This is a genomic window from Maritimibacter sp. UBA3975 (genome assembly GCF_002384975.1).
Taxonomy (GTDB): domain Bacteria; phylum Pseudomonadota; class Alphaproteobacteria; order Rhodobacterales; family Rhodobacteraceae; genus Maritimibacter.
The window spans coordinates 122,001-349,233 of record NZ_DGCP01000002.1 but is presented as its reverse complement, the minus strand read 5'-3'; the positions used below and the strand labels follow the sequence as shown (position 1 = coordinate 349,233).

The following is a 227,233-nucleotide window of genomic DNA, read 5'->3' as shown; positions in this document are numbered from 1 at the left end:
CCGGCTTGCCCAAGCGTTTCTGGTCGCACTGAAGAAAGCTTAGCCTTCAGTTCCCCCGTCAGTCCGTCAAGGTCACCATATTCAAAATCACCGGGTATCGCGTGGCCTTCATCCCGTCGCATCGCCTCGACTTCACGCTTCTGCCGCTCAATATAGCGATCGTACAGCGCGTCTTTCGAAACTTGAGCACGGACCTCGTAATCCACTTGCTCCAGCGAAGGCTCAAGCTTGAGCACTGCGTCAAAATTCACGTCAGGCAACGATAACAGGTCAAACCCGCTCCGGCGTGTGCCGTCCTCCCGCACACGCCCCCCCACCGAGTTCACTTGCTGAGGGGTATATGTCTTCGACTTCAACGTAGATTTTGCGGCATTCAGGCGATCCATCTTGTTCTGAAACGCGAATCTACGCTCATCTGAGATCGCATCAAGACCGATTGCCAATGGCGTAAGGCGTTGGTCCGCGTTGTCCGCGCGCAAGGCAAGTCGGAATTCAGCTCTAGAGGTAAACATACGATAAGGTTCGGTCACCCCTCGCGTCACCAGATCGTCAATCATGACGCCGATATAGGATTCCGAGCGTGAAAACACGCAAGGCGCGCCCTCCAAGGCGGCCAAGCCTGCATTGAATCCGGCGACGATTCCCTGCGCGGCCGCTTCCTCATACCCGGTCGTCCCGTTGATTTGGCCAGCGAGAAAGAGGCCGGGCACGTCACGGAGCTCAAGCGTGGTACGCAGTGCTCGCGGATCAACGTAATCGTATTCTATCGCGTAACCGGGCTGAGTGATTTCGGCCGCTTCCAGGCCGGCAATCGAACGAACATAAGCCTCTTGAACGTCGACGGGCAAAGAGGTGGAGATGCCGTTGGGATAGACGGTATCAACATCAAGGCCTTCGGGTTCCAGAAAGATCTGATGTGACGTCTTCTCGGCAAAACGCACAACCTTATCTTCAATCGACGGGCAATACCTTGGACCAACACCATCGATCATACCTCCATACATCGCAGAACGATCCAAGTTGGCGCGAATGATGTCGTGGGTCGCCTCATTCGTATGCGTTATTCCGCAAGAGACTTGCCGCACTTCGGGCTTACGGCTAAGGAAGGAGAACATTTCCGGTTGGTCGTCGCCGGGCTGTGTGCCGAGGATATCCCAGCTTATGGTCCTGCCATTCAGACGCGGTGGCGTGCCGGTCTTGAGGCGACCTAGCGGTAGGCCGAAACTGTCAATCTGCTCGGCCAGGCGCACGGACGGACGATCGCCCATCCGTCCCCCGACCCGCTTTTTATCTCCGATATGGATGACGCCACGTAGAAATGTACCAGTGGTCAACACAACCGATGACGCGACAAGCCGAGCTCCATCCTCCAATACGACTCCGGTTACCCGGTCACCGTCCAAAAGAAGTTCCGTAACTTCTCCCTCAACTAGATGAAGTCCGCGCTGTTCTTTCACCAATCGAGCGATCGCCGCACGGTACAACGTGCGGTCAGCTTGAGCCCTGGGGCCCTGGACTGCAGGTCCCTTCGACCGGTTCAGTAACCGGAATTGAATGCCTGCGTAATCCGCCGCACGCCCCATAAGGCCATCCAGCGCATCAATTTCACGCACAAGGTGCCCTTTTCCCAAGCCACCAATTGCAGGATTGCATGACATCACCCCAAGGTCGCTCTTCCGTAGGGTGATAAGGGCGGTCCGAGCCCCTAGGCGAGCGCTAGCTGCTGCGGCGTCCACCCCTGCATGTCCACCACCCACAACAATGACGTCAAAATCAGAATGTTTCACGTGAAACACTCCCTCTGTGAATTCTCATTTACCGAGGCAGAAACTGGAGAATATTTCGTCCAGTACCATCTCAACATCCACCCGTCCTACGAGCGAGTCGAGCGACCTTATCGCCGACCAAAGCTCTTCTGCCGCAAGTTCGGAGCGTCCCATCCCGGCATCTATCTCGATTCGCGCAGTTTCCAAAGTCCGCAAAGCGGACTCGATCGCAATACGGTGGCGCTGCCGGATCGCCGTTCCCGCTCCTGCCGCACGGTTCTCCAAGATGTCCGAGATCTGGGAAACAAGGCCGTCGATTCCAAGCCCGGTCTTCCCCGATACGCCACCCCCTGTAAGATCGCCCTTTCCCCTCACGACAATATCATCACCGACGGGTTCAAAATCCAGAGGCTCTTCGGACAGAAGAAAGACCCGGAGATCAGCTTCCGCCGCCCGAACCCTCGCGCGTTCGATCCCCAAACGCTCAACCAAATCTTCCGAACTCCGGATACCTGCTGTATCCAAGATCGTGACAGGAAGTCCGCCCACATCCATCCGAACCTCGATCACGTCCCGCGTCGTCCCCGCAATATCGGACGTGATCGCCGCTTCCCGTCCCGCGAGGGCATTAAGGAGGGTGGATTTGCCTGCATTCGGCGCACCCACAATGGCCACCTCGAAGCCATCACGAATACGCTCTGAAATGATGGCACCCTTGGACTCCGCCACCAGGCCCTGAGACGTCCGGTCAATCAGCTGAAGGACCTCCGGGGCTACGTTTTCCGGAACCTCCTCATCCGCAAAATCAATCGTGGCTTCAAGGAGCGCCGCGGCGCGTATCAAATCGCTGCGCCAAACTTCGGCTTTTTCTCCAAGAGCACCAGACAGCACACGCAGAGCTTGCCGTCTCTGCGCCTCAGTTTCACTGTCGATGAGATCCGCAAGCCCCTCGACCTGAGCCAGGTCGAGTCGTTCGTTCTCCAGAGCGCGCCGCGTGAACTCTCCCGCTTCGGCAAGCCGCAATGCGGGTATCCGCTCAAGCTCACTTAAGACTGCGCTGACCACAGCGGTCGAACCGTGAAGGTGGAACTCGACAACGTCTTCACCGGTGAAGCTGTGACCCGCCTCAAAGGTCAGAACAAGCGCTTCATCCAAGTCACCGTTGGTACCGCGCAACACACGCACGCCCGAGCGTCGGGGCTCCGGCAATTGACCAGCTAGCGAGCGCCCGGCAGAGAATGCATCCGGACCGGAAACCCGGATCACGGCTACGCCAGCCTTCCCCCGCGCAGAAGCGAGTGCAAAGATCGTATCCATGTGTAACCTGTTGTTTTAAAACAGGGATCAGGCGTTCATCGAGTCGAAGAAGTCGTCGTTGCTCTTCGTCTGCTTGAGCTTCGAGATCAGGAACTCTATCGCATCCGTGGTCCCCATCGGGTTCAGAATACGACGCAGCACATAGGTCTTCTGCAAGTCCTTTGCATCCACCAAGAGCTCTTCTTTCCGCGTACCGGACTTGAGGATATCCATGGCCGGGAAGATCCGCTTATCCGAGACCTTCCGATCCAGAACCAGTTCCGAGTTACCGGTGCCTTTGAATTCCTCAAAGATCACCTCGTCCATCCGGCTGCCCGTATCGATCAGGGCCGTCGCGATGATCGTCAGAGACCCGCCCTCTTCGATGTTCCGCGCGGCACCGAAGAACCGTTTGGGACGCTGGAGCGCGTTCGCATCCACACCACCAGTCAAGACCTTCCCGGAAGACGGGACGGTCGTGTTAAATGCCCGCCCGAGACGCGTGATGGAGTCGAGCAAAATGACAACGTCACGCTTATGCTCCACAAGGCGCTTCGCCTTCTCGATAACCATTTCCGACACCGCAACGTGGCGCGAGGCCGGCTCATCGAAGGTCGAGGCAACGACCTCCCCCTTCACGGAGCGTTTCATGTCCGTGACTTCTTCGGGCCGCTCATCGATCAGAAGAACGATCAGATAAACCTCGGGGTGATTGACCGAAATCGAATGCGCGATGTTCTGCATGAGCACGGTTTTGCCGGTCCGCGGAGGCGCCACGATCAGTGATCGCTGGCCTTTGCCGATTGGTGCGACCAGGTCGATAATGCGGGCCGAGCGATCCTTGATCGTCGGATCCTCGATCTCCATCTTCAGCCGCTCATCCGGGTGCAGCGGCGTCAGGTTGTCGAACGCCACCTTGTGCCGCGCGGTCTCGGGATCTGTGAAGTTGATCTTCTCGACCAACGTGATCGCAAAATAATTCTCGTTCTCACCGGGCGCGGAAATGACGCCTTCAACGGTGTCCCCCGTCCGGAGCGAGTGCTTCCGGATCATGTCGGGCGACATATAGATGTCATCGGGACCCGGCAGATAGTTTGCCTCTGGCGAGCGCAGAAAACCGAAGCCATCCTGAAGCACCTCGAGCACGCCGTCGCCAGCGATCTCCCACCCGTCTTCGGCCCGCGCTTGCAGGATCTGGAACATCATCTCCCCTTTGCGCATGGTCGAGGCGTTCTCAATCTCCAGTTCCTCAGCCAGAGAAAGAAGATCCTTGGGGCTCTGCGCCTTCAGGTCGGACAGGTTCAATCGTTGTGTCATTGGGAGTCACCAATCTGACGGCGCAGGGCGCGGTCGGGTCTCGGGAATGGAAAAACGAAAAGCCGGACGGCCCTCGCGTGAGCCGGATATAGGCAACGAGCCATGCCAAGTCAATCTTGCCCTTCTTTGCAGGTCCCTTGGCTGCCGTCATCTCTGACCATCCTTAAATAAAGAAAGATAGATTAAGAGTTGATGAAGGATGTAGGGCCTGTGGGTAATGGGGATTACCCGCTTATCCGCAAACTCGCCCGCAATCACGCTCTGGATTGGATAAGTTCGTTCAGACCATGGAAATAGAATTATTTTCTATTTATTTTCAAGAAGTTAATGAAAATTTGCCATGTGCATAATCTCGGGGATTGTCTGTTCTTACGGCATTTCATGCCCAAGCCGTACAAAACTGATTTCGGGTGTGGAGCGGTGTCCGAACAGAATGTCGGAAACCCGCCGATACCAGTGAAAGCCAGAATTGCACACACTGGCTCACAATCGCATAAGGAAGAACAAACAGAGATTTTCCACAGGGTTCCCAACATGGCCACGCCGCTGATCCTCGCCTCCGGCTCCGAAACTCGGGCCCAGTTGCTTGCCAATGCCCGCATCGATTTCGAAGTTCTTCCGGCTCGCGTCGACGAATCGGCTTTGCGCGCTGGTCTGGATGCGGAGAAAGCCTCGCCGCGTGATGTGTCGGATGTCTTGGCAGAGTACAAAGCGCGCAAGGTCGGTGGGAAACGACCGGAAGCGCTTGTCCTTGGATGTGATCAGATCGCTGCGCTGAAGGGTGAAATAATGACCAAGCCCGAAACGCCGGAAGCAGCCTGTAACCAGCTCGCGAAGTTATCCGGTCAGACGCACCATCTGATGTCGGCCGCGGTCATCTATCACGAAAATGAGCCGATCTGGCGCCATGTGGGAGTGGTCCGGATGACAATGCGCGACCTGTCCACGTCCTATATCGACTCCTATGTGGACCGAAACTGGGAGAGCGTCCGACATTCGGTTGGCGCCTACAAACTCGAGGAGGAAGGGGTCCGGCTTTTCACACAAATTAATGGCTCGTATTTCAATGTTCTCGGCTTGCCGCTGACCGAGCTGATATCCTATCTCATCATCAGGGGAGATCTGGAGTCATGACAGATGCGCCAATGCCGATCGCGGCCGTGATGCTCGCCCCTGGCGAGGTGAGTCGACTGCCCGCGTTGTTCGACCATTGGCTCTGGGCGACGCAGCTTCCGGGGCGGTATCTACCCCTGACAGTAGAAGAGCAGAACATCGGAGAAATAATTTCCGCACTGCCGAAGGCCGGCTTTGTCGGTCTGCATGTGTCGCAGAGCTTCCAGAAGATCGTGCTGGACCATGCTGACATCATCACGGACCGGGCCGCTCTCATGTCAGGGGCGAATACGCTGATTTTCCGTCGAGATGGCAAGATACACGCAGACAACACTGACGGGTACGGATTCATCGAAAACATCCGGCAGACCATGCCGCACTGGAATCCGCGTGTTGCTCCCGCAGCCATTTATGGGGCGGGTCGCACGGCACGCGTGGTCATATCAGCGTTGATTGAAGTGGGTGTGACGGAGATCCGTCTGACCTCGCGCACGCGGCCCAAGGCTGAGCAGCTGCGAAGCGAGTTCGGCACACGGATCGAAGTGGTGGACTGGCTCAAGGCTGGCAATATGGCCGAGGGTGCAGCGACCGTGGTCAACGCAACCCCTTTGGGGAGCGCCGGTCATTCGGAGTTTCGCGTTCCACTGGACGGTTTAACGCCCGGAGCCGTGGCTTGTGACCTCACTGTCGATCCGCCACAGACCCGATTTCTCCAACAGGCTGCTGCCTACGGGTGCCATGTCGCGGATGGCGTGGGGATGCTCATCTGTCAGGCGACGCCGAGCTTCGAGCGCTGGTTTGGTCACCGACCACCGAACGACGAGGCGGCACGGATTGCGGCGGCGTCATGACCTACGTCATCGGCCTCACCGGCTCCATAGGAATGGGGAAAAGCACGACCGCGAAGATGTTCGCAGAGGCAGGCGTGCCGGTCTGGGATGCCGATGCCTCTGTTCATCGGCTTTATGCCCCCGGCGGCGCAGCGGTCGAACCGATAAGAGCGGTCCGGCCTGAAGCCATCGTCGATGGCGCCGTCAGCCGCGATGTTCTGAAGGACTGGATAGCAAAGGATCCGGAGGCGTTGGGCAAGATCGAGGCCATCGTTCACCCGCTTGTCGGTCAGGATCGACAGAAATTCCTTAGTGACGCGGATGCCGAGATTGTTCTGTTTGACATACCGCTCCTGTTCGAAACCGGCGGAAACATGGCAATGGACGCGGTCATCGTAGTGTCGGTGCCAGACGACGTGCAGCGCGAAAGAGTCCTCGCCCGTGGCACAATGTCTGAAGCCGCGTTTGAGGCCATCAAGGCAAAACAGATGCCAGACGCTGAAAAACGCGCGCGGGCGGATTTTGTGATCGAAACCCTTACCCTTGAAGGCGCGCGCGCGCAGGTTCACTCTGTCCTCGAGCGGATACGAAAGGACATCGGCAATGCGTGAAGTGGTGCTTGATACTGAAACGACCGGGTTTGACCCAAAAACCGGTGACCGTATGGTCGAGATCGGGGCAGTCGAACTGTTCAACCACATGCCAACGGGCCGCACCTACCACCAATACATCAACCCGGAACGCGACGTGCCCGAAGGCGCGTTTCAGGTTCACGGGTTATCGCAGGAATTCCTGCGGGATTACCCGGTCTTCAAGGATGTGGCGGATGCGTTTCTCGACTTCATCGGCGATGCAAAACTCGTGATTCACAATGCGTCGTTCGATGTGCCGTTTCTGAATGCCGAACTCGGTTGGTGCAACCGGCCGCGCATTCCGATGGAACAGGCTGTCGACACACTCCTGATCGCACGCAAGAAATACCCGGGCGCTGGCAACTCACTCGACGCATTGTGCCGGAGGTTTGGGATCGACAATTCCCACCGGACACTGCACGGCGCCCTTCTCGACTCCGAGATCTTGGCGGAGGTGTATCTGGAGTTAATCGGCGGCAGGCAACCGGGCCTCGTTCTTGGCGCGCTCGAATCTTCGACCAACGACGCGGATCCGCAAGAAACCTGGCGCCCGCGTCCGCGACCCGAACCGCTGCCGTCCCGGCTTACTCCGGAAGAACAGGCCGCGCATGCGGCCTTTGTCGAAGCACTTGGGGACAAGGCCCTCTGGTCCAACTCAGTTTAGCGCCCTCGGCGCAAGTAGACGTAATAGGCCCCAAGCCCGCCGTGCTTGTGATGGGCTTCGGTAAGCTGAAGAACATGCGTGCGCAGCGGAGGTGACTGGAGCCAATGCGGCACCTGATGTCGCAACACACCGTGCCGCTCCGGGATTGGACCCGGATGATCACGCACCTTCCCTTTGCCAGTGATCACAAGCACCAGTCTCCGCCCTTGCGACGCCGACTCCAGAATGAAACGAAGAAGTGCTGGATGTGCCTGCGCCATCGTCATCCCGTGCAGGTCGATGCGGGCTTCGGGCTTCATCTTGCCGCGTTTCAACTGCTGGAATCGCTTCCTGTCCATCTCGACAGGCCGTCCAGACACACTGTCGCGGATGGGGGCTGCCACGTCGTGTGGCGGGAGCGATGTCTTGGCTTTGTCACCCACGCGAAATTCGTCGAATTTCAACGGTTTCGGCGCGGGTTTCGGCTCCGGCACCAAAGCGTCTTTTGCACCTTGCGCCGGTTTGTCACGCCGCATCGGCTGCGTGCGCCGGGCAACCTCGTCCCACAGCGCTCGTTCTTCGGCGCTCAGATGCCTTGGCCGCCGCGCCACGTCAGTCTTCCGGAACCAGCGAATAGGCCCGCTGGATCGGGAGCAACACGACTAGCCGTCCGGGGTCCTTGATCCGACCGGCCTCCTTACCCGCGTCATCGCCGGTGCCCCAGAAAATATCGGCTCTTTGTGCGCCCTTTATCCGTGACCCCGTATCCTGCGCCACCATGAGACGCGAAAACGGTTCCGCACCGCCCTTGTCGATCCACACTGGCGCGCCGAGAGGCGTATATTCCGGATCAACGGCAATCGTGCGCCCGGCCGAGATCGACCGTGCCATCGCGCCGATCGGTCCGGATGTCGGCGGCAGATGTTCGAGTTCGGTGAAAAAGACGTAGGACGTGTTGTGGCTCAGAAGGTCGCGACCCTCCACAGGGTTGCGTGCCACCCAGTTTTTGATGACTTCGGCAGACACTTGATGGATTGAATAGATCCCCCGTCGCACAAGCTCATCCCCGAGAGAGCGGAAGCTATGACCATTGTGTCCTCCGAACCCGAGACGGATCGACGAGCCGTCTGAAAGGCGGATGCGCCCTGACCCCTGAATTTGGAGAAACTGAAGCTCGACCGGATCTTCGACCCAGGCGATCTCAAGCCCCCTTCCGGAAAGGACGCCCTCTTCCTCGATCTCGCGGCGGGTATAGTTTGCGGTGCCTGCCGCGATCTCTGGTGGCCGCGCATAGACGGGGATGTCGAAACGACCGGAACGGCGTTCCGAGCCGCGAATCTCAGGCTCGTAATAGGCAGTGAAAAGACCGGGCTGCCCGTCCTCGATCATCACTGGGCGAAAGAACAGCTCGAAAAAGTCGCGCGGCAAACCCGTGAAATCGAACCCCACAGCGCAGATTGGATCCCATTGGGGGTCATCGAGCAATTCGCAAGTATGCAAAAACGCGTTGAACGCGGCACCATGATCGTCCTGTTCCCAGCCAGGAAGGTCAGAGAAGGACAGAAGGGAAACTTCGGCCTCGTCGAGCGCCGCCCGCACCGGCCCGGCGAGAGCGACCAGCCCTGCGAGCGCGAGGCCGACCAGGCGCCCCATGTCAGCCGCCCGTTGCGACGAGCTGCCAGTTCGGGTCGGATGATCCCATGATCCGCGAGAAGGTCCAGACATCCTTCTGCCGCTTCACTTCCTTCGGGTTGCCTTCGATGATCTCGCCCGCCTTGTCGCGCACGACCGACGTCAGTTCGCCAACAAAGCGAATGGTGATGTCGCCCTCTTTCGATTGCTCGTCGAATTCGGCCTCGACCAGCTTCAGCTCGCGCAGCCCCACGAAATTGGCCTCGATCTTGTAGCCATCCTTTTCGCGCTGTTCCACGACGGCGGCGAAGCTGTCGTAAACCTCATCGGACAGAAACGGCTTGATCTTGGCGAGGTCGCCCGCCTCGAAGGCCATGAGGATCATTTCATACGCGCCACGCGCACCGCCAAGAAAATCGCTGACGCCGAACGACGGCTCAGCCTTTTTCATCTTGGTCAGGGCTTCGACGCTGTCCGGCTCCTCAATGTGGTCGGTGATGTCGGTGTCGGGCCCGCCTTCGATCACTTCGAAGCGGTTGCGGTTATCGACCTTTTCGGTCTCGCTGCGCGACACCACGGGTTTCTCGAACCCTTCCCGCGTGCCGAGCACATCGCGCAGTCGGAGGATCAGGAAAATCGCGATGGCGGCGAGAACGATCAGCTGGATGATCGGTGAAGACATTCGAACCTCATTTCAGGGCGCGGTTTGATTTTCCGCGTTCGGAACATATGTAGGCGCTGGGCAGGGGCAAGTCTACCAGCCCCCAGTCAACATATGAGGAAGCCATGTGGCTCTTGCTTGCATTCATCGCGGTCCCGTTGATCGAGATCGGCCTTTTCATTCAGGTCGGCGGGCTGATCGGCCTTTGGCCGACGCTGCTTATCGTGCTCGTGACAGCGATCATCGGCTCCTACATGGTCCGCGCTCAGGGTGCGATGGCGCTGGGTCAGGTACGCGCCAGCTTCAACGAATTGTCAGACCCCTCTGAGCCGCTGGCACACGGGGCCATGATCCTGTTTTCAGGCGCGTTGTTGCTGACACCAGGTTTCTTCACCGATGCGGTCGGCTTCCTGCTGCTCGTTCCCGGATTTCGACGGTGGGCGTTCCGTGAGATCGCGCGGAGGGTGAATGTGCAAAAGAGCTTCACGGTGCATACCAGTGGGACCACGCAGACGTATCGCCGCAATGATGTGATTGATGGTGAATACGAAGAGGTTTCGCCACCCAAACAACCGACTCACGAACCCGACCGGGGCCCGTCAGGCTGGACCAAACACTGACAGCTTGTGCTCTGCGAGGTAGATGCGCAGCCAGGGCGTGAAGCGTTCCGGGTACTCAGACGCCTCTTTCTCAAGATGTTCGAGCGAGACCCACCGGACACCATCCACCTCGTCGGGGTTCAGGTGCAGGACCGGGCGGTCCGTGCATTGCACAAGGAACAAGTCGACCACTTCGTGTTCCGTAAGGCCCTGTCCGACATCCGCGCGATACTCGATCTGGTCTTTCCACTCCGGATCTACCCCGGTGATACCGAGTTCCTCTTCCAGCCGCCGAACTGCGCAGGCCTTGGGGTCCTCATCCCAATGCGGGTGAGTGCAACAGGTGTTCGCCCAAAGCCCAGGTGTGTGGTATTTTCCAGCCGCCCTTTGCTGGATCAGGATCTCGTCGTCGTGGACGAGAAACACGGATACGGCTCGGTGCCGCAGCCCTTGAACATGAGCCGCGAGTTTCTCGACAGGTTGCAGGGTGCCGTCAACCCAGCCTGGGATCATGATCTTCATGCTTCCTGATACCTTTGGGCACCCGTCGTGGAAAGGGTTGGCGTTGAGGCCCCCGCCGCTTCTTGCTAGAAAGCTCCGACTTAGAAATTCATGGAGAGACATAATGGCGGAAGAAGCCAACAGCGGCGCACCGCAACAACCGGTTCAGCCAACGATGCGAATTCTCGGCCAGTACATTCGCGACATGTCGTTCGAGAACATCCTCGTGCAAAAGGGCGCAACCGGCGAGGTTCAACCCGAGCTGAAGGTCGAGGTCGCACTGGACGCCAAGAAGCGGCAGGCAGATAACCAGTACGAAGTGCTGTCCAAGTTCAAGGTGGTCTCCACCAACAAAGGCACCGGCACCGAGCTTTTCATTTTGGAGCTGGACTACGCTGGCTTGTTCCATGTGGAAAACGTGCCGGAGGATCAGCTTCATCCGTTCCTCTTGATCGAGTGCCCGCGCCAGCTCTTCCCCTTCGTGCGCCGGATCGTATCGGACGTGACCCGTGACGGGGGCTTCCCGCCCGTGAACCTCGACAACGTCGATTTCGTCGCGCTGTACCGGCAAGAGATTTCCCGCCGCCAGCAGGCGCAAGGAGAAGGCGCCAAGACGAACTGAACTTGAAGTCTTTCAAGACAGGAAAGCCGCCCTCACCCGGGGCGGCTTTTTTGGTTCAGAGTTAGCTCTGCGCGTCGAACTTGGCGCGCATCTCGCGCAGAACCGGAAGCACGGCGCGCACGTTGTCCGGGCCGATGGAGCGCACGACATCGGAAATGATCGGCGTGATCGCAGCCAGCGCGGCGTCACGGGCTTTGCGTCCGGCGGGTGAAATCGTGACCTGTTTGCGTCGCGCGTCGTCCCAATCCGGATGGATATGGATGTGTCCGGCCCATTCGAGCTTGGCGAGGGTATTGGTCATCGCGCCGCGCGTGACGTGGAAAGACTTCGCAAGCTGAGCCGGGCTTCGCGCCTCTCCCACCCGAGACAGATGGTTAAGAACCGAAAAATGGCTCAGCTCCATACCTTTCGGCATCGCCTTGGACAGCGCAGTTCTGGCCAATTGGTCGGCCATGAACATCTCGCTGAACAGCGCGACTGAAAGGCTGTCCGTCTGGCTGTCGCTCATGTCGGGCTTTCGAAAGACCGGTCGTTGAAAACCGAAGGAATGCGTTGGCGCGACTTTTCCACAAGCGACAGGTCAAGATCAACCAAGGTGACGCAGGGTTCCTCGCCGGCATCGACAAGAACCTCGCCCCACGGCGCGACGGCGAGAGAGTGACCATAGGTGGCCCGCCTGTCTGTGTTCTGGCCGGTCTGCGCCGGGGCCAAGACAAAACAGCCGGTTTCGATCGCGCGTGCACGCAGCAACGTTTCCCAATGCGCGGGGCCGGTTCCGGGCGAGAAGGCGGAGGGAACCGTAAGCACTTCCGCACCTTCCTTCGCCAGGGCATGGTACAGATTCGGAAACCGCAGGTCGTAGCAGATGGTCATGCCGAGTGTCGTATGGTCGGTGTGCCCGAGCACCGCACGGGTGCCGGGCCGGTAGCCCGCGCTTTCGCGGTAACTCTCGGTTTCGGACACATCAACGTCGAACATGTGAATCTTGTCGTAGCGCGCGGTGACCTCGCCGGATGGCGCAATGAGGAACGATCGGTTGGCGAATCGACCGTCAGGATCGTCGGTCTTCAGCGCCAGCGACCCGATCAGGATCCAAACCTCATGTGTTTGCGCAGCCTTCCGCAGGCCATTCAGCGTGACGTCGTCTTCTTCGCGCGTCAGGACTTCACTCTGTCGTTTGCGCGAGGTCGAGACACAGTTGGTAACCTCAGGCGTCAGGACGAGTTCCGCCCCGCCGTCGACTGCTTCGGCCACGCGCGCGAGGGTCAGTGGCAAGTTCTTTTGCGGGTCGTCGCCCGCACAAATCTGAACCAGCCCTGCTCGCATCAGTTTGCCAGGAGCGGGTCGAGTTTACCGCCACGTTCCAGCGCGTTCAGTTCATCGAATCCCCCGACGTGTGTCTTGCCGACCCAGATCTGGGGAACGGTGTGTCGCCCGGCGCGGGTCATCATTTCCTGCTTTAGCTCGGGATCGCTGCTGACGTCGATTTCTTCGAACGTGACGCCCTTGGTTTTCAGGAGCCGTTTCGCGGCATGGCAGAAACCGCAAAATGGCGTGGTGTAGATTGTGACTGGTTGCATCGATTGTCCTTCATTGGGTTGAACCCTTTGAAAGCAATTTAGGTATCACGGGCAACTCGCGCCAGTGTTGCAACGCAGACGTCACTAGCACCTGCCAAAAAAGCGGCGTCGCATGTAGCAGCGAGCGTGGCACCCGATGTCATGACATCATCGACGATCAGCACGTTCCGTCGATCCAGCGCGCATCCATGTTTTGGATGTGGCTCAATGTTCCCCTGCACGTTAGCGAACCTTTGATCGTGTGTCTTGCCGCCCTGCGTTTCACCGCCTTTCAACCGGACAAGCGCGTTCGGAAACACGGAAAGCCCGGTTTCCCGGCCCAGCGCGCGCGAGATTTCTGCGGCCTGATTGTAGCGCCGCCGGAAAAGCCTGGTCCAATGGGACGGAACCGGAACGATAACCATGCCGGTGGATAGCAGAGGTCGCGCCGCCTGAGCGATCCAGCGCGCGGCTGGAATCGCGATGTCCGGCCTGTCCGAATGCTTCAGTGCAAGCACGAGCCGACGTCCTTTTCCTGAATAAGCAAAAGCAGTGCGGCCGCGCGACCACGGGCGCGCGATTGTCATGCAGTCGTCGCACAGGTCCAGTGCGCCATCACCTTCGCCGGGTAAGCCGACACCGCATTTGTCGCAAACGTGTCCGGTCACGAACCGGGTGTCCCGCCAACAAGGTCCGCACAGCCCGCCGTCCCCCTCGACGATCTCGCCGCAAGACGCACATTGCGCGGGGTAGATCGCGCGGAGCAGCGATTGCATTCCGTGGCCCTCCATCTATGGTGCCGCGCCATGTCCAGACTGACCGATCCCCGACGCCTGACCCTGACCCGCGCCCGCGCGACTGCGGACGGAATGTTCCTGCAAGAGGACGCGGCTTTCGAGGTTCAGGATCGGCTGGAAGAGGTTAACAGAACCTTTACGGCAGCAGCCGTTGTGACCGGTTTTCCCGACGTGTGGCGCAAGGCCTTTCCAAATGCCCGGATCGTCGCGGATGATGAGACGCTTGCGCTCGAGCCGGGCACCCATGACCTGGTCATTCACGGATTGTCGCTTCACTGGGCGAACGACCCGGTCGGGCAACTTATCCAATGTCATCGGGCTCTCAAACCCGACGGGTTTTTCCTTGGTGTCATGTACGGGGGCGACACGCTGACCGAACTTCGCGCTTCGCTGACGGGCGCTGAGGTCGCGCAGAGCGGGGGACTTTCTCCGCGGCTGCTTCCGATGGGCGAGCTGCGCGATCTTGGTGCCCTGCTCCAACGGGCCGGTTTCGCTCTCCCAGTGGCGGATAGCTCGCAGCGCGACGTCTCCTACACCGACGCTCTCGCGCTCATGCGCGATTTGCGTGCGATGGGCGAAGGCAACGCGATGGAGACCCGTGCGGGCTTCACTTCCCGCGAGGTGTTTGCCGAGACCGCAGCAAGATACGCTCGAAATGCAGACCGGGACGGCCGAATCCACGCGACGTTCGAGTTTGTGTTCCTTGCCGGATGGGCGCCGCACGAAAGCCAGCAGAAACCACTGCGTCCCGGATCGGCCCAGGCCCGACTTGCCGATGCGCTGGGCACAGATGAAACCAGTACGGGCGAAAAGCCGTAACAGGCAGGACAGAACGGGACGGAATACATGAACGCGCACATGCCTACGGACCATCCCAAGGTCCCGATGCCGAAGGTCGGCATTCTCTTTGCCAATCTGGGCACGCCGGACAACTATGACTACTGGTCGATGCGGCGGTATCTGAACGAGTTTCTCTCGGACAAACGCGTGATCGATTATCCGAACTGGAAATGGCAGCCGATCCTGCAGGGGCCCATCCTCACGATCCGCCCGTTCCGTTCGGGCGCGAACTACAAAATGATCTGGAATCATGATGCCGGGGAAAGCCCGCTCATGACGATCACGAAACAACAGGTGACCAAGCTCGACGGGACGCTGACGGAGCGATTCGGGGATCGTGTCATGGTCGATTTCTGTATGCGCTACGGTAATCCCTCGACGAAATCCAAGGTCGCCGCGATGGTTGCGGCAGGGTGCACCAAGATCCTGTTTTTCCCGCTCTACCCCCAGTATTCGGCAACAACGAGCGGCACGGCGAATGACCAGTTCTTCCGCGCGCTGATGGAGGAAAGCCGGATGCCGTCCGTGCGCACGGCGCCGGAATACTTCGACCGCGACGACTATATTGAGGCGCTCGCGGCATCCATTCTGCGTGTCTATCCCGCCGAAAAAGACGCACCCGAGCGGATCATCTGTTCATATCACGGGATGCCCGAGCGCTACCTGATGGAGGGTGATCCGTACCACTGCCAGTGTCAGAAGACGACGCGTCTGCTCGCAGAACGGCTCGGCTGGGCGCGCGAACGGATCGCCACGACTTTCCAGTCGGTATTCGGCCCTGAGGAATGGCTGAAACCTTACACTGTGGACGAAGTGGCGCGGCTGGTGAAAGAAGATGGCGTCAAATCACTCGCCGTTCTGGCGCCCGCCTTCTCGGCTGACTGCATCGAGACGCTGGAGGAAATCAACGGAGAGATCCGCGAAAGTTTCGAACACGCCGGCGGTGAGACATTCACTTACATTCCTTGCCTGAATGACGACGACGAGCATGTCGCGGCGCTCACCAACGTAGTCGTCGAAAATCTGCGTGGTTGGCTGGAGTAGGGTCTATACTTGCCAGCCATAGCTTGCGCATGTCTCTAGAATCCGGGATTCCGCGATCCCTTCCTCATCAGCCTTGATGGAGTTCAGCGCGACGAACCAATAAAGGTATTCTGCGTAATCCGGCTCTCGGACATCCAGTTGCCGCCACGCCTCATCCACGCCGAGTTCTGAAACGCGGGGCATTTGATGGTGGAAGTCGCATTCGGCGAACAGGACGGCGGGCTTTCCGAAGAAGAGACCGGACAGTGCGGCAGAACTATTCTCTGTGATCACAAAATCACAAATGCGAAGTGCATCCTCCATTCCGCCGACCTCGACCGCAATCCGACTGTCGCTTGATTGAAGCCCATCGAGAGTCGCCATTTCCTCGTCCGAATAGACTTCGCCCGGATGCAGGCCCAAGAGGATGTGTCGATCGCCCGCACGCGCCTGCACTTCGCGGATCATGTCGATGGGAGACATCGACTGGAACGACCGGTGTTCAAGGAGCTTTCCCTGGAGGGGTACATAGACGACGCCCGTTTTCTGCGCATGAGACGGCCCGCTCTTGAACAACCATTTGCGCCAATTCCCGTACCATTCCATCGCGACATCAGAGTCTATTTCACCCGGATCGAAGGGTTTTCTTGCCACGTTGAATTCCCATCGTTTCGCGGTCGCTTCGATCCGCCAGAATGGAAAAAAGTAGCTCTTGCGAATGGTGAGTGATTTCGGATGGAACGGATCGTCCATGTGAAACAGCGAATAGCCCTGCCTCGCGCCGGATTTCAGGCGCTCGGCGAGCGAATTTCGGCGAAGCTCGACACGGAAGCCGACCTCCTCGAATGCCTTTGTTACCCTAGCGACGAAACCGAATTCGCCACGCTTGGCCATGTCGAACATGACGTCATCGAGATAGATACGCAGGACACGAGCTTCGGTCATTCTGGCACGCTAGCCTTCCCCGTGGTCGGGTCAAGCCGGGTGGTTGTCGCGGGCAAACCGGGGGTCCATATAGCTCTGGACATGAACGGAGGCGAGATATGAGCGAGTTCCCCGGTTGGCATGGCACGACGATTTGCGCGGTGCGAAAAGGCGGCAACGTGGTGATTGCGGGCGATGGGCAAGTGAGCCTTGGCGATACGGTCATCAAGGGCACGGCGCGCAAGGTGCGGCGGCTTTCACCGGGCGGCTACGACATCATCGCGGGATTCGCGGGTTCCACGGCCGATGCTTTCACCCTGCTGGAACGCCTCGAAACCAAGCTCGAGGCCACGCCCGGTCAACTCGCGCGCGGCTGTGTCGAGTTGGCAAAGGACTGGCGCACGGACAAGTATCTTCAGAAGCTTGAGGCGATGCTGATCGTGTCAGACGGCAAGGACCTGTTTGTCATTACCGGTGCAGGCGATGTCCTGGAGCCGGAGCATGACGTGACCGCCATCGGATCCGGCGGGAACTATGCGCTCGCTGCGGCCCGCGCCATGATGGACACCGACAAGTCTGCCGAGGAAGTCGCGCGGACCGCCATGGCGATCGCTTCTGACATCTGTGTCTACACCAACGGCAATCTGACCGTTGAAACCCTGTCCAAGTAAGAGACCTTTATGACCGATCTGACCCCCCGCGAAATTGTTTCGGAACTCGACCGGTTCATCATCGGCCAGAAGGACGCCAAGCGCGCTGTCTCCGTCGCATTGCGCAACCGGTGGCGCCGCAAGCAGTTGTCCGACGATCTGCGCGATGAAGTGTATCCGAAGAATATCCTGATGATCGGGCCCACCGGCGTCGGCAAGACGGAAATCTCGCGCCGCCTTGCCAAGCTCGCTCGTGCGCCGTTCATCAAGGTTGAGGCCACGAAATTCACCGAAGTCGGCTATGTCGGTCGGGATGTCGAGCAGATCGTGCGGGATCTTGTCGATTCGGCGATTATCCAGACCCGTGAATATATGCGCGAGGACGTCAAGACGGCGGCCGAGCACAAGGCGGAGGAACGGGTGATCGAAGCGCTCGCCGGTGAGGGCGCGCGGGAGCAGACCCGCGAAATGTTTCGCAAGAAGCTTCGCTCCGGTGAGCTGGACGACACGGTGATCGAACTTGACGTGCAGGATACCGGCGGCGGAATGCCGATGTTCGACATGCCCGGCCAGCCCGGCGGTGGCGGCGGCACGGGCATGATCAACCTTGGCGACATGTTCGGCAAAGCATTCGGCGGACGCACGGTACGCAAGAAGATGACCGTCGCGGACAGCCATAACGTGCTGGTGGGAGAAGAGGCCGACAAACTGCTCGACGACGAAACGGTCAACAAGCAGGCGCTTGAAACGGTCGAGCAGAACGGGATCGTCTTTATCGACGAAATCGACAAGGTGTGCGCCCGCGCCGATGTGCGCGGCGGGGACGTGAGCCGTGAGGGCGTGCAGCGCGACCTGCTTCCGCTGATCGAAGGCACGACGGTGTCGACGAAGTATGGGCCCGTGAAGACCGACCACATCCTGTTTATCGCCTCGGGCGCCTTCCACATCGCCAAGCCATCGGACCTTCTGCCAGAGCTTCAGGGGCGCCTGCCGATTCGGGTCGAACTGCGCGCGCTGACTGAAGAGGACTTCGTTCGCATTCTGACCGAGACCGACAACGCGCTCACCCGGCAGTATACCGCGCTCATGGGGACCGAAGACGTGACCGTCACGTTTACGGAAGACGGCATTGCCGCGCTGGCCCGGATTGCGGCCGAGGTTAACACCACGGTCGAGAACATCGGAGCGCGGCGCCTCTATACGGTCATGGAACGGGTCTTTGAGGAGCTTAGTTACACGGCACCAGACCGGACGGGCGAGGAAATCACCGTCGATGCAGCGTTCGTGGAGGCCAATCTCGGCGAATTGATGCAGAGTGCGGACATGGGCCGCTATATGCTCTAGGCGTAGGGTCGGGCGAGGTCTACGGTCGACCCAATTTCAGGGGACACCGTGAACTTCAGCCTACGCCATTTCCTACCCGTGCTCATGCTGACGCTTGCCGCCTGCACGGTGCCCACCCTGACGCCGCAAACGATTGGCCCTGCGATCGGGCCTGAAGAGGAAGTGTTCGTCGCGACGACCCGGGCGCGCAACGACGTTGGCGATTTCTCGTCGATGCGTGGTGACCAAACGAGCTACCTCACCGTGCCCGTGCGCTTCCCGACGAACTACAGCCCTGGCGACCGCGCGAAGATCGAGAAAGCGCCGGACCCGGCCGAAGATTTCTCGGTCGGCGCACCTGTAACGATGGATCGAAGCGGATTTCGACAATCGCTCACCTCGGCAGTCGCGGCAGAACCGCGCGGGTCTCGCGACGTGACGATCTATGTCCACGGGTATTACAATGTCTTCTACAGCGGTGTTTTTCGCTCGGCCCAGCTGAAGCGCGACTTCGACTTGCCCGGTGAGGTGGTACACTTCGCGTGGCCGAGCCGAGGCTCCAATACCGCCTATGCGTATGATCGCGAAAGCGTCCTCTATTCCCGCGATTCTCTGGAGGCCCTGATCCGCGACTCGGTGCGTGTAGGGGCTGACCGCGTCACCATCGTTGCGCATTCGCTCGGTGCCATGCTCGTGATGGAAACACTGCGGCAAATCGAGATTTCGCAGCCGGGCTGGGTCCATGACAATATCGACGGACTCGCCTTTGTCGCGCCGGACATTGATGTCGAGGTATTCAAGTCGCAGGCTGCGCGTTTCGAAAGACTCCCCGAGGACTTCGTGATTTTTGTTTCGAACCAGGATCGTGTCTTGATGCTGGCGTCGCGGCTGCAAGGCGTGAAGCGCCGGCTCGGCAATACCAGCGACGTGGAGGTGACGACCGAAGGGAACCTGACCATCGTGGACGTGACCTCGATGACGCAGGACGCGCGGTCGGGGCATTTCGTTCCCGCCACCTCGCCCGCGGCGATCCAGATCCTGCGCAACAGTTCGGCGTTCCGCGCGCTCTTCCCACGCGAAGGCCTGGGTCAACCCATTGGCGGAAACGTCCGGCTGTTCCAGCTTTCGGGAAACTAGGCGGGCTTCACGCTCGCCGTGACGTAGTTCACCGACAGGTCGCGTGACGAGATCGACCAGCTCCAAAGCACCGGGTTGAAGACGAACCCCTGTTTGTCGACCATCCGGAACCCTGCATCGGTCGCCAGCTTTTCCAGCTCATCCGGCGTGATGAATTTTGACCATTCATGCGTGCCTTTCGGCAGCCAGCGCATCACATGTTCCGCGCCGACGATGGCGACCATGAAGCTCTTGGGATTGCGGTTGATCGTCGAGGCAACCATCAGTCCACCAGGCTTGAGGAGTTGCTGACAGGCGGTGAGGTAGGACAGTGGATCAGCGACGTGTTCGACCACTTCCATGTTAAGCACCGCATCGAACTGTTCACCCGCCTCGGCCAATGCTTCGGCGGTCGTGAAACGATAGTCGATGTCGAGTCCGGATTGCTCCGCATGGACCTGCGCCACCGGGATGTTGCGTTCGGCGGCGTCCGCTCCAACCACGCCTGCCCCCAACCGCGCCATCGGCTCGGACAAGAGCCCGCCACCGCAGCCGATGTCGAGGATGCGCAAACCCTTGAACGGTTCAGGCTCTGATAAGTCCCGGCCGAACTCAGCAGCGATTTGTGACGTGATGTAATCGAGGCGAACCGGATTCATCATGTGAAGCGGCTTGAATTTTCCCGTCGGGTCCCACCATTCTGCGGCCATCGCCTCGAATTTGGCGACTTCGCCGGGGTCGACTGTCGTTTGTGCGATTGTCATGCTAGCCTCGTCTGTCATGGCGTCTCGGTCGCCGTTTCTATATAGGTTCCACATGGAGCAGGCCGCAGGAAAAAACACCGCAGGGGGAAAATTGTACCCCCCGATCGAGCCATTCGACCGCCGAATGCTCGATGTTGGTGACGGCCATACGATCTATGTCGAACAATGCGGTGCGCGGGACGGGATTCCCATCGTGGTGTTCCACGGCGGACCGGGAGGCGGCTGTTCGCCGGCGATGCGTCGGTTCTTCGATCCCAAGAAATACCGCATTCTCCTGTTCGATCAGCGCGGCTGCGGGCGCTCCCGCCCTCATGCGAGTGTCGCGGAAAACACGACATGGCATCTGATCCGCGACATTGAACTCATCCGGGATACGTTCGGCATCGACCGCTGGATCGTCTTCGGCGGAAGCTGGGGGGCGACGCTGGCGCTGGTTTATGCACAGACCCACCCGGATCGGGTGGCATGGCTTGCTCTGCGTGGCGTTTTTCTTGCCACCCAACGGGAGTTCGACTGGTTCTATGGCGGCGGCGCAGGTCAATTCTGGCCCGACTTGTGGAGCCGCTTCACCGATCCTATCCCGGAGGACGAGCACGGTGACCTGATCGCTGCCTATCATGCCAGGCTGTTCTCAGGCGACCGGGGCGAAGAGTTGCGCTATGCCCGCGTCTGGGCATCGTGGGAGAATGCGCTTGCGAGCATTGAGAACGACGGGGCCATGATCGACAGCCCCGCGGACTACGCGCTCGCCTTCGCGCGCCTCGAGAACCACTATTTCCAGAACCGTGCGTTCCTGTCCGAAGATCAGCAGATCCTGAAGAACATGACCCGGATCGCCCACATTCCGGGAACAATCGTGCAGGGTCGTCATGACATGATCTGCCCGCCACAGGCCGCCTGGTCGTTGCACAAGGCCTGGCCGACGAGCGAGTTCCGTATGATACCGCGCGCGGGCCACGCGGTGAGCGAACCGGGCATTGCGGCAGAGCTGGTGCGAACCACGGACAAGCTTGCGCGCCAGAGGGATACGTTGGGACTATGACAAATCAGGCGCGTGTTTGGGATCGTTTCGCTAAGAAATACGTCGCCTCGCCCATCGATGATGTCGCTGCCTACGAACACAAGCTTGAGCTGACGCGCAAGTATCTCCGCCCGGATATGAAGGTGCTGGAGTTTGGTTGTGGTTCCGGCAACACCGCCCGCCTCCACGCCCCTCATGTCGCCAGCTACACTGCGATGGACATCTCCGCCAAGATGATTGCGCACGGACGCGCGGTAGGGCCGGTTCCGGAAAACATGAGCTTCAAGGTGGCCGATTTCGCCACCGCCAAGGTTACGCCCGAGGCATATGACATGATCCTCGCTCTGTCTGTGCTTCACGTCCTGCCTGATCCTGGCGCGGTCGTGCGCAAGGTCGCGGGTGCGCTAAAGCCTGGCGGGTTCTTCGTCAGTTCAACGGTGCCCGTCGGTGAATTCGGCCTTCTGAGCCTCATCGCTCCGGTCGGCGGTGCGCTGGGCGTCATTCCCAAGGTGTCACGGATCACGACGGACGATATCCGCACGATGATGACCGATGCGGGCCTAACCATCGTCGAAGACTGGCGAGCGAAACCCAAGTCCGCGCTGTTCCTGATCGCGCAGAAATCGGTCTGACGCATTTTCCTTGCAGACTCGGCGCCACTTCCCTATATCCCCGTCAACAGCGGTGTGCTGGGGTCCAAACCCGGCGCTCCACCGGATCACGCAACGGGCCGCTGGCCCGTTTTTTTGTGTCCGCAAGACCGCCCGAAAGGATTCCATGACTGACCTCGTTGTCAAGACAGCCATCGACCGTCGGCTCGCAGAAATCGTGCGCCCGGTGATCGAGGATCTGGGGTTTGAGCTTGTGCGCCTGCGTCTCATGGGCGGCAACACCAACACGCTCCAGATTATGTCGGACAAGCCCGAGGGTGGCATCGAAGTCGATGACCTCGCCGAGATCACGACGGCGGTCAGCGCGACGCTTGATGTCGAGGATCCGATCGACGGAGAATACACGCTCGAGGTTTCCTCGCCCGGCATCGACCGGCCGCTTACGCGGTTCAAGGATTTCGACGCCTGGGACGGTTACCTCGCCAAGATAGAGACGAGCGAACTTATCGACGGGCGCAAGCGGTTCAAGGGAACGCTTCAAGGCACCGAGAACGGTGAGGTCCTGATCGAGATCGAGGAGAATGGCGAGCCGGTGATGATCGGCCTGACCTTCGATCTGCTCGCCGAAGCCAAGCTCGTCCTCACGGACGAATTGATTGCCGAGATGCTCAAAGCGCGCAAGGACGCGGGGCTGATCGACGAAACCCAGTACGATGAAGTCATCACGGACGAAGGGTCCGAGGAGGAATAAGACATGGCGATTACCTCTGCCAACCAGCTCGAACTGCTCCAGACTGCCGAGGCGGTCGCGCGCGAGAAGATGATCGACCCGGGCCTCGTGATCGAGGCGATGGAAGAAAGCCTCGCTCGTGCGGCGAAGTCCCGTTATGGCGCCGAAATGGACATTCGCGTGTCCATCGACCGCAAGACCGGCCGCGCCACCTTCACCCGTGTCCGCACCGTGGTCCCGGAAGAGGAGCTTGAGAACTACCAGGCCGAGCTTACTGTGGATCAGGCCAAGCCCTATTTCGAACCGGCCAAGTCGGGCCGGGAGGAATTCTGGTACCGCGACGGCCAGCTCGTCGATCTGACCGAGGTCAAGACGCCGGAAGTCGGTGACGAATTCCGCGAAACCGTGCCGCCCGTGGACATGGGCCGGATCGCCGCCCAGAGCGCCAAGCAGGTGATCCTGCAAAAGGTGCGCGAGGCCGAACGGGATCGCCAATACGAAGAATTCAAGGATCGCGCGGGCACCATCATCAACGGCGTCGTCAAGCGCGAGGAATACGGCAACGTCATCGTCGATGTCGGCGCTGGCGAAGCGATCCTGCGCCGCAACGAAAAGATCGGCCGCGAAAGCTATCGCCCGAACGACCGTATCCGCTGCTTCGTGAAAGATGTGCGCCGCGAGACGCGTGGGCCGCAGATCTTCCTCAGCCGTACCGCGCCGGAATTCATGGCCGAACTGTTCAAGATGGAAGTGCCGGAAATCTACGACGGTATCATCGAGATCAAGGCCGTCGCCCGTGATCCCGGTTCGCGCGCAAAGATCGGCGTCGTGTCCTATGACAACTCCATCGATCCTGTCGGTGCCTGTGTCGGTATGCGCGGTTCGCGTGTGCAGGCCGTCGTGAATGAGCTTCAGGGCGAAAAGATCGACATCATTCCGTGGAACGAGGATATGCCGACGTTCCTCGTGAACGCGCTCCAGCCTGCCGAAGTCTCCAAGGTCGTGCTCGACGAGGATGCCGAACGCATCGAGGTCGTCGTGCCTGACGATCAGCTTTCGCTTGCCATCGGGCGTCGCGGTCAGAACGTGCGGCTTGCAAGCCAGCTCACGGGTCTGGACATCGACATCCTGACTGAAGAAGAGGAAAGCCAGCGTCGGCAGGCCGAATTCGCCGAGCGTACCAAGCTGTTTATGGACACGCTCGATCTGGACGAATTCTTCGCCCAGCTTCTCGTTTCGGAAGGGTTCACCAACCTCGAAGAAGTGGCTTATGTCGAGCTTGACGAACTTCTCGTCATCGACGGCGTGGATGAAGCGACGGCGCAGGAGCTTCAGGCGCGCGCCCGTGATTACCTCGACGCCCTGAACCGCAAAGCGCTCGAAAACGCCAAGGAAATGGGTGTGCAGGAGAGCCTAACCTCGTTCGAGGGTCTGACGCCCCAGATGATCGAGGCGCTGGCTAAAGACGGTGTCCTGACGCTCGAAGATTTCGCGACTTGCGCGGACTGGGAACTGGCCGGTGGCTGGACCACTGTCGACGGCGAGCGCTCCAAGGACGACGGCGTTCTCGAGCCCTTCGACGTGGGCCTCGAGGAAGCGCAGAACATGGTGATGACCGCCCGTATCCAGCTTGGCTGGGTCGATCCTGCCGATCTCGTCTCCGATGAGGACGAAGACGAGACCGGCGAAGAAGCCACCGAGGAGGCCGGAGCCTGATCGCAGGCTCCGGGGAGCGGCGCGTGACGCGCGGAGGCCGGGACAAGGATCGGACGGGCGAGCCCGAGCGGCGATGCATCGCCACGCGTGAGGTCAAGCCAACCTCGACGATGGTGCGCTTCGTCGTCAGCCCGGAGGGCGAGATTGTGCCCGATCTGCTGGGTAAATTGCCCGGCCGTGGCCTCTGGTTGACGCCCAGTCCCAAAGGGTTCGGCCTCGCCGCGAAGAAAGGCGCCTTCGCCCGGGCTGCCAAGGCACAGGTCACTGTGCCGGAGGACCTTGCGAAGCGGGTTGAGGCGGGTCTTGCAGATCGCGTGATCCATCTTATCTCATTAGCGCGCAAGGCAGGCGCGTCCGTTGCCGGGTTCGAAAAGGTAAAGGACTGGCTCGCCAAGGATCAGGCAGAGGTTCTTTTGCAGGCCTCGGATGGGTCCGAACGCGGGAAAACAAAACTGCGCGCACCCCGCGGTAAAGGCAGCCTGATAACGTGTTTGACAGCCGATGAATTGGGTTTGGCTTTCGGACGTGAACATGTGATACATGCCGCACTCGCGGGTGGCGGACTCACGAAACGTGTAGTAGACGAAGCCGCGAAGCTATCTAGCATGCGCGATGATAACGACGGTGGGACCGCCCGCCGGAAAGGTACGAAGACCAGATGAGCGATACGGACGGCAAAAAGCCCCTTGGCCTGCGAGGCGGACCCCGATCGGGTTCCGTGAAGCAGTCCTTCAGCCACGGACGCACGAAAAACGTGGTGGTGGAGACCAAGCGTAAGCGTGTCGTCGTGCCCAAGCCCGGATCGGGCGGCGGGAGCGGCGGTGGTGCCGGATCCCCGGCCACGGATCCGTCCAAGCGGCCCGCCGGCATTTCCGACGCCGAGCTGGAGCGCCGGATGAAAGCGCTTGCCGCGGCCAAGGCCAACGAGGCTGATGAGGCGCAGAAGCGCGAAGAAGAAGAGAAGGCCCGCGAAGCGGAGCGTGAGCGCCGTCGGCGCGAAGCGGAGGAAAAGGAGCGCGAAGAGAAAGAGCGCGCCGAAGCTGCCGCGAAGAAGGCCGAAGAGGACGAACGCCGTCGTCAGGAAAAGGAGGCCGCCAAGACCAAGCCGGCGGAAGCCGCACCTTCCGATCCCGCCGCTGCTCAGGCAGCCGAGGCGCGCGGCACCAAGACTGGTGCGCGCAAGACCGACCGTGACCGTCCCAGCGCGCCTGCCGAAGACCGCAACCGCGGCAAAGGCAAGGGCGGCGACGGTCGCCGTTCGGGCAAACTGACAGTGAATCAGGCGCTGACCGGTGGCGAAGGCGGGCGGCAACGTTCGATGGCCGCCATGAAGCGCAAGCAGGAGCGCATGCGCCAAAAGGCGATGGGCAATGCCGAACCGCGCGAAAAGGTTGTGCGTGACGTGCGTGTACCCGATGCCATCGTGGTGCAGGAACTGGCCAACCGGATGGCGGAACGTGCCGCTGATGTGGTCAAGAGCCTCATGCAAATGGGCATGATGGTTACGCAGAACCAGTCGATCGATCAGGACACCGCGGAGCTCATCATCGAGGAATTCGGCCACCGCATTGTGCGCGTGTCGGATGCCGACGTGGAAGACGTGATCGCGACGACTGACGACAAGCCGGAAGACCTCGTCTCCCGGCCGCCAGTCATCACGATCATGGGCCACGTCGATCACGGGAAGACCTCGCTGCTCGACGCGATCCGCAATGCCAAGGTGACTGCGGGCGAAGCCGGCGGGATCACGCAGCATATCGGCGCCTATCAGGTGACCACCGACAGCGGCGCGACACTGAGCTTCCTCGACACGCCCGGCCACGCCGCGTTCACGTCGATGCGTGCCCGTGGTGCGCAGGTGACGGACATCGTCGTTCTGGTCGTGGCCGCAGATGACGCGGTCATGCCGCAGACGGTTGAAGCCATCAATCACGCCAAGGCCGCACAGGTTCCGATGATCATCGCGATCAACAAGTGCGACAAGCCGGACGCGAACCCCGACAAGGTGCGCACCGACCTGCTTCAGCACGAGGTGATTGTCGAAGGCCTGTCGGGCGAAGTGCAGGACGTGGAAGTCTCGGCGCAAACCGGTCAGGGTCTGGACGAACTGCTGGAAGCCATCGCGCTCCAGTCGGAAATCCTCGAACTCAAAGCCAACCCGGAGCGAGCCGCCCAGGGCGCAGTGATCGAAGCACAACTCGATGTGGGCCGGGGCCCGGTTGCCACCGTGCTGATCCAGAACGGCACCCTGCGCCAAGGCGACATCTTCGTCGTCGGCGAACAGTGGGGCAAGGTCCGCGCGATGGAAAACGACCGCGGCGAACGCGTCAAGGAAGCCGGTCCGTCGGTGCCCGTCGAGGTGCTCGGCCTGAACGGCACGCCGGAAGCGGGTGACGTCCTGAACGTGGTCGAGACAGAAGCGCAGGCGCGCGAAATTGCGGAATACCGCGAACAGGCCGCCAAGGACAAACGCGCCGCTGCCGGTGCCGCCACGACGCTCGAGCAGATGATGCAGAAGGCGAAGGACGACAAGGACGTCGCCGAACTGCCCATTCTCGTGAAAGCAGACGTGCAGGGCTCGGCCGAGGCCATCGTTCAGGCGATGGAAAAGATCGGCAACGACGAGGTCCGCGTGCGCGTTCTGCACTATGGAGTGGGCGCGATCACCGAGACGGATATCGGCCTCGCCGAAGCGTCCGGCGCACCGGTCATCGGCTTCAACGTCCGTGCCAACGCGCCGGCCCGCAACAGCGCCAACCAGAAGGGCGTGGAAATCCGCTACTACAGCGTGATCTACGACCTTGTTGACGACGTGAAGGCGGCCGCTTCCGGCCTGCTCTCCGCCGAGGTTCGCGAGAACTTCATCGGGTACGCCGAGATCAAGGAGGTCTTCAAGGTCTCCAACGTCGGTAAGGTCGCAGGTTGTCTCGTCACCGAGGGCGTTGCGCGCCGGTCCGCCGGTGTGCGCTTGCTGCGCGACAACGTGGTGATCCACGAAGGCACGCTCAAGACGCTCAAGCGCTTCAAGGACGAGGTGGCCGAGGTCATTTCGGGTCAGGAATGCGGTATGGCCTTTGAGAACTACGAAGACATTCGCCCGCAGGACGTCATCGAGATCTTCGAACGCGAAGAGGTTGAGCGGTCGCTCGAGTGACACCGACAGAATATCGAACAAAGGGCGGCTCTTGGGCCGCCCTTATTCGTTAGACTCAGAGCATATCCCGCATCATCGCGATCAGAGGAATGTCGGCTGGCGGCATCGGGTAGTCGCGCAACTCGTTCACTCGCACCCATTTGAGGGTCTGACCCTCTTTCGGTTGCGGCGTCCCCTCCCATTTCCGGCAGACGAACACCGGCATCAGAAGGTGAAAGTCGTCATAGCTGTGCGAGGCGAAGGTGAGCGGCGCGAGACAGCTATCCCAGGTTTCGATTCCAAGTTCTTCAAATAGTTCGCGGATGAGCGCCGCTTCTGGCGTCTCACCCGCCTCCACCTTGCCTCCTGGAAACTCCCACAGGCCTGCCATGGATTTCCCTTCGGGCCTCTGGGCCAGCAAAATACGCCCGTCTCGGTCGACGAGCGCCACAGCACTTACCAGCACAGTCTTCACGATCGGTAATCCGCGTTAATCTGGATGTAGGCGTGTGTAAGGTCACAGGTCCAGACAGTCGCCTTGCCGCGCCCCAGCGCGAGGTCGACGCCAATCACGATTTCGTCTCCCAGCATGTAGTTCGCACCCAGATCCTCAAGGTAATCGGGCGACACCCAGCCTTTTTCAGCCACAAGGATCTCGCCGAACTTGATGGTGAGCTTGTCACGGTCCGCTTCGGCACCGGATTTCCCAATTGCCGCGACGATACGGCCCCAGTTCGGGTCTTCCCCGGCGATGGCCGTCTTGACCAGCGGGGAGTTCGCAATGGACATGCCGTGGATGCGTGCCTGTTTGTCGGATTTCGCTCCGGTCACTCGGATTTCAACGAATTTTGTGGCGCCTTCGCCATCCCGAACAACCTGATGCGCCAAGTCCGTCATCACGGTTCGAAGCCCGTCCCGGAAAGCGTTATTGCCTTTCGTAACCTTGGCTCCGCTGGCCCCGGTCGCGGCGAGGATTAGTGTATCAGAAGTCGACGTATCGCTGTCCACGGTGATGGAGTTGAAGGTCTCGTCGATCAGGCCCGAGAGGTAGCCCTGCAAAACGCTCTGTTCCACCTTCGCGTCAGTGAAGATGTAGACGAGCATGGTGGCCATGTCCGGCGCGATCATGCCGGACCCTTTGGCGATCCCGGCAATCTTTACGGACTTTCCGTCCACTTCGAACTCTGCCAGCGCGCCCTTTGGAAAGGTGTCGGTCGTCATGATGGCGCGGGCAGCCATTTCAATCCCGGACGGGTCGAGCGCATCGGTCAGGTCACCGATCTTCGCGGTGATCCGGTCAAAGGGCAACCGCTCCCCAATAACGCCGGTTGAGGCGGTATAGACCCTGTTTTGCGCGACTCCGGTGATCTCCGCCACAGTGCGCGAGATGTTCGAAACGGCATCCTCGCCAGAAGCCCCGGTGAAGGCATTGGAATTGCCGGAATTGACGATTATCGCTGCCCCGCTCTTGGGGTCGGAGCCGAGCTTGGCCTCGCAGTCGAGCACGTTTGCCGAGCGCGTAGCCGATCGGGTAAAGACCCCGGCAATAGCCGTGCCGGGGTCGCATAGCGCAAGCATGACGTCGTAGCGCCCAGCGTAGCGCACCCCCGCCTGAACGGCGGAGAAGCGCACGCCATCGATCACGGGCAAGGCCGGAAACCCTTCGGGTGGCGCGAGAGGCGCCACCGCATGCCTGTGGTTCTTCGCCGCAGCCAGAGCCGACTTCAGCGATTTCACCTCTTTCTTGAGCTTCCGGATCTTCTTTTTCTTGCCCATGACCGTCCCCGTTCAGATCGTCACTCGTCGAGAAGCGACATATCGGAGAGCACGGCCGGGTCGAGTGTCGAAACATCTGTCTGTTCGATCTCGGCCTCTTCCATCAGCGCTGCAAGCGCCTCTTCGACAGCCGATGTCTGAAGCTGCGACACAAGCTCGTCACGCACGTCGTCAAGGGCCGGCGCGCCTTTTTCACGGGTGTCATTCAGCTTGATTACATGCCAGCCGAACTGCGTCTCGATCGGCCCGGCAACCTCACCGGACTCCATGTCCTGCACGGCAAGCTCGAAGGGCTCGACCATCATTCCGGCGGAAAACCAACCAAGCTCACCTCCATTCGGGCCAGAGGGGCCGGTAGAGAATTCTTTGGCGAGCGCAGCGAAATCGGCATCCTCGGCCTGAGCCTGCGTCAGGATGTCGGCAGCTTCTTCCTCGGTTTCCACAAGAATGTGCGAGGCATTCCATTCGAGGGTCGGCTCGGCGTCAGAATATTGCGCGTCATAGGCAGCCTGAATGGCCTCCTCATCCACCGCTTCCGTAATCACGTCGTCGATCTTCTCGGCAGCAACCAACGTACGGCGTTCATTGGCCAGTCGGATTTCCACGCTCTGCCCAACTTCGTCGATGGCCTGGCTCAGAACGGTCTGCTGAACCAGCTGATCGATCAGGCCGGGCAGCAGAACTTCGTTCGGAAGCTGTTGATATTGTTGCGGAAGTTGTTCCTTGGCCGCGACCACATGGCCGAGGGTGATCTCCTCGCCGTTGACGGTTGCGAGTACGGTCGAGCCTGTCGCCTCCATGGCAGGCGGGGTGTCGCCGGTATCGGCCTCCGTTTCAGGGGCCGTATCCTGGGCCCAGCCCGGCAGCGCGAGCGAAACGGACAGCAGCGTCGCCGCAAAAAGCGACGCGCGATTGGGCGAATGGGTCATGAAACCTCCTCATGGTCGTGCCGGAAGCCCCGGCATCGTTGACTATCCCGGCCCCCAGCCTTACATCGCAAGGGTCCTAAAGGGGGGCCGACTTCTCGCCCTTGATATGGGGCCTCGCGGGCACGGGCAAGCATCCCGCGCGATCAAGAGAATGTCAGAGCTCATCGAGCGGAGAGCACATGCTGGGTTTCGGAACCATCGCCAAAAAGGTTTTTGGCACGCCCAATGACCGCAAGATCAAGGCAACCCGACCGATCATCGAAAAGATCAACGCACTTGAACCGGAGTTTGAAAAGCTTTCGGATCAGGAGCTGATCGATAAGACGGCCGAGTTCAAAGCGCGGGTCGAGAAGGGCGAAAAGCTCGAGGATATCCTGCCTGAAGCCTTTGCGAATTGCCGTGAGGGCGCACGCCGCGCGCTTGGCCTGCGGGCCTTCGACGTACAGCTTATGGGCGGCATATTCCTCCATGAGGGCAACATTGCCGAGATGAAGACCGGCGAGGGCAAGACGCTCGTCGCCACCTTTCCGGCCTATCTCAATGCGCTGACCGGCAAGGGCGTACATATCGTCACGGTGAACGACTATCTCGCCAAACGCGACGCGGACTGGATGGGCAAAGTCTATGGTGCGCTCGGGATGACCACAGGGGTGGTCTATCCGCAGCAACCGGACGCCGAGAAAAAGGGCGCCTACGCCGCCGATATCACCTATGCCACGAACAACGAGCTGGGCTTCGATTACCTGCGCGACAACATGAAGTCGAAAATCGAGGACATGAACCAGCGCCCGCATCACTTCGCCATCGTGGATGAGGTCGATTCGATCCTTATTGACGAGGCGCGCACGCCGCTCATCATTTCGGGCCCGTCCGACGACAAGTCCGACCTCTACGTCTCCATCGACAAGATCATTCCGGAACTGACCGAAGAACACTACGTCCTCGATGAAAAAGCGCGGTCCGTCACCTTCACGGACGATGGGAACGATTTCCTGGAAACACGACTGCACCAAATCGGCGTGCTCCCCGAGGAACAGACGCTCTATGACCCCGAATCGACGACGATCGTCCACCATGTGAACCAGGGCCTGCGCGCCCATAAGATGTTCACAAAGGATAAGGATTACATCGTCCGCGGCGACGAGGTTGTCCTGATCGATGAATTCACGGGCCGCATGATGGCCGGCCGTCGGCTTTCCGAGGGCCTTCATCAGGCCATTGAGGCCAAGGAAGGCGTCCAGATCCAGCCCGAGAACGTCACGATGGCCTCGGTGACCTTCCAGAACTACTTCCGCCTTTACGAAAAGCTCGCCGGCATGACCGGTACCGCCCTCACGGAGGCCGAGGAGTTCGCGGACATCTACGGTCTAGGTGTCGTCGAAGTGCCAACGAACAAACCCATCGCGCGTGAGGATGAGCATGATGCCGTCTATCGCACCACGGGTGAGAAATACGCGGCCATCGTCGAGGAAATCAAGAAAGCCCATGAGAAGGGCCAGCCGGTCCTTGTCGGCACGACCTCAATCGACAAGTCGGAAATGCTGAGCCAGCTGCTTACCAAGGAGGGGCTGAAGCACAATGTGCTGAACGCCCGACAGCATGAGCAGGAAGCGCAGATCATTGGGGACGCCGGCCGACTTGGCGCCGTGACGATCGCGACGAACATGGCCGGGCGCGGCACGGACATCCAGCTCGGCGGCAACGTCGAGATGAAAGTGCTTCAGGCCCTTGCCGCTGATCCCGAAGCTGAACCGGAAGCGCTGCGCGCGAAGATGGAGGCCGAGGTCGCGGACGAAAAGGCAAAGGTCCTGGAGGCAGGCGGGCTGTATGTCCTCGCCACCGAACGGCACGAATCCCGCCGGATAGACAACCAGCTGCGCGGTCGGTCCGGCCGTCAGGGCGATCCGGGACGGTCCTCTTTCTTCCTGTCGCTGGAAGATGACCTGATGCGGATTTTCGGGTCTGAACGACTCGATAAGGTTCTTTCCGGCCTCGGCATGAAAGAGGGTGAGGCTATCGTCCACCCGTGGGTCAACAAGTCGCTGGAACGGGCGCAGGCGAAAGTCGAAGGACGCAATTTCGACATCCGCAAACAGCTCCTCAAGTTCGACGACGTGATGAACGACCAGCGGAAGGTCATCTTCGGCCAGCGGCGGGAAATCATGGAAGCCGAAGATCTTTCGGACGTGGTGCAGGATATGCGCCATCAGGTGATCGACGACCTTGTCACCCAATACATGCCGCCGAAATCCTATGCGGATCAGTGGAACACCGAGGGGCTCTACGCCGCTATTCTCGAAGACCTGAACCTCGATGTGCCGGTCATGGACTGGGCCGCCGAGGAAGGCGCAGATGACGACACGGTGCGGGAACGGCTCTATGCGGCCTCCGACGGTCAGATGTCTGAGAAGGCCGAGGCGTTCGGCGAAGAGACGATGCGCAATATTGAAAAGCAGGTGCTGCTTCAGACCATCGACGGTAAGTGGCGCGAGCATCTTTTGACTCTCGAACACCTGCGCTCGGTTGTTGGTTTCCGCGGCTACGCTCAGCGTGATCCCCTGAACGAGTACAAGACCGAGAGCTTCCAGCTCTTCGAAGGCATGCTGGACAGCCTGCGCGCCGAGGTTAGCCAGAAACTTGGACAAATCCGCCCGATGACCGAAGATGAGCAGAAGGCAATGATGGAACAGCTTCAGGCCCAACAGGCCGCGCTCGCCGCTCAAACCGACCAGGCAGAAGCCTCTGGCCCATCGGAACCCGGGTCGGCGCGTGAGGGGTTCGACGAGAACGACCCCTCGACCTGGGGTAATCCCGGACGCAACGAATCCTGCCCCTGTGGCTCCGGCAAGAAGTTCAAACACTGTCACGGCAAGGTCTGAACGGCCCGATTCAGGCGAAGATTTGACAAAAGGGGCCTTTGGGCCCTTTTTTCGTTGATGATTCAGAATTGAAAGGAAATCGAAACGATCCGTTTCCGGTCATTTTTTATTCATTCTATCGTCCTATTGCCTTGCGAATGTGTCCCCTGAACGTGGGAAAGGACATCTCGCCATGCTGGATAAGATCCAGAACATCTCGACACGGCTCGACAAGAAACGGGTCTATACCGCCATCGGAGCGCTCGTTGTGGCGCTGGCCACCGGCCATGTCATGCAGCGGACCGTAAGCCAGCCGAACGTCGTGTTTGATATGCCGTCGCAACAGGCTGCTGTGACGCAGGCGGCCGTGTCTCCTCCCACCGCGCCCGTTGAAGTGGCGGAAGCAGCGCCTGAACCGCTTCCGGTGCCCCAGAACGTGCCGGAGATCGAGGATGTGACCAAAGCGGACATCGCGCCGGCGACCGATCCCATCGCTTCCATTCCAGAACCTGTGGCGCCCGAACCCCCGGCGCCGAACATGGTGGCCGAGGTTGCGGAGCCGGCGGTTGCCGACCCCATCTTGGACCAAGCTCCGCAAGCCGATGTTGCCCCTCTTCCGGTGAAAACCGCGGATGACGAGGCCAGCTTCGCGGACTTGCTGCCTGACGAACCTCGGGTTGCGGAGCCCGAAGACTTTCGTGTCGCCGAGGTGACGCGCGCAGCGGCGGACGACGGCCTTCCGATGCCGGATCTTGGCGAGCCGATCTTTGACGTGTCGCCGGCTGACGTGACGCCGACTCCGATGGCCCCCCAGACGACGGACGCCTGTGACCCGGCGTTGGATGCAAGCGCCATGGTGGGTGCCATGATCTATATCGACCTCAAAGCGTCCTGCGACGCTGGCGCAGAAGTCGAATTCAACCACGCGGGACTTCGCTTCACGGAAACGCTGGACGAGGCGGGCAAGCTTTCCGTCATGCTCCCCGCAATGCAGTCCGATGCAAAGGTCGAGGTTGTTATTGAAGGCCACGCCACGCCTATTGCCGCGAACGTCACGATCACGGATATGGCCGATTTCGACCGTGTCGCGCTCGTCTGGCAAGGCGGCACCGGTCTCCAGCTACATGCGATGGAGAACGGCGCAACCTATGGCGAGGCGGGACACATCTGGGCCGAGGAACCGGGGTTCCCGACCCGAGCTTCGGATGGCGACGGCGGTTTTATCACCGTACTGGGTTCGACGATGGGCGGCTACGCGGCTGATGTTTATACCTATCCGGTGTCGATGCCGGCGGCACCGGCAGTGTCCATTGAAGCCCAAGTGCTCGAGACGACCTGCGGCGGACCGATCCTTGGCGAATACCTGCGCTCGGTTTCCGATGGCGCTCCGAAAGTGACTCAGGTCGGTATGATCGTTCCGGCCTGCGATGCGGTCGGCGAATATCTGGTGTTGAAAAACCTGCCCCAAGACCTGACAATCGCCCGGAACTGACAGCGAGCCCTTCGGCTCGTAGGAAGTGGGTGCAGGGTTTGGGTGCGGGGCAGACACCATGAAAAAGCTTTGTGCGGCGATTTGCGCCGCACTTCTCCTTTCCTCTGTACCCGTGCCCATGATGGCAGACGACGTGACGCTCACGTCACGCGATGGTTCCGTCGAAATCTCGGGCGTTTTGCTTGGCTACGACGGCCAGTTCTATCGCGTCGATACGGAATACGGCGTACTGACGGTTGACGGCTCAGGGGTAAGCTGCGCGGGGCCGGCATGCCCCAACCTCATCTCTTACACTGCGGACATCACCATTTCCGGTGAAGCCGAAATCGGTGCGACGCTGATGGCGGCACTGATCGAAGCCTTCGGCATGTCGGAAAACTACGCAGTGACACGAGAGGAAAGCGCGGGCGTCGGGCCGGTCTATGCCTTCTATGACAATGACAACCCGGTGCCCGCCGCGCGTTTCACCATCCGACAGACAACCTCGGCCGAAGGCTTCGCAGATCTTCTGGGAGAAGAGGCCGACATGGTCCTGTCCCTGCGCGAACCGACACGTGCTGAACGGCTCATGGCGCGGGATGCAGGGCTTGGAGATCTCGACGCGGTGCGGCAATCGAGGGTGATCGCGCTCGACGCCCTCGTTCCCATCGTGAATGCAGATAATCCGGTGCGACGGCTGGGGATCGAGACGCTTGCTCGTCTTTATGCCGGAGAGATCGAGCGCTGGGCTGAACTCGGCGGCGAGGAAGCCCCGATCACGCTTTATTTGCGCGACCCCGACGCTGGATTTGGAATGGCCTTCGCGCGGGACGTCGTCTTGGCACAAGAACGCGAAATTTCGGACCGGGTTCTGACCAAGGCCTCCAACATTGGAGTTACGGGCGCCGTGGAAGAGGACCCATTCGGGATCGGCATCGCCAGTTTCTCTCGACCCGGCCTGAACGAAATCCTCACCTTGACGGGTGACTGCGCTTTTGAGATCGCACCAAGTCAGCAGGCGATCAAGGCAGGGGATTACCCGCTGTCCGCACCGATCTATCTTTACCGCCCCGCAATCCGCCTGCCGCAGATTGGACGGGACTTCATGCGATACCTTCGGTCGCCGGGCGCCGGGTGGGTGATCCAGCGTATTGGTCTGGTCGATCAGGAGATTGACGAAATCCCGTTCTCGGTTCAGGGCACGCGCCTCGCCAACGCAATTGCGCAGGCGGGCCAAGAGGTCGGTCTGACTGAGTTGCAGCGTATGGTTGCGGCCATGGACGGGATGCGGCGGCTCTCGCTCACCTACCGGTTCAAAGGGGGCTCGACGGCACTTGATGCGCCCTCACGTTCGAACGTGGCTCTTCTGGCCGATGCGCTCGAGGGCGGGAGCTTCGACGGGCGTCGGCTGAAATTCGTCGGGTTCTCAGACGGGCAGGGTGCCGCCGCCCTTAACAACCGCTTGGCGGCGAGACGGGCGGAAGCTGTACGACGCGCGGTGATCGAGGCGGCGGAAACGTTCGACCCGGACCGTGTCGCCATCGAAACCGAGGCTTTTGGCGAAGCTCTGCCCATGGCTTGTGACGACTCGGACTGGGGTCGTCGCATCAACCGACGCGTCGAAGTCTGGGTTGAATAGAGCCTGTTTCACCTCAGATAGCCGTCAGACCGGAAGCTGACCTCCCGGGATTTACCAATCACGATATGGTCGTGCAGCGAAATCTCGAGTGCTTCGGCGGCGGAGCGCACCCGTTCAGTCATCTGTATGTCATCCTGAGAGGGTGTTGGATCGCCCGAAGGGTGATTGTGCACCAAAATCAACGCTGAGGCTCCAAGTTCCAATGCCCGCTTGACGACTTCGCGCGGATAGACCGGAACGTGGCCGATTGTCCCTTCAGCCACCGCCTCGTCCGCGATGAGCGTATTTTTGCGGTCGAGGTAGAGGATTCGGAACTGCTCGGTTTCCCGGTGGCTCATGGTTGTGTGGCAATAGTCGAGAAGCTGCTGCCAGGACGACACAACTTGCCGTCCCATGACGCGCGCACGCGATAGTCGATGGGCGGCGGCTTCCACGATCTTCAGTTCTTGGATCACGGCATCGCCCACGCCATGCAATTCCTTCAACCGAGCGGGGCTTGCCGAAAGTACACCATTGAAATCCCCGAAGCGGTCGAGGAGACGCCGCGCGAGCGGCTTTACGTCCTGCCGCGGGATGGCGCGGAACAAGACCAACTCCAGCATTTCGTAATCCGGAAGCGCGCGTGAGCCACCGGACATGAACCGCTCCCGCAGACGCGCCCGGTGATCCTTGATGTAGGACGGAAGCCGCGCCTTTGTGCCCGCAACAGGCTCCGGCTGCGCTTCGTCCGGCTCAAACAGTGGGAGGGCCATTTCGGCCATATGCGACACAGGCTGGGACATGGGCCCAGCCTGCGATGAGTCGGTGAATCAACGGTTAACAGAAGCCGTTGTCAGCCCTTCATCCCGTCCCAGAAGCTCTTGACCTTGGTAAAGAAGCTGTGGCTTTCCGGATTGTTCTCTTCCGACAGCTTCTCAAACTCCTTCAAGAGTTCCTTTTGCTTGCCGGTCAGGTTCACCGGGGTTTCGACGGCGAGCTCGATATACATGTCGCCATGGCCGCCACCACGCAAGGCAGGCATCCCCTTGCTCCTCAGGCGCATCTGGCGTCCGGACTGCGACCCAGCGGGTATTTTTACCCGCGACCGACCCCCATCGATGGTCGGGACTTCGATATCGCCGCCCATCGCCGCCGAGGTCATCGAGACCGGGACGCGGCAATGAAGGTGAACACCGTCACGCTCGAACAGCGGGTGCTCGGTCACTTGAATGAAGATATAAAGGTCGCCCGAAGGACCGCCCCGCATTCCTGCCTCGCCTTCGCCGGCAAGCCGAATGCGCGTACCCGTCTCGACACCTGCCGGGATGTTGACCGAAAGCGCGCGTTCTTTTTCGACACGGCCTTGGCCATGGCAGGTCTTGCACGGGTTCTTGATCATCTGGCCCATGCCCTGACAGGTCGGGCAGGTCCGTTCGACGGTGAAAAAGCCTTGCTGAGCGCGCACCTTGCCCATGCCCGAGCATGTCGGGCAGGCGGTCGGTTCGGCCCCGGATTCCGCGCCGGTGCCGTCGCAGGTGTCACACATCACCGACGTCGGGACGTTTATCGTTTTCTGAAGGCCCTCATACGCCTCTTCCAGCGTTACGCGCATGTTGTAGCGCAGGTCAGAGCCACGCGTGGCCCGGGTGCGCCCGCCGCCGCCGCGACCTCCCATGAAGTCGCCGAACAGGTCGTCGAACACATCCGAAAATGCGCTGGCAAAGTCGCCTTGCTGACCGTAACCGGGGCCACCCGGTCTCGGGCCACCGCCCATCCCGCCTTCGAACGCAGCGTGCCCGAACCGGTCGTAAGCTGCCTTCTTTTCGGGGTCTTTCAGGACGTCGTATGCCTCGTTCGCTTCCTTGAACTGGCTTTCGGCATCGGGTTTGTCGGCGTTCCGGTCCGGGTGGAGTTCCTTGGCCTTCGTGCGGTAGGCCTTTTTGATCTCATCCGCCGATGCGCCTTTCGCGATTCCGAGAACCTCGTAATAATCACGTTTCGACATGGATCGTATTCCCCTGATCAGGAACGCGAAGGCCGGTCCGTCCGTTGCAGACGGACCGGCCCAATCGCGTCGTGGGTCTTACGACCGCTTGTCGTCGTCGAGGTCTTCGAAGTCGGCGTCAACGATATCATCGTCCACGCTCGACGGACCGTCCTCGGATTCGGCTTCGCCCGATTCCTCGGACTGCTGCGACTTGTAGATCGCTTCGCCGAGTTTCATCGACGCCTCGGTGACGTTCTGGATGCCCGACTTGATCTTGTCGGGATTGTCGCCTTCCAGTTCGTCCTTGAGCGCCGCGATGGCGAGCTCGATCGCCTCGACCGTGGTCGGATCGACCTTGTCGGCATGCTCTTCAAGCGCCTTCTCGGTCGAATGGATCAGGCTTTCCGCCTGGTTCTTGGCCTCGACGAGCTCGCGACGACCCTTGTCGGCCTCCGCGTTCTCTTCGGCGTCCTGAACCATCTGGTTGATCTCGTCGTCGGACAGACCGCCAGACGCCTGAATCGTGATCTTCTGCTCCTTGTTGGTGCCCTTGTCTTTGGCCCCAACTGACACGATGCCGTTGGCGTCGATGTCGAAGGTCACTTCGATCTGCGGCATGCCGCGCGGTGCCGGCGGGATGTCTTCCAGGTTGAACTGGCCGAGCATCTTGTTGTCCGACGCCATTTCGCGCTCACCTTGGAATACGCGGATCGTCACGGCGTTCTGGTTGTCTTCCGCAGTCGAGAAGATCTGCGACTTCTTGGTCGGGATCGTCGTGTTGCGGTCGATCAAACGGGTGAAGACACCGCCGAGCGTTTCGATGCCGAGCGACAGCGGGGTTACGTCGAGCAGCACGACGTCTTTCACGTCACCTTGCAGAACCCCGGCCTGAATGGCGGCGCCCATGGCGACCACTTCGTCCGGGTTGACGCCCTTGTGGGGTTCTTTCCCGAAGAACTTGGTCACCTCTTCGATGACTTTCGGCATCCGGGTCTGACCACCGACAAGAATGACCTCGTCGATCTCATCCTTGGAGACGCCCGCGTCCTTGAGAGCGGCCTGACACGGCTTGAGCGAGTTCTTCACCAGATCGCCCACGAGGCTTTCAAGCTTCGCGCGGGTCAGCTTCATCACCATGTGAAGCGGCTGACCGTCGGACCCCATCGAGATGAACGGCTGGTTGATCTCGGTCTGGCTCGACGACGAAAGCTCGATCTTGGCCTTCTCGGCCGCTTCTTTGAGGCGCTGAAGCGCCATCTTGTCTTTCGTCAGGTCGACGTTGTTCTCTTTCTTGAACTCGTCGGCGAGGTAATGAACGATCCGCATGTCGAAGTCTTCACCACCGAGAAACGTATCCCCGTTGGTCGATTTCACCTCGAACAGGCCGTCGTCGATCTCAAGGATCGTGACGTCGAACGTGCCGCCGCCAAGGTCGTAGACGGCGATCGTCTTGGACTCTTTCTTGTCGAGGCCATAGGCCAGTGCGGCCGCGGTCGGTTCGTTGATAATCCGCAGAACTTCCAAGCCGGCGATCTTGCCGGCGTCCTTGGTGGCCTGACGCTGTGCGTCGTTGAAGTAGGCCGGGACCGTGATGACGGCCTGATCGACCTTTTCACCAAGGTAGCTTTCAGCGGTTTCCTTCATTTTCTGCAGGATGAAGGCCGAAATCTGCGAGGGAGAGTATTTCTCGCCCGCGGCTTCGACCCACGCGTCGCCGTTGCCACCGTCGACGATAGCGTAGGGGACGAGTTTCCGGTCCTTTTCGACGGCAGCGTCGCCCACGCGACGGCCGATGAGACGTTTCACTGCGAAAACGGTGTTGTCGGGGTTCGTGACTGCCTGCCGTTTGGCCGGCTGGCCCACGAGTCGTTCGTCATCCTTGAAGGCGACGATGGAGGGCGTCGTGCGCGCACCTTCCGAGTTTTCGATGACCCGCGCTTGCGAGCCGTCCATGATGGCGACACAGGAGTTGGTGGTCCCCAGGTCGATACCAATAACTTTGCCCATGCTCTTTTCCTCTCTTTGGCGATGTGTTGGGCTCAGGCCCAAACGGCACCTTCGCCCGATCCCATAGGGTCGACCGAAGAGAGTGAACCTCTCTCCGGCGTCTGGGCGTATATAAGGAGGGGAAATCGGGCCTGCAAGGCAGCGAAAACCGTGATTGGCCCGAAAAAATGGACTCGTTTTCAAGGTTTTGGAAATGGATGCGAAAGGAAACCGGGCGATGCCCGATCTTACCGTTGGTGGCGCTGGGGTGTTTCGCAACTATCTGGCGTCCGACGCGCAGGCTTCGGTCGTCGATGACCTGCGAGATGTGGTGGCCGCAGCGCCCCTGTTTTCGCCCGAAACGCGCTGGGGCAAGGCGATGTCCGTGCGCATGACGTCGGCCGGAAAGTACGGCTGGTTCTCCGACCGGCGCGGGTATCGTTACGAGCCGCGCCATCCTTCAGGCGTCGACTGGCCGCCGGTCCCAGAATCGATCTTGGCGATCTGGCATGGTGTGACGGGGCTGGAGCGGGGACCCGACTGCTGCCTCGTGAATTTCTACGGAGAAGGTGCGAGAATGGGCTTGCACCAGGACAAGGACGAGGCAGATTTCAACTGGCCCGTGGTGTCGGTGAGTCTTGGCGACGATGGCTTGTTCCGGATTGGCGGGGCCGAGCGCAAAGGCAGTACGCAGTCGTTGTGGCTGTCGTCGGGGGACGTTCTGGTGCTCGGCGGTGAGGCGCGGCTCGCCTATCACGGGGTGGACCGCATTCGCTTCGGAACCTCCCAGCTCCTTAATGAAGGCGGTCGGATCAACCTGACAATGCGGGTTGTGGATTAGTTCTGGAGCGAACAGCAGCCGGAGAACATGAAATGCCCGCCGTTGCCGGAGCGCAGAAAGTCGATCCGCCAACCGTACTGCCGGTCCGACATTCCGTCCGAACACGCCTCGCGCGATACGAAACCGGTGATGTCGCCCGCCACGATGGCGCCGCGCGGGCTCCAGGGCACCGTGCCTTCGTATTCGATCTCCTGCACAAGCGGATCCGCGTCCATGCCGGGATCGGTGAAGGTCACCTGCCCCTGGCCGATCTCCAGTGACCAGAAGGGTTCGGTCCCGCCGCAGAAAAGGGGCACGGGCAGTTTCGAAACCGGGTTTTGTCCCGGTTGCCGGCTCATGTAGGCCATCGACACCCAGCCGGCGCCTTCGCCGATATTGATGCGACCCCATTTGCGATCACCGTCGAACGCCAGAACCTCGATCCCGTCGCGCTCCGGCCCGAGTTCGTCCAACACCGGAGCGTTCACGGTCGGCCCCGCACGCACGTTCAGCGTATCGTTAGACGCGACGCCAGAGACATCATAGAGCGCGGGCAGGTCAAAAGACTCCTGCGCGGCAAGCAAGCTTGGCGCGACGAACGCAAGGAGGAGTGCCAGCATTCTCATCGACGCGCGTTCCAGGAAAGCGAGGCATGCTTGCGCGTGTAGCTCTCACCCATGAACCCGATGACGAGCAGGACCGTCGAGACAATCAGAGGATAGAGCCAGCTTGAGTAATGCGGATTGTAGTTGATGAACATGAAGCCTCGTGCCTGGTCGATGATGTGGAACAACGGGTTCCAGGAAAACAGCGCAAGCAGGTGGAACGGGAGCGTGTTGGCGACAAACATCTTGCCGGACGCAATCATGTTTGCGCGCGCGAAGATCGTTGAACCGACCGTGGCGAACTGCGGAAACCATGGCTTCAGCGCGTAGAAGACCATGCCGATCCCGATGCCCGAAAACCAGGCCAGCAGGAGCATCATGAAGACGCCCGCCATGTTCTGAATTTCGACCGGATTAAAGGCGATGTGATAGATATAGACCACGACGACGACCGACAGGATCTGGATATACAGCGCACCGAACGAGTTTGCAGCGATGGATATGAATGTCGACATCGGTGCATGCTGCATCATGGGTGAGGCCGGGCCATCGGCACCGACCACAGCGCCCATCGTTTTCGTCTGCGTCATGTAGAGGAAGATCCCCGACATGATATAGAGCAGAAAGTCACCGCGCAGCATGGCGCCGCGCAGACCGAGAACCGAGTACATGACGTAAAAGACGGCGACGAGCATCATCGTCTGGAGCATGTTGATGAACAGGCCCATGAGCGCGTTGGAATGCGTCTTGCGGACGTTGTGGACGGTCGCATGGTAGATGCGTTCGAGGAGCCCGCTGATTGCGGCCAGACGGCTTGGCTGTGTCTCTACTCTGAACATCGGTCGGTCCTGTGCCTGCCCGGGTTTTTCGCAGGGAAATCTTGCTGTTCCCTTGATGCCGCAGCATAAGGGGACGCGTGATTTTTTTCAACGATGCCGGTGGACCCGGTGAAAGGAGCCGTCTTGGATCATGAAAAGCTCATGGGCGTGATGCGCCGGCTTGCCATCGAGGCGGGCGAGAAGATCATGGAAATCTACGACGCCGATGATTTCGAGGTGCGGTCCAAGTCTGACGACAGCCCCGTGACCGCCGCGGACGAAGCTGCCGATGCGCTCATCTCCGCCGGTCTGAAAAAGGCGTTCCCGGATGTGCTGGTTGTGACAGAAGAACAGGCCGACAGTCACTCCGAACAGGCCGCCGAGTTTCTGATCGTCGACCCGCTCGACGGGACCAAGGAGTTCGTGAACCGCCGCGGCGATTTCACCGTTAACATCGCCTATGTCGTGGACGGGACGCCCATTCGCGGCGTCGTCTATGCGCCTGCCCGCGGCCGCATGTTCTATACGATGGAGGACGGCTCTTCGGTTGAGGAGCAGGGCGACCTGCATCCCGACATGCCCGGCCACTGCGCCCCCGTGCGCGTATCTCACCCGAACAACGCAGCACTTATGGTTGTGGCGTCCAAATCGCACCGGGATCAGGCTACGGACGACTACATCAACAAATATGGCGTCAAGGATATGAAGAGTGCCGGCTCCAGCCTCAAGTTCTGCCTTGTCGCCACGGGGGAGGCCGATCTTTATCCTCGCCTCGGGCGGACGATGGAATGGGATACTGCCGCTGGCCACGCCGTCCTCAAGGGGGCCGGGGGCGAAGTGGTCCGTTTCGATACCCACGAACCTCTGACCTATGGCAAGGCGGGCTATGAGAACCCGTTCTTCATCGCCTATGCGCCCGGGGTCGAGCTTCAGTCTGCCTGATCCGGTGCGTTCCGTCGGCCCCGCAGATCATGGGAGCCGATGGTTAATGTCTGAACTGGACACGAAGCTCGTGCAGGCGGCCCATGAATAGTGTGCTTCCGGTGTCGGTCGTCGTGGTGAGCCGGGGACGTCCGGCGCTCCTCGCTAGGTGCCTAACCGGGCTCGCACAACTGTTTCATCCCAACTACGAGGTCGTCGTCGTGGCCGATCCGGCGGGATGTGACGCGGTTCGCCGTATTGGGTGGCACGAACGGATCAAATTGATCTCGTTCGATGAAGCCAACATCTCAAAGGCCCGCAACCTCGGGATTGCGGCGTCAGGCGGTGAAATCATTGCCTTCATCGATGATGACGCTGTGCCGGAACCGACCTGGCTCGCGCACCTGACCGCCCCGTTTTCAGACCCTAACGTCGCGCAGACGGGCGGACTTGTTCTTGGACGCAATGGCATCACGCTCCAATGGCCGGTTCGCGCGGTTAACGACCTTGGTCAAACGCGCACACTCAAAATGCCGGGAGAAAGCCCCTTCGTGCCATCATTGAAACCAGCGGAGGCCATCAAGACCGAAGGCACGAATATGGCGGTGCGGCAATCTGTGATCACAGCCATGGGCGGCTTTGATCCTGCCTTCGCCTTCTACCTTGATGAAACTGACGTGAACCGCCGGTTGATGGGCCACGCGACGGTCATTGTGCCGCTTGCTCAAGTCCATCATGGCTTCGCCCGGTCGGAGAGACGGCAGGCCAACCGGGGTCCGTCTGACCTGACGCAGATCGGAGTCTCGTCCGCAGCCTTTCTGCGCAAGCATGCGCCGCGAGAGCAATACAACTTGGGCAAGGATAGGGTCGTTTCCGAACAACGGAAACGGCTGATTGGGCACATGGTCCTCGGAACGATATCGCCCGACGATATCCGGCCCCTGATGGACTCCCTGGCGCAAGGGTTCACTATGGGAGAGGCGCTCGACCTAGCTCAGCCTCATGCGATCTCCGCGTCCGAGCCGTTCAAACCGTTCCCGACAAACGCGCAAGGCGAAACGACGTGGCATTCTGGCCGTCCGTGGAGTCGCCGGGCGCTGGCACAGAAAGCGCGTGGCGATGTGGCGGCTGGCCAAGTGACCACTGTACTTCGCCTTTCGCCCTCCACTCTTTCGCACCGCGTCGCGTTCAATCCGGATGGGTACTGGGAACAATGGGGCGGCTTGTTTGGCCGCTCGGATCGCGGACAGCCCCGGTTCCGCTGGACGGGCTTCAACCGCCGGGTGCGCGAAGAGCAGGAGCGTGTAGGAAAGGTGCGTAATCATTGGGCAGACCGCCCAATATCCGGGTGACGTTGAGGCACGACAGACTTATGGTTGTCGTGCGGCGGACCCATCATTTCCGCTGGCGCGTTCAATTGGTAGGCACAGACCGCAAGAAAGAATTCAGAGGGTGAACTCGAGATGACGAACAAGGTAACGAAGGCGATTTTTCCTGTGGCTGGTCTGGGAACCCGATTTCTCCCTGCGACCAAGTCGATCCCCAAGGAAATCATGACGCTGGTCGACCGTCCGCTCATTCAGTACGCCATTGACGAGGCCCGCGCAGCCGGGATCGAGGAATTCATCTTTGTAACCTCGCGCGGCAAAGGCTCGCTCGAAGACTACTTCGACCGCGCCCCGACGCTCGAGGAGGACCTCAAAGCCAAGAACAAGGACAAGCTGCTCGACGTCTTGAACGGAACCAACATGGAATCTGGTGCCATTGCCTATATCCGTCAGCATCAGGCGCTAGGCCTCGGCCATGCCATCTGGTGCGCGCGCCGTTTGATCGGGGATGAGCCTTTCGCGGTGATCCTGACGGACGACCTCATCGCTTCTGAAACGCCGTGCCTGCAACAGATGGTCGAGGCCTATGAGCAGACCGGCGGCTCGATGGTCGCCGCGATGGAAGTGCCTGCGGACAAGGTGTCCGCCTATGGCGTTCTCGACGTTGAGAGCGAGGATGGGCGTATCCTCAAGGTCAAGGGCATGGTGGAGAAGCCTGCTGCGGGGACCGAACCTTCCAACCTCGCCGTGATCGGCCGCTACATCCTAACGCCGGATGTCCTCCGAAACCTCGAGAACTTCAAGAAGGGTGCGGGCGGGGAAATTCAGCTGACCGACGCGATCGCGGACGAAATCGCGCAGGGGCGCGACGTTTACGGCTTCTGTTTCGAGGGTGAGCGCTTCGATTGTGGCTCCAAGGCGGGCTACCTTCAGGCCACCGTATCTTTCGGGCTGGAACGCGAAGAATTGCGTGATGAGCTCATGGCCCATTTGGAGCAGATCGTGGCCATGAAGCGGGCGGCCGAGTAACGAGGGCCGCTTGGCACACCCTGCGCCGGGCAAGGCCCGCCTTCTCGACCTGTCCCGACTCGTGTCACGGGTCGGACGCGGCGCGTGGACGGGCATCGACCGGGTCGAGGCGGCATACCTTCAGAGGCTTCTGAAAGAGGACGTTCCGCTCTTTGCGCTCGTGGGCTCGTCATTCGGCTTCACATTATTTGATCGTCGCGGGACCGAGGCGCTTGCAGATCGGCTCCTTGGTCGCGCGGAATGGGGCGAGGCAGACCTCGTCTCACGCCTGTTCCTCAAGGCGCATCCCCTCAAGCGGCAGGCTGAGGCCGACCTGAGGCGAATGTGTCTCGGGCGATCCGGGCGACGAGGTCTCCCTGCGCTTCTGAAAGCGCATCTTCCCGACGGCCCGACTTGGGTGAACGTGGGCCATTCCAACCTCCGGGCGAGCGTCTTCGATGCAGTTCATGCGCTGCGCGGACGAGCCGTGGTCATGGTGCACGACACGATCCCGCTGGATCATCCTGAATGGCAGCGCGAGGGAACGGTGGAGGGCTTCCGCTCGCGCATGTCGCAGGTGGCGCGCAAAGCGGACCTGGTGGTTCATACGGCCGAAGCCACGCGCCGCATGACGGAAGCACAATTCGCGCAGCTTGAACGCGTGCCCGATGCGATTGTCGCTCATCTTGGCATCACGGTTCGAAAGCCGGAGCCGGACTCTCTTTCGCAAGGATTGCGCTTGAACAGACCCTATTTCGTCGTATTGGGCACGATCGAGCCGCGCAAGAATCACGCGCTTCTGCTCGACGTATGGGCCGAACTCGCTACGCAGATCGCCAGCGATGAAATGCCCCGGCTTCTTATCGTCGGTGCGCGCGGCTGGAACAACGAGGAAGTCTTCGCGCGCCTCGATGCGCGGCCCGCCCATGTTCAAGAACTCGGCACGCTGAACGATGGTGCGCTGGCCGCGCTGCTCACCGGCGCACGCGCGCTTCTCATGCCAAGCCTTGTCGAGGGGTTCGGGCTGCCGCCGGGCGAAGCGCTTGCGCTAGGGTGCCCGGTTATCGCGAGCGACCTCCCTGTTTATCGTGAAGTATTTGGAAACAATCTCGTTTACCTCGATCCCCGCGATATGTATTCTTGGGTATCGAAGACAAGACATTTCGCGCGCAACGAATACGAGGCACAGGCAGGGACGATACCGCTTCCCGACTGGGACAGTCACTTCAACCGTGTCTTAAAGTGCCTATGATAAAGGCGGATTAGCCAGCGCGACGTGGAAGGGGCGACATTGGGCATCGTGCGGACATATCGGTTACGTCTGCTGCGAAAGCGGTGGCGTATCCGTGCTTTCCGAAAGCGCCGCGACCTTCGCCAGATCGTCAATCGTACCGAAGCGATCAAGTCGCGCGACATCCTTGTGTTCTGCACGGCGCGTAATGAACGGGTCCGGCTGCCATATTTCCTGAAGTACTACCGAGACATGGGCGTGAACCATTTCTTTTTCGTGGACAACGAAAGCGACGATGGCAGCCGCGAGTTTCTCGAGGACCAGCCCGACGTGTCGCTCTGGTCCGCGAAGGGAAGTTACAGACGAGCGCGGTTCGGCATGGACTGGCTCAACTGGTTGATGCGCAAACATGCACACGGGCACTGGTGCGTCACGGTCGACCCGGACGAGTTCCTCGTTTACCCGTTCTGCGACACGCGGGGCCTTCGGGCACTCACCGATTGGCTTGATGCATCGTCGATCAAGAGTTTCGGCTCAATGCTGCTCGACATGTATCCGAAGGGGCCGATCGGCAGCCGTCCCTATAGCGAGGGTCAGGACCCTTTCGAGATCGCGAACTGGTTCGACTCCGGCAACTACATGATCGAGAGGAACAAGAAGTTCGGGAATCTTTGGATTCAAGGCGGACCGCGCGCGCGTATGTTTTTCCCTGACAACCCAACCCGCGCGCCCGCGCTGAACAAGATACCGCTGGTCAAATGGCACCGCAGCTACACCTATGTGTCCTCTACCCATAACCTGCTTCCGCGTGGCCTGAACCTCGTCTACGACGAATGGGGGGGTGAAAAGGCTTCGGGCGCCCTGCTTCACGCAAAGTTCCTGCACACATTTCGCGAAAAGGCGGCGGAAGAGCTGGAGCGTCGGCAACATTATGCGGCCAGCCACGAATACCGCGCCTATGCCGAAAAGCTGGAGGACGATCCCGACCTCTGGTGCAAGTGGTCCGAGAAGTACATCAACTGGCGGCAGCTTGAGATCCTCGGGATCATGTCCAAGGGTAACTGGGCGTGAGCGTCGGGTTCGCTATCCTTGTGCACACCGCGCTCGACCGCGCCGCGCAGGTCGCGCGGCACTGGGCGAAGCAGGACTGCCCGGTGGTCATTCACGTCGACAAGAAGGTCGGGCGCCGCAAGTACCTTGAATTCACGGCGGGCCTGTCGGACCTCAAGAACGTCCGCTTCTGTAAACGCCACAGCTGCGAATGGGGAACCTGGAGCCTCGTTGCGGCGAGCCAGTCTGCGGCAGAAATGCTCCTCACCGAGTTTCCGGATGTGCGCCACGTCTACCTCGCTTCGGGCTCCTGCTTGCCGCTCCGCCCTGTTGCGGAACTGAAGGAATACCTGGCCGAACGCCCGATGACGAACTTCATAGAGAGCGTCACGACTGAGGACGTGCCCTGGACAGTTGGCGGTCTCGATATCGAACGGTTCATCTTCCGCTTTCCCTTCTCCTGGAAAAAACAGCGCCGCGCCTTCGACAGCTACGTCAATTTCCAGCGTAGGATCAGGTTCAAACGCCGGGTACCCGACGGCGTTGTGCCCCATCTCGGCAGTCAATGGTGGTGCCTGACGCGTCAGACCCTGACCGCGATCCTCGAAGACCCGAAACGGGCGGAGTACGACCGCTATTTCTCCAGGGTCTGGATTCCTGATGAGAGCTATTTTCAGACCCTCGTCCGGCTGTATTCCACGAATATCGAAAGCCGGTCGCTTACACTGTCCAAGTTTGATTTCCAGGGCAAACCGCACATTTTCTACGACGACCATATGCAGCTCCTGCGCCGCTCCGACTGCTTTGTGGCGCGCAAGATCTGGCCTCACGCTGAAAAGCTCTATGCCGGGTTCCTGTCGGAGGATGGTGAGATCTTCACGGGGGCTGAACCCAATCCAGGCAAGATCGACCGCATCTTCTCAAAGGCCGTCGAGCGGCGGACCAAAGGTCGGGCGGGGCTCTACATGCAGAGCCGGTTCCCGAACGAGGATTGGGAGAACGGGCTGACATCCTCCCGTTTTTCGGTGTTCGAAGGTTTCACCGAGCTTTTCGAGGATTTCGAAGATTGGCTCACCCGTGTCACCGGAACGCGTGTCCATGGGCATATCTTCGGACCGGAAAGAGTCGAATTCGCGGGCAGGCACAAGGTTTTTGCGGGGGCTCTGACCGACAGCGCGGAGTTGCGCGACTACAATCCCCGTGCCTTTCTTACGAGCCTGATCTGGAATACGCGCGGGGAGCAGCAGTGCTTCATGTACGGGCCTGCTGACAATCAGGACATTTCCTGGGATGTCGCCAAGGACCCGAATGCGCAGGTTAGCGTCATCTCGGGCGCCTGGGCGGTCCCGCTGTTCTATTCCAACGCAAACTTCTCGGACATCCGTAGGGAAGCCGCGCGGCTTCAACGGATCGAGGCCGAGCACCTTGAAGTCTTGCGATCCATCTGGACGAAAGCCCGCGTGCGCATCTGGACCCTTGCCGATTTCATCGAAAACCCGATGGAGCCGTTGCAGACCGTGATCGACGAGATCGGCTCGCGGCAGGCAAATCGCCTGACCGAAGCGCCGCGGATGAAATCGCTTGAGGGCTTCGGCCAGTTCCTCCAAAACCTGAAGAATCAGGGGATGCAACCGCACCTCATGGGAGACTTCCCGACCGGCACCGCACTCGGCCAAGCCCGCCAGAAACCGCGCAAACCCTACCTCGTCAAATAGGACCCGCATGGACCGCCCATTCGACTATTTTGTCATCCTTGCGGAGATGCGCACGGGGTCGAACTTCCTCGAGTCGAACCTTAACCAGTTTCCCGGCATCACTTGCTACGGGGAGGCCTTCAATCCGTACCTCATTGTCGACCCGGACCGGACCGAGCTTTTCGGGATCACCATGGCGCAGCGTGATGCGGACCCGATTGCCCTGATCGAGGCCATGAAAGCCAATACCGAAGGCGTTCCGGGTTTTCGCTTGTTCCACGACCATGATCCCCGGGTGTATGAACATGTGATGGGAGACCGGCGCTGCGCCAAGATCATACTCAACCGCAATCTCGTCGATGCGTGGGTCAGCCAGCGCATCGCCTGGTCCACGAAGCAGTGGCAATTGGGCGATCATGCGGATGCGAAGAAGTGGAAGGTGAAGTTCGACCCCAAGGACTTCAAACACTTCTACTTCACGGTGAAGGAGCGCCAGCGCAACATTGCCCGTCGCCTTCAGGTCGAGGGGCAGGCGGGGTACTATATCGACTACGATGACATTCAGGATCTGAGAGTCGTGAACGGGCTCGCGAAATTTTTGGGTGAAACCGAAGAGTTGAAGCGCTTCTCGGCCAAGTTCAAGAAACAGAACCCTGAACCGCTTGCAGACAAAGTGCGCAATTTCGAACTGGTCGAGCAGACCGTCAACGAAATCGACCGCTATGACCTTGGAAGCCTTCCGAACTTCGAGCCCCCACGCGGGCCTTCGGTGCCGACCTACGTCACGGCCCACAAGGCGCCACTGTGTTTCATGCCGATCCCGGGCGCGTTGGATCAGGAAATCCGCGATTGGCTGGGTGCCGTTGACGATGTGCATCGCGATGTACTCGATACGGGGTTCAGCCAGAAAGAGTTGCGGCAGTGGAAGAACCATAACAAGGGGCACCGGACCTTCACCGTCCTGCGTCACCCGGTCGAGCGCGCGCATAGCGTGTTCTGCCGCTATGTGCTGAATCACACGCCGTGGACCAAATGGGAGCTGCGGCATGGTCTGATCGAACGCTACGAACTCGATATCCCGTGGGATACGCCGATCGGCGAGGGTTATGACCGCGTCCGCCATCGCAAGGCATTCCTGCGTTTCCTGCACTTCATTCAGGGTTCGCTTGGCGGGTCCAGCGTCCACGGGGTGGAGCCGATCTGGGCCACGCAGGACAACCTCCTGCGCGGGTTTTCAGACTTCGTGGCACCTGATCACGTCTTGCGGGAGCAACAGATCAACGAAGGGTTGGCCGTCATCGCCCTGGAAGTGGGAATCGACCCGCCGCCACTTGGCGATGCCATTGCCGACGAGCCGTTTTCGCTCGCCTCTATCTACGACGATGAGGTCGAGAAGGCCGTGCGCGACGCATACGGGCGCGACTACATGGCCTTCGGGTTCAGGAAATGGGGACGCGAGAGCGCCTGATCATGCGGCGCGGGTCGTCTGCGCTTCGGTCAGGATCGTGTGCAGCGTCTCGGGGTCGCTGTTGGCCCGCAGTTTGGCCGTCACCGCAGAATCGCGCATTGTACGCGACACCAAAGCCAAAGCCTTCAGGTGATCGACGCCGCCCCCGTCCGGCGCGAACAGCGCAAAGACGAGGTCTACAGGTTGCCGGTCGACCGAATCGAAATCGACGCTTTTCTCGATACGAAAGAAAGCCCCGACAACACGGTCGAGGCCCTCGATGCGGGCATGGGGGAGCGCGATACCGTGGCCGACTCCGGTCGGCCCCAGCGTCTCGCGCTCTTGCAACGCAGTGAAAGCAGCGCCGCTGTCGATGCCATAGGTCGAAGACACGACCTCGCCCAAGTCCTGGAACAGGCGCTTCTTTGAAGAAACGCTCGCCACCACCTTAACGGCGGCGGGCCGGAGGATATCCGAAAGTGCCATAGATCCCACTCGTTGACCGGGGCCGTGTTCGCCCGTTCAGGCGACGTTGCCGGGGTCGATCCAACCGATGTTTCCATCCTCACGGCGATAAACCACGTTCACGCCATTCGACTTTTCATTGCGGAAGACGAGCACGGGCGCGTGGGCCAGTTCCATCTGCATCACCGCTTCGCCCACGGACAGCGCGGGAATCCGCGTTTCCATTTCGGCGATGATGATCGGTTCCATGCCTTCCGGCTCGGGCGAGTCGCCCATCTCTTCCGCGGCGAGGATATACGAGGCACCGCCAAAAACTTCAACAGGGTCCGGGCGGGCGGTGTGATGGTCTTTCAGGCGACGCTTGTAGCGGCGCAACTGTTTCTCCATCTTTTCCGCGCACTGGTCGAAAGCGGCATGGATATCGTGGGTATGCGCGGAAGCCTGCGCGGTCAGACCGGTCGACAGGTGAACGATCGCTTCACAGACGAATTCGCTGCCATTCTTCGAGAAGATCACATGCGCGTCGGTCGGACGTTCGGCATACTTTTCGACGACGGTGCCAAGACCTTCCTTGACGTACACCTGAAGCGCTTCTCCGATGTCGATTTGCTTGCCGCTGATCTGATACTGCATAGGGTCTCCTCTCGTGTAGTTTGTCGTTCTTGCACTGGCTCTAGTGACGTCGCCAGACAAAAACGGACGGGATATCAGGGAGTTGTGCGAAGCGCGCCGCCCGGTTTCCCTGGGCGCAAGACGTGTGGCGAAACGGAGTCCCGCAACACGAAGCGGAATGCGCGGCTTCATGCATCATGGGTATTGAGCGCCCGAATTGTCGTCATGTCAATGGACATACGCGGGAGCGTTCTCAGCATTCAGTGAGCGAAAATGTCGATCTCGGGCCAGCCTGCGAGGTCGAGCTGCGCGCGGGTCGGGAGGAAATCGAAACAGGCCTGCGCAAGGCCGGTTCGCCCCTCCCGCGCGAGCCGCGCGTCGAGCTTTTCGCGCAGCCGGTGAAGGTAAAGGACGTCCGACGCGGCATAGTCGAGCTGCGCCTCGGTCAGTTCCGCGGCACCCCAGTCGGTTTGTTGCTGTTGTTTCGAGATGTCGATGCGAAGGATCTCCTCGAGCAGATTCTTGAGCCCGTGGCGATCCGTATAGGTCCGGACGAGCTTCGAGGCGATCTTGGTGCAATAAACAGGTGCGGTCAGCGCACCAAAGGCATTGTAAAGCGCCGCGATATCGAAGCGTCCGAAGTGAAACAGCTTCAACACATTGGGGTTGGTCAGCATAGCGGAGAGATTTGGGGCCTCGGTCTGTCCGATCTGGACCTGGACAAGATGGGCATGGCCGTCGCCGCCCGACATCTGAACGACACAAAGCCGGTCACGATGTGGATTGAGGCCCATCGTCTCGCAATCGATTGCCACCACCGGGCCGAGGTCGAGACCATCAGGCAGATCGCGCTTGTAGAAATGGTTCGCCATGGGGACCTCCGTTTTCGCCCTGATAGAGCGCGTCCGGATGAGGATCAACAGCCACGACGGTTCTGCCGAAGATCAGAGTGAAACGTGCGCAAAATTGCCGTTCTTACGCCGAAAGCCGGGCGGAGGCCCCACCTACCGCCCGATTTTGCTTTAACGACCCGCCTAGAGTGCAATTCGGAACCGAGCGAAACCGTCCGGTCCATCACCGGCGGGCTCAATATCCACCCCCGCGACGTTCGACGCGTAATCCGCAGCCTTCGGGCCCGTGTCGAAGAGCACCGTGGTTCCATCCATTGGCGCGAAGGTCCAGTTCGCATCGGCGCTTGGGTTGATGGTCCCCTGTTCGACGATATAGCGCACGATCACGTCGCGGTTGGTGTCCGGCCCTTCGAAGATGATCGTGTCGCCCTTTGCACCCGGGAAATCGCCGCCCCCGCCCGCACGGTAGTTGTTGGTCGCAACGACGAATTCCATCTCGTCGTTCACCGGCGCACCGTCGAACATCAGGTTCACGATCCGGCTTGCACCCGAATTGATCTCGTTCCCGATCCGGTCGAACCGCGACGGTTGGCTCAAGTCGATCTGGTAGGTTACGCCGTCGATCACGTCGAAGTTGTAGGACGGGAAATCGGCGTTCAGAAGAACCTGATCCGCCTCACCCGGTGTGATCTGGTTGAACATGCCTGCCGAGCGTTCAAGCCAGCCCTTAAGTTGCGCCCCGGTGATCTTCACCGCGCGCACCGTGTTGGGGTAGAGGTAGAGGTCCGCCACGTTCTTGATCGCCACCGGACCTTCCGGGACGTCCGTGTAGTAATCCGGGCCGCCCCGTCCCCCGGCCTTGAAAGGTGCTGCGGCCGAAAGGATCGGAAGGCCTTCGTATTCTGTCCCGGCCATCATCTGTTCAATGTACCAAAGCTGGGCGTTGGAGACGATCTGAACGCTCGGATCATCCGCCACCAGCGCGAAGTAGCTGTGCAGCGGTGCCGAAGTCTCGCCCACAGCGCGGCGGACATATTCGAGCGTTGCCTGGTGCTCCTGCTCGACGCTGGCGAGCACTGCGGGCACGTCTTCGACCAGAGCGGTCACGCTGCGGTCTTCGTTGCGCTGCGAGATCGGGCGGGCTTCGGTCTCGGCCATGACGACGCGCCATTCGTTGCCGTCGCGTTCGAGCATGAGGTCGATCACGCCAAGGTGGGAGCCCCAGAAGCCGCCCATGACTGTGGGCTTGCCGTGGATCGTGCCGGCCTCGGCGTCCAGACCTGCGTAGTCCGCATAGGTCGGCGACGGGAAGACGAGGTGGCTGTGCCCGGTCATGAGGGCGTCGATCCCCTCGACCTCCGCCAGAGGAACCGAGGCATTCTCCATCCCTTCGGAGTGCTGCGCCGAGCCGATGCCAGAGTGGGACAGGGCGATCACGATGTCTGCCCCTTCCTCCCGAATCTGTGGCACCCAGGCTTTGGCAGTCTCGACGATATCGCGCGTGGTGACGTTGCCTTCGAGGTGGCGACGGTCCCAAGTCATGATCTGTGGTGGTACGAAACCGATGAGACCGATTCGGATCGGCGCGGTCGTTCCGTCGCCCAGCGTCACCTCGCGGTCGAGAATGACATAGGGCGGGACGAGTGTCTTGTCGTCACGCGGTCCCGCGCCCTGCTCGCTCACCACATTGGCCGAAACGATGGGGAAATCGGCGCCGGCGAGCGACTTCGTAAGGAAGTCGAGGCCATAGTTGAACTCGTGGTTGCCGAGTGTCGAGGCATCGAAGCCCACCGTGTTCATCGCGGCGATAACCGGATGCATGTCCCCGTCTTTCATGCCCCTTTCATAGGCGATGTAGTCACCCATCGGGTTGCCCTGAAGGAAGTCACCGTTGTCTACGAGCATCGAGTTCGTGGCTTCGGCCCGGATTTCCTCGATGATGGCAGCAGTCCGCGACAGGCCGACCGTGTCGATGGGCCGGTCGGCGTAGTAGTCGTAGGGATAGACGTGAACGTGAAGGTCCGTCGTCTCCATGATCCTGAGGTGGGCCTGCGCCCCTTGCGCGCGCACCGAGAACGGGTGAAGCGCGACAAGCGCGGCCCCGGCGGTGCCCGTCATGAAGCTGCGGCGGGAAAGGGTAAAGTCCTGTGACATGGCGTCCTCCTACTGTCTCGAGAGAACGCTAGGCGCGGTTTGTCACAGTCCAAAGACATGATTTCAATGATCGGCGGTTTTTGGCTCCGTGACCAATCCGTCGGACGCCACTTACCTAGGCGCAAATCGCGCCCTGTCGCGGTCGGACCAGATCGACGCCGCAGCCGCCATAGCTTCGTCGCGGGAATCGGCCCTCCCCATGGTCCGAAGGGCCAAGGCGAGCGTCGATTGGATCGCAGCGAGCGCATACGGGTCTTCATCCTCACCGGCCCAGACCGCGCGCAGGCGCTCGATGTCCATGACCTCATCTGCCGGGGCGTGCCCCTCGTCCAGCGTCGCGGGCCAGGTGTCTACTTCGGGCTCTGCCGAACCGTGTGTCGTCCAGACCGGACAAGGCTTGTTGGCGCGCATTTCGATCTCACCGCCATCGCCGCGAAACACCGCCATGTTCGGAATGCCAAGAATCCGTGCGGCGCCGGAATGGATGTCGAGGAACCCCCGGTGAAAGATACCCTGCATCACCGTCGGTGCATCGAAAGGATTAAGAAGCCGGGTGAAGCTGTTGACCGGCGAACGCAAGCCGAGCACGGGTTTCAGTTCGATCAGGTCCCGCAGGACGGGTGAGAGGACTTCGAGCGGCATGTAGGTCATGCCATGTTTTTCCACCTGCGTTGCTGCATCGACAAAGCTATTGGCGACTGGCAGATCGAACCGGGCGAAGACGTCGCGGGTATAGACTCGCCCCGGCGTATGACCCTCGGCCCCGTGCAGTACCACGCGCATTCCGGACTGAACCAAAGCGAGCAGTGACAGGATGAACCAAGGAAGCTGGACCCGTTTCCCCGCGTAGCAGGACCAGTCGAGGTCGACCTGCGGCAGATCCGCGGGCCGATCGAACGTCGCGCGGGTCCCTTCAACAAAGCCCGCGATTTCCTCGGGAGTCTCTTCCTTGAGACGCAGGAGCATAAGGTAGGCCCCGATCTGCTCAGGCAGCGCCTCGCCCCGAAGGATCATCGCCATCGAGTCCCGCGCTTCTTCAAAGGTGAAGGGTCGTTGCTTGGTCTTGCCGCGCGCGAGGATCGCGACGTAGGGCGCGAATGGATGAGGATTTTCGGCAGTGAAGGGGCGTTGGATATTCATGCACCGATCATACGCTCCGACGCAGCGGGCGTGTAGGGTCAACAAACATTGCGTTTCACGCATTTGACAAGGAGGCCCTAAAGCGGGACATGCAGAAAAACGCATCAGGGACCGGGCACATGGATTACCTTCCCATCTTTCTCGAAGTCGCGGGCAAGCGGGTCGTCGTGGATGGCGGAACCACCGTTGCCGCTCGCCGTGTGGAGCGGGCTTTGAACGCGGGCGCGCTCGTCGACCTGTTCGATCCTGAGCCAGCCGAGGAAGTGCGACGTTTCATCGGGCACGAACGGCTGAACCATCACGCGCGGGTTCCCGTCGAGGCGGATTTCGAGGGCTGCCTCGTTGCCTATGGCGCCTCCGAAGAGCCGGACCGTGACAGGCTCTTGCATCGCGCTGCCAAAGCCGCGGGGGCGCTCGTCAACGTGGCGGACGAAAAGGCTTACTGCGATTTCATCACGCCATCGGTCGTGGAGCGTGAGCCTATCACCATTGCGATATCCACCGGGGGGGCGGCCCCGGTCATCGCCCGAATCCTGAGGGCGCGAATGGAGGCGATGCTGCCGGCGGCCTATGGCCGTCTGGCCCTGTTCCTCGCAAATTTCCGGGGTCGGATATACGAGGCTGTGCCGAACGGGCGCAATCGCCGCCGGTTCTGGGAAAACCTGATCGAGGGGCCGGTTGGCGATGCGTTCCTGGCGGGCGAAGAGGGGTTAGCAGAAGCGCGGTTGAAGGAGGACTTGTCGCGTGGCTCCGCCGACTTGAAACACGGCGAAGTCTGGCTCGTGGGCGCGGGGCCCGGCGACCCTGACCTTCTGACGTTCAAGGCACTCCGCATGATGCAGCACGCAGATGTCGTGCTTTACGACAGGCTCGTTGGCGATGGGATTGTCGAGCTCGTTCGGCGCGATGCCGAACGGATCTATGTCGGCAAAAAGGCCAACGAACATACTCTAACGCAGCGCGAGATCACCGACCTGATGATAGAACGCGCCCAGCGGGGAGAGCGGGTTTTGCGTCTCAAAGGCGGCGATCCATTCATTTTCGGGCGCGGTGGCGAGGAACTGGAGGATGTCGCGGCTCATGGTATTCCCGTGGAGGTCGTGCCGGGAATCACGGCGGCCGCTGGTTGCGGCGCGGCAGCGGGTATCCCTCTGACCCACCGCGATCACGCGCAGAGCTGCGTCTTTATTACGGCGCATGGTGCGGGCGGTGTGCTTGACCACGACTGGACGCGTTATGCCCGCAAAGGGCAGACAGTCGTCGTCTACATGGGCCTGAATGCATTGGGAGAACTTGCCAAACGCGCTCTCGAACAGGGCGTGGAGGCGGACATGCCCGTCGCGGTGATCGACAATGGAACCAGGCTTGAACAGCGTGTCATCATCGCGCGGCTCGATGAAATCGAGGGACAGGTGGCAAAGGCCGACCTGCCTGGCCCGGCGCTCATCGTTATGGGGCATGTCGTGACGCTCTATGGATCACTGGGTGTAAAGGGATCGCAAAGCGAAGGGTATGCAATGGAACTTCGCGCGGGCGCTACGCTCTGAATAGTCTCTAAAGCCGAGCCAGAAGCGCTTCGTGCCGTGCGACGAAGGCATGGCGCACCTCGACCGGTGGCCGCAAGTCGATGGTCAGGTCGGATATCAGCCCTTCGTCGGGGTGGCCGAAGAACCGGTCAGCCTCGGCCATCCGGAACCCGGCGATCTGCGTGGCTTCCAGCCAGGCCGACACGCGATCGGCCCGTTTGATCGCCTTCTTGACGGTAGCCGGCACACTTGCCGGGAGGCCGAAGCGGATATGGATGGCAGACATGAGTCGGTCGTCCAGCTCTCCGTAACCCGGCCCGACCGCGGCCTTTACCGGCGAGATCATGTCACCGATGACGTATTCAGGGGCATCGTGGAGTAACGCGGCGAGGCGCCACTTCTGCGGGGCGGACGGGTTCATCCGTCCGAAAAGTTCCTCCACCAGAAGCGAATGCTCGGCCACGGAATAGGGAAAGTCTCCGTACGTTTGTCCATTCCAGCGCGCGACGAAGGCGAGGCCGTGGGCGATGTCCTCAATTTCGATATCTACAGGTGTCGGGTCGAGCAGGTCGAGCCGCCGACCCGAAAGCATCCGTTGCCAGGCGCGTGCCATCAGACCTCCCTCCCTGTCGGCAGGAATACGCGGTTCCCGTGGACGCTGGCGACACGGTCGAATCCAACTTCCGGGAATGTGTCTTTCAGCCAATCGACTTGAAAAAAATCTTCAAGGATTACGATTGGCCGGCAGCGGGCGAGGAGCTGTTGCGCCCCCAGAAGTGCTGCGCATTCGTGACCTTCGACGTCGAGTTGAACGATGGAAACGTCCCGGTCTCCAGGCACGACGGTGTCCAGCGTGACCGCATCGACTCGTGTCACCCCTTCACCCGGTGCCTCGACAACGCTTGAATGTCCGCCCAACGGTTCGCCATTCTCATGCGTGCGAAAAAAGATGTGCCCGGGGCGATCCGACAAGGCCGCATTGGTCAAAGTGATATTGCCAAGATCGTTGAGCGCGATGGTCCGTTCGGCATGGGCAAAACTGTCCGGGTTCGGCTCGAACGCCCACAGATGTGCGTTTGGTGCCAGCGCGTCGGATAAGGCAGGCAGGAAGTCCCCGAAAAAGGTTCCCGCATGCACAATGTCCCCTGAACCCGCCTGCGCGCGCATGAAGGCGATGGTGTTCGGTTCATAGACCTTGCCAGCCTTGATGAGCCGCACGGCAGGACGTGCATCGAGTCCACCGGGGACCGAGTATCGACCATATTCGTTTTCGCAGATAGTTTCCGGCATGCCTCGACCTTTTGGCCGATGTGTCCCGAACCTCGCAGCGCTGTCAATCCGCTGACGTTGCGCCCCCCCACCAACGGTGCTAGCAACCCGCAAAAGCACCCCGGACGGAGACCTCCCGTGACAAAAGACTATATCGTTAAGGATATTTCACTCGCCGAGTATGGCCGCAAGGAACTCGACATCGCCGAGACGGAGATGCCGGGCCTCATGGCTCTACGGGAAGAGTACGGGGATGCCCAGCCGCTCAAGGGTGCACGCATCGCCGGTTCGCTCCACATGACGATCCAGACCGCTGTTCTGATCGAGACGCTGGTGGCACTCGGCGCGCAGGTGCGCTGGGCCTCCTGCAACATCTTTTCGACGCAGGACCACGCTGCGGCCTCCATCGCTGCGGGCGGGACGCCGGTTTTTGCCGTGAAAGGCGAAACGCTGGAGGAATACTGGGACTACGCCGACCGTATCTTCCAGTTCGAGGAAGGTGGCGCGAACATGATCCTCGACGACGGCGGCGACGCCACGCTCTACATCCTCATGGGCGCGCGGGTGGAAGAGGGCGAAACCGATCTCATCGAAACGCCCACTTCGGAAGAAGAGGAATTCCTCTTCGCGCAAATCAAGAAGCGTCTGAAGGAAAGCCCCGGCTGGTTCGTCAAACAGCGCGAACTGCTCAAAGGCGTATCGGAAGAAACGACGACCGGTGTTCACCGTCTCTACAAGATGATGGAAACCGGCCACCTGCCGTTCCCCGCCATCAACGTGAACGACAGCGTTACCAAGTCGAAGTTCGACAACAAATACGGCTGCAAGGAATCGTTGGTCGACGGCATCCGCCGCGCCACTGACACGATGATGGCCGGCAAGGTCGCCGTGGTCTGTGGCTACGGTGACGTTGGCAAAGGCTCCGCCGCCTCGCTGAGCGGCGCTGGAGCGCGTGTGAAAATCACCGAGATCGACCCGATCTGCGCACTTCAGGCCGCAATGGATGGGTTCGAGGTCGTCCGCCTCGAAGATGTCGTCGACAGTGCGGACATCTTCATCACCACGACCGGCAACAAGGACATCATCCGCATCGAGCACATGCGCGCGATGAAGGACATGGCCATCGTCGGCAACATCGGCCACTTCGACAACGAGATCCAGGTGGCGAGCCTCAAGAACCACAAGTGGACTAACATAAAGGAACAGGTGGACATGATCGAGATGCCTTCGGGCGCACGGATCATTCTCCTTTCCGAAGGCCGTCTGCTGAACCTCGGCAATGCCACTGGCCACCCGTCCTTCGTGATGTCGGCCTCCTTCACCAATCAGGTCCTGGCCCAGATCGAACTCTGGACTCGTGGTGAGAACTACAAGAACGAGGTCTACATCCTGCCCAAGCACCTCGACGAAAAGGTCGCGCGGCTGCACCTTGACCGGATCGGGGTGAAGTTGACCGAACTCCAGAAGGATCAGGCTGATTACATCGGCGTTTCGGTCGATGGTCCCTACAAACCTGAGCATTACCGGTACTGACACCATCAGTTCATGTGATTCTTGAGGCGCCGTCACCCAATCGGGGTGGCGGCGCTTCACTTTTTGGGGCCCTGCGACGCTCTAGTATTGACAGAGTCGGGGTGTCTGACCCGATCATTGGTCTTTGACGGGAGAGTCCAATGCGCCGCCTGCTCACCTCCATCGCCCTAACTGTAGCACTCTCACAACCGCTTCTTGCCCAGCCGACCGACGATGACGTTGCACGCGGGATTGCGGAGCAGTTTGTCGCCACGAACCCGGGGATTCCGGTCGAGCAGGTCGTGAACGCGATGCGTCGGACATGGCAAAGCCTCGAATTCGTGGCTTATCACGAAATCGCCCACCTGCTGATCCACGAGTTCGACCTGCCAGTGTTGGGGTGGGAGGAGGACGCCGCAGACACCCTGGCGGTCGCTCTCCTTGTCGGTAACGAGGACGGCGACACCTACGCCACGCTGACAGCCGCCATTCAGGAATGGTCGATGGCGACGAACGACCCATCGACCCTGACGAATGAGCAATTCTACGACGAACACAGTCTGAACCTTCAACGGGCCTACCACGCGACATGCCTCCTCATCGGTAGAAATGCCGAGCGATATGCGCCGATCGCAGAGATGATGGACATGCCTATGGAGCGGCGCGAGAAATGCGAGTGGATTTCGAAACGCGCGCTGGACAGCTGGCGTACGGTGCTAGAACCGCACCTGCTTGCCGCCGACATGGCTCGGGATGGCGGTGACATCACGATTGAATATGCCGCGCCTGATCCAGGTCTCAACGAAATGATGGCGTTGATGCTCCGGGACATGAGGTTCCTTGAAAAGATCGCCCCGCTGGTAACGGAAAACTTCAATCTTCCGCGGGAGATTCAGTTTGCAGCCGGGGATTGCGGCTTCCCCGGTGCTTTTTTTCAAGCGGACCCGGGCCTTGTCGCAATCTGCTATGAGATGGCCTCCGCGCGGTTCGACGCGTTTCTGCGGCACGGACTGGCGCAGAACACTGGGATGACAGATCCGGAGCGTGCGCCGGAGGTCACTGATACCGAAGCGGACCCGAGTGTCGCCCGGTTCGGGACCGGTACGAGCGCGTCGGGCTCATGGTCGATTAGCGTCGAGTCCGATGGGACGTGGTCGGGAACCGACACCACCGGCGCCCCGATCCGTTCACCTACCACGCTAACGACGAAAGGACTCGACGACGTGAGGTCCTGTCCAGGTCGGGGGACCTGGCCGAATTGTATTGCAGACTGACGCACTCTAACTCGTCCATCAGAACCTAGATTTTGGGTTCGGCCGGTTCCCGCCGGGATCCTCGGCGGGCGGTATTCGGCCCATCTGTAAAGACTCCATCGGCCAATGGCCGCCATGCCGCAATGCGGCGGCGCGACTGTGGGGAACCACCCCACCCGCCTTCCTATTGAGTCCGCAATCAGCGAGCGAAAAGGAGGCACGCTATGAAACTCAAGACCCTCATGATGGGTGCTGGTATCGCGGCCATGGTGGCCGGTGGCGCCCTTGCCCAAGACAATTCGATGGAAGAGCCGGCGGATGACACGATGATGTCTGAGCCGCAAACCGGCATGGAAGACGGCATGACCGGCGATATGTCCGACACCACCGGCATGGATGGCGAGGTGGCTCAGGCTCCGACGTTCACGTCCTTGGACGAAATGACCGTCGGCGATGTGGTGGGCTTCGTGGCCTACGATCCCGAGGGCGACCGGATCGCCGAAATCGACTATGTCGTCGAAGAATCGGACGGCGCGAAAGCCGTCATCGGGATCGGCGGGTTCCTCGGCCTGGGCGAATATACGGTCGCCCTGCCGCTGACGGACTTCGAACTGCGCGAAGACGGAATGTCATTCGTCCTGTCCACCGACAAGGAAACCCTGAAAGAGCAGCCGGAATTCGACGAATCCGGCGTCGAGGGACTTCCCGACGAGACTCCGATTGCCGATTTGCTGCTGGAAGACGAAGCCGCCGGCGAAGACCCGGCCGCTGCCGAAACGGACACAGAAAACAGCTCCGGCGCTGACAGCGCGACAGAGACCGACACGGAAGCGGATGCGGATACCGGAATGGCAGAGGAACCCGAAGCAAATGTCGAAGCGGGCACCGACTCCGAAGGCGAAGCCGCCTTGGGCGCCGATACCGCGACCGATGCCGATGCCGAAAGCGACGGGTCGGCAGACGACATGGAAGCCGATACGGAAATGGAAGCCGAGACCGAAACGACTCAGTAAGACTGCGGTTTTGACGAGAGAAAAAAGGGCGCGCTTCCGGGCGCGCCCTTGCATATGAACCACACGCCGGTGCCGGGATATGAGGGTGTCGGCACTTCGACTGCACAAAGCTTTCTGCGCAAAAGCGCGCGCGTCGAAACCGACTGGCTCAATGGTGAGGTCGTCCGGCTCGGGTGCTTGAATGGCGTGCCTGTTCCGGTGAACAGCTATTTTTCCGCCTTGGCCGTGCGTATGGCATGTGAAGGGACGGCTCCAGGCAGTTTATCGCTGGAAGAAATCGAGGCAGGTTTGGCGGCATTCGAGCAGGCATAGGGCAACGCATTTCGTTCATTCCCCGCTGTCTGTTTGCGACCGAAGTGTCCATCGTGCCTGACCTCGGCCTAACGCCACCGGTGTGCTCGCATCGGATACGACGAAAAAGGCCCGGCGCAGAGCCGGGCCTGATCCGAAATTCGAGTAAGACTCAGGTCGGAATGCGGAGCAACTGTCCCGGATAAATCTTGTCCGGATGCTTCAGCATCGGCTTGTTGGCTTCGAAAATTTCGTTGTAGCGTGCGCCGTCGCCGAGCGTTTTCTGGGAAATCGCCCAAAGCGTGTCGCCTTTCTCAACAGTGTGAAAAAGCGTCTCGGTCTCGACATCTGCCTCGACCTCGGAAATGCCTTCGACGTTGCCGACGGCAAGGATCACCTTTTCCTTTTCTTCGGTCGTCATCGACCCGCCACTCACCTTGACCTTGTCGCCTTCGACCTTGATCTCGAGCCCCTCGGTCGACACCCCAAGGTCCTCGACTTCCTTCTTGAGTGCGTCTTCGTTCTTCGCGTCCTCGCCGCCGAAGAGCGATTTTCCCGCCCCCTTCACGAAATTCCAAAGTCCCATTGTACCCTCCGATTGGTTGTGTGACGGCCCATGTTGCGCCATCCCGCGCGAATTGGGTAGGGCCAATGAGCAAGGGATAATTTTCTTTGGATTCGGCACATTTGCGCCTAATCTCCGGTCCGAGGGGCGCGCGCCCTACGGACAGAACTGGGAGCCTACCATGGGAAAACGTGACGAGAAGATCGCCAAGTATGCGGACGATCTGAAAAACAAGTGCGGGATGACCCCCGACATGGACCTGCTGACGAAGGTGACGATTGGTTGCGGTCCCTCCATCTACAACCCGGATGCAGAAACCGTCGCGGCAGGTCAGGAGCATGAGCTGGAAACGGTAAAGAACAACTTCCTCGTCAAGAAGCTCGGTCTGACAGATGGCCCGCAACTGATGGACGCGATCAACGCCGTGATCGAGACCTATGGCAGATCCGAGCGCAACAAATATCGCGCCGTGGTCTACTACATGCTGGTGAAGCATTTCGGCAAAGAGTCTGTCTACAGCTGAAAGAGACTTTGGCGACATGAGAGCGGGCGGCCATCAGGCCGCCCTTTTTGGTTAAGACCGCTTTACCGGAATGCTTTTAATTTCAGACACTTGCGCGTTGCGCGACTCGCTGCTTTGACCTAGCTTCAGGTCATCGGCCAGGATGGTCGGACCTTAATTCAAAGACACATGCGGTGCTGAGGGAGCATGTGGGGTGGATGGAGGGTCCGACGAGGGGTCGGGCCCTCCATTTTTTTTCAGAAAGCCGTCAGGACCGCGCCGATAATCGCGCAGCCGAAAACGGAATACCCGCTGTCGATCACTGTTAGCAGGAAGGGCCGGCCCGAATAGGCGTTGTTGATCAGCGTCCAGGGCGCGATGAAGAACAGCCCGACCCCAAGCCCGGCAACCAGGCCTTCGGCAATGGTCCCGATCCCGGCCATGGCGAAGACGTGCCGCATGAAGCCGGCGACCACGACCATCGCGACAGCGGAAAGAATGAATGGAAGCGCGCCGCCTGCCGGTCGTCCGGTCTGTTCGTCGACCTTGACCCCTGAGACACGCATCCAGGGCTTCGAAAGCGCCATGTACCAGACCGCGCCGAAAATCCAGGCAGCGGCGGCAGCGGCGATTACGTTGATGATTTCCACGAGTGACCCTCACTGACTGTTTTTTGTGCAAAAACTATGCAGCGAGTTTTCCCAAGCCCCTAGCCTTTTTCGCCAGACAGCTCGAGAACGATCTGCCATTCGTCTTCCGCCACGGGCTGAACCGAAAGTCGGGAGTTGTTAACGAGGACCATGTCCGCGAGTCGCGGTTCTTCCTTGATCATGTCGAGCGTGACGGGTTTTTTCAAAGGCTCCACGGCTTTGATGTCCACGCACTCCCAGCGGTCGTCGTCGGTCGTGCTGTCGGGGTGGATCTCGGCGCAAACCTCGACGATCCCGACGATGCGCTTCTCGTTCACCGAATGATAGAAAAACCCTCGGTCGCCGATCTTCATCTCGCGCATGTTGTTACGGGCCTGGTAGTTGCGCACACCGTCCCATTCCTCACCGGTCTCCCCTTTGGCGACCTGGTCGTCCCACCCCCAGGTATTCGGCTCGGTCTTGAACAGCCAGTAGCGCATCAGCCTACAACCTTTTTCCATTCCTCGACGCGGACATCCGAGAAGAGCTCGGCCTTGGCGTAAGGATCGCCTTTCGCCCAGTCCATCGCCGCGGCGCGCGTCGTCACCGACAGGATTACCAGCGACCCGCACATATCGCCGTTATCGTCGAGGAACGGACCAGCCATCAGGACGACGCCGGTTTCCTCGATATATGCAAGGTGCGCGTCACGGTTGGATTTACGGACCTCCAGCGATCCGGGTTTGTCTGTGCAGATGACGGCGAACATTCATTCCTCCTTGAGCGGGCGAGCGAGGAGGAGTTCGCTCGCCTCGTTGATGGTGATATGGCCGGACATGACCGCGACCACCATATTGGTGATCGGCATGTCGATTCCGGCCTTTTCTGCCGCATTAGAGACGGCTTTGGCGGTCGCTTTGCCCTCGATCGTGACGCCCTCGGCCAGAACCTCGCCTCGACCCAATGCAAGGCCATAGGCGAAGTTGCGGGATTTCTCCGATGTGCAGGTCAGGGTCAGATCGCCGAAACCAGATAAGCCCTGAAGCGTATCGGACTCAGCTCCACGGGCAATTGCGAAGCGGTTCATCTCCGCGAAGCCCCGTGTCATGAGAGCGGCCCGAGCGGACTCTCCAAGCCCTGCGCCAATGGCAAGGCCACAGGCAATTGCGATGACGTTCTTCATGGCACCACCGGTTTCGACGCCTGGCAGGTCAGTGGATCGGTATAGACGAAGGTTTCCACCCGTCAGGGCATTTTGCAGCGCAATAGGGTCTTTTGCTGCGACGGTCAGGGCGGTCGGGAGCCCGGCTGCCACATCAACGGCAAAGCTGGGGCCGGACAGAAGCGCCGGGTGAGCATCGGGGCACGACTTGCGAATGATCTCACCTGGACCGTCCCCCGTTTCGAGATCGATTCCCTTACAGGTGGCCACGAGCGTCGTACCACTGAAGCGCTCGCAATGCTCGGCCAGAAAGCCACGCAGGGTTTGCATTGGTACGGCAAGCAAAACGATGTCGGCACCAAACGCCTCCATGTTTTCCGTGATCACAAGGCGATCGGGAAGCGCGTGCCCGGGCAACCGACGCACGTTTTCACGGCTCTTGGCCATGTCCCCCGCGTCCCGCGCCCATAGCGTCACGTCCTTGCCCGCGCGAGACAGGGCGATGGCGAGGGACGTCCCGAAGGCTCCGGCACCAAGTACGGAAATGTTCATGCCTTCGCCCCCTTCTTACCCGAGCCCAGCATAGGGGCGGCCCCCTCGTCGAGCGGCCAGCGAGGCCGGGCGGCGAGCGTCATGTCGTCTCGCGCCCCGGATCTGAACCGCTCGATCCCGGCCCATGCGATCATGGCCGCGTTGTCGGTGCACAGGGCCAGCGGCGGCGCGAGAAACTTCACTCCAGAGACATCAGATACAGTCTCTAACGCGGCCCGAATAGCCGAATTCGCGGCAACGCCGCCGGCAACCGCAAAGAGCGGCGTGTCAGGGGCAAGCGTGAGGTATTCTGCAATGGCCCTGCGCGATTTCTCGGCAAGCACATCCGTAACGGCGCACTGAAAGGCCGCGCAAAGGTCCGAGCGATCCTGAACTCTGAGTCCACCTTTTTCTGCGACGATCCGGTCTCGCTCCCGCAGGAGGGCAGTCTTGAGCCCGGAAAAGCTCATATCACAACCCGGTCGGTCCAGTAGGGGACGGGGGAGGCGGAATTGCGTGGCGTCGCCAGCCACGGCCGCACGCTCCACGGCAGGTCCACCGGGCTGTGGCAGTCCAAGGAGGCGTGCAGTCTTGTCGAAAGCCTCGCCGGGGGCGTCGTCAATAGTCCCGCCAAGGCGCGTGAATGTGCCTGGACCTGCCGCGATCAGAAATTGGCAATGGCCACCCGACACGAGTAGCATGAGATAGGGATAATTCACCCCATCCGTCAGCCTTGGTGTCAGCGCGTGACCGGCCAGGTGATTGACACCGATAAGGGGAACTCCCAAGGCTGCCGACAGCCCTTTTGCTGTCATCACGCCCGCAAGAACCCCACCGATAAGGCCCGGACCGGCAGTAACCGCAATGGCGTCGATTTCGGCAAGGCTCAGTCCGGACTCGGCCAGTGCTTCCTCGACACATGAATCGAGCTTTTCCGTATGCGCTCGCGCAGCGATTTCCGGGACTACGCCGCCGAAGTCGACGTGTAGCGCGGTCTGCCCGGCGACGACGGATGACAGGATCTCGGGCCCGACACCGGGAACATCCCGCACGATCGCCGCTGCGGTGTCGTCGCAGCTGCTTTCGAGCCCAAGTATCGTGACGGTGTGGGACATGGTGCGCCGGTTGCTCCAAAGGTCACGCCGGGATACCAAGGCGCACCGTCCCCGTCCATCCCGCGAGACCCTATGAAGCCAAGACCAACGGTGATCCTGACCCGGCCAGAGGCTGCTTCGACGCGCGTAGCAGCCGAGCTTTCAGGCATTCCGACCCTGATTTCACCGGTCACGCAGATCGCAGGAACCGGCGCCGAGGTCGATCTGTCCCGCTATCGTGGCGTCATACTGACCTCAGCCAATGCAGTGACCTACCTCCCGAGCCTCCAGGGTATTCCCGTTTACAGCGTTGGGGCGCGTACCGCCGAGGAATCCGGCGGCGTGGTGCAGCTTGTTGCCCGGGACGCGGGCGACCTCGTCAACCGCATCACTGCTACAGGTCCGCTGGTCCATGCGCATGGACAAGAGACACGGGGAAACATTGCTTCACGACTGACTTCTGCTGGGATAGAGACACATTCTGTCGTGGTGTATGTGCAGTTAGATGAGGAATTGAGCCAAGAGGCGAAGGCTGCTTTGGGGGGAGACGAACCAACCATCCTCCCACTCTGGTCTGCCCGATCGGCGCAAAGGCTGTTCTCTCAAAACGTCACCTTGGGACCCAATGTGCATCTGATCGCGTTGAGTCCGGCCGTAGCGGACGTTTGCCGCACGGCGGTTGGACATGCGGTTGAGGTGTGCGACGACCCGGATGGTCAGGAAATGATCGCGCGGATTGTCGCGGCGGCAGGTGGGTGACCCGCCTTGAGGCTCCAGTGACCCACCGCTAAGGTCAGGGCAAGTTCCGCGCCTTTCGGGTCGCGGATGCAGATTCGAAGAGGTGAGCGCGTGGCGAAGTCCCCGAAATCCCGCAAGGAAACGGCGAAAGACCCGGCGACCGACAATTCCAAGACGGATGAAGTCGAAGACGCGGTCATCGTCGGTGACGGCGAAGTAACTCAGACGCCGGGAGAGGATGACGCCAAGGCTGAACCGTCGTCCGAACCCGAGACGGAAGCAGCGGCCGAGGACGATACCGACGCGGTCGCCGAGTCGAATGGCGAATCCGAGGATGCGACGCCTGAGTCGGAAGCCCCTTGGGGTAGTAGCGAAGCCAAGTCGCCCGTCGAAGACAAACCGCAGCCAGAAGATAACGATGCCCCCGCCACGGCTATGCCCGTTGTTGCGGAGCCGAAGTCGAGCAGTGGCGGCGGCACCGCGCTTGGCGGCATGGTTCTGGGCGGCCTGATCGCAGGCTTCATTGGGTTCGGCATCGCTCAGTTCATGTCTGGTGGCTGGCCGTTCGAGACGACCGAAGCCGATCCAATGAGAGAAACGGTCGCCGCACAGAGTGACGAGATCGCCGCCTTGCGAGAGCGGGTCGATGCGCAGGCACAGGAGATCGAGAGTCTGGGGGCCGACTCTTCAGTGGAAGAGCTCGGAGATGCGCTCAGGGCAAATATTCTAGCCACGCAATCGCGTATCGATGAGCTCACTGCCACCGTCAACGGATTCGAGGAACGTCTGACCACGCTTGAGAAGATGCCGAGTGGCGACAGCTCCGAAGCGGCGGAAACCGCGGCGGCGGCCTATGAGCGTGAGCTCGCGGACATGCGCGCCATGCTCGACCGCGAACTTGAGAACCTCAGGGCGCAGCAGGAGGATGCCGAAGCGCTTCAAGCGAACGCTGCGCAATCGGCTCAGGCGGCATCGGCTCGCGCCGCCCTGTCCCGGATCATGGCGGCGCTCGATTCCGGTCAGCCCTTCGACGACGCTCTGTTCGACCTGACGACTGCCACCGGCGCGGAAGCACCCGATGGTCTCGCGAATGTGGCGAACGATGGCGTGCCAACTCTCGGCGCACTTCAGGAAAGCTTCCCCGAAATGGCGCGGGCCGCGCTGGATGACAGCCTGCGTGCGATGGTCGAGGCGGGTGAAATCGGGCGTGGCGAGGCATTCTTGCGCACGCAGCTCGGCACCCGCTCGCTGGAACCGCAGGAAGGGGACGACCCGGATGCGATCCTGTCGCGCGCTGAATTCGAACTTCAGAACGGCCGTATCGCGCAGGCTCTGAGTGAGCTGGAAGCAATGCCTGAGGCCGCGCAGCCCGCGATGGACGACTGGATCGCACGGGCCCGTACGCGGCTTGTGGCCCTCGAAGCCGGTTCGTCGCTTGCCGACACACTGAACCAATAAGGAAGACGTAATGCTCTGGTCCCTTTTCAAGATCGTTCTGTTCGTCGTCCTGATCGGCGCAGCTACGATCGGCGCGGCCTACCTTCTGGAAACCGATGGCGGCATGCGTATCGACGTTGGCGGAATGGAATTCAACCTCGGCGCTTTGCAGGCAGTGATCGCGCTGATCGTTCTGGTCCTTGTGCTTTGGCTGATACTCAAGCTCGCGGGGCTGATCGTCGCCACGATCCGCTTCCTGAACGGAGATGAGACGGCGATTTCCCGTCATTTCGACCGGAACCGCGAGCGTAAGGGGTATCAGGCGCTGGCCGAAGGGATGATGGCGCTCGCCTCGGGCGAGGACCGGACCGCGATCACCAAGGCAGCGCGGGCCGAGCGGTATCTGCGGCGCCCCGAACTCACCAACCTCATCACGGCGCAGGCGGCCGAGATGGCTGGAGACCGCAAGAAGGCGACGCAGGTCTACAAGCGGCTGCTCGCGGATGAGCGGACCCGTTTCGTGGGTGTTCGCGGTCTGATGAAGCAAAAGCTCGAAGAGGGCGATACCGAGACGGCGATGAAACTGGCGGAAAAGGCCTTCGCGCTGAAGCCCCAGCACGCGGAAACGGGCGATGTCCTCCTCGCGCTGCAAGCCACTCAAAACGACTGGACCGGCGCGCGCGATACGCTTGGCAAGAAGGTCAAGCACGGGGCACTTCCAAAGGATGTCGGCAAGCGTCGCGATGCCGTGCTCGCCTTGCAGGAAGCCAAGGGCGTCTTCGAAGAGGGCAACTCGATCCGTGCACGAGAGGCCGCGATCGAAGCCAACAGGCTCTCGCCCGATCTTGTGCCCGCCGCGATCCTCGCTGCGCGGTCCTACATGGAGCAGGAAAACCCCCGTTACGCTGCCCGCGTTTTGAGCAAGGCCTACAAGGTCACGCCGCACCCGGACATTGCCGCAGCCTTTGCCGAGATCAAGCCGGACGAAAGCGCCGATGAGCGTCTCAAGCGGTTCAAGACGCTGACCAAGGAGCATCCCGACAGCCCGGAAACTCGGATGCTCCTCGCCGAACTTCAGATCTCCGCCGGGAACTACCAGAAGGCGCGGGATGCGCTGGGCGACCTACCGACGACCAAACCGACGCAGCGCGTGCTCACCCTTATGGCTGCTATCGAGCGGGGGCTTGAGGCACCTGACAGCGAGATACGGGGATGGCTGGCTAAGGCGGTCGTCGCGCCCCGCGGACCTCAGTGGGTCTGCGACAAGTGTCATCACATCCACGGCGACTGGACTCCGATCTGCGCCAATTGCGGGGCCTTCGATACTCTGAGCTGGACTGAGCCGACTGAGGGCGACGTGCGGATGCCGGGCGGTGCCCGTATGGACACGCTCCTCGTCGGCGCGCCGGATATCGCGCCGGACCCGGAGATGGTTGTGGACGCGCCCGAAGCGGATGCGGAACCCCTCCAGGAAACCCAGGAGGCGGCCGAGGATGTGGTCGATGTGACACCGGCTGAGGACGCGGAACCCGAGACCAAAAATTAGGGCTACACACCGTGAAATTGTGGTGATAATCACCGCGCACCGAAGCGGTGTGCCGCTGTAGCTCAGCTGGTAGAGCACGTCATTCGTAATGATGGGGTCGGGGGTTCGAGTCCCTTCAGCGGCACCACTTCGGGTAACTAAATATTTGTTTTTAAAGGGGAAACGGGTTTTAACCCCACTTCAATCCCCCTTTTCGTCCCCCTACGCGACTGCACTAAGGTTGCAATGATGGGTCCAGTTTAAGCAGCGCGAAAGCAAAATGCGCCGCGAATCCTTCCTCCGCTTCATCGGTCAGTTCCCACACCTGCCTAGACAACCGTTCATAGGTATTGCGATGCATCCCTTTCGGTCGTCCACGGGGCAAACCCTCAAGGCCCAAGTCCCAGCCCAGCCGGGTTCTGATTTTGTCAGCCTTCCGCGCGGCCCTGTCGTAGCTCTTTTCTCGCTGAGAAGGGTAGGCGAGCTGGTGGCAATGCCTGCACGCAAAAATGCGACCGCCGTAGAGTTTGGCGACCCTTCGACCGCATCCGTACGCAGGACATAGGAACCACTGGCGTTCGCCGCCGTAGTTGCAGGCCGTGGACGTCAGCCAAACGGGATACTCTATGTCCTCCCAATCGCTACCGTTCTCTTTGCATCGGTAAATGAGTCTGACGCTGTTTCGCTCAACAGCCACTTGGATTGAGCCGGTCTTTTCGCCGTCCACAGTCCATTGCCAGCCGAACCGATTGCAGGGATTGAGAAGCCCGTCACGCGCCCAGCGCCGAACGTCCAACGCGCGGTAGTCTGTCACGGTGTTCTTCGTGTTCCAGTGCCAGTGCCGCCCGCTTCCTAGACCGCCCATAGCTCGCCTCCGATTTTGTCGAAATCATTAGGCAAATCATAGCAAACGGGCGGGTCAACGTCAGGGTGTTGCTTCCGCTTTGGCGCGTTCCTGATTAAGTTGAAACAGCCGAGAGAGGATTTCGTCGTCAGTCAGATTTCCGCTACGCCAGTCTTCGCCCCAGCCGTAAGCATCCGCGACAGCTTCGTCCAGCTTCGTATGGGCGTGGTCCAGCCATGCGGGGCGCGCGTTGTAGAGGTTGGTCAGGGTGCGCTTTTTGAGTTCCTTCGCGGCTTTGTCGTCTTTAGGTATCAGCCGGTCAGGGTAGCCTTCGACCACCTCGGGAACCCGGTCCACAAGGTCAGGCGGGTTCAGCCAGTTTTCGCGAAGGCGGTTCAATTCTGCAGCGGCTTCGGCGATTTTCTGGGCGTTGGCTTCGTCTCTATAGTCGGCGGCGGGGATATCCGGGGCAAGGCCATCCGGGAAGGGAAAGGTCTCGAAAGTGCTCGACGGTGTATACCGGGGCCGGTCTTCGAGCGAGGTACCCATACGTAGCGCCCACAGTTCGTGGAAATGTGAATGTAGGACGCCGAATGTAGCGTCGTCATCACGGGCGATTGCGACAGTTGCCGAGTCGGGCAACACCGACGTTTCGCGCCAAACAAACAAACGGTGCTTTGCGACCCGAGGCGTTACAATGTACCTTTCCAGTTTTTGCAGGGCGTTCGACATTGCCGGTCGCGGGTCACCGTGCAGCCACCACTTTGTTCGGTGCCATTGACGCCGCAGATTTACCCGCGTTGGACGGACATTCGTTAGAACATGTTCGAACGGCACTTCGAAGAGAGATGCTTCCTGTTCGGACATTTTCGAACCGAAATGCACGATCCACGTGTCGGAATCCCGGCGTACGATGCTCGCACCATTCGTCCATGGCATGACGACTTCCGAATTCCGCTTTCCATTCGGGTTCGAAGGCAAGGCCAGCCATTGCCTTGCAATCGTTCCGGGAATATCGAAAGGACCGTTTTTCTGGGTCCCGATGAAACTAATGCCTTTATTCTTCTTAAGAGCGTACGCTTTGGACAAGGAAACACCAGCTCGCAGCGTCGAGTGGATTTCACCGACCGAATGCCCATCTAGCAGCCGCTCATCTTCCGGCGGATTGCCGAAGAGAATAAGCGCGACCCTCACGGAAGCGCCATCGACGACCCAAGGCTCGTCGCGCCATGCCGACCATATTTCGGAAGACGTCTTGACCAGTTCTAAGGTTGGAAGGTTGTTGCCACCCGAAATAGAATTAGTCGCGACAAGGCCCGCTCGTTCCAAACCGCCGGTGTTCAATTTGGTCAACGCTTGCACAAACCAGTAGCAAACCAAATCAGAACGGCCCGGAATGTCGTCTTGAAAGGCTGAGCGAAGTTCAGACACGTAGCTTTCGCCAAGCGCGGCAATCATTCGGCGGTCGCCAAGAAAAGGTGGATTCCCGACCACCACGTCAACATCCGGCCAGTCTGCCTTGGTCCCGTCCGGGGCAAGGACGGCATCCCGGTTTTCGATAGTGCCCAACGGGCGCAGGATCGGGTTTCGGGCTGCATCGAAACCGTTGCGTCGCATCCACTGAATTTCCCCAACCCAGACCGACACCCTCGCCAGTTCGGCGGCATAGGGATTCAGTTCGATGCCCTTTACGCATTCCGGCCCAATTGACGGAAAACCCCGTGAAAGTCCGAGCGCCTCGGCTTCGAGATTGACGCGGTGTTCAATGTCTTTGAGCGCCAAAAGAGAGAGATACAGGAAGTTACCGGACCCACATGCAGGGTCCAGCACGCGAAAGCCCTTCAGGCGCTCTAGGAAGCCCACCTGGAGCCGTTCTGCGTCTTTCTCAGCCCGCGTCTGCGCGCCTTTGCTTTTGGCGTCCTTGGCCTTCGCTAGAGCCGTTTCGATCTGTGTCCGAACATCCGCCCATTCTGCCAACAGCGGCTCCACAATGACCGGACCGACAATCTGCATGATTTTTTCTCGGTCGGTGTAGTGCGCTCCAAGCTGGCTTCGCTTGTCGGGGTCCAAGCCACGCTCAAACAATGTGCCGAGAATGGACGGGTCGATTTCCGACCAATCGAGCCGCGCCGCAGCCAGCAGGTCCAGAACATCTGCTTTCTCAAGCGGCAGCGCGGCGTCACTGTCGAACAGGCCGCCGTTGAACCACTCCACCCGTTCGAACCCGACCATGCCGCCGGATTGCATTGCTGAGAAAAGGACCCGCGCATGATCCGCGAAGTCCTGCGGCGACCGCTCGCAATGCTCCAGCATCCTCTGGAACATCTTGTTGGGCAGGAGATCTACGTCTTCAGCGAACATACAGAAGACCAGCCGGTTCACGAAGTGCGCGACCGTTTCCGGGTCGTTTCCACGCTCGCGAAGCCGCTGGGCCAAAGCCGCGAACCTCTCCGCCGCTTCCTCGGTCAGCATTTGCCGCGTCTTGGCGGGTTTCAGTTTGTCCGGGTCTTCGAAACAGGCGCGGAGAAGGTCGCGCGTTGCCGCGTCCCGCAAGTCTTCGAGCGAGAAGTCGTGGACGTGCTGAACAGTGTTCGTCCAGTTCGTGTGAACCCTGAACCGCTCCATGTCAGAGACGATGAGAAGTGGCGGGTTCTCTAGAGCGATTGCATATTGCAGGAGCTGGTCAAAGGCTTTGTCCAAGTCCTTTTTCTTGCCCTTGTATTCCCACGCGAACCGCTCTTTCCGCCAGACGTCTGCCCAGCCTTCGCCACCGGACGTCTTCGACGCGCCCTTTTCAAAGGTGAACCAATCGCCTTTTGGGTCTGCCGTTATGGGGTCTTCAATGCCGAGAAGGGCGCAAATGTCGTTGAAGTGAGATTGGGACGCGCTGCGTTCCTTGAGTTCGACAGCCTTCCACTTGGCAATGAAATCGTCTGGCGTCATTCGTCCCCCCGGTTTTCCGCCATAAGACTGACCAAGCGGGATAGTTACAACCCTGCCGTTTGGAGACTTTGCCCAGCGCCGCCGCTAACGTCAGACCCCCCGGACTTTGAGTGTCCGGGGCGTCAGACAACGCGGCTCATTCCACGCCTTGCCTATGGCTAGATGTATATATGTCCGGGTTTTCGTGCATCGAAGACCAAGGGTTTTTCCCGGTTCGCGGCACAATGGTTGTGACGCCTTTCCTGCGTTCAGGAAACGAAAGCACAATCATTGTGACACCGATGCACGGTTTTTGTGCGGGGCTTTCGCGTCTATTTCCCTCCACTTTAGAAAGGCTTTCGAAGCTGACTTGCCGTTCGCGCTGGGCAGTTCCGTCAATGCCCAGAGCGCGGCACGGCCAACGCCATCCGGCCCAAGATAGGCCCCTTGGGTCTTGGCGATGAACCCGCGTTCCTCCAAGTCCCGGAACCAAAGCCCAATGGTGTTGCGATGGGCGTTCAAGGCTTCTGCGGCGTCTCTGTAGCTCAGGATGATGTTGCCGTTGTTCGATCCGTTGAAGCGGCGTTTCAGTTCGATATAGAGCGCCCGTGGGCCGGGTTTGAGCGTGGCCCAGGCTTGCGTTCGTTGCAGGTATTCGGGGAGCTGGACGTGACGCCCAGCCCCCCCTTTGCCCTGCCTGTAGGGCTTTCCGGTCACTGGTCTTGGCCCTCCTTGCACTTGAGCGCCCTCCAGAGGCGCATAGAGGCGATTGAAGAGGGACAGCCGCCCAGACAGAGCCAAGCACCCTCAGCGACCGCCTCAGCGGCTTTCTGGACGTCTACATGCCACCGGCCATTCTGGTGGCGCAGCCGAACACGTTCCATTTCAGTCTCCATAGATCAAACGCGCCAAGAGCCTCGCGCGGCTCTCGGAAATTCCATGCTTGCGGCGCAGCCGCGCAATCTGTTGACGAGTCATTCCGCCGCCTCCCGCGCTTGAGGCGTCACGGTCGCTTGTAGAACGTAGCGAGCGTGCGACCCGGCGAAGGGACCGTGATGCTGCTCGTGGATGGTCTCAATCGGGACGCCCAGCGCTCTGAGATTGAACACATATCCGGACCAACGCGGCGCTGGGTTGTCGATGGGCGTGCAGCCCCGTTCTCCCGCTCGCATGAGTTCTTCTATTGCCCATCGGTCTCGGCCCGAAACGGTGATGGTGAAGGGGGGGCGTCCCTTCGGTTCAACCGCGTAAGCGGTAGCGCCCCATTCCTGCGATGCAGTCATGGCTATGCCTTTCTTTGGCATTGATGAAAGGGAGCGCTGGGCGTATCTAGGTGGGGTAGTTGCCGCTACATTCCCGCACTAGGCTCAGCGCGTCCCGCGTGGTTTGGTGCGGGACCTTACCGCACAGTGCTGGCCGAAACCGCCGCCTCAATATCGGCTTCGCGCCAGTAGAGGCGGCTCCCGATTTTGAAGGGCTTGGGCAAACGTCCGTTTTCCACATCGCGGTAAATCGTCGTTCGGCCTCTGCCTCCCAGTTTTGCCTGTAGGTCTTGAAACGTCAGGTATCTTTCCATGCTCTATTCCTTGCCGCTATATGTTGCTGTGCGTCTCGGTGCACACGAGCATGGTAGGCTCTGGGCTGACCGTCTCAAGGTTTTTTGCACTGTCGGAATGTGATGGTTTTTCCCGTTGGCTTACAATGCGGTAAGGCGAGCGCGTGGAGTCAATGTTGCCAATATGTTCATATGAAAGGGTTTTTTTCCGTTCGTGCGTTGTTCCAACACCGGCCAAGGCCCATAAGCAAGAAACCGCTTATATTTCATGAATGGTGAAAAATCGTTTTTCATGACCAACAGGAACCTTGCGAATCACCCGTAGAACCAGATTCGCGGACTTGGCAGCCGCCCGACTCAACCGCCCAATTGCATGACATTATCAGATGCATTAGCGCTGCACTTTGCCGCCCACCGCTCCATCAATGTCCGCCGTTGCTCCAAGAAATCCGTCCGCCTGTAGGCCCGTTCGACCGATCCGCCGACCGTGTGGCCCAGCGCGGTCTCAGCCACGTCCCAAGGCGTCTTGGTCGTTTCGGCCACCCAATCGCGGAAAGAGCTACGGAAACCGTGCGGGCGTTCGACCAATCCGCGCCGTTCCATGAAACGGCTCATGGTGGCGTCCGAAATCACGCCCTTGCGCACCCCCGGAAACAGGAACCCGTCACGCGCGAACGGTGTGGCCTCTGCAATCACCTCCTGCGCTTTCCGTGATAACGGAACCCGGAAATCGGTCGTGGCGTCCCTGCGGCCTTTCATGGCCTCTGCGGGGATGGTCCAGATATCGCCCTCGATCTGGTCTAGTTGCAGGTGGCGCAACGGGAAGCTGCGAACCGCCGTGAGAATGAGAAGGCGCAACGCCAGTTCGGAAATCGTGCCGCCGTTCAGCGACTGGTAGAACGTTGGCACGTCCTGCCACGCCATAGCGGGAATGTTCTGCGGCTTGTGCCGTTGCTTGCCTAAAAGCGCCTTGGCTTTCTCGGTCGCCTGTAGATCGACCTCCAAGCCCAGCGCAGCCGCGTGGCGCATGACGATGGAAAGCCGGTTCATTGCCTTCCGCGCGGTATCGGCCTTGTCATGCCAGATGGGGGCGAGCGTGTCGCGAATGTCGCGCTGGTCAATCTCGGAAACCGGCATTTTGCCCAGCTTGGGCAGAACGTGCAGTTCCAGCGGACTGAACCACCGGCCCGCTTTCCCGTCGCCCTTCAATTCCGCCTTGCGGCTCTCGAAGGCATCGCGGGCAACGTCCGCCAAGATGTTCTGATTGCGCTGGGCAACCGCGCGTTGCCGGTCGCGTTCCTTGATAGCGTCCTTGCCGCCGCGAACCACGGCCCGCCACTTGTCCGCTTCCTCCCGTGCTTCGCGAAGCGTGATATCAGGGAACCGGCCCAGCCCCATTTCATGCCGCTTGGAGTAGATGGTGTAGCGCAGAACCCATTGCGCCCCGCCGTCCTCCCGCTTGTAGAGCCATAGCCCAGCGCCATCCGAGTGCTTTCCCGGAGCTGCGGCTTTCACAGCCGCGTTCGTGAGCTTGTTCTGCAATCGCGCCATCTCGATCCCCTTTCCAATCCCCCTTCAACATATGGGGTGTAGTGGAACGCGATGAAACAGCATGGGTCAAGAAAATATGGATTTTGGGAAGGGCCGGTCGCTACGCGGTATCCCGTGGAACCCCAAGATATAGGACTTCAACGCCCTTCAGCGGCACCACTTCGGTTTTTCCACCTCGACACTGCACCAAGCCCGGGTTTCAGCCGGTGACGGCGCTAAGCCGGGACAGGTCCACGCCGTCCCAGCTTCCTTCGGCCCATGCAAGCATCATGCGCGTGAACGATCCTCGGGCGAGGTCCGGGTGCTCTGACACCTTCATTGCAGATCGGTGCGGCTCGCTGCGATAGGCAGCTGAGATCAGTTCGCTTTCGTTTTCCCAAAGCGAGAGTGTGGGGGCGTCGAGGCCGGGGGTATCCGGCAGGAGCTGTTGCTCGAGAATTACGCCGGTAAGTTCGTTGAACGCTGCCCGCACCGCGCGGGTGCCCTTTCCGAAGGCGATCATGCCCTCGCCCTGATTGCCAATACCGAGACTCGTCATCACGAACACCGGGGTTCCCTTACCGGGTCGTGGCCCGAGGTCATTGATGAGCGAAGCGATGTCCTCGTCTTGGGCCCAGTTGACCGTGCCGTGGCTGGCATATGGCAGGAGCAAACCGCACCACTGCTCTTCGGCGCTCGGGAGTAAGGGAATCAAATCGGCGCGCAATTCAAGGAACTCGCGCGCCATCTCCTGGTTTGGCCAGAGTGCGATCCATGAGCGGACGTCGCGGCGGCGGCGGGGCATCCCGGACTCGTGCCACTCCACTTCGCTCCCGGCAGTAGAAAACACGGCGCCTTCCGGCGAGCCACTTTTGTCATCACCGGGTGAAAGATCACGCGGAAAACGCGCGGAAATGACGGTGAAGGCCTGTGTCACGATGGTCGCTCCCCTTGTTCAGGAGAGCCTAGCGGGTTTCCATCTACTTACCAGCACGCAGACGGGTCAGAGCGCAATCAGGTGATTGTCCCAGGCCGAGCTCGTTCGTCCGAGCGCGCGGGGCGTGCCAGCGCCGTCGAGCGCGATGACACCACCGAGTCCGTCTGTGGCGACGTAGCCCTCGCCCGAAGCCGCGAGACCGCAGATGTCGACGCGGGAGAATGCGCCAATGAACCCGCCTCCGGTGTCGAATCTGTGAAGGCGCCCTCCGCGGGGTGAGGTGATGGCGACTTCCCGCCCGCTCCCCGCGAAGGCGACGCTCCCAGCGTAACCGTCCATCATGATCTGTTCACGCTGCGGCGCGGTCGCGAGCACAGGCGCCTCTCCCATACGGTGCAGGCCGAGGAGGGGTGTCGTTTCGCTGTGGTCCCCCTGCCATTGCATGGCGAACGCCACGAGCCCGTCTTCGCGCACGTCCAGATGCCGGATCGAGTTATGGTGCAGTGCGGGGTCGAGCGTTACGCGCTCGATCAGGGTTCCGTCCAAGTCGGCATAGACGAGGCTCGGTTCCATCCGGTCGAGGTTCAGCTTTTCCCGATCTCGGGTTTTGATCCCCCCGTTGGCGATGACGAGCTGCTTGCCGCCGGGCATGAGTCGAAGCTCGTGCGGCCCGATGCCGCCGGTCGGAAGACTCCCGATCCTCCTGTACCGCCGGGTATCCCACAACCCGACATGGCCGGCGCTGCCGTCGATGTCCTGCTCCGACGTGAAGAGCGTCCTGCCATCCGCGGAGAAGACGCCGTGCCCATTGAAGTGCCGGTCTCTGGGCGGCTCCAGATCGCGCAATACCTCGCCAAAGGCGCAGTCGATGACGAGCGCAAATCGGCCGGGTCGACGAGCGAACGCTATGGCTTCGGCGCGGGTCGGATGCCCGCAAGCAGCGTGCCCGCGCGCGGGCAGCGGCACCAAAAACGTCTCTGTTCCTGCCGAATCCAGCCCGTGAATTGCATATGACCCATCGTTTTCGCGCGCGGCGGCGAGGAAGGCAGGCGACCCGGCAGCGGCCCAGCCGAGCCGCGGCGCTGCAGTCACCGCCAACATACCGCCGAGGAACCTACGCCTTGTGGCCATGTCAGTCTCCGTCGGAAGAATTGAAACCGGGCGCGATACCGAACCGCGCGCCGACTTCGACCTCGATTGCATGTTCGACAGCCTCGATTCGTTGCTGAAGCAGTTCCAGGTTAAGTCGCTTTGTCAGATCTTCGATATCCTGGAACGACGGATCGGTGATCGTGTCGGCCTGTTCCCTGGCAGCGGCCAAGGCCGCGTCCGTCTCAGGCAGATCAGAATTGGCGAGAGCATGGGCGAGGTCCACGGCGGCCTCGGTTGCCAGCAAGCTTTGCCTCAAGCTGCGCTCTGATCGCCAAGCTTCGGCTCGGGTCGGTCGGGGCCGCGCCGGCTCACCAAGAGGGCGACCAAGTCGGGTGGCAGTCGTGAACTCAAGCGTGGCGAGGAGTTGGGTATAGATGGCGCGCTGCGCCTCGCTCGCATCGAGGTAAGTCGCGTTCCCTTCGGCCCCGGGATTGAGCAGTGTCGGCGCGAAATCGGCCCATTCGGCTTGCAGATTGAAGGCTTGCACGGCGAGGTCGCGCGTCAGCGCCCGGGTCAGCGCGCAGGAATAGTCGCCTTCGGCGTAGTCGTTGAAGTCAGGATCATAAAGCATCCGCTCAAGCGCAAAGAACCCGCGCGCCGCGATGGAAGCCTCTTGGAACGCAACCTGATCCGCAACAATCGGGTCTTCTTCAGCGATGTATCGCGACAGGGTCTTTTCCGTGAAGCCGCGCTTATCCGGCCAGAACGAAATGGAGAGCGCCGCGTGTTCGCTCGGCCCGATACGGATGTCCGAAATCGCCATCCAGGCGTCGAAGGCCGTGTGGAAAGGGTCCTCTAGGGTTTCGGCTTCGCAATTGGCCTGTGCAAGTTCGTTTAGGGATCGGGCCGTTTCACTGAACTTTGCGAGGTTTGGCAAGATGTAGTCGTTTGCGGCCTCCTCAACTCCGGAAAACGCGGGTGAGGCGGCGAGGACGGCTATCAGGGGAAGGTGCTTCACAATGACTCCAGGAATTTGACCAAGGCATCCCGGTCAGGTTTCGGAAGGTCCACTACATGATCGCGGGCCGTTTGGGCCTCACCACCATGCCAGAGGATTGCCTCCATCAGCGTGCGGGCGCGGCCATCATGGAGGTAAGCCGCGTCACCGGACACCAGTTCCGTCAGACCAATTCCCCAAAGCGGCGCAGTGCGCCATTCCCGGCCGTTCGCGCGACCCTCGGGCCGGTTGTCGGCGAGTCCCTCGCCCATATCGTGCAAGAGCATATCGGTGTAGGGCCAGATGAGCTGGAAGCTCTGCGCCGGTTGGTCATCCAGTCGGTGCGTGACGAACTTCGGGGTGTGGCACGAGGCGCAGCCGGCGCTATAGAACACCTTCTTGCCGCGAAGCACCTCCGGGTCATCGGCGCGACGGCGGGCGGGCACCGCAAGGTTGCGCGCGTAGAAGGTGACGAGGTCCAGCCCAGTTTCGTCCACCTCGAAGCCGTCATGGCTCCCATCGTCACCGTGCTCGGCGTCGACACAGGCGGTTTGTGCTTCGGTGCATTCTCCCCACGGATTCGGGAACAGCGGGTTGGAGATACCTATATCGCCGGAAAACGCTGCAGCACTCTGATGCTTGATCGTCGGTGTCCCGGCCTTGAGCCCGAAGCGTCCCAGCATGATCTTGTCGAACTCTCGTGACCAGACGAGGTTGGGACGGCCCGAAATCCCATCGCCATCCGCGTCGTCTTCATCTGCCAGTGCAAGAATGTCCTGAGCCGGGATCGCCTCGAGCAGCCCGAGGCCGATCATCTGCGGCGTCAGGCGTGGCGAGAGCATCGCGTCGGGGTGGAGCGGACCGAACCCCAGATCGCTCAAAGCATAGGTCGGGTCGCGGAGCATGACTGTCTCACCGCCCGAAAGCTCGACAGGACGTTCCTCGTAGCTGACCGAAAGCTGCGCCTCGGCGGGGATGCCGCCCGTAGCAAAATCCTGAATCTGGCCACCGTAGTTCGGCTCCTCGGTCGCGCCGATGTAGTCCTCGATCTCTTGCAACTTGAGCGCGGTTTCGGCAGGAATAGAGACGCGTAGGAAGAAAGACACCGCATTGTCGTCCGGCCCCTCGGGCAGGTGCCCGCGCCCATCCTTGATGTGACAATTCTGGCAGCCGCGTGCATTGTAGAGCGGACCCAAGCCGTCGGAGGCTTCGGTCGACGCAGGCGCCGTGACCCAGATTTTTCGGAAGAGTCCGTTGCCGACCTTGAACTCCAGTTCACCTTCGAACCCAATATTCGCGGAAGGCTGGCTGAAGGCATCGGCGTTAGAGCGTGCGCGCACTGTGGCTGCCCCTGCGGGACGTTCCTCGAACGGCTCCGCCGTCGTGAAATCCGTGGTCGGCGTCGTGACCGCACCGATCCGCGCCGTCTCTTCCGCCGTGCGGGGCACGACATTCAGATGCTCATCGCCGAGCGTGCCGAGGTCAAAGCCCGTCGCAGGTTCAATCAGAAGACAGGCAAGCCCGGTCGCAGCGCACCATACCAAGGGAAGTGAGGTTCTCATTTCACGTTTCGGGCCTTCGGCATGAATCTGTGTGGAACGAATGATGCACGGTCGGACCCCTGTAACCTGATTGCAAATGGTCGCGGCCGTAAACATGGCGACATCAAAGGCGATGCACGGCGACGTAATGGAAAACAGCCGTGCATCGCATCTTGTTACTGGAAAACCGCGTTCGGGTTGTCGAGGCTGTCGGAGCCCTCGAACTCGATCATGTCGAGTTCAAGCTCGGACACGATGCGCTCGATGGTGGCGGTCTGGTCGATCAGCCCGTTCACCGCGTTCATGATGAGCGCTTCACCTTCCTCGTTGCCCGCCTCGAGCATCTGGTCATAAGCGAAGCCGTTCTCGGCGGCATCCGACAGATCGGTCATCGCGGCCATCGTTATGTCGAGCTTGCGCGTCATCTCTTCGTCCAGTGCCGCGTTCGACTCGGCGACGAGGTCAGAGACGCCCGGTCCCTCAACCAACGAGCCGTCGACACGCTCGTAGCGCCCGAGATAGACGTTCTGGACGCCCAGCCCGTCGTTGTAGTGTGACCGGTGGGTATTGTCGGAGAAGCAGTCGTGCTCTTCTTCCGGATCGTTCAGCATGAGCCCGAGGCGCATACGCTCACCCGCCTGTTCGCCGTAGGAGAGAGAGCCCATGCCGGTCAGGATCGCGATGATGCCCTGATCCTCGTCGTCCATCACCGCCTCGCGCGCTGCGCCGCCTTCGTCCCAAGCCGCGACCATCTCTTCGAGATCGGACAAAAGGAGGTCGGTCGCGGACTGGAGGTAATCGACACGGCGGTCGCAGTTGCCGTTGGTACAGTCGTCGCCCTGAACGAAATCGGTATGAGGCCGCTCGCCCGCGCCCGGATCGGTGCCGTTGAGATCTTGACCCCAGAGCAGGAACTCGATGGCGTGGTAGCCGCGCGCGACATTCGTTTCGATCCCGTCCGCTTCGTTGAGCGTGTCCGAGATCAACTCGGGCGTGATGTCAGAGGCGTCGACCTCCTGCCCAGCGATGGTGAGTTGCTCGTTGGCGATCACGTTGACCGAAGCGAAGGGGTTCTCGTCCGTCGGGCCGCCGTAGGACGCATCGACGTAGTCGATCAGACCCTCGTCCAGCGGCCATGCGTTCACTTTGCCTTCCCAGTCGTCGACGATGGGATTGCCGAAGCGATAGACCTCTGTCTGTTGGTACGGCTCGCGGGCGGCAATCCATGCCTCGCGGGCAGCGGCAAGGGTTACTTCCGTCGGATTGGCGACCAGCGCGTCAATGGCGCCGCTCAGGGCGCGCGCCGTTATCAAGCTGTCCTCATATGCGGCGTGGCCAATGTCTGCATATGTGTCCAGCACCTCGCCTTTAGTCGCGGCGAAAGCCGGTACGGCGCCGAGAATCAGCGCGGTCGCGGTCAGTGTCGTGCGTTTCATGTATTATCCGTCCCTTGGATCGTTCGCGTTTCCGGGTTTATTCGGATTAGCTGACTGAATAGGTCGGGTATGTCAAGAAAGTTGAGTAAAATACTCGGGAATTGGAATCGTTCCAGAAAACACGCTGCCTGAACGAGAAAGGGCGGTCCCATGGACCGCCCTTCGAATGAAATTAACGGGGATGCGTCAGAGGAGGCTGGGCAGGAACAGTACCAGTGCCGGGAAAGCGATGACGATAGCGACAACGACGATGTCGGAGATCAGGAATGGGATTACGCCCACAAAGACCTGAACGACGCTCACGTATTTGCTCGCCACGTTCTTGATGACGAACACGTTCAATCCGACAGGCGGCGTGATCATCCCGATTTCAAGCAACTTCACGACGAGAACACCGAACCACACCAGATCGATTCCCTGTCCCTGAAGCACCGGCAGGAACACCGGCAGGGTGACCAGCATTGCGCCGAACGGTTCCATGAACGTGCCAAGGGCAAGGTAGATCAGCACGATGATGAACATCAGGCCGACGTAGCCGATATCGGCCCCGGCGACCGCCTGTGCAATGAAGCTTTGAAGGCCAGAAAGGCCAAGAAACCGGGTGAACATCGTTGCGGCGAAGCCGATGATGAGAAGCGACCCGGTGGTCGTCACCGTCTCCATCAGAGACCGGGAAACGGCGGGCCAGGTAAGCCGCCCGGTCGCCGCAGCGACGACAAAGGTGCCGAAAGCCCCGATAGCGCCCGCCTCTGTCGCGGTGAAGAGGCCGCTGAACAGCCCGCCGAACACGATCACGATCAGGATGAGGATCGGGATCAGGGACAGGAACACGCGCATCCCCTCGCCCTGCTCGACCTCGGCGCGGCGCGGTATGATGTCCGGGCGCAGCAAACTGATGATCAGAACGACGATCGTGTACGCAAGCGCGGTCGCGATCCCGATGCTGATGCCGCCAAGAAAGACTTTTGTGACCGATGTTTCCGCAATGATCCCGTAGATGATCATCAGGATCGAGGGTGGAATCAGCGCCCCGATGGTGCCGCCCGCGGCGATCGACCCCGACGCGATCGACGGTCGGTAGCCGGCCTTCACCATCTCGGGGATAGCGATCCGGCCCATCGCCGCAGCAGTCGCGATGGACGAACCAGAGAGAGCGGCGAAGCCAGAACAGGCAAAGATCGACGAGATCGCGAGCCCGCCCGGCAATCGGGCGAGGAAGACCTTGGCCGCATCAAAAAGACCGCCGGTAAGCCCGGTGTGAAACGCGACGAAGCCCATGAGAAGAAACATGGGCACGGCGCTCATCGTCCAGCTTGCCACGAAGCTGTAGGGCGTGTTTTCCAGAATGCCGAGCGCGGGTTTCAATCCGATCATCGCCCAGATCCCGGAAAAGGAAACGAGGATCAGCGCCAGCGCGACCGGAAGTCGCATGATGAGCAGAACGCCGAGCGCGACGACACCCCAAATACCTGTCTCGACGCTCATTCTTCGGCCTCTTCAAGTTGTGCCGCGATGCGGGGGTTCAGATACCCGATGGCGAGCAGCGCCGTGACGAGCGCAGCAAGGGTGAACCCGATGGGAGCGAAGTAGAAGGAATGCCAGACCGGCATCTTGTAGGTCGCGATTTCGACCAGCGTGCCAACGCGTGTTTCGGACAGGGCTTTGTCCCAGTTCGTCCACGCAAGGAAGCCATAGATCACGGCGGCGATCACCATGACCGAGGCATCGGAGAACCGGCGCACGCGGTCGGAAAGGGCGAAGTCGATCAGTTCGACGGAAATCATCTGACGTCGCAGCTCCAGCCACCCCAGCGGGAGAAAGGCGAGCGCGGTCATGTAGTAGCGGGCCACGATCTCGGGAACCGTGTTCATGGAAATGCGGAACAGGTTGCGAAGCAGCACATCGAGCGAGATGTGGAGCATCATCGCGACGACGGCGAAGGCTCCGATATACCCCATGATGCGCGCGACCGACCTTGCGATGGCGATCAGCTGTCCCATTCTCGTATTCCCGTGAGAGGTTGCCCCGGCCCCCATCATGGGGCCGGGGCGATGGCATTACATGCCGTAGGTTTCGAAGTCGACGTTGGCCCAGATCTCGTCCCAGGCGCGGGCGGCGAGAGCTTCGGGGTCGGTCCCGACCTCGGCCACGATGCCGTCCCACTTCTCGATCAGTGCGGCGAAGTCAGCGGCAAGCGGGTTCGCTTCCACGCGCGACTGGACGTCCTGCTCGGCAAAGCCGTTCGAAGCGGCGAGGAACTCTTCCGACGGTTCCATGTCGGTGATCCCGGCTTCGGCCACAGCGGCGTTTGCTTCGCTCGGCATCTGGTAGCCCCAGCGATCGGTCAGCTGCGGGTCAGCGCGGTTGGCCGCTTTGGCAAACTGGGTGCGCTCCTCAACCGACATATCGGCCCAGGCATCGGCCGCGACGGTGAAGTTGGACGTGACGTGGTAGGTGCCGAGCGGGACCCGCAGCACGTTCGTCGCAACATCGACGAGGCGGTAGGACAGCATATCAGCGATAGAGGCCATCGTGCCGTCGATCGTGCCTTGGCTCAGCGCCTCGAAGGTCTGGCCCACAGGCAGATTCACCGGGGTCGCGCCGAAGTTTTCGGCCCAACGCGAATACGGTGCGCCGCCCGAGCGCAGGCGAAGACCCTGCAAGTCGTCGATGGTTTCCACGGGCGTCGTGGTCATCAGAACATAGACGTCCGACGAGCCGGAGCCGAGGAAGATGCCGCCGAAGTCTTTGTACTCTTGCTGGCAAGGCTCGCAGTTCACGACCCACTCGGTCATGGCCCAACCCATCGCATGGGGGCTGCGGCCCGCGAGTGCGAGGTCACCGGCGACGCCGGTCTGCGGGAAGTCGGCTGCGAAGTAGAGCGGCAGCGAGTTGCCGACTGCGGCGAGCCCGGTCTGCAGCGCGTCCTTCATTTGCGGAAGCGAGACCACTTCCGGTCCGACGATGTTGGCCGACATTTCGCCACCGGTTTCCTCTTCAAGGAACTCAGCGAACTTGCCGTACATGTAGGCTGCCGGATGAACCGGCGGAGCTGCGGGGGCAGCAACGTAGGACTGGGCCTGCGCAACTGCGGCGAAAGAAAGCGTGGCAGCAACGGCCGCGCCCGTAAGATTCCAAAGTTTCATGGGGTCTCCTCCCTGTTGATCGCGTCCCTAAAGGCTCAGAAGCCGCTTGGCGTTTTCTTTGAGGATGAGCGGACGCACCTCATCCTTGAACGGGGCATGCTCGAAATCGGCCAGCCAGCGATCCGGTGTGATCGCGGGCCAGTCCGAGCCGAAAAGCATTTTCTTTTTCAGAAGGCTGTTGGCGTATTTGACAAGAATGTCGGGGAAATACTTGGGCGACCAGCCTGAGAGGTCGATGTAGACATTCGGCTTGTGTTGGGCCACGGCCAGCGCCTCTTCCTGCCAGGGGAAAGAGGGGTGAGCCATGATAATCTTGAGATCCGGAAAATCGACAGCGACATCGTCGATGGTCATCGGATGCGAATACTTGAGACGCATTCCCATGCCGCCGTGCATCCCGGAGCCGACGCCGGTCTGCCCGGTATGGAACAGCGTGATCGCGCCTTCTTCCTCGAGCACTTCGTAGAACGGATAAGCCATCCGGTCATTGGCCCAGAACGCTTGAATCGTCGGATGGAACTTGAAACCGCGCACACCATAGTCGCGGATCAGCCGGCGTGCTTCCCGGGCGGCCATCTTGCCTTTCCACGGGTCGATGGACGCGAACGGGATAAGGATGTCGTCGTTCTCCGCGCAAATCTCGGCCACTTCCTCATTCGAGTAACGGTAGAAGCCCGTGTTGGCCTCGCTGTCGACGGGAAAGATCACGGCGCCGATTTTGCGCTCGCGGAAATACTCGGCGGTCTGGCGCGGGGACGGCAGCATCCCCTCGGCCCCGGCCGGGTTGCCGAAATACTTCGCCATACCTTGCTGGAACTCATAATAACCGTCGTCGCGGTCACCGTGCGAACACGGCTCCTCCGCGTGGGTGTGGATATCTATGGCGACAAGTTCGTCGACGTTCAGTGGCATGTGTTCAGTCCTGTGAATTTCTTGAGCAACGCGATGAGCTTTGCCGCCTCATCGTCACTCAGATTGTCTTTTTCCGCGAAGTTGAAGCTCAGGAACGAGTCCTTGTGGGCATCAACGAATTCGAGACCTGCGGGTGTCAGGCTCAGCCGGACTGCCCGACGGTCGGTGGCCGCTGTCGCGCGGGCAACGAAGCCCTTCTCGACGAGCCGCCCGGTCAGTTTGGTCATGTGAGCAGGCTTGATGCGGAGCGTGTTCGCGATGGTGCCTTGGCGCAGACCGGGATTCAATCCGATGACCCAGAGGACCGTGAACTCGCCCGGCTTCAGGCCGTGCTCGCCAAGGTTTGCAAAGAAGTTGTCAAAGGCCTTGATCTGCGCGATCCGGATCAGGAAGCCGAGCGAGTCGGTGATATCGCCCATGCGGATGGGCGCCTCGTCCTGCTCCTGAAGCGCGCTGTCGGCCATCAGCTCTGGCCCGGCCGGGCGACCTTGCCCGCCTTCTTGTTGAGGAAGGCATTCAGCCGTTCCTCCGCTTCCGGGCTTGTGGCCGTGAACGACGCGATGAAGCTCTCGACGAACAGCCCGTCGTCCGAACCCATATCCTGAATCCGGGGCAGCGCGTTGATGATCGCGTAATTCGAGATTGCCGCGTTCGTCGCCGCGTGGGAGGCCAGCTCGATCGCCTTCTCGAGGGCCGCGCCTTCGTCCACCACATACTGAACGATGTTCCAGCGTTCCGCCGTGTCCGCATCGACAGATCGGCCCGTAAGCATCATGTCGGTCATCCTGGCAAGGCCCATGAGTCGTGCGGACCGGACACTGGCCCCGCCACCGACAAAGATGCCCCTCTGGCCCTCCGGCAGTGCAAAGAACGCAGTCGAATCAGCGACGCGAACATGGACGGACGAGGCGAGCTCCAGCCCGCCACCGACGACGGCGCCGTGGAGTGCCGCGAACCAGGGAAGTTTGCCTTTCTGAATCCAACCGAAGACTTCGTGCCAGCGGCGCGAGCCGTGGACGCCCTCGAACGGGGTCTTTTTAACATGCTCGGCAAGGTCCAGACCGGCGCAGAAATGCGTTCCGTGCCCATGAATGACGCCCGCTTTCGCCTCGTCCTCGGCCCTGCGCACGAGCATGGCGAGTTCTTCGACGAAAGCATCCGAGATGGCGTTGCGCTTTTCAGGCCGGTTCAGGCCAAGAACAGCGACATCACCTTTCAACTCATAAGTGAGGTATTTCAGGTCCAACGATGTCCTCCCAAGCGACTTTTTTCGAGTCACCTTGATTTCACTATCCACTCATTTAGTTTCCGCGTAAACTATTTTCTGGATGGCGTCGAGGAGTACGCCGGGGAGGACAACATGACACAGGCCAAATTGCGCCCGGTGAAGCTTTGGAACGCCGACGTTGCTTATGAGGAAAAGACGGACGGGACCATGTACGTCTGGCAGCGTGAGCCCCTCGGCCCGGTTTCCGCCAAGACGTCGGACTGGATCGAGCACTGGGCGCGCGAGGCGTCAGACCGCACATGGATCACCGAGCGTGGTGTGGGCGAGGCCGATTGGCGCGGCGTCACCTATGGAGAGGCGCGTGGGTTGGTTCGTGCCATCGGTCAGGCATTGCTCGACCTCGGACTGTCCGAGGACCGGCCGCTGGTGATTCTGTCCGGCAATTCGGTCGCCCATGCGCTCATGGTCGTGGGTGCGCATTATGTCGGCATCCCGTCCGCTGCTATCGCGCCAGCCTATTCGTTGGTGTCTGAGGGGTTCGAGAAGCTCAAGGGTGTACGCGACCAGATCACGCCCGGCGCGGTGTTCTGCGAAGATACCGGCGCCTTCGCCAAAGCGCTCGACGCGGTCTTCCCCGACCTGCCGCGCCTTGGCGTGAGCGGTGACGACCTTGCCCGCTCGTGGGAGTCACTGACCGCGACCCATGTGACCGCCGCTGTCGATGAGGCCAATGCCGCGATTACGCCCGACACGGTCGCCAAGTTTCTGTTCACGTCTGGCACGACCGGCAGCCCAAAGGCCGTCATCCAGACGCAACGGATGCTGTGCGTGAATATCGAACAGGTCACGGATTGTTACGCCTACCTGCGGGACGAGCCGCCGATGGTGCTCGACTGGGCGCCGTGGAATCATGTTGCCGCCGGAAACCTGATCTTCAACGTGGTGCTGTACAACGGCGGCACGTTCCACATCGACGCTGGTCGGCCGACCAAGGACATGATCCATGAGACGATCCGCAACCTGCGTGAAGTCAGGACGAACTGGTACTGGAACGTGCCGGCAGGCTTCGAGATGATCATCCACGAAGTCGAAAACGACCCCGACTTCGCGCACACGTTCTTCTCCGATATGAAGCTGATGTATTACGCAGGCGCAGCGATGGCTCAGCACACCTGGGACGATCTCAAGGCCGCTGCGATGAAAGCGACTGGCGAAGAGATCCTGCTGGGTACCGGGCTGGGCGCGACCGAGACGGCGCCCTTTGCGCTCTATCAGGCCGAACCGCAGGACAGCCCCGGCAACATCGGCATTCCGGCCAAGGATCTGGTGCTGAAGCTGGTGCCGAATGAGGGCAAGATGGAGGCCCGCGTGAAAGGGCCGAACGTCACCCCGGGCTATTGGCGCAATGAGGGGTTGTCGGCCGACGCGTTCGACGAGGAAGGCTTCTACAAACTCGGGGACGCACTGCGTTTTGCCGTGCCGGGCGACCCGACCAAGGGCTTCTTCTTCGATGGACGTGTGGCTGAAAACTTCAAGCTCCAGACCGGAACATGGGTTTCGGTGGGGGCCGTTCGTGCCAAGCTGACCGACGCGCTGGGCGGGCTGGCGCGTGACGTGGTTCTGACCGGTGACGGAGAGGAAAAGCTGGGTGCGCTGATCGTGCCGTTCCGCCCCGCCATCGAGGGCGTCGTCGACGGTGGAAAAGACATGGATGACGCGACTCTGTTCGCCGACCCGGCGCTGGCCGCTGCGATTTCCGCACGGCTCGCGGCCTACAATGCCAAAGCGACCGGCTCCTCGATGCGTGTCCCGCTGGCCTTGATTCTGACCGAGCCCCTGGATCTCGACAAGGGCGAGGTGACGGACAAAGGCTCGGTGAACCAGCGCGCGGTTCTGCGCGAAAGAGCCGACGTTGTTCAAGCGCTCTATGGAGAGGGCGACGGGGTCATCCACTCCGGCAAGTGACCCAAAACCGTTGCCAACTGGCCTGAATTGTATACATCTTGGTGTATACATGGAGGAGCCAATGACCGAGTCACGCGGCAGCACCCACGCGAAAAGGGCGGCGTACGACCTCAGGCAGAGGATCGTAAAGGGCGAAATGCCCGGGGGCACCCGGCTGTACGAGGTGGCGCTGGCCGAGGAGCTTGAGGTGTCGCGAACCCCGGTGCGCGAGGCGATGAGCCGCCTCGCCGAAGAGGGACTTCTGGAGCGCGCGAAAGGCGGGGGGTTCGTGGTCCGGTCCTTCACTTATGCCGACGTGATCGACGCCATCGAATTGCGCGGCGTGCTCGAAGGAACGGCCCTGCGCCTCGCCGCCGAGGCCGGTGCGCCGGACGAGAAACTCGAGCCGTTGAAGGCGCTCTTATGTGAGATCGACGCGAGTTTCGGCGCGGACGGCGCGCCGCCGAACCTGGAGCTTTACGCGGGCCTGAACGGTGAATTTCATGATCTGATCGTGGGCCTGTGCCCGTCTCACATCGTTCGCAGTGAACTGGAACGGGTCAAATCGCTTCCCTTCGCCTCGCCCTCGGCTTTCGTTTTTCGCAACCGGCAATCCAAGGCGATGATGGAAAGCCTCGTCATCGCTCAGGCACAGCACCGGGCGATGGTGGCCGCGGTCGAGGGGCGCGAAGGCGCGCGGGCCGAGGCGCTTGCCCGCGAACATGCGCGAATCGCGCGCCAGAACCTCGAAAAGAAGGCGCTGGACAACGCAGAACCGGATCCCGCACTTGCCCTGATCGTCGACTAGGGGCTTGTCGCGCATACATTTCGGGGCTGAAAACGCGCCAGACGGCGCTTTCCGCTTGCAAAATTCGGCGCTTCTCTATTTGATGTATACATTCAGTTTCCAGGGAGGACATCATGGCCCAGAGCCTCGAAGACATCATGCAGTCCGAGAACATCGTTCAACGCCTGCGCAATTCCAAGATCGGGATGTACGTCTACCCGGTCGTCGCACCCGAATTCACCAACTGGCGGTCCGAGCAGAACGCATGGCGTGACTCGGTGGTGCTCTATGACCAGTCGCACCACATGGACGAAGTGACCGTCGAAGGGCCGGACGCCGAAGCGTTCCTGTCGCACGTCGGCATCAACTCCTTCGCCAACTTCGGAACGGATGTCGCCAAGCACTTCGTGCCCGTCACTCCCGCCGGCCACGTCATTGGCGACCACATCATCTTCCGCCTCGAAGAAAACAAGTTCGTCACCGTGGGCCGCGCCCCGACCTCGAACTGGATCATGTTCCAGGCCGCCATCGGCAAATGGAATGTCAAGGTCAGCCACGACCCGCGCTCGGACTCGCGCCCGGACGGCAAGGCGATCTACCGGACCCACTACCGGTTCCAGATTCAGGGCCCGGATGCCGACAAGATCTTCGAAAAGATCAACGGCGGCCCGGTTCCGGACGTCAAGTTCTTCCGCGTGGCCGAAATCAACATCGGCTCCCGCAAGGTCAAGGCGCTGCGTCACGGCATGGCCGGTGCGCCCGGTCTCGAAATCTGGGGCCCCTACGCCGACAAGCACTACATCCAGACGACGATTCAGCAGGCTGCCCGTGATGTCGGTGTCGACATGCACCTCGTCGGGTCGCGCGCCTATTCGACCAACACGCTTGAATCCGGCTGGATTCCCTCGCCGCTCCCCGGCATCTACACCGGCGACGGCATGATGAAGGAATACCGCGAGTTCCTGACCGAGAATTCGTACGAAGCCGCCGGTTCCATTGGTGGTTCCTACGTCTCCGACGATATCTCGGACTACTATGTGAACCCGTTCGAACTGGGCTACGGCTTCTACATCGGGTGGAAGAAGGACGACTTCATCGGCAAGGACGCCCTGACCAAGCTCAAGGACGCTCCGTCGAACCGCAAGAAGGTCACCTTCGAGTGGAACGCGGAAGACGTGATCAAGGTCATCTCGTCGTCCTTCGCGCCGGGCGAGAAGAACTACAAGTGGATCGACTTCCCGCAGCCGAACTACGCATCGTCCTCGGCCGACATGGTCATGCACGGCGACAAGATGGTCGGTATGTCGATGTTCAACGGCTACTCGTTCAACGAGCGCTGCATGCTTTCGCTGGGCGTCGTCGACAACTCGGTGGAAGAGGGAGACGTGCTCGAACTCGTCTGGGGCGAGCCCGACGGCGGGTCCGGCAAAACGTCGACCGAACCGCACGAGCAGACCACGATCCGTGTTCGCGTGTCGCCGACCCCGTACTCCACGGAAGCGCGCACCAATTACGCGGACAGCTGGCGCACCAAGACCTGACGTTCGACAAAACCAATCGCGGTGGGGTGCTACATCCCGCCGCATGCAACCCCGGGCGCTTTGATCACATGGCCAGCATCGGGGAATAATAGCAAAACCTTATGGGACAAAGTTGAATGTGACTTGACCGGCCCCACGGCTCCCATACCGTGCAGGCCATCTCATAGCCCGCTCGCGGGCATCCATCTGACTGGGAGGACTACAGATGATCCAAGGACAAATGATCCGCACGGCTGCTGCCGCTGCCGCTGTTGCCGTAGCAGGCATGGCGCCTGCACTGGCCGAAACCGTAAAATTCGCACACTGGGTGCCGCCCGCGCACACGCTCACGGCCTCGACCATCGAGCCGCTGCAGGCCGCCGTCGAAGGGTCGGGCCTCGAAGTCCAGGTGTTCCCGGGCGGTGAGCTCGGCGCCGGACCGCTCGAACAATACGTTCGCGTCGTGCAGGGCGTGGCCGACATCGTGTGGGGCCTTCAGGGCTACACCTCGTCGCAGTTCCCGCTGACCATGATTTCCGAGCTTCCGGGCGCGAAACCCGAGGACATGACCGGCTACGACATGATCTGGAACGCGTATGAGGCTGGCCAGCTCGCCGGTGAGTTCCCGGGCACGAAGCCGCTCGCCCTTTGGCTGTCGGAACCCAACGTGTTCATCATGAAAGACGTCGACGTGCGCACGCCCGCCGATATCGAAGGCCTGAAGATCCGCGTATCCGGATCGGCTGCTGCCGCAGCCATCGAGTCGCTTGGCGGGACGCCGGTGCAAATGCCGGCCGGCGAGATCTACAACTCGCTCCAGACCGGCCTGATCGACGGCGTCGTGACCGGCGCTTCGGCCATCGGTGACTTCAAACTCGACGAAGTGGCCAACAGCTACACCCTGAACGCGCCGCTCGGCCACATCTCGTTCTACGTCGTGATGAACCAGGCCAAGTACGACAGCCTGCCCGACGAACAGAAGGCCGCGATCGACTCCATCGCCGGTCGCAAGCTCTCGCAGTCGGCGGAAGAAGGTTGGTATGCCCGCGCCGAGTCGGTCATCGAAACGATCAGCGGCATGGATGAGAACACCGTCTACACCCTGAGCGATGAAGAGCGTGCGGCGTTCGAGGAACTCACCTACCCGATCCGCGACGAAGTCGTGGGCAACGTCGGTGGTGAAGAAGTCCTCGCCACGATGCGCGGCGAGTAATCCTTGCTCGCGCGACTGAACAACTGGGCAGACGGGCTTATTCGCCTGTCTGCCCTGATTGGCACGATCGGCCTCGTCGTCGAGGTCGTCGTGATCCTGGCGGACGTGGTCGGGCGTTTCTTCGGTGCGCCGTTGCGTGGTGGTCAGGACCTGACACAGATGGGCATGGTCATCATCGTCTTCGGCGGTATGGCGCTGTGCGACAAGCTCGGCGGTCATGTGAACGTCGACTTGTTCGAAGGCAGCATGCCGCGGTGGATGATCCGCGCCGGTGACATCGTTTCGGTCATCATCGGCATCGCGATCTTCGCCGGCATCGCCTGGACCACATGGTCATCCATCTACCTGATGCGCTTTCAGCTTGGCGTCGTTCAGAAAACCAACATCATCAACTTGCAGTTCGACTGGTTCAAGGGCGCGATCATCGTGCTCTCGCTCATCACGGTCGTTGGCATGATCTTCAAACTCATAGGCCTGGTATTCGCCCCCAAGGGCATGGAGGAGGCCGCATGAGCCCAGAAATGATCGGCCTTGTCGGCATGACGATTCTCTTCGTCTTGCTGGGGCTTCGGATTCCTGTCGCCTTCGCCATGTTCGCCGTCGGCTTTGTCGGCAACATGATCCTCAACAGCCCGGCGGCGGCGTTCAGCCAGCTCGCCTCCGACAGCTTCTCGCTCGCCGCCAGCGCGGAACTCGTGGTCGTCCCGCTTTTCATCCTCATGGGCAACGTCGCGACGGAAACGGGGATGAGCCGCAAACTGTACGATGCGGCCTACGCCTGGATCGGCTCGGTTCGCGGGGGGCTTGCCTCTGCCACCGTCGTCGCTTGCGGGGGGTTCGCCGCCTTGTCTGGCTCGTCCGTCGCCTCGGCGCTGACAATCGGTCGCGTGTCGCTCTCGGAAATGAAGCGCTTCAAGTATGATGACCGCCTCTCGACGGGCGTGGTCGCGGCCGGCGGGACACTCGGCATCCTGATCCCGCCCTCGACCGGCTTCGTCATTTACGCACTTCTTACACAGGAAAGCATCGGGCGCCTGTTCCTTGCCGGCGTCGTTCCCGGTCTTCTGCTTCTCAGCGCGTTCATCGCGACGATCATGATCATTACCTGGTTCAAGCCGGAGATGGGGCCGAAGGGTCCGAAGACCAGCTTCCCGGAAAAGCTGCGTTCAACCGGCGGCGCGGCGCCAATCCTGCTCGTCATTTTCCTGACCATCGGCGGTATCTACAGCGGCATCTTCTCGCCGGGTGAGGCCGCAGCGGTCGGCGCGGGACTCGTGATCCTGTTCGGTATCCTGTCGCGCCAGCTCACATTCCGGACCTTCTGGAAGGCTGCACAGGACAGCGTCGTGACCACCGCGACCGTCATGCTGATCCTGATCTCGGCCTACATGATCAAGACGTTCCTGGCCCTCAGCCACATCCCGGCATGGATCGGCACCTACCTTGAAACGCTGGCGATCCCGGTGCTCGGCGTGCTTGCGATCATGCTCGCAATCTACCTCATCCTCGGCTGTTTCCTGGAAGGTTTCGCGATGATGGTGCTGTCCATGCCCATCTTCTTCCCGGTCGTGCAACAACTCGGGATCGACCCGATCTGGTTCGGCGTTCTGGTTGTTCTGACGCTGGAAATGGGCCTGATCTCGCCGCCGGTCGGGCTGAACGTGTTCATCGTGAAAAGCGTCGCACCGGACGTATCGCTCGGCAAGATGTTCCGGGGTGTGGCACCCTTCTGGTTCGCCATGCTCATCACGCTCATCATCCTCGTTCTGTTCCCGCAGCTTTCGCTCTTCCTGCCCAACACGATGATCCGATGACGATTCTTCTGATCCCGGGCCTTTTGTGCGACGCGTATTGCTGGCAGCCGGTGACCGACCGTATCGAGGCGGAGGTCGCGGACCTGTCCAGCCAGGACTCCATAAGTCGCATGGCGGACGATTGCCTTAAGGCCTACGCGGGCACATTGCAGGTCGCCGGCCATTCCATGGGCGCGCGCGTTGCGATGGAGATGGCGCGCATGGCCCCTGACCGGGTCGAGCGGCTTGCGCTGCTCGACACCGGAATTCATCCGCTGAAGGACGGCGAGGCGGAGAGTCGGCGCGAGCTCGTTGAATACGCCTATGAACACGGGATGGAGGCGCTCGCGGCGCGCTGGCTTCCCCCAATGGTGTATGAACCCAATCGCACCAAAGCGCTGATGGACGGCCTGACCGAGATGGTGCTCCGGTCCGACGAGGATCAGCACGCGCGTCAGATCAAGGCTCTGGTCAATCGCCCGGATGCCTCGGCCTATCTTCCGGACATACGCTGCGAAACACTGGTCATGGTCGGGCGGCAGGACGAATGGTCCCCGGTCAGCCGGCATGAGCGAATGCTGGAACTTCTCCCAAACGCACGGCTTGAGGTGATCGAGGACGCGGGGCATTTCGCCCCGCTCGAACAACCTGAAACCGTCGCCGATCTTCTGGTCCCCTTCCTGAAAGGCTGAGTCATGTTCTTTCTCATGGAAAACATCCACCATCCGGGCAAACAGGACGACCGTGATCGTCTGCGCGCCGCGCATCGCGACTGGGTGTCCACTGGCGGCGACGGACTTTGTTCCGTTCTGATCGGGTCGGCGCTGTGGGACGAGGACGGTGAGGCCATCGGCCACTGGGGCGTACTGGAAGCGATGACTCCGGAAGATGCCCGGACGTTTGCCGAAGGTGATCCGTTTCATGCCGAAGGCATCGTCGCCGAGTTGCGACTGACCCGCCTCGCCGAAGGGTTTCAGGCGCATCGGATTGCCGACCGGATGAGCCCGGCCATCGGGTAACTGGACCGGCCCGGCAGACCGCGCTATGTGCGGGGGAAACCGCCAAGGGGGCCCGCCATGTCGTTCGACCGTTCCATCAAGATCGCTCCGTCGATCCTTTCTGCCGACTTCGCCAATTTCGGGGCCGAGATCCGCGCCATCGAATCCGAAGGTGCCGATTGGGTCCATGTCGACGTGATGGATGGGCACTTCGTCCCGAACCTGACCTTCGGCCCGCCCGCTGTCAAAGCGTTCCGTCCGCATGTGACAACGGTCATGGACGTCCATCTGATGATCTCGCCGGTCGATGCCTATATCGACGCTTACGCCGAGGCAGGGGCGGATGTGCTCACCGCCCATGTCGAGGCTGGTCCCCACACGCACCGCACGATGCAGGCGATCCGCGCGGCGGGAATGAAAGCGGGCGTGGCCCTCAACCCCGGCACGCCGGCCGAAGCGGTGGAGCATTTGCTCGACCTCACTGACCTTGTCTGCGTCATGACGGTCAACCCGGGCTTCGGTGGGCAGAAGTTCATCGACATGACTGGCAAGATTCAACGCCTGCGTGAGATGATCGGTGACCGGCCGGTGCATATCGAGATCGACGGTGGCGTCGACCCGACGACCGCCCCGCTCGTGGTCGAGGCCGGGGCGGACGTGCTCGTCGCCGGGTCCGCCGTGTTCAAGGGCGGTTCGGTCGACAACACGGCCGTATATGGACAGAACATCGCGGCGATCAGGGATGCTGCAAAGGGGGCCCGCCAAGCCGCCTGAAGACTATCCCGCGCGCTGTCGCAACGCTTCAAGTAATTCGACCGAAAGGTTGCCGTCGGCCACCAGCCCCTCGGCCATCTGATATGCGCGCGCTGCCCGCGTCGTATTCGGTCCGCGAAACCCGTCGATACCCTGCGTCGGGAAGCCGTGATCAGTCAGCAGGGACTGCACTTCCTGAACTTCGTTCCGGTCCAGAACGCGCTCCGCCATCGGCCATGTTCCGGCAAGGCCCTTGCCGCCACCGATCCGATCGGCGAGGAGACCGATCCCCAGCGCATAGAATTCAGAATTGTTGTAACGCAGCAATGCGTGCGTGTTGCGCAGCGCCATGAAGGCCGCCCCGCGATGACCGGCCGGAAGCAGGATCGACCCTACGCCGTAGTCCGGCAAACCCTGCGCCACCGTGCTCTGAACGCCGGCATCCTCCCACACGGAGGTCGGGTGCGCTTGGTCCAATCCGATCATCGAGTAATCGAAACCCTCCGCCAACCGCACCTCGTATCCCCAGGGTTGCCCGCGCCGCCAGCCGTGTTTGGCCAGGTAGTTCGCGATCGAGCCGATAGCGTCGGTGGGGTCGTCGGACCAGATGTCTCGCCGGTTGTCCCCGTCGAAATCGACGGCGAAGTCGAGAAAACTCGACGGGATGAACTGCCCATGCCCCATTGCGCCCGCCCAGGACCCCAGCATCCGCTCGGCCTTCACGTTGCCAGCCTGCACGATCCGGAGTGCTGCGATTAACTCATCCTCGAAGAAAGCTGAGCGGCTGCCACGCCATGCCAACGTCGCGAGCGCGGAGAGCGTCGGGTAGGAACCGCGCACGACTCCGTATCCTGTTTCCAACCCCCAGATCGCCGCTACGACTTCGGGTTCCACGCCGAAACGTTGCTCGACCCGATTGAAAAGCTCGCGCCATTTGCGCACGGCCGCGCGCCCGTTCCGGACTCGCTCTTCCGACACGGCGATCTCGAGATATTCCCAGATCGGCAGAAGAAATTCTTTTTGGTTCTGCTGGCGCTCGATGACGTCCGGCAGGAACTCTGCTGTCGCCATCGCGCTGTCGAACGTCTGCGGGCGTATCATCCGGCCAAGCGCTTTGGGCCTGACCATGCGTTCGATCCAGTCGCGAAAACCATCCTGACCCGCGCCAGGTTGATCCGTCGTCATGTTTGCCTTCGCGGCCTCCCGTCACTCCCGTTTCCGGCGCACCTTCTCGCGCGCCTTGGCGGTCTTTCGTGCCGCCTGTCCCGGTTTCCTCCTTACGCCTTTGCCGCCGGTGGGGCGACCTGTCGTTTTGACAGGTTTGCCTGCGACTTCGAGGAGCTGGAACATGAGGCCGCCGGTCACGGGAACCGCTTCGGCAAGCCGCACGAGGACCGGGAGGCCAACGGAAAGGGTCATACCAGAGCGTTCCCCGGTGAGGGTCTGGCTCGCGTCATCATAACGGTAGTATTCGGTGCCGATGCTGGCCACGGGCACAAGACCATCGGCCCCCGTCTCGTCCAGCCGCACGAAGATGCCGAAACGCTGGACACCGGCGATCTTGCCGGTGAGCTCGTTGCCCACCCGGTCAGACAGGAACGCAGCAAGGTAGCGGTCGGTCGTGTCCCGCTCCGCTTCCATGGACCGCCGTTCCGTCTGCGAGATATGCGTGGCGGTCGCTTCGAGCTGGTCGATGTCATCCTGACTGAGCCCGTCATCGCCCCACCCGTGACCCGAGATGAGTGCGCGGTGAACGATGAGGTCGGAGTAGCGCCGGATGGGTGAGGTAAAGTGTGCGTAATTCTTCAGCGCGAGCCCGAAATGGCCGAAATTCTGCGGGAAATAATAAGCCTGCGTCATCGAACGCAGGGTCGACATGTTGATCAACTCGTCGAACTCGCTCCCCTCCGCCTGATTGAGGAGCTGGTTCAGGTGCCGGGTCTTGAGCACCTGTCCTTTGGCGAGGTTGAAGCCGGAGGCCTGTGCCACTTCGCGCAGCGCCTCAAGCTTCTCCGGCGACGGTTCCTCATGCACCCGGAAAAGGAGCGGACGCCCGAGACGGTTGAGCTCTTCGGCAGCGGCCACGTTCGCGAGCACCATCATTTCTTCGATAAGCCGGTGAGCGTCGAGCCGTTCGGCGACCTTCACGCTCTCGACCTGACCTTCCTCCGAAAGAACGATCTTGCGCTCGGGCAAGTCGAGGTCGAGTGGCTGCCGCGCCTCACGCGCTTTGCGCAGGGCGTAGTAAGCCGCGTAAAGCGGTGTGATGACGTCCTCCATGAACGGCGCCACCTTGTCGTTCGGATCACCATCCTGTGCCGCCTGCACCTCGGCATAATTCAACGAGGCATGTGATTTCATTATCCCCCGAATGAACGAATGGCTGACCTTCTCGCCCGCCGCGTCCACGACGATCCGCGCGGCCAGAACGGCACGCGGCACACCTTCGTGGAGCGAACAGAGATCGCCCGACAAACGGTCGGGCAGCATGGGGACCACCCGATCCGGGAAATAGCTGGAGTTGCCTCGCTTGCGTGCCTCCCGGTCCAGCGCGGAGCCGGGGGTGACGTAATGGGCCACGTCCGCGATGGCGACCCAGATGACGTGACCGCCGGGGTTTTTCGGGTTGTCGTCGGGATGCGCATAGACCGCGTCGTCGTGGTCACGCGCATCCGCCGGGTCGATGGTGATGAGGGGCAGGTGACGCAGATCCTCGCGGCCCTTCAAGCCCGCGGGTTTCATCCTATCGGCCTCGTCGATGACCTCGTCCGGAAAGGCGTCCGGGATTCCGTGTTGATGGATGGCGATGAGCGAGACGGCGCGCGGCGCGGTCGGGTCGCCCAGTCGCGCCATGATCTGCGCGCGCGGAAGGCCCATCCGGCCCTTGGGACCGGTCTGTTTCGCCTCGACCAGTTCACCGTCCTTGGCGCCGTCTGTGCCTCCCGCCGGCACCGACCATTCCTTGTCGGCTCCCTTGTCGATCGGCACAATCCGCCCGCCCTCGTGCCCGGCGCGAAAAATGCCGAGGATTCGCTTGGCGTTCTCCCCGATGCGCCGGATCAGGCGCGCCTCATAGGCGTGATCATCGCCGTCGACCTCCGTCATGCGGCACAGAAGCCGGTCGCCTGCCTTCAACGCGGGATCGCCTTGCTTGGCCACGAAAAGCACGCGTGGCTTGTCGCCTTCTCCCTGCCACTCCAGCGGGTCGGCAAAGATGTCGCCGTCCGGCGTGATCTCGGCCACTTCGAGGATCGACACGGGCGGGAGCTTATCGGGATCGCGGTAAGTCTTTTTTCTCTTCTCCAGATGCCCGTCCGCCTCCAGCTCCTTGAGCAGGCGTTTCAGATCGATCCGATCCGCCCCCTTGATGCCGAAAGCACGCGAGATGTCGCGCTTGGAGGTCTGGGTCGGGTTCTCGGAAATCCACGCGAGGATTTCCTCTTTGCTGGGTATGCGTGCCATGTGTCCCGCGTATCACGGGGCGCGGTAGGCGTCAGTCGGAAAGTCGTGCAAGGTCGGCGGCGGAATCCACGTCCGAAAGCGTGGGGAGGTAGCCGGGATCGGGCAAGGTGCGCAGCGCGTCGGCGAGCGCGTGCTCGGTGGACCAACGCACCCCGGCGAACAGGTCCGCAGGCACCGCGCGGCGCGTGTCCAGTCCTACGGCCCAGAACCCGCCATCGTTGGCCGGGCCGACCACCGCTCCGTGCTGCCGGGCCAGGGACAGGCCGGATGCGACATGGGCGCGCGTCATTGCAGGAATATCTGTGCCGACGACGAGGATCGGGGCGCGCGGAAGGCTCAGGAACACGCGGGCCATGCGATCACCTAAGTCGCCGCTTCCCTGGGCCAGCCGCGGCAGCGCCGGGAGAAGGCGGGAGGCAACGGCGATATCCGGGGCAACCGCAAGCACCGTTGCCCAGCGCGGGTCTGACACCTGCCGCGACAGCCGGGCCAACCTGTGGCGCACCCAGCCTGCAGCCGCGACGGTGCCGATCTCCGATGCGAGACGCGTCTTCACCCGCCCCGGACGCGGCTCCTTGGCCATGATGACAAGGGTTGGGCGCGACATTCCCTGCGATCAGGCGAAATAATCGCGGATGATCCGGGCATAGATCGCCTTCAACTGGCCGATCTGCGAAATCTCCACCCGTTCGTCCACTTGGTGCATTGTCTTGCCGACAAGGCCGAACTCGACGACCGGGCAGTGATCCTTGACGAACCGCGCATCGGACGTGCCACCCGAGGTCGACATCTCGGGCCGGATGCCGGTTTCCGCCTCGACTGCGGCCGCGACGAGATCGGAGAGCGGGCCGGGAGGTGTCAGGAAACTTTCGCCCGACACCTTGACCTCCATTCCGATCTCGATGCCCGCCAGTCCGGCGACTTCTTCCGCCGCCTCGCGCAGCCACGCGGTGAGGCCTTCGGCGGAATGGGCGTCGTTGAACCGGATGTTCACGGTCGCGCGCGCCTCGGCGGGAATGACGTTGGTCGCCGGATTGCCCACGTCGAAGGTGGTGATGGCCAGCGTGGACGGATCGAAATGCGCCGTGCCCTCATCCAGCACATGCGCGTCCAGACGTGTGACGAGACGAGCGAGCGCGGGAACGGGGTTCTTCGCGCGATGCGGATACGCCGCGTGACCCTGCACCCCCCGCGCGGTGAAATAGGCGGTGAGCGAGCCGCGCCGACCGATCTTCATCATCTCGCCCATCCGATCCGGGCAGGTCGGCTCCCCCACGATGCAGGCATCCATCCGCTCGCCGCTCTCTTCCATCCACTCGAGCAGCGCACGGGTGCCATCGACTGCGTCGCCTTCCTCGTCTCCGGTGATGGCGAGGATCAGTGCGGCATCTTCCGGCAGAACGGCGGCGGCATCTACCGCAGCGGCCACCCAAGCCGCAACGCCGGACTTCATGTCAGTTGCGCCCCGGCCCCAAATCCAGCCGTCCTTTTCTTCCGCTCCAAAGGGCTGAACCGTCCAGGCACCGGTATCGCCCACGGGAACGACATCGGTATGCCCGTTGAACCCAAGCCGGCGCTTGGCGTCCTTAGGGCCTTTGCGCGCGAACAGATTGGACACCCCCCCTCGGTCGACCCGCGCGCACTCGAACCCCGCATCGGCAAGCAAATCGGCAAGGTAGACCAGAGCGCCGCCTTCCTCCGGAGTAACGGAGGGACACTCGATCAGACGGCGGGTGATTTCGACGGGATCAGCCTGTGACATTGCGCACCTTTCCTGAGTTTCCAACGTGATACACGCCGCCCGGCAGACCGGCAATGTTGCCTTCGAGCGACAGCCTCCGCGGGATTTTCAGTGTTACGAACTATCTAGTTAACAAAATGAGACGCAGTGTTCATAAACGATTCAAGAATTACCGAGGCAGTGTGTGCGAGCCGAATGAGCGTAAAAATGCGCCGGGCCCGCGAGCGGATTTTCAGGTACCAACGGGGCTTTTCCCCGCCTGTTTCGCCATCTGCTTTCGGGCAGGAGGCAGGAAGACATGGCGACGGCGAGCGAGCTGCCGATCCAGACAAACGCGTCTGCACTACAGATGGCGAACACCATCTTCGGTGAAGGTGTCACGGTCGTTTCGGCATCTTATACGGGCGACAATCGGTCTTCCGGAATCTACACCGACGGCGACTCCGAGGCACCCGGCGTGACACCTGCGGATTCGGGCGTGATGTTTTCTACCGGCCGCCTACGCGATTTCACCAACAGACGCGGCGATCCCAACACCTCGACGAGCACCAGTTCGGACACCGCCGGCGAGGATGGCAACGCCGGCTTCAACGCCCTTGCCGGCAGCCAGACCTATGACGCGTCCTATCTCGATATCGACGTGATCCCGACCGGGGACACGATCTCGCTCCAGTTCGTGTTCGCGTCTGAAGAATACCCTGAATACGTTGGCTCGGTCTTCAACGACGCCGTTGGGATCTGGGTCAATGGGGTCGAGGCGACCATGACGGTCGGGGACGGCACCGGCTCCGTGTCCAACATCAACGGCACGTCGAACCAGAACCTCTACGTCGACAACACGAACGACGCATACAACACCGAGATGGACGGCTTTACGGTGACGATGACCGTCAAAATGGCCGTGACGCCCAATGTGGTAAACTCGATCCGGATCGGGATCGCCGATGTAGGCGACACCTCATACGACTCCACGCTTCTCGTCGCGGCGAAATCCGGTCAGGCGGCGGTTACGGCGAACGACGACACGGTGAGTATCGAGCCGGGCGGGTCGCGTGTGGTCGATGTGCTGGCCAATGATGAGGGTCCGGGGCAATCCACGCTCACGATCACCCATGTGAATGGCGTGGCCGTCAGCGCGGGGTCCACGGTCACACTGTCCACCGGGCAGAGCGTCACACTGAACGCGGACGGAACCTTCACCATCGACGCCGACAACGACATCGAGTCGGTCAACTTCAGTTACACCATCGCGGCTGGCAACGGTCAGGGTGGCGGGTCGTCGGACACGGCCTTCGTCACGATCAACTCGATTCCCTGTTTTGTCGCCGGTACCCGGATCGCGACACCCTCGGGCAATGTCGCGGTGCAGAACCTGCGCCCGGGCGATCTCGTGGAAACCCACGACAACGGGGCGCAACCGCTTCGCTGGGTCGGTCGGCGCACGGTCGCGGCCTCCGGCGATTTCGCCCCTGTCCGGATTCTGGCCGATACGTTCGGCACCCACGGACAGCTATGCCTCTCGCCGCTCCACCGCATCCTGATCCGTGACGCCTTTGCCGAGCTTCTGTTTGGCGAGACCGATGTTCTGATTGCGGCGAAAGATCTCGTCAACGATCACAGTGTCTGCCGGGTCGAGGGCGGGACCGTCGAATACGTCCATATCCTTTTCGATGCCCACCAGGTCGTTTTCTCCGAGGGTCTTGCGACCGAAAGCTTCCTGCCCGGACCGCAGGCCGTAGGCGGGTTTGAACAAGAGATTGTGCGCGAGATCGTCACGCTGTTCCCTGAACTCGACCCGCACACGGGCGAAGGCTACTCGCCTGCGGTCCGCACCATGCTGAAGCGGTACGAGGCGCGCTTGCTTCTCGCGCGGGAGGCCGCCGCATGAGCTGGATCGGCCTTACCGATTTGCATCGGGGCCTGTTCAATCCGGCCGGCCTCGGCGCTGCCACGAACCAAACCAGCCGCCAGTCCGAAGCAGTGAACGCGATTCTGCCGGTGGGTACGCTTGTCATTGAAACGGAATACCGGGCGGAACCCGGTGAGGTGCAGACGATCCTGGACTACAGCCGGTTCAAGGACTGGCATCGTGCGCTGACTGTAACGCTCAGCGCACGCGGAGAGATGCGCGTCGCGGTGACTCAAGGCGACGCACGGTTCGTCGCGCGACTGGCGTTTCCCGTACCCGAGTATGACGCCCCGGTCAGGCTCTATTTCAGCTGGGATGGTCCGAATCGCCGGGGTCGCCTGGCGATCAAGTTAATCCACACGGGCGAGTTTTTCGTGGTCCCGGTGTCCGATCCGCTTCCGATGCCGATGCTCGATGCCCTGACGATCATGCGAAATGGCCACGCCACGCAGATCGCATCGCAAACCGCCTTTGTCGCTGTGTCGGATGAGGTCGAGCCCGTGGGTCTCGCCGCCGGGATTTGCGGAAGCACGCCCGTCGAAACGCCGTCAGGTGCGGTGCCGGTGGAGCGTCTGCGCCTTGGCGATCGGGTTCTGACCGCGACGGGAGGAAGCCAGCCAGTGCGCTGGATCACCCGGCGCACCGTGCCGGCGCTGGGGCACTTCCGGCCCGTGCGGCTGCGCGCCCCGTTCTTTGGCCTGTCAGAGGATCTGCTGATGGCCCCCGATCACCGGATGCGCGTGGAAGGTGCGGAAGCAGAATACATACTGGGCGAAGACGACGTCCTCCTGCCCGCCAAGCGGCTCGTGGGGAGCCATGCGGCGGCTGTCGAGGCACGCCTCAAGACTGTGACCTATTACCATGTCCTGCTCGATACTCATGACTGCCTGCTGCACGATACGGTCTGGGCGGAAAGTCTCTATGTCGGCCAGATCGGCGCCGACCGCATGCGTCTGAACGCGACCGCTCTTGCGGAAATGCCGGCGAGTGCTGTGCCGACACACCGGGGTTTCGCCCGGCATCAGCTGTCGGATGTCGAGGCCCGCTCGCTCGCGCATGTCCTGCATCGGTGAACTGGACAGGCGCGGGTCCTACTGCCAGACTGACGCTGATAGTTTTATGGAGTTTTCCCGATGCGCCATTTTCTTAAGGGTCTCGCCCTTGCCGCGATCCTCCCGCTTTCCGCCTGTTTCGATGCCGATGTGACCGCAGATTTCACCGATACATCCGAGGTCAAGCTCGACGCGGTGATGACGATGGGCTCGGAAATCTACCAGATGACACAGGGCATGGGTGAAGACCCCTGCGAGGATGGCGTGGGCGAGGTGAACGCCGATGGCTCCTACACCTGCTCGATGCTTGAACGCCGATCGCTCGACGCCCTGCTGGCGGCGATGGACGAGCCGGACAATGATCTGGGAATCGGCGATGGCGTCACGATTGCCGAGCTCGACAATGGAAACATCACGGTCTCCTTCGATCTGTCCGAAATGACCTCGGATCTGCCGCCGCCGGAAGAGCGCGAGCAGGTCGCGGCGATGTTCGGGGACGCGCTCGTAGGCCACGCCATGACGATCACCGTGATCGGCAAGGAAATCGTCTCGACCAATGGCGAAATCCTGAACGACGGCAAGGCCGCGCAGCTTGTTCTGCCACTCGAGACGATGTTCATGCCAATGGCGGACGCTATTCCCGAAAGCTTCGACGTCGAACTCGTCCCCGGTCGCTAGGGGAAGCGAGACGTCGCGCGGCAGAGCTCACCCGCCGAACAGCAGCCACCCATGTTCCGCGGCGTAGACCGCGAGACCGAGGAGGGCGACCACGGCGGCGGCAATAGCGAAAGAGACTCGGATCGACGTTTGATGCGTGTCGGACTGCCAATCGCGCGGACGCACGCCCTTGACCCGGAATACGGCCAGAGCGGCGAGGTTGATCGCCGCAATATTGATTACGACGGTAGCAAGCGCCCGCACGGCAGGCACATAAGAGCCGTTTCCGAGGAGCAGCCCGAATGCCGCGAGGGGCGGGAGAAGGGCCGCCGCCACCATCACGCCGACAAGGCCCGAGGTTTGTCCACCGGCCACCATAAGCGCAGCGGCGGCGCCGGACGCGAGCGGTAGCGCGACGGTCATCAGCGACAGCGAACCGTCGTAGGCCATGAGCGAAGATTCCCCGTTGAATGGGACCACAAAGCCAAGAGCAACGCCGGCGGCCACCCCGACGCCCAGTCCTGCGCCCAGCGCACGCAGCGCAATCCACATGAGCGGCACGGTGCCCAGCGTCGTCGCGAAGGCGAAAGCGAGGATCGGACCCAGAAGCGGCGCAATCACCATCGCCCCGATCACCACCGCAACCTGATCCTGCAAGAGCCCGATCGCCGCGACCACGGTGGCGAGGCCCGTCATGACGAGGTAGTCGACCGTCAGCGCCGTGTTCTGGCGGATGTCGCTGTAGATCTCCTCGCGCGCATTTGCGTTTTCTTCCTGCGCAACACGCTCGGTTTCGTCCTCGTCCTCGACTTCAGGCAGGCTCGCCTCGGTCGTCAGGGCATGAAGCGTCCAGCCATCCTGACCGTCCAGTGCCTCGGCGATCTTGTCGAGAACATCCTGCATGTCGACGTGGTCGAGGGCGGCGATGATGACCTGCCGGTCGTCTTCGCCTGCGGGGAAGCAGTACCAATCCTTTTCGGGCAGGTCCTCGAAGCAATCCGAAATCGTGTCGACATGTTTTTTGGCGGCAACGATCTGGATAAGCCGGTCGCTCATTCGGCATCCTCGAAGAAGGGCGTCATCTGTGCCACGATCACCGCGTTTTCAGCCAGCGCGCGCTCCATTAAGGCCCGTTCTTCGTCAGGGATGTCGTGGCCTTCGGACAAACGCTCGTCCAGCGTGCCATATCCGGTGACGTCCAGAGGCGCGAGGTCCGCCTGTTTCAGGATCGATACGGTTTCGCGCACGGCTTCGGCCTCATCCACGCCCGTGGCATAGCAGACAAGGGCCGCGCCGCTGGATTGGTCCGGAAGCCCGTCCCCCTCCTTGCGGCCCACGTCGACCAGCAGGGTGAACACCTGTTGGCGACTTTTTTTCTTTGGCGTTTCGGTCATCGCGCGTCCCTTCCAATCGCCGGAGAGGTGCGCCGGGGGAGGGGCAAAGTCAAGCGCGGGAAAAGACTTCCACGCCGACGGCGAGCCCGTAGAACAGGATCATCAACAGGCTTTCGATCCCGATCCGCGCTGGCCCCTGTCGCTGGCGCAGGATGAGCCCGCCCAGCAGGATGGAGGTCATCAACATGCCCGTCGCGAGCCAATAGAGATCGTGCATTCCCACGGCGTGGAAAATCGAGCCTTCGCGATACGCCGCGTCGGAAAAGACGAGGAACAGAGTATCGAACGTATTTCCGCCGATGATCCCGCCCACAGCGAGTTGAAGCGCACCGCGCCGCACCGCGACCAGCGTCGTGACCAGTTCCGGGAGCGACGTTACGACAGCGGTGATGAGCGAACCCACAAGCGACGATGACAACCCGAACCGCGTGATGAACTGCCCGCCCGTCTGGCTTATGACCCAGCCGCAGACGCCCATGACCAATACGAGGCCGGTAAAGACAAGCGCGGGGGTGCGCGCCGACTTCTGCGGTTCCTCCGAGTCCTCGGGCTGGTCGTGTCGCGTCTCGTGCGTTTCGACCGGCTCCCACATCGGGGACTCCCGGACCTTCGTGGCGAGGCGAACGCCCCAGAGGTAACCCGCAAAAATCAGGAGCGACACGGGATGAATACCGAAAAACGCGACCTCGGGCCCGGAGATGGCGGCGATGGGCAGGCTGAGAAGGATTAGGAGCAGGACCGCCTGAAACATGTTGGCAGGCTCCGCCGCGGCGTGTTCAAGGTTCGCACGGCGATAGATCAGATCGGCCAGGGCAAGAAACAGGGTCTGCGCCGCGATCCCGCCGACCGCGTTCGAAACGGCGAAGCTCGCATCGCCCGAGGCGGCCCCTGTGACCGAGACGACGACACCTGACAATGACGTGGCCCCGCCGAGGATGATGCCGCCCGCCATCGCCTCGCCCATCTTCGTGCGGTCAGCGATCGTGTCGGCGAGTCGGGTCGCGCGGATCGACGCGGCTACGACGACGGCACCAGCCACCCCGAAGACGAGGAACAGGAGGGTCGAGGAGAGGGCGTCGAACAAAAAAAGGCCTTTCAAGGTTATGCGATCCTGACCTGAACCCAACACCGCCGATGCAACAGGGTTCCCCACGATGGGACTTGCCGCTTGGCCTCCGCCTCCCTAGGCTTTCTGCGACGCAGCACGAAAGGCCACGCCATGCTCGATCCATTCGGACAGGACATCTGGCTCGTAAACGGGCCCGAAGTCGTCGCGGCGATGGGCTTTCGGTATCCGACGCGAATGGCCATCGTGCGACTTGAGAACGGTGACCTGTGGGTGTGGTCGCCCGTCGCCCTCGAACACGGGCTGAAGTGGGAAATCGACAACCTTGGACCGGTCCGCCACATCGTCGCGCCCAACAGCCTTCATCATGTGTTTCTGTCGGACTGGGCCAAAGCTTACCCGGACGCCCGACTCTACGCCGCGCCCGGACTGGCGGAAAAACGCAAAGATTTGAGATTCGCCGCGAAACTGGGCGACGCGCCCGAGGCCGAATGGGGTGATGAGATCGCGCAGGTGGCCCTGACCGACAATCGCATCACGACCGAGGTCGTGTTCTTTCACCGCGCATCTGCGACGGTCCTGTTCACCGATCTGCTTCAGCAGCTTCCCGTCGGCTGGTTCAAGGGATGGCGCGCCATCGTTGCCCGCTTGGACGGCATGGTCGGATTGGAGCCTGGAGTGCCGAAGAAATTCCGCGTCGCCTTCACGGACAAGGACAAGACGCGCGGCTCGGTCCGAAGAATCCTGTCATGGCCTGTGCATGCCGTCGTCATCGCGCATGGCGCACCGGTTACCACGGATGGCAGGGCGTTCCTGAAACGCGCTTTTGCCTGGCTCGACGTCTGAAGCGCTTATGCCCCCGCGATGAGTACGCCGAGGTAGACGGCATAGGCCAGGATGAGGACACCGCCCTCGCGACGTGAGATGCGCCAGCCTGTCACCGCGAAGACCAGCATGGCGATGGTTGCGGCGAGCATGACCCAGATATCAAGGCGGATGATCTCCGCAGGAATGGTCAGCGGCTGCACCATTGCCGTTACACCGAGGATACCGAGGATGTTGAAGATGTTCGAGCCGAGGACATTGCCGAAGGCCACGTCTCCTTGTCCCTTGCGCACGGCGATCACGGCGGTGACGAGCTCGGGCATCGAGGTGCCGATCGCGACAATGGTGAGGCCGATCAGCGTCTCCGACAGTCCCGCCGCCTGTGCGATCCCGACCGCGCCGAAGACAAGCCCACGCGCAGCGATGATCGTGATGAGGAGGCCCGCGACCGTTACGCCCAAGGCAACCGGCAGGCGCATCGTCGCGGAGGGGACGGCCCCGGCTTCCGCGGAATAGACTGCCGCGGCGGCGCTGGACCGGCGGCGCTCGAGAAAGAGGGTCGTGGCGAGATAGACGATCAGCAGGGCAAAAAGGCCCGCACCGGCGCCGCGGCCAATACTTCCGGTGAGAACCGCCGTCAGCATGACGACGCTCGCAAGAGCGACCACGCTGCCGTCTCGTTTTAGCGCACCCGCATCAATCCCGACCGGTCGGAGCAGGGCCGCGATGCCGAGGATGAGGAGGATGTTCCCGATATTGGAACCGACCACGTTGCCCACGGCGATTCCCGGCGATCCGGCAAGCGCGGCCTGAAGCGAGGTCACCAGTTCGGGCGCAGATGTGCCGAATCCCACGAGCGTGAGCCCGATGACCATCGGTGACAGCCCGGCCTTTTCGGCAACGGACACCGCGCCGCGCACCAGCATCTCGCCGCCAAAGATCAGACCGACAAGCCCGGCCAGCAGAAATACCACGTCCATCATGTCAGGAAACCCAAACCGCGCGGATCGCGCCGGGTGGAGATGGCGATTGCGGCGGTCAATTCAATCCCCGCCGCCGCAGAAAATCCTGCGGCGGCAATAATGCGGAGCGCCGGCAGTTAAGCCGTCAACTGGAACGGCGAATGGCCCGCGCGATGAAGATGAGGAGGCAGGCACCGACGAACCCGACGATAAGCTGTCCGATCCAGCCGTCGAGCGTACTGCCCATCACCGCCACGAGGATCGCGTTCAGGATAAGCGCACCCACGATCCCAAGGAGGATGTTCATGAGAAGACCCATGTTGGACTTCATGAATTGTTCTGCCAGCCACCCTGCAAGGCCGCCGACGATGATTGCTGCAAGCCAACCGATACCGGTCATTGTGAGGTCTCCCGTCATTGGTGCCGGCCCGGCCGGCGTCAGGAGTCCAACAACAGACGGGCCGGGGAGTTCCCCGGCCCTCGCTGTTAATCGGCGCTTTTAAAACGCTTCAGTCGCGCAGCAGCTCGTTGATGCCGGTCTTGGAGCGTGTACGCTCGTCGACGCGCTTCACGATCACCGCGCAGTAGAGGTTGAGGTCGTTCTTGGTCGGCATCGAGCCCGAGACGACGACCGAATAGGGTGGCACTTCGCCCATGAAGACCTCGCCGGTTTCGCGGTCGACGATCTTGGTCGACTGGCCGATGTAGACACCCATGCCAAGGACCGAGCCTTCGCGCACGATGACGCCTTCGACCACTTCCGAACGCGCACCGATGAAACAGTTGTCCTCGATGATGGTCGGCCCGGCCTGCATGGGTTCCAGAACGCCACCGATGCCCACGCCGCCCGACAGGTGCACGCCCTTGCCGATCTGCGCGCAGGAGCCGACGGTGGCCCATGTGTCGACCATCGTACCCTCATCGACAAAAGCGCCGAGGTTCACGAAGGACGGCATGAGCACGACGCCCGGCGCGATATAAGCCGATTTACGCACGACGCAGTTCGGCACGGCGCGAAAGCCCGCGGCTTTCCACTGGTTGTCGTCCCAGCCTTTGAACTTCGAGTCGACCTTGTCCCACCAGCCGCCGCCCTGCGGACCGCCCGGCTGGATCTCCATGTCCTTGATGCGAAAGCCCAGAAGCACGGCCTTCTTGGCCCACTGGTTCACATGCCAGTCGCCATTGTCGCGGCGCTCGGCCACGCGAAGCTGACCGGAATCGAGCGCGTTCAGCGTGTCCTCGATGGCTTCGCGGGTTTCGCCCCCGGTCGTCGGCGTGATCGTGTCGCGCGCCTCCCAGGCGGCTTCGATGGCGGTCTCCAGTGCGGCGTTGGACATGGTGTCTCCCCGAAATCCCGTGTTACGTCTTGGTCCGTCTCGCCTATAAAGGCGGATGCAGCCCCGCGCAACGCGGCAGAGAGGACGAGCATGACAGAACAGAGCCGCGCCCATCCGTTCCGGGACAGTTCCGAGGACCGGCAGGCGAGCCACCACATCCCGGACACCCCGCAGACGCGCAGCCCGACCTACGCGCTGGCCTTTGACGATCCGGAGTTCCTCGGGCGCGAGGAATTACGGCCAGTGCGGCTTCAGCTTGAATTGTTGAAACCCGACCTCGTGATGAATGAGGCCGGGATCAAATCGACGGTCGTCATGTTTGGCGGCGCGCGCATTCCCGCGCCTGCCGACAAGGATACCGCCCGGACCGAAACCCTGCGCGACCTGTCGAAGTATTACGACCAGGCACGGGAATTCGCGCGGCTTCTGACCATCGAAGGCCTGAAGACCCCGGAACTTGAAAAGGTCGTCGTCACGGGCGGTGGCCCGGGTGTGATGGAGGCGGGGAGTCGTGGTGCCGCGGACGCTGGCGGGGTTTCCATCGGGCTCAACATCGTGCTCCCGCATGAACAGGCCCCCAACGAGTACGTCACGCCCGAGCTGTGCTTCAACTTCCACTACTTCGCGATCCGCAAGATGCACTTTCTCATGCGGGCCGAGGCGGTGGCGGTGTTTCCCGGCGGCTTCGGCACGCTCGATGAGTTGTTCGAAAGCCTGACACTTATCCAGACTGGCCGGATGAAGCAGATTCCGATCCTGCTTTTCGGTCGAGAGTTCTGGGAAAAGATCATCGACTGGCACGCGCTCGAGGATGCCGGGACCATTTCGCCCGACGACCTCAAGCTGTTCCGGTTCGTCGACACGGCAGAAGAGGCCATCGAGGCGATGGAGACCTGGGAAGAAAAGGGACAGAAGCGCCGTGTCATTCCCGGACGCTGACCTCATCCATCTTTGGGAAAAGCGCGGGGCGGTGGAGCCGCTGAGACGCTGGAAACCGTTGACCGGCGGCAACACCAATGCGCTCTGGCAGGTGGGCGATCGGGTCGTGAAGCTCTATCGCCCGGAGGCCGAGACGCCGCTCTTCGCCAACGACCCCAAGTCGGAACGGGTGGTTCTGCGAGCGCTTGCGGGCACGGGGTTGGTCCCGGAGTTCGTGGCGGCGGAAGGCGATAGCCTTGTCTACAAACTCGCCGAAGGGCGCGGCTGGCAACCCGAAGATGGCATGGCTTGCGTGGCCGAAACACTGGCCGGGCTTCACGCGATGGCGCCGCCGGAGGGTATACCGGACAAGCCCGTGGGCAAGGATGCCCTGGTGCGCCAGACCCTCGCTCTGGGGGAGGATGTGCCGGTGGTGCCGGACGAGGTGCCGAGAGCTGACAAGGTGTTCATCCACGGCGATGCGACGGCTGCGAACGCGCTGGTGTCGGACGGCGGCGTGACCTTCATCGACTGGCAATGTCCGGGCGTCGGCGATGCCTGCGACGACATTGCGGTGTTTCTGTCACCGGCCATGCAGGTGATCTCCGGGAACAGACCCCTCACCGAAAACGAGGTGGACACTTTCCTTGCCGCCTACGGTGAAGGCGACGTCACAGAACGCTACCGGGCGCTGCGCCCGCTGTACCAGGCGCGGATGCGCGGCTACTGCCGCTGGCGCGCGGCGCGCGGCGATGATGGATACGGTAAGGCCTCGCTGCTGGAAAGATGAGTGCGCTGGCGGGCGCACCCGAAGTATTCAGGGACCGAAACGGGCGGCGCGGCGTGACTCGATCAGAGCAGCGCTTCGATGAGGACCGCTGCAAGAGTGATCCCGGCGCCAAGCACCACATAGGCCATCGCGCGCAATGGGCGCGCCCGGTCGACGTGCTTTTGCGGAGTGGCCTGATTGATAAGCGCGGCCTCGGCGAGTTCCGGGAGACGCGGGCCGAAGCGTGACAGCACTTTCACGGTCTTCACGAGGTCTTCCAGAACAGCCTTGGGTCCAATCGCCTTGGCGATGTAGTCCTCGACCACCGGCCCTGCGACCTCCCAGATGTTGATATGGGGGTTGAGCGAGCGCGAGACGCCTTCGACGATGACCATCGTGCGTTGCAGATGGATGAGCTCGGTGCGCGTCTGCATCCCGAACTTCTCGGTCACTTCGAACAGGTAGGATAGAAGCCGCCCCATCGAAATCTGCGTGGCGTCCATGCCGAAGATCGGTTCGCCTACCGCCCTGAGGGCCCGGGCGAATTCGTCGACATCCTTGTCGGCGGGGACGTAGCCCGCTTCGAAATGCACCTCGGCCACGCGCTTGTAGTCGCGCTGGATGAAGCCGTAGAGGATCTCGGCATAGACCCGGCGCGTGTATTGGTCGATCCGCCCCATGATGCCGAAGTCGATGGCCAGGATGTCACCGTTCGGGGCGAATTTCAGGTTTCCCTGATGCATGTCGCCGTGAAAGAGCCCGTCGCGCAGCGCGTGAGAGAGGAACAGGTGCAGGACCCGGTTGCCGATCGCTTCGAGGTCGAGGGAAGAAGCGCGCAGCGTGGCCAGGTCGTTGGCTGGTGTGCCTCCGGCCCAGTCCATCGTCATCACGCGGCGCGACGACAGGCCCCAGTTGATCGCGGGCACGACGAAACCCGCGTCACCCTTGGTGTTCTCGGCGAATTCTGACGCGGATGACGCCTCTTGCCGCAGGTCGAGTTCGCCCAGCACGACGTTCTCGAAATGGTTCACCACGTCCTGGGGGCGCAGGCGGCGGGTCTGGGGCAGGAGAAGCTCGATCACGCGGGCGGCGAAATGGAAGGTGTCGAGATCGGTGCGGAAGGCGCGTTCGATCCGCGGGCGCAGAACCTTGACCGCGACCTCCTGCCCGGTCGCGCGGATGCGAGCCCGGTGAACCTGCGCAATGGAGGCGGCCGCGACGGCTTCGGAGAACTCGGAAAAGACGTCGTCGACCGAGATTTCAAGCTCACGCTCAATGGTCTTGCGGGCAACGTCCGTCGGGAACGGGTCGAGCTTGTCCTGAAGATACTGGAGCTGTTCCGCCATCTCTTCCCCGACCACGTCGGGCCGGGTCGAGAGGATCTGACCGAACTTGATATAGGCCGGGCCCATCGCGGTCACGGCCCGCGTCACAGGCGGGAGCGAGGGGTCGCCCCGGCGCCCGAGCCAGGCGAAGGTCCAACTCACCGTGCGCGTGGCCACCTTGACGAGGGGCGGCGCGTTCATCGCATGAAGTACCTGCCCAAGCGCGCCCGTGCGGGCGAAGGTCGCGCCGGTCCGGATCAGGCGCCAGATATTGATTGGGCCTCTCATCAGAGTTTCCAGCCAGAGTGCAGTGCCGCGATGCCCATCGTGAGGTTGCGGTATTTCACCTGATCGAACCCGGCGGAGCGGATCATGCCCGCGAAGGTTTCCTGATCGGGGAAGCGGCGGATGGATTCCACGAGGTATTGGTAGCTGTCACGGTCGTTCGCGATGACCTGCCCCATGCGCGGAATGATATTGAACGAATACAGGTCATAGGCTTTCTGCATCATGTCGTTCGGGATCTGGCTGAACTCCAGCACCATGAGCCGCCCGCCGGGTTTGAGCACGCGGTAGGCCTCTGCGAGCGCGTCCTGGATGCGTGTCACGTTCCGAATGCCGAAGCTGATCGTGTAAACATCGAAGCTGCTGTCCTCGAACGGAAGCGCCATTGCATCGCCCACGACCCAGTCCAGGCTTGTGGCCATCTGTTCTGCCTCGGCACGCTTGCGTCCTTCGACGAGCATCGACTCGGTCATGTCGCAGACGGTCGCGTGGGCGCCGGGGGCACGGCCGAGAAACCGGAAGGCGACGTCGCCGGTCCCACCGGCCACGTCGAGCAGCTTCTGGCCCGGGCGCGGGGCGAGCCAGTCCATCATGGCGTCTTTCCAGACCCGGTGAATCCCCATGCTCATCACGTCGTTCATGATGTCGTACTTCGAGGCGACATTGGTGAAGACCCCGTGGACCATCCCGGCCTTCTGGTCCTCGTCCACTTCCCGGTAGCCGAAATGCGTTGTCTTCTTCGCGTCGGTCATGCGTAGCGCCTCATTTTCGTCAGGTTGGCAATATACCTACGCGTCGCAAACGACAAACGACTTAACATCGATTGACGAAGGGTCGCAGGCACAGCATGGACCTCGTACCGACCGGCGTGACCGGCTGGCTCCAGCCCGGCAGCCCCCTGATCCCTATCCTCTTGCTCGTGCTGGGCGTGCCCGTTGTGTCGATCGGGCTGAAGCTCTTGCTGCGCGCAGCCATTGGCGGGCGGGCGCGGACGGCGCGGGCCGACCCTGTGCACGCCAGGCCCCTCCCTCAGGACGGCGAGGCGCCGGCGCAGGGACCGCGCATGGACCGGCACCGCTCCATCGAAACCACCTATCCTGCAGCACCGGGGGTCAGGTACACCGCCACACTCGGCCTTGCCGCGCTTCTCTGGGTCATCCGACCCGCGCTGCCAAGTGAAACGGGTGGCGTCCTGCGCCAGCCCGGATTCTCGCTTTCCGGCGAACATGGGTGGGAGATTTTCGCGCTGATCGCCGTGGTCTGCCTCCTCTATCTGCGCCATATCTGGACCTATCGCATCGAGCTGGACGGGCCGTATATCTCGTGGCGCACGCTCGGGTTTCGGCGTCATGCGCATGATCTGCGCGAGTTGGAGAATATCGCGGATGGCGGTCCGTACACGCTGCGCCTATATTTCAGGAATGGCGCAAGAGGCGATCTGATGAAGCAAGTCACAGGGAGAACGGAGTTGCGCGCGCGGCTGGAGGCGTATCGCCCCTAGATGCCCGAACTCCCCGAAGTGGAAACCGTGCGTCGCGGGCTGGAGCCCGTGATGACCGGCAAGAGGATCGTGCGGGCCGAGGTCCGGCGCGAGGGGCTGCGCTGGCCGTTTCCCGAGCGGATGGCAGAGCGGCTGACCGGGGCCAGCGTGCTTGGCCTGCGGCGGCGGTCGAAGTACATCCTCGCCTATCTGGACACGGACGAGACATGCCTCATCCATCTTGGCATGTCGGGGCGCATCCTGATCTCCGGCACCACGCTGGGGAAATTCCATCACGAACACCCCGCGCCAGAGAAACACGACCACGTCGTGCTCGACATAGAGGGCGGGGCGCGGATCACGCTGAACGACCCGCGCCGGTTCGGGGCGATGGATCTGTTCACAACCGGCACCGGTGATCTTCATCCGCTGATCTCGGCACTGGGGCCGGAACCGCTCGGCAACGCCTTTGACGAACCTTACCTGATCGCGCGTCTCGCCGGAAAGAACACGCCGATCAAGGCGGCGCTCCTCGACCAGCGGATCGTGGCGGGGCTGGGCAACATCTATGTCTGCGAGGCGCTGCACCGCGCCCATATCCACCCGGCGCGCAAGGCCGGGCGCATCTCGGCCGCGCGGATCGCGACGCTCGTCCCGATCATTCGGACGGTTTTGAACGAGGCGATTGCCTCAGGCGGGTCTTCCCTGCGCGACTACCGGCAGGCCGATGGCGAGTTGGGATATTTTCAACACACATTCCGCGTCTACGACCGAGAGGGTGCCGCGTGCAAGACACCGGGCTGCAACGGAAAAATCGCGCGAATCGTGCAGTCGGGACGATCGTCCTTCTACTGCCCGCGCTGTCAAAGATGACTTGAAGCCTGATCCGAGACTCGCTTAGGCATGGGCGGACTGCATCAAAGGGGCACTTGTCCAAATGGCATATGACAACATCATCGTGGATGTCGAAGATCACGTCTGCACGATCAAGCTGAACCGGCCTGACGCGCTCAATGCGCTCAACATCGAGCTGCTGCGCGAACTGGGTAAGGCGCTGGCCGAAGGGCAGAAGAACGACAAGGTGCGCTGTTTCATCATCACCGGTTCGGAGAAGGCGTTTGCCGCGGGAGCCGACATCAAGATGATGTCTGAGAAGAGCTTTACCGACGTGTTCTCGGGCGACCTGTTCACGCCGGAAGAAGCTGCGATCATGCGCATCCGCAAGCCGATCATCGCGGCCGTGTCGGGCTATGCGCTGGGCGGCGGCTGTGAGCTGGCCATGATGTGCGATTTCATCATCGCCTCGGACACCGCCAAATTCGGCCAGCCGGAGGTCAACCTCGGCGTGATGGCCGGAATGGGTGGCACCCAGCGACTCACACGTCTCGTCGGTCGTGCCAAGTCGATGGACATGAACTTGACCGGCCGCTTCATGGAGGCCGAAGAAGCCGAGCGTGCGGGGCTCGTGAGCCGCGTCGTGCCCTGCAAGAAGCTGATGGACGAAGCGACCGCGGCGGCCAAGAAGATCGCCGAAAAGAGCATGATCTCGGTGATGGCGATCAAGGAATCGGTGCACCGCTCCGACCAGATGCCGCTGTCCGAGGCGATCCTGTTCGAGCGCCGCGTCTTTCACTCCATGTTCGCCGCCGAGGACCAGAAAGAGGGCATGGCGGCCTTCATCGAGAAACGCGAGCCGCAGTTCCGCGACCGTTAATCGCCCGGCTTGCGGCGGGGCTTGGCGTTCCCGCCTTTGCTCTGCGCCGGTTTACCCTTGCGCGGACCGGTCGGCTTGGCCCCCGGTTTGCGAAAACTCTTGGATGCGTCCGCGGCCCCGGGCTTGCCAGCCGGGCGCGGCTTGGACGCGGGCGCGGCGGCGGGTTTCTTGTCCGCGCGTGGCTTGGCGGATTTCGCGCCGTCCTTTTTGCCTTCCCACCGGGGTTTGTCGCCCTTCGGTCCGGGCTTGTCACCCTTCGGGGCCGGCTTGGTGCGCGGCTTGTAAGGCGCGGTTGCCCCGGTCTCTTCCTGCGCCTTGCGTTTGTCGGCGAACTTCCGTTTTGCCCCGTCATGCTCGCGCGGCTTCGGGGCCCGGTCCGGACGATCCTCGCGCGGCTTTGCGTCGCGTTTGTCGCGCTGTGGCCGGTCGTGTGGACGCGGAGCATTGCTGCGCTCGGGCCTCGGACGCGGCCCAAGCTCGGGGGCGCCGTCCAGGGCCCGGGCCTTGATGCCTTCGTCCAGCTCGCCGTCTGCGCCGAGGGCCGCGAGGAATCCGGAGGCGCTCTTTTCCGTTATCTCGACGAAAGTCTCGTCGTTCTGCACCCGGATCGCGCCAATGTCGGCCTTGTCCATGCCGCCCGTGCGCAGAAGCAGGGGGAGAAGCCAACGGGCCTCGGCCTTGTCCTTCTGCCCGATGGACAGGGCGAACCAGCGGCTTGGCCCGAACGCCTTGCGCTCCTTGCGCTCAGGTTTCGTGTCCGGCGGCAGGAGATCTTCGGGCGCGCCCTGACGTGACTGGAACAGGCGGAGGTAGGCGGCGGCGACGGTTTCAGCGTCGTATTGCGCGAGCAGTTTTTCGGCAAAGGCGCGTCCGGCGTCAGAGACCGGCTCGGACCAGACGGGGTCGGACAAAAGCCGTTCCTCATCGCGCGCAAGGATGTCGTCGGCGGAGGGCGCCGTCCGCCATTCGGCGTCGATCTTGGCCCACCCGAGCAGGCGCTCGGTGCGTTTCGTATCACGCGGCGGGACGATGAGGGCCGAGATACCCTTGCGCCCGGCCCTGCCCGTGCGGCCTGAGCGGTGCAGCAGGCTTTCGGTGTTCTTCGGCAGATCGGCATGAATCACGAGGTCGAGGTTCGGCAGATCGATCCCGCGCGCCGCGACATCCGTGGCCACGCAGACCTGCGCACGCCCGTCGCGCATGGCCTGAAGCGCATGCGTGCGCTCGTTCTGACTCAATTCACCCGACAGGCTCACCACCGCGAGTCCCCGGTTGGACAGGCGTGCGGTCAGGTGCGCGACCGCCGCGCGGGTGTTGGCAAAGACGATGGCGTTTTCCGAGTCGTGGTAGCGCAGAAGGTTGAAGATCGCGTGCTCGCCGTCTGTCTGAGCCACCCGGATCGCCTGATAGGCGATATCGGTGTGCTGGGTCGAACCCGTCACCGTGTTGATGCGCGCGGCGTCGCGTTGATACTGCTTGGCGAGTTTGGCGATGGCTGGCGGCACCGTGGCCGAAAACAGCAGGATGCGCCGTTCTGCGGGCGCTTCCTCCAGCATGAATTCTAGGTCTTCGCGGAAGCCGAGGTCGAGCATCTCGTCGGCCTCGTCCAGCACGATCGCGCGCAGGGCGTTCATGTCGAGCGAGCCCCGCTGAATGTGGTCGCGCAGACGGCCCGGCGTCCCGACGACGATATGTGCGCCACGCTCCAGCGCCCGACGTTCATCGCGCATGTCCATGCCGCCGACGCAGGAGGTGACGCGCGCCCCGGTCTTGGCGTAAAGCCAGCCCAACTCGCGCATCACCTGCATCGCCAGTTCGCGCGTGGGCGCGACGACGAGGGCCAGCGGCAGGCCTGCGGGCCCGAAACTCTCCGCCTCTTCCAGAAGCGTCGGCGCGATGGCGAGGCCAAAGCCCACCGTCTTGCCGGACCCCGTCTGCGCAGAGACCAGAAGGTCGCGTGCCACGAGGTCGGGATCGCTCACAGCCTCCTGTACCGGGGTCAGGGTGTCATAGCCGCGCTCGGCGAGCGCTTCGGAAATCAGGCGGGTCATGTCGGGTCCGTTGTCTTGGGTGCCAGTCGCACCTGTGGGCGCGGCAGGCTCCGCGCAAGATCAGCGTCCGTAACGCCTGTGTGCCCGGTTGTATATGGTTTTCGCGCCATTTGGCCGGTTCCGGGGCGATTCTAGGCTTCACAACGCCCCGGAAACCGCCTATAGGCCGCCGTTACATGCGCGTGAGACCCGCCAAGGTCGGAATCAGCCGGTATCGAACCCGGTCGGGGCTCGTCTCGTGCAACCAGTATTGAAACGAACCCGACGAAGGGAAGATCACCATGGCGAATTCGCCCCAAGCCAAAAAGCGCGCCCGTCAGAACGAGCGCCGCTTTGCCGTCAACAAAGCCCGCCGTTCGCGCATCCGCACCTATCTGCGCAAAGTCGAAGAGGCGATCGCCTCGGGTGACAAGGACGCGGCTCAAACCGCTCTGCGCGAAGCCCAGCCCGAACTGATGCGCGGCGTCACCAAGGGCGTGTTCCACAAGAACACCGCTGCCCGGAAAATGTCCCGCCTCACCTCGCGGGTGAAGTCGCTGGGCTGAGCCTGGACCTGACGTAACGACCAGATTTTTGGAGCGCAGCCCCCCCGGGGCCGCGTTCTTTTTTCGTGCTGCGTTTTTGGTGCCAATGCGCCACGGTGCCCGCAATCCGGTCGCGGTGTCCGATTCGACAGGCACCCGGATTCTGCCTGTAAATATTGGATAAGTGATAGCGGCTCTGGATTCGTTTTCGCATACCCAGAGTCAAGCGCGAAGATCAGTTGCGACTCTCTGCGCCCCCCTCCTATTTTGATCCTGCGATTCATTTCGCTGACTTGGGACAGCGCGGGCGACGGGGGTGGGGATCTCCGTCTTGCCGCACCGGAGGGATCTGAGGGGGTACCTTCGGTTTTCGTGTCGGACGCATCAAGCTTTGCTGGCTCTGCCGGTGGGCGGGTGCGTTCTGCTCGACGACCGACTCTTTGCGGGGTCGGCGCCGCCTGTGCCTTGTCACGATTTGTGCGCCCCGGTCGATGACGGCCGGGCCTGGCGTTAGCAGTGCGCCGACAATGGTGAAGCAGGTCAAAGACGAGATGACAGACACGATGTGGGGACAAGTACGCGCGCAGCTCGAGAAATCGGTGGGCCAGAACAACTATCGCAACTGGATCGAGCCTCTCGAGTTCGCTGATCTGGAAGGGGGCGTGGCCACCTTCCTCGTTCCCACGAACTTCATGGGAACCTGGGTTCAGCGTAACTTCGGCGAACAAATCCTGCGCCATATGATCAGCGCCGGTGCAAAGGTTTCGCGCCTCGAGTTCGTGGTGCCTGCGTCGGCCCCACAGGCCCGCGCCGCAACCACCGGAGAGACGCCTCCGCCGGCAAACGGAAATGGTCGCCCGGCCCGGACCGGTGGCGGTGAGCTGCCCGGAGCGCCTCTCGACAAGCGCTTCACCTTCGACAACTTCGTCGTCGGCAAGCCCAACGAGCTGGCACATGCCGCCGCTCGTCGTGTGGCCGAGGGTGGCCCGGTCACGTTCAACCCGCTGTTTCTTTATGGCGGCGTGGGGCTCGGCAAGACGCACCTGATGCACGCCATCGCCCACGAGATGCAGGAACGGAACCCGGACCTGCGGGTCGTCTACCTCTCCGCTGAACAGTTCATGTATCGCTTCGTGCAGGCGCTGCGCGAAAAGCAGATGATGGATTTCAAGCATCTCTTCCGTTCGGTCGACGTGCTCATGGTCGACGATGTTCAGTTCATCGCGGGCAAGGATTCGACGCAGGAAGAGTTCTTCCACACGTTCAACGCGCTCGTGGATCAGAACAAGCAGATCATCATTTCCGCGGACCGGGCGCCGGGCGAGATCAAAGACCTTGAAGAGCGGATCAAGTCGCGCCTTCAATGTGGCCTCGTCGTCGATCTGCATCCGACCGATTACGAACTCCGCCTCGGTGTGCTCCAGACCAAGGTGGCCGCCTATCGCGAGCAATACCCGGATCTGTCGATCGCCGACGGAGTGCTGGAATTCCTCGCCCACCGGATCACCACCAACGTCCGCGTGCTCGAAGGCGCTCTGATGCGGCTCTTTGCTTTCGCCTCGCTCGTCGGCGGTGAGATCACCCTGGAGCGTGCGCAGGAATGTCTGACCGATGTGCTGCGCGCTTCGGACCGCAAGGTCACGGTGGAGGAGATTCAACGCAAGGTGGCAGAGCATTACGGCGTGCGCTTCTCGGACATGATCGGGCCCAAAAGGCTGCGCTCCATCGCGCGTCCGCGTCAGGTTGCGATGATGCTCTCCAAGGAACTCACGACACGTTCCTATCCCGACATCGGGCGCCGGTTCGGCGGGCGGGACCATTCAACGGTCATGCACGCGGTGAAGCGGGTCGAGGAGCTTATCAAGAGCGACCAGCAGATTGCCGAGGACGTGGAGCTTCTGCGCCGGCTTCTGGAGCACTGAGGCCGGTCTTTCGGCGCGCGGCAGGGCCTTGACCCTGCGGTCAATCACTCAGAGAGTGCAAAAAACCTTGAGACGGGCGGGGAACCGGGTAATGTCGCCGTCCCGGGGCCATTTCGGCCCGCGATAATCCGGGAGTGGGACATGAAGATTTCCGTCGAACGCGCCGTGCTGCTCAAGGCAGTGGGACAGGCGCAATCGGTCGTCGAGCGCCGCAACACCATTCCGATCCTCGCCAACGTGCTGATCGAGGCTGAGGGCGATACGGTCAGTTTCCGTGCGACCGACCTCGACATCGAGGTGGTGGACAAGGCGCCGGCGATGGTCGAACGCGCCGGCGCGACCACGGTCAGTGCCGTGACGCTCCATGAAATCGTCCGAAAGCTGCCGGATGGGGCGATGGTCAACCTCACCGATGACGGGGCCTCGGGTCGCCTGACGGTGGAGGCGGGACGGTCGAACTTCTCGCTCGCCACGCTCCCGAAAGAAGACTTCCCGGTAATGACCACGTCGGAATACGCCGCCAATTTCTCGGCCCCAGCGCCGGTGCTGCGCCGGCTTTTCGACAAGTCGAAATTCGCGATCTCGACCGAAGAAACCCGCTATTACCTCAACGGCGTCTACATGCACGTCTCAGACTCCGAAGGGGGCCGCGTGCTGCGCTGCGTCGCGACCGACGGCCACCGCCTCGCGCGGATCGACGCCGACCTCCCGCCGGGTGCCGAGGATCTGCCGGGTGTGATCGTGCCGCGCAAGACGGTGGGCGAGCTGCGCAAACTTCTGGACGATGACGACATGCAGATCGCCGTGTCAGTTTCCGAAACCAAGGTGCGCTTCGCCACGCCCGATATCACGCTGACGTCCAAGGTGATTGACGGGACCTTCCCCGATTACACCCGCGTCATCCCGACAGGGAACACCAAGAAGATGGAAGTGGACGCGAGCGAATTCGCCAAGGCGGTGGACCGTGTCGCAACGGTATCGTCCGAACGCTCCCGCGCCGTGAAGCTTGCACTGGGCGAGGACAAGCTCACGCTGTCCGTCAACGCGCCCGATGCCGGTGCGGCTGAGGAAGAGCTTGTCGTGGCCTATGCCGACGAACCGATGGAGATTGGGTTCAACGCCAAGTATCTGCTCGAAATCGCGAGTCAGGTGGACCGCGAGAATGCCGTGTTCATGTTCAACTCCGCAGGCGACCCGACCCTGATGCGCGAAGGTAACGATACCTCTGCCGTCTATGTCGTCATGCCGATGCGCGTGTGACAGGCCTCTACCTTCGAGAACTGACCCTTTCGCATTTCCGCTCGCACCGCCGCGCGTCGCTCACGCTCGACGGGCGGCCGGTGGCGATTTTCGGGCGCAATGGAGCGGGCAAGACCAACATCCTCGAGGCGGTAAGCCTCATGTCCCCTGGTCGGGGACTGCGCGGTGCGGCGGCCGAGGATATGGCGCGCCGGCCTGAAGCAGTGGGATGGAAGCTTTCGGGTGTGCTCCAGTCGCTCCACCAAATCCACGAGGTCGAGACATGGGCGGAGCCGGGCGGGTCGCGCACGGTGACGATCGACGGAAAGACGGCACCGCAGGTCGCGCTGGGCCGGATCGCGCGGGTCACATGGCTGGTGCCGGTGATGGACCGCCTGTGGGTCGAAGGGGCTGACGGCCGGCGCAAGTTCCTCGACCGGATGGCGATGAGCTTCGAGCCGGGGCATGGCGACGCTGTGCTGACCTATGAAAAGGCGATGCGCGAGCGAAACCGGCTCCTGAAAGACGGCCACCGCGATGCGCATTGGTACAGCGCGCTGGAGGCCCAGATGGCGCAGTCCGGGGCCGCGATACAGGAAAACCGGGCGCGCACCGTGGCGCTCATCGTCGGCGCGCAGATGGTGGCCGAAACGGCCTTTCCGGTTGCCGAGCTGAAGCTCCTCCATGCAGAAGGCGCCGAGACGGGTCCGGAGGGTGAGAGCGAGCTGGCCGACGCCTTTGCCGAAAGCCGTCCGCGTGACCTCCTCGCAGGGCGGACGCTGGTCGGGCCACATCGGGCCGATCTTGCTGCGACCTATGCCGAAAAGGCGATGCCCGCGCGTGAATGTTCCACGGGCGAGCAGAAGGCGTTGCTCGTCTCGCTCATCCTCGCTCACGGTCGTGCGCTGGCGCAGGACTTCGGCGCGCCGCCGATGCTCCTTCTGGACGAGGTCTCGGCCCACCTCGACGCCCAGCGCCGCGCGGCGCTTTATGACGAGATCGTCGCGCTGGGTGCGCAAGCCTTTCTCACCGGCACCGGACCGGAGCTGTTTACAGACCTTGGCGACCGGGCCATGCATATCGAAGTCCGCGACGAGGCGGGCCAATCCCTGATCCAGGAGGTCGCGCCATGAAGGCCAACCGCGTCACGCTCATCACCCTCGGTGTCGCCGATACCAAGCGCGCCCGCACCTATTACGAGGCGCTCGGCTGGGAGGTGGAGGAAGACCTTGGCGAGGCGGTGTTCTTTGCCATGAACGGTATGAAGTTCGGCTTCTTCACGCTCGAAGGATTGGCCAATGAAACCGGCAAGCCGGTGGAAGAGCTCAGGACGGGGGCCATGACGCTCGCCCAGAATTTCAGCTCGCCGGAGGAGGTGGAGGCGATGTTCACCCGTGCGGTCGCATCTGGCGGCACGGCGCTTGCCCAGCCGTTCAAGACCGACTGGGGCGGCTATTCCTCCTACGTCGCAGACCCGGACGGTCATGTCTGGGAATACGCGCATAATCCGTTCTGGACCCTCGACGAGGAGGGGCGCATCGCGTGACGCTTTCTGCGGCTGATGCGGGGCTATATGCCTTTGCGCTTCTCGTCCTTTTCCTGACACCGGGGCCGGTCTGGATGGCCCTGCTGGCCCGCGCGATGTCCGGCGGTTTTCACGCAGCCTGGCCGCTCGCGCTCGGGGTCGCTGTTGGCGATGCGCTCTGGCCGCTTCTGGCCATCCTCGGGATGAGCTGGGTCGCCACCGAGTTCGAGGGTGTCACGGTCCTCCTGAAATTCGTGGCCTCGGCATTCTTTCTCTGGCTGGGCTGGACGATCATCCGCAACGCCGACAAGCAGATCGCGGCGGACAGCCGCCTTACGCGCCCGGGCATGTGGGCGGGCTTCGTCGCCGGCGTGATCGTGATCCTCGCGAACCCGAAGGCGATCCTGTTCTACATGGGGATGTTGCCGGGGTTCTTTGACCTCACCCGACTGACTTGGGCAGACATCGCATTGATCGTCGCCCTGTCGATTGCGGTGCCGCTCTTTGGGAATGTCCTCATGGCCGCGTTCATCGGGAAGCTGCGGGACCTGCTGTCGTCACCGACCGCTTTGCGCCGTCTGAACCTGTCCGCAGGTGCACTGCTGATCGTCGTAGCGGCAATCATACCCTTTACCTGAGGCCCTCATTCGCCACCTGCGCGTGTGCCCTCCCTCTCCAGGATGAAGAAGACCGGCGCGATGATGAGAGCCATCAGTGGCGCCATGATGGGGTGCGTCAAGAACCCGACGCCAAGCCCGATACAGACTGAAAAAAGAACTGGCCGCCATGCGTGCATTTCATCACCTCCTTTGGGCTGTATGGAGTGTGTCTCACCCACTCGCGTCGCAGGGTTGTCGAAGCTGTGAAAATCCCCGGGCAAAAGCCTCGGATGCAACGCTAATTATCGTGTCCTTCGCGTGACATTCCCCGTGGAAAAAGCTAAAAACAGTCAACAAAAAAACAGGAAGGCTCTCATGGCCGACGACGTGCAGAACAACTCAGATTACGGCGCAGATTCCATCAAGGTTCTCAAGGGCTTGGAGGCAGTTCGCAAACGTCCCGGTATGTACATCGGCGACACTGACGACGGCAGCGGTCTGCACCATATGGTCTATGAGGTTGTCGATAACGGGATTGATGAGGCTCTGGCGGGGCATGCGGACTTCGTGAACGTCACCTTGCACGCGGATAACAGCGTATCCGTGCGTGATAACGGTCGCGGAATTCCGGTCGACATCCACCAGGAGGAGGGCGTCTCGGCGGCCGAGGTGATCATGACCCAGCTGCATGCTGGCGGGAAATTCGACTCGAATTCCTACAAGGTATCCGGTGGCCTTCACGGCGTTGGCGTCTCTGTGGTGAACGCACTGTCGAACTGGCTGGAACTCACGGTCTGGCGCGCGGGCAAGAAGCACGCGGCACGGTTCGAAAATGGTGAGACCGTCGAGCATCTCAAGGTGATCGGTGACGCCGAGGGCGAAACCGGGACCGAGGTCCGCTTTCTCGCCTCGACCAACACGTTTTCCAACCTCGATTACAGCTTCAAGACGCTGGAAAACCGGCTGCGCGAGCTCGCCTTTCTGAACTCCGGCGTGCGCATCATCCTGCGCGACGAACGCCCGGCCGAGCCGCTGGAGACCGAGCTGTTCTACGAGGGCGGGGTGAAGGAATTCGTGAAATACCTCGACCGGCACAAGACGCCGATGATCGAGGAGCCGATCTTCATCACCGGCGAGCGCGATGACATCACCATCGAAGTCGCGATGTGGTGGAACGACAGCTACAACGAGATGGTTCTGCCTTTCACCAACAACATTCCCCAGCGCGACGGCGGTACGCATATGGCGGGTTTCAGGGGGGCGCTGACGCGGACCATGAACCTCTACGCCAACTCCTCGGGTCTCGCGAAAAAGGAAAAGGTCGCCTTTACCGGCGACGACGCGCGCGAGGGGCTGACTTGTGTGCTTTCGGTGAAAGTGCCCGACCCCAAGTTCTCGTCCCAGACCAAGGACAAGCTCGTCTCGTCCGAGGTGCGTCCGGCAGTCGAAAGCCTGATGAACGAACGACTCGCGGACTGGTTCGAAGAACACCCGAACGAGGCCAAGATGATCGTCGGCAAGATCGTCGAGGCCGCTCTGGCGCGCGAGGCAGCGCGCAAAGCCCGCGAACTGACACGCAAGAAAGCGTCGCACGATGTCGCGAGCCTTCCGGGCAAACTGGCGGACTGCCAGGAACGCGACCCCGCCAAGCGCGAGATTTTCATTGTCGAGGGTGACTCTGCTGGCGGATCGGCCAAACAGGGCCGCTCGCGCCACAATCAGGCGGTTCTGCCGCTCCGGGGCAAGATCCTGAACGTGGAACGGGCCCGGTTCGACCGTATGCTCGGCTCTGAAACCGTGGGAACGCTCATAACCGCTTTGGGCACAGGGATCGGGCGCGACGAATTCGACATCGAAAAGCTGCGTTACCACAAGATCGTCATCATGACGGACGCCGACGTCGACGGCGCGCACATCCGCACACTGCTTCTGACGTTCTTCTATCGCCAGATGCCCGAGATCATCGAGGGCGGATACCTCTACATCGCCCAACCGCCGCTCTACAAAGTCGCGCGGGGACGGTCTGAGGTCTATATCAAGGACGTGCCGGCGCTTGAGGACTACCTCATCACCCAGGGTGTCGACGGGGCCGTTCTCCGGCTCAAGTCCGGCGAAGAGATCGCGGGGCCCGACCTTACCCGCGTCATCGAGGGCGCGCGCACGTTCAAACGCGTTCTGGACGCTTTCCCGACGCACTACCCGCGCAACATCCTAGAACAGGCCGCGCTTGCCGGCGCCTTCGACCCCGGCGCTGCGGACGGGGACCTGCAGACCGTGGCCGACCGCGTGGCGGAACGGCTCGACCTCGTCGCGGTGGAATACGAGAAGGGTTGGAACGGCCGCATCACGCAGGACCACGGTATCCGCCTTTCCCGCGTCCTGCGCGGGGTTGAGGAAATCCGCACCCTCGACGGCGCCGTCCTTCGCTCCGGAGAGGCGCGGCGTCTGAGCCAGGTGTCGGCGGACAGCCGCGACGTCTACCGCGACCCGTCCTCACTCGTCCGCAAGGACCGCGACCAGGCCATCTATGGCCCGACCGACCTGTTTCAGGCGATCCTTACCGAGGGCGAAAAGGGCCTGTCGCTGCAACGCTACAAGGGGCTGGGTGAAATGAACCCAGACCAGCTATGGGAAACCACCCTGGACCCCGAGGCGCGGACGCTCCTCCAGGTCAAGGTCGAAGACCTCGCCGACGCAGACGACCTTTTCACCAAACTCATGGGAGACGTCGTGGAACCCCGCCGCGAGTTCATCCAGCAGAACGCGATGAACGTGGAGAATCTGGATTTCTGATCTGTTGTGGCTTTGCGCAACCTTTGTCGGCCGCTAGTCCTCTGAGCCGGTCATGAATCCCCAAGCGCCGGAGCCGAGGCCCGGTGCGGCGCTGTCGAGCGTCATGTCGCTGCGCGAAAAGCGGATCGGCGTTCTCAGGCCCTCGATCCCCTCGGGGTGAATACGCAGTTCGCGCGACAGGATCTGTGGGTCGGTCAGCGCCTCGGCCACCGTATTAATCGGCCCGCCGGGGACACCGACCGCCTCAAGCCGTTCGATAAGTTCGGCCTTGCCAATCGTCCGAGTGTGATCGGCCAGAAGATCGCAGAGGGTTTCGCGGTTCTCGACACGCGCTGCATTTGTGGAATAGCGGGTATCGTCCGCGAGCTCCGGTTGTCCGAACAGGGTGACGAGCGCGCGAAACTGCCTGTCGTTGCCGCAGGCGATGATGAGGTGGCCGTCCGCTGACGGAAACACCTGATATGGAACGATATTCGGGTGGGCATTGCCAAGTCGCGATGGCACCAAACCTCCCAACAGATAGTTGGTCGCCTGGTTTGCGAGCACGGAGACCCCGCAATCCAGAAGCGAAAGGTCAACGTGTTGACCCTTGCCTGAACGGGCCCGTTCGGCCAGTGCCGCCTGAATCCCGATAACGCCGTACAAGCCGGTAAAAATGTCGATCCAGGCCACGCCGACCTTCTGCGGTTCGCCGTCCGGCGGACCTGTCAGATCCATGATCCCGCACATGCCCTGGATCAGGAAATCGTAGCCCGGCTGCGACGCGCGCGGCCCGTCCTGCCCGAAGCCCGTCACCGAAGCGTAGATCAAGCCGGGGTTCAGCGCGGCGATGCTCTCGTAATCAAGCCCGTACTTGGCCAGACCTCCGACCTTGAAATTCTCGACCAGAATGTCCGCCTCAGCGATCAGCGACTTGAGGCGTTCCAGATCGTCAGGGCTCGCGAAATCGCAGGTGACTGAGCGCTTGCCGCGGTTGGCGCACTGAAAATAAGCGGCGACCGTTTCAGAGCCACCTTCAGGCAAAGGGCGTTCCACAAAGGGCGGACCCCAGCGCCGGGTGTCGTCACCCTCGGGGCTTTCCACCTTGATAACCTCGGCCCCCAGGTCCGCCAACGTCTGACCGATCCACGGACCGGCCAGAATGCGCGCCAGTTCGACGACCTTGAGGCCCTTGAGCGGTGCAGCGGTGTCCATCGCGGCCCGCTCAGCCAAACGCCTGAATGTCGGTGATTGCGCGGCCAAGGATCAGGGCGTGGACATCATGCGTGCCTTCGTAGGTATTCACCGTCTCGAGATTCTGGGCATGGCGCATCACATGGTAGCCGACCTGAATTCCGTTACCGCCGTGCATGTCGCGGGCCATCCGCGCGATGTCGAGCGCCTTGCCGCAGTTGTTGCGTTTGATGAGCGAAATCATCTCCGGGGCGAACTTGTTTTCGTCCATCAGACGTCCGACCCTCAGCGCTGCCTGGAGCCCGAGCGCGATCTCGGTCTCCATGTCTGCGAGCTTCTTCTGGTAAAGCTGTGTCGCGGCGAGGGGGCGGTTGAACTGGTGACGGTCCAGCCCATACTGCCGCGACCGATGCAGGCAATCCTCGGCGGACCCCATGACGCCCCAGGATATGCCGTAACGCGCGCGGTTGAGGCATCCGAAGGGACCGCCCATGCCCTGAACGTTGGGCAAAAGCGCATCTTCCCCGACCTCGACATTGTCCATCACGATTTCGCCGGTAATCGACGCCCGCAGGCTGAGTTTGCCGCCGATCTTGGGCGCGGTCAGGCCCTTCATACCCTTTTCGAGCACGAAGCCGCGCACCTTGCCGTCATGGGCGTCGGATTTGGCCCAAACCACGAAGACATCGGCGATCGGCGCGTTCGAAATCCACATCTTGGACCCGTTGAGGACGTAACCGCCATCGGTCTTGGTCGCGCGGGTCTTCATGCCGCCAGGGTCCGAACCGGCATCGGGCTCGGTCAGACCGAAACAGCCGATGAATTCGCCGCTGGCAAGCTTGGGCAGGTACTTCTGTTTCTGCTCTTCCGAGCCGTAGGCGTAGATCGGGAACATCACGAGCGAACTCTGCACCGACATCATCGAGCGGTAACCGCTGTCCACCCGTTCAACCTCCCGCGCCACCAGCCCGTAGGACACATAAGAAGCGCCGACGCCGCCGTATTCCTCCGGCACTGTCACACCCAGCAGGCCCATCTCGCCCATTTCGCGAAAGATTTCGGGGTCGGTCTTTTCCTCGAGATACGCTTCTTCGACACGCGACATCAGGCGATCCTGCGCGAAGCTGCGCGCGGTTTGCGAGATCATGCGCTCCTCATCGGTCAGCTGATCTTCGAGCAGAAAGGGATCGGCCCAATTGAACGAACCACCTTTGTGGGATGTTGCGGACATTGCGGGTCTCCTCCATGTCGACCGGTCGGATTCAGATTTCAGCGAAACTATGAATGGAAAGGGTGGGATAAAAGCTCTATTTTTGCATCAATCCATGCATGGAATGAATGAATTGCGGCAAAGACGCTTTCTCCCGTCGATCAAGCTCCTGTTGGCGTTCGACGCCGTGGTGCGCCATCGCTCAGTCACCGCTGCGGCCGGCGAACTGAGCCTCACACAGAGCACGGTCAGCCGGTTGATCCTGACTCTTGAAGAACAACTGGGCAAGGAACTCTTCACCCGAGAGCGTCGGCGGCTCGTTCCCAATGCCGCCGCGATCAGCTATCAGCGAGACGTCTCACGGGCGCTGGACATGATCCAGCGGGCTTCGATGTCTGTCGTGACCAATCCCGAGGGCGGCACACTGTCGCTGGCCGTGCTGCCCACCTTCGCGACCCGGTGGCTGGGTCCGCGTCTTGGTGCGTTTCTGAACGCCCATCCCGGTGTGGCCGTGAACATGTCGACCCGTATCGGCAGGTTCGATTTCGCAGGCGAGGTGTTCGACGCCGCGATTTACTACGGCCAGCGGGACTGGGAGGGCGCGCGACACCTCAAGCTTTTCGACGAGACCGTGACGGCCTGCGTGTCACCGGCATTTGCCGCATCACGCCGTCTCGACCGACTGGAGGATCTCGACGATGTGCCAATGCTCCATCTGGAGAGTCGGCCGACGGTCTGGGCCGACTGGTTCGAAGGGCAGGGAGGCACGGCATCCGGCGCGGGCGGCATGCTGGTGGACCAGTTCTCAATGATGATCCAGGCGGCGATTTCCGGGCTCGGCATCGCGCTCCTGCCCGACTACCTCGCTCAGATCGAGATTGCAGAGGGACGCCTTGTCCCGGTGCTTCGGCAGGCCGTTCCGGTGCGCGGTGCCTATTGGCTGGTCTGGCCACCCGACAAGGATGACCACGCGCCGCTCCAGGCTTTCCGCCAGTGGTTGTCGGCCGAAACTGCCTGACAGCGAAATTTCGGGGCCGTACGGACGTGAGTGCCTTGCAATCGCTTGGGCTGAAATGGTTTCTTGGCTCAGTCACGGTCAAGGAGAAACGGATCCATGCGTTTTCTGAGCTACATCGACAACGGCAAGCGCGGACTGGCCGTGAAAACCGAAGACGGTTTTCGCGGTTTGCTGGATGATACAGCGGGCTACCCCGGAAGCCTCGACGATATCGTGCGGAGCGGCGATTTCGCAGGGGCCGCGCGTGCGCTCGAAGCGGGCGACCTGATCGACGCCGAGGCCGTGATGGCCGACCTGCCATTTCATCGCGCGGCCAAGCTGCTCTGCGTCGGCCTGAACTACGCCGACCATGCGCAGGAGACCCGGATGGAGGTGCCGCCTTTCCCAACGGTCTTCGTGCGTTTCAATGGCAATTGCGTGCCCCACGGCGGCAACCTCGTGAAACCGGATGCTTCGGACCAGTTCGACTACGAAGGCGAGTTGGTCGCGGTGATCGGCAAGCGCGGGCGGGCAATTTCCCGAGCGGATGCGCTGGATCACGTCGCGGGCTACACGATCTTCAATGACGGCTCGATCCGCGATTACCAGATGCAGACGAACCAGTGGACCATCGGTAAGAACTTCGACTCCACCGGTGCAATGGGGCCGTACTTCGTGACCTCGGATGAATTGCCCGCCGGGGCGAAGGGCCTGAAGGTGTCGACCCGCCTTAATGGCGCGACGCTTCAGGACGGTTCCACCGATGACATGATCTTCGACGTGGCGGACCTCGTGTCCAAACTCAGCCTCGGGATGACACTTGAGCCGGGCGACCTGATCGTGACGGGAACACCCGCTGGCGTCGGAATGGGGCGCGACCCGCAGGTCTACATGAAGCCCGGCGATGTCTGTGAGGTCGAGGTGGAAGGCATAGGCGTCCTTCGCAACGCAGTCGTCTCGGAGAACTGACCAAAATTCTTAATAGTTCTATGCCGGGAGGCGGCGCGATTCCGTGATCGCCGGATGCTTGGGCGGTCGCTGCGCTCGCTGTATGGTCGGTTCATGTTCGACGTTCTCGCCGACCGCACCTACCGGCACCTGTTTCTTGCGCAGGTCGTGGCCCTGCTCGGCACCGGGCTTGCCACCGTGGCGCTTGGCCTTCTTGCCTACGACCTCGCTGGCGAGCGGGCCTCGGTCGTTCTCGGCACGGTTTTCACGATCAAGATGGTGGCCTATGTCACCATCGCGCCCATCGCGGGGGCATTCGCCGACCGGGTGAACCGGCGCGTATTCCTCGTCACGCTCGATTTGATCCGCGCGGCGGTCGCGCTCTGCCTGCCATTTGTCACTGAGGTCTGGCAGGTCTATGTCCTGATCTTCCTGCTCCAGTCGTCTTCTGCCGCATTCACCCCGACGTTTCAGGCGACGATCCCGGACGTATTGCCTGAAGAAGAACGATATACCCGCGCGCTGTCGCTGTCCCGGCTCGCATACGACTTCGAGAACATCGTGAGCCCGACCCTTGCCGCGCTCCTGCTGGCGGTGCTGAGCTACGGCACGTTGTTCATCGGCACCACGGCGGGGTTCATCGCGTCCGCATTGCTCGTCGTTTCTGTCCTGTTTCCCGGCCCCAAAGCCGGGACGCGGCGCGGGATCTATGACCGAACCACCCGTGGCATACGCATCTACCTTGCGACGCCTCGTCTGCGTGGGTTGCTGGCACTGAATCTCGCCGCCGCAAGCGCCGGGGCAATGGTGCTTGTCAATTCCGTCGTGCTGGTGCGCGGAACGCTGGGATTGGGCGAAACCGCCCTGGCCTGGACGATGTTCGCTTTCGGGGCTGGGTCGATGGTCGCCGCCCTTGCTTTGCCGCGCATTCTCGCCCGTGTGACGGACCGCCCCGTCATGGTGGCCGGGGCTGCGACGATGGTGGCCGGACTGCTCGCTCTGGCCGGGGTGGTGTTCTTTGCCCGACTGACTTGGCCCCTTCTTCTTGTCACATGGCTGATCGTCGGTCTTGGCTACTCGGCAGTGCTCACGCCTTCCGGTCGCCTCCTGCGCCGCTCTGCTCATTCGGAGGACCGGCCGGCAGTGTTCGCCGCTCAGTTCGCCCTATCGCACGCATGTTGGCTGGTGACCTATCCGCTGTCCGGCTGGCTTCTGACGTCCTTGGGCCCGGTCGCCGCCCTCTCGGGCCTCGCGCTGCTGGCGGCCCTCGGAATCGTGGCCGCCTTGCGTTTCTGGCCCGTAGGCGATCCGGTCGAAATAGAGCATGAGCACAAGAACCTGCCGCGAGATCATCCGCATTTGCAGGGGCATCGTCGCCACTCCCATCCTCTGGTCATCGACGACGCGCACCCGCGCTGGGGTTCGCAGTTCTGAACACGCCGGGCCGTCCGGCATGACATTTTTACAAAATCTTCATTCGCCATGAGCGCTTTATTTCGATAATCCATGAAATATGGAAATGATGATTCCCGATCAGTTGACCACTCTCGGTCATCCCGTGCGACTCGCGGTGTTCCGGCTCCTGATGCGCCGGTATCCCGATCGCGTCCCGGCGGGTGAGCTTTCGTCGGCCTTGGACGTGAAGCCCAGCACCATGTCGGCCTACCTGGCCGCGCTTCAGAGAGCGGGTCTTGTGGAGCAGACACGGTCGGGCACGTCGCTTCTTTATTCGATCCACATGGCGAGCGTGCGACAGATGTTCGGTTTCCTGCTTACCGACTGCTGCCGCGGCCGCCCGGACCTTTGCACACCGTTTCGCGTGGGAGACACCCCGATGCCCGACCAGAAGTATAACGTGCTCTTCATCTGCACCGGCAATTCTGCCCGGTCCATCTTTGCTGAATCCTTGCTGCGACAGATCGCGGGGGGTCGTTTCGTTGCCTATTCGGCGGGAACGACCCCGAGCTCCGAGCTCAACCCATTCGCGCTCGAGGTGCTGTCTTCCAAGGGGCACGATATCGCACCGTTACGGGCCAAGAATGTCGCCGAATTCTCCGGCCCGGACGCGCCGCGACTGGATTTCGTGTTTACGGTCTGCAATCAGGCTGCGCACGAGGAATGCCCAGCTTGGGAAGGGCAGCCGGTCAACGGACACTGGGGCATGCCCGATCCCGTCAAATCAGTTGGCACACCCGCGGAAAAGGCGCTCGCGTTCCAGAAAGCCTATGGAGATCTGAAACGGCGGATCGAGATTTTTGCGGCACTTCCGATTGATGCGCTTGATCGCATCGCCCTTCAGAACGCTGTGGACGACATCGCCCGTGAAGGCGCGGGAGAGAGCGCATGACGACCTACGCACTTAATGGGCTCGGACGGATCGGCAAGCTGGCTCTGAAGCCGCTCCTGGAGCGCGGGGCCGAGATCGCCTGGATCAACGACGCGGTGGGCGACCCTGAAATGCACGCGCACCTTCTGGAGTTCGACACGGTTCACGGACGTTGGGACGCCGCATTTTCCCATGACGCTGACAGCGTGAAGGTCGATGGCACTCGGCTCCCGTTCATCGGCACGCGCGACCTGAACGCGCTCCCGCTTGAAGGTGTCGACGTGGTGATCGACTGCACAGGCGCGTTCAAGTCGGAAGCCAAACTCGCCCCCTATTTCGAGGCTGGGGTCAAGAAGGTCGTCGTGTCGGCACCGGTCAAGGACGGGCCGACTGCCAATATCGTCATCGGCGTGAACGACGACACATACGATCCGCAAACCCATGACATCGTGACGGCAGCGTCCTGCACCACCAACTGCCTCGCCCCGGTCGTGAAGGTAATCCACGAATCCCTGGGCATCCGTCACGGCTCGATCACGACAATCCACGACGTCACCAACACGCAGACCATCGTTGACCGTCCTGCAAAGGACCTCCGCCGTGCGCGGTCGGCCCTGAATTCCCTGATCCCGACGACGACCGGCTCGGCCACCGCGATCACGCTGATCTATCCGGAGCTTGCGGGGCGGCTGAACGGTCACGCTGTGCGGGTGCCGCTTCTGAACGCGTCGCTCACCGATTGCGTGTTCGAGGTAGAGCGTGAGACGACCGCGCAAGAAGTCAACGCGCTCTTTGCGGCCGCTGCGGCGGACGGCCCCCTCAAGGGCATCCTCGGCTACGAGGAGCGGCCGCTCGTCTCGACCGACTATACCAACGATACACGCTCATCCATCATCGACGCCCCATCCACGATGGTCGTGAACGGAACGCAGGTGAAGGTATACGCCTGGTACGACAATGAGATGGGCTATGCACACCGGCTCGTGGACGTAGCACTTATGGTCGGGGGCGGGCTGTGAGCGAACGGCCCGAGGGCTTGTCCGCCTACATCGCCGTGACGGCAGCCTATTGGGCCTTCATGCTCACGGACGGGGCGCTCAGGATGCTTGTCCTGCTGCACTTCCATACGCTCGGATTCAGCCCGGTGCAGTTGGCCTATCTCTTCGTGCTCTACGAAGTCGCCGGGATGGTCACGAACCTGACCGCCGGCTGGATCGCCGCGCGCTTTGGCCTCACGTCGACGCTCTATGCTGGCTTGTCCATCCAAGTGGCCGCGCTTCTCGCCCTCACGCAGCTCGACCCGAATTGGACCATCGCCGCGTCGGTCGCTTTCGTGATGTGCGTTCAGGGGGCGTCGGGTGTGGCCAAAGACCTGTCGAAGATGTCGTCCAAATCGGCAGTCAAACTGCTCGCCCCGGCCGAGGGCGGGGGCCTCTTTCGCTGGGTTGCGGTTCTAACCGGGTCCAAGAACGCGGTGAAGGGACTGGGCTTTCTGCTGGGCGCTGCACTCCTCGCCACGCTCGGCTTCGTTTGGGCGGTTCTGGTGATGGCCATTGTGCTGGCCGTGATCCTGGTCGCGGTCGTTCTCGCCATGCCGTCGGGCCTGCCGCGCGGACGCAAGGGGGCGAAGTTTTCCGAAGTTTTCTCGAAATCCGCCAACGTGAACTGGCTCTCGGCAGCGCGGGTCTTTCTCTTCGGCGCGCGCGACGTCTGGTTCGTCGTGGGAATCCCGATCTATTTCTATGCTGTCCTGTCGGACGGTACCGAGGCGGGCAACCGGGCCGCGTTCTTCATGATCGGCACCTTCATGGCGCTCTGGATCATCCTCTACGGCGCGGTGCAGGCATCCGCCCCCCGTATCCTGCGCGCCGCAATCCGCCCGGAAGGCGAACTCATCCGCGCGGCCCGAGGCTGGGCCGGCGCGCTTTTCGTTGTGCCGGCCGCGCTGACAGGCGCCACGTTGATCTCGCCGGACCCGCAAACCTGGCTCACGGTGACGCTCGTCATCGGGCTCCTCGTGTTCGGGGTGGTTTTCGCGGTCAACTCTTCGCTCCACTCCTATCTCATCCTTGCCTTCACGCAGTCCGAGAGGGTGACGATGGATGTGGGCTTTTACTACATGGCCAATGCCGGGGGACGACTAATCGGGACGCTTTTCTCCGGCCTTACCTATCAGATTGGCGGACTGCCCCTTGTCCTTGGAACCGCCGCACTCATGGTGGCGCTTGCCGCGCTGACATCGGGCAAGCTGGATGCGACGCCGCAGGAGGTCACGACATGAGCGTATTCGAACGATTCCTCAGCCTTTGGGTTCTGCTGGCGATGATCGGTGGGGTGATCGTCGGGCTGATTGCCCCAGGCCTCGTTGGCGCGATCGCCGTTGCCGAGGTGGCGAGTGTCAACCTTGTCGTGGCGGTCCTGATCTGGGCGATGGTCTATCCGATGATGGTCGGGGTGGATTTCGGCGCCGTCGCAGGTGTCGCGCGACAACCGCGCGGGCTGATTGTGACACTCACGGTGAACTGGCTCATCAAGCCTTTCACGATGGCGCTTCTGGCCGTGCTGTTTTTCGACCATGTGTTCGCCCCCCTGATCGCGCCCGAGGATGCGGCGCAGTACATTGCGGGGTTGATCCTGCTGGGGGCCGCGCCTTGCACCGCGATGGTCTTTGTCTGGTCGCAGCTCACGAAAGGTGATGCGACCTATACGCTGGTGCAGGTCTCGGTCAACGACCTCATCATGGTGGTAGCCTTTGCGCCCATCGTCGCTTTCCTGCTGGGCGTCACCGATCTGTCGGTGCCGTGGGAGACGTTGGTGCTTTCGACCGTTCTCTACGTCCTCCTGCCACTCATCGCGGGTCTTCTTACGCGCCGCCGGCTCGGCACGCAGGTGGCCATCGACGCGTTCTCGGCCCGGGTGAAACCGTGGTCCGTGGTCGGCCTCATCGCGACAGTCGCGATCCTGTTCGGGCTTCAGGGCGAAACGATCCTCGCCAAACCGCTGACCATCGTGCTCATCGCGGTGCCGATCCTGATCCAGAGTTACGGCATTTTCGCGCTGGCCTATGGCGCGGCTTTCGTTCTCAAAGTTCCTCACCGTATTGCGGCCCCCTGTGCGCTTATCGGCACGTCGAATTTCTTCGAACTGGCGGTTGCCGTGGCGATCAGCCTCTTCGGCCTGAACTCGGGCGCAGCTTTGGCGACCGTCGTCGGCGTGCTGGTGGAAGTCCCGGTCATGCTGTCGCTCGTCGCCTTCGCCAATCGCACGCGGGCGAAGTTTCCGGGGCCCGAGTCCGGAACAAAAGCCGGGACCCCCGGTTGAGGAAATGGACAGCGCTTGCTGCGCCGTCCGAATGTCTGGACGCAAGGCAGCGAAGGATTCATGGCCGAAGCCACGCACGTTCACTCCTCAACCCGCACGTTCGACTGGGGCGAGCGCCGCGCAATAGCCGTGCGCGTCTTCAAGCGGATTCAGGAAGACCGGATCAGCCTGACTGCTGCGGGCGTCGCGTTTTTCGGCCTGCTCGCGCTCTTTCCCGCGATCACGGCCATCATCGCCATCGGGGGCCTGTTCTTCGCGCCGGCCGAGATCACGGGCCCCATCGACCGCTTCTCGGATGTTCTGCCCGATGGCGCGGCAAGCATCATCACGGATCAGGCCACGTCGGTCGCCGGGTCGCAGGACGGCGGGCTGGGACTCGCGGCGCTGCTTGGCCTGCTTCTGGCTATCTATTCTGCGTCGAAAGGCGTCACCAACCTCGTCGCGGGCCTCAATGTGGCTTATGCCGAGCGGGAGCAGCGCGGCTTTATCCGCGAACGGCTGACTGTCCTGTCGCTCACCGCCTTCCTCGTCATTGGTGTCGTCGTGGCGCTGGGCGTCGTGCTGGTATTCCCTGCGATCATGAACCTCCTGCCGCTTGGCGAGGTCGGCAAGACCATTGCGCTCGCTGGTCAATGGGCTGCCCTGTTCGTGCTGACCATCGGCGCATTCTCGGTCCTTTACCGCTTCGGTCCGGACCGGGCAAAGGCCCGCTGGTCCTACGTCCTCCCCGGTACTCTGGTGGCTTGCGTGATGTGGATCGTCGCCTCGGCGGGCTTTGCGATCTATGTCGAGAATTTCGGCAGCTATCAGGAGAGCTTCGGCGCACTCGCGGGCGCCATCGTCCTGCTCCTGTGGCTTTGGCTCTCGGCCTTCGTGGTCCTGATCGGTGCGGAACTCAATGCCGAAATCGAAGCGCAGCGCCATCGCGACACCACAGCGGGCGAGTCGCAGCCCTTGGGTGAACGGGGCGCGGTGAAGGCCGACACCTATGCTGGTTCCGACTGACCGGGGCGGGTCGTCGCATCACCGGTGACCTTGAGTCCGAAGCATTTGGTGGACCGACGCGCTATCCCCCTCATCGAGGCGCAGTCATGCGACACAATCCCTTTCGTCGAAGCCGGCTTCGGCCACAACGTCGAGACGATCCCCGGAATGACGCCCGCGGGTGTGACCCCGGTGAAATCGCCCGAGGGCGAGAGCTTTGACCTCTTCGTAGAGGAAAAGGGCCTCTGCGGCCTGCAAACGTCGATGCGCTACACGCTCGGTATGGTGGCACGTGTTCAGGCGGGTGCCCGCGGACAAATTCGAACAGGTCGCGGGCGTGAACCACAAGGGCCTGGCCCGTGACACGATGAGCACCCTTCTGCGTGAAGTCGCCCGGTCCGCCTGCTTGTGAGCCGTCACTCGGTGACGAAACCGTATTCGTCCAGCTCTTCGGGTGAGAGAAGGTAGATGCGGTCTGGCGGGGTGCGCATGGCGTGTTCCATGATTCCCAGCCCGATCCCCATGCGGGCCAGATAGGCCATCACTTCGGCCTGCCCTCGCTGAACGTCCTCCACCGCCATGAAGGCGGGGAGGATGGTGCTTTCGCCGAAATAGTGCTGGTGAACGCCAAGCCGCCCGGTGGATGTGACGCTGCGCTCCACGCCCCCCGCGAAAATATAGGGGCACGCGGAGAGGCAGACCGCACCGTCGCCGACAATGGTGGCGATGCTGGAATCCCGGATCACCTCGCCGATTTCCAGCGCGTCCGAGACGGAACCGCCCGTGCTGTCCAGTTGCACGGTTTCCACGACCTGACCGGCACCCGCGCGGGTGGCAAGATCCTGACCGATCCGCGCACCGTCACCCGGAGCGATCTGTCCGGTGAGCGTGACCGTGGCCCCGTTTCCCGAAATCTCCAGCCGCTCCGGCATCGGCCCGGTTTCGGGCGTCTGCCCCGGTCGTGTCGCGGGTGCGCGGTCGGGCGAATAGGGGCGGGTCGAGGGTCCGGACGGTCCCGGGCTGGTCAGCGGATCTATCCGGGGCATGCTGCCCGCCAGATCGGTGATGAGCAGCGCTGCGGCGATGGCCACCTGCACGCCAACGATGGCCGCGATTGCGCGGCGGATTCCTTGTGGACCGGGCTGGGACGTCTCGGCCATCTCAGTCGACAGCCCGAACGTGGCGTTTGTCGTCCTCGCGGTCCGGGGGCGTCGGGTCGGGCGTGCCGTGTGCCAGGTCGAGCGCCCGCGCGGCATCCAGCGCTGCGCGCATCTCGGCCACTGTCATGGTATCCTCGATGCTCTGGACCCCGCGCCCTTGCCGGATCGCTGCATGGGTCACCATGAGCACGAAAACCAGAACGGCAGGCAACAGGTCGATGGCGATGGCCCCGGCCCAAGAGGGCACGAAATTGCCCGCATAACGGATCACGGCATCGGCGGCCGACAACGGCGTATACTCGATCTCCTGCGCATCGGGCAGCGCAGAGACCTCGGCCGCCGCCGTCTCAAGCGTCGAGGCCCGGTCGGCCAGCAGATTCATGACACTTTCGATGGTCGATTGCTGGCTCGCACGCCCTGCGGCGGAACTCGCGTCGAGATCGGGAAGCACGACGCTGTCGCGCAGATCCGCAGCCGCGCGCGCGACGAGCGGCGCGACGTTGAGCTGACGCAGCTCGGCGATCAGGCCGGACAGGCGCACGGCCTCTTCCGCGAACCGGACCGAACGGCCCTCCACCGCGCCCGGTTCCACGGTCAGTGCCCGCATCCGGCTCAGAACGGCGTTGCCCTGTTGGAATGCCTCTTCGACGGCCTGATCCTGCGCCGCGATCTGGGCCTCCAACCCGGTGAGTTCGGCGGATTTCTGGGTGAGCACGCGGAAGACCGCGCCCCGTCCCGGCAGGCCCGAGAGATTGCCGTTGTCCTCCTGCGCCGAGAGGTCCTCGAACGTCTCGCGCGCACGCGCCACATCACGTTCGAGCGCCTGACCGGCGATTGTCTTGGAATGGGCGCGTTCCAGGGCGGTCTGGTAGTCCTGCACCGTGTGGGCAAGGTGCTGCTCCACCGCAGCCGCGCCTGCGAGCGCTGCCGCGTTCAGCCAGGACGACATCGCCACGATCGCGAGTGACCCGAGCGCCATCGACAGCATGAGCCCGATCCGCGAAGCGGCGGTACGCATCGCGGGCAAGAGGCGCATCATGTAGGACCAGAAGACGAAGATCCCGACGGAGACCGCAAGCGAATAGGACAGCGCGGCAAAGGTCGTCCACGCCCCGCTGTCGTCAAGCAATGATCGGACCCCGAGGTAGGTATAGATCCCGGAGGCCGCCGCGAGTACGCCGAGCGCCACGCCGGTAAAGCTGTCGAGCCAGGTCAGGTGGCCGGTCAATTCACGCGCATAGCGCGTCCCCTCGCGCTCAACCGGGCGCGCCGTCTTTTCGTCTTGCGTCACGGAAAACCCCCACCGGACAACCCTTAATTGTTAAAGATGTAGGGCGTGCGCGGCTCTGCGACAACGCAACGCGGCGTGAATGGCGGCCCTTCGCCTATTTCTGGTCGGGTTGAAACCCGGTCTTGGCGGCACGTCTGCGCCCGAGTCCGGTCTCTCCCGGACCCTGCGCCGCAAGGATCAAGAGACCCCCGGCGATGGCCCAGTTCTTGACCATGATCGTCACCTGCCACGGGTCCGCGCGAAGCTGGAAGTGGAAGTAACTGGTGAAGATGCAGTAGCCCGCCAGCGCCAGTGCCCAGAAACGTATGCCGGGCCCGGTGATGAGCGCGACGGAAGCGACCAGGTTGAAGGCCGCGACCGGCCAGATCAGCCAGCCCGGGAGCCCGATACCCGTAATCATCTCGACCACAGGGGCGGGATCGCCAATCTTCTGAATCGCGCCTCCGAAGAACAGGAGCGCGATGAGAAGACGACCGATCAGGTTGAGAAGGTCCGACATGAGGCGGTCATGTCAAAGCCCGTGCCGGATCACAAGGCTCCCTCCCGAGGTTGTGCGACGGCGTGCCAAGGATCGGAAATTTTTCGCTCAAAGCGCATTTCACTTCGCGACTGGCACAGGTGCGGCTATTGGTAACGGAAAGGTGAGCAGTTTGCCGGAGGTCACATTGAAATATCGGATCGCACTATTCCTGTGCCTGACGCCTGTTACGGCTCTTGCCGCTGCCGGCGGGGTTGGGGAAGGCTTCGGCGCGGATGATTGGCTCCGTAAATGGCCGGTCCTGCTCCTTGTGTTGGGTTCAGTGATGGCGATGACCGGGTTCCTGTCGATCAAGATATTTCGCCGCGCCCGCGCGCAGAAGGAACCCAAGGAATGAGAACCGTTTTCTTCGCACTGGCCCTCATGCTCGCCTCTCCAACCGCTGCGCTCGCTTTCTGCGGTGGATGGAATTCTCCGGTCGCGCCCGGATTCGACGGATCGAGTTGGGGGGAGAAGTGGCCCGTTCTGGCGGCCATCCTCACCTTCGTCGTTCTGTTCAGCACATTCGTCGTGCGCCGTGTCTCGCTCATGCGCGACATGCCCGAGGAGGCCTGATCCATGTCGCAGCTGATGATCCAGTTCCGCCGGTTCTTCCGGTTCGAAGGCGTGCCCCTTCAGGTCGTTCTCGTGACCGCCTTCATCTCATACGTCCTTCAGATCAATGCCATCGTCGGGGGCGAGCCGCTTTACCTCATCGCTTTCTTCACACTTTTGCCTTGGATACCGCTCGCGATGTTCGAGGGAATCTGGAAGGTGAAGAACTACTCCATGATTGCCGTTCTGGGCCTGTTCACGGTGCTTCAGATCGGTCATTTCGCCGAGCACCTTATCCAGGTAATCCAGCTCAACGTGCTGAATGGCACCGTGGCCTGCCCACCGCCCATTGATACAATCGAGAACGCAGGCCGTGCGATCGAGATGGGGCTGCGGGCCATCGGGTCGGAACCGAGCTATTATTCCGTAGAACGCATCGCCAAAGCCGGTGCGGACGGGATGCCACTGCTGGACGCCAATGGTGAATACCTCGTCGGCCCGGCGGCCTGCGCCATTTTCGGACAGCTCGACCTCGAAGTCGTCCACCTCGTTTGGGAACTTGTGGGGTATTTCGGCACCGGAATGGTGCTGTTGTTCTTTCCGCGCAACAAATGGCTCTTCATCGCCCTGCTCGCCCTTTCGTGGCATGCGCTGGAGCACCTGACGATCACCTATTTCTACTATTTCGACCAGGCTGCCGTCTGGCCGGGGTTCCAGCAGCTTTGGGCGACCGTTCCCGTGTCTGGCAACAGCTACATGGCCGTTCCGGCCGGGCAGGTGGAAACCATGCTCAACTTCTATCAGGCAGGTGGCAAGTTCGGGCTGATGGCAAACAACGGCCTTTTCGAACAACTTACCGGCTTCAACGGAATGCCGGGACGGGCCGAGCTTCACATGGGTTACAACCTGGCTATCACCGTGCCGACCGTCATCGGGTTCCTCGTCGAACTGCGCAAACTGCGCTCGCGCTACCTTGAGCAGACATTCCGGGAGCTCTCTATCGACGAGGTGACGCGCCTGAGCCAGATGGTCGAGGACGTGGCTTTCCACAAGGAACAGATCATTCTGAAAGAGGGCGATCCAGCGACCCACTGCTTCCTCATCAAGGAGGGCAAAGTGGATATCGTGATCGACTACGGCGGCCCAGGCGAAAAGAAGGTGGCGGAACTGCGCGATGGCGCGCTTCTCGGTGAGATGGGGCTTCTTGACGGCAAGCCGAGGTCGGCAACAGCTGTGGCCGTCGGCCATGTGTCCTGCCTCAAGATCGACGCCGTGACCTTCGCCGACCTCATGGATCCGACGCAGGGCGAATTCCGGTCTGAAGCGACGATGCAGCAGGTCATGCGGATCGCCGAAATCCGCAAGCTCGGCCCGGCTTGACCGACGAAGTGAATTAAGGGACCCCGGGCGGACAGGCCCGGGTTTTTCTTGGGTATGAGCAGGAAACTCTCCATTGGGATCGCGGGCGCCGGGATCGGCGGACTGGCCGCTGGGGCCTTTCTCGCCCGCGCCGGCCATACGGTCGAGCTGTTCGATCAGTTCGATGCCCCCGCGCCCGTCGGGTCCGGTCTTGTCTTGCAGCCGGTCGGGCGTGCTGTTCTGGCGGAACTTGGAGTTCTGGAAAAAGCCGAAGCGCAGGGAAAGGCGCTGACTCGGATCGAGGGTACGAGCGTTCAGACGACAGGCGTCGTGCTCTCGGCAGACTACGGCACCGATCCGGCCCATCAGGGACTTGGCATTCACCGGGCGAGCCTGTTTTCGGTGCTCCACGATGCCTGTGTCGTTCAGGGCGCGACCCTTACGCCGGGGTCGACGGTGCTCGGGCGAGACGGGCAGCGCTTTGTTCTGGAGGGTGGTGCACGCACCGCATCCTTCGACATCCTGATCGACGCGAGTGGGGCTGGATCAAGGCTGTCCCCGATGACCGCGCGGGCGTTGCCCTATGGTGCTTTGTGGGCTGTGGTGGACTGGGTGCCCGGCGTGATCGCCCCGGATCGGCTTACCCAGCGCTATAGTTACGCGGACCGGATGATGGGCGTGCTGCCCATCGGAACACCCTCCGGCGCGACAAGCCCGAAGGCCGCGCTTTTCTGGTCGCTTCCATCGGATGGCCATCCGGCCTGGGTCGCCGCCGGGCTGGACGCCTGGAAATTCGCAGCGCAGACGCATTGGCCGGAAGCCTGGGATTTCGCCGCGCAGATCGCGACACCCGGCGACTTCACGATGGCGCGCTACGGGCACGGGACACTTGTGCAGCCAGTGCGGGACGGAATCGTCCATATCGGGGACGCGGCTCATCGCACGTCGCCACAGCTGGGGCAGGGGGCCAACATGGCGTTGCTGGACGCCTCGGCATTGGCCTGGGCGCTGGAGCGGCACCGTGACCTCGATGACGCGCTGCGGACCTATGCCCTCTCTCGGCGCTGGCATGTCTGGGGATACCAGCTTTTGTCCGCGGCCTTCACCCCGCAATACCAGTCCGATTCCCGCGCGCTCGCGGTTCTTCGCGACCGGCTTCTTTATCCATTGTCGACCATCCCGCCAGTGCCGGCGCTGCTCGCGCGCCTTGTGCGGGGGACGCTCCTGCCGCCTATCGCAGGGCGTCGGCGAGAAAGTCCCACACGAACCTGAGCCGACGGTTCTGATGAATGTCGCGGTGGGCGACGAGCCAGATCGGAAAGGTCAGCGGCGTCTCCCCGTCCCACACGCGCACGACACCCGGATCGTCGTCGCCGATCCGGGCATCCAGCATCCCGATCCCCATGCCGCGTTTCACCAGCGCCCACATGACGAGGAAGTTTTCGGTATGCACAGGGACGTTCGCCTCGGTGATCGGGAAACCCATCTGCTGCAACGTGCCGAGGAACTGGCCGGAGCGGTCGAGCCCGACGAACCGCGATGCAGCGAAATCCGCTTTGCTCTGTATCGGACCAAGCGAGGCAACGTATTCCGGTGAAGCGAACATGCGCGCTTCCGCGTCACGAATTTTCCGGGCGATCAGGTCGGGTTCCTCGGGCCGGAAATTGCGGATCGCAATGTCGGCCTCGCGGCGCAGGAGGTCCGAGGCGGTGTTCGAGACGACGATGTTCACCGTGATTCGGGGTTCCGCTTCGCTGAGCCGCTCCAGGATCGGCGGGAGGATGAGACCGGCATAGGCGTCGGAGGCGCTGATCGTCACCGGGCCGTCCATCGCGTCGTTCTGGCCGAAAGCGACATTCGACAGCCGGCCCGCCGCCTCGCCCATCGCGCGAGCGTGTTCGATCATTGCATGACCGGCGGGCGTGAGTTGCATCCCCCGGCCCGCGCGTTCGAAGAGTGTGACGCCGAGTTCCTCCTGCAATGCCTCGACCTGGCGCCCCAGCGTGGGCTGGGCGAGGCCAAGCGCGCGGGCGGCGGCAGAGAGCGAGCCCTCTTCGGCTGTCACAAGGAACGCACGGGCGCGGTTCCAGTCGAAACTGACGTTTTTCCAATCCATACGGATATGCATACAAATTCTACAACATTGGTCAATTTTGTTGAGTTTGCCAACGGGCTAAAACATCCTCACCGGCCAACGAGAGGCCGACCAACATTCAAAACCAAGTCGGGACTGACCGCCGGAGCATCCGTTGCACCGGACCGATGCCCCATTGCCCGAAAGGACCAAGTCATGAAAGTCTTCAACGATCCCACTTCCCGCGGCTATGGCCGCCTCGCCGGCACCCTTTACGCCTCCATCGCCGTCTTCGGTGCCTTCGCCATCGGTTACGTGCCGAGCCAGATCGTCACCGGCGATCCGGCGGGCACGATGGCGAACCTTGTCGCCAAGCGCGGCCTCTACAACGCAGGTATCGGCGCCGACACTCTGGTCATGCTGATCGAGGTCATGACGATGACCATGCTGTTCCAGATCTTTCGCCGCACGAACGAGACGCTGGCCTTTGCCGCCATGCTTGCCCGGTTCGCGATGGTGGCCGTGATGGGCGCGATGCTTCTGTTTCAGGCCGGGTTGACCAGCCTAGCGACCGGCGAGATCGCGGCCAGTGACGAGATCAGGAACGCGCTCGCCGCGCTGATGATCGACACACACCATGCCGGGATCTGGGTCTGGCAGGCGTTCTTCTGGATGCACCTGTTGTTGCTCGGTGCGCTCGTGCTGAAATCCGGTCTGGTCCCGCGTCTGTTCGGCTATGGCCTGATCGTCGGCAGCTTCGGCTACATCCTCGACAGCCTCTATGCCTTTGCCTTCCCGGATGTCGACTGGCTCGGAACCCTGCGCATCGGCTTCCTCGTTATCGTCACCCTGTCCGAAGTCGGCTTTGCCCTTTGGCTCGCAATTCGCGGGCCGAAGGAGGCCGCCCGGCTGAACCCGGCGCTGGCCGCAGCCTGACCCACACCTCGAAAGGAACCAGAACCATGAAACGCATCTGCATCATCGGCATCTCCGGCAAACTGGGTCAGTACATGACCGAACACGCGCTCAAGCTCGGCTACGACGTCCAAGGAGTCTGCCGCCCCGAGAGCGTCGGGAAACTCGACCGCTTCGGCGACAAGATCAAAGTCTTTCCCGGTCGGACCAACGACCGGGAGGTGATCCGGGAGGCGGTCGCGGGCTGCGACGGGGTCCTCACCGTGCTTGCCCCCTGGGGGGTCGACGACTACGCCTCGGGCACCGCCAAGGCCGTGCTCGACCACGCCGAACCCGGTGCCCGGCTGGTGTTTTCCTGTGGCTGGCACATCTCGCTGGACGGTCAGGACCAGTACGGGTGGAAGATCAAGGCGGCGCTCGCGGTGGGCAAACTGGCCCGTCTGGCCCGGCTCGTCGACATCGACGATCAATACCGGGCGACCGATGCGATCTTTGCCTCGAACCGGCTCTGGACCGTGGTGCGCGGCTCGGACCTGGAAGAGGGCGAGAGCCAGGGACTTCCGGTCTGGTCCGAACATACGCAGGATCCCGTGCTCGCCTCGAACATCACGCGGCGCATCGACTTCGCCCTGTTCATGGTCCACGCGCTGACGAACGACACGCTGATCCACAAGGCCCCGGCGATCGTCAGCCGCATGTCGCAATCGGCGGTTGCCGCATCACAAGCCCGCGCCGCCTGATTTGTGTCAGAGCCCGCGACACAAGGCCCTCCGGCACGCCGGGGGGCCTTTTTCGTGACCGCTCGATACGGTTACCGTGGCGCGTCCGAAATCCCGGCATCGTGACTCTTATCCAGTCATCACAGACGAATTACCGCACAAGAATTGGGCAAATTCTGCACCGCAGCGAAAATGCCTTGGTCGCGGCCAAGGGTTTCTTGAGAGGTCGACAGCACCAGTTATGTTGAACTCAGGAGGACGGAAACGTCTTCCACGAAGTCTTCCCGATTTCGGGAAATAAACAACAGAGCCGCCCGATCCGTCCCGTGACCTCCTCCCCACGACGATGGATCGGGCGGTACTTTTTTTGTTCGCCGGGCAACCGCAGCGTTGCCAAATTCTTCAGTACATTCCGGATGCTTTCAGTGCAGGTTTTATCTGCGGCAATCCAAACCTCGTGGATAACCAGTGCAGGCACAGAAAAAGAGCTCATGCCGAGTCACCAGCGCCCGAAATTTAAGCGGAAGTTCATCGCGCCGGGTCAATTCTGAGGCATACTCTCCGGGAGAGAGATTCGGGACCGGTTCTACTGGACCGCCGATTACATTTGACCAAAAGCTTCCGAGGCTTTGAAAACAAAGGAGACTCAATCGTGTTTCATCGCGCTATTCTCGCCACCGCAGCCGTTACGCTGTTTGGTGGCGCGGCATCGGCCCAGACGGAAGTTCCTTTCGCACTCGACTGGAAATTCGAAGGCCCCGCCGCACCCTACTTCGTCGCCATCGACAAGGGCTACTTCGAAGACGCTGGACTTTCGGTCGAGATCGCGGCGGGCTCCGGTTCCCTCGACGCAATTCCGAAAGTCGCCACGGGTGCCTTTCCAGTCGGTTTCGCGGATATCAACTCACTCATCAAGTTTCTCGATCAGAACCCGGGCGCACCGGTGATCGGGGCCATGATGGTCTATGACAAGCCACCCTTCGCGGTCATCGGGCGCAAGTCGCAGGGGGTCTCGGAACCTGCCGACCTCATGGGCAAGATCCTTGGCGCCCCGCCGCCTGACGGAGCCTGGGCGCAGTTCCCGATCTTCGCTGCCGAGAACGACCTCGACATGGATGCGATCACGGTGGAGCCGGTGGGCTTTCCGACCCGCGAACCCATGCTGGCCGAAGGTGCCGTGGATGCCATCACCGGCTTCTCGTTCTCGTCCTATCTGAATCTCGTGCGTCTCGACGTGCCGGAGGACGACATTTCGACCATTCTGATGGCTGACTACGGCGTCGATCTCTACGGTAACGCGGTTATCGTGAACACCGAGTTCGCGGCGGAAAACCCGGAGATCATCAAAGGCTTTCTCGAAGCCGTGGCGATGGGCTGGAAAGACGCGATCGCCGATCCTGCCGGCGCCATCGAGAGCCTCATCGAGCGCAACCCCGCGGCCGATGCGGAACTTGAACAGCGTCGTCTGCAGCTTTCCATCGATGCCAACGTGATGACCGACTATGTGGCCGAAAACGGCTTTGGCGGTATCGACGAGGCGCGCATGGACAGCGCCATCGAACAGATCGGGACGACCTACGAGTATGCGACCGAACCGATGGCCTCGACCTACTTTACCGAGGACTACCTGCCCGAAGGCGGCTTCTCGCTGAAGTAAGACACAAGGGCGCGGGGGACTCTCCCGCGCCCCAACAAGACAAGGGGGCGGGGCAGATGTATCCCATGATCAATATCGAGGGCGTGCGCCACGCCTACAAGACGCCGAGCGGCCCGCTGCCGGTTCTTGACGGCCTTGAACTGTCGGTCGAAGAGGGCGGCTTTGTCGCCGTCGTGGGTCCGTCGGGCTGCGGCAAGTCCACGCTCACGCGGCTCGTCGCGGGATTGATGAAGCCGGACCACGGCCGCGTCATGCTGCACGGTGAGGTGGTTTCAGGCCCGCGCTCTACTGTGGGTATGGCGTTCCAGAACCCGGTCCTGCTCGAGTGGCGCACGATCCTCGAGAACATCATGCTGCCGCTCGAAATCGTTCCGACCAAAATGTCGAAGTCCGAGCAGAAGGACCGCGCGAATTACCTGCTCGACCTCGTCGGCCTCACTGGCTTCGGCGACAAGCGACCGTCCGAGCTTTCCGGCGGGATGCGTCAACGGGCGAGCCTGTGTCGTTCGCTCGTCCACAAGCCGGAGGTGCTGATCCTGGACGAACCCTTCGGCGCGCTCGACGCCTTCACGCGCGAGGATCTTTGGCAGACCATGCACAAGGTCAAGGCCGAGGAACCGTTCACCGGCGTGCTCATCACCCATGACCTGCGCGAGTCGATCTTCTTGGCCGATCAGGTGGTGGTTCTGAGCCAGCGCCCGGCCATGACCCAGTATGTCCTCGACGTGCCGAGCGACGGGCCGCGCACGCTTGACGATCTCTACACGGCGGAGGCCTCAGACCGGCTCAACATTCTGCGCCATCAGATCGAAGTCGCGCAGGGCCGCGCCCCGGCGGACGCGTAAGGAGGCCCCCATGGCTTATGTTCCCGATCCCGTCGCCAAGCGCGAGACTCCGACCGGCGGCGGCATGGGCCGCGTCCTGACGTCCCGCGCCGTCCTTGCCCCGCTGATCGCCATGGTCCTTTTCGTCGCGTTCTGGGAGTTCCTCGTCTGGGCGAACGGCTGGCCCGACTACGTCATGGCCTCCCCGTCGGACCTGCCTCCGGCCTACGCCGAATACTGGGGCCTGTTCATCAAGATGGGGTGGCAGACCCTGTGGCGGACCGTCGTCGGGCTCGTACTTGCCGTGATCGTTGGCTTGCTCCTTGGTATGGTCATGGGCTTTTCGCGCCTGATGCGCGACGCGCTTTACCCGTTGCTGGTCGGCTTCAACGCGATCCCGAAGGCGACGGTGGTGCCGATCGTCGCGCTGATGTTCGTCGGCGCGCATGATTTCAACACCATCCTGATCGCCTTCATGATCTCATTCTTTCCCATCGCGGTCTCGGTCTCGATCGGATTGTCGACGCTGGAGCCGGAATACCGCGACATCCTGCGCGCCCTTGGTGCGAGCCAGGCCACGATTTTCTGGAAGATCGCCCTGCCCAAGACCCTGCCCGAATTCTTCGGTGCCATGAAAGTGGCCGTGACGCTCGCCTTCATCGGGACCAACTTGATGGAGATCGTCTCTCCCCACGGTCGCGGGCTTGGTGCGCTGTTCGACAGCGGCAAGACCAACTCGGACTACCCCCTCATGTTCGCGGTTCTCATTGCTCTCGCGATACTGGGGATCGTCCTGTATTATGTGGTGGTCGCGCTCGAGAAGATTTTTGCGGGTTGGGCCGACCGGCAGGGCGGATGATTCACGAAGAACGTCTTTCAGCGCGAGCAGAAGGATGACGGCATGGAGTTGACCGGGAGTGTTGCTTTCGTGACCGGCGCAAGCGGTGGTCTCGGCGCGCATGTGTGCCGCCGATTGGTCGACGAGCAGGTTCGGGTCGCCGTCGGGTATCGCGATGGGCGCGACCGGGCCGACGCGCTCTGCGCCGCCCTGCGCGACATCGGCGGCGAAGCCGAGCCGGTGCAGGTTGACCACACCGATCCGGCCTCGGTGGCGGCCAGCGTCTCGGCCGTCGAGCAGCACTTCGGTGCGCTCGACATTCTCGTGAACAGTGCGGGGATGGCGTCGGGCAGCCATTCCATCGCGCCCGGAGATCTTGAGGCGTTCACCCCTGAAATCTGGGATGAAATGGTCCGTGTGAACCTGAACGGCCCCTACTACCTGACGCGGGCCGCCACGCCGTTGCTGCGGGCCTCGCGTTGGGGCCGGGTCGTGAACGTGGGCTCGACGATAGGCCATGGCACTTGGGGCGGAGCGGCGGCTTATGCGCCCAGCAAGGGCGCGGTGGTGTCGCTCACTCGCTTTCTCGCCGCCGCATTGGCCCCTGACATCACCGTCAATTGCGTTTCGCCGGGGTTGATGGAAGGCACCCGGATGTCCGGTGGCGCACCAGAGGATTTCGTGGCGTCTTGGAAAGATCGCGCTGCCCTGCGAGCGACGACCGGGCTCGACGACGTGGCGCAGCAGATCGTTTCTTTCTGCAAGAGTGCGACCATGACCGGGCAGGAAGTGATCGTGGACGGCGGCATTCACTTTCACTGAAACTCGCCCATCCGGAAACGAAAAAGGCCGGGATGTACCCGGCCTTTTCTTTTTCACCTGCAAGGCTGGTTAGTTCGTTATGATCTCCGGCCCCATCAGCGTTGTAGGCAGCCATGTGGAGATGATCGGGATATAGGTCACCAAGATCAGGAAGACGAAGAGGATGGCGAGGAACGGCAGGGCCGCTCTGACCACTTTCATCATCGGCATCCCGGCTACGCCCGAGGTCACGAAGAGGTTCAGGCCCACGGGTGGCGTGATCATCCCGATTTCCATGTTCACCACCATGATGATCCCAAGGTGGATCGGGTCGACGCCGAGTTCGATCGCGATAGGGAACACTAGCGGCGCGACGATCACGATGAGGCCCGACGGCTCCATGAACTGCCCGCCGATGAGCAGGATCACGTTTACGACGATCAGGAACATGATCTTGCCGAAGCCTGCCGAGAGCATGGCGTTGGCGATCTGTTGCGGGATCTGTTCGTCGGTCAGGACGTGCTTCAGGATCAGCGCGTTGGCGATGATGAACATCAGCGTGATCGTCAGTTTCCCCGCCTCGAACAGCGTGTCCCGCGTGTCCTTGTGCCAAAGTGATGTGACAAGGGCCTGCGGCTTGGACAGGAGCGACTTCTTCACCCCGTCGTTATTCGCCTCGGCCAGCGGCCCCATGTCGCGGTAGATGAATGTCGCCACGATGAAGGCATAGACGGAGGCGACCGCAGCGGCCTCGGTCGGCGTGAAGATCGCGCCGGTGACGCCCGGAATGCCGTAGATGCCAACCATGATGATGACGATCAGGAGCAGGCCCCAAAGCGCGTCGCGGAAGGACAGGTAGATTTCCCGCCAGCCTGCAAAACTGCCCGCCGGCATGTTGCGGATGCGCGCGATGACGTAGATCGCGATCATCAGCATGAGGCCCGCCATGATGCCGGGGATCACGCCGGCGAGGAACATGCGGCCCACCGACACCTCGACCGACGAGGCGTAGACGACCATCACGATGGACGGCGGGATCAGGATACCGAGGGTGCCCGCGTTGGCGATGACGCCTGCCGCGAAGTCCTTCGTATAGCCCTGCTGGCGCATCGCTGCGATGACGATGGAGCCGATGGCGACCACGGTGGCGGGCGACGAGCCTGAGAGCGCGGCGAAGAGCATGCAGGCAAAGACGCCCGCGATGGCCAGACCGCCGCGGAAGTGGCCCACGACCGCGATGGCGAAGCGGATGATCCGTTGTGCCACGCCGCCTGTCGACATGAAGGACGACGCGAGGATGAAGAACGGGATCGCGAGCAGCGTGTAGTGGCCCGCCATCGCCTGATAGAAGCTCTGCGCGACCGAAGCGAGCGAGGTGTCCGAGAACACCAGCAGGAACAGCACCGACGAAAAGCCGAGCGCGACCGCGATAGGCACCCCGATCAGCAGAAGCCCGATGATCAGGACAAAAAGAATTGCGACGTCCATGGATCAGTCCTCTACACGGGCGGCTGCGACATCGTCTTCCATCTCGTGGGAAACGATGAGGCTTTCGGATTTGCCACGGACGATACGCACCGTGGCCTGAATGAAGCGGAACAGGAGCAGGCCGGTGCCGATCGGCAGCATGGCGTAGGGAATGACGCGCGGCAGCTTGTCGTATTCTTCGCCGAAGTTGATCCAGTCCTCGAGAAACTTGAGGAAACCGGGCATCGGCACCTGATCGGTGACGAAGAAGGCGCGGTCGCGCGTGCCGGTATCGAAGCCCACCGGGAACCAGCGGCCCTCGGTCTGCCAAAGGCCTGCATAGGGGGCCCAGTAGTCCCAAGCGCCCTTGAAGAGCAGGAAGGCATAGGCGAGGCAGATCGCGGCGGAGATCAGGGCAAGCACCCTGCGCGGGCGAGTTGAGAGCAGGCCCGTGATGGCATCGACGCCCAGATGCATCGTCACGCGCACCCCGTAACTCACGCCGAGAAGCACGAGCCAGGCAAAAAGGATCAGGGTGACTTCGAGCCCCCAGATCAGCGATTCATTGAAACCGTAGCGAAGGACCACGTTGACGAAGGTCACGATGGTCATGAGGCCCAGGATGACGGCAATCGCCGTTTCCTCGAAGCCCCGGCGGTGTCCCGGCGCGCTCATGGCGGACGTCCCCCGAACCTGTGTTGAAATGGATGGAAAAAGGGCGGCCCGGACGCATGGCCCGCGCCGCCCTGCGCGCATGTATTACATGCTGGCGTTGATCTCTTGTGCGGCAGCGATGTTGTCGGCGCCTACGTCGCCTTCGAACTGCTCCCACACCGGTTTCATTGCGTCGACCCAGGCCTGACGCTGCTCCGGCGTCAGCTCGCGGATCACGCCGCCAGCGTCGAGGATGGCCTGACGGTTGTCAGCATCGACCTCGGCAATGGCTGCGTTGCGCTCCTCGGTTACCTCATCGAGGATCGTGGTGAACTGCTCACGCACGTCGTCGTCGAGGCTGTCGAGCCAATCGACCGATGCCACGACCATGTAGTCGAGAAGACCGTGGTTGGTCTCGGTGATGCCGTCCTGAACTTCGAAGAACTTCTGCCCGTAGATGTTGGACCAGGTGTTCTCCTGCCCGTCGACAACGCCGGTTTGCAGCGCGCCGTAGACTTCGGAGAAAGCCATCGGCTGGGGCGAGGCGTCGAGCGCTTCCATCTGCGCGACGAGCACGTCGGACGGCTGCACACGGAACTTGAGGCCAGCGGCGTCAGACGGCATTTCGAGCGGCTTGTTGGCCGAGAACTGCTTGAGTCCGTTGTGCCAGAACGCCATGCCCTGAAGGCCGCGGCGCTGCATCGCGTCTTTCATGCCTTCGCCGGTTTCGGATTTCTGGAACGCTTCCACGGCATTCATGTTCTTGAACATGAAGGGCAGGTCGAAGATGCGGTAGACCTTGGTGAAGGTCTCGAATTTCGACAGCGACGGCGCGGCGAGCTGAACGTCGCCCTGAAGCATGGCTTCAAGCACCTGGTCATCGTTGTAGAGCGTCGAGTTGGGGTAGACCTCCATGCAGGCGGTCCCGTCCATCTCGGCGTTCACGCGCTCCATGAGAAGGCTCGCGGCGATGCCCTTGGGGTGCTTGTCGGTGTTGGTAACGTGGCTGAACTTGATCACCATTTCACCGTCGTCGCAGGCGGCGATGGCGGCGGTACCGGCGAATGTGCCGGCGGCGAAGGTGGCGGCTGTAAGTGCCGTTGTCAGGACTTTCATGATCTCTCCTCCATGTATCTCCCGGCCCCGAAGGGTCCGCAGCTATGTGGCGAGGAGTCATGCAAAGCGGCAAGGGCTGATTTGACGCAGGGACATGACGAGAAAAAGACAAATATTATCAGTTATTTAACGGATACTATTCCAGGCCGTTAGCGGACGGGTGCGCCAAGGTGTGCGCAATCCCGCACGATGTTCGCGCCAGTCTGTGCGAGATTTCGCACACTTCGAGTCGTCCAGAGTTCTCCTAGATGTTGCGCGCCTTTGGTGCGCTCAGCCCTAATTGCTTTCAAGCCACGCAGGCTCTGGAAAGCGAGCCCTCCACGCCCCCCGAGGCAGAGAACAAGTGTGCGGATCAAATCCGAAAGTCTTCAGGTTTGATCCCATGCCGCGCGAGCTTGTCATAAAACGTCTTGCGCGGGAGTTTGAGGCTGCGCGCGGCTTCGGTCGCCTGACCTCCGTGGTTGCGCAGCGCTTCGATGAGAAAGGCGCGTTCAACTTCGGCCATGCGCTCGGCAAGCCCGATGTCGCCATCGCCGACCGGCTCGGCGATCCCCATGGCATAGCGCATGGCGGCGTTCATCAGGGCGCGGGCGTTTCCCGGCCAGTCCTTTGACATCAGGCGTTGAGTCACCTCGGTCGGAATCTCGGGCATCGGCAGGGCTGCCTGTTCGCAGGCGATCTCAACATAATGGCGGAAGAGGACGGGAATATCCTCGCGACGTTCCTTCAGTGGCGGGATGTGGATTCGGGCGGCCTCCAGCCGGTAATACAGATCCGGGTTGAAGGTGCCCCGGTCCGCCATCGCCGCGAGGTCCTGATAGGTGCCCGCGAAAACACGCGGGGCTGCGGGGGTTTCGAGTCGTTCGAGCAGGGCGAACTGGGTGGGTTGTGACATGCCCGCCACCTCGTCCACGAAGATCGAGCCGCCTTCCGCATCTTCGAATGTCGCCGCAAGGGAGTCCGGGGTCGTTCCCGCGCCCGCGATCTTGATGAAGGGCCCGCGCGATTGGGCGGACAGCAGGTGAACGACTTCGGCCATTTTCGAGGTGCCGACCCCCGGCTCGCCCGTGATCAGCACATCCGCCATCGTCCGGGCGACAGCGCGGGCATCGGCGCGCATCTTTTCCGACAGGGCCGATGTCCCGCGCAGGAGGCGAGCGGCTGCGTCCCCGGCCTCGACCTGCGCTTTCAGTGATCGGTTTTCCAGAACGAGGGCGCGGGTCTTGAGCGCCTTTTCCACCACGGCGAGGAAATCGGCGGGCGCGCAGGGTTTTTCGAGAAAGTCGAACGCCCCCGCAGCCATTCCGCGCACCGCAGTCGGCACGTCTCCTTCGCCGGTGAGCAGGATCACGGGCAGCTCGGGGTCCGCGTCGTGGATGAAATCGAGCAGTGCGAATCCGTCTTTTCCCGGCATGCGGATATCGCTCACCACGACGCCCGCAAACTCTGCCGTGACGTGATCCTTGGCCTCGATATAGCTGCCCGCCAGAACGGGCGCGAGGTCGGCCAGTTCGAGCGTCTGGCCCAGCGCCTCGCGAACCGCGGCATCATCATCGACGAGGAGCACGCGGCGCGTCATGCGGCGGCTTCCAGACCGGATGGGACGAGCTCGACGGTGAAGACCGCGCCTCCTTTGGGGTGGTTCGAGCCCCGTATCGCCCCGCCGAAGCTCTGAACCAGCCCGTAGGAAATCGAGAGGCCAAGGCCCATGCCTTCGGCGGCCCCGACTTCTTTCGTCGTGTAGAACGGATCAAAGACCCGTTCAGGGTCGGCAATCCCCGGGCCGGTGTCGCGCAGGGTCAGCCGGACGTTCGGACCTGCCGGGGCGAGCGTGATTTCCATGCGCCGGGGCGTGCTGCCGCCCATCGCATCGACGGCGTTCGAGATCAGGTTCACGACGACCTGCTGCAATCGCACCTCACCGCCGCGGACCATAACGGGGTTTTCCGGTGGCGTGTAATCGACCGCCACTTCGTGCCGGGTGATCTTGTCCGCTGTCATCTCAAGCGCGGCGGAGATGACGGTGACGAGGTCGACATCCGTGATGGGTCCGCTTTCCTGCCGGGCGAAGGCACGCAGGTTCTGGATGATGCGCCCCATGCGGCGGGCGAGCTCCGAGATGCGGCCAAGGTTTTCGCGGGCCGCCTCAGGCTTGCCACGGTCGAAGAACAACTCCCCGTTCTCGGCGAAGGAGCGGATCGCCATGAGCGGCTGGTTGAGCTCGTGACTGATGCCCGCCGACATCTGGCCAAGCGCCGATAGTTTACCAGCTTGGACCAGTTCGTCCTGCGCACGCTTGAGCGCCGCTTCGGCCTCTTTCCGTTCGCTCACCTCTCGGCGAAGGTTCTCATTCGCGCCGGTGAGTTCCCGCGTGCGGTCCGCCACGCGTCCTTCCAGCTCCGCATTCGCCGCTGCTTCGATGGCGAGCCGGTCAGCCAGCGCAGCGCGCTTTTGTTGCACGAAAAAGAGTATGGCGCCAAAGCTCACCAAGGCGCCCGCGGTAATGAGGGTCCAGAGGATCGCCGAGGCGAGCGCGGAAGAGCTGTCGATCAGGATTTCCGCGGACAGTCCGATGGTCGGCAGGTCACGCTCAAGGTGAATGGCACGGGCCGGGAGGTATCGGTTTCCGTCGATCCGCCAGATCTCGCGACCATCCACAAGTCTTTCGCTGTAGGACGGCATCCCTTCGGATCGGTCCGCAAGGACGAGGTCGCTGCGGTTCGTCACGAAAACCCGGTTCGCGCCATCCGTGAAAAAGACGGCGGGTGCATCGCCGGGCCAGTTATCCTCGATCTGCGCGACCGAGACGCGGGTCATCACCGCTCCGACCACCTCGCCCACCTCCGTCTGGACGGGGGCGGCGAAGGCGAAGAAACGGCGCGGGCCATTCGGGCCGGAGACAATCTCGCTCGTCGTGCCGAGTGCGCCGTTCAGCGCCCGGTCCAGAGGCGGCTCGGCAGGGTCGCGGGCGAGAGAGCTGCCGTCGCTGCCTGCCGCGACATGGCCCAGCCGGTCGACCACGGCGACATCCGAGGCCCCGCTCATGTCGGCCATGCTTTGCACCACGACGCGCGCACCGTCCCCGTCACCGCCCCAGATCAGAAGCCGCTCGAGATCAGGGTGGCGCGACAGGATTACGGCGAGTTCGCGGTAGCGGAAAAGCTGCCCCGTCACCCGGTCCGCGGCGAGCGACAGGTCGGCCTCGCCCCGTTCCGTCAGCCGGTCGAGCGTGGCCCGATACACGGTCCATCCGACGCTTCCGGACAGAAGCGCAGCGGCGATGACGAAGGCGAGCAGGCGATACATCGGCAGGAGTCCTCAGGCGGCGGTCAATATAGGCCGCCGATGAAGCCCTGTCACTTCTCCAGCACGAAATCCGGCAGCGAATCGAGTGCTTGCTTCAACGCCTCGCCCCAGCCGGACGAAATCTGCTGAAAATATGGGTCGTCGTCCTGAATGCGCGAGCGCAGGCCGAGGCGCAGGGAATCCGTCTCGTAAAGCTGAAAGTCGAACGGCAGGCCAACCGAAAGATTTGCCTTCAGCGTGGAGTCGAAGCTGACGATCAAAAGCTTCAATGCTTCCTCGAAGCTCATTTCGGGATCGAAGGCGCGCACGAGGATCGGGCGGCCGTATTTCGTCTCGCCGATCTGGAAGAACGGGTTATCGCCGCTCGCTTCGATGAAGTTGCCCTCGGGATAAATCATGAAGAGCCGGGGCGGGCCCCCGTCGATCTGACCGCCAAGGAGCAGAGTGGCGCTGAAGGGACTCGCGGCCTTCGGGCCCGAGGCTTCGTGCATCGAGATCACGTCGCGCAGCGTCTCGGCCACCAGTCGTGCCACCTGAAACATCGACGGCGCTTCGAGGATCGAGGGCGACCGCTGGTCGTGTGCCTTGGTCCGCTCGTCGAGAAGCGAGACCACCGATTGCGTGGTCGCGAGGTTGCCGGCGGACATGAGCACGAGCGCCCGGTCACCCGGCACCTCCCATGTCGTCATCTTGTTGAATGTCGCGATATTGTCGACGCCCGCGTTCGTGCGGGTGTCCGACATCATGACGAGCCCACGGTCGAGCATCATCCCCACGCAATAGGTCATGTCAGCCCTTTACTGCTGTGCCACCTGTATCTGGACATCCAGCGTTTCGGCTGACCCACCGACTCGCGATCCGATAACCGGCGCAGCTTCGGTGTAATCGAGTCCCGTTGCAACGCGAACGTAGCGTGCATCGGGCGATTGTTTGTTGGAGACGTCAAAACCGACCCACCCCAGCGCATCGACGTGAACCTCGGCCCAAGCATGGGTCGCGTCCTGTTCGACCCGGTCATCCATCATCAGGTAGCCCGAGACATAGCGTGCGGCGAAGCCCATTTCGCGCGCGCAGGCGAGGAAGATATGGGTGTGATCCTGGCAGACACCCTTGCCCTCCGCCACCGCCTCTTCGGCGGTCTGCTCCGGGTGGTTGCCGTCGACGAGATAGGCGACCTCGTCGCCAACGACGGCGAGGAGGGAGTGGAGGCGTTCGAGATCCGCCTCGCCCTCGATCTTTCTGATAAGCGCCCGGCATCCTGGGCCGCATTTCGTGAGGGGCGTTTCACGTTCATAAAGCCACAGCGGAGAGGGGCCTGGATGTGCGCCGACCACGCCGCCGTTGTCTTCGATCATCACCTCGCCTTCCGAGGTAACGACCACCTCGGTCGCATCCCGGTCGAACGAGATCAGCTCGACCGTGTTGTTGTGATTGTCCTCGAAGGTGACTTCCTTCTGCCCGTTCTCGACAGTCGTGGACCAGCTGACCACCTGTTGCTGGTGGCCCGACTTGGGAAATTTCCGCAACTGTTGCAGGCCGTAGACGACGGGTTCGTCGAACCGGTAGCGCGTGACGTGTTTGATTCTCAGTCGCATGGTCCCCGCCTCAGACATAGAAACGATAGTCTTGCTCGATCTGTTGTCCGAGCTCCCCGATCAGGCCGAGGATGCTCTGGATGTACTGGTGAAGACCGTATTCGAAGATCTGGTCGATGTCATGGTTGGACAGGCGCTGGGCCAGGTTGTCCGCGATGTCATTCGCCGTCGTGCGCGTGTCATAATCAGCCGCGAGGTAGTTGAGATTGTCGCGGATCTTGGACACGCAGAAATAGAGACTGCGCGGCATCCGCCGGTCCAGGATCAGGAACTGGGCGATGTCGCGGGCGTTGACCTGCCCACCGAACGCCATGCGGAACCCCCCGGAGGCCGAGACCGAGCGCAGGATCGTTTCCCACTGCACGTTGTCGATGGACGAGCCGACCGAAAAGACCGAGGGCAGAAGAACGTAGTATTTGACGTCGAGGATACGCGCCGTGTTGTCGGCCCGTTCGAGGAACGTACCGATCCGCGCGAAATCGTAAATGTCGTTGCGCAGCATCGTGCCATGCGTCGCACCGCGCACCAGCGCCGTGCGCTGCCGGATGGCCTTGAGCGTATTTGGCAGGTCGCGTTCGCTTACCTTGCGGGCCAGCATTTCCTTCGAACGCATGTAGCAGGCATTCGTCGCTTCCCACACATCGGTCGTGAGCGCGGTGCGCACCATCCGCGCATTCTGTCGCGCCTCGCCGATCGAACACAGGACGGACGAGAAGTTGTCCTTGTCCCGCAGCATCCAGTCGACGGCCTGATCCTGCGTGATCTCTCCCCGATGCGCGGCATAGCCCTCGGCCACACCCGCGGTCTGCATGATCGAGCCCCACTCCATGCTGCCCGAGCGGGTCAGGCCAATGCGCTGGCCGGTCTCGATGAGGCGCGAGGAGTTCTCGGCCCGCTCGATGTAGCGGTACATCCAATAGAGGCCGTTTGCGGTTTTTCCCAGCATATCAGTCCTCCAGCACCCAGGTGTCCTTGGTCCCGCCGCCCTGTGACGAGTTCACGACGAGCGAACCCTTCTTGAGCGCGACGCGGGTGAGGCCACCGGGGGTGATGTTGATCCCGTCGGGGGATACGAGGACGAAGGGCCGCAGATCGACATGGCGTGGCGACAGCCCGCGCTTGGCGAAGATCGGAACTGTGGACAGCGACAGGGTTGGTTGCGCGATATAGTTCGACGGTCGCGCCTCAAGCTTCTTGCGGAAAGCTGCAAGCTCTTTCCGTGACGCGGCGGGGCCGATCAGCATCCCGTAGCCGCCCGAACCATGCACCTCTTTGACAACGAGGTCCGAGAGATTGTCGAGAACGTATTGCAGGCTGTCCTTGTCCGAGCAACGCCATGTCGGCACGTTCTGAAGCAGTGGACGCTCGCCCGTGTAGAACTCAACAATCTCGGGCATGTAGCTGTAGATCGCCTTGTCGTCGGCGATACCGGAGCCCGGTGCGTTCGCGATGGTGATGCCACCCGCGCGGTAGACATCCATGATGCCCGGAACGCCAAGCTGGCTCTCGGGATTGAAATTGAGCGGATCGAGGAAATCGTCGTCGATCCGGCGGTAGAGCACGTCGATGGGTTGGTAGCCACGCGTCGTGCGCATCGCGATGCGCCCATCCACCACCCGAAGGTCATGGCCTTCGACCAGCTCGACACCCATCTGATCGGCGAGGAAGCTGTGCTCGAAATACGCGGAGTTGAAGATGCCCGGCGTCAGCACCGCGACGGTCGGCGGCCCGTCGCAGGCCGGCGGCGCACAGGCGGCGAGCGAGCGGCGCAGATCGTTCGGATAGGTCGAAACCTGCTGCACCTTGTTGCGCGCGAAGAGCTCGGGGAACATATGCAACATGGTTTCGCGGTTCTCGAGCATGTAGCTCACACCCGACGGCGTGCGCGCATTGTCTTCGAGCACATAGAATTCGTTATCGTCGGTCCGCACGAGGTCGATGCCCACGATATGCGTGTAGACGCCGCCCGGCGGGCGAACCCCTATCATCTCGGGCAGAAAGGCCTCGTTGCGGGCGATCATCTCTTTCGGCAGACGGCCAGCCTTGATGATTTCCTGCCGCCCGTAGATGTCGTTGAGGAAGGCATTGATCGCCCGGACACGTTGTTCGATGCCCCGACTGAGCTTTTGCCATTCGCGTGCTGCGATGATGCGCGGCACGATATCGAAGGGGATCAGCCGTTCCTCGGCCTCACTCCGACCGTAGACATTGAACGTGATGCCCGAGAGCCGGAAGAGCTCGTCTGCTTCGCGCTGTTTCGCGCGCAAACGGGCCGGATCCTCTCCCTCGAACCACGATTGGAATTCGGAATATGGGGGGCGGGTCTGATCATCGCGGCCCCACATCTCGTCGAAGATTTTGTCGTCGCTCATGTGTTCAGTGTATCCGCGCAAATCGCGGCGACAATCGGTTTGCACGATTCCGAGGCGTGCGGTCCCGAAAGTATGTCGAAAAAATCTCCGACTGCCTGTTTGTTGGGCACTTTCTCTGCGGCACCGATGCGTTGCACTTTCGCAGCATTTACATGTGATTGGTCGGAAACGAACTGACCAGTTCATTTCTTCTGGAAACGAAAGCCGGAAAAAGGTATGGAAAACCAGAGCATATAAAAACACGCGCCACCATAAATCAAAAAAGGCGCGGTATTGAGGTAGGCGGTAAGACCATGAGCGCGATTCATTTCGTGGCCCGTGATGCTGTTGGCAATTACCAGCAGGGCACGGTGTTCAATTCACAGTTTGACGGGACTCTCGATCTGGCATCGGGCAGCGCAGTGTCGCTGAACATGCGGCGTCTCGATGTCACCGGGTATCTGCGACAAGGGGACGACCTTGTCCTGATGATGGCGGACGGGCGGAAGATCCTCCTCGAAAATTACTTCGGGCCGGACGGAAACCCGCAGGCGGACGTCTATCTCAACGAAGGCGGCTACCTGATTGCGACACAGGTGTCGGCCACTGGCGAAGTCAGCCATGCCGAAGCCGAGACCTGGGGCAAATACGGCGATCTCAGCGCGCTCACCTTCCCCGACGACCCGGTCGTCGTGGCGGGTGCGAGCTATTCAGACGGTGCAGATGCAGCGGTGGAGCAGGTTCTGGCCGATAGTGAATACACTTACAGCGGGACGGAACAGGGCGGCGACAACCCCACGATGCTCGCGGGCTTCGGCCTCGCCCCGCTTGCCGGGATCGGCGGGACAGGAACCGGAATGATCCTCGGCGCGAGCGCGCTGGGCGGCGCGCTCCTGTTCTCGGGCAACGGGTCGTCATCGACGAGCGGGTTGCGCAGAGGCGGCGGCACCGGCGGGTCGGGCGGCACCACATCGGGCGTCGGGTCGACAATCGTCCCGGCCATCGACCGCGCGGATGACGACTACTCATTCAACGGGCGCAGCGAAAAATCTGTGACGATCACCGGCGTGGCTGAACCGAACTCCGAGATCGAGGTTCAGATCGGCGGCAAGACGGTCACGACCCGCTCTGACGGTGGCGGCAAATGGAGCGCCGAGTTCAAGGGCGATAATTTCCCCGGTGACGGCGGGTACAAGGTGACGGTCACCGTGACCGAGCCGGACGGCAAGCGCACCGAGCTTGACGGGCAGGACATCGTGATCGACACGACGCCGCCCGATGTGGACGTGTCCGGCTACAACCGCGTCACTGGCCAGGTGGTCAATGCGGTCGAACACAACGCGGGTTTCTCGCTCGTCGGCACCGGCGAGGCCGGGGCGAGCGTCACTCTGGAAGTGAACGGGATCACCCGGTCCACCACGATTTCCCAGAACGGAACCTGGAGCATCGATTTCGCCCACGGCGATCTGCCCACTGGCGAATACGACGTGAACGTGCTGGTCACCGCGACCGATGCCTACGGCAATGCCAACACGATCACGCATACGATCACCATCGACACCGTCGCACCGGACGTTCAGTTCGATGCGGTTCAGGCCTCCGACAATACGATCAACCGGACAGAAGCCGGGACTGGGATCGACCTGACAGGCATGGCCGAACCGGGCTCCGCCATCGAAGTCAAGATGGGCGGCAACAGCTACACGACCACCGCCACGTCCAGCGGGTCATGGACCGTGACGGTTCCCTCTTCGGACATCTCCTCGGGCGACTACACAGCGACGCTCACCGTGACCGCAACCGATGCGGCCGGGAACGTAAACACTGCCGCCTCCACCATTCGGGTGGACACCGACGGCGCGGTTACGATCAACCCCGGCACCGGCGCTGGCGGAGAAGTCGTGTTCAACAGCGTCACGCAGGCGAGCACCCTTCAACTCACCGGCACGACCGAGCCCGGTTCGACCGTGACGGTCGAAGTCCAGGGGTCGTCCTACACGGCAACGGTCGGGGCCGGCGGCGCCTGGACCGCAGTTATTCCCGGCGGCGGCGTGTCTTCGGGCGAATACACGACCCAGATTACCGTGAACGCCACGGACCGGGCCGGGAACACGACCTCCACCACCGGAACGCTCCTCGTCGACACCCAGAACACCGTTTCGGTGATGAGCGGCTTCGCGGGCAGCGACGGCGTGATCAACGGGGTCGAGGCTGCGGGCGGCGTGACCTTCACCGGCATGGGCGAACCCGGCGCGAGCGTGTCGGTGATGTTCCAGGGGCAAAGCCACAGCGCCACGGTGTCGTCCTCGGGCGCTTGGAGCGCGACTTTCGCGGGCGGAGAGATCCCGACCGGCGTCTATCAGGCTCCCCTCACGGTCGTCTCGACCGACATCGCGGGCAACACCTCGTCAGCCACCGAGCTTGTGTCGGTCGACACATTTACCAGCGTTCAGGCTACCATCATGGGCACTGGCGCGGATGGCGTGCTGAATGGCGCCGAGTCTGTCGCGGGCCTTACGCTGAGTGGCCTGGCCGAACCCGGCGCGCAGGTCAGCGTGACCCTCGGCGGCGCGACCAGATCGGTCACGGCTGAGGCGAATGGAAGCTGGAGCCTGGTCTACCCCAACGGCACGATCCCGGGCGGCGAATATGCGGCTGATGTGACCGTGACCGCACGGGACGCTGCGGGGAACACGGCCACCGCGACCACCACCATCGACATCGACACGGTCGTCAGCGACTTCGCTTTCACCAATTCCCCGACGGGTGGTGATGGTGTCATTGCCGGATCCGAGGCGGCCAACGGGCTGACCATCACCGGATCGGTCGAATCCGGCGCACAGGTGCGGGTCGTCCTCGGCGGTGTCACCCGCATCGCCACGGTTGACCCTGACGGCTCCTGGACGGCGACCTTTGAGCCCGGCGTCATCCCGGGCGGCGAGTATGATACGACGCTTTCGGTCCACGCTACGGATGCGGCGGGCAACACCTCCACTCTGACCGAGGCGGTGCGCATCGACACCGAAGCGGGCGACCTGTCCCTGTCTCCAGCCGCGATCGAGATCGACGACATCGTCAACGCAGGCGAACGCGCCGATGGCGTGGTCATCACCGGCACCGCGACTCCCGGTCTTCTTGTGACCGTCGGCCTTGGTGCCGCGACAACAACCACGGTCGCAGCGGGCGATGGAAGCTGGTCGGCCAACTTCCCGGCGAGCCAGATCCCGGCAGGCACCTATAAAAGCCAGATCACCGCCTCGATCACCGATGGATACGGCAACTCCAAGTCGGTGAGCGACACGGTCAACATCGACACGCTGGTCACGAACTTCACCTCCGACGGGGTGACGGACGCGAACGGGCTTATCAACGCGGCCGAAGCAGCCGACGGCATCACGCTGACCGGAACGGTCGAGCCCGGCTCGGTCGTCTCGGTCAAGATGGGCCTCGTGACCCACACCGCGTCCGTCGATGCCGCCGGAAACTGGAGCGTGGACTTTACGGCGGGCGAGACGCCTTCGGGCGAGCAAAGCGTGGGCGTGGTGATCACCGCAACGGATCGCGCTGGAAATACCGCCATGCTCACCGATCAGGTTGTTGTGGATACCGAGGTTAATCGCCTCGCGATTTCCGGCCCTGTCGCCGGCGATGGTGCCATCAACGCACAAGAGGCCGCGCTGGGCCTAACGCTCACGGGTGTTGTTGAAGCCGGGTCTTCGGTCACCGTCGACCTCGACGGAACCGCACGGGCGGCCTCGGTCGACGGTGCGGGCAACTGGTCTGTCGGCTTTACGGCGGGTGAGATCGGATCTGGCGAGCGGGACTTGGACATCACCGTCTCGGCCACCGACGCGGCGGGTAACACCCGCGTTGAAACCGACACGGTCGAACTCGACACCGTCGCGCCCGAAGCCGCTCATGTGACGGCCTTCAACCGGTCCGGCGACACGCTGCGTGGTTTCTCTGTCGACGCGGGCGACGCGACGGCGGAGCTTTCCACCGTGGCGCTCAACGGCGCGCAGGGCAGCATCGGCAACGTCCAGTTCGACAACCCCGTCGCGCCGGGCGAGGTGGATTTCTACTTCACCCAGCCTCTCCCCAACGGCTCGCACCTCGTCATCACCAAGACCGACGGCGCAGGCAACGAAAGCGCGACGCTCTTCGCGTTGGACCAAGGGCTCCCGGACGCGGTGAACCTGTCCAATCCGGGCCTGAACGGGCATGAGATCGAGGCGGTCGACCTGCGCTTTGCAGAAGACAGTACCTTGACCATCGACTCGGACCTTCTCGAAGGCCTGTCGGGCAATTCCAACACCCTTACGGTTCACGGTTCGGCGGACGATGAAATCGCCATCGACACGACGAACGGCGCGACCCTTACCGACACCAACCAGCATGTCACCATCGGGTCGGACCTCTACTCGATCTACACGCTGGGCGACGAAGGCGGGACACTCATCATCGACGACGACATCACGATCACGACCTGATCCGCTTCGCTACGGCGCGCCGCTTAATGAGCGTGCCGGGCGGGACGGGTCCAGCAGACGGGGCAGAATACTTGAGGCAGACGGTACGGGACGGACTACTGGCAGCGGCGCTGACGCTGACCCTGTCGGGCTGCATGGCCGATGGGCTTCCGTTCGGTCAGGACAAGCCCGAGACCGTGACCCGCGCACAGAGCGCCGGTGCTTTCGCCGATGCGCAGGACGAACGCAGCGAAGACAACCGTTCCACGACCATCGACGCCCTCATCGCCCGTCGTTCTGTCCTTCCGCAGGGATCGCCCTACGAAAAAGTGGCAAATGCCACGCTCGCCGCCTCTGCCCGCACCGCTGAAGCAGAACTCAGGCAGGCCCGTCTGCGCTCGCGCGCGGCCGACAAGAACTGGCTCCCCTCGCTGGGGCCGAGCGTGAGCCTCATGTCGCTCTCCAGCATCGTGGCCTCGCTCGTCGTCGATCAGGTCCTGTTCGACCACGGCCGCAAGAAGGCGGAGCGTGAGTTCGCCCGTGCGGATGTCGAGGCTGCCGCCGTCGCGCTTTCGCAGGACCAGAACGACCGGGTGCATGAAGCGCTGTCCCTCTACCTCAAGGCCGAAGAAGCCCGCGAAACCGCCGCAGCCTCCGCCGGGGCGCTCACGCGAATGCGCGAGATGGAAGCGATCATGGCCAAGCGGGTCGAGGGCGGGATTTCCGATATGTCGGAGCTTGCCGTCATCCGTTCCAAGGTGGCCGAGCTTGCCTCGACACGCGAGAACGCGCTTCAGATCGTGCGGACGGCCCGGGCCGAGCTTAACGCCATGTCCGCCGCGCCGCTCGACGACGTGCACGGAACGGCCGAAATCGCCGCTGACACGACCGGGATTGATCCTTTGTCGCTGCACCTCGCGCTGACGGAGCGCGACCGGGACATCGCGCAGGCCGCCATCGCGCGCGCCGGGTTGTTGCCGGGCATCTCTGCCGGGGCCGTGCTGTCCTCGCGGGACGGGCTGAACGGGCCGAACGTCCAGCTCTCGTCCGACGCGGGATTCGGTTTTTCGACGCCGGATAACCTCAGGGCCGTCGAGGCCTCCAAAGAGGCCGCTGAACGCCGCGTGACACAGGCGCGAGAAGATACCAACCGCAGGCTCGCTGCCCTGACAGAAGAGCGTGCTGGACTGGTGCGCCGGGCCGCGCGCGCCGTGGATCTCGCATCGCAAGGCCAGGCCAATGCCAATCTCTTCAAGCGGCAGTTCGAGGCCGGCACCCGAACGGTGTCCGAGGTTGTCACGGTGATCGAGACGATGGCCCGACTCCAAACCGAAGCAATATCGACCAAGTATTCGGCCGCCCGCACCGACATAGAGATCGCCCGCGAACTGGGCGTGCTGGCCGACGGGGCGTCAATATGACGAATACCGTCGCTTTCCCCTCGATCACCGGCGCGACGGTCCGTGCGGCTCCGACGTCGGCCAATGACACCCAAGCGCCGACCCCGCGGACCCGGATCAAGGTCAAGTCCAGCGAAGAGACACTTGCCCCGCAGGGCGGCAGCGCCCGCCTCATGCGGCGGGCCGAATTGCTCGCGGTCTATGCCAGGCTTCTGGGCGCCAAGCCTTTGGCCCGCGACATCCACGACGCCATGCACGCCCTGACACCGGGCAATACCGTTAGCGCCGAGGACCTCGTCACAGGCCTGCGCGCGACCGGACTTTCGGCGCAGGCCGTGCGCGAGGCCGACCCCGACGGTCTCCCCCTCATCGCCATGATGACAAACGGGCAGGCGGTACTGGTGCTCGAGCAGCATGGCGAAACGCTCACCATTTATGAGGCAGGCGCGCCGGACGGGCGGACCGAGGTCGCCCTCGCCGACTTTGCCCCGTACTACGCGGGCGTGGTCGTGCGCGCCTCGGCACAAGCCGCCACGCTCGATGCCCGCCACGCCGAAACCACCGCCGCCCCGCACTGGTTCTGGGGTGAGCTCAAGCGGTACAAGCGTCACTTCGGTGACGTGGCACTGGGCAGCTTTGTAGCCAATCTCCTCGCCGTTTCGGTCGCGTTATTCTCGCTTCAGGTCTATGACCGGGTGATCCCACACCAGTCGGTCCCGACGCTCTGGATGCTCGCACTCGGCGCCGGCTTTGCCATCCTGATGGAAGCCGGAATCAAGATCGCCCGCGCGCGGCTCATGGACGGGGCAGGACGCACCATCGAGCTCAACGTCCAGAAACTCCTTCTGGGGCGGCTCCTGGGGATGCGTTCCGACAAGCGCCCGACGACACCTTCGGGCCTCTTCGCCGCGATGCGCGAATTCTCCTCGGTTCGTGAATTCTTTACCGCCTCTTCCATCGGGGCGCTCACGGACATTCCGTTCATCTTCGTCTTCCTGCTCCTCGTGTCGTCCATTGGTGGCAGTATCGTGCTCGTCCTCATCGCGGGCGGCATCCTGATGGTCCTCCCGGGCATCCTTTTGCAAAAGCGGATGGTCGAGCTCAGCCGTCAGAGCCAAGGCGCCTCGGCCAAGACCTCCCGCTTGCTGCATGAGGCGATCTATGACCTCGACACGATCAAATCATCGCGCGGAGAGGCGCGCTTCACACGGCTCTGGGATGAACTCATCACCCTTCAGGCGCTGAAATCCACCGAGCAGCGAAAACTCTCGGCACTTCTCACGTTCTGGGCGCAGGGCGTTCAGCAAGCGACATATGTGGGCGCGGTGATCGTGGGCACCTACCTCGTTTTTGCCGGCCAGTTCACCGTCGGCACGATCATCGCGGTCGGCATCCTGTCGGGCCGCACGCTCGCCCCGCTCACCCAACTCGCCGCCACGCTCGCCCGCTGGTCCAACGTCAAGAACGCGCTGGACGGGCTGGACGCCATCGCGAACGCCGAGCAGGACGAGGGCAGGGGCCGCACGCTCCTGCGTCGCGACGTGATCCACGGCGCCTACGAACTGCGCGAGGTGCGCTTTGCGTATGATGAGGACATGCCGTCACTGGACGTGGCAGGCCTCGCCATCGAAGCGGGGCAACACGTCGCCGTTCTCGGGGCGAACGGGTCGGGCAAGTCGACGTTCCTCAAACTCCTCGCGGGCCGCTATGCGCCGGTTTCAGGCCGTATCCTCTTGGATGGGGTCGATCTCGGCCGGATCGCCCCGCGCGACCTGCGGCGCAATCTCGGCTACCTCGGGCAGGACGTGCGGCTGTTCGCGGGCACACTGCGCGAGAACCTCGACCTCACCATGCTCGAGCGGGACGATGAACGCCTCCTGGACGCGCTGGACTTTGCTGGTCTCGGCCCCTTCGTTCGCGGGCATGCCAAAGGTCTCGACCTCGAAATCCGTGACAACGGCGAAGGCCTTTCGGCCGGGCAGCGCCAGTCTATCGGCTGGGCCCGCATCTGGCTCCAGGATCCGCGCATCGTGGTGCTGGACGAACCCACCGCCGCGCTCGACACGACGCTGGAGGCCACGCTGGTCTCACGCCTGTCCACATGGCTCGACGGGCGCACCGCGATCATCGCCACCCACCGGGTCCCCATCCTCAACCTGACCGAACGCACCGTGATCCTGCAAAACGGCCGTCTCGCCGTGGACGGACCACGCGACGAAGTGCTGGCCCATCTGCGTGATGCGCAATCGAAACGGGAGGCCGGCTGATGGCGACGCTCGACGCAGAGTTCGACGCCGGGCTGAAAGGCCCCAGCCTCGTCATCTGGATGTCCGCCGCAGCGCTGGGCGTCTTCATCTTCTGGGCAGCCATCGCCTGGGTCGACGAAATCGTGCGCGCTCCGGGCGAAGTCATGTCGTCGTCCCGCCCGCAGATCATCCAGAATCTCGAAGGCGGCATTCTCGCCGAATTGCTGGTGGCCGAGGGCGACCGGGTTGAGCCCGGCGCGGTGATCGCGAGGCTGCACGGGACGGAATTCCGCTCCACCGTCACCGACTACCTCGAACAGATCGCCGCGCTGGAGATCAAGCGCCTCCGGCTCGACGCGGAGCTGGCCGGTCGCGACGCGTTCAATGTGCCAGCCGACCTCGCCGCACGCACGCCGCATATCGTCACGTCCGAACGCGCCCTGCTCGCCGCGCGACAGGCCGACTTCATCTCCCGTCGTGACGGCGCGAAACAGGTGCTCAACGAGGCGGCGCAGGAGCTCAAGCTGCTCGAAGACATGCTCGATCAGAAGATCGTCGCGTTGATCGAAGTCACGCGCGCGCGCAAGGCGTATGCTGACGCCCTGAACCGGCACAACGACATCATCACGCAGACCGAGCTAGACCGGGCCAAGGAGTTCTCGGAGGTGCTCAAGGAACAGTCGACCCTGCGCCAGAACCTCAAGATCGCGCAGGACCAACTTGACCGGACGGTCCTCACCTCACCCATGCGCGGGATCGTCAACAACCTCGCGGTCACGACCATCGGCGGTGTCGTGCGGCCTGGTGAAGAGATCGCCGAGATCATACCGCTTGGCGACGAAATCCTCGTCGAGGCCCGCGTGAAGCCCGAGGACGTGGCGAACGTCCAGCCGGGACAACAGGCGACGGTAAAACTGTCGGCCTACGACTACACGATCTACGGCTCGTTCAAGGGAACGGTCTCGCTCGTTTCGGCGGACACCTTCAAGGACGACCGGGTCCGCGATGGCGATCCGCACTACCGGGTAACCCTGAGCCTTGATCTTTCCGGTCTGACCGAACGGCAGAAACAGCTTGAGATTCGTCCGGGCATGGTCGCGGACGTGGAGCTGCATACGGGCTCCAAGACGATCCTGCGCTACCTTCTCAAACCGCTTTACAAGAGCCGCGAAGCCTTTCGCGAACCCTGATCTCTTCTTCGGTCCGAAAATACCTCGGAGGGGGTGTGGGGGAGGCAGCGCCTCCCCCACCTCGGTCGGACAGGGCGTAAGCCCTGTTCAAAATCAGGTCCGCGGCGCCGCCGCCCGCCGAAGCCGGTCATTGATCGCGCGGCCCAATCCGGTTTCCGGAATCGGAGCGACTGCGATCGGCGCGTCGCCCGCCGCGTCGAGGGCGTGGAGCATCCGGAAAAGATTCGCAGCCGCCTCGACCAGATCGCCGGACTCCGACAGCGTCACGTCACCGGCGACGGCGCCAAAGCCCAGCAATCTCTCACCGGGGCGCGCGGTTTCGGCATCGAGCCGAACCCGCGCGTCGGGCGCGTAATGCGAGCTCAGCTGGCCCGGCGCGTTTATCTCGGCGCCCTCTGCGCGTCTGGACAGCGGCGCGCCCAGTGCGGACTCGATCGCCTCGGTGGGCAGGCCACCGGGACGCAGGAGCACAGGCTCAGGGTTGAACCCGACGATGGTGCTTTCAACGCCCACCGCGCACGGGCCGCCGTCCAGCACCGCCTCGATCCGACCGCCGAGCCCGGACACCACATGCGCGGCCTCCGTCGGGCTTATCCGCCCCGACGGGTTGGCAGAAGGTGCCACGACGGGTCGCCCCACGGCCTCCAGCACGCGCCGCGCGAGCGGATGGTCCGGGACTCGCACGGCAACGGTGGTCAGCCCCGCGCTGACCAGTGGCGACAGGCCGGCATCCGCACGCAGGGGCAGGACCAGCGTCAAAGGGCCCGGCCAGAATGCCCCCGCAAGGTCGCGGGCGCGCCCGGTCAACTCCGCGATCCGGTCCACCGCGGCGACATCGGGCACATGAGCGATCAGCGGGTTGAACCGTGGCCGCCCTTTCGCGTCGAAAATCCGTGCCACGGCCCGGTCATCCGCCGCATCGCCGCCCAGACCGTAAACCGTTTCCGTGGGAAAACTGACCAGCGCACCGGACCGCAGAAGCTCTGCCGCACGGGCGATCCCCGCCGCATCCGCCGCCAGCAATTCCGTTTCGGCAGGACCCGTCATGACGCGGCGTTTTCCTTGTGTTGCAGGCGATTGTGCCTAGGTTCCGGCCATCTGCCTAGCGCGCACCGCGCGTTTTGCCAAGCCAACGGGAGGCCCCCATGCCCTATCGCGCTCCGGTCAACGATTTCCAGTTCCTGCTGGACCATGTGGTCGGCTTCGACGCCGTCGCAGGCACGGACAAATTCGCCGAAGCGACCGGCGACACGGTGCAGGCGATCCTGACCGAGGCCGGCAAGCTGTCGAGCGAAGTGATTGCGCCGCTCCAGCGCAACGGGGACCTTCACGGTGCCCTGCTCGAGAATGGCGTGGTCCGGGCGAGCCCGGGGTTCAAGGAGGGCTACGAGGCCATCGCCGAGGGCGGCTGGATCGGTATCTCGGGCGATGCGGAATATGGCGGCATGGGCCTGCCTTTCACGCTGACCGCGTCAGTCAACGACATGATCGCCGGGGCCTGCCTTGCCATCGGCCTGAACCCGCTCCTGAGTCAGGGCCAGATCGAGGCGCTGGAGTCCCATGCGTCCGACGAGATGAAGGAACTCTACCTGCCGAAACTCACTTCGGGCGAGTGGTGCGGCACGATGAACCTCACCGAGCCTCAGGCGGGCTCCGACGTGGGCGCACTGACCACCAAGGCGGTGCCAAACGAAGACGGCACCTTCGCGATCACGGGGCAGAAGATCTATATCTCCTGGGGCGATCACGACATGGCCGAGAACATCTGCCACCTCGTCCTCGCCCGCCTGCCGGATGCGGCGCCGGGAACCAAGGGCATCAGCCTGTTCATGGTGCCGAAATACATCCCAGATGAGGCCGGCAATCCCGGCAAGGCCAACGACCTGCGGGTCGTCTCGCTCGAACACAAGATGGGCCTGCACGGTTCTCCCACCTGCGTCATGAGCTATGAGGGCGCGACCGGCTGGATCGTGGGTGAAGAACAGGGCGGCATGGCGGCCATGTTCACCATGATGAACAACGCGCGTTTGAACGTGGGTGTGCAGGGTGTCGGCGTGGCCGAAGGCGCCTACCAGCACGCGCTGGCCTACGCCCTCGACCGCAAGCAGGGGCGCACGCCGCTCGAAAACGGACAGGGCACCATCGTCGATTTCGCCGACGTGCGCCGGATGCTGGTGCAGATGCGGGCCGAAACCTACGCCGCCCGCGCCATCGCGCTCGCCTGTGCCACCGCCATCGATATGGCCAGCGCGACGGGCGAGAAGACGTGGAAATCGCGCGCGGCGCTCCTGACCCCCATCGCGAAATCCTATGGCACTGACACTGGCATCAAGGTCGCTGACCTCGGCGTGCAGATCCACGGCGGGATGGGCTATGTCGAGGAAACCGGCGCGGCGCAGTATTTCCGCGACGTCCGCGTGACCTCGATCTACGAAGGCACGAACGGCATTCAGGCGATGGACCTTGTCGCGCGCAAGATGATGGACGGCGGCGATGCGGCTTTCCGCCTTCTCGACGAGATCGAAGGGAACGCCGAAGCCGCACGCGGCACCCTTGGCAAGCTGGCGGAAGCGGTCTGGAGCGCAGCCGAGACGCTGCGCGAAGCGACCGAATGGCTTGTCGAGCAGGATCTTCAGGACCGTTTCGCGGGTGCCGTTCCCTATCAGTCCGCCTTCGCCCGTGTTCTGGGCGCGCATTATCACCTGCGGTCAGCGGTGGCCGAAGGGGGCGATGGCCCCCGCACCGCGCTCGCCGCGTTTTACATCGAGCGGCTCTTGCCCGATCATGCCGCTGCGCTGGAAGAAGCGCGGGCCGGGGCCGCAGGGCTTTACGCCCTGTCGGTCGAGGATCTGGCGGTTTGAACGTGCATCTGAGTTTTCCCTGGGAAACGGCACCCGACCCCGGTGAAGGGGTTGAGGTGGCAGAGGGCGTTCTCTGGTTCCGCCTGCCGCTCCCGATGAAGCTCGATCACGTCAACGTCTTCGCGTTCGACGGTGGCGACGAGGGCTGGACGATCGTCGACACGGGATTCGACTCGAAAAAAACCCGTGCGATATGGGAGGGCATCCTGTCCGGCCCTCTCGGCGGCCGCCCGATCCGCAGGGTGATCGTCACGCACCACCACCCCGATCATGTCGGCCTTGCCGGGTGGTTCCAGCGCGACCATGGCGCCGAACTCGTCACCACGCGCACCGCATGGCTGATGGCACGGATGCTGCGGTTGGACGAGCACGAGAAGCCGGTCGATGAAACGCTTGCGTTCTGGCGCTCCGCCGGCATGGACAGGGCGATCTATGAAGCGCGTGCGCAGGAGCGTCCGTTCAATTTTTCCGATGTCGTGGCCGAGCTGCCGCTGGGCTTCACCCGGATCAAGGAAGGCGACACCATCACCTTCGGGGGCCGGACGTGGGACGTCCGCATCGGCAACGGACATGCGCCGGAACATGCGACCTTCTGGTCCCAGGACGACGACCTCGTTCATGGCGGCGATCAGCTCCTCGCCACGATCAGCCCCAACCTCGGCGTCTACGCCACCGAGCCGGAGGCGGATCCGGTTGGCGAATGGCTCGAAAGTTGCCGACGTCTCATCTACTTCGCGCTGCCTGAGCAGCTGGTCCTGCCGGGCCACAAACTGCCCTACAAGGGCCTTCCGACCCGGATGAAGCAGCTGATCCAGAACCATCATTCGGCGCTGGAACGACTGCTGGACTATCTCGAGACGCCGCGCACGGCGGTCGAATGCTTCCCGGCAATCTTCAAGCGCAAGATCGGCGAGGGGGAATATGGCCTCGCCCTGGTGGAGGCGCTGGCGCATCTCAACCACCTTTATCAGACCGGCAAGGTCACGCGGACCCGGCGCGAGGACGACGCGTGGCTGTGGCAAGCCGAACGGGGGCGGACATGAGCGTGAGCGCGATCGGCGACAAGCGGCATCCGCGCTCGGCGGTTGCCCGGTGTTCCGAGACCAGATCCGCGCCCACGGCCGAGGAAAAGCCGCTCCCGGCGTCCGTCGCCGATACGCCGCAGGACTCCAAAAGTCCGGCCGAATGGGCCTACCAGCGCATCATCCTCTACATCCAGAATTTCGAGGAACAGCTCGACAACGAGCATGAAGTGGCAATGGGCTTCACCGGCTCCGATGCCGGCGTGCTGAAGATCGAGGGCATCGGCTACTTCGACCCGGATATCGTGACCTTCTATGGCACGGATGGAACGGGCACCAAGACCCAGCTCGTCCAGCATGTGAGTCAGCTCAATGTAATCCTGCGCGCCCTCCCGCGGGACACCGGAAAAGACGAACCCTATCGCATCGGTTTCCGGCTTGCCGCCGACCTGGAGCGCGACGCGGCTGCTACACCCGACGAGGAATAGCCATTTCCTGCGCCTCGTGGCGTGACAGCGCGGCCGAAATCGTCTAATCGACCTTCCGAAACCAGTTCTGGCGAGGATAACATGGCTGAACACAAGCAAGGGTCGATGGACATTTCGGTGCAGGAAAAAACCTTCGAAGGGTTCATCAAATTCTCAGTTCGCTCGGTGGTCGCGATCATTGTCGTGCTGATCCTGCTGGCAATCGTCGGCGCCTGAAGATTTTGTCGGGCCGGCATTCGGCTGGCCCGCGCCTCTCATTTTTCAACATGGTGGTCCCTGTCATGCGCCGAATCCTTTTCTCGATCTCCCTACTTCTCGTCCTCGCTGGCTGCGCGGCCGAGAGCAAATGGGCTCCGGCGGAAGAGGTTGCGCGGGCGCGGTACACCCATTCCGGACCCGCGATGATCTCGCTCTTCACGGTGGTCGGTCGCAACAACGGTCAGGGTGGCCATGCAGCGATCATGATCAACGGGTCGCAGCGCTTGCTCTTCGATCCGGCGGGCACATGGTATCACCCCCAGATTCCCGAGCGGAACGATGTCCACTACGGCATGACCGAGCCGGCGGTGGAATTCTATATCGACTACCACGCCCGCATCACCTGGGACGTCTACCGTCACGACATCATCGTGAGCCCGGCCGTGGCCGAGAAGGCGATTCAGCTGGTCGAGGCCTACGGCGCGGTGCCCAAAGCCATGTGCACACAGGCCGTGACCAACGTCCTGCGCCAACTTCCGGGCTTTGAGGGCATCCGGTCGACGCTCTTCCCGGTCCCGGCGATGGAAAGCTTCAAGCAGCTGCCCGGCGTGACCGAGCGCTTCTATCAGGACGATGACCCCAACGATAACGAATACATCCTCGCACCACGCGTAAGGGCGGGCTGAGGCGAGACATGAACAGGCCGGGCCGCATGCCCGGCCTTTTCTTTCGCGGGTTTTGCTCGTCGGAGGCTTCGGGTAACACGGCCCCATGCGAACCTACTCCATCGGCGACATTCACGGGCAACGTGCCGAGCTCGAACGCGTCCACACGCTCATCGAGGCCGACCGCAAGCGCACGGGCGACGCCGAGGCGCCGGTGGTCCATATCGGCGATCTCTGCGACCGCGGGCCGGATACGCGCGGTGTGATCGAGTTCCTGATGGCGGGACAGGCGCGCGGAGAGAACTGGGTGGTTCTGAAGGGCAACCATGACCGCCTGATGCACTGGTTTCTCGAGCCTTTCCCACGCCATGATCCCTACCTCCTCGTCGGCTATACATGGCTGCACGAACGTATCGGCGGTCATGAGTCGCTCGAGTCATATGGCGTGACCTACAGCGACCGCGACCGCGTGTTCCGCGTCCACGCTGACGCGCGCTCCGCCGTGCCGCAAGCTCACATCGACTACCTCTCCAGCCTGCCATTAACCTACGAGAGGGGCGACTGCTTCTTTTGCCACGCTGGCATCCGCCCCGGCTTGCCGCTAAGGGATCAGACCGAAACCGACCTTCTGTGGATCCGCGAGGAGTTCCACGACAGCACGGCGGACCACGGCAAGCTCATCGTCCACGGCCATACGCCCGTGGATCACGCGACCCACTATGGCAACCGCATAAACCTCGACACAGGCGCAGGCTATGGCCGCCCGATCCAGCCCGTTGTGATCGAGGGGCGCGACGCGTGGCTCCTGACCGAAGACGGGCGCGTGCCCCTGCCGCGCGGGGCGTAACGCACCCTTCCGAACCCGGTTTCACGGCACAAAAAAAGGCCCCGGTGTTTCCACCGGAGCCTTCGTCCTCGAAAGAGGCCCGCCTTATTCGGCGTCTTCTTTCTTCTTCTTGTCTTCTTCCGCCAGCTCTTCGCCGGTTTCCTGGTCGACCATCTTCATGGCAAGGCGGACCTTGCCACGGTCGTCGAAGCCCAGAAGCTTGACGTAGACTTCCTGGCCTTCCTTCAGAACGTCCGAAGGATGGTTCAGGCGGCGGTTTTCGATCTGGCTGACGTGGACGAGGCCGTCCCGCTTGCCAAAGAAGTTCACGAAGGCGCCGAAGTCGACGATCTTCACGACCTTGCCCTTGTAGACCTGGCCTTCTTCCGGCTCGGCCACGATAGCGTGGATCATGTCATAGGCCTTCTGGATGGCGTCACCGTTCGGCGAGGCGATCTTGATCACGCCGTCGTCGTTGATGTCGACCTTGGCGCCCGAGACTTCCACGATCTCGCGGATGACCTTGCCGCCCGAGCCGATCACTTCACGGATCTTGTCGGTGGGCACCTGCATCGTTTCGATGCGCGGGGCGTGTTCCGAGAACTCGGTGCGGCCAGCGGCCAGCGCCTTGTTCATTTCGCCGAGGATGTGCATCCGGCCCTCTTTCGCCTGAGCGAGGGCCTTTTCCATGATCTCGGGCGTGATGCCTGCGACCTTGATGTCCATCTGCAGCGAGGTGATGCCGTTTTCGGTACCCGCAACCTTGAAGTCCATGTCGCCGAGGTGATCCTCGTCGCCAAGGATGTCGGTCAGAACGGCGTAGGAGCCGTCATCTTCAAGCACGAGGCCCATGGCCACACCGGCAACCGGCGCCTTGAGCGGCACGGCGGCGTCCATCATGGACAGCGAGCCACCACAGACCGACGCCATCGAGGACGAGCCGTTGGATTCGGTGATCTCGGACACGACGCGGATGGTGTAGGGGAAGTCGGTCGCAGCCGGCAGAACCGCTTGAAGCGCGCGCCATGCGAGCTTGCCGTGACCGATTTCACGACGACCCGGAGGGCCCACGCGACCCGCTTCACCGACCGAGTACGGCGGGAAGTTGTAGTGCAGCAGGAAGTTCGACTTGTAGGTGCCGGTGAGGGCGTCGATCATCTGCTCGTCGTCGCCGGTGCCCAGCGTCGTGACCACGAGGCCCTGCGTCTCACCACGGGTGAAAAGCGCGGAGCCGTGCGTGCGGGGCAGGATGCCCACTTCCGACTGGATCGAACGCACTTCGTCGAGCGCACGACCGTCGATCCGCTTGCCGTCTTTCACGACCGAGCCGCGCAGAACGACGGACTCGAGCTTCTTGAGCGCTGCGCCGAGGTTCGGATCTTCGAGTTGTTCGTCAGTGAGCTTGCCCTTGATCTCTTCCTTGGCGGCAGAGACCGCAGCGGTGCGCTCCTGCTTGTCGATGATCGCATAGGCGGCGCGCACGGTGTCTTCGCCGGCGGCTTTGACGGCAGCGAACAGATCGTCGTAGTTCGGCGGCTGGAAGTCGAACGGCTCTTTCGCGCTCTCTTCGGCGAGGTCGATGATGCAGTCGATAACCGGCTGAATCTGCTCATGCGCAAAGTTCACGGCGCCCAGCATCTCGGCTTCGGTGAGTTCATAGGCCTCGGATTCCACCATCATGACGGCGTCCTGGGTGCCCGCGACCACGAGGTCCAGACGTTGCTCCGGGTTTTCACGCAGCTTGTGCATGTCGTCGCAGGTCGGGTTCAGGACGTATTCACCGTCCTCGTAACCCACGCGGCAACCCGCGATCGGACCCATGAACGGCGCGCCGGAAATGGTCAGCGCCGCCGAGGCCGCGATCATCGCCACGATGTCGGGATCATTGACGAGGTCGTGGCTCAGAACGGTGCACATGACGAGCACTTCGTTCTTGAAACCCGGCACGAACAGCGGACGGATCGGACGGTCGATCAGGCGCGCAGTCAGCGTTTCCTTCTCGGTCGGACGCGCCTCGCGCTTGAAGAAGCCACCGGGCACCTTGCCCGCAGCGTAATACTTTTCGGTGTAGTGGACCGTCAGCGGGAAGAAGCTCTGGCCTTCTTTCGGCTCTTTCGCAAAGGTCACGTTGGCCATCACGGAAGTCTCGCCCAGCGTGGCGATGACAGACCCGTCGGCCTGGCGGGCAACCTTGCCCGTTTCCAGCGTGAGCTCTTCTTCGCCCCACTGGATGGATTTTTTCACTTCGTTGAACATGTAGCGTATCCTGTCTGGGAGCACTCCCGGCCCTCCGGGTCTCCCGTTGTCATGGCGGCCCCATTGCCGCCGACCCCTCTACCATTCCATGCGCCGGGGTCAGAGCGTCACGTCTCAGATGACCGGCCCTTACAGGAAAACCGCGCCATTTGAAAGCCTTTCCGGGGGGCGGAGCGCTGCGGCACGAATCCGCCCTGCCTGGCAGAGGTGAATGGCCGATCACGTTCGCGGGAGCGCGGGGATGAGTGAACCGAACGGCCTTGCAGTATGTATAGGATCAGAGGGACCAATCAGCGCGAAACGCGTGCAGGAGGTGTTCATGTTTCGGTTTCTGGCGTCCGCGTTGTCATTTGTCATCTGGTCCGGCGCGGCGCAGGCCGAACCGGTTTCCTATCGTCTCGACCCGGCGCGTTCGGTCGTCGGCTATGAGGTTGGCTTTGGCCAGGACCTCATCAAGGGCCGCATTCCGGTGCGGTCGGCGGATGTCACGCTCGACTTCCGCAGCAATTCCAACAGCAGCGTGTCCGTGACCTTGAACGCGGCCGGGGCCACCTCCAGCTTTCCGTTCGCCGAACAGGCACTGAAGGGCCCCAAGGTGCTCGCCACCGGGCAGTTCCCGACCATGACCTTCCGCTCATCGGCGTTCCGCATCGGCACGACGACCGCGCAGGTGGACGGGCAGGTGACTATCCGAGGGGTCACGCGGCCTGTGCGGCTCGACGCGCAGGTCTTTCGCCAGCAAGGAACCGATCCCGGCGACCTGTCCAAAATGTCTGTTCACCTCACGGGGGCCGTGAATCGCTCGGAGTTCGGGGCGACCGGCTGGAACGACATGGTGGCGGACCGGGTCGTCATCTCCATCGTGGCACGCCTCGACCGGGCCGGCTGACATGATCCGCAACACGACGTCGCGGTTCGGACTCGCCACGCGGTCAATCCACTGGATCACCGCGCTCCTCGTCATCGGAATGCTCGGCTTCGGGACTTACATCGCCCGGATGGAAGTGGATATGTCCAACTTCCACCTTTTCGGCTGGCACAAGTCCGTTGGAATTCTGACGCTCGCGCTCGTGATCCTCCGGTTGGGCTGGCACCGCGCTTCACCGCCGCCTGGCCCCATGCCTTCAGGCCCGGCGTGGCAGGACAAGCTCGCGCGTGTCGCCCATGTTGCGCTCTACCTCCTTCTTCTTGCCGTGCCCCTGACCGGCTGGATCGCCAGCGCGGCGACCGGTATCGACGTGGTTGTCTTCGACATCTGGACGCTCCCCCGTATCGCGCCGGTGTCCGAAGGTTGGGAGGACGCCTTTTTCCTCGCCCACGGCGTGCTGACCAAGCTGCTCGCGGCCCTCGTGCTCCTCCACGTCGCGGGCGCGTTCCACCGCCGCGACGGCACGTTGCGTCGGATGCTGCGAGGGAGGGCCTGACCCCAAACGAAAACGCCCGCTCAAATGAGCGGGCGTTCCGGGGTCCAGATGAACCAAAAACCTTAGCGGCGAATGCCGAGGCGCTGGATCAGCTCGCGGTAACGCGGCTCGTCCTTGGCCTTGAGGTAGTCCAGCAGCTTGCGGCGACGGGCGACGAGCTTCAGGAGGCCACGACGGGAGTGGTTGTCCTTCTTGTGGGTCTTGAAGTGCTCGGTCAGCGTCGCGATGCGCTTGGTCAGGATGGCGACCTGGACTTCGGGCGAACCTGTGTCGCCGTCCTTGGTCGCAAAGTCTTTCATGACGCCTTGCTTTTCATCAGCAGTAATCGACATCGGGGTCTCCTTCGAGGTTCAGGGTTATGGCGCAAGCCGGGATGTCGTCCAGCAGGGCCCGTGGAGTGCGGGATTGACCGCAGATGCGGGCGTATAGGGGGAATCGCCTGCGAAGAAAAGGCTTTTGTTACTCGGCATCCGGGGGCGCGATCCCGAAGTCGGATGGGCCGACACCGTCGTCCTCCACCGGCGGTCCGCCGGGCGACGGGTTTTCCTGTGCCGCCTCGGCATCGCCCTCTTCCGGCGCGCTGTCCTCCTCGAGCCCGTAGCTTTCGGCATTGTCGGCATCGATCTCGCGCGCGATATCTCCGGCCCAGTCGCCGATGATCGGAATGAAATCGATCTGGGCCAGCAGGTAGGCGGCGACGGAGACGAGGATCGTGGCGCCCAGCACGGAACCCAACCCGAATGCGAGCCCCCGGTAAACCTGGAACAGGCCGAGCTGGACAAGGCTGTCGTGCAGCCTGATGTAACGATGCTGGTTCAGCTTCGCGACTTCCGACCGGAGGTTTCGCACCTCGGCGGTCAGGTCCGTCGGTTGATTCTCGTCCGCCATGGCCTTCCTTTCCATCGGCCCACGCTATGCGGCCTCTGCGCGGGCCTCAACCGCGCGTTAATGTTGAATCTTCTGTATTTTGGCGGCCTGACGCCGGACGTTCGTGGTATGTTCAGGCATCCGCCCGCAAACGCGGGCTTCGGGGGATTGGCTGTTACCATGGGTATCGCCCTGCTGCTTCTCGGCCTCGTGCCTCTTTTCTTTCTCGGGGACTTGTTCGTCGGGGGTGGCGCGGGCGCGCCTGCGTCGGAGGATGGCGACGAGGCGGCACAGGAAGGTGGCCAGGGCAATGTCTCGACCCTGCTGGGCGCGCAGTCCGACGGCACGCCGCTTGAGCCGGTCACAGACGATCCGCAGCCCTATGTGGGTGCGCCGGTCGAACCCGGTACGATCATAGACCCGAATGAGGATGACGCGGACCCGGTGACCGGCACGCCCGTGGACCCCGACACTGTCCTCGACCCGATCGACACGCCGGGCGAGGGGTATGAACGCGGCTCCGGCACCACGCTCCAGCAACTCCTCGATCGCGAAACGGACCTGCGCGTGGGGGTGGAGCGGATCGGCTCCGAGATCAGCGAAACCGCCGAACTCCTTTCGAGTGATGAAGCTGACCGGATCACGCTCGCGAACGACGGACCGGGTGAAGGGAACCTCTCCGACATTGACGGCACTCCACTGATCCACACCGACGGAATGCTTGGCGTGATCGAAGGAGCGGGGGGTGACGATACGCTCGTTCTGGGTAATTCCGCGACCTACGCTTTCGGTGGCGCAGGCGCAGACAACATCTCGGCGGCGACCGGTGCTGCCGCGATCTTTGGTGGAACGGGCGACGATATGCTCCGCGGGGGCACCGGGGATGGGTTCATCGACGGCGGCGCGGGCGATGACGTGATCCTTGGCGGTGACGGGGCCGAGAATCTTTTTGGCGGGGCACATGCCCCGGACAGCGCATCCGCCGCTGATGACGACCTGATCGACGGCGGGGCCGGCGACGACCGGATTGCAGGCGGGTATGGCGCCGACACGCTCATTGGCGGCACGGGCGACGACGTGATCGACCATCATGGCCGCGTCGAGCAACAGATCGGATGGGAACGTCACGCCTTTGACTGGCATATCGACGATGCTGACGACACCCTCGTTGGCGGCACCGGAAGCGACACGCTCATCATGGATCGGGCGGATACCGGGACCGGCGGGGATGGCGCGGACACATTCTGGATCTATCATGACCACGAAACCGGAACCGGTGCCGCGGACATCACGGATTTCGACGCCGGGACCGATTTCCTGCGTGTCTCGCTTAACCCGTCGCTCGATCATGGCGAACTGACCGTGGACGTAACGGCGTCCCCCGACGGAGCGGACGCACTCGTCACGGTTAACGGCGAACTTGTTGCGGTTCTGCGCGGGGCGGCGCGTGCCGACGCCATCGATCTGCTCGTCGAAGTGACGCCCGACCTCTTCGCCTGATTATCCGGCCGGGAACCCGGCTGCCCCTGCGCTCGTTCGGACTGGGACACTTGTGACCCGTGCAGAATCGCCGGGGGAAAGGACGACATGGCAGACCTGACATGTGACGTGGCGATCATCGGCGCCGGAACCGCCGGCATCGCCGCCGAACGCAAGGCGCGCAAGCAAGGTGCGCGGACGCTTTTGATCGATCCGAATTTTTCGGGCACCACCTGCGCAACGGTCGGCTGCATGCCGTCAAAACTCCTCATCGCCGCAGCCCGCCGCGCCCATACGGTGCGCACTGCGGGGACGTTCGGCATCGACACGGGCCCGGCCCGGATCGACGGCCCCGCCGTCATGTCCCGCGTCAGAGAAGAGCGGGACAGGTTCGTGGCGGGTGTGCAGAGCGGCTTCGACGATCTGCCGGACGGCGTCCGGGTTCAGGCCCGCGCGTCCTTCACCTCTCCCACCACGCTGGAACTGGACGACGGACGCAGCGTCGAGGCGGGCGCCATCGTCATCGCGACCGGCTCAGCCCCGATGATCCCGCCGCCGTTCAGGGAACTCGGCGAGGCCCTTCTGACGAATGAAACCGTGTTCGATATTGAGGACCTTCCAGACAGTCTCGCCGTCATCGGAGCGGGCGCACTCGGCCTCGAACTCGCGCAGGCCTTCGCGCGGCTCGGTGTCACGGTCGCGGTCTTCGATCAGGGCGAGACGCTTGCCGGCGCCCGCTGCGATAAGGTGCAAGCGTCGTTGCGCGGTGTGATTGAGGACGACATGACCCTGCATCTCGGCACCAACCCGGACCCCTCCCGCGACCGCGACGGGGTGCGCATCGACTGGGACGGTGGGTCGCAAACCTTCGACCGCGTGCTGGTCGCAGCCGGTCGACCGCCCAGCGTCGAAGGGCTGGAGCTGGAAAAGACCGGTCTCGCGCTGGACGACAAGGGCATGCCCACGGTCGACGCGGCGACCCTTCAGTGCGGCGACGCGCCGATCTTCATGGTCGGTGACGGGAACGGCATCCGACCTGTGCTTCATGAGGCTTCGACCGAGGGGGCCGTCGCAGGGCGCAACGCGGCTCTTTGGCCCGATATCGAGCGTGCCAAGCGCTCGGTCCCGCTGACGATCACCTTCACCCAGCCGCCACTCGCGAGCGTCGGCACCGGCCCGGACGAAAGCGACAAGATCGGGAGCGCGGACTATACCGACCAAGGCCGCGCCAAGGTTGACGACGTGGCGGTAGGCCTCGTCCGTCTCTACGCCGCGGCGCCCGACGGGCGCCTCACCGGGGCGGATTTGTTCTGTCCGGGTGCCGACCATCTTGGCCACCTCATCGCCTGGGCCATCGAGTCCGGGCGCACGGCAAGCGAGCTTCTGGATCATCCATTCTACCATCCGACCCTGGAAGAGGGCCTGCGCGGCGCGCTCCGAGAGATCTGTGGTTCCGTCCCGCTTGAATTGCCCGCCGACCGGGACGAAGGTAGCCCGCCCGGCGACTGATCCTTACTGCGCTGCGGCAAAGCGCTTGAATCCCCGCGTGTATCCAGTGCAGACATGATCCCGCGTGGCCGGGGGTCGCGCCAATGCGCGGGGGCCGGGATGCAGATTGAACGAACGGACGTGCCGGGGGTTCTGATCATCACCCCGCCCCGCTACGCCGACGAGCGCGGGTTCTTCAGCGAAAGCTGGAGCTATAAGCGCCTTGCCGAACATGGCGTGGACATCGACTTCGTTCAGGACAATCATTCTTTCTCGCACGCGAAGAACACGCTGCGCGGCCTGCACATGCAGGTGCCGCCTCACGCGCAGGACAAGCTCGTGCGCTGCGGACGGGGGCGGCTCTTCGACGTGGCGGTCGACATCCGGAAAGGCAGCCCCACCTTCGGCCGATGGTTCGGCACTGAATTGAGTTTCGAGAACGGCAAGCAGCTCCTGGTCCCCAAGGGCTGCCTGCACGGCTTCGTGACGCGCGAACCGGATACGGACATCGTCTACAAATGCTCGGGCTATTTCGCCCCGGACTGCGACCGCTCCGTCCGGTTCGACGATCCTGCCTTCGCCATCGACTGGGCCCTCGACGGCGACCCGGTGCTGTCGGATAAGGACGCCGCCGCGCCGCGCCTGTCGGAGATCGACAACCCCTTCGCTTTCGAGGTGTCTGCATGAAGCTGCTCGTCACCGGCGGCGCCGGGTTCATCGGGTCCGCGGTGGTCCGGCTGGCCATTTCGCGCGGGCACGATGTGGTCAACCTCGACGCGCTGACCTATGCCGCCTGCCTCGACAACGTGGCGGACGTGGCGGACGCGCCCGGATATGCGTTCGAACAGGTCGACATCCGCGACCGCCCCGCGCTCGACCGGGTGCTGGAGGCGCATCGACCCGATGCGATCATGCACCTCGCCGCAGAAAGCCATGTCGACCGCTCCATCGACGGCCCCGCGACCTTCGTCGAGACGAATGTGCTTGGCACCTTCCACCTGCTCGAAGCCGCGCGTGCCTATTGGGAACGGGAGGGCCGGCCCGAAGGGTTCCGGTTTCACCATATTTCGACGGACGAAGTGTTCGGCTCGCTCGGCTCCGAGGGCCAGTTCACCGAGTCGACGCCCTATGATCCCCGCTCGCCATACTCGGCCTCGAAGGCCTCGTCCGACCATCTCGTGCGGGCGTGGCATGAGACCTACGGCCTCCCGGTGGTCCTGACCAATTGCTCCAACAATTACGGCCCCTACCATTTCCCGGAAAAGCTCATTCCGGTCGTCATCCTGAACGCGCTCGCGGGCAAGCCGATCCCGATCTACGGCGACGGATCCAATATTCGCGACTGGCTCTATGTCGAGGATCACGCCGACGCGCTCCTCCTCGTACTGGAAAAGGGTGTGCTCGGGCGCAGCTACAACATCGGGGGCGAGAACGAGCGGTCGAACCTGCAACTGGTCCGCACGATCTGCGACATTCTCGACCGGCTCGCACCGCGCGACGGGTCTTACGGTGATCTGGTGACCTTCGTGCGCGATCGGCCCGGTCACGACGCCCGTTATGCCATCGACCCGACGCGCCTGCGCGAAGAACTCGGCTGGCGTCCGTCCGTGACGGTCGAGGAAGGGCTTGAGAGGACCGTGCGTTGGTACCTCGACAACCGCGACTGGTGGCAGACTTTTGCTCCGCCCCGTGGCCGGTTTTTGCTCCGCCGTTGACGCGGTGCGGACCGGAATGAACGTCTCGCCGTCCGAAACGACGTTTTGAACACCCTTCAGAAGATGCCCGACAGTGGTGCCTCCGACCCTCCCCCGATAGATGTTCCCCGCACAGTAGACATCTGAAAGCCCGCGGTCGTCCACGTCAGGCACCTCTCCCATGTCGTCCGAAACCCAGGTGAAGGTATAGACGATGCCACACCCGATGAACGTGTTGTTGATGACCCGGATGCCCCGGTAGAGGTCTTCTTCCTGTTCGAGGTCGACAGGTGTGCGAAACGCTTTCTTGATGTCGATCCCGGCGATGGGGACATCGAACACGTTCCGTTCGAAGGTCCAGCCGTGAAACCCGCCGGTGCCATCGGGTCCGTCGCGCACGTCGTTGAGGAAGTAGTTGTCCCGCACGGTGCAATACCGGGGGCCCCTGTTCGCAACCGCGTTCGTCTTGATGTAATCCCCGAAATTCCCCGCGTGACCCATCCGGCCCCGGTTTCCGCTGAAAACACCGAAATCGCAGGCTCCGCTGAGATACATCAGGTACTTCTGCTTGCCGGCGAAACTGTTGGTGAGGCGCCAGTGGGCCGCGTTGGAGAGGTCGATCCCCTTGCCGCCGGAAATCTGGAACCGGCACTTGTCGATGTTCGGCCCAACCGCCTTGTCGCGACATTCGAACAGCCCGTCCTTGTTGCCGCCATTCGGAATCGCATCCGCATCCACCGCCCGGTCGTGGTCGAAGAACAGCCCCCCCACCATGAAATCGCTTGGCACGCGGAACAGCGCGTTCACGTTGTAGCTGATCCCATTCGCAGCCGCGCTTTCCGGTGCGGCGTCCATCACGAGGAGCCCGCGAGTCGCGTGCTCGCCGTGGGACAGACGGTGGTAGTCGTCCGAGACAAAGGCGCGGAGCGTCTCCGGGATGACATGGCCCGCGCCACGGATTCGATACGTGCTCGTGAAGCGAAGCACCTCGGTGTCCGGGCGATGATGGTCGAAGAACCACTCCAGCGCGTCGGTGCAGTCCATATCGGGCGTCCAGCCGAGCTGCGCGGTGGATACCGCGCCGGTTTGGTCTGGCAAGGCGTAGAGCTTCACGCCGCCGACGGTCTCGAGGATATGGTCTGCGGCCGTTTCCGGGGCCACCTCGTAACCATAACCCGGCGCCGCGACCCAGAGGGTCTCCCCTGCCGACACAGCCGCCGCGTCCCCGCCCCCGGCATAGGAAAGCGTCTCGTCCGAGACGAGCGCGTCGACCGAGGCGAAACTGGTCGCCCCGCCCCCCTGAACGGTCGTCACCGTCGTGGTGGTCACCTCGTCTTCGACGACCACGCCGTCCTCATCCAGCAGAACGTTTTCGAACCGGTCTGTGATCTGCACCCGGTAGGTTCCGGCCAGCAGGTAACAGTCCTGAAAATCCCCGTTCGCATCCGAAATCGACGGGTTCGCGACCGAATAAGTCAGGTGAGGATCGCGGAAAATCGGGGTGAGAGTGTCGGACCCCGCGTTGTAGATGGTGCGCCGCGCGCCCTTGATCGGCGTGGAATCCGGCTTTTCCGCGCGCTGCGCGTTCGGATGATTGAAAAGACCCATGAAGCAGCTCCTTGCGCAAGTCGGCAGCAGGGCATCGGCCTGCCCGTGCAAATGAGCTTCATGGTTTGATTTTTTGGGTTAACAGGGCCTAACGCAGAGGTCTGGGAGGTAACGAGTCCAGGCAGCCACCTCAGAAGTCGATGGCGAGGCCCTTTTTCTCCCAGTCGCCATAGCGCACCGGTTCCGGCCCGTCTCGACCGCCAAGCTCTTCGGGAAGCTTCAGCGCGGCGGCAGATTTACGCCGCTCTTCGGCTTCGGCCAGCGCACGCAGCGCTTCGGGGGGCAGGTCGCGTTTTGTCTCGTCGGTCATCGCAGGCTTCCTTGTCTCGCGCCTTTGATATAGGTCGTCGCAACCGATTTGGCAAAGGAGGCCGCATGGCCACGGACCCGACCCTGCCGCGCCGCGTGGCGCTGGACCTGATGGGCGACGTGATCGAAGATCGCCGCCTGTTGTCCGAAGTCCTGCCGAAACGGCTCGCCAAGCTCGCGCCGGAGGATCGCGCACGCACTCAGCGGCTCGTGACCACCGCGTTCCGCGTGATGGACCGTGCCGACCGGGCACTGGGTCCGCACCTGCGCAAACGTCCGCCGCCCCGAATCCTCAACCTGCTGCGCCTCTCTGTGGCCGAGATCTGCGCCGAAGGCTCCGCTTCGCACGGTGTCGTCAATTCCGCCGTCGCCATCGCGCGGGCGGACAAGAAGACCGCCGGCATGGCCGGGTTGGTCAACGCCGTGCTGCGCAAGATCGACCCCGACGCCTGGTCCGCCCTGCCACCCCCGCGCCTGCCCAAATGGCTGCGCAAGCCGCTGACCGACGACTACGGCAAGGACGTGGTCGCGGCGATGGAGGCGGCGTTCCATGCGGGCGCCCCGCTCGACCTCACGCCGCGCGGCGACGGTGCCGCGCTGGCCGAGCGGTTGGGGGGGCAGCTTCTCCCCACCGGCTCCGTGCGCCTCACGGACGCCGGACAGGTCTCGGCCCTTCCAGGTTTCTCCGAGGGCGACTGGTGGGTGCAGGATGCCGCCGCCGCGCTCCCGGCCCGCATCCTCGCGGCCCGGCCCGGCGAAAGCGTGCTCGACCTTTGCGCCGCTCCGGGCGGAAAGACGATGCAACTCGCCGCGACCGGGGCAGATGTCACGGCCGTCGATATCTCGTCCACCCGCATGGCGCGGGTCGAGGAAAACCTCGCCCGTTGCAATCTCTCTGCGGACCTCGTCACTGCGGACGCACTCGAATACGAAGGCGGGCCGTTCGACGCGATCCTGCTGGACGCGCCCTGCACGGCGACCGGCACGATCCGCCGCCACCCGGACCTGCCCTATGCCAAGGACGGCTCCGAGTTCCCCGGCCTGTTCGAATTGCAGGAGCACCTGATCGACCGCGCGCTCGGGATGCTGAAACCCGGCGGGCGGCTCGTCTATTGCACCTGCTCGCTCCTCATCGACGAGGGCGAGGAGCAGGTGCGGGACGCGCTGGACCGCAACCCCGGCCCCACCGTCGACCCGACGGCTCTCGACCGCCCGGGCATCGAACCCGGCTGGCGCACCGACGAGGGCGGGCTGCGCCTGCGCCCGGATTATTGGGCCGAGACCGGCGGCATGGACGGGTTCTACATCGCCTGTCTCGTTAAGGCATGACTCCCGCCTGTCGCCCCTGTAGAGTCCCGCCAGAACCCGTGAAGGGTCGACGAACGACGTGAGGCAAGGCGAAGGTGGCCAAGGATTTCCCCATGACCAGCCGCAGGACGCGGTGGCTCAACCGCTGGCACGCCCGGCGCGCGGCCCGCGCGAAACCGGCCACGGGATTCACTTCGCAGCCCGAGCCGCGCACGATCGGCAGCTTCGCCAAGGGCAAACAACTCGTCTCCGGCAATTTCCTGTTCGCCGGTCACCTGGTGCAGTCGCCGACGGAAAGCATCTGGTCCATCACCCCGCCCAGCCCGGATTTCGAAGCCGCGCTTCAGGGGTTCGGCTGGATGGACCATCTCGCCGCATTGGGTGACCGCGATGCGCGGGCGCGGGCGCAGTTCTGGACGATGGACTGGATCGAACGCTACGGGCGCGGAATCGGCCCCGGCTGGGTTCCCGACGTGGCGGGCCGCCGCCTCATCCGCTGGATCAACCACGCGATCTTCATCCTGAACGGTCAGGATTCCGGGGCCTCCGAACGCTTCCACCGCTCGCTCGGCCAACAGGCGATCTTCCTGTCACGGCGTTGGCAGGGCACTTCCCCCGGTCTGCCCCGGTTCGAGGCGCTTACCGGGTTGATCTACGCGGGCCTGTCGCTCACCGGCATGGAGCATCTGACCGAACCGGCCGTGCAGGCGCTTGCCCGCGAATGCGACCGGCAGATCGACGCGGCGGGTGGTATCCCGACTCGTAACCCTGAAGAGCTGCTCGAAGTCTTCACGTTGCTCAACTGGGCCGCGCTCGCGCTGTATGAGAGCGACCGGGAGCCTGCACCGGCCCATCAAGCCGCCATCGAGCGCATCGCACCCACCCTGCGCGCCCTGCGCCATTCCGATGGCGGTCTCGCACGCTTTCACGGCGGCGGGCGCGGGGCCGAGGGCCGGCTGGATCAGGCGCTTGCCATTTCCGGCGTGCGTGGCGGGGCGACCGACGGGCTGGCGATGGGCTTTTCCCGCCTGTCCTCAGGGCGTACCTCCATCATCCTCGACACGGACCAGCCGCCCGTCGGCTCGGCCTCGTGGAACGGTCACGCCTCGACGCTGGCGATGGAGATCACGTCGGGCCGCCGCCCGCTCATCGTCACCTGTGGCTCAGGGCTCCATTTCGGTGAAGATTGGGGCAAGGCGGGCCGCGCCACACCGTCGCATTCGGTGCTGGGCCTCACCGGCGTCTCTTCCTCCCGCCTTGGCGACACGGAACCCACCCCGCACGGTCCCCGCGCGAAACTGGTCGAAGTCCCGAACGAGGTCGAGGCCCGTCGCATCGGGGATGCCGACATGATCGGCGTTGTCGCAGGCCATGACGGCTACCAGCCCCGCTTCGGCCTCGCCTACATCCGCCGGATCGAACTTGCGGTGGACGGGCGCACCATCGCGGGCGAGGAAACCCTCGCCGCTGTGTCCGAGGCCGAGCAAACCACCTTCGGCCGTGCGCTCGAACGCGAAAGCGAACGGGGTGTGCCCTTCAATATCCGTTTCCATCTGCACCCGGACGTGGACGCGACCATCGACCTTGGCGGGACCGCCGTGTCGATGGCCCTGCGCTCGGGCGAGATCTGGGTGTTCCGCTATGACGGGGCCGCCGATCTGAGCCTCGAGGCCTCGGTCTACCTCGAAAAGAACCGACTTAAGCCGCGTGCGTCAAAACAGGTGGTTCTCTCCGGGGCGGCAATGGATTATGCGACGCGCATCCGCTGGTCACTGGCCAAGGCGCAGGATACGCCCGTCGGCGTGCGCGATCTGGTGAGGGACGAGCCGGACGAGCTGCCTGATTGATCCAAGGGACATGACATGACCGACCTTTCCTCCGTGCGCCGCGCGCTGATTTCCGTTTCCGACAAGACCGGGCTTGTGGACCTCGGCACCGCGCTCGAAGCTCTCGGGGTCGAGATCCTGTCGACCGGTGGTTCGGCCAAGGCGCTGCGCGATGCGGGGGTGACGGTCAAGGACGTGGCTGACGTCACCCGGTTTCCCGAGATGATGGACGGCCGGGTCAAGACGCTGCACCCAATGGTCCACGGCGGGCTGCTGGCCCTTCGTGACAACGACGACCACACCGCCGCGATGAACGAGCACGGCATCGGCGCCATCGACCTGCTGGTCGTGAACCTCTACCCGTTCGAGGCGGCGCTGGCCCGTGGCGCAGGCTACGACGAGATGATCGAGAACATCGACATCGGCGGCCCGGCCATGATCCGTGCGGCGGCCAAGAACCACGGTTTCGTCACCACCATCGTCGATGTCGAGGATTACGGTGCGCTTCTCGACGAACTGAAGGCCAACGACGGTGCAACGACCTATGCTTTCCGGCAGCGCCACGCCCAGATCGCCTATGCCCGCACCGGGGCCTATGACGCCGCCGTCTCCGGCTGGATGGCCGAGGCGATCGGGGAAAAGGCCCCGCGTCGCCGCGTAGTGGCGGGCGAACTGGCCCAAACCCTGCGCTACGGAGAGAACCCGCATCAGGATGCGGCGTTCTATACCGACGGATCGACCCGTCCCGGCGTGTCGACCGCTCGTCAGCATCAGGGGAAGGAACTGAGCTACAACAATATCAACGACACCGACGCGGCGTTCGAGCTTGTGGCGGAATTCGACCCCGCGGACGGTCCGGCGGTCGCGATCATCAAGCACGCGAATCCCTGCGGCGTGGCGCGCGGCGCGACCCTGATTGAGGCCTACCAGAAAGCGTTCGACTGCGACCGCACCTCGGCCTTCGGCGGGATCGTCGCGCTGAACCAGACGCTCGACGCTGACACGGCGGCCAGGATCGCCGAAATCTTCACCGAGGTTGTCATCGCCCCCGACGCGACCGACGAAGCCAAGGCGGTCTTTGCGGCCAAGAAGAACCTGCGCCTGCTCACCACCGGCGGTCTGCCCGACGCCCGCTCGGGCGGTCAGACGATCCGGCAAGTCGCGGGCGGCTACCTGTTCCAGAACAAGGACAACGGCTTCATCGGCGAAAGTGATCTCAAGGTCGTGACCAAAAAGGCCCCGACCGACGCGCAGATCGCCGACCTCCTGTTCGCGTGGAAAGTCGCCAAGCATGTGAAGTCTAACGCCATCGTCTACGTCAAGGACGGGGCCACGGTGGGCGTGGGCGCGGGCCAGATGTCCCGCCTCGACAGCTCCACCATCGCCGCGACCAAGGCCGGGCGCATGGCGGGTGATGTCGGGCTTTCCGAAAGCCCGGCCATTGGCTCCGCGGTCGCCTCGGATGCCTTCTTCCCGTTCCCCGACGGCCTGCTCGAAGCGGCGGGCGCGGGCGCGACCTGCGTCATTCAGCCCGGCGGCTCCATGCGTGACGACGAGGTGATCGCGGCGGCTGACGAAGCAGGGCTGGCCATGGTCTTCACCGGTATGCGACACTTCCGCCACTGATGCGTACGCTCTGGATCTCCGCCCTCGTCATCCTGATCCTCGACCAGGCGTCGAAGATTTGGGTCGTTCAGGTGCTCGACCTGAAGCAGAAAGGCGCCATCGACGTCTGGGACCCGTTCCTCAATTTCCGCATGGCGTGGAACGAGGGCGTGAATTTCGGCCTGTTCTCCTCCTCGCAGGAAACGACCCGCTGGATTCTCATCGCCGTCGCCGTCGCGATCGTCGCCGCCGTGCTCTGGTGGGTCCACCGCGAAGCGATGGGGCGCTTTGCGCGCATCTCGGCGGGTGTGCTCATCGGTGGGGCCATCGGCAACGTGATCGACCGCATCGCCTATGGCGCCGTGGCGGACTTCCTCAACATGTCCTGTTGCGGAATTACAAACCCCTATTCCTTCAATGTCGCTGATATTGCTGTCTTCGCCGGCGCCATCGGGCTCATCTTCTTCACCGGGTCGCCCGCGAAGAAAAAGGCCCCGTGACGCGGCAATTCGGATGGGGTAAAGAGGGTCAAACGGGTGTTGGAGGCATAGATGCGGGTCCTGACCACGAAATTCGGACTAGCCCTTGTGGGCTTCGGGCTGTTGACGGCCTGTTCGGACAATGGCCAACCCAAGCTGATGAACATCCGTTCCGACACGCCGGACGAATTCTCGATCATGCCGAACAAGCCGCTCGAGCAGCCCGAGGATTACGAGGCGCTTCCCGAACCGACACCGGGCGGGCGCAACCGCGCCGACGTGGTGCCGGAAGAGGATGCGGTGGCCGCGCTTGGCGGCAACCCCGACGCGCTGCGCAGCGACCGTACCAACGCGGGCGAGGGCGCGCTTTTGGCGCAGGCCCGCCGCTACGGCACCAATTCCAATATCCGTGAGGTCCTTGCGGAAGAGGATCTGGAATACCGGCGTGAGAACAACGGTCGCCTCCTCGAGCGCCTGTTCAACGTGAATGTCTACTTCGACAGCTACCAGCAGCAGTCGCTCGATCAGCACCGCGAGCTTGACCGCCTGCGCGACCGGGGCGTCGCGACGCCCTCCGCGCCGCCCGATCCCGAACGGTTCTAGTCGCGTTTCACAAGATCACACGCGCGTCATGCGGGGTTGCCCATTGGGCGCCACCGGCTAACTCTGTTCTACGAACGGAGGACTTCACATGACCCGACTGCTCTCGGCCTGCCTCGCCCTGATCGCCTTCACGATTCCGGCGACGGCGCAGGATGTCACCGACTACACCCTCGACAACGGCATGGAGGTGGTGGTCATCGAAGACCACCGGGCCCCGGTCGTGGTTCACATGGTCTGGTATCGCGCCGGGTCGGCGGATGAGGAACCAGGGGTCTCCGGCATCGCCCACTTCCTCGAACACCTCCTGTTCAAGGCGACCGATGACCTGGAATCGGGCGAACTCAGCCGCGTGGTGGCCGAAAACGGCGGGTCCGACAACGCCTTCACCAGTGCCGACTACACCGCTTATTTTCAGCGCATCGCGGCGGACCGGCTCGAACTCATGATGACGATGGAGGCCGACCGGATGCGCGACCTCCAGCTGTCCGAAGCCGACATCAAGACCGAGCGCGACGTGATCCTGGAAGAACGCGCCATGCGCACCGACAACTCCCCCGGTGCTCTGCTGAACGAACAGATGCAGGCGGCGCTCTACATGAACCATCCCTACGGCACGCCCAACATCGGCTGGCGTCACGAGATGGAGGAGCTGGGCCTCGAAGACGCACTGGCCTACTACCGCAAGTATTACGCGCCCAATAACGCGATCCTCGTGGTCGCGGGCGACGTCGAGCCCGAGAATGTGCTGGAACTCGCCCGGAAGCACTACGGCCCGCTCGAGCCGACCGAAGGGCTTGAGCCGCGCGACCGGCCCAAGGAGCCCGTGCCGCTCGCCGAGCGCCGCATCACCTATTCCGACCCGCGCGTCGGCCAGCCCTATGTCATCCGCACCTACCTCGCCCCCGAGCGTAATCCGGGTGCGCAGGAAGAAGCCGCAGCGCTCGTTTACCTGTCCGAGATCCTTGGCGGCAATCCGGCGACCTCGGTCTTTGGTCAGGCGCTCCAATTCGAAAGCAACGTGGCGGTCTCCACCTTCGCCGGCTACAGCCCCCTGAGCCTCGACATCTCGTCCCTGCGCATCGGCATCGTCCCGAGCCAGGGCGTGTCGCTGGAAGAGGCCGAGGCGGCGATGGACGGCGTGCTTAAGGACTTCTTCGAAACCGGCATCGACCCGGAGCAGTTCGAGCGGATCAAGACCCGCATCCGCGCCAACGACATCTACGCGCAGGATTCCATGCGCGGCCTCGCCAACCGCTATGGCGCCGCGCTCACTTCCGGCCTGACCATCGAGGACGTGAAGGCATGGCCGGACGTGCTGCAATCCGTCACGCCCGACGATGTGATGAAGGTGGCCGAAAAGGTCCTTCAGAGAAGTCATGCGGTCACAGGCTGGCTTACCGTCCCCGAAACGTCACCCGAACCCGAAGCGGAGGTCAGCCAATGATCCGTCTCGCCCTCGCCTTTCTCCTCATCGCCGCCGTCCCGGCCCGCGCCCAGGTTCCGATCCAGGAAGTCACCTCGCCCGGCGGAATTTCAGCCTGGCTGGTGGAAGAACACTCCATCCCCTTCGTCGCGCTCGAACTGCGATTCCGCGGCGGCACGTCCCTTGACCTGCCCGGCAAGCGCGGCGCGACGAACCTCATGACCGGCCTGCTCGAAGAGGGCGCGGCGGATATGGACAGCCGCGCCTTTGCGGAGGCGAAGGAAGAACTCGCGACTTCGATCGACTTTGATGTCTACGGCGATGTCCTCACCGTTTCGGCGCAATTCCTGTCCGAGAACATGGAAGAGTCCGTCGACCTCGTGCGCGCCTCGCTCGAAGAACCGACGTTCGAAGAGGCGTCGGTCGAGCGTGTGCGCGGTCAGGTGCTGTCCTACATCCGTTCCCGCGTGACGGACCCGGACGAGATTGCAGGGGACGCAATGGCCGCCGCCGCCTATGGCGACCACCCCTATGGCAGCTTCGACAGCGGCACGGTGGAAAGCGTCACGGACCTCACCCGCGCGGACATCGTGACGGCATGGGAAAACGCCATCGCCCGCGACCGCGTCTATGTCTCCGCCGTGGGTGACATCACCCCGGAAGAACTGGGCACCGTCATCGACACGATCCTCTCCGGCATCCATGAAGAGGGCGGAGAGTACCCCGACGAAGTGGATTATGCCCCGACCCCCGGTGTTTCCGTCACCCCCTTCGACACGCCGCAATCCGTGGCCCGCTTCGGCCAGCCGGGGATGGAGATCGACGATCCCGATTTCTTCGCGGCCTACCTCGTGAACACGATCATGGGCGGCTCAAACTTCGAGAACCGGCTCTTTGACGAGGTGCGCGAGAAGCGCGGGCTGACATATGGCATCGGCACCTGGCTCTCCGACAGCGACTATTCCGAAGTGCTGGGCGGCAGCTTCTCCTCCCAGAACGCCACGATGGCCGAAGCCATCGAGGTGGTGCAGGAGGAATGGCGCAAAATGGCCGAGGACGGCGTCACGGCAGAGGAACTCGCTGCGGCCAAGAAATACCTCACCGGCGCTTATCCGCTGCGCTTCGACGGCAACGCCAACATCGCCAATATCCTCACCTCGATGCAAATGGACGACTACCCGATCGACTACCCGCAAACCCGCAACGAAAAGGTCATGGCGGTCACGTTGGAGGAGGCGAACCGCGTCGCGGCAGAGCTGTTCCAGCCTGAGAATCTGCGCTTCGTGGTGGTGGGCCAGCCCGAGGGGCTGGAGCCGACCGTGAACTAGAAAACCGGGCCGGGCGCAGCCACGGCAGCGCCCATTCCCGCTTTCAGAATCGTCGTCGGACATGCTAGGTCTAGTGGCATGCCCGACGACGCCCCCAATATACGCCGACCCCTTATCCGGCAACTCGATGACGCAGCGATCAACCGCATCGCGGCGGGCGAAGTGGTGGAGCGTCCCGCCTCGGCTGTGAAAGAGCTGGTCGAGAACGCCATTGATGCAGGCGCGACCCGGATCGACGTGGCTTATGCCGACGGCGGCAAGACCCTGATCCGTGTCACCGACGATGGCTGTGGCATCGCTGCCAATGACCTGCCGCTGGCCCTCTCGCGCCATGCGACGTCCAAGATCGACGGCTCCGACCTTCTCAGCATTCACACCTTCGGCTTCCGGGGGGAGGCGCTTCCGTCCCTCGGCGCGGTCGGCCGCCTCACGATCACCTCGCGCTGCGACGGCGACGCGGCCAGCGTCCGGGTCAACGGCGGCCACATGGAGCCTGTGAAACCGGCGGCCCTGTCGCGCGGCACGGTGGTCGAGCTGCGCGACCTGTTCTTCGCCACGCCCGCCCGGCTCAAATTCCTGCGCACCGACCGGGCCGAGGCGCAGGCGATCACCGATGTGGTCAAACGCCTCGCGATGGCCGAGCCGCATATCGGCGTCACCCTGCGCGACGTGTCGGGCGGCGGCGAAGGGCGCGTCACCTTCCGCGCCACGCCCGAGAACGGCGACCTGTTCGACGCGCTCCATGCCCGCCTCGGCGGCGTTCTGGGCCGCGATTTCGCGGAAAACGCGGTCCCTCTCGATGCCTTGCGCGAAGGCTTCCGGCTCACGGGCTACGCAGCCCTTCCCACCTATTCGCGCGGTGCGGCGGTGGCGCAGTTCCTCTTCGTCAATGGCCGCCCGGTGCGCGACAAGCTCTTGATCGGGGCGCTGCGCGGGGCCTATGCCGATTTCCTGTCGCGCGACCGCCACCCGGCGGCGGCGCTGTTCGTCACCTGTGACCCGAAACTGGTCGACGTGAACGTGCATCCCGCCAAGTCCGAAGTGCGGTTCCGCGAGCCCGGTCTCGTGCGCGGTCTGATCGTGACCACGATCCGCCATGCGCTGGCCGAAGCCGGGCACCGCGCCTCGTCCACGGTTGCCGAGGCCACGCTCGGCGCCATGCGCCCCGAACAGCCCGTCCAGCCGCGCGTCTACCAGATGGACCGCCCAAGCCAGACGGCGCTCCACACGGCCCGTCAGGCGCAATCCCCGATGGGGTTCGCCGAACAGCCCTCCGCCCGCTTCGATCCCGTGGTCGAGCGGGACACCGACACCGGCGAGGACGTCCAGAGGGCGGACGAGCACCTCCCCCTCGGGGCCGCCCGCGCGCAGGTGCATGAAAACTACATCGTCGCCCAGACCGAGGACGGCATGGTCATCGTCGATCAACACGCCGCCCATGAACGCCTCGTCTATGAAAAGCTCAAGCGCCAGATGGCCGAGAACGGCGTGGCGGCTCAGGCGCTCCTGATCCCCGAGATCGTGGACCTGTCAGACGGCGATGCGGCTTTGCTCCTGGGTCTCGCCGACGAGCTGGCCAAACTGGGCCTCGTCATCGAACCCTTCGGCGGCGGTGCCATCGCCGTGCGCGAAACCCCCGCGATCCTCGGGCAGGTCAACGCCGAGGCGATGATCCGCGACATCCTCGATGAACTCTCAGACCTCGGCCAGAGCCAGACGGTGCAGGCCCGGATCGAGGCGGTGCTCTCGCGCGTCGCCTGCCACGGCTCGATCCGCTCGGGCCGTTGGATGCGCCCCGAGGAGATGAATGCGCTCCTGCGCGAGATGGAGGCGACGCCGCATTCCGGCCAGTGCAACCATGGCCGCCCCACCTATGTCGAACTCAAACTCGCCGATATCGAACGGCTCTTCGGACGCACATGATCCAGATCGGCGACACGACCCTCGACCTCTCCGACCCGCTCACCCTCGCCGCCCTCATCGCGGCGGGTGTGCTTCTGCTGCTGGTCCTCCTGCTCATCGTCGTCCTTGTGCGGACGGGCCGTGCCAGCGCGACCAATGCCGAGCTTGCCCGCCAGATGGGCGGGATCGGGCAGGCGGTGCAGATGCTGGGGCAGGGGCAGGACCAGCTTTCCGGCGGGCTGCGCACCGTCTCGGACGCACAGGCGAACGGGCAAAGCCAGATGATCCACACGATGGAAACCCGGCTCGCCGACGTTCAACGCCAAATGCAGGACCGGCTCCACGAGAACGCGATGAAATCCGCCCGCGCCCTGTCCGACCTGCACGAACGGATGAACGAAACGCTTACCGGCTCGACCGTCAAGACAACCAAGTCGCTGACCGAGTTGCAGGAGCGTCTGGCCACCATCGACAAGGCGCAGGCGAATATCGAAAAGCTGTCGGGGGACGTCCTCAGCCTTCAGGACATCCTGTCCAACAAGCAGACGCGCGGCGCGTTCGGGGAAATCCAGCTCAACGACATCGTGTCAAAGGCGCTCCCCACCGACAGCTACGCGTTCCAGCAGACGCTTTCCAACGGCAAACGGGCCGACTGCCTGATCCATCTTCCGAACCCGCCCGGCCCCATTGTCATCGACTCGAAATTCCCGCTTGAGGCCTATGAGGCCCTGCGCCGCGCCGACAGCCAGCAACAATTGGCCGAGGCCGCCCGCCAGATGAAAACGGCGGTCCGCGCCCACATCCGCGCGATCTCGGAGAAGTATATCATCGAGGGCGAGACGGCGGATGGCGCGCTCATGTTCCTGCCCTCCGAAGCCGTCTATGCCGAGCTTCACGCCAACTTTCCCGAGATCGTGCGCGAAGGCTTCGAGGCGCGGGTCTGGATCGTCTCGCCCACCACCTGCATGGCCACGCTCAACACGATGCGCGCGATCCTGAAGGATGCCCGGATGCGCGAACAGGCAGGCGCGATCCGCAAGGAACTGCACTTGTTGTCGGCGGATGTGGGCCGTCTGGGTGACCGCGTCGAAAACCTCGACCGGCATTTTCATCAGGCGTCCAAGGACATCTCCGACATCAAGATTTCGGCGGAAAAGGCGGGCAACCGGGCCAAACGGCTCGACAATTTCGACTTTGAGGAGCTGGCGCAGGACGATGCCAGCGCCGTCGTGCCGCTCCCGAAAACCTGATCCCTTGTCCCACCCCTGCATTCGCCCCTAAATGGGGGGTAAGCAAAAGAACAGGTCACACATGCTCGAAATCAGCCCCTCCCGCATCGCCCGCATCGCCATCCAGGCCCGTGAGCGGCCCCAAACCGACGAGATTATCCGCGGTTATATCGAGGATCTGAACACTGACGAGCAGGCGAGCCTCGTCGCCGTCATGTGGATCGGGCGCGAGACGTTCGAGGCCGACGACCTCGAAGAAGCCATCGCGACCGCCAAGGCCGAGGCGACCGCCCCCACGGGCGACTACCTTCTGGGGGAGACGCTGCTGGCCGATTACCTTGAGGCCGGTCTGGATGCGCTGGGCTATTCCGTCGAGGATCTCGAGGACGACCACCTGAAATAACCGGTCCTGCGGGCGCAACGCGCCTCAGATGAAGGTCTGCGCGAACTGCCGCTCCGGGTCGGCAAGGTGCGGCACGGCGTTGAACTGCGTCAACGTCAGCCCCGCGCCCACCGGGTGCATCTGGTGGACCGAGCTGTTCATGATGGTCAGCGCCAGCCGCGCCATCGACGACAGTTGCAGACCCATCGCCACCTTGATCGCCATCGAAATCCACCCGCCCGAGGTGCAGACCAGCGCCCGGCCTTCGCCCGCCGCGATTTCATGCAGAACCTCGTCCACCCGATCCTCGAACTGGGCATAGCTCTCGATCGTGTCCTTGATCTGCCCCTCGCGCCACGCGGTGAAGACCAAGGGCAGGTGCTGAATGAACTCGTCACGGTTCTCCGGCGGCTTGATTCCCAACTGCGTGTGCATCTTGGCCGACAGGTCGAAATAGGCGACTTCGTTCAACCGCGCGTCCTGCACCGGCTCCGGAAACCCCATCGCCTCTGCCGTCTCACGATGCCGGATCAGCGTCCCGGAATAGACCCTGTCGAACCGCTCACCGATGCTGTCGAAGTACCCCCCCAGCCAGCCGGCCTGCTGCTTGCCGAGATCCGAGAGCTTGTCGTATCCCGTTTCGTCCTGTGATCCGGTGTTGGCCTGACCGTGGCGGATGAGAGTGACTTGTGACATGTGCGGCCCCTTGTGCGTTCGCGTGGTGCTAACCCGCGGTTGTGACAAGGGAAAGACCTAGCGCCACGCCACGTCGCCCAGAAAGATGTATCCCGCCCCGTAGATCGTCTTGATGAGCTTCGGGTTCTTCGGGTCTTCGCCCAGCTTCGTGCGCAGGCGCGAGATGCGCACATCCATCGCCCGGTCGAAGCTTTCGCCAGCCGCGCCGCCGAGTTGTTCCTGCATCTGCGCCCGGGTGATGAGCCGCTTGGGCGCCTCGAGAAACAGCCGAAGGACTTCGCCCTCGGCATGGGAAAACGCACTCTCCTTGCCGTTTGCATCCTCGAGGACGTAGCGGTCGAACCGGGCGGTCCAGCCCTCGAATGTCGCGGTGGATGATTCACCCGGGCGCTCGGTCCGCCCGTCGCGCACGCGGGCGCGCACACGGGCCACGACCTCGGCCAGCTCGAAGGGCTTGATGATGTAGTCGTCCGCGCCAAGTTCCAGGCCCGTCACACGGTCCTGCACCTGCGCGCGACCTGACACGATGATGATGGCCGCACCGGATTCCAGAGCCAGCCGATGAACGAGTGTCAGCCCGTCCCGGTCCGGCAGGCCGAGATCGACGAGGCAGACGTCCGGCGCCGTGGTGCGCAGCGCCGCTTCGAATTCGGTCGCCCGCCCGAACCCCATCGTGCGAAACCCCGCCTCGGTCAGCGCGTCCGAGAGCATCTGCCGAATCTCCGGCTCATCGTCCAGAATGGTCACGAGCGGCTGGGTCACGCCGGTCCCTCCGTTGCGAGAAAGGCGGCAAGTTGCGCCTGCGTGAAGGGCTTGCCGAGGACCGGTGCCCCGGCGCGGCGCGGATCGTCCGGCGGGAGCGAGGACATGAGGAGCACCGGCGCCTCCAGCCCTGCTTCGTCGAAAGCGACGGCGAGTTGGTCGCCCGTCAGCCCGCCGCCCAGCATGATGTCCGAAAGGACAAGGCCGATGCCCTCGACCCCGGCCAGCGCCCGCGCCTCTTCGCCAGATCCGGCTTCGATGACCTGATGCCCCAGCGCGATGAGCATCTCGCGCACTTCGGTCCGGATATCGTCCTGATCCTCGACCAGCAGGACAAGCAGCGAGCGCGCGGCCGCGTCGTCCATTTCCGCAGGCTTCAGAGGCAGGCGCATCGTGACCCGCGCGCCCCGGTCAGTGTTGCCGACCCGGACATGCCCGCCCGACAGCTTGGCATGGTCATAGACCATCGCCAGCCCCAGCCCGGACCCCTGCGCGCCCTTCGTGGTGAAGAAGGCGTCCAGCGCATGATCGAGCGCCTCGTCGCTGAACCCGGTGCCTGTATCCTGCACCTCGAAGTCGATCCATGTGCGCGAGACGGCCCGCGCGGTCAGGGTGATCTCGCCCGCCTCGGCCCCGATCGCATCCTTGGCGTTCAGAACGAGGTTCAGGAGCGCATCCTGCGTGGCCCCCACATCCAGCAGGACCGGGCTGTCCAGATCCGCGACCTCGACCGTCAGGGAAACATCGCCGGGCAGGGTGGAACGCGCCAGCGTCTCGGTCTCCGACAGCAGTTGCGCGACGTTCACCGGCTCGGGCCGCACTTCGCGCACCCCCGACAGCGCACCGATCCTGTCGAGCAGGGTGCCCCCGCGCCGCGACGCCGCCGTGGTCGCCTCCACCAGTCGGGCGGCCTCCGGCGGCAGGTCCATCTGCCCCAACCGGCCCTGAAGCCCGAGGATGATCGTCAGCAGGTTCGAGAAATCATGTGCAAGGCCCGAGGTAAGCTGCGTGGCCAGCTCCCGTTTGCGGGTCTGGGCCAGCGCCGCGCGTGCCTGCGCCTCCTCCGTCACGTCGGTCGACAGGATATAGACCCCGCGCACCGCCCCCGCATCGTCCGTGTCGGGGGTAAAGGCCACCCGGATACGCCGCCCGGACCCTTCGTGGGCGAATTCGAACACGCTGGCCTCCCCGGCGAAGGCCCGCTCAAGGCTCGGCGTGATCCTCTCGAACGCCTCGTCCCCCAGCGCGTCGCGGGCGTGCAGCCCGACGATGTTGCGCGGGCTGTCGGGCAGGATCGCGGCGAGTTGCCGGTTGGAATAGGCATAGCGCCAGTCGCGGTCGAGCCGGGCGATATGGGCCGGCATCATCTCGGCCGTCACCCGCGCCCGGCTCTCCATCTCGGTCAGCTGGCGCTTGGTCTCTTCCAGTGTCGCGTTGGTGGCCGCGAGCGCCCGGTTGGTCTGGGACAGTTCCTCGGCATGGGCGAGCACCTGATCCGAAAGTTCCTCGGACCGCGACCGCAAGAGCTGCTCCTGCCGCTTGATGCCGGTGATGTCGGTATAGACGGTGACCCAGCCACCCTGCGCGAGCGGCGATCCCTCGACCGAGATCATGCGGCCATTGGCCCGTTCCCGCTCCACATAATGCGGCTCGAAGGCCAGCGCCTGATCCACCTTGTCGCGCACGAAGGCCTCGTGGTCGTCGACCACGCCATACTCGCCGCGCTCCACGAGAAACCGAATCGTATCGTCGAACCGCGCGCCGCGTGTGACGAGCCGGGTGGGCAGCCCGAACATCTCCTGAAAGGTCCGGTTGCCGACCACGAATTTCAGGTCGCTGTCATAGATCGACAGCGCCTGCTGAATCAGGTTCAGCCCGGCCTGCGTAAGCGCTGCGATGTCTGTGAACTTGGTGTCCAGCGGCCTTCCTCCCTGTCTTTCGCTAGCACCGCGGGCCAGTGCCGGGAAGCCCCATTGCGCCCGATTCCGGCCTGTAAGAATTCGTTAGATTCTCGAAAAACTCGGGTAATGATTGACCCTGATCCCTGTTGCGAAAGAATGTTTCGCGTCGGCCTCGGTCGGCAGGGACATAAAACCGGCCGGGGAGGGCCGGTGTGGGAGGAGACAACTTGGCACAGGATCAAACCGCAACCGGCGGTCTGTCCTCCATTCCGGCGCTTCTGACCCGGAATGCGAAGGAATTCGGCGGTCGTCCCGCCTATCGTGAAAAGGAATTCGGGATCTGGCAAAGCTGGACCTGGGCCGAGACCGCCGAGGAGATCGACGCGCTCGCGATGGGTCTGCTCGCGCTGGGCATCGAACGGGGCGATCAGGTCGCGATCATCGGGCGCAATCGCCCGTCGCTCTACTGGTCGATGGTCGCCGCGCAGAAATGCGGGGCCGTGCCCGTGCCGCTCTATCAGGACAGCGTCGCCGAAGAGATGGAATATGTGCTCGACCATTGCAGCGCGCGCTTCGTCATCTGCGGCGATCAGGAACAGGTCGACAAGGTCATCGAGGTGAAGTCGCGCGTGCCGAAGATCGAGCATGTGATCTATGTCGACAAGCGCGGGATGCGCAAATACGACCACACGCACATGAACTGGTTCGGGGACGTGCAGGCCGAGGGCCGCGCGGGCCATTCGCGGCTCGAACCGATCATGGCCGAACGCACCGCCGAGCTGGATTATGATTCCACCTGCGTCATGCTCTACACCTCCGGCACGACCGGCCGGCCCAAGGGCGTCGTGCTCTCCAACCGCAACGTGGTGGAAAGCGCCAAGAACTCTGCCGAATTCGACAATCTCGGGCCGGGCGAGGACATCCTCGCCTATCTTCCGATGGCCTGGGTGGGCGACTTCATCTTCTCGCTGGGGCAGGCATACTGGACCGGGTTCTGCGTGAACTGTCCCGAGTCCGAAGACACCATGATGACCGACCTGCGCGAGATCGGGCCGACCTATTTCTTCGCGCCGCCGCGCGTGTTCGAGAACCTTCTGACCACCGTGATGATCCGCATGGAGGACGCCACGCGGATGAAGAAGGCGCTTTTCGACCACTTCATGAAGGTCGCGCGCCGGGTCGGCCCCGCGATCCTCGACGGCAAGGAGGTCTCGGGCGGCGACAAGTTCCGCTACTGGCTCGGCAATCTTCTGGTCTATGGCCCGCTCAAGAACACGCTGGGCTTTTCGCGTGTGCGCGTCGGCTACACGGCGGGTGAGGCGATCGGGCCGGAGATCTTCGATTTCTACCGCTCCCTCGGCATCAACCTGAAACAGCTCTACGGTCAGACCGAGGCGACGGTGTTCATCACCGTGCAGCCCGATGGCGAAGTGCGCCCCGATACGGTCGGCGTGCCCGCGCCGGGTGTGGAGCTGAAGATCGGCGACAATGGCGAGGTCTACTACCGCAGCCCCGGCACCTTCGTCGAATACTACAACAACCCCGAAAGCACCGCTTCGACCAAAGACCCCGAGGGTTGGGTCGCGACGGGGGACGCAGGCTTCATCGAGCCCGACACCGGCCACCTTCGGATCATCGACCGGGCCAAGGACGTGGGCAAGATGGCCGACGGGTCGATGTTCGCGCCCAAGTACGTTGAAAACAAACTGAAATTCTACCCCAACATCCTCGAAGCCGTGGTCTTTGGCTCCGGTCGCGACATGTGCACGGCCTTCATCAACATCGACCTGAACGCCGTGGGTAACTGGGCCGAGCGCAACAACATCTCCTACGCCTCCTACCAGGAACTCGCGGGCCATCCGCAGGTGATGGACATGATCCAAAGCCATGTGGAGGAGGTGAACGCCTCGGTCGCCCAGGACGAGATGCTGTCGGGCTGCCAGATCCACCGCTTCCTTGTCCTGCACAAGGAACTGGACGCGGACGATGGGGAGATGACGCGCACCCGCAAGGTCCGGCGCAACGTCATCACCGACAAGTTCGGCGAGCTTGTGGACGCGCTCTATTCCGGCAAGTCGGAGCAATACACCGAAACCGAAGTCACCTACGAAGACGGCCGCAAGGGCAAGATCACCGCGACGCTGGAGATCCGCGACGCCAAGGTCGTGCCCACCGGCGGCGCACAGGGGATCGCGGCGCAATGATCCAGAAAACGAACCGCACCGGAGGGGCCAGATGAACGATATGAGCCCGGACAGCTATGTGACCCCGGACGGCCGCACCATCGGCGGCGTGGTCATGGAGATGAAGAACATCACCCTGCGCTTCGGGGGCGTGGTCGCCATCAAGGACATCTCCTTCGACATACGCGAAGGAGAAATACGCGCGATTATCGGACCGAACGGTGCCGGCAAATCTTCGATGCTCAACGTCATCTCGGGCTTCTACGTCCCGCAGGAGGGCGAGGTCTGGTTCCGCGGCAGCCGCCGCCCGCAGATGAAGCCGTTCGAGGTGGCCGCCCAAGGCATCGCGCGCACGTTCCAGAACATCGCGCTGTTCGACGGGATGAGCGTGCTGGACAACATCATGACCGGCCGGCTGACGATGATGAAAACGGGCCTGTTCGCCCAGTCCTTCTGGTTCGGGCGGGCCGAGAAGGAAGAAAGCTACCACCGCGAACAAGTTGAAAAGATTATCGATTTTCTGGAAATCCAGAACATCCGAAAGACGCCGGTGGGCCGCCTGCCGTATGGTCTGAAAAAGCGCGTGGAGCTTGCCCGCGCACTGGCCGCCGAGCCCAAGCTCCTTTTGCTGGACGAGCCGATGGCGGGGATGAACGTCGAAGAGAAAGAGGACATGAGCCGCTTCATCCTCGACGTGAATGACGAATTCGGCACCACCATCGCGCTGATCGAGCACGATATGGGCGTGGTCATGGACCTGTCCGACCGGGTGGTCGTGATGGATTACGGCAAGAAGATCGGGGACGGCACGCCCGACGAAGTGCGCAACAATCAGGACGTCATCGACGCCTATCTGGGGGTGTCCCATGACTGACGCCGCCCGCAAAATGCGCGTGCACAGCGCGTACACACCGTGTGCACACGCTGTACATACGATGATGCATACGACGGGGGAGGCGACCCATGCCTGAGCAGCTGCTTTTCGCGATGGAGGTCACGCTGAACGGCCTCATGGCCGGGGTGCTCTATGCGCTCGTGGCGCTGGGCTTCGTCCTCATCTTCAAGGCGTCGGGCATCTTCAACTATGCGCAGGGCGTCATGGCGCTGTTCGCCGCGTTGACGCTGGTGGGCATCCAGGACGGGCAGGTTCCGTTCAGCCACCTCATAAACGCGATCTTCGGGACCGACGTGCATCACTTCGGCTGGCACGTTCCCGCGATCTTCGCGATCCTGCTGACCGCCGCCGTCATGGTTCTGTTCGCCTGGATCGTCGAGCGATACGTCCTGCGCCACCTTGTGAACCAGCCGGGCATCATCCTGTTCATGGCGACCATCGGGCTCGCCTATTTCATGGAAGGCTTCGGCGACATGATGTGGGGGTCCGACATCAAGAAGCTCGACGTCGGTCTGCCCCAAGGGATCAACTTCGCCATCGACGACACCACGTTCGAGTGGTTCGGCTACGGCTTCTTCATCGACAACCTCGACATTTCGGCGACCATCGTGGCCGTGATCCTCGTCGTCGCGCTGACGGTGTTCTCGCAATACTCCAAGCAGGGCCGGGCGCTGCGCGCCGTGGCCGACGATCACCAGGCCGCGCTGTCGGTCGGGATTTCGCTGCGCTTCATCTGGGTGCTGGTCTGGTCCATCGCGGGCTTCGTCGCGCTCGTGGCCGGGATCATGTGGGGGTCCAAGTCGGGCGTCCAGTTCTCGCTCTCGCTCATCGCGCTCAAGGCGCTGCCGGTCCTCATGCTGGGCGGCTTCACCTCGATCCCCGGCGCCATCGTCGGCGGGCTGATCATCGGTGTGGGCGAAAAACTGTTCGAGTTCACCATCGGCCCGCTCGTCGGCGGCGCCACGGAGAACTGGTTCGCCTATGTGCTCGCCCTCATCTTCCTCGTCTTCCGGCCGCAGGGCCTGTTCGGCGAGAAGATCATCGAGAGGGTGTGACGCATGACCAAGCTCATCGCCATCGCCAATACCGTCGCGTGGGCCGGCTTCTGGGCCTTCGGCTACCTCGCCCTGTCGGCCCCGACCGATACGGGGAACCAGGCGCTGATCGCCTCGCTCCTCGCCGCCGTCGGCGCGGGCGTCGGGCTTGCCTGCTGGTTCCAGCTGGTGCGCCATACGGAAGCGACCGGATACGCCAAGCCCGCCAACCGCGTGCCTGAACATATCAAGACCCAAGGGGAGAGTGCCTGATGCTTTATCGCGAGGCCGGGGATTTCAAGACATCCTACCGGGACGACAGTCAGACCTTTCCGATCAGGTTCGACCGCTTTGCCTACTATGTGCTGCTTGCGGTCGCGTTCCTCGTCGTGCCCTTCGTCATCAACGACTACTGGGTCAACGCGGTCCTGATGCCGTTCCTGATCTACGCCATCGCGGCGCTCGGGCTGAACGTGCTGACGGGCTATGCCGGGCAGGTGAGCCTTGGCACCGGGGGTTTCATGGCCGTGGGGGCCTATGCTTGTTACAAGCTGATGACGGCGTTCCCGGACGTGAACATCTTTTTCCACGTCATCATCGCGGGCGGGATCACCGCGCTTGTCGGTCTGCTGTTCGGCCTGCCATCCTTGCGCATCAAGGGCTTCTACCTTGCCGTCGCGACGCTCGCCGCGCAGTTCTTCCTCGTGTGGCTCTTCAACCGCGTGCCGTGGTTTTACAACAACTCCGCCTCGGGCCAGATCAGCGCGCCGGAGCGCAGCGTGTTCGGAATCAAGGTCACGGGGCCAGAGACCGAGGCCTGGGCGACCTACCTGTTCTGCCTGATCTTCGTCGTCGCCTCGGCCTGGATCGTGCGCAACCTGACGCGCGGATCGACCGGGCGGCGCTGGATGGCGATCCGCGACATGGACATCGCGGCCGAGATCATCGGGGTGAACCCGCTGGGCGCAAAACTTTCGGCCTTTGCCGTGTCGTCCTTCTTCGTCGGCATCGCGGGGGCGCTGTTCTTCTCGGTCTATCTCGGCGCGGTCGAGGTGGGTGAGGCGTTCGGCATCCAGAAATCGTTCCTGGTGCTGTTCATGATCATCATCGGCGGGCTTGGGTCGATCTTCGGCAGCTTCGCGGGCGCGGCTTTCATGGTGCTGATGCCCGTGCTGCTCAAGAACTCGCTGGTGGGTGGCCTCGGCTGGCCCACGGACCTTGCCGCGCACCTCGAATTCATGATCGTCGGCGGGCTCATCCTGTTCTTCCTCATCGTGGAGCCCCACGGGCTTGCCGCGCTGTGGAAGGTGGCGAAAGAGAAACTCAGACTCTGGCCCTTCCCGCACTAGGGACGGGTCCAAGAAAGACGGGGGGCAACCCCGGGACGGAAACATCGGAACCAACCAAGGGAGGAGACACCCGATGAAAATGAAACTGGCAACACTGGCCCTGGGCGCCGCGATCGCGGCCACCCCGGCGCTTGCCGAACTGACCTTCACCGCGCTCAGCTATCGGACCGGACCCTATGCCGCCAACGGCATCCCGTTCGCCGACGGCTATGAGGATTACTTCACCCTGCTCAACGAGCGGGACGGGGGTATCGGTGGCGAAAAAGTCGAGCTGATCGAATGCGAGACCGGCTATAACACCGAGAAGGGCGTCGAATGCTACGAGTCGACCAAGGGCCAGGGCGCTCTGGTCTATCAGCCGCTTTCGACCGGCATCACCTACCAGCTGATCCCGAAAGCGACCGCTGACGGCATCCCGGTTCACTCGATGGGCTATGGCCGGACCTCGGCCAAGAACGGCGAAGTGTTCAACTGGATCTTCAACTACCCGGCCAACTACTGGGACGGGGCCTCGGTCGCCATCAAGTACCTGCTGGAGGAGAACGGCGGATCGCTCGAGGGCAAGAAGATCGCGCTCGTCTACCACAACTCCGCTTACGGCAAGGAGCCGATCCGCACGCTGGAAGAGCTGTCTGCCAAGCATGGCTATGAGCTCATGACCCTGCCGGTGGATCACCCCGGTCAGGAGCAGAAGTCCCAGTGGCTTCAGATCCGCCGTGAAAAGCCCGACTACACGCTGATGTGGGGCTGGGGTGTGATGAACCAGGTCGCCATTCAGGAAGCGGTGAACATCCGCTACCCGATGGAGAACTTCATCGGCATCTGGTGGTCCGGCTCGGAGAACGACGTGCTGCCCGCCGGTGAAGGCGCCGACGGCTACAAGGCGCTGACGTTCCACAACGTGGGCTCCGACTATCCGCTGTTCGACGACATCCAGCAGTATGTCGTGGATGCCGGCATGGCTGCCGGTGCCGGCGACCAGATCGGCACCGCGCTCTATAACCGGGGTCTCTACGCCGCCATGCTTGCCGCCGAAGCGGCCAAGACGGCGCAGGAGATGCACGACACGGCGGCCCTCGCCCCCGCGCAGATGCGTGACGGGATGGAAAACCTCGTCATGACCGAAGCGAAGATGGCCGATCTCGGCCTGCCGAACTTCGGTCCGGAGTTCGAGGTGTCCTGTCAGAACCACGGTGGCGAAGGCTATGCCGCCGTCGCGCAGTGGGACGCGAACGCCGAGTCCTGGTCGCTGATCACCGACTATATGCAGTCGGATCAGGACGTGCTTCAGCCGCTCATCGATGAAGATTCCTCGGCTTATGCCGCGGAAGCCGGCATCGAAGCGGGCTGCATGTAAGCCACAACCCCCGGCCCGCCCTGACGCGGGCCGGGGACCACGACAGACAGACGGATTTCGCCATGCTGGACGCCGCCAAGCCCGACACCGAGACGGTCCTCGAGGTCAAGAATATCGAGGTGATCTACAATCACGTCATCCTCGTCCTGAAGGGCGTGAGCCTGAGCGTGCCCAAGGGCGGCATCACCGCGCTTCTCGGCGGCAACGGCGCGGGCAAGACCACGACGCTCAAGTCGATCTCGAACCTGCTGCGGTCGGAACGCGGCGAAGTCACCAAGGGGACGGTCGTCTACAAGGGCGAGAAGGTCGAGGGTCTGACCCCCGCCGACCTCGTCTCGAAAGGCGTGATCCAGGTGATGGAGGGGCGTCACTGCTTCGAACACCTGACCGTCGAAGAGAACCTGCTCACCGGGGCCTATACCCGCAAGGCGAGCCGGGGCGACATCGACGCCGAATTGCAGAAAGTCTATGACTATTTCCCCCGCCTCAAGGAACGCCGCAAGTCGCAGGCGGGCTATACCTCGGGCGGTGAGCAGCAGATGATCGCCATTGGCCGCGCGCTCATGTCCCGGCCCGAGACGATCCTGCTCGACGAACCCTCGATGGGTCTCGCCCCGCAGCTCGTGGAGCAGATTTTCGAGATCGTGAAATCGCTTAACGAGAAGGAGGGCTATACCTTCCTGCTCGCCGAGCAGAACACCAACGTCGCGCTGCGCTATGCGCATTACGGCTATATCCTCGAATCCGGTCGGATCGTGATGGACGGCCCCGCTGCGGACCTGCGCGAGAACCCGGACGTCAAGGAATTCTACCTCGGCATGTCGGACGACGGACGCAAATCCTTCCGCGACGTGCGCTCCTACCGCCGCCGGAAACGCTGGCTCGCGTAATGCCGATCCTCAGCGCGGACATACCCCAAGGTCGGGCCGGATCACGGCTCCGCCATCTCCGACTTCATCTCGGCGATGCGTGCCAGCGCGTCTTCGCGGGTGTTGCGGATGTTGGGGCGGAACTGCTGGCTCTCGGCCCGCATCCGGATGGTTTCCTCGGCCTCGGACCCCGGCGCATAGCGCACCGAGCCCATCGACCAGCGTTGGTTGAGCGCCTTGCCGCGCCGCGCATAGGCGACCCAGGCCTCCTCGAAGATCCGGCAGTTTTCGTAGTTGATGAGAAAGAACCAGCGCAGCCCCGTCTCTTCGACGCGACGCTCGATATGATCGTAGAAGGCGTTGACGTCGGCGGAGTGGTGGAACGTGAAGTCGTGGAAATCGACGTTCATGATTTCCGCCTCGGGCTCGAACGAGATGCGCTGCGCGAAGTCGTCATCCGTGTAGTCCACGTCATGCACGACCTTCTTGCGCCGCTTGGACGGAAACTCCGCCACGCGGGCCAGGGCGCTGTCACGGTCGGCGAACAGGTTGGGATCGAAAGCCTCGGTCTTGGCCGTGCGCTCGATCTGCCGGCGCGTCTCGTCGCTCATGTCGTAGCGCACGCTGCCCTGCGAATGGCCGAGGTTCAGCGCCTTGCCGCGCTTGTGGTGGGTGTACCACGCCGCGCTGTCGATCCGGAATTGCGAGTAGTTGATGACGAAGAACCACAGCTCCTCGCCGGTTTCCGCAATGGCCGCCTCGATCGCGTCGTAGAGCGCGTTGATCTCGCCGGACGTGTCCAGGCTGAGGCCCGACAAGTCGATCTCGGCGACCTGCGCGGCATCGTCGAAACTGACCCGGTGCAAATATCTTTCTGGCATGTAAGTTTCTCCCGGATCACTTCGCTTCTTACGCAACGTCAATTATCCGCCGCTGTCTATCGTATACGACGGCATACCAATATTGCGCGAATTGCCGCACGTCTCTTGTCCCCCGCGAACCGAAAGGGCCTTTGCCATGCCTGACTTCTTCGATGACCTTGAAATCCGCTCCGCAGACGCCCGTGCGGCGGACCTTGCCAAGGCCCTGCCGGAGCAGGTGGCCCGCGCCAAGGGACTTCCGGGATATGGCGAGAGCCTTGCGGATGTGGACCCGGCCAGCGTGACCAGCATCGAAGCTCTTGCGGCGCTCCCCGTTCTGCGCAAGTCGGACCTCGGCAAATCGCAGGCGGCCAAGGCGCCTCTGGGGGGCTTTGCAACCCTGCCGACGAGCGGGTTCGCCCACATCTTTCAAAGCCCGGGCCCGATCTATGAGCCGGGCGGGGTCGGGCATGACTGGTGGCGCATCGGGCGGTTCCTGCACGCAGCGGGCGTGGGCGCGGGCGACATCGTGCAGAACTGCTTTTCCTATCACCTCACGCCCGCCGGCATGATCTTTGAAAACGGCGCGCGGGCGGTGGGGGCCACCGTCGTTCCCGCCGGGATCGGCCAGACCGAGCTTCAGGTCCGCGCGGCGGCGGATATCGGCACGACGGCCTATGCGGGCACCCCCGATTTCCTCAAGGTGATCCTCGACAAAGCCGACGAGATGGGCCTGAAGCTCGCCATTACCAAGGCGACCGTCGGGGGCGGCGCGCTGTTTCCCTCGCTGCGTCAGGAATACGCGGATCGCGGCATCGCCTGTGTTCAGAACTACGCGACCGCAGACCTCGGCAACATCGCCTATGAGAGCCCGGCGATGGAGGGGATGATCGTGGACGAGGGCGTGATCGTCGAGATCGTGCGCCCCGGCACCGGCCAGCCCGTATCCCCGGGCGAGGTGGGCGAGGTCGTGGTCACGACGCTCAACCCCGACTACCCGCTCATCCGCTTTGCCACCGGCGACCTTTCCGCCGTAATGGCCGGGGACAGCCCCTGCGGGCGCACCAACATGCGCATCAAGGGTTGGATGGGCCGCGCCGACCAGACCACCAAGATCAAGGGCATGTTCGTGCGGCCTGAACAGGTGGCGGATTTCGTCTCCAAACATCCCGAGATCGCGCGCGCCCGTGTCGTCGCCAGCCGTGATGGCGAGGCGGACGTGATGACGGTGCAGGTGGAGGCCGAAGGCGGCGATGCCGACGCTTATGGGCGCACCATTTCCGAAGTGCTCAAGCTCAAGGGACGGGTCGAAATCGTGACACCCGGCCATCTTCCCAACGACGGCAAGGTGATCGAGGACGCGCGCAGCTACGACTGAGCGCGGTTGTCAGGCGATAACTCGCCGGAACTTCCCGCCCCGCGACCCGTTGATATGGGATATCATCGGGGAAGGGCACAGGTATGCGTCAAGTGACACACACGACGCAGGGAGGTTCCATGCGCAAGTCTATCCTATCCAAGACGCTGGCCACGAGTTTTGCCGTTCTGGCCACCGTTCCACAGATCGCCGCCGCCGATGCGGCGCTGATCGTCGTTCAAAGCGAATATGAAAACCTGCCCGATGTTTCCGGCGCAGCGCAGGCCGTGACGCTGGCCCAGAAGCTGGAGGACGAAGGGTTCTCGGTCACCTCGTCGCTGGACCAAGAGGCCGCGGACGTGCGCGGCGCGGTCGAGGATTTCCGTGACGATGCCGAAGGGTCGGACAGGGTTCTGGTCTATCTCGCCGGTCACATGGTCGGCGGGCCGCGTGACAGCTACCTGCTCACCCATGAGGCCGAGACGCCCAACGCCGTGTCGGTCGGGGGAGAGGCGCTGGCCATCGGCCCGATCCTCGACGTGCTGGCGCAGTATCAGGGGCAATCGGTGCTCCTCACCGCCCCGGCGGGTGACGAGGTGGCGGGCACCGGACTGTCCGACGACCTCGACATCGAAGCGCCGCAGGGCGTGACGATCCTGTCCGGCCCCGTGGACCGCGTGATCCGCGTGGCCAACGAGGTGCTGCTGGTGCCCGGCCTGCCGCTGGGCGTCGGGCTTGAGGACGGCCCCGGCGGCGTGACCGCGCGCGGGTTCGTCTCGGACGTGGTGCCGTTCCTGCCGGCCGAAGGCGACGGGCGCGTCGTGATCGAGCGCACCGCGCAATCGCCGGATGAAGCATTCTGGGTGGTCGCGCAGACGATGGACACCGATGAGGGCCTTGAGCTTTACCTCGAATACTTCCCGGACGGCACGCACGCCAACGAGGCGCGCGCGGCCCTGACCGAGAGCGAAGAGACGCAGGCCAATGCGGACGCGCGGGCGGAGGACGCGCTTGACCTGAACCGCGCCGCACGGCGGCAGGTGCAGCGCAACCTCGCCCTGCTGGACCACGACCCGCGCGGGATCGACGGGATCTTTGGCCCCGCGACCCGGTCGGCTATCCGGTCCTATCAGTCCGCCAACGGGTTCGCCGTCACCGGCTACCTCACGCGCGAGATGCTGGCCGAGATGACCCAGCGGGCCGATGCGCGGGCCGCTGAGCTTGAACGCGAAGCCGCCGAGCGGCAGGCCCGGCAGGAGCGCGAGGATCGCCGCTACTGGAACCAGATCGGGCAAGGGCAGGACGAGGCGGGGCTGCGTGCCTATCTCGACCGTTATCCCGATGGCCTGTTCGCGGATGTGGCGCGTGAGCGGCTTGATGATATCGAAGCGGACAAACGCAGCCGGGCCGAGGCCGAGGAGCGCGAGTTCTGGGATCGGGTGCGCAATTCCGACCAGCCGCGCAGCTATCGCACATATCTCGACCGCTACCCCAACGGCATTTTCGCGCAGGAAGCCCGCGCGCGGCTGGGTGAGTTCAACAACCAGGAAGACCGGGAACCGGAGCTGACGGCGGCGGAACGCGAGGAACAGCAGGTGGCGGGCACCAAGGTCACGCGGCTGTTGGTGGAGACCAAGCTTGCGAGCCTCGACTATAACGTCGGCAAGGTGGACGGGCTGTTCACACCCGGCACGCGCACCGCGATCCGCCGGTTCCAGAGCAGCCGCAACATCCCGGTGACGGGCTTCGTCACCCAGCAGACGATGGTGCGCCTGCTCGCGGCGTTCTAGATGGTCGACGGGCGGCATCAGGGCCTCGGTGTCGGTGTCCGGCGTGTGAGGCTGGGCGCTGACGGGAGCCTGCCGCTCCCCGCCGCGTTTCACCCGCCGCCCGCGCGCCTGTGGCTGATGGCGGTGGCGCCGCCGCCCGACCGCCCGATCGTCCTGCTCACACCCGACGCGCTGGACCTTGTCGCCGCCAAGATCGGCAACCTGGAACGCGGGAGCCGGATGCGCCGCACCGCCGAGGCGGCGTTTTATGGCGAGTCACAGAAAATCCCGGCGAACGAGTCGGGCTTTACCCGCATCCCGCGCGCGCTCCTGTCCGGTATCGCGGTGGTGCCCCCGGCGCAGGTGGTGCTGCGCCCTTATCGTCACGTTCTACAGATCTGGTCGGTCGTGATGTGGGACGGGTTCGTCAGCCGGGAGCGCGGCGTCGCGAGTCCGCTCACGCCCTGACGTTGCGTTGCGCCGGAACGGAAAAAAGGCCGTCGGATCGCTCCGACGGCCTTTCGTCAATTCCGTAGCCTGCTGATCAGCCCTGGCGGGCCTTGAAGCGGCGTTGGGTCTTGTTGATCACGTAGACGCGGCCCTTACGGCGCACGACACGGCAATCCCGGTGCCGGTTCTTCAGCGAGCGGAGCGAGTTGCGGACTTTCATGGCCCTTCTCCTCATTCGCGGCGCTGGTCGCGCCTTTGTGTTCAAGCCTTGTTTCCAAGGCGGTTCATGGTGGGCGATACTGGGATTGAACCAGTGACCCCTTCGATGTCAACGAAGTGCTCTACCGCTGAGCTAATCGCCCTGAATTTCTCGTCCGGGGGTAAACCCAAACAAACAGACGCGGGAAACCCCGCGCCGGTCCGCAGGTCTATAAAAGGAGTCGAAGGACCATGCAAGGGGCTTTTGGCCTTGGTGTTTATCAGGCTATGCTGGAGTCTCAGGAGAGAAAATGAGTCCCTCGCATCGCGTCGAATACCCGAGCCTTCGGTCAACCTCGGTGATCTTTGCCTCGCCCCATTCCGGGCGCGACTACGGCTGGGGTTTCCTGCGCCGCAGCGTGCTTGATTCGCGCACCATCCGATCCTCTGAAGATGCCTTTGTGGACGAGCTTTTCGCCTCGGCCCCGTCGCATGGCGCGCCGCTTCTGGCGCTGACCGTGCCGCGCGCGTTCGTGGACGTGAACCGGGGGACCGAGGAACTGGACCCCGCGCTGATCCGGGGCGTCGAGAAGGCGCTGCACAACCCGCGCGTGACCTCCGGCCTTGGGGTGATTCCCCGGGTTGTGGCCGGGGGGCGCCCGATTTACCGCGGCAAGATCCCGCTGGCCGAGGCCGAGGCGCGGCTGCGCTCGCACTGGCACCCTTATCACGGGCGGCTCAAGACATTGGTGAACGAGTCGCATCGGCTGTTCGGTCAGGCGATCCTCATCGACTGCCATTCCATGCCGCACGAGGCGATCGACAGCCTGTGCCGGGGGCGGCGCGAGAAGCCCGAGATCGTGCTGGGCGACCGGTTCGGCGCGTCGGCGGCGGGCGAGATCGTGGACGAGATCGAACTGGCCTTCCGCGACGAGGGGTTCCGGGTCGGGCGCAACACGCCGTTCGCCGGGGCTTTTACCACGCAGCACTACGGTCGCCCCTCACGCGGACAGCACGCGATCCAGGTCGAGATCGACCGCTCGCTGTACATGAACGAGTCCAAGCTGGTGCCGAATGGCAATTTCGCCTCGATGCAGGCGGCGATTGACCGGGTCATCGCGCGGGTGGCCGAAGTGGGGCGTCCGCAGGACCTGCCGCTCGCCGCCGAGTAATCAGCGGATCGCGCGCCCCTTCAGGATCGCGCCCTCACCGAATTTCGCCCGGATCGCATCCGTCGCCTTTTCCGCCGCGCGCCGTTGCGCCGCCTGCGGGTCGAGCAGATCGCCCGCCGTATCGGCCCCGTCCGCCCCGGAAATCTCGCTGATCCCGACGCCGATCAGCCGGAACGGCCCCTTGTTGGCGACCGTGTCGAACAGCCCGCGCGCCGTGCGATAGATGCGGTCGGCGCTTTGCGTCGTATCATAGAGGCTCACCCGCTTGGTGATGAGCTTGAAGTCCGCCCGCTTGAGCTTGAGCGTCACGACGCGGCCCGCACGGCCCTTGGCCTTGGCGCGGTCGGCGACCTTTTCGGACAGCCGCCAGAGATGACCGTCGAGCAGGTCGGGGTCTGAGGTATCCTCGAAAAACGTGGTTTCGTTCGAGATCGACTTGACCGGCGCGTTGGCCGAGATTCGGCGGAAATCCTCGCCCCGCGCGAGGTGCCAGAGGCGCTCGCCCATGCCGCCGAACCGCTCCACCAGCGCCTGCTTGTCCCAGCGCAGGAGGTCGGTAAAGGTGCGGATGCCCGCCCGCTCCAGCGACGATTGCGCAGCGGCTCCCACACCCCAGATCATGCGCACCGGCTTGCCGGCGAGGAAGTCCATCGTCTCGCCCTTGCCGATCACGGAGAACCCGCGCGGCTTGTCGAGGTCCGAGGCGACCTTGGCCAGAAACTTGTTGTGGCTGAGGCCGATGGAGCCTGAGAGGCCCAATTCGTCCTCCATCCGCTTGAGCAGCCGGGCCAGCATAACGGCGGGCGGGTGGCCGTGGAGTCGTTCCGTCCCGGTCATGTCCAGAAACGCCTCGTCCAGCGACAGCGGTTCGATGGAGGGCGTGAGTTCGTCCATCATCGCGCGGATCTGTTTGGACACGGCGGCGTAATGGCTCCCGCGTGGCTTGATGACCACGGCGTTTGGGCACAACTCCAGCGCCTTGAACATCGGCATCGCGGAGCGCACCCCCCGGATGCGCGCGACATAGCAGGCGGTGGACACGACGCCACGCTTGCCGCCGCCGATGATGACCGGCTTGCCCGCGAGGCTCGGATCGTCGCGCTTTTCCACGCTCGCATAGAACGCATCGCAGTCCATGTGCGCGATGGAGAGCGAGAAAAGCTCGGGGTGCGAGACCACGCGCGGCGACCGGCAGGCGGGGCAGCGGGCACCGTCATCGAAGGTGGTCAGGCAATCTCGGCACAGGGCGGGCATGGCCCCAATATACTACCGCGCGCGGGCCCTTGCGATGGCAATCATCAAAAGTCCCGCAAGCCAGAACGCCACGCACAGCCCGACGCAGTAGCCCAGCACCGTCGAGACGGGGAAGCGGGACACGTCCACGAAGAAATACGGATAGATCCCGTCCGCCGCCCCGCGCGCCAAGGCATAGGCGAGATACAGGAGCGGATAGGCCAGCCAATACGCCGCCAGCCGCCAGCGAAACGCGACATGCCGCGCGAAGGCCACCCACCAGACGGCGGTGAGCAGCGGCACGACCGTATGGGTGGCGTGATCGGCGAAGAAATCCAGCCCCGACTTGTCATAATCGGCCAGCAGCGTGTGATAGACGACACCGACGATCAGGATCCACAAGGTAAGCGCCGCCGTCCACTGGGCCGGCGCGCGCCGTCCGCGTACCGCCATGATCGTGAAGGTCACGGCGACGAGGGCATTCGTCAGGATGGTGAAATACCGCGCCAGCACCCAGATCGTGCGCCAGACGGTTTCGTTCGTCTCGATCGACAGGGCGAACTGGGCGGCGAGCCCGGCCCAGGCCAAGAGTGCGAGGAGGGTGGCGATCAGCCGGGAGGATTGGGTCATGGCACCAAGCGTGAAATGGCGATCAGGACGAGCCCGCCAATGAGAAAGGCGACGCTCAACCCGACCGAGTTGACTGCGACCTGTCCGGGCGAAAGCACGGTGAGGTCGATGAAGGGATACGGGTAGCGCCCCGTGAACATGCCCCGGATCAGGGCGTAGATCGTGTAGATCAGCGGCCATGACAGCCAGCGCACCGCGTCCATCCACGTCAGCGCGGCCTTCGGCGCGAAAGCAACCCAGAAGGCCAGCGTGAGAAGCGGCGTCAGCGTGTGCAGCCCCTGATCGGCCCAGAGGGCGAGCCCCTGAGGCTCCCAGATATTCGCGAGAAGCGTGTGGTAGACGACCCCCACGATGGCGATCCAGAGCGTGAGACCGCCAAGCCAGCTTGCCGACAGCATCCGGCCCGCAAGCGCCATACGCGCGAATGTCGCGAAGACGAGGAGGTTCGTGAGCACCGTGAAATAGCCGAGGATCACCCAGACCGTGGACAGCGCCCCGCCGGTCAGCCGGTAGGTGACGACCACCTGCATCGCGAGCGCCGCGAAGGTGGCAAGGGCGATCAGGGTCGCAGCAAGGCGGGCGGCTCCGGTCATTGCGCCATCAGGGCCGAATCCTGCCCTTAAAGCAAGCCCTTGCGCGGCGTCATCTGCCGGGCAGAATGGCCCGCATGGAGTGGCGGGATCAGGGCGCGCTGTTGAGCGTGCGCAAGCATGGCGAGACCTCGGTGATCATCGAGGTGTTCACGGCCGAACATGGCCGCCACGCGGGCGTGGTGCGCGGGGGCGTGTCGCGCAAGATCGCCCCGATCCTGCAACCCGGCTCACAGCTCGACCTCATGTGGCGCGCGCGGCTGGAGGAGCATATCGGGTCCTTCACCGTGGAGCCGGTCCGGGCGCGGGCGGCGGGGATCATGGGCGATCGCGATGCGCTGGCCGCGTTGAACGCGATCACCGCGCTTCTGTCCTTCGCCCTGCCCGAGCGCGAGGCGCATCCGCAGCTTTACGCCCGCAGCGTCGCCATGCTCGACCTGCTGTCGGAAACGCCCGCCTGGCCGGTGGCCTACCTGCAATGGGAACTCGCGGTGTTGGAGGAGCTTGGCTATGGCCTCGACCTCACGGCCTGTGCCGTCACGGGCGCGCCCGACGATCTCTCTTATGTCTCGCCCCGATCCGGGCGGGCGGTGAGCGCGGAGGGGGCGGGAGAGTGGGCCGACAAGCTCCTCCCGCTGCCGCAGGAGCTTCTGGGCGTCGTCACCGGGGATCTGGCGGGGATTGCCGACGGGCTGCGCACGACGGGGTATTTCCTGACCCATAGCCTTGCCCATGCCCAGGGGGACAAACCCTTGCCCGAGGCGCGGGCGCGGCTGGTGGACCGGCTGTCGCGGCGGTAGGGGTCAGGCGTCCTGAAGCGCCAGCATCGCGGCGGTCAGGGTCGAGAGCGCATCGGTATTGTCCTGTCCATCGGTGGCCGACAGCGTGCCCATGCCGATATAGGCGCCGTAGATGATGCGCGCGAACTCCGGGTTGGTCAGGCCAAGCTGTTTGAGCGTGGCCGACAGATAGGCAAGCCGCTTGCCGTCGATCTCTTCGACCGCATCCGCCACTTCGGCATCCGACTGCGCCCAGGCGCGAATCGCAGGCTCAAGCCCGGCCCCGCCAAGGTTTCCGCCCTCATGCGCGGCCATCTCGTTGATCCGGTAAAGCCGCTGCGACGCGGTGCCGCCTGCATCCACGGCGGCGCTGAGGGCGCCGATCACGCTGCCCTGCCAATGGTGGAGCATCTTGGTCTTGAAGTCCGGCACGTCCTTGAAGTGCCAGTAGAAACTACCCTTGGTCGTCCCGAGGTCACGCGCCAGCGGTTCGGCCTTGAGCGCCTCCGGACCCTTGGTCACGAGGGCGCGGAATCCGGCTGAGATCCAGTCTTTGGCGGACAGGCGTGGCTTGGTGGTCGACATGATGAAAATACCTCTGGAAGAACACCATCACCCTACTTCGCAGGTGCAGCATTTTCAAGGAGATTGCGCCCCGCCCCCTGCATCGGCGGCAAAGTGCAAGGCAATTTCAGCCTTTGGAATAAGACCTCCGGCGGAATTGCTGCTTTGCAGCACGATCTGCCGGAATTTTCGGCGCCCGGCGTATGGTCCGCCTCAGAGGCCCAGCACGTCCATCATGTCATAGGCCCCCGGCTTGCGCCCGATGCCCCAGAGCGCGGCCTTGAGCGCGCCGCGCGCGAAGATTGCCCGGTCGGTCGCCACATGGCGCAGGATGATCCGCTCGCCCGCTCCGGCGAAGATCACGTCATGCTCGCCCACGATGTCGCCGCCACGAATGGCGGAGAAACCGATGTGCCCCTCTTCCCGTTCTCCGGTGATCCCGTCGCGGCCCCGGTCGGAGACGTCCGACAGGCGCACACCGCGCCCCTCGGCGGCCGCCTCGCCCAGCATCAGAGCCGTGCCGGAGGGCGCGTCCACCTTGTGCTTGTGATGGGCCTCGACCACCTCGATGTCGAAATCGACGTCCAGCGCGCGGGCCACCGTCTCGGTCAGCTTGGTCAACAGGTTGACGCCGAAGCTCATGTTGCCCGCCCGGATGACGATGGCGTGGCGCGCGGCGGCGTCCAGCTTGGCGAGGTCGTCCTCGTCCAGCCCTGTCGTTCCGATCACATGGACCGCGCGCGCCTGCGCCGCGATCTCGGCCAGTGGCACGGTCGCGGCGGGGGCGGTGAAGTCGATCACCGCCTGCGCGCGCGACATCGCCTCAAGCGGATCGTCCGTCACGGCCACGCCGAGCGCGGCCCCGCCCATCGCGGTCCCGATGTCCTGCCCGACCCAGTCGTGGCCCTCACGCTCCAGCGCGCCGACCAGCCGGCAGGCCGGATTGTCGCTCACCAGTTTGACCAGCATCTGGCCCATCCGGCCCGATGCTCCGTTCACCACGATACCCGGCGTTTCGCTCATGTGACCCTCCGTCGTTCGGCCCAATCCCTAGTCCCTGTTGCGCGCTCGCGCAATCGGCACTACATCGCGCCCATGTCCAAAGACCGATTCAACGAAGGCAAGGGCCCGTCCCAGCGCCAACTCCGCGTGGGCGAGCTTATCCGCCGCACCCTGTCCGATGCCCTGATGCGTGGTGAGATCCATGACCCGGACCTCAACCGCATGTCGGTTACCGTGGGCGAGGTGCGCGTGTCGCCCGACCTGCGGATCGCGACCGCCTATGTCATGCCGCTGGGCGGCAAGAACCAGGACGAGGCGATCAAGGCGCTTGCCCGCAACAAGGGCGAGCTGAAGCGCATCGTCGGCAAGGCGCTGACGATCAAGTTCACCCCGGACCTGCGCTTCGTGCTGGACGAGACGTTCGACCGGATGGAAGAGACGCGGCGCCTGTTCGCGGACGAGAACGTGCAGCGCGACATCCAGTCAGGCGACGAGGAAGACTGATGGCGCGGCGCAAGAAGGGGCGGGACGTCCACGGCTGGCTCGTCGTGGACAAGCCTGCGGGGCTGACCTCGAACGCTGTCGTGAACAAGGTGCGCTGGGCGTTCGACGCCAAGAAGGCGGGCCATGCCGGCACGCTCGACCCCGACGCGACCGGCGTTCTCGCCATCGCGCTGGGCGAAGCGACCAAGACCGTGCCCTATGTCACCGACGCGATGAAGGCCTATCGCTTCACCGTGCGGTTCGGGCAGGCGACCAACACCGACGACGCCGAGGGCGAGGTGATCGCCGAGAGCGACGCCCGCCCCTCGGATGACGAGATCACGGCGGCCCTCGCGCCGCTGACCGGCGACATCATGCAGGTGCCGCCCAAGTTCTCGGCCGTGAAGATCGACGGCGAACGCGCCTACAAGCGCGCCCGCGACGGTGAGGACATCGAGATCGCCGCGCGCCCGCTGTTCGTTGAGGCGCTGTCGCTGGTCGAGCGTCCGGATGCCGACCACGCCGTGCTGGAAATGACCTGCGGCAAGGGCGGCTACGTCCGCGCCATCGCCCGTGATCTGGGCGAAGCGCTTGGCTGCCACGGCCATGTCGAGACCCTGCGCCGCATCTGGTCCGGCCCCTTCCTCGCCGAGGAAGGCGTGAGCCTTGAGCGGGTGGAGGAACTGGCAAAAACCGATGAGATCGACGCGCTCCTGATGCCGCTGTCCGAGGGGCTGACGAGCCTGCCGGAACTGAAATGCACCCACGAGGGCGCGACGCGCCTGCGCCACGGCAACCCCGGCATGGTGATCGCCTCCGACGTCGAATACGGCGACGAGGCCTGGGCCTCGCTCGATGGTGAGCCGGTGGCGGTCGGAGTCTACAAGGCGGGCGAGCTGCATCCGAGCCGGGTCTTCAACCTCTGACGTTCGTGCCCGTGGCGCGGCAAGAGGGGGGCTCTGCCCCCCCACGGCGCTGAAGCGCCGCTCCCCCCGAAGTATTTGCGGAACGAAGAAGAGGCGGGTCCACCCCGGCACGAGGCCGGGGCTTCTCCGTTCACGCCCATCGGCTCTTCAGCCTGTAGCGCCTCGTCACCTTGGCGCGTTAACCTTAATATTCGGTAAACGTGAGATCAGGCCCACTTGGGTCTTCTTCGTTCGTCAAATACTTCGGGGGTGCGGGGGCAGAGCCCCCGCGCGGATCGGCCGGGCGCATGCCCGGGCGACATGCCTAGTCGATGATCGCCAGAATCGGGTCCGTCAGCTCCGGCGCCTCGCCCACGCGATAGGCCGCGCGGATCTGCGCCTCCGCCGCGTCGAGCTGTGCCTCGGTGCGCGCGTAGACGGTGCAGAGCGGCGTGCCGACTGACACCGCCTCGCCAAGGTCCAGCAGTCCGGTCAACCCGACCGCCGGGTCGACCGTATCGCTCGACACCCGCCGCCCGCCGCCCAGTTCCACCACGGCGAGCCCGATGCCCCTCGTGTCGATCTCACAGATGTTGCCTTCGACCGGGGCCATCACGTCGCGCGACAGCGGTGCAACGGGCAGGTGATCGGCGTAACGCTCGACGAAGTCCGTGGGGCCGCCCAGCCCGGCGACCATGCGCCCGAACACCTCAGCCGCGCGCCCGTCCTCAAGTGCCGCGCGGGCGACCGAAAACCCGGTTTCGCGGTCCTCGGTCACTCCGGCCAGCGAGAGCATCTCACCCGCCAGCGACAGGGTCACGAACTCCAGCCGCACGTCGCGGCGCACATCCGTCAGGAACTCGACCGCGTTCACCACCTCGACCGCGTTTCCGGCGGCGGAGGCGAGCGGCTGGTTCATCCCCGTGAGCAGCGCGTGACAGGGCACGCCCGCCGCCGTGGACACCTGCGCGATGCTGCGCGCCAGCGCCTCCGATTGATCGTATGTCGGCATGAAGGCCCCGTTGCCGGTCTTCACGTCCATCACCAGTGCGTCGAGCCCGGCCGACAGTTTCTTGGACAGGATCGAAGCGGTGATGAGCGGGATCGACTCCACCGTCGCGGTCACGTCC

At 62.7% G+C, this 227,233-nt stretch carries 216 protein-coding genes and 2 tRNA genes (2 of these 218 only partly in view); 122 read left to right on the top strand and 96 right to left on the bottom strand.

What is annotated here, in order from left to right; all coding sequences use genetic code 11:
- The 3 genes in view from mnmG to rho are tightly spaced (at most 27 nt apart) and all read right to left on the bottom strand, a layout consistent with a single transcriptional unit that may run on beyond the window.
- Positions 1-1,787: the 5' portion of a tRNA uridine-5-carboxymethylaminomethyl(34) synthesis enzyme MnmG gene (gene mnmG / locus B2585_RS01960; RefSeq protein ID WP_292019428.1), read on the bottom strand. Its footprint begins 82 nt before the window's first position; 1,787 of the gene's 1,869 nt are visible here — the first part of the coding sequence; its start codon is at positions 1,785-1,787; the stop codon falls past the left edge of the window.
- A 24-nt stretch (positions 1,788-1,811) separates the two neighbouring features.
- Complete coding sequence (gene mnmE / locus B2585_RS01955) at positions 1,812-3,083, bottom strand: tRNA uridine-5-carboxymethylaminomethyl(34) synthesis GTPase MnmE (RefSeq protein WP_292019426.1); 1,272 nt, start codon at positions 3,081-3,083, stop codon at positions 1,812-1,814.
- Positions 3,084-3,110: 27 nt separating this feature from the next.
- Positions 3,111-4,379, bottom strand: a complete 1,269-nt coding sequence (gene rho / locus B2585_RS01950) for a transcription termination factor Rho (protein ID WP_292019425.1) — start codon at positions 4,377-4,379, stop codon at positions 3,111-3,113.
- Positions 4,380-4,913: 534 nt separating this feature from the next.
- Here rho and B2585_RS01945 point away from each other — a divergent pair.
- The 4 genes from B2585_RS01945 to dnaQ are packed head-to-tail and all read left to right on the top strand — an operon-like array spanning position 4,914 to position 7,618.
- Positions 4,914-5,513, top strand: coding sequence for a Maf family protein (locus B2585_RS01945; RefSeq protein WP_292019423.1), 600 nt, complete (start codon positions 4,914-4,916; stop codon positions 5,511-5,513).
- Positions 5,510-6,343, top strand: a complete 834-nt coding sequence (locus tag B2585_RS01940) for a shikimate dehydrogenase (RefSeq protein WP_292019421.1) — start codon at positions 5,510-5,512, stop codon at positions 6,341-6,343. Before B2585_RS01945 ends, B2585_RS01940 begins: the two co-directional genes overlap by 4 nt.
- Positions 6,340-6,933 carry a dephospho-CoA kinase gene (coaE, locus tag B2585_RS01935; RefSeq protein ID WP_292019419.1) on the top strand — a complete coding sequence of 198 codons (594 nt, stop codon included), beginning with the start codon at positions 6,340-6,342 and terminating at the stop codon, positions 6,931-6,933. Before B2585_RS01940 ends, coaE begins: the two co-directional genes overlap by 4 nt.
- Positions 6,926-7,618, top strand: a complete 693-nt coding sequence (gene dnaQ / locus B2585_RS01930; protein WP_292019417.1) for a DNA polymerase III subunit epsilon — start codon at positions 6,926-6,928, stop codon at positions 7,616-7,618. The genes coaE and dnaQ overlap by 8 nt, the downstream gene beginning before the upstream one ends.
- Here the strand turns inward: dnaQ and B2585_RS01925 are convergent.
- Genes B2585_RS01925 through B2585_RS01915 form a run of 3 tightly spaced genes read right to left on the bottom strand, consistent with a single transcriptional unit; the run spans position 7,615 to position 9,911 of the window.
- Positions 7,615-8,208, bottom strand: a complete 594-nt coding sequence (locus B2585_RS01925) for a Smr/MutS family protein (RefSeq protein WP_292019415.1) — start codon at positions 8,206-8,208, stop codon at positions 7,615-7,617. The two genes, dnaQ and B2585_RS01925, sit on opposite strands and share 4 nt — an antisense overlap.
- Position 8,209: 1 nt before the next feature.
- Positions 8,210-9,250 carry a murein transglycosylase A gene (locus B2585_RS01920; protein WP_292019413.1) on the bottom strand — a complete coding sequence of 347 codons (1,041 nt, stop codon included), beginning with the start codon at positions 9,248-9,250 and terminating at the stop codon, positions 8,210-8,212.
- A gap of 1 nt (position 9,251) precedes the next feature.
- Positions 9,252-9,911, bottom strand: a complete 660-nt coding sequence (locus tag B2585_RS01915) for a Tim44/TimA family putative adaptor protein (protein ID WP_292019412.1) — start codon at positions 9,909-9,911, stop codon at positions 9,252-9,254.
- A 104-nt stretch (positions 9,912-10,015) separates the two neighbouring features.
- Between B2585_RS01915 and B2585_RS01910 the strand changes: the two genes are divergently transcribed.
- Positions 10,016-10,510, top strand: a complete 495-nt coding sequence (locus B2585_RS01910; protein ID WP_292019411.1) for an FxsA family protein — start codon at positions 10,016-10,018, stop codon at positions 10,508-10,510.
- Here B2585_RS01910 and idi read toward each other — a convergent pair.
- Complete coding sequence (idi, locus tag B2585_RS01905) at positions 10,490-11,011, bottom strand: isopentenyl-diphosphate Delta-isomerase (RefSeq protein WP_292019409.1); 522 nt, start codon at positions 11,009-11,011, stop codon at positions 10,490-10,492. The two genes, B2585_RS01910 and idi, sit on opposite strands and share 21 nt — an antisense overlap.
- A 103-nt stretch (positions 11,012-11,114) precedes the next feature.
- Between idi and secB the strand changes: the two genes are divergently transcribed.
- Complete coding sequence (gene secB / locus B2585_RS01900) at positions 11,115-11,612, top strand: protein-export chaperone SecB (RefSeq protein ID WP_292019407.1); 498 nt, start codon at positions 11,115-11,117, stop codon at positions 11,610-11,612.
- A gap of 61 nt (positions 11,613-11,673) precedes the next feature.
- Here secB and B2585_RS01895 read toward each other — a convergent pair whose 3' ends face one another.
- From B2585_RS01895 to B2585_RS01880, 4 genes are read right to left on the bottom strand one after another with little or no spacing between them, the layout of a single operon-like run.
- Positions 11,674-12,120, bottom strand: a complete 447-nt coding sequence (locus tag B2585_RS01895; protein ID WP_292019406.1) for a MarR family winged helix-turn-helix transcriptional regulator — start codon at positions 12,118-12,120, stop codon at positions 11,674-11,676.
- Positions 12,117-12,938 (bottom strand): carbon-nitrogen hydrolase family protein, encoded by an 822-nt coding sequence (locus B2585_RS01890; protein WP_292019404.1) that lies wholly within the window; start codon positions 12,936-12,938, stop codon positions 12,117-12,119. Before B2585_RS01890 ends, B2585_RS01895 begins: the two co-directional genes overlap by 4 nt.
- Positions 12,938-13,192, bottom strand: coding sequence for a glutaredoxin 3 (grxC, locus tag B2585_RS01885; RefSeq protein ID WP_292019402.1), 255 nt, complete (start codon positions 13,190-13,192; stop codon positions 12,938-12,940). The genes B2585_RS01890 and grxC overlap by 1 nt, the downstream gene beginning before the upstream one ends.
- Positions 13,193-13,230: 38 nt before the next feature.
- The gene (locus B2585_RS01880) at positions 13,231-13,947 is read right to left on the bottom strand and encodes a ComF family protein (protein ID WP_292019399.1); all 717 of its coding nucleotides are present in this window, start codon (positions 13,945-13,947) and stop codon (positions 13,231-13,233) included.
- A gap of 30 nt (positions 13,948-13,977) precedes the next feature.
- On the opposite strand from B2585_RS01880, the gene B2585_RS01875 reads away from it, so the two are divergent.
- Complete coding sequence (locus tag B2585_RS01875; protein WP_292019397.1) at positions 13,978-14,787, top strand: methyltransferase domain-containing protein; 810 nt, start codon at positions 13,978-13,980, stop codon at positions 14,785-14,787.
- Positions 14,788-14,814: 27 nt separating this feature from the next.
- Positions 14,815-15,852 carry a ferrochelatase gene (gene hemH, locus B2585_RS01870; RefSeq protein ID WP_292019396.1) on the top strand — a complete coding sequence of 346 codons (1,038 nt, stop codon included), beginning with the start codon at positions 14,815-14,817 and terminating at the stop codon, positions 15,850-15,852.
- Between the two features lie 3 nt (positions 15,853-15,855).
- On the opposite strand, the gene B2585_RS01865 is transcribed toward hemH, so the two are convergent.
- Positions 15,856-16,776 carry a hypothetical protein gene (locus B2585_RS01865; protein ID WP_292019394.1) on the bottom strand — a complete coding sequence of 307 codons (921 nt, stop codon included), beginning with the start codon at positions 16,774-16,776 and terminating at the stop codon, positions 15,856-15,858.
- Positions 16,777-16,874: 98 nt separating this feature from the next.
- Here B2585_RS01865 and hslV point away from each other — a divergent pair, with 98 nt between their 5' ends.
- Genes hslV through B2585_RS01850 form a run of 3 tightly spaced genes read left to right on the top strand, consistent with a single transcriptional unit; the run spans position 16,875 to position 19,865 of the window.
- Positions 16,875-17,426 (top strand): ATP-dependent protease subunit HslV, encoded by a 552-nt coding sequence (gene hslV, locus B2585_RS01860; RefSeq protein WP_292019392.1) that lies wholly within the window; start codon positions 16,875-16,877, stop codon positions 17,424-17,426.
- 9 nt (positions 17,427-17,435) lie between these two features.
- Positions 17,436-18,749: an ATP-dependent protease ATPase subunit HslU gene (gene hslU / locus B2585_RS01855; RefSeq protein WP_292019390.1), complete on the top strand. Its 1,314-nt coding sequence runs from the start codon at positions 17,436-17,438 to the stop codon at positions 18,747-18,749.
- Between the two features lie 48 nt (positions 18,750-18,797).
- Positions 18,798-19,865, top strand: a complete 1,068-nt coding sequence (locus tag B2585_RS01850; protein WP_292019388.1) for an alpha/beta hydrolase — start codon at positions 18,798-18,800, stop codon at positions 19,863-19,865.
- Here B2585_RS01850 and ubiG read toward each other — a convergent pair.
- Positions 19,862-20,608: a bifunctional 2-polyprenyl-6-hydroxyphenol methylase/3-demethylubiquinol 3-O-methyltransferase UbiG gene (gene ubiG / locus B2585_RS01845; RefSeq protein ID WP_292019386.1), complete on the bottom strand. Its 747-nt coding sequence runs from the start codon at positions 20,606-20,608 to the stop codon at positions 19,862-19,864. The two genes, B2585_RS01850 and ubiG, sit on opposite strands and share 4 nt — an antisense overlap.
- Before the next feature lie 52 nt (positions 20,609-20,660).
- On the opposite strand from ubiG, the gene pip reads away from it, so the two are divergent.
- Genes pip through infB form a run of 6 tightly spaced genes read left to right on the top strand, consistent with a single transcriptional unit; the run spans position 20,661 to position 27,840 of the window.
- Complete coding sequence (gene pip / locus B2585_RS01840; RefSeq protein WP_292019384.1) at positions 20,661-21,650, top strand: prolyl aminopeptidase; 990 nt, start codon at positions 20,661-20,663, stop codon at positions 21,648-21,650.
- Positions 21,647-22,261, top strand: a complete 615-nt coding sequence (locus B2585_RS01835; RefSeq protein ID WP_292019382.1) for a class I SAM-dependent methyltransferase — start codon at positions 21,647-21,649, stop codon at positions 22,259-22,261. Before pip ends, B2585_RS01835 begins: the two co-directional genes overlap by 4 nt.
- Positions 22,262-22,271: 10 nt before the next feature.
- Positions 22,272-22,991 (top strand): ribosome maturation factor RimP, encoded by a 720-nt coding sequence (rimP, locus tag B2585_RS01830; protein WP_292019380.1) that lies wholly within the window; start codon positions 22,272-22,274, stop codon positions 22,989-22,991.
- Between the two features lie 3 nt (positions 22,992-22,994).
- The gene (gene nusA, locus B2585_RS01825; protein ID WP_292019378.1) at positions 22,995-24,686 is read left to right on the top strand and encodes a transcription termination factor NusA; all 1,692 of its coding nucleotides are present in this window, start codon (positions 22,995-22,997) and stop codon (positions 24,684-24,686) included.
- Positions 24,687-24,709: 23 nt separating this feature from the next.
- Positions 24,710-25,348 (top strand): RNA-binding protein, encoded by a 639-nt coding sequence (locus tag B2585_RS01820; RefSeq protein ID WP_292019376.1) that lies wholly within the window; start codon positions 24,710-24,712, stop codon positions 25,346-25,348.
- Positions 25,345-27,840 (top strand): translation initiation factor IF-2, encoded by a 2,496-nt coding sequence (gene infB / locus B2585_RS01815; RefSeq protein ID WP_292019373.1) that lies wholly within the window; start codon positions 25,345-25,347, stop codon positions 27,838-27,840. The genes B2585_RS01820 and infB overlap by 4 nt, the downstream gene beginning before the upstream one ends.
- Before the next feature lie 55 nt (positions 27,841-27,895).
- On the opposite strand, the gene mutT is transcribed toward infB, so the two are convergent.
- From mutT to B2585_RS01800, 3 genes are read right to left on the bottom strand one after another with little or no spacing between them, the layout of a single operon-like run.
- On the bottom strand, positions 27,896-28,294 hold the full coding sequence (gene mutT / locus B2585_RS01810) for an 8-oxo-dGTP diphosphatase MutT (RefSeq protein WP_292019371.1): 399 nt from the start codon (positions 28,292-28,294) through the stop codon (positions 27,896-27,898).
- Complete coding sequence (gene argJ, locus B2585_RS01805; protein WP_292019368.1) at positions 28,291-29,595, bottom strand: bifunctional glutamate N-acetyltransferase/amino-acid acetyltransferase ArgJ; 1,305 nt, start codon at positions 29,593-29,595, stop codon at positions 28,291-28,293. The genes mutT and argJ overlap by 4 nt, the downstream gene beginning before the upstream one ends.
- A 20-nt stretch (positions 29,596-29,615) precedes the next feature.
- Positions 29,616-30,524: a peptidylprolyl isomerase gene (locus tag B2585_RS01800; RefSeq protein ID WP_292019366.1), complete on the bottom strand. Its 909-nt coding sequence runs from the start codon at positions 30,522-30,524 to the stop codon at positions 29,616-29,618.
- A gap of 179 nt (positions 30,525-30,703) precedes the next feature.
- Here B2585_RS01800 and secA point away from each other — a divergent pair, with 179 nt between their 5' ends.
- From secA to B2585_RS01785, 3 genes are all read left to right on the top strand, one after another.
- Complete coding sequence (gene secA / locus B2585_RS01795) at positions 30,704-33,403, top strand: preprotein translocase subunit SecA (RefSeq protein WP_292019363.1); 2,700 nt, start codon at positions 30,704-30,706, stop codon at positions 33,401-33,403.
- Positions 33,404-33,650: 247 nt separating this feature from the next.
- Complete coding sequence (locus B2585_RS01790; RefSeq protein ID WP_292019361.1) at positions 33,651-34,874, top strand: hypothetical protein; 1,224 nt, start codon at positions 33,651-33,653, stop codon at positions 34,872-34,874.
- 118 nt (positions 34,875-34,992) lie between these two features.
- Positions 34,993-36,492, top strand: coding sequence for a substrate-binding domain-containing protein (locus B2585_RS01785; protein WP_292019359.1), 1,500 nt, complete (start codon positions 34,993-34,995; stop codon positions 36,490-36,492).
- An 8-nt stretch (positions 36,493-36,500) separates the two neighbouring features.
- On the opposite strand, the gene radC is transcribed toward B2585_RS01785, so the two are convergent.
- The 3 genes from radC to dnaK all read right to left on the bottom strand — a co-directional run bounded on the left by radC (position 36,501) and on the right by dnaK (position 40,465).
- The gene (gene radC / locus B2585_RS01780) at positions 36,501-37,274 is read right to left on the bottom strand and encodes a RadC family protein (protein WP_292019357.1); all 774 of its coding nucleotides are present in this window, start codon (positions 37,272-37,274) and stop codon (positions 36,501-36,503) included.
- A 50-nt stretch (positions 37,275-37,324) separates the two neighbouring features.
- Complete coding sequence (dnaJ, locus tag B2585_RS01775) at positions 37,325-38,476, bottom strand: molecular chaperone DnaJ (protein WP_292019355.1); 1,152 nt, start codon at positions 38,474-38,476, stop codon at positions 37,325-37,327.
- Between the two features lie 78 nt (positions 38,477-38,554).
- A complete protein-coding gene (dnaK, locus tag B2585_RS01770; protein WP_292019353.1) occupies positions 38,555-40,465 on the bottom strand; it encodes a molecular chaperone DnaK in 1,911 nt (636 codons plus the stop codon).
- A 217-nt stretch (positions 40,466-40,682) separates the two neighbouring features.
- Between dnaK and B2585_RS01765 the strand changes: the two genes are divergently transcribed.
- Entirely contained in the window at positions 40,683-41,285 is a 603-nt protein-coding gene (locus B2585_RS01765; RefSeq protein WP_292019351.1) for an alpha-ketoglutarate-dependent dioxygenase AlkB family protein, read from the top strand.
- Here B2585_RS01765 and B2585_RS01760 read toward each other — a convergent pair.
- Both B2585_RS01760 and B2585_RS01755 read right to left on the bottom strand, forming a co-directional pair.
- On the bottom strand, positions 41,282-41,884 hold the full coding sequence (locus tag B2585_RS01760; protein WP_292019350.1) for a COG3650 family protein: 603 nt from the start codon (positions 41,882-41,884) through the stop codon (positions 41,282-41,284). The two genes, B2585_RS01765 and B2585_RS01760, sit on opposite strands and share 4 nt — an antisense overlap.
- Positions 41,885-41,886: 2 nt before the next feature.
- Positions 41,887-42,708, bottom strand: coding sequence for an ABC transporter permease (locus B2585_RS01755; RefSeq protein WP_292019348.1), 822 nt, complete (start codon positions 42,706-42,708; stop codon positions 41,887-41,889).
- 141 nt (positions 42,709-42,849) lie between these two features.
- Between B2585_RS01755 and cysQ the strand changes: the two genes are divergently transcribed.
- The 7 genes from cysQ (at position 42,850) to B2585_RS01720 (ending at position 51,387) form a co-directional block, all read left to right on the top strand.
- The gene (gene cysQ / locus B2585_RS01750) at positions 42,850-43,629 is read left to right on the top strand and encodes a 3'(2'),5'-bisphosphate nucleotidase CysQ (RefSeq protein ID WP_414674031.1); all 780 of its coding nucleotides are present in this window, start codon (positions 42,850-42,852) and stop codon (positions 43,627-43,629) included.
- An 83-nt stretch (positions 43,630-43,712) separates the two neighbouring features.
- Positions 43,713-44,960 carry a glycosyltransferase family 2 protein gene (locus B2585_RS01745; protein ID WP_292019344.1) on the top strand — a complete coding sequence of 416 codons (1,248 nt, stop codon included), beginning with the start codon at positions 43,713-43,715 and terminating at the stop codon, positions 44,958-44,960.
- A gap of 111 nt (positions 44,961-45,071) precedes the next feature.
- The gene (gene galU, locus B2585_RS01740) at positions 45,072-45,965 is read left to right on the top strand and encodes a UTP--glucose-1-phosphate uridylyltransferase GalU (protein WP_292019342.1); all 894 of its coding nucleotides are present in this window, start codon (positions 45,072-45,074) and stop codon (positions 45,963-45,965) included.
- A gap of 403 nt (positions 45,966-46,368) precedes the next feature.
- Positions 46,369-47,196 (top strand): glycosyltransferase family 4 protein, encoded by an 828-nt coding sequence (locus B2585_RS01735; RefSeq protein ID WP_292019341.1) that lies wholly within the window; start codon positions 46,369-46,371, stop codon positions 47,194-47,196.
- A gap of 24 nt (positions 47,197-47,220) precedes the next feature.
- Positions 47,221-48,246, top strand: a complete 1,026-nt coding sequence (locus B2585_RS01730; RefSeq protein WP_414674025.1) for a glycosyltransferase family 2 protein — start codon at positions 47,221-47,223, stop codon at positions 48,244-48,246.
- Entirely contained in the window at positions 48,243-49,940 is a 1,698-nt protein-coding gene (locus B2585_RS01725) for a beta-1,6-N-acetylglucosaminyltransferase (RefSeq protein ID WP_292019339.1), read from the top strand. Before B2585_RS01730 ends, B2585_RS01725 begins: the two co-directional genes overlap by 4 nt.
- A 7-nt stretch (positions 49,941-49,947) precedes the next feature.
- Entirely contained in the window at positions 49,948-51,387 is a 1,440-nt protein-coding gene (locus B2585_RS01720; protein ID WP_292019335.1) for a nodulation protein NodH, read from the top strand.
- Here the strand turns inward: B2585_RS01720 and B2585_RS01715 are convergent, their stop codons facing one another.
- The 5 genes from B2585_RS01715 to B2585_RS01695 all read right to left on the bottom strand — a co-directional run bounded on the left by B2585_RS01715 (position 51,388) and on the right by B2585_RS01695 (position 56,588).
- Complete coding sequence (locus B2585_RS01715; RefSeq protein WP_292019334.1) at positions 51,388-51,852, bottom strand: PTS sugar transporter subunit IIA; 465 nt, start codon at positions 51,850-51,852, stop codon at positions 51,388-51,390.
- Between the two features lie 36 nt (positions 51,853-51,888).
- Positions 51,889-52,464: a ribosome hibernation-promoting factor, HPF/YfiA family gene (gene hpf, locus B2585_RS01710; RefSeq protein WP_292019855.1), complete on the bottom strand. Its 576-nt coding sequence runs from the start codon at positions 52,462-52,464 to the stop codon at positions 51,889-51,891.
- Positions 52,465-52,703: 239 nt separating this feature from the next.
- Complete coding sequence (locus tag B2585_RS01705; protein WP_292019332.1) at positions 52,704-53,315, bottom strand: ribonuclease D; 612 nt, start codon at positions 53,313-53,315, stop codon at positions 52,704-52,706.
- Between the two features lie 162 nt (positions 53,316-53,477).
- Positions 53,478-55,448, bottom strand: coding sequence for a bifunctional 2',3'-cyclic-nucleotide 2'-phosphodiesterase/3'-nucleotidase (locus B2585_RS01700; protein ID WP_292019330.1), 1,971 nt, complete (start codon positions 55,446-55,448; stop codon positions 53,478-53,480).
- 111 nt (positions 55,449-55,559) lie between these two features.
- The gene (locus B2585_RS01695; RefSeq protein WP_292019329.1) at positions 55,560-56,588 is read right to left on the bottom strand and encodes a glycosyl transferase family protein; all 1,029 of its coding nucleotides are present in this window, start codon (positions 56,586-56,588) and stop codon (positions 55,560-55,562) included.
- A 119-nt stretch (positions 56,589-56,707) separates the two neighbouring features.
- On the opposite strand from B2585_RS01695, the gene cysG reads away from it, so the two are divergent.
- Complete coding sequence (gene cysG, locus B2585_RS01690) at positions 56,708-58,135, top strand: siroheme synthase CysG (protein ID WP_292019328.1); 1,428 nt, start codon at positions 56,708-56,710, stop codon at positions 58,133-58,135.
- Between the two features lie 7 nt (positions 58,136-58,142).
- Here the strand turns inward: cysG and B2585_RS01685 are convergent, their stop codons facing one another.
- Together B2585_RS01685 and B2585_RS01680 are read right to left on the bottom strand one after the other, a co-directional pair.
- A complete protein-coding gene (locus tag B2585_RS01685; protein WP_292019326.1) occupies positions 58,143-58,727 on the bottom strand; it encodes an HD family hydrolase in 585 nt (194 codons plus the stop codon).
- Positions 58,727-59,404 carry an FkbM family methyltransferase gene (locus B2585_RS01680; protein WP_292019325.1) on the bottom strand — a complete coding sequence of 226 codons (678 nt, stop codon included), beginning with the start codon at positions 59,402-59,404 and terminating at the stop codon, positions 58,727-58,729. The genes B2585_RS01685 and B2585_RS01680 overlap by 1 nt, the downstream gene beginning before the upstream one ends.
- A 117-nt stretch (positions 59,405-59,521) precedes the next feature.
- On the opposite strand from B2585_RS01680, the gene ahcY reads away from it, so the two are divergent.
- The 4 genes from ahcY to B2585_RS01660 all read left to right on the top strand — a co-directional run bounded on the left by ahcY (position 59,522) and on the right by B2585_RS01660 (position 63,473).
- A complete protein-coding gene (gene ahcY / locus B2585_RS01675; protein WP_292019323.1) occupies positions 59,522-60,916 on the top strand; it encodes an adenosylhomocysteinase in 1,395 nt (464 codons plus the stop codon).
- Between the two features lie 140 nt (positions 60,917-61,056).
- The gene (locus tag B2585_RS01670; RefSeq protein WP_292019321.1) at positions 61,057-62,169 is read left to right on the top strand and encodes a DUF4344 domain-containing metallopeptidase; all 1,113 of its coding nucleotides are present in this window, start codon (positions 61,057-61,059) and stop codon (positions 62,167-62,169) included.
- Between the two features lie 203 nt (positions 62,170-62,372).
- Entirely contained in the window at positions 62,373-63,161 is a 789-nt protein-coding gene (locus tag B2585_RS01665; protein ID WP_292019319.1) for a hypothetical protein, read from the top strand.
- A gap of 54 nt (positions 63,162-63,215) precedes the next feature.
- Positions 63,216-63,473 carry a ketopantoate reductase C-terminal domain-containing protein gene (locus B2585_RS01660; protein ID WP_292019317.1) on the top strand — a complete coding sequence of 86 codons (258 nt, stop codon included), beginning with the start codon at positions 63,216-63,218 and terminating at the stop codon, positions 63,471-63,473.
- Between the two features lie 151 nt (positions 63,474-63,624).
- On the opposite strand, the gene lysM is transcribed toward B2585_RS01660, so the two are convergent.
- Positions 63,625-64,038 (bottom strand): peptidoglycan-binding protein LysM, encoded by a 414-nt coding sequence (lysM, locus tag B2585_RS01655; RefSeq protein ID WP_292019316.1) that lies wholly within the window; start codon positions 64,036-64,038, stop codon positions 63,625-63,627.
- A 160-nt stretch (positions 64,039-64,198) separates the two neighbouring features.
- Between lysM and B2585_RS01650 the strand changes: the two genes are divergently transcribed.
- On the top strand, positions 64,199-64,540 hold the full coding sequence (locus B2585_RS01650; RefSeq protein ID WP_292019314.1) for a DUF2853 family protein: 342 nt from the start codon (positions 64,199-64,201) through the stop codon (positions 64,538-64,540).
- 236 nt (positions 64,541-64,776) lie between these two features.
- Here B2585_RS01650 and B2585_RS01645 read toward each other — a convergent pair whose 3' ends face one another.
- Genes B2585_RS01645 through tsaD form a run of 5 tightly spaced genes read right to left on the bottom strand, consistent with a single transcriptional unit; the run spans position 64,777 to position 67,956 of the window.
- Positions 64,777-65,169, bottom strand: a complete 393-nt coding sequence (locus tag B2585_RS01645) for a DUF1761 domain-containing protein (RefSeq protein ID WP_292019312.1) — start codon at positions 65,167-65,169, stop codon at positions 64,777-64,779.
- Positions 65,170-65,228: 59 nt separating this feature from the next.
- Positions 65,229-65,648 (bottom strand): EVE domain-containing protein, encoded by a 420-nt coding sequence (locus B2585_RS01640; RefSeq protein WP_292019310.1) that lies wholly within the window; start codon positions 65,646-65,648, stop codon positions 65,229-65,231.
- Complete coding sequence (locus tag B2585_RS01635; RefSeq protein ID WP_292019308.1) at positions 65,648-65,917, bottom strand: YciI family protein; 270 nt, start codon at positions 65,915-65,917, stop codon at positions 65,648-65,650. Before B2585_RS01635 ends, B2585_RS01640 begins: the two co-directional genes overlap by 1 nt.
- Positions 65,918-66,862: an NAD(P)H-dependent glycerol-3-phosphate dehydrogenase gene (locus B2585_RS01630; protein ID WP_292019307.1), complete on the bottom strand. Its 945-nt coding sequence runs from the start codon at positions 66,860-66,862 to the stop codon at positions 65,918-65,920. It abuts the gene before it with no gap.
- Positions 66,859-67,956 carry a tRNA (adenosine(37)-N6)-threonylcarbamoyltransferase complex transferase subunit TsaD gene (gene tsaD / locus B2585_RS01625; protein WP_292019305.1) on the bottom strand — a complete coding sequence of 366 codons (1,098 nt, stop codon included), beginning with the start codon at positions 67,954-67,956 and terminating at the stop codon, positions 66,859-66,861. Before tsaD ends, B2585_RS01630 begins: the two co-directional genes overlap by 4 nt.
- 90 nt (positions 67,957-68,046) lie before the next feature.
- Between tsaD and B2585_RS01620 the strand changes: the two genes are divergently transcribed.
- The 4 genes from B2585_RS01620 (at position 68,047) to B2585_RS01605 (ending at position 71,783) form a co-directional block, all read left to right on the top strand.
- Positions 68,047-68,694 (top strand): uroporphyrinogen-III synthase, encoded by a 648-nt coding sequence (locus B2585_RS01620; protein WP_292019302.1) that lies wholly within the window; start codon positions 68,047-68,049, stop codon positions 68,692-68,694.
- Between the two features lie 90 nt (positions 68,695-68,784).
- Entirely contained in the window at positions 68,785-70,131 is a 1,347-nt protein-coding gene (locus B2585_RS01615) for a hypothetical protein (protein ID WP_292019300.1), read from the top strand.
- A gap of 10 nt (positions 70,132-70,141) precedes the next feature.
- Positions 70,142-71,656 carry a heme biosynthesis protein HemY gene (locus B2585_RS01610; RefSeq protein WP_292019298.1) on the top strand — a complete coding sequence of 505 codons (1,515 nt, stop codon included), beginning with the start codon at positions 70,142-70,144 and terminating at the stop codon, positions 71,654-71,656.
- A 51-nt stretch (positions 71,657-71,707) separates the two neighbouring features.
- Positions 71,708-71,783: transfer RNA gene (locus tag B2585_RS01605), tRNA-Thr, on the top strand.
- A gap of 87 nt (positions 71,784-71,870) precedes the next feature.
- Here the strand turns inward: B2585_RS01605 and B2585_RS01600 are convergent.
- The 17 genes from B2585_RS01600 to B2585_RS01525 form a co-directional block, all read right to left on the bottom strand.
- Complete coding sequence (locus tag B2585_RS01600; RefSeq protein WP_292019295.1) at positions 71,871-72,449, bottom strand: hypothetical protein; 579 nt, start codon at positions 72,447-72,449, stop codon at positions 71,871-71,873.
- Positions 72,450-72,560: 111 nt separating this feature from the next.
- A complete protein-coding gene (locus B2585_RS01595) occupies positions 72,561-75,422 on the bottom strand; it encodes a class I SAM-dependent DNA methyltransferase (protein WP_292019294.1) in 2,862 nt (953 codons plus the stop codon).
- Positions 75,423-75,689: 267 nt separating this feature from the next.
- On the bottom strand, positions 75,690-76,118 hold the full coding sequence (locus B2585_RS01590; RefSeq protein ID WP_292019291.1) for a hypothetical protein: 429 nt from the start codon (positions 76,116-76,118) through the stop codon (positions 75,690-75,692).
- Positions 76,119-76,375: 257 nt separating this feature from the next.
- Positions 76,376-76,684 (bottom strand): winged helix domain-containing protein, encoded by a 309-nt coding sequence (locus tag B2585_RS20675; RefSeq protein ID WP_414674024.1) that lies wholly within the window; start codon positions 76,682-76,684, stop codon positions 76,376-76,378.
- 116 nt (positions 76,685-76,800) lie between these two features.
- A complete protein-coding gene (locus B2585_RS01585; protein ID WP_292019289.1) occupies positions 76,801-76,977 on the bottom strand; it encodes a helix-turn-helix transcriptional regulator in 177 nt (58 codons plus the stop codon).
- Positions 76,978-77,313: 336 nt separating this feature from the next.
- Positions 77,314-78,507, bottom strand: a complete 1,194-nt coding sequence (locus tag B2585_RS01580) for a tyrosine-type recombinase/integrase (protein ID WP_292019288.1) — start codon at positions 78,505-78,507, stop codon at positions 77,314-77,316.
- Positions 78,508-78,706: 199 nt separating this feature from the next.
- A complete protein-coding gene (locus B2585_RS01575) occupies positions 78,707-79,423 on the bottom strand; it encodes a hypothetical protein (protein WP_292019286.1) in 717 nt (238 codons plus the stop codon).
- 66 nt (positions 79,424-79,489) lie between these two features.
- A complete protein-coding gene (locus tag B2585_RS01570) occupies positions 79,490-80,554 on the bottom strand; it encodes a DUF1513 domain-containing protein (protein WP_292019284.1) in 1,065 nt (354 codons plus the stop codon).
- A gap of 1 nt (position 80,555) precedes the next feature.
- A complete protein-coding gene (locus B2585_RS01565) occupies positions 80,556-81,533 on the bottom strand; it encodes an imelysin family protein (RefSeq protein ID WP_292019282.1) in 978 nt (325 codons plus the stop codon).
- Entirely contained in the window at positions 81,530-83,074 is a 1,545-nt protein-coding gene (locus B2585_RS01560) for a di-heme oxidoredictase family protein (RefSeq protein WP_292019281.1), read from the bottom strand. Before B2585_RS01560 ends, B2585_RS01565 begins: the two co-directional genes overlap by 4 nt.
- Before the next feature lie 155 nt (positions 83,075-83,229).
- On the bottom strand, positions 83,230-84,489 hold the full coding sequence (locus tag B2585_RS01555; protein WP_292019279.1) for an imelysin family protein: 1,260 nt from the start codon (positions 84,487-84,489) through the stop codon (positions 83,230-83,232).
- Between the two features lie 186 nt (positions 84,490-84,675).
- Positions 84,676-85,974, bottom strand: coding sequence for a TRAP transporter large permease (locus B2585_RS01550; RefSeq protein ID WP_292019277.1), 1,299 nt, complete (start codon positions 85,972-85,974; stop codon positions 84,676-84,678).
- The gene (locus B2585_RS01545) at positions 85,971-86,489 is read right to left on the bottom strand and encodes a TRAP transporter small permease (protein WP_292019275.1); all 519 of its coding nucleotides are present in this window, start codon (positions 86,487-86,489) and stop codon (positions 85,971-85,973) included. The genes B2585_RS01550 and B2585_RS01545 overlap by 4 nt, the downstream gene beginning before the upstream one ends.
- 57 nt (positions 86,490-86,546) lie before the next feature.
- Positions 86,547-87,635: a TRAP transporter substrate-binding protein DctP gene (dctP, locus tag B2585_RS01540; RefSeq protein WP_292019273.1), complete on the bottom strand. Its 1,089-nt coding sequence runs from the start codon at positions 87,633-87,635 to the stop codon at positions 86,547-86,549.
- 27 nt (positions 87,636-87,662) lie between these two features.
- A complete protein-coding gene (locus B2585_RS01535; protein ID WP_292019272.1) occupies positions 87,663-88,547 on the bottom strand; it encodes an amidohydrolase family protein in 885 nt (294 codons plus the stop codon).
- Positions 88,538-89,011 (bottom strand): MarR family winged helix-turn-helix transcriptional regulator, encoded by a 474-nt coding sequence (locus B2585_RS01530; RefSeq protein ID WP_292019270.1) that lies wholly within the window; start codon positions 89,009-89,011, stop codon positions 88,538-88,540. The genes B2585_RS01535 and B2585_RS01530 overlap by 10 nt, the downstream gene beginning before the upstream one ends.
- On the bottom strand, positions 89,011-89,793 hold the full coding sequence (locus B2585_RS01525) for a crotonase/enoyl-CoA hydratase family protein (RefSeq protein WP_292019267.1): 783 nt from the start codon (positions 89,791-89,793) through the stop codon (positions 89,011-89,013). Before B2585_RS01525 ends, B2585_RS01530 begins: the two co-directional genes overlap by 1 nt.
- A 114-nt stretch (positions 89,794-89,907) precedes the next feature.
- On the opposite strand from B2585_RS01525, the gene B2585_RS01520 reads away from it, so the two are divergent.
- From B2585_RS01520 to rpe, 9 genes are all read left to right on the top strand, one after another.
- A complete protein-coding gene (locus B2585_RS01520) occupies positions 89,908-91,740 on the top strand; it encodes a feruloyl-CoA synthase (protein WP_292019265.1) in 1,833 nt (610 codons plus the stop codon).
- Positions 91,741-91,801: 61 nt separating this feature from the next.
- On the top strand, positions 91,802-92,527 hold the full coding sequence (locus tag B2585_RS01515) for a GntR family transcriptional regulator (RefSeq protein ID WP_292019263.1): 726 nt from the start codon (positions 91,802-91,804) through the stop codon (positions 92,525-92,527).
- Between the two features lie 113 nt (positions 92,528-92,640).
- Positions 92,641-94,047 carry a vanillate/3-O-methylgallate O-demethylase gene (gene ligM, locus B2585_RS01510; RefSeq protein ID WP_292019261.1) on the top strand — a complete coding sequence of 469 codons (1,407 nt, stop codon included), beginning with the start codon at positions 92,641-92,643 and terminating at the stop codon, positions 94,045-94,047.
- 205 nt (positions 94,048-94,252) lie between these two features.
- Positions 94,253-95,239: a TRAP transporter substrate-binding protein gene (locus B2585_RS01505; RefSeq protein ID WP_292019259.1), complete on the top strand. Its 987-nt coding sequence runs from the start codon at positions 94,253-94,255 to the stop codon at positions 95,237-95,239.
- A 3-nt stretch (positions 95,240-95,242) separates the two neighbouring features.
- Positions 95,243-95,752, top strand: a complete 510-nt coding sequence (locus B2585_RS01500; protein WP_292019257.1) for a TRAP transporter small permease — start codon at positions 95,243-95,245, stop codon at positions 95,750-95,752.
- Positions 95,749-97,053 (top strand): TRAP transporter large permease, encoded by a 1,305-nt coding sequence (locus B2585_RS01495; protein ID WP_292019255.1) that lies wholly within the window; start codon positions 95,749-95,751, stop codon positions 97,051-97,053. Before B2585_RS01500 ends, B2585_RS01495 begins: the two co-directional genes overlap by 4 nt.
- Complete coding sequence (locus B2585_RS01490) at positions 97,050-97,724, top strand: alpha/beta fold hydrolase (RefSeq protein WP_292019253.1); 675 nt, start codon at positions 97,050-97,052, stop codon at positions 97,722-97,724. Before B2585_RS01495 ends, B2585_RS01490 begins: the two co-directional genes overlap by 4 nt.
- A gap of 3 nt (positions 97,725-97,727) precedes the next feature.
- On the top strand, positions 97,728-98,051 hold the full coding sequence (locus B2585_RS01485; RefSeq protein WP_292019251.1) for a YciI family protein: 324 nt from the start codon (positions 97,728-97,730) through the stop codon (positions 98,049-98,051).
- A gap of 57 nt (positions 98,052-98,108) precedes the next feature.
- Positions 98,109-98,804, top strand: a complete 696-nt coding sequence (gene rpe, locus B2585_RS01480; RefSeq protein WP_292019249.1) for a ribulose-phosphate 3-epimerase — start codon at positions 98,109-98,111, stop codon at positions 98,802-98,804.
- Positions 98,805-98,807: 3 nt separating this feature from the next.
- Here rpe and B2585_RS01475 read toward each other — a convergent pair whose 3' ends face one another.
- From B2585_RS01475 to dapE, 4 genes are read right to left on the bottom strand one after another with little or no spacing between them, the layout of a single operon-like run.
- Complete coding sequence (locus tag B2585_RS01475) at positions 98,808-99,968, bottom strand: lytic murein transglycosylase (protein ID WP_292019247.1); 1,161 nt, start codon at positions 99,966-99,968, stop codon at positions 98,808-98,810.
- Between the two features lie 21 nt (positions 99,969-99,989).
- Positions 99,990-102,245, bottom strand: coding sequence for a ribonuclease R (gene rnr, locus B2585_RS01470; protein ID WP_292019244.1), 2,256 nt, complete (start codon positions 102,243-102,245; stop codon positions 99,990-99,992).
- Between the two features lie 31 nt (positions 102,246-102,276).
- Positions 102,277-102,852, bottom strand: a complete 576-nt coding sequence (locus B2585_RS01465) for a TIGR04282 family arsenosugar biosynthesis glycosyltransferase (protein WP_292019242.1) — start codon at positions 102,850-102,852, stop codon at positions 102,277-102,279.
- Positions 102,853-102,861: 9 nt separating this feature from the next.
- Positions 102,862-104,007 (bottom strand): succinyl-diaminopimelate desuccinylase, encoded by a 1,146-nt coding sequence (gene dapE / locus B2585_RS01460; RefSeq protein WP_292019240.1) that lies wholly within the window; start codon positions 104,005-104,007, stop codon positions 102,862-102,864.
- Positions 104,008-104,284: 277 nt separating this feature from the next.
- On the opposite strand from dapE, the gene B2585_RS01455 reads away from it, so the two are divergent.
- Genes B2585_RS01455 through B2585_RS01445 form a run of 3 tightly spaced genes read left to right on the top strand, consistent with a single transcriptional unit; the run spans position 104,285 to position 107,625 of the window.
- Complete coding sequence (locus B2585_RS01455) at positions 104,285-105,874, top strand: choice-of-anchor L domain-containing protein (protein ID WP_292019239.1); 1,590 nt, start codon at positions 104,285-104,287, stop codon at positions 105,872-105,874.
- Positions 105,871-106,968: a Hint domain-containing protein gene (locus B2585_RS01450; protein WP_292019237.1), complete on the top strand. Its 1,098-nt coding sequence runs from the start codon at positions 105,871-105,873 to the stop codon at positions 106,966-106,968. Before B2585_RS01455 ends, B2585_RS01450 begins: the two co-directional genes overlap by 4 nt.
- Before the next feature lie 60 nt (positions 106,969-107,028).
- Entirely contained in the window at positions 107,029-107,625 is a 597-nt protein-coding gene (locus tag B2585_RS01445) for a hypothetical protein (protein ID WP_292019235.1), read from the top strand.
- Between the two features lie 27 nt (positions 107,626-107,652).
- Here the strand turns inward: B2585_RS01445 and B2585_RS01440 are convergent, their stop codons facing one another.
- From B2585_RS01440 to B2585_RS01430, 3 genes are read right to left on the bottom strand one after another with little or no spacing between them, the layout of a single operon-like run.
- Positions 107,653-108,660 carry a TIGR00341 family protein gene (locus B2585_RS01440; RefSeq protein WP_292019233.1) on the bottom strand — a complete coding sequence of 336 codons (1,008 nt, stop codon included), beginning with the start codon at positions 108,658-108,660 and terminating at the stop codon, positions 107,653-107,655.
- On the bottom strand, positions 108,657-108,998 hold the full coding sequence (locus tag B2585_RS01435; RefSeq protein WP_292019232.1) for a hypothetical protein: 342 nt from the start codon (positions 108,996-108,998) through the stop codon (positions 108,657-108,659). Before B2585_RS01435 ends, B2585_RS01440 begins: the two co-directional genes overlap by 4 nt.
- A 49-nt stretch (positions 108,999-109,047) precedes the next feature.
- A complete protein-coding gene (locus B2585_RS01430; protein WP_292019230.1) occupies positions 109,048-110,082 on the bottom strand; it encodes a sodium:calcium antiporter in 1,035 nt (344 codons plus the stop codon).
- 135 nt (positions 110,083-110,217) lie between these two features.
- On the opposite strand from B2585_RS01430, the gene B2585_RS01425 reads away from it, so the two are divergent.
- Positions 110,218-110,910 carry a DUF4336 domain-containing protein gene (locus tag B2585_RS01425; RefSeq protein WP_292019229.1) on the top strand — a complete coding sequence of 231 codons (693 nt, stop codon included), beginning with the start codon at positions 110,218-110,220 and terminating at the stop codon, positions 110,908-110,910.
- Between the two features lie 5 nt (positions 110,911-110,915).
- On the opposite strand, the gene B2585_RS01420 is transcribed toward B2585_RS01425, so the two are convergent.
- From B2585_RS01420 to dapD, 3 genes are all read right to left on the bottom strand, one after another.
- Complete coding sequence (locus B2585_RS01420; RefSeq protein ID WP_292019228.1) at positions 110,916-111,872, bottom strand: calcium/sodium antiporter; 957 nt, start codon at positions 111,870-111,872, stop codon at positions 110,916-110,918.
- A 124-nt stretch (positions 111,873-111,996) separates the two neighbouring features.
- Positions 111,997-112,251, bottom strand: coding sequence for a GlsB/YeaQ/YmgE family stress response membrane protein (locus B2585_RS01415; protein ID WP_292019227.1), 255 nt, complete (start codon positions 112,249-112,251; stop codon positions 111,997-111,999).
- A gap of 109 nt (positions 112,252-112,360) precedes the next feature.
- Positions 112,361-113,188: a 2,3,4,5-tetrahydropyridine-2,6-dicarboxylate N-succinyltransferase gene (gene dapD / locus B2585_RS01410; RefSeq protein ID WP_292019226.1), complete on the bottom strand. Its 828-nt coding sequence runs from the start codon at positions 113,186-113,188 to the stop codon at positions 112,361-112,363.
- A 90-nt stretch (positions 113,189-113,278) separates the two neighbouring features.
- On the opposite strand from dapD, the gene B2585_RS01405 reads away from it, so the two are divergent.
- Both B2585_RS01405 and B2585_RS01400 read left to right on the top strand, forming a co-directional pair.
- Complete coding sequence (locus B2585_RS01405) at positions 113,279-114,127, top strand: TIGR00730 family Rossman fold protein (protein WP_292019225.1); 849 nt, start codon at positions 113,279-113,281, stop codon at positions 114,125-114,127.
- Positions 114,108-114,896: an aminoglycoside phosphotransferase family protein gene (locus tag B2585_RS01400; protein WP_292019224.1), complete on the top strand. Its 789-nt coding sequence runs from the start codon at positions 114,108-114,110 to the stop codon at positions 114,894-114,896. The genes B2585_RS01405 and B2585_RS01400 overlap by 20 nt, the downstream gene beginning before the upstream one ends.
- A 62-nt stretch (positions 114,897-114,958) precedes the next feature.
- Here B2585_RS01400 and ubiB read toward each other — a convergent pair whose 3' ends face one another.
- Positions 114,959-116,488 carry a 2-polyprenylphenol 6-hydroxylase gene (gene ubiB / locus B2585_RS01395; protein ID WP_292019223.1) on the bottom strand — a complete coding sequence of 510 codons (1,530 nt, stop codon included), beginning with the start codon at positions 116,486-116,488 and terminating at the stop codon, positions 114,959-114,961.
- On the bottom strand, positions 116,488-117,237 hold the full coding sequence (ubiE, locus tag B2585_RS01390; protein ID WP_292019222.1) for a bifunctional demethylmenaquinone methyltransferase/2-methoxy-6-polyprenyl-1,4-benzoquinol methylase UbiE: 750 nt from the start codon (positions 117,235-117,237) through the stop codon (positions 116,488-116,490). The genes ubiB and ubiE overlap by 1 nt, the downstream gene beginning before the upstream one ends.
- Before the next feature lie 95 nt (positions 117,238-117,332).
- On the opposite strand from ubiE, the gene B2585_RS01385 reads away from it, so the two are divergent.
- From B2585_RS01385 to B2585_RS01375, 3 genes are all read left to right on the top strand, one after another.
- Complete coding sequence (locus tag B2585_RS01385; RefSeq protein ID WP_292019221.1) at positions 117,333-117,986, top strand: hypothetical protein; 654 nt, start codon at positions 117,333-117,335, stop codon at positions 117,984-117,986.
- Complete coding sequence (gene mutM, locus B2585_RS01380) at positions 117,987-118,838, top strand: bifunctional DNA-formamidopyrimidine glycosylase/DNA-(apurinic or apyrimidinic site) lyase (protein WP_292019220.1); 852 nt, start codon at positions 117,987-117,989, stop codon at positions 118,836-118,838.
- Between the two features lie 64 nt (positions 118,839-118,902).
- Positions 118,903-119,679 (top strand): enoyl-CoA hydratase, encoded by a 777-nt coding sequence (locus tag B2585_RS01375; RefSeq protein ID WP_292019219.1) that lies wholly within the window; start codon positions 118,903-118,905, stop codon positions 119,677-119,679.
- On the opposite strand, the gene B2585_RS01370 is transcribed toward B2585_RS01375, so the two are convergent.
- On the bottom strand, positions 119,676-121,730 hold the full coding sequence (locus B2585_RS01370; protein WP_292019218.1) for a DEAD/DEAH box helicase: 2,055 nt from the start codon (positions 121,728-121,730) through the stop codon (positions 119,676-119,678). The genes B2585_RS01375 and B2585_RS01370 overlap by 4 nt on opposite strands.
- A gap of 281 nt (positions 121,731-122,011) precedes the next feature.
- On the opposite strand from B2585_RS01370, the gene rpsT reads away from it, so the two are divergent.
- The 7 genes from rpsT to gyrB all read left to right on the top strand — a co-directional run bounded on the left by rpsT (position 122,012) and on the right by gyrB (position 130,332).
- On the top strand, positions 122,012-122,275 hold the full coding sequence (gene rpsT / locus B2585_RS01365; protein WP_292019217.1) for a 30S ribosomal protein S20: 264 nt from the start codon (positions 122,012-122,014) through the stop codon (positions 122,273-122,275).
- A 530-nt stretch (positions 122,276-122,805) separates the two neighbouring features.
- Positions 122,806-124,176 (top strand): chromosomal replication initiator protein DnaA, encoded by a 1,371-nt coding sequence (dnaA, locus tag B2585_RS01360; protein ID WP_292019216.1) that lies wholly within the window; start codon positions 122,806-122,808, stop codon positions 124,174-124,176.
- Positions 124,177-124,317: 141 nt separating this feature from the next.
- Positions 124,318-125,436 carry a DNA polymerase III subunit beta gene (gene dnaN / locus B2585_RS01355; protein ID WP_292019215.1) on the top strand — a complete coding sequence of 373 codons (1,119 nt, stop codon included), beginning with the start codon at positions 124,318-124,320 and terminating at the stop codon, positions 125,434-125,436.
- Entirely contained in the window at positions 125,433-126,548 is a 1,116-nt protein-coding gene (gene recF, locus B2585_RS01350; protein WP_292019214.1) for a DNA replication/repair protein RecF, read from the top strand. Before dnaN ends, recF begins: the two co-directional genes overlap by 4 nt.
- Positions 126,545-126,961, top strand: a complete 417-nt coding sequence (locus tag B2585_RS01345; RefSeq protein WP_292019213.1) for a VOC family protein — start codon at positions 126,545-126,547, stop codon at positions 126,959-126,961. The genes recF and B2585_RS01345 overlap by 4 nt, the downstream gene beginning before the upstream one ends.
- On the top strand, positions 126,958-127,578 hold the full coding sequence (locus B2585_RS01340) for a LysE family translocator (RefSeq protein ID WP_292019212.1): 621 nt from the start codon (positions 126,958-126,960) through the stop codon (positions 127,576-127,578). The genes B2585_RS01345 and B2585_RS01340 overlap by 4 nt, the downstream gene beginning before the upstream one ends.
- A 336-nt stretch (positions 127,579-127,914) precedes the next feature.
- Positions 127,915-130,332 (top strand): DNA topoisomerase (ATP-hydrolyzing) subunit B, encoded by a 2,418-nt coding sequence (gyrB, locus tag B2585_RS01335; protein WP_292019211.1) that lies wholly within the window; start codon positions 127,915-127,917, stop codon positions 130,330-130,332.
- Between the two features lie 33 nt (positions 130,333-130,365).
- On the opposite strand, the gene B2585_RS01330 is transcribed toward gyrB, so the two are convergent.
- The gene (locus tag B2585_RS01330; protein ID WP_292019210.1) at positions 130,366-131,526 is read right to left on the bottom strand and encodes a CaiB/BaiF CoA transferase family protein; all 1,161 of its coding nucleotides are present in this window, start codon (positions 131,524-131,526) and stop codon (positions 130,366-130,368) included.
- A 10-nt stretch (positions 131,527-131,536) separates the two neighbouring features.
- Positions 131,537-132,736, bottom strand: a complete 1,200-nt coding sequence (locus B2585_RS01325) for an acyl-CoA dehydrogenase (protein WP_292019209.1) — start codon at positions 132,734-132,736, stop codon at positions 131,537-131,539.
- A 94-nt stretch (positions 132,737-132,830) separates the two neighbouring features.
- Here B2585_RS01325 and B2585_RS01320 point away from each other — a divergent pair, with 94 nt between their 5' ends.
- The 8 genes from B2585_RS01320 (at position 132,831) to B2585_RS01285 (ending at position 141,312) form a co-directional block, all read left to right on the top strand.
- Entirely contained in the window at positions 132,831-133,733 is a 903-nt protein-coding gene (locus tag B2585_RS01320; RefSeq protein WP_292019208.1) for a LysR family transcriptional regulator, read from the top strand.
- Between the two features lie 96 nt (positions 133,734-133,829).
- On the top strand, positions 133,830-134,681 hold the full coding sequence (locus tag B2585_RS01315; protein ID WP_292019207.1) for a fumarylacetoacetate hydrolase family protein: 852 nt from the start codon (positions 133,830-133,832) through the stop codon (positions 134,679-134,681).
- Positions 134,682-134,774: 93 nt separating this feature from the next.
- Complete coding sequence (locus tag B2585_RS01310) at positions 134,775-136,094, top strand: MFS transporter (protein ID WP_292019206.1); 1,320 nt, start codon at positions 134,775-134,777, stop codon at positions 136,092-136,094.
- A 79-nt stretch (positions 136,095-136,173) separates the two neighbouring features.
- Positions 136,174-137,007, top strand: a complete 834-nt coding sequence (locus B2585_RS01305; protein WP_292019205.1) for a helix-turn-helix domain-containing protein — start codon at positions 136,174-136,176, stop codon at positions 137,005-137,007.
- Positions 137,004-138,005, top strand: coding sequence for an ArsJ-associated glyceraldehyde-3-phosphate dehydrogenase (locus tag B2585_RS01300; RefSeq protein ID WP_292019204.1), 1,002 nt, complete (start codon positions 137,004-137,006; stop codon positions 138,003-138,005). The genes B2585_RS01305 and B2585_RS01300 overlap by 4 nt, the downstream gene beginning before the upstream one ends.
- Positions 138,002-139,267 carry an organoarsenical effux MFS transporter ArsJ gene (gene arsJ / locus B2585_RS01295; RefSeq protein WP_292019203.1) on the top strand — a complete coding sequence of 422 codons (1,266 nt, stop codon included), beginning with the start codon at positions 138,002-138,004 and terminating at the stop codon, positions 139,265-139,267. Before B2585_RS01300 ends, arsJ begins: the two co-directional genes overlap by 4 nt.
- The gene (gene arsB / locus B2585_RS01290; protein WP_292019202.1) at positions 139,264-140,307 is read left to right on the top strand and encodes an ACR3 family arsenite efflux transporter; all 1,044 of its coding nucleotides are present in this window, start codon (positions 139,264-139,266) and stop codon (positions 140,305-140,307) included. The genes arsJ and arsB overlap by 4 nt, the downstream gene beginning before the upstream one ends.
- 60 nt (positions 140,308-140,367) lie before the next feature.
- A complete protein-coding gene (locus B2585_RS01285) occupies positions 140,368-141,312 on the top strand; it encodes a YihY/virulence factor BrkB family protein (protein ID WP_292019201.1) in 945 nt (314 codons plus the stop codon).
- A gap of 395 nt (positions 141,313-141,707) precedes the next feature.
- On the opposite strand, the gene B2585_RS01280 is transcribed toward B2585_RS01285, so the two are convergent.
- The 3 genes from B2585_RS01280 to B2585_RS01270 form a co-directional block, all read right to left on the bottom strand.
- Positions 141,708-142,451 (bottom strand): hypothetical protein, encoded by a 744-nt coding sequence (locus B2585_RS01280; RefSeq protein WP_292019200.1) that lies wholly within the window; start codon positions 142,449-142,451, stop codon positions 141,708-141,710.
- A gap of 1 nt (position 142,452) precedes the next feature.
- The gene (locus tag B2585_RS01275; RefSeq protein ID WP_292019199.1) at positions 142,453-143,742 is read right to left on the bottom strand and encodes a hypothetical protein; all 1,290 of its coding nucleotides are present in this window, start codon (positions 143,740-143,742) and stop codon (positions 142,453-142,455) included.
- Between the two features lie 94 nt (positions 143,743-143,836).
- Positions 143,837-144,241, bottom strand: a complete 405-nt coding sequence (locus tag B2585_RS01270) for a DoxX family protein (RefSeq protein ID WP_292019198.1) — start codon at positions 144,239-144,241, stop codon at positions 143,837-143,839.
- Positions 144,242-144,392: 151 nt separating this feature from the next.
- Between B2585_RS01270 and B2585_RS01265 the strand changes: the two genes are divergently transcribed.
- Genes B2585_RS01265 through B2585_RS01250 form a run of 4 tightly spaced genes read left to right on the top strand, consistent with a single transcriptional unit; the run spans position 144,393 to position 147,445 of the window.
- Entirely contained in the window at positions 144,393-144,617 is a 225-nt protein-coding gene (locus B2585_RS01265; protein WP_292019197.1) for a hypothetical protein, read from the top strand.
- On the top strand, positions 144,614-144,835 hold the full coding sequence (locus B2585_RS01260) for a hypothetical protein (protein ID WP_292019196.1): 222 nt from the start codon (positions 144,614-144,616) through the stop codon (positions 144,833-144,835). Before B2585_RS01265 ends, B2585_RS01260 begins: the two co-directional genes overlap by 4 nt.
- Before the next feature lie 3 nt (positions 144,836-144,838).
- Positions 144,839-146,194 carry a cyclic nucleotide-binding domain-containing protein gene (locus B2585_RS01255; RefSeq protein WP_292019195.1) on the top strand — a complete coding sequence of 452 codons (1,356 nt, stop codon included), beginning with the start codon at positions 144,839-144,841 and terminating at the stop codon, positions 146,192-146,194.
- A 54-nt stretch (positions 146,195-146,248) separates the two neighbouring features.
- On the top strand, positions 146,249-147,445 hold the full coding sequence (locus B2585_RS01250; RefSeq protein WP_292019194.1) for an FAD-dependent oxidoreductase: 1,197 nt from the start codon (positions 146,249-146,251) through the stop codon (positions 147,443-147,445).
- Here B2585_RS01250 and B2585_RS01245 read toward each other — a convergent pair.
- Entirely contained in the window at positions 147,405-148,289 is an 885-nt protein-coding gene (locus tag B2585_RS01245) for a LysR family transcriptional regulator (RefSeq protein WP_292019193.1), read from the bottom strand. The genes B2585_RS01250 and B2585_RS01245 overlap by 41 nt on opposite strands.
- A gap of 174 nt (positions 148,290-148,463) precedes the next feature.
- Between B2585_RS01245 and B2585_RS01240 the strand changes: the two genes are divergently transcribed.
- From B2585_RS01240 to B2585_RS01215, 6 genes are all read left to right on the top strand, one after another.
- On the top strand, positions 148,464-149,183 hold the full coding sequence (locus B2585_RS01240; protein ID WP_292019192.1) for a DUF4386 domain-containing protein: 720 nt from the start codon (positions 148,464-148,466) through the stop codon (positions 149,181-149,183).
- A 26-nt stretch (positions 149,184-149,209) separates the two neighbouring features.
- On the top strand, positions 149,210-149,902 hold the full coding sequence (locus tag B2585_RS01235) for an NAD(P)-dependent oxidoreductase (RefSeq protein ID WP_292019191.1): 693 nt from the start codon (positions 149,210-149,212) through the stop codon (positions 149,900-149,902).
- A gap of 631 nt (positions 149,903-150,533) precedes the next feature.
- Positions 150,534-151,538: an ABC transporter substrate-binding protein gene (locus B2585_RS01230; RefSeq protein WP_292019190.1), complete on the top strand. Its 1,005-nt coding sequence runs from the start codon at positions 150,534-150,536 to the stop codon at positions 151,536-151,538.
- 56 nt (positions 151,539-151,594) lie between these two features.
- Positions 151,595-152,383, top strand: a complete 789-nt coding sequence (locus B2585_RS01225) for an ABC transporter ATP-binding protein (RefSeq protein ID WP_292019188.1) — start codon at positions 151,595-151,597, stop codon at positions 152,381-152,383.
- A 64-nt stretch (positions 152,384-152,447) separates the two neighbouring features.
- A complete protein-coding gene (locus tag B2585_RS01220; protein ID WP_292019853.1) occupies positions 152,448-153,221 on the top strand; it encodes an ABC transporter permease in 774 nt (257 codons plus the stop codon).
- 42 nt (positions 153,222-153,263) lie between these two features.
- Positions 153,264-154,022, top strand: coding sequence for an SDR family NAD(P)-dependent oxidoreductase (locus B2585_RS01215; protein WP_292019187.1), 759 nt, complete (start codon positions 153,264-153,266; stop codon positions 154,020-154,022).
- Between the two features lie 69 nt (positions 154,023-154,091).
- On the opposite strand, the gene B2585_RS01210 is transcribed toward B2585_RS01215, so the two are convergent.
- The 9 genes from B2585_RS01210 to B2585_RS01170 form a co-directional block, all read right to left on the bottom strand.
- On the bottom strand, positions 154,092-155,489 hold the full coding sequence (locus B2585_RS01210; protein ID WP_292019186.1) for a TRAP transporter large permease: 1,398 nt from the start codon (positions 155,487-155,489) through the stop codon (positions 154,092-154,094).
- Between the two features lie 3 nt (positions 155,490-155,492).
- Positions 155,493-156,143: a TRAP transporter small permease gene (locus B2585_RS01205; protein ID WP_292019185.1), complete on the bottom strand. Its 651-nt coding sequence runs from the start codon at positions 156,141-156,143 to the stop codon at positions 155,493-155,495.
- A gap of 84 nt (positions 156,144-156,227) precedes the next feature.
- The gene (locus tag B2585_RS01200; RefSeq protein ID WP_292019184.1) at positions 156,228-157,238 is read right to left on the bottom strand and encodes a DctP family TRAP transporter solute-binding subunit; all 1,011 of its coding nucleotides are present in this window, start codon (positions 157,236-157,238) and stop codon (positions 156,228-156,230) included.
- A gap of 352 nt (positions 157,239-157,590) precedes the next feature.
- Positions 157,591-158,817 carry a sigma-54-dependent transcriptional regulator gene (locus B2585_RS01195; RefSeq protein WP_292019183.1) on the bottom strand — a complete coding sequence of 409 codons (1,227 nt, stop codon included), beginning with the start codon at positions 158,815-158,817 and terminating at the stop codon, positions 157,591-157,593.
- A complete protein-coding gene (locus B2585_RS01190) occupies positions 158,814-160,544 on the bottom strand; it encodes a sensor histidine kinase (protein ID WP_292019182.1) in 1,731 nt (576 codons plus the stop codon). The genes B2585_RS01195 and B2585_RS01190 overlap by 4 nt, the downstream gene beginning before the upstream one ends.
- A gap of 50 nt (positions 160,545-160,594) precedes the next feature.
- Positions 160,595-161,332, bottom strand: a complete 738-nt coding sequence (locus tag B2585_RS01185; RefSeq protein WP_292019181.1) for a proteasome-type protease — start codon at positions 161,330-161,332, stop codon at positions 160,595-160,597.
- Positions 161,333-161,341: 9 nt separating this feature from the next.
- Entirely contained in the window at positions 161,342-162,139 is a 798-nt protein-coding gene (locus B2585_RS01180) for a transglutaminase family protein (RefSeq protein ID WP_292019180.1), read from the bottom strand.
- 10 nt (positions 162,140-162,149) lie between these two features.
- Complete coding sequence (locus B2585_RS01175; protein WP_292019179.1) at positions 162,150-163,085, bottom strand: alpha-E domain-containing protein; 936 nt, start codon at positions 163,083-163,085, stop codon at positions 162,150-162,152.
- A 1-nt stretch (position 163,086) separates the two neighbouring features.
- The gene (locus B2585_RS01170; protein ID WP_292019178.1) at positions 163,087-164,511 is read right to left on the bottom strand and encodes a circularly permuted type 2 ATP-grasp protein; all 1,425 of its coding nucleotides are present in this window, start codon (positions 164,509-164,511) and stop codon (positions 163,087-163,089) included.
- Between the two features lie 293 nt (positions 164,512-164,804).
- Here B2585_RS01170 and B2585_RS01165 point away from each other — a divergent pair, with 293 nt between their 5' ends.
- The 4 genes from B2585_RS01165 (at position 164,805) to B2585_RS01150 (ending at position 173,795) form a co-directional block, all read left to right on the top strand.
- A complete protein-coding gene (locus tag B2585_RS01165; RefSeq protein ID WP_292019177.1) occupies positions 164,805-168,980 on the top strand; it encodes an Ig-like domain-containing protein in 4,176 nt (1,391 codons plus the stop codon).
- A gap of 71 nt (positions 168,981-169,051) precedes the next feature.
- Positions 169,052-170,380, top strand: coding sequence for a TolC family protein (locus B2585_RS01160; protein ID WP_292019176.1), 1,329 nt, complete (start codon positions 169,052-169,054; stop codon positions 170,378-170,380).
- The gene (locus tag B2585_RS01155; protein ID WP_292019175.1) at positions 170,377-172,626 is read left to right on the top strand and encodes an ATP-binding cassette domain-containing protein; all 2,250 of its coding nucleotides are present in this window, start codon (positions 170,377-170,379) and stop codon (positions 172,624-172,626) included. The genes B2585_RS01160 and B2585_RS01155 overlap by 4 nt, the downstream gene beginning before the upstream one ends.
- Entirely contained in the window at positions 172,626-173,795 is a 1,170-nt protein-coding gene (locus B2585_RS01150; protein WP_292019174.1) for an HlyD family efflux transporter periplasmic adaptor subunit, read from the top strand. The genes B2585_RS01155 and B2585_RS01150 overlap by 1 nt, the downstream gene beginning before the upstream one ends.
- Before the next feature lie 93 nt (positions 173,796-173,888).
- Here B2585_RS01150 and B2585_RS01145 read toward each other — a convergent pair whose 3' ends face one another.
- A complete protein-coding gene (locus B2585_RS01145; protein ID WP_292019173.1) occupies positions 173,889-174,842 on the bottom strand; it encodes an L-threonylcarbamoyladenylate synthase in 954 nt (317 codons plus the stop codon).
- A gap of 98 nt (positions 174,843-174,940) precedes the next feature.
- Between B2585_RS01145 and B2585_RS01140 the strand changes: the two genes are divergently transcribed.
- The 6 genes from B2585_RS01140 to B2585_RS01115 all read left to right on the top strand — a co-directional run bounded on the left by B2585_RS01140 (position 174,941) and on the right by B2585_RS01115 (position 179,876).
- A complete protein-coding gene (locus B2585_RS01140) occupies positions 174,941-176,656 on the top strand; it encodes an acyl-CoA dehydrogenase (RefSeq protein WP_292019172.1) in 1,716 nt (571 codons plus the stop codon).
- The gene (locus tag B2585_RS01135; protein ID WP_292019171.1) at positions 176,653-177,699 is read left to right on the top strand and encodes an MBL fold metallo-hydrolase; all 1,047 of its coding nucleotides are present in this window, start codon (positions 176,653-176,655) and stop codon (positions 177,697-177,699) included. Before B2585_RS01140 ends, B2585_RS01135 begins: the two co-directional genes overlap by 4 nt.
- On the top strand, positions 177,696-178,166 hold the full coding sequence (locus B2585_RS01130) for a DUF6173 family protein (protein WP_292019170.1): 471 nt from the start codon (positions 177,696-177,698) through the stop codon (positions 178,164-178,166). The genes B2585_RS01135 and B2585_RS01130 overlap by 4 nt, the downstream gene beginning before the upstream one ends.
- An 81-nt stretch (positions 178,167-178,247) precedes the next feature.
- A complete protein-coding gene (locus tag B2585_RS01125; RefSeq protein WP_292019169.1) occupies positions 178,248-178,382 on the top strand; it encodes an aa3-type cytochrome c oxidase subunit IV in 135 nt (44 codons plus the stop codon).
- A gap of 65 nt (positions 178,383-178,447) precedes the next feature.
- The gene (locus tag B2585_RS01120; protein ID WP_292019168.1) at positions 178,448-179,050 is read left to right on the top strand and encodes a membrane lipoprotein lipid attachment site-containing protein; all 603 of its coding nucleotides are present in this window, start codon (positions 178,448-178,450) and stop codon (positions 179,048-179,050) included.
- Positions 179,051-179,135: 85 nt separating this feature from the next.
- The gene (locus tag B2585_RS01115) at positions 179,136-179,876 is read left to right on the top strand and encodes a metallophosphoesterase (RefSeq protein WP_292019167.1); all 741 of its coding nucleotides are present in this window, start codon (positions 179,136-179,138) and stop codon (positions 179,874-179,876) included.
- 84 nt (positions 179,877-179,960) lie between these two features.
- On the opposite strand, the gene pnp is transcribed toward B2585_RS01115, so the two are convergent.
- Positions 179,961-182,111 carry a polyribonucleotide nucleotidyltransferase gene (gene pnp / locus B2585_RS01110; RefSeq protein WP_292019166.1) on the bottom strand — a complete coding sequence of 717 codons (2,151 nt, stop codon included), beginning with the start codon at positions 182,109-182,111 and terminating at the stop codon, positions 179,961-179,963.
- Between the two features lie 319 nt (positions 182,112-182,430).
- On the opposite strand from pnp, the gene B2585_RS01105 reads away from it, so the two are divergent.
- Together B2585_RS01105 and B2585_RS01100 are read left to right on the top strand one after the other, a co-directional pair.
- Positions 182,431-183,000 carry a YceI family protein gene (locus B2585_RS01105; protein ID WP_292019165.1) on the top strand — a complete coding sequence of 190 codons (570 nt, stop codon included), beginning with the start codon at positions 182,431-182,433 and terminating at the stop codon, positions 182,998-183,000.
- Between the two features lies 1 nt (position 183,001).
- Complete coding sequence (locus B2585_RS01100) at positions 183,002-183,535, top strand: cytochrome b (RefSeq protein WP_292019164.1); 534 nt, start codon at positions 183,002-183,004, stop codon at positions 183,533-183,535.
- 62 nt (positions 183,536-183,597) lie between these two features.
- Here the strand turns inward: B2585_RS01100 and rpsO are convergent, their stop codons facing one another.
- Both rpsO and B2585_RS01090 read right to left on the bottom strand, forming a co-directional pair.
- On the bottom strand, positions 183,598-183,867 hold the full coding sequence (gene rpsO / locus B2585_RS01095) for a 30S ribosomal protein S15 (protein WP_292019163.1): 270 nt from the start codon (positions 183,865-183,867) through the stop codon (positions 183,598-183,600).
- 127 nt (positions 183,868-183,994) lie between these two features.
- Positions 183,995-184,423, bottom strand: coding sequence for a DUF5665 domain-containing protein (locus tag B2585_RS01090; protein ID WP_292019161.1), 429 nt, complete (start codon positions 184,421-184,423; stop codon positions 183,995-183,997).
- Between the two features lie 159 nt (positions 184,424-184,582).
- Here B2585_RS01090 and B2585_RS01085 point away from each other — a divergent pair, with 159 nt between their 5' ends.
- The 5 genes from B2585_RS01085 to B2585_RS01065 all read left to right on the top strand — a co-directional run bounded on the left by B2585_RS01085 (position 184,583) and on the right by B2585_RS01065 (position 190,740).
- A complete protein-coding gene (locus B2585_RS01085; protein ID WP_292019159.1) occupies positions 184,583-185,902 on the top strand; it encodes a calcium-binding protein in 1,320 nt (439 codons plus the stop codon).
- An 87-nt stretch (positions 185,903-185,989) separates the two neighbouring features.
- Complete coding sequence (locus B2585_RS01080; RefSeq protein WP_292019158.1) at positions 185,990-187,390, top strand: dihydrolipoyl dehydrogenase; 1,401 nt, start codon at positions 185,990-185,992, stop codon at positions 187,388-187,390.
- 99 nt (positions 187,391-187,489) lie between these two features.
- Positions 187,490-188,056, top strand: coding sequence for a dTDP-4-dehydrorhamnose 3,5-epimerase (rfbC, locus tag B2585_RS01075; protein WP_292019157.1), 567 nt, complete (start codon positions 187,490-187,492; stop codon positions 188,054-188,056).
- The gene (rfbB, locus tag B2585_RS01070; protein ID WP_292019156.1) at positions 188,053-189,084 is read left to right on the top strand and encodes a dTDP-glucose 4,6-dehydratase; all 1,032 of its coding nucleotides are present in this window, start codon (positions 188,053-188,055) and stop codon (positions 189,082-189,084) included. The genes rfbC and rfbB overlap by 4 nt, the downstream gene beginning before the upstream one ends.
- Positions 189,085-189,555: 471 nt before the next feature.
- Positions 189,556-190,740 (top strand): hypothetical protein, encoded by a 1,185-nt coding sequence (locus B2585_RS01065; protein WP_292019155.1) that lies wholly within the window; start codon positions 189,556-189,558, stop codon positions 190,738-190,740.
- 61 nt (positions 190,741-190,801) lie between these two features.
- On the opposite strand, the gene B2585_RS01060 is transcribed toward B2585_RS01065, so the two are convergent.
- Entirely contained in the window at positions 190,802-190,981 is a 180-nt protein-coding gene (locus B2585_RS01060) for a DUF1674 domain-containing protein (protein ID WP_292019154.1), read from the bottom strand.
- Between the two features lie 65 nt (positions 190,982-191,046).
- Here B2585_RS01060 and B2585_RS01055 point away from each other — a divergent pair, with 65 nt between their 5' ends.
- The 10 genes from B2585_RS01055 to B2585_RS01010 all read left to right on the top strand — a co-directional run bounded on the left by B2585_RS01055 (position 191,047) and on the right by B2585_RS01010 (position 203,086).
- Positions 191,047-192,309 carry an RsmB/NOP family class I SAM-dependent RNA methyltransferase gene (locus B2585_RS01055; protein WP_292019153.1) on the top strand — a complete coding sequence of 421 codons (1,263 nt, stop codon included), beginning with the start codon at positions 191,047-191,049 and terminating at the stop codon, positions 192,307-192,309.
- Positions 192,310-192,401: 92 nt separating this feature from the next.
- Positions 192,402-194,135 carry a heparinase II/III family protein gene (locus B2585_RS01050; protein WP_292019152.1) on the top strand — a complete coding sequence of 578 codons (1,734 nt, stop codon included), beginning with the start codon at positions 192,402-192,404 and terminating at the stop codon, positions 194,133-194,135.
- A 15-nt stretch (positions 194,136-194,150) separates the two neighbouring features.
- The gene (gene purH, locus B2585_RS01045) at positions 194,151-195,740 is read left to right on the top strand and encodes a bifunctional phosphoribosylaminoimidazolecarboxamide formyltransferase/IMP cyclohydrolase (protein WP_292019151.1); all 1,590 of its coding nucleotides are present in this window, start codon (positions 194,151-194,153) and stop codon (positions 195,738-195,740) included.
- On the top strand, positions 195,740-196,219 hold the full coding sequence (gene lspA / locus B2585_RS01040) for a signal peptidase II (RefSeq protein ID WP_292019150.1): 480 nt from the start codon (positions 195,740-195,742) through the stop codon (positions 196,217-196,219). The genes purH and lspA overlap by 1 nt, the downstream gene beginning before the upstream one ends.
- 51 nt (positions 196,220-196,270) lie before the next feature.
- Entirely contained in the window at positions 196,271-196,801 is a 531-nt protein-coding gene (locus B2585_RS01035) for a DUF3035 domain-containing protein (RefSeq protein WP_292019149.1), read from the top strand.
- Positions 196,802-196,889: 88 nt separating this feature from the next.
- Positions 196,890-198,245, top strand: coding sequence for a M16 family metallopeptidase (locus tag B2585_RS01030; protein WP_292019148.1), 1,356 nt, complete (start codon positions 196,890-196,892; stop codon positions 198,243-198,245).
- Positions 198,242-199,552, top strand: a complete 1,311-nt coding sequence (locus tag B2585_RS01025; protein WP_292019147.1) for a M16 family metallopeptidase — start codon at positions 198,242-198,244, stop codon at positions 199,550-199,552. Before B2585_RS01030 ends, B2585_RS01025 begins: the two co-directional genes overlap by 4 nt.
- Positions 199,553-199,630: 78 nt before the next feature.
- Positions 199,631-201,475 carry a DNA mismatch repair endonuclease MutL gene (gene mutL / locus B2585_RS01020; protein ID WP_292019146.1) on the top strand — a complete coding sequence of 615 codons (1,845 nt, stop codon included), beginning with the start codon at positions 199,631-199,633 and terminating at the stop codon, positions 201,473-201,475.
- Positions 201,472-202,704: a DNA recombination protein RmuC gene (locus B2585_RS01015; RefSeq protein ID WP_292019145.1), complete on the top strand. Its 1,233-nt coding sequence runs from the start codon at positions 201,472-201,474 to the stop codon at positions 202,702-202,704. The genes mutL and B2585_RS01015 overlap by 4 nt, the downstream gene beginning before the upstream one ends.
- A 61-nt stretch (positions 202,705-202,765) precedes the next feature.
- Positions 202,766-203,086, top strand: coding sequence for a DUF3775 domain-containing protein (locus B2585_RS01010; RefSeq protein ID WP_292019144.1), 321 nt, complete (start codon positions 202,766-202,768; stop codon positions 203,084-203,086).
- A gap of 24 nt (positions 203,087-203,110) precedes the next feature.
- On the opposite strand, the gene B2585_RS01005 is transcribed toward B2585_RS01010, so the two are convergent.
- The 3 genes from B2585_RS01005 to B2585_RS00995 are packed head-to-tail and all read right to left on the bottom strand — an operon-like array spanning position 203,111 to position 206,442.
- Positions 203,111-203,761, bottom strand: coding sequence for a histidine phosphatase family protein (locus tag B2585_RS01005; protein ID WP_292019143.1), 651 nt, complete (start codon positions 203,759-203,761; stop codon positions 203,111-203,113).
- 57 nt (positions 203,762-203,818) lie between these two features.
- Positions 203,819-204,523 carry a response regulator transcription factor gene (locus B2585_RS01000; RefSeq protein ID WP_292019142.1) on the bottom strand — a complete coding sequence of 235 codons (705 nt, stop codon included), beginning with the start codon at positions 204,521-204,523 and terminating at the stop codon, positions 203,819-203,821.
- Positions 204,520-206,442, bottom strand: a complete 1,923-nt coding sequence (locus tag B2585_RS00995; protein WP_292019851.1) for a hybrid sensor histidine kinase/response regulator — start codon at positions 206,440-206,442, stop codon at positions 204,520-204,522. Before B2585_RS00995 ends, B2585_RS01000 begins: the two co-directional genes overlap by 4 nt.
- A 209-nt stretch (positions 206,443-206,651) precedes the next feature.
- Here B2585_RS00995 and B2585_RS00990 point away from each other — a divergent pair, with 209 nt between their 5' ends.
- From B2585_RS00990 to B2585_RS00960, 7 genes are all read left to right on the top strand, one after another.
- A complete protein-coding gene (locus B2585_RS00990; protein WP_292019141.1) occupies positions 206,652-208,628 on the top strand; it encodes an AMP-binding protein in 1,977 nt (658 codons plus the stop codon).
- Positions 208,629-208,659: 31 nt separating this feature from the next.
- Positions 208,660-209,481 carry an ABC transporter ATP-binding protein gene (locus B2585_RS00985; RefSeq protein ID WP_292019140.1) on the top strand — a complete coding sequence of 274 codons (822 nt, stop codon included), beginning with the start codon at positions 208,660-208,662 and terminating at the stop codon, positions 209,479-209,481.
- A gap of 89 nt (positions 209,482-209,570) precedes the next feature.
- Positions 209,571-210,557, top strand: a complete 987-nt coding sequence (locus B2585_RS00980; protein ID WP_292019139.1) for a branched-chain amino acid ABC transporter permease — start codon at positions 209,571-209,573, stop codon at positions 210,555-210,557.
- A 3-nt stretch (positions 210,558-210,560) separates the two neighbouring features.
- Positions 210,561-210,809, top strand: coding sequence for a hypothetical protein (locus tag B2585_RS00975; protein WP_292019138.1), 249 nt, complete (start codon positions 210,561-210,563; stop codon positions 210,807-210,809).
- Positions 210,809-211,885, top strand: coding sequence for a branched-chain amino acid ABC transporter permease (locus B2585_RS00970; protein WP_292019137.1), 1,077 nt, complete (start codon positions 210,809-210,811; stop codon positions 211,883-211,885). The genes B2585_RS00975 and B2585_RS00970 overlap by 1 nt, the downstream gene beginning before the upstream one ends.
- A 73-nt stretch (positions 211,886-211,958) precedes the next feature.
- Positions 211,959-213,242: an ABC transporter substrate-binding protein gene (locus tag B2585_RS00965; RefSeq protein ID WP_292019136.1), complete on the top strand. Its 1,284-nt coding sequence runs from the start codon at positions 211,959-211,961 to the stop codon at positions 213,240-213,242.
- 62 nt (positions 213,243-213,304) lie between these two features.
- A complete protein-coding gene (locus tag B2585_RS00960; RefSeq protein ID WP_292019135.1) occupies positions 213,305-214,132 on the top strand; it encodes an ABC transporter ATP-binding protein in 828 nt (275 codons plus the stop codon).
- Positions 214,133-214,173: 41 nt separating this feature from the next.
- Here the strand turns inward: B2585_RS00960 and B2585_RS00955 are convergent, their stop codons facing one another.
- Positions 214,174-214,992: a hypothetical protein gene (locus B2585_RS00955; RefSeq protein WP_292019134.1), complete on the bottom strand. Its 819-nt coding sequence runs from the start codon at positions 214,990-214,992 to the stop codon at positions 214,174-214,176.
- A 136-nt stretch (positions 214,993-215,128) separates the two neighbouring features.
- On the opposite strand from B2585_RS00955, the gene B2585_RS00950 reads away from it, so the two are divergent.
- From B2585_RS00950 to B2585_RS00940, 3 genes are all read left to right on the top strand, one after another.
- Entirely contained in the window at positions 215,129-216,349 is a 1,221-nt protein-coding gene (locus B2585_RS00950) for a phenylacetate--CoA ligase family protein (RefSeq protein WP_292019133.1), read from the top strand.
- Positions 216,350-216,468: 119 nt separating this feature from the next.
- Positions 216,469-218,118 carry a peptidoglycan-binding protein gene (locus B2585_RS00945; RefSeq protein ID WP_292019132.1) on the top strand — a complete coding sequence of 550 codons (1,650 nt, stop codon included), beginning with the start codon at positions 216,469-216,471 and terminating at the stop codon, positions 218,116-218,118.
- Positions 218,119-218,565 (top strand): hypothetical protein, encoded by a 447-nt coding sequence (locus B2585_RS00940; protein ID WP_292019131.1) that lies wholly within the window; start codon positions 218,119-218,121, stop codon positions 218,563-218,565. It begins immediately after the preceding gene.
- Between the two features lie 76 nt (positions 218,566-218,641).
- Here B2585_RS00940 and ykgO read toward each other — a convergent pair whose 3' ends face one another.
- Positions 218,642-218,767 (bottom strand): type B 50S ribosomal protein L36, encoded by a 126-nt coding sequence (gene ykgO, locus B2585_RS00935; protein WP_005850168.1) that lies wholly within the window; start codon positions 218,765-218,767, stop codon positions 218,642-218,644.
- Positions 218,768-218,834: 67 nt separating this feature from the next.
- Positions 218,835-218,909 (bottom strand) — tRNA-Val (locus B2585_RS00930).
- A gap of 147 nt (positions 218,910-219,056) precedes the next feature.
- Here B2585_RS00930 and B2585_RS00925 point away from each other — a divergent pair.
- The gene (locus B2585_RS00925; protein ID WP_292019120.1) at positions 219,057-219,917 is read left to right on the top strand and encodes an N-formylglutamate amidohydrolase; all 861 of its coding nucleotides are present in this window, start codon (positions 219,057-219,059) and stop codon (positions 219,915-219,917) included.
- On the opposite strand, the gene B2585_RS00920 is transcribed toward B2585_RS00925, so the two are convergent.
- From B2585_RS00920 to B2585_RS00910, 3 genes are read right to left on the bottom strand one after another with little or no spacing between them, the layout of a single operon-like run.
- On the bottom strand, positions 219,918-221,171 hold the full coding sequence (locus tag B2585_RS00920; RefSeq protein WP_292019119.1) for a DNA polymerase IV: 1,254 nt from the start codon (positions 221,169-221,171) through the stop codon (positions 219,918-219,920). It lies immediately after the preceding gene.
- 12 nt (positions 221,172-221,183) lie between these two features.
- Positions 221,184-221,780 carry a Pr6Pr family membrane protein gene (locus B2585_RS00915; protein WP_292019118.1) on the bottom strand — a complete coding sequence of 199 codons (597 nt, stop codon included), beginning with the start codon at positions 221,778-221,780 and terminating at the stop codon, positions 221,184-221,186.
- Positions 221,777-222,373, bottom strand: coding sequence for a Pr6Pr family membrane protein (locus B2585_RS00910; protein WP_292019117.1), 597 nt, complete (start codon positions 222,371-222,373; stop codon positions 221,777-221,779). Before B2585_RS00910 ends, B2585_RS00915 begins: the two co-directional genes overlap by 4 nt.
- 74 nt (positions 222,374-222,447) lie before the next feature.
- Here B2585_RS00910 and recO point away from each other — a divergent pair, with 74 nt between their 5' ends.
- Positions 222,448-223,170, top strand: a complete 723-nt coding sequence (gene recO, locus B2585_RS00905; RefSeq protein ID WP_292019849.1) for a DNA repair protein RecO — start codon at positions 222,448-222,450, stop codon at positions 223,168-223,170.
- Between the two features lie 3 nt (positions 223,171-223,173).
- Here the strand turns inward: recO and B2585_RS00900 are convergent, their stop codons facing one another.
- Both B2585_RS00900 and dapB read right to left on the bottom strand, forming a co-directional pair.
- Positions 223,174-223,734, bottom strand: coding sequence for a TetR/AcrR family transcriptional regulator (locus B2585_RS00900; RefSeq protein ID WP_292019116.1), 561 nt, complete (start codon positions 223,732-223,734; stop codon positions 223,174-223,176).
- A 192-nt stretch (positions 223,735-223,926) separates the two neighbouring features.
- Positions 223,927-224,736 (bottom strand): 4-hydroxy-tetrahydrodipicolinate reductase, encoded by an 810-nt coding sequence (dapB, locus tag B2585_RS00895; protein WP_292019115.1) that lies wholly within the window; start codon positions 224,734-224,736, stop codon positions 223,927-223,929.
- Positions 224,737-224,808: 72 nt separating this feature from the next.
- Here dapB and rbfA point away from each other — a divergent pair, with 72 nt between their 5' ends.
- Both rbfA and truB read left to right on the top strand, forming a co-directional pair.
- A complete protein-coding gene (gene rbfA, locus B2585_RS00890) occupies positions 224,809-225,219 on the top strand; it encodes a 30S ribosome-binding factor RbfA (protein ID WP_292019114.1) in 411 nt (136 codons plus the stop codon).
- Entirely contained in the window at positions 225,219-226,124 is a 906-nt protein-coding gene (gene truB, locus B2585_RS00885) for a tRNA pseudouridine(55) synthase TruB (protein WP_292019113.1), read from the top strand. Before rbfA ends, truB begins: the two co-directional genes overlap by 1 nt.
- A 304-nt stretch (positions 226,125-226,428) precedes the next feature.
- Here the strand turns inward: truB and deoA are convergent, their stop codons facing one another.
- On the bottom strand, positions 226,429-227,233 hold the 3' portion of the coding sequence (gene deoA, locus B2585_RS00880; protein WP_292019112.1) for a thymidine phosphorylase. Its footprint extends 500 nt past the window's final position; 805 of the gene's 1,305 nt are visible here — the last part of the coding sequence; the start codon falls outside the window, past its right edge; the stop codon is at positions 226,429-226,431.

Coding starts and splice junctions, on each gene's coding strand:
- mnmE (WP_292019426.1), bottom strand. CDS start 3,083: ATGGATACGATCTTTGCACTCGCTTCTGCGCGGGGGAAGGCTGGCGTA.
- rho (WP_292019425.1), bottom strand. CDS start 4,379: ATGACACAACGATTGAACCTGTCCGACCTGAAGGCGCAGAGCCCCAAG.
- B2585_RS01945 (WP_292019423.1), top strand. CDS start 4,914: ATGGCCACGCCGCTGATCCTCGCCTCCGGCTCCGAAACTCGGGCCCAG.
- B2585_RS01940 (WP_292019421.1), top strand. CDS start 5,510: ATGACAGATGCGCCAATGCCGATCGCGGCCGTGATGCTCGCCCCTGGC.
- coaE (WP_292019419.1), top strand. CDS start 6,340: ATGACCTACGTCATCGGCCTCACCGGCTCCATAGGAATGGGGAAAAGC.
- dnaQ (WP_292019417.1), top strand. CDS start 6,926: ATGCGTGAAGTGGTGCTTGATACTGAAACGACCGGGTTTGACCCAAAA.
- B2585_RS01920 (WP_292019413.1), bottom strand. CDS start 9,250: ATGGGGCGCCTGGTCGGCCTCGCGCTCGCAGGGCTGGTCGCTCTCGCC.
- B2585_RS01915 (WP_292019412.1), bottom strand. CDS start 9,911: ATGTCTTCACCGATCATCCAGCTGATCGTTCTCGCCGCCATCGCGATT.
- B2585_RS01910 (WP_292019411.1), top strand. CDS start 10,016: ATGTGGCTCTTGCTTGCATTCATCGCGGTCCCGTTGATCGAGATCGGC.
- idi (WP_292019409.1), bottom strand. CDS start 11,011: ATGAAGATCATGATCCCAGGCTGGGTTGACGGCACCCTGCAACCTGTC.
- secB (WP_292019407.1), top strand. CDS start 11,115: ATGGCGGAAGAAGCCAACAGCGGCGCACCGCAACAACCGGTTCAGCCA.
- B2585_RS01895 (WP_292019406.1), bottom strand. CDS start 12,120: ATGAGCGACAGCCAGACGGACAGCCTTTCAGTCGCGCTGTTCAGCGAG.
- B2585_RS01890 (WP_292019404.1), bottom strand. CDS start 12,938: ATGCGAGCAGGGCTGGTTCAGATTTGTGCGGGCGACGACCCGCAAAAG.
- grxC (WP_292019402.1), bottom strand. CDS start 13,192: ATGCAACCAGTCACAATCTACACCACGCCATTTTGCGGTTTCTGCCAT.
- B2585_RS01880 (WP_292019399.1), bottom strand. CDS start 13,947: ATGCAATCGCTGCTCCGCGCGATCTACCCCGCGCAATGTGCGTCTTGC.
- B2585_RS01875 (WP_292019397.1), top strand. CDS start 13,978: ATGTCCAGACTGACCGATCCCCGACGCCTGACCCTGACCCGCGCCCGC.
- hemH (WP_292019396.1), top strand. CDS start 14,815: ATGAACGCGCACATGCCTACGGACCATCCCAAGGTCCCGATGCCGAAG.
- B2585_RS01865 (WP_292019394.1), bottom strand. CDS start 16,776: ATGACCGAAGCTCGTGTCCTGCGTATCTATCTCGATGACGTCATGTTC.
- hslV (WP_292019392.1), top strand. CDS start 16,875: ATGAGCGAGTTCCCCGGTTGGCATGGCACGACGATTTGCGCGGTGCGA.
- hslU (WP_292019390.1), top strand. CDS start 17,436: ATGACCGATCTGACCCCCCGCGAAATTGTTTCGGAACTCGACCGGTTC.
- ubiG (WP_292019386.1), bottom strand. CDS start 20,608: ATGACAATCGCACAAACGACAGTCGACCCCGGCGAAGTCGCCAAATTC.
- pip (WP_292019384.1), top strand. CDS start 20,661: ATGGAGCAGGCCGCAGGAAAAAACACCGCAGGGGGAAAATTGTACCCC.
- B2585_RS01835 (WP_292019382.1), top strand. CDS start 21,647: ATGACAAATCAGGCGCGTGTTTGGGATCGTTTCGCTAAGAAATACGTC.
- nusA (WP_292019378.1), top strand. CDS start 22,995: ATGGCGATTACCTCTGCCAACCAGCTCGAACTGCTCCAGACTGCCGAG.
- infB (WP_292019373.1), top strand. CDS start 25,345: ATGAGCGATACGGACGGCAAAAAGCCCCTTGGCCTGCGAGGCGGACCC.
- argJ (WP_292019368.1), bottom strand. CDS start 29,595: ATGGGCAAGAAAAAGAAGATCCGGAAGCTCAAGAAAGAGGTGAAATCG.
- B2585_RS01800 (WP_292019366.1), bottom strand. CDS start 30,524: ATGACCCATTCGCCCAATCGCGCGTCGCTTTTTGCGGCGACGCTGCTG.
- secA (WP_292019363.1), top strand. CDS start 30,704: ATGCTGGGTTTCGGAACCATCGCCAAAAAGGTTTTTGGCACGCCCAAT.
- B2585_RS01785 (WP_292019359.1), top strand. CDS start 34,993: ATGATGGCAGACGACGTGACGCTCACGTCACGCGATGGTTCCGTCGAA.
- radC (WP_292019357.1), bottom strand. CDS start 37,274: ATGTCCCAGCCTGTGTCGCATATGGCCGAAATGGCCCTCCCACTGTTT.
- dnaJ (WP_292019355.1), bottom strand. CDS start 38,476: ATGTCGAAACGTGATTATTACGAGGTTCTCGGAATCGCGAAAGGCGCA.
- dnaK (WP_292019353.1), bottom strand. CDS start 40,465: ATGGGCAAAGTTATTGGTATCGACCTGGGGACCACCAACTCCTGTGTC.
- B2585_RS01765 (WP_292019351.1), top strand. CDS start 40,683: ATGCCCGATCTTACCGTTGGTGGCGCTGGGGTGTTTCGCAACTATCTG.
- B2585_RS01760 (WP_292019350.1), bottom strand. CDS start 41,884: ATGCTGGCACTCCTCCTTGCGTTCGTCGCGCCAAGCTTGCTTGCCGCG.
- B2585_RS01755 (WP_292019348.1), bottom strand. CDS start 42,708: ATGTTCAGAGTAGAGACACAGCCAAGCCGTCTGGCCGCAATCAGCGGG.
- cysQ (WP_414674031.1), top strand. CDS start 42,850: ATGGGCGTGATGCGCCGGCTTGCCATCGAGGCGGGCGAGAAGATCATG.
- B2585_RS01745 (WP_292019344.1), top strand. CDS start 43,713: ATGAATAGTGTGCTTCCGGTGTCGGTCGTCGTGGTGAGCCGGGGACGT.
- galU (WP_292019342.1), top strand. CDS start 45,072: ATGACGAACAAGGTAACGAAGGCGATTTTTCCTGTGGCTGGTCTGGGA.
- B2585_RS01720 (WP_292019335.1), top strand. CDS start 49,948: ATGGACCGCCCATTCGACTATTTTGTCATCCTTGCGGAGATGCGCACG.
- B2585_RS01715 (WP_292019334.1), bottom strand. CDS start 51,852: ATGGCACTTTCGGATATCCTCCGGCCCGCCGCCGTTAAGGTGGTGGCG.
- hpf (WP_292019855.1), bottom strand. CDS start 52,464: ATGCAGTATCAGATCAGCGGCAAGCAAATCGACATCGGAGAAGCGCTT.
- B2585_RS01705 (WP_292019332.1), bottom strand. CDS start 53,315: ATGGCGAACCATTTCTACAAGCGCGATCTGCCTGATGGTCTCGACCTC.
- B2585_RS01700 (WP_292019330.1), bottom strand. CDS start 55,448: ATGTCACAGGACTTTACCCTTTCCCGCCGCAGCTTCATGACGGGCACC.
- B2585_RS01695 (WP_292019329.1), bottom strand. CDS start 56,588: ATGAATATCCAACGCCCCTTCACTGCCGAAAATCCTCATCCATTCGCG.
- cysG (WP_292019328.1), top strand. CDS start 56,708: ATGGATTACCTTCCCATCTTTCTCGAAGTCGCGGGCAAGCGGGTCGTC.
- B2585_RS01685 (WP_292019326.1), bottom strand. CDS start 58,727: ATGGCACGCGCCTGGCAACGGATGCTTTCGGGTCGGCGGCTCGACCTG.
- B2585_RS01680 (WP_292019325.1), bottom strand. CDS start 59,404: ATGCCGGAAACTATCTGCGAAAACGAATATGGTCGATACTCGGTCCCC.
- B2585_RS01670 (WP_292019321.1), top strand. CDS start 61,057: ATGCGCCGCCTGCTCACCTCCATCGCCCTAACTGTAGCACTCTCACAA.
- B2585_RS01665 (WP_292019319.1), top strand. CDS start 62,373: ATGAAACTCAAGACCCTCATGATGGGTGCTGGTATCGCGGCCATGGTG.
- B2585_RS01660 (WP_292019317.1), top strand. CDS start 63,216: ATGAACCACACGCCGGTGCCGGGATATGAGGGTGTCGGCACTTCGACT.
- lysM (WP_292019316.1), bottom strand. CDS start 64,038: ATGGGACTTTGGAATTTCGTGAAGGGGGCGGGAAAATCGCTCTTCGGC.
- B2585_RS01650 (WP_292019314.1), top strand. CDS start 64,199: ATGGGAAAACGTGACGAGAAGATCGCCAAGTATGCGGACGATCTGAAA.
- B2585_RS01640 (WP_292019310.1), bottom strand. CDS start 65,648: ATGCGCTACTGGCTGTTCAAGACCGAGCCGAATACCTGGGGGTGGGAC.
- B2585_RS01635 (WP_292019308.1), bottom strand. CDS start 65,917: ATGTTCGCCGTCATCTGCACAGACAAACCCGGATCGCTGGAGGTCCGT.
- B2585_RS01630 (WP_292019307.1), bottom strand. CDS start 66,862: ATGAACATTTCCGTACTTGGTGCCGGAGCCTTCGGGACGTCCCTCGCC.
- tsaD (WP_292019305.1), bottom strand. CDS start 67,956: ATGTCCCACACCGTCACGATACTTGGGCTCGAAAGCAGCTGCGACGAC.
- B2585_RS01610 (WP_292019298.1), top strand. CDS start 70,142: ATGCTCTGGTCCCTTTTCAAGATCGTTCTGTTCGTCGTCCTGATCGGC.
- B2585_RS01595 (WP_292019294.1), bottom strand. CDS start 75,422: ATGACGCCAGACGATTTCATTGCCAAGTGGAAGGCTGTCGAACTCAAG.
- B2585_RS20675 (WP_414674024.1), bottom strand. CDS start 76,684: ATGACTGCATCGCAGGAATGGGGCGCTACCGCTTACGCGGTTGAACCG.
- B2585_RS01585 (WP_292019289.1), bottom strand. CDS start 76,977: ATGGAAAGATACCTGACGTTTCAAGACCTACAGGCAAAACTGGGAGGC.
- B2585_RS01580 (WP_292019288.1), bottom strand. CDS start 78,507: ATGGCGCGATTGCAGAACAAGCTCACGAACGCGGCTGTGAAAGCCGCA.
- B2585_RS01570 (WP_292019284.1), bottom strand. CDS start 80,554: ATGGCCACAAGGCGTAGGTTCCTCGGCGGTATGTTGGCGGTGACTGCA.
- B2585_RS01560 (WP_292019281.1), bottom strand. CDS start 83,074: ATGAGAACCTCACTTCCCTTGGTATGGTGCGCTGCGACCGGGCTTGCC.
- B2585_RS01555 (WP_292019279.1), bottom strand. CDS start 84,489: ATGAAACGCACGACACTGACCGCGACCGCGCTGATTCTCGGCGCCGTA.
- B2585_RS01550 (WP_292019277.1), bottom strand. CDS start 85,974: ATGAGCGTCGAGACAGGTATTTGGGGTGTCGTCGCGCTCGGCGTTCTG.
- B2585_RS01545 (WP_292019275.1), bottom strand. CDS start 86,489: ATGGGACAGCTGATCGCCATCGCAAGGTCGGTCGCGCGCATCATGGGG.
- dctP (WP_292019273.1), bottom strand. CDS start 87,635: ATGAAACTTTGGAATCTTACGGGCGCGGCCGTTGCTGCCACGCTTTCT.
- B2585_RS01535 (WP_292019272.1), bottom strand. CDS start 88,547: ATGCCACTGAACGTCGACGAACTTGTCGCCATAGATATCCACACCCAC.
- B2585_RS01530 (WP_292019270.1), bottom strand. CDS start 89,011: ATGGCCGACAGCGCGCTTCAGGAGCAGGACGAGGCGCCCATCCGCATG.
- B2585_RS01520 (WP_292019265.1), top strand. CDS start 89,908: ATGACACAGGCCAAATTGCGCCCGGTGAAGCTTTGGAACGCCGACGTT.
- B2585_RS01515 (WP_292019263.1), top strand. CDS start 91,802: ATGACCGAGTCACGCGGCAGCACCCACGCGAAAAGGGCGGCGTACGAC.
- ligM (WP_292019261.1), top strand. CDS start 92,641: ATGGCCCAGAGCCTCGAAGACATCATGCAGTCCGAGAACATCGTTCAA.
- B2585_RS01505 (WP_292019259.1), top strand. CDS start 94,253: ATGATCCAAGGACAAATGATCCGCACGGCTGCTGCCGCTGCCGCTGTT.
- B2585_RS01495 (WP_292019255.1), top strand. CDS start 95,749: ATGAGCCCAGAAATGATCGGCCTTGTCGGCATGACGATTCTCTTCGTC.
- B2585_RS01490 (WP_292019253.1), top strand. CDS start 97,050: ATGACGATTCTTCTGATCCCGGGCCTTTTGTGCGACGCGTATTGCTGG.
- B2585_RS01485 (WP_292019251.1), top strand. CDS start 97,728: ATGTTCTTTCTCATGGAAAACATCCACCATCCGGGCAAACAGGACGAC.
- rpe (WP_292019249.1), top strand. CDS start 98,109: ATGTCGTTCGACCGTTCCATCAAGATCGCTCCGTCGATCCTTTCTGCC.
- B2585_RS01475 (WP_292019247.1), bottom strand. CDS start 99,968: ATGACGACGGATCAACCTGGCGCGGGTCAGGATGGTTTTCGCGACTGG.
- rnr (WP_292019244.1), bottom strand. CDS start 102,245: ATGGCACGCATACCCAGCAAAGAGGAAATCCTCGCGTGGATTTCCGAG.
- B2585_RS01465 (WP_292019242.1), bottom strand. CDS start 102,852: ATGTCGCGCCCAACCCTTGTCATCATGGCCAAGGAGCCGCGTCCGGGG.
- dapE (WP_292019240.1), bottom strand. CDS start 104,007: ATGTCACAGGCTGATCCCGTCGAAATCACCCGCCGTCTGATCGAGTGT.
- B2585_RS01455 (WP_292019239.1), top strand. CDS start 104,285: ATGGCGACGGCGAGCGAGCTGCCGATCCAGACAAACGCGTCTGCACTA.
- B2585_RS01450 (WP_292019237.1), top strand. CDS start 105,871: ATGAGCTGGATCGGCCTTACCGATTTGCATCGGGGCCTGTTCAATCCG.
- B2585_RS01445 (WP_292019235.1), top strand. CDS start 107,029: ATGCGCCATTTTCTTAAGGGTCTCGCCCTTGCCGCGATCCTCCCGCTT.
- B2585_RS01440 (WP_292019233.1), bottom strand. CDS start 108,660: ATGAGCGACCGGCTTATCCAGATCGTTGCCGCCAAAAAACATGTCGAC.
- B2585_RS01435 (WP_292019232.1), bottom strand. CDS start 108,998: ATGACCGAAACGCCAAAGAAAAAAAGTCGCCAACAGGTGTTCACCCTG.
- B2585_RS01425 (WP_292019229.1), top strand. CDS start 110,218: ATGCTCGATCCATTCGGACAGGACATCTGGCTCGTAAACGGGCCCGAA.
- B2585_RS01420 (WP_292019228.1), bottom strand. CDS start 111,872: ATGATGGACGTGGTATTTCTGCTGGCCGGGCTTGTCGGTCTGATCTTT.
- B2585_RS01415 (WP_292019227.1), bottom strand. CDS start 112,251: ATGACCGGTATCGGTTGGCTTGCAGCAATCATCGTCGGCGGCCTTGCA.
- dapD (WP_292019226.1), bottom strand. CDS start 113,188: ATGTCCAACGCCGCACTGGAGACCGCCATCGAAGCCGCCTGGGAGGCG.
- B2585_RS01405 (WP_292019225.1), top strand. CDS start 113,279: ATGACAGAACAGAGCCGCGCCCATCCGTTCCGGGACAGTTCCGAGGAC.
- ubiB (WP_292019223.1), bottom strand. CDS start 116,488: ATGAGAGGCCCAATCAATATCTGGCGCCTGATCCGGACCGGCGCGACC.
- ubiE (WP_292019222.1), bottom strand. CDS start 117,237: ATGACCGACGCGAAGAAGACAACGCATTTCGGCTACCGGGAAGTGGAC.
- B2585_RS01385 (WP_292019221.1), top strand. CDS start 117,333: ATGGACCTCGTACCGACCGGCGTGACCGGCTGGCTCCAGCCCGGCAGC.
- mutM (WP_292019220.1), top strand. CDS start 117,987: ATGCCCGAACTCCCCGAAGTGGAAACCGTGCGTCGCGGGCTGGAGCCC.
- B2585_RS01375 (WP_292019219.1), top strand. CDS start 118,903: ATGGCATATGACAACATCATCGTGGATGTCGAAGATCACGTCTGCACG.
- B2585_RS01370 (WP_292019218.1), bottom strand. CDS start 121,730: ATGACCCGCCTGATTTCCGAAGCGCTCGCCGAGCGCGGCTATGACACC.
- rpsT (WP_292019217.1), top strand. CDS start 122,012: ATGGCGAATTCGCCCCAAGCCAAAAAGCGCGCCCGTCAGAACGAGCGC.
- dnaA (WP_292019216.1), top strand. CDS start 122,806: ATGACAGACACGATGTGGGGACAAGTACGCGCGCAGCTCGAGAAATCG.
- dnaN (WP_292019215.1), top strand. CDS start 124,318: ATGAAGATTTCCGTCGAACGCGCCGTGCTGCTCAAGGCAGTGGGACAG.
- B2585_RS01345 (WP_292019213.1), top strand. CDS start 126,545: ATGAAGGCCAACCGCGTCACGCTCATCACCCTCGGTGTCGCCGATACC.
- gyrB (WP_292019211.1), top strand. CDS start 127,915: ATGGCCGACGACGTGCAGAACAACTCAGATTACGGCGCAGATTCCATC.
- B2585_RS01330 (WP_292019210.1), bottom strand. CDS start 131,526: ATGGACACCGCTGCACCGCTCAAGGGCCTCAAGGTCGTCGAACTGGCG.
- B2585_RS01325 (WP_292019209.1), bottom strand. CDS start 132,736: ATGTCCGCAACATCCCACAAAGGTGGTTCGTTCAATTGGGCCGATCCC.
- B2585_RS01320 (WP_292019208.1), top strand. CDS start 132,831: ATGCATGGAATGAATGAATTGCGGCAAAGACGCTTTCTCCCGTCGATC.
- B2585_RS01315 (WP_292019207.1), top strand. CDS start 133,830: ATGCGTTTTCTGAGCTACATCGACAACGGCAAGCGCGGACTGGCCGTG.
- B2585_RS01310 (WP_292019206.1), top strand. CDS start 134,775: ATGTTCGACGTTCTCGCCGACCGCACCTACCGGCACCTGTTTCTTGCG.
- B2585_RS01305 (WP_292019205.1), top strand. CDS start 136,174: ATGGAAATGATGATTCCCGATCAGTTGACCACTCTCGGTCATCCCGTG.
- B2585_RS01300 (WP_292019204.1), top strand. CDS start 137,004: ATGACGACCTACGCACTTAATGGGCTCGGACGGATCGGCAAGCTGGCT.
- arsB (WP_292019202.1), top strand. CDS start 139,264: ATGAGCGTATTCGAACGATTCCTCAGCCTTTGGGTTCTGCTGGCGATG.
- B2585_RS01285 (WP_292019201.1), top strand. CDS start 140,368: ATGGCCGAAGCCACGCACGTTCACTCCTCAACCCGCACGTTCGACTGG.
- B2585_RS01280 (WP_292019200.1), bottom strand. CDS start 142,451: ATGGCCGAGACGTCCCAGCCCGGTCCACAAGGAATCCGCCGCGCAATC.
- B2585_RS01270 (WP_292019198.1), bottom strand. CDS start 144,241: ATGTCGGACCTTCTCAACCTGATCGGTCGTCTTCTCATCGCGCTCCTG.
- B2585_RS01260 (WP_292019196.1), top strand. CDS start 144,614: ATGAGAACCGTTTTCTTCGCACTGGCCCTCATGCTCGCCTCTCCAACC.
- B2585_RS01255 (WP_292019195.1), top strand. CDS start 144,839: ATGTCGCAGCTGATGATCCAGTTCCGCCGGTTCTTCCGGTTCGAAGGC.
- B2585_RS01250 (WP_292019194.1), top strand. CDS start 146,249: ATGAGCAGGAAACTCTCCATTGGGATCGCGGGCGCCGGGATCGGCGGA.
- B2585_RS01245 (WP_292019193.1), bottom strand. CDS start 148,289: ATGGATTGGAAAAACGTCAGTTTCGACTGGAACCGCGCCCGTGCGTTC.
- B2585_RS01240 (WP_292019192.1), top strand. CDS start 148,464: ATGAAAGTCTTCAACGATCCCACTTCCCGCGGCTATGGCCGCCTCGCC.
- B2585_RS01235 (WP_292019191.1), top strand. CDS start 149,210: ATGAAACGCATCTGCATCATCGGCATCTCCGGCAAACTGGGTCAGTAC.
- B2585_RS01225 (WP_292019188.1), top strand. CDS start 151,595: ATGTATCCCATGATCAATATCGAGGGCGTGCGCCACGCCTACAAGACG.
- B2585_RS01220 (WP_292019853.1), top strand. CDS start 152,448: ATGGGCCGCGTCCTGACGTCCCGCGCCGTCCTTGCCCCGCTGATCGCC.
- B2585_RS01215 (WP_292019187.1), top strand. CDS start 153,264: ATGGAGTTGACCGGGAGTGTTGCTTTCGTGACCGGCGCAAGCGGTGGT.
- B2585_RS01210 (WP_292019186.1), bottom strand. CDS start 155,489: ATGGACGTCGCAATTCTTTTTGTCCTGATCATCGGGCTTCTGCTGATC.
- B2585_RS01205 (WP_292019185.1), bottom strand. CDS start 156,143: ATGAGCGCGCCGGGACACCGCCGGGGCTTCGAGGAAACGGCGATTGCC.
- B2585_RS01200 (WP_292019184.1), bottom strand. CDS start 157,238: ATGAAAGTCCTGACAACGGCACTTACAGCCGCCACCTTCGCCGCCGGC.
- B2585_RS01195 (WP_292019183.1), bottom strand. CDS start 158,817: ATGACGCGCCGCGTGCTCCTCGTCGATGATGATGCCGCGGTTCGCGAG.
- B2585_RS01190 (WP_292019182.1), bottom strand. CDS start 160,544: ATGTATCGCCTGCTCGCCTTCGTCATCGCCGCTGCGCTTCTGTCCGGA.
- B2585_RS01185 (WP_292019181.1), bottom strand. CDS start 161,332: ATGACCTATTGCGTGGGGATGATGCTCGACCGTGGGCTCGTCATGATG.
- B2585_RS01180 (WP_292019180.1), bottom strand. CDS start 162,139: ATGCGACTGAGAATCAAACACGTCACGCGCTACCGGTTCGACGAACCC.
- B2585_RS01175 (WP_292019179.1), bottom strand. CDS start 163,085: ATGCTGGGAAAAACCGCAAACGGCCTCTATTGGATGTACCGCTACATC.
- B2585_RS01170 (WP_292019178.1), bottom strand. CDS start 164,511: ATGAGCGACGACAAAATCTTCGACGAGATGTGGGGCCGCGATGATCAG.
- B2585_RS01165 (WP_292019177.1), top strand. CDS start 164,805: ATGAGCGCGATTCATTTCGTGGCCCGTGATGCTGTTGGCAATTACCAG.
- B2585_RS01155 (WP_292019175.1), top strand. CDS start 170,377: ATGACGAATACCGTCGCTTTCCCCTCGATCACCGGCGCGACGGTCCGT.
- B2585_RS01150 (WP_292019174.1), top strand. CDS start 172,626: ATGGCGACGCTCGACGCAGAGTTCGACGCCGGGCTGAAAGGCCCCAGC.
- B2585_RS01145 (WP_292019173.1), bottom strand. CDS start 174,842: ATGACGGGTCCTGCCGAAACGGAATTGCTGGCGGCGGATGCGGCGGGG.
- B2585_RS01140 (WP_292019172.1), top strand. CDS start 174,941: ATGCCCTATCGCGCTCCGGTCAACGATTTCCAGTTCCTGCTGGACCAT.
- B2585_RS01130 (WP_292019170.1), top strand. CDS start 177,696: ATGAGCGTGAGCGCGATCGGCGACAAGCGGCATCCGCGCTCGGCGGTT.
- B2585_RS01125 (WP_292019169.1), top strand. CDS start 178,248: ATGGCTGAACACAAGCAAGGGTCGATGGACATTTCGGTGCAGGAAAAA.
- B2585_RS01120 (WP_292019168.1), top strand. CDS start 178,448: ATGCGCCGAATCCTTTTCTCGATCTCCCTACTTCTCGTCCTCGCTGGC.
- B2585_RS01115 (WP_292019167.1), top strand. CDS start 179,136: ATGCGAACCTACTCCATCGGCGACATTCACGGGCAACGTGCCGAGCTC.
- pnp (WP_292019166.1), bottom strand. CDS start 182,111: ATGTTCAACGAAGTGAAAAAATCCATCCAGTGGGGCGAAGAAGAGCTC.
- B2585_RS01105 (WP_292019165.1), top strand. CDS start 182,431: ATGTTTCGGTTTCTGGCGTCCGCGTTGTCATTTGTCATCTGGTCCGGC.
- B2585_RS01100 (WP_292019164.1), top strand. CDS start 183,002: ATGATCCGCAACACGACGTCGCGGTTCGGACTCGCCACGCGGTCAATC.
- rpsO (WP_292019163.1), bottom strand. CDS start 183,867: ATGTCGATTACTGCTGATGAAAAGCAAGGCGTCATGAAAGACTTTGCG.
- B2585_RS01090 (WP_292019161.1), bottom strand. CDS start 184,423: ATGGCGGACGAGAATCAACCGACGGACCTGACCGCCGAGGTGCGAAAC.
- B2585_RS01085 (WP_292019159.1), top strand. CDS start 184,583: ATGGGTATCGCCCTGCTGCTTCTCGGCCTCGTGCCTCTTTTCTTTCTC.
- B2585_RS01080 (WP_292019158.1), top strand. CDS start 185,990: ATGGCAGACCTGACATGTGACGTGGCGATCATCGGCGCCGGAACCGCC.
- rfbC (WP_292019157.1), top strand. CDS start 187,490: ATGCAGATTGAACGAACGGACGTGCCGGGGGTTCTGATCATCACCCCG.
- rfbB (WP_292019156.1), top strand. CDS start 188,053: ATGAAGCTGCTCGTCACCGGCGGCGCCGGGTTCATCGGGTCCGCGGTG.
- B2585_RS01060 (WP_292019154.1), bottom strand. CDS start 190,981: ATGACCGACGAGACAAAACGCGACCTGCCCCCCGAAGCGCTGCGTGCG.
- B2585_RS01055 (WP_292019153.1), top strand. CDS start 191,047: ATGGCCACGGACCCGACCCTGCCGCGCCGCGTGGCGCTGGACCTGATG.
- B2585_RS01050 (WP_292019152.1), top strand. CDS start 192,402: ATGACCAGCCGCAGGACGCGGTGGCTCAACCGCTGGCACGCCCGGCGC.
- purH (WP_292019151.1), top strand. CDS start 194,151: ATGACCGACCTTTCCTCCGTGCGCCGCGCGCTGATTTCCGTTTCCGAC.
- lspA (WP_292019150.1), top strand. CDS start 195,740: ATGCGTACGCTCTGGATCTCCGCCCTCGTCATCCTGATCCTCGACCAG.
- B2585_RS01035 (WP_292019149.1), top strand. CDS start 196,271: ATGCGGGTCCTGACCACGAAATTCGGACTAGCCCTTGTGGGCTTCGGG.
- B2585_RS01030 (WP_292019148.1), top strand. CDS start 196,890: ATGACCCGACTGCTCTCGGCCTGCCTCGCCCTGATCGCCTTCACGATT.
- B2585_RS01025 (WP_292019147.1), top strand. CDS start 198,242: ATGATCCGTCTCGCCCTCGCCTTTCTCCTCATCGCCGCCGTCCCGGCC.
- mutL (WP_292019146.1), top strand. CDS start 199,631: ATGCCCGACGACGCCCCCAATATACGCCGACCCCTTATCCGGCAACTC.
- B2585_RS01015 (WP_292019145.1), top strand. CDS start 201,472: ATGATCCAGATCGGCGACACGACCCTCGACCTCTCCGACCCGCTCACC.
- B2585_RS01010 (WP_292019144.1), top strand. CDS start 202,766: ATGCTCGAAATCAGCCCCTCCCGCATCGCCCGCATCGCCATCCAGGCC.
- B2585_RS01005 (WP_292019143.1), bottom strand. CDS start 203,761: ATGTCACAAGTCACTCTCATCCGCCACGGTCAGGCCAACACCGGATCA.
- B2585_RS00985 (WP_292019140.1), top strand. CDS start 208,660: ATGAACGATATGAGCCCGGACAGCTATGTGACCCCGGACGGCCGCACC.
- B2585_RS00980 (WP_292019139.1), top strand. CDS start 209,571: ATGCCTGAGCAGCTGCTTTTCGCGATGGAGGTCACGCTGAACGGCCTC.
- B2585_RS00975 (WP_292019138.1), top strand. CDS start 210,561: ATGACCAAGCTCATCGCCATCGCCAATACCGTCGCGTGGGCCGGCTTC.
- B2585_RS00970 (WP_292019137.1), top strand. CDS start 210,809: ATGCTTTATCGCGAGGCCGGGGATTTCAAGACATCCTACCGGGACGAC.
- B2585_RS00965 (WP_292019136.1), top strand. CDS start 211,959: ATGAAAATGAAACTGGCAACACTGGCCCTGGGCGCCGCGATCGCGGCC.
- B2585_RS00960 (WP_292019135.1), top strand. CDS start 213,305: ATGCTGGACGCCGCCAAGCCCGACACCGAGACGGTCCTCGAGGTCAAG.
- B2585_RS00955 (WP_292019134.1), bottom strand. CDS start 214,992: ATGCCAGAAAGATATTTGCACCGGGTCAGTTTCGACGATGCCGCGCAG.
- B2585_RS00950 (WP_292019133.1), top strand. CDS start 215,129: ATGCCTGACTTCTTCGATGACCTTGAAATCCGCTCCGCAGACGCCCGT.
- B2585_RS00945 (WP_292019132.1), top strand. CDS start 216,469: ATGCGCAAGTCTATCCTATCCAAGACGCTGGCCACGAGTTTTGCCGTT.
- B2585_RS00940 (WP_292019131.1), top strand. CDS start 218,119: ATGGTCGACGGGCGGCATCAGGGCCTCGGTGTCGGTGTCCGGCGTGTG.
- ykgO (WP_005850168.1), bottom strand. CDS start 218,767: ATGAAAGTCCGCAACTCGCTCCGCTCGCTGAAGAACCGGCACCGGGAT.
- B2585_RS00925 (WP_292019120.1), top strand. CDS start 219,057: ATGAGTCCCTCGCATCGCGTCGAATACCCGAGCCTTCGGTCAACCTCG.
- B2585_RS00920 (WP_292019119.1), bottom strand. CDS start 221,171: ATGCCCGCCCTGTGCCGAGATTGCCTGACCACCTTCGATGACGGTGCC.
- B2585_RS00915 (WP_292019118.1), bottom strand. CDS start 221,780: ATGACCCAATCCTCCCGGCTGATCGCCACCCTCCTCGCACTCTTGGCC.
- B2585_RS00910 (WP_292019117.1), bottom strand. CDS start 222,373: ATGACCGGAGCCGCCCGCCTTGCTGCGACCCTGATCGCCCTTGCCACC.
- recO (WP_292019849.1), top strand. CDS start 222,448: ATGGAGTGGCGGGATCAGGGCGCGCTGTTGAGCGTGCGCAAGCATGGC.
- B2585_RS00900 (WP_292019116.1), bottom strand. CDS start 223,734: ATGTCGACCACCAAGCCACGCCTGTCCGCCAAAGACTGGATCTCAGCC.
- dapB (WP_292019115.1), bottom strand. CDS start 224,736: ATGAGCGAAACGCCGGGTATCGTGGTGAACGGAGCATCGGGCCGGATG.
- rbfA (WP_292019114.1), top strand. CDS start 224,809: ATGTCCAAAGACCGATTCAACGAAGGCAAGGGCCCGTCCCAGCGCCAA.
- truB (WP_292019113.1), top strand. CDS start 225,219: ATGGCGCGGCGCAAGAAGGGGCGGGACGTCCACGGCTGGCTCGTCGTG.